223 protein-coding genes, 2 tRNA genes, 4 rRNA genes and 1 pseudogene (2 of these 230 cut by a window edge) are annotated in these 227228 nt (G+C 56.2%); 146 read left to right on the top strand and 84 right to left on the bottom strand.

The genetic code is table 11. The features are described 5' to 3' along the window. The 3 genes in view from bcsG to bcsE are tightly spaced (each overlapping or abutting the next) and all read right to left on the bottom strand, a layout consistent with a single transcriptional unit that may run on beyond the window. Positions 1 to 1594, bottom strand: partial view of a cellulose biosynthesis protein BcsG gene (bcsG, locus tag RY075_RS22085; RefSeq protein WP_058662934.1) — the 5' portion only. Its footprint begins 86 nt before the window's first position; only the first 1594 of its 1680 coding nucleotides appear in the window; the start codon lies at positions 1592 to 1594; the stop codon falls past the left edge of the window. Then, positions 1587 to 1781 (bottom strand): cellulose biosynthesis protein BcsF, encoded by a 195-nt coding sequence (gene bcsF / locus RY075_RS22080; protein WP_003861172.1) that lies wholly within the window; start codon positions 1779 to 1781, stop codon positions 1587 to 1589. The genes bcsG and bcsF overlap by 8 nt, the downstream gene beginning before the upstream one ends. Beyond that, positions 1778 to 3340: a cellulose biosynthesis c-di-GMP-binding protein BcsE gene (gene bcsE, locus RY075_RS22075; RefSeq protein ID WP_003861173.1), complete on the bottom strand. Its 1563-nt coding sequence runs from the start codon at positions 3338 to 3340 to the stop codon at positions 1778 to 1780. Before bcsE ends, bcsF begins: the two co-directional genes overlap by 4 nt. 174 nt (positions 3341 to 3514) lie before the next feature. Here bcsE and bcsR point away from each other — a divergent pair. The 9 genes and pseudogenes from bcsR to RY075_RS22030 all read left to right on the top strand — a co-directional run. Beyond that, positions 3515 to 3711 (top strand): annotated as a pseudogene (bcsR, locus tag RY075_RS22070) (cellulose biosynthesis protein BcsR); the annotation flags it as partial. A 3-nt stretch (positions 3712 to 3714) separates the two neighbouring features. Continuing rightward, positions 3715 to 4467, top strand: coding sequence for a cellulose biosynthesis protein BcsQ (gene bcsQ, locus RY075_RS22065; protein ID WP_003861177.1), 753 nt, complete (start codon positions 3715 to 3717; stop codon positions 4465 to 4467). Beyond that, entirely contained in the window at positions 4464 to 7079 is a 2616-nt protein-coding gene (gene bcsA, locus RY075_RS22060) for a UDP-forming cellulose synthase catalytic subunit (RefSeq protein WP_045347434.1), read from the top strand. Before bcsQ ends, bcsA begins: the two co-directional genes overlap by 4 nt. 10 nt (positions 7080 to 7089) lie before the next feature. Next, positions 7090 to 9513 (top strand): cellulose biosynthesis cyclic di-GMP-binding regulatory protein BcsB, encoded by a 2424-nt coding sequence (gene bcsB / locus RY075_RS22055; protein ID WP_057979983.1) that lies wholly within the window; start codon positions 7090 to 7092, stop codon positions 9511 to 9513. A 6-nt stretch (positions 9514 to 9519) separates the two neighbouring features. After that, positions 9520 to 10626: a cellulose synthase complex periplasmic endoglucanase BcsZ gene (gene bcsZ / locus RY075_RS22050; RefSeq protein ID WP_338627963.1), complete on the top strand. Its 1107-nt coding sequence runs from the start codon at positions 9520 to 9522 to the stop codon at positions 10624 to 10626. Beyond that, entirely contained in the window at positions 10608 to 14090 is a 3483-nt protein-coding gene (gene bcsC / locus RY075_RS22045) for a cellulose synthase complex outer membrane protein BcsC (protein WP_183274313.1), read from the top strand. The genes bcsZ and bcsC overlap by 19 nt, the downstream gene beginning before the upstream one ends. A 120-nt stretch (positions 14091 to 14210) precedes the next feature. Next, on the top strand, positions 14211 to 16217 hold the full coding sequence (gene hmsP / locus RY075_RS22040; protein WP_338627962.1) for a biofilm formation regulator HmsP: 2007 nt from the start codon (positions 14211 to 14213) through the stop codon (positions 16215 to 16217). A 159-nt stretch (positions 16218 to 16376) separates the two neighbouring features. Further along, positions 16377 to 17663 (top strand): C4-dicarboxylate transporter DctC, encoded by a 1287-nt coding sequence (dctA, locus tag RY075_RS22035; protein ID WP_170851361.1) that lies wholly within the window; start codon positions 16377 to 16379, stop codon positions 17661 to 17663. A gap of 222 nt (positions 17664 to 17885) precedes the next feature. After that, entirely contained in the window at positions 17886 to 19376 is a 1491-nt protein-coding gene (locus RY075_RS22030; RefSeq protein ID WP_045344214.1) for a pitrilysin family protein, read from the top strand. Positions 19377 to 19437: 61 nt separating this feature from the next. Here RY075_RS22030 and RY075_RS22025 read toward each other — a convergent pair whose 3' ends face one another. After that, the gene (locus RY075_RS22025; protein WP_003861191.1) at positions 19438 to 20367 is read right to left on the bottom strand and encodes a sugar kinase; all 930 of its coding nucleotides are present in this window, start codon (positions 20365 to 20367) and stop codon (positions 19438 to 19440) included. A 230-nt stretch (positions 20368 to 20597) separates the two neighbouring features. Here RY075_RS22025 and pdeH point away from each other — a divergent pair, with 230 nt between their 5' ends. Together pdeH and RY075_RS22015 are read left to right on the top strand one after the other, a co-directional pair. Beyond that, positions 20598 to 21371, top strand: a complete 774-nt coding sequence (gene pdeH, locus RY075_RS22020; RefSeq protein WP_023323857.1) for a cyclic-guanylate-specific phosphodiesterase — start codon at positions 20598 to 20600, stop codon at positions 21369 to 21371. A gap of 65 nt (positions 21372 to 21436) precedes the next feature. Then, positions 21437 to 23479, top strand: coding sequence for an AsmA family protein (locus RY075_RS22015; protein ID WP_017693812.1), 2043 nt, complete (start codon positions 21437 to 21439; stop codon positions 23477 to 23479). Between the two features lie 250 nt (positions 23480 to 23729). On the opposite strand, the gene RY075_RS22010 is transcribed toward RY075_RS22015, so the two are convergent. From RY075_RS22010 to RY075_RS22000, 3 genes are all read right to left on the bottom strand, one after another. Next, positions 23730 to 25052 (bottom strand): MFS transporter, encoded by a 1323-nt coding sequence (locus RY075_RS22010; RefSeq protein WP_003861198.1) that lies wholly within the window; start codon positions 25050 to 25052, stop codon positions 23730 to 23732. Between the two features lie 260 nt (positions 25053 to 25312). Further along, a complete protein-coding gene (gene yhjD, locus RY075_RS22005) occupies positions 25313 to 26338 on the bottom strand; it encodes an inner membrane protein YhjD (protein WP_003861199.1) in 1026 nt (341 codons plus the stop codon). A 50-nt stretch (positions 26339 to 26388) separates the two neighbouring features. After that, on the bottom strand, positions 26389 to 27288 hold the full coding sequence (locus RY075_RS22000; RefSeq protein WP_063869400.1) for a LysR family transcriptional regulator: 900 nt from the start codon (positions 27286 to 27288) through the stop codon (positions 26389 to 26391). Positions 27289 to 27407: 119 nt separating this feature from the next. Between RY075_RS22000 and RY075_RS21995 the strand changes: the two genes are divergently transcribed. Together RY075_RS21995 and RY075_RS21990 are read left to right on the top strand one after the other, a co-directional pair. After that, positions 27408 to 28166 carry an SDR family oxidoreductase gene (locus tag RY075_RS21995; RefSeq protein ID WP_302378232.1) on the top strand — a complete coding sequence of 253 codons (759 nt, stop codon included), beginning with the start codon at positions 27408 to 27410 and terminating at the stop codon, positions 28164 to 28166. A 173-nt stretch (positions 28167 to 28339) separates the two neighbouring features. Next, positions 28340 to 28942 carry a response regulator transcription factor gene (locus RY075_RS21990; RefSeq protein ID WP_045345678.1) on the top strand — a complete coding sequence of 201 codons (603 nt, stop codon included), beginning with the start codon at positions 28340 to 28342 and terminating at the stop codon, positions 28940 to 28942. Here RY075_RS21990 and RY075_RS21985 read toward each other — a convergent pair. Both RY075_RS21985 and RY075_RS21980 read right to left on the bottom strand, forming a co-directional pair. After that, positions 28921 to 29259 (bottom strand): lysozyme, encoded by a 339-nt coding sequence (locus RY075_RS21985; protein ID WP_003861206.1) that lies wholly within the window; start codon positions 29257 to 29259, stop codon positions 28921 to 28923. The two genes, RY075_RS21990 and RY075_RS21985, sit on opposite strands and share 22 nt — an antisense overlap. A 77-nt stretch (positions 29260 to 29336) precedes the next feature. After that, positions 29337 to 29870 carry a GNAT family protein gene (locus tag RY075_RS21980; RefSeq protein ID WP_109949069.1) on the bottom strand — a complete coding sequence of 178 codons (534 nt, stop codon included), beginning with the start codon at positions 29868 to 29870 and terminating at the stop codon, positions 29337 to 29339. 146 nt (positions 29871 to 30016) lie between these two features. Here RY075_RS21980 and RY075_RS21975 point away from each other — a divergent pair, with 146 nt between their 5' ends. After that, on the top strand, positions 30017 to 31603 hold the full coding sequence (locus RY075_RS21975) for an STY4199 family HEPN domain-containing protein (RefSeq protein ID WP_096947331.1): 1587 nt from the start codon (positions 30017 to 30019) through the stop codon (positions 31601 to 31603). Between the two features lie 47 nt (positions 31604 to 31650). Here the strand turns inward: RY075_RS21975 and RY075_RS21970 are convergent, their stop codons facing one another. The 4 genes from RY075_RS21970 to RY075_RS21955 all read right to left on the bottom strand — a co-directional run bounded on the left by RY075_RS21970 (position 31651) and on the right by RY075_RS21955 (position 36266). After that, on the bottom strand, positions 31651 to 33300 hold the full coding sequence (locus RY075_RS21970; RefSeq protein WP_003861211.1) for an alpha,alpha-trehalase: 1650 nt from the start codon (positions 33298 to 33300) through the stop codon (positions 31651 to 31653). A 241-nt stretch (positions 33301 to 33541) separates the two neighbouring features. Further along, a complete protein-coding gene (locus RY075_RS21965; protein WP_338627961.1) occupies positions 33542 to 33829 on the bottom strand; it encodes a monooxygenase in 288 nt (95 codons plus the stop codon). Positions 33830 to 34000: 171 nt separating this feature from the next. After that, a complete protein-coding gene (gorA, locus tag RY075_RS21960) occupies positions 34001 to 35353 on the bottom strand; it encodes a glutathione-disulfide reductase (protein ID WP_003861215.1) in 1353 nt (450 codons plus the stop codon). Between the two features lie 70 nt (positions 35354 to 35423). Beyond that, positions 35424 to 36266 (bottom strand): 23S rRNA (adenine(2030)-N(6))-methyltransferase RlmJ, encoded by an 843-nt coding sequence (locus RY075_RS21955; RefSeq protein WP_006808562.1) that lies wholly within the window; start codon positions 36264 to 36266, stop codon positions 35424 to 35426. A 206-nt stretch (positions 36267 to 36472) separates the two neighbouring features. On the opposite strand from RY075_RS21955, the gene prlC reads away from it, so the two are divergent. Then, positions 36473 to 38515, top strand: a complete 2043-nt coding sequence (gene prlC / locus RY075_RS21950; RefSeq protein WP_109948865.1) for an oligopeptidase A — start codon at positions 36473 to 36475, stop codon at positions 38513 to 38515. A 7-nt stretch (positions 38516 to 38522) separates the two neighbouring features. After that, complete coding sequence (gene rsmJ / locus RY075_RS21945) at positions 38523 to 39275, top strand: 16S rRNA (guanine(1516)-N(2))-methyltransferase RsmJ (RefSeq protein ID WP_003861219.1); 753 nt, start codon at positions 38523 to 38525, stop codon at positions 39273 to 39275. Positions 39276 to 39370: 95 nt separating this feature from the next. On the opposite strand, the gene uspA is transcribed toward rsmJ, so the two are convergent. Continuing rightward, positions 39371 to 39808 carry a universal stress protein UspA gene (uspA, locus tag RY075_RS21940; protein ID WP_003861223.1) on the bottom strand — a complete coding sequence of 146 codons (438 nt, stop codon included), beginning with the start codon at positions 39806 to 39808 and terminating at the stop codon, positions 39371 to 39373. A gap of 283 nt (positions 39809 to 40091) precedes the next feature. On the opposite strand from uspA, the gene uspB reads away from it, so the two are divergent. After that, a complete protein-coding gene (gene uspB / locus RY075_RS21935; protein ID WP_003861224.1) occupies positions 40092 to 40427 on the top strand; it encodes a universal stress protein UspB in 336 nt (111 codons plus the stop codon). Between the two features lie 54 nt (positions 40428 to 40481). Here the strand turns inward: uspB and pitA are convergent, their stop codons facing one another. Further along, on the bottom strand, positions 40482 to 41981 hold the full coding sequence (pitA, locus tag RY075_RS21930; protein WP_003861225.1) for an inorganic phosphate transporter PitA: 1500 nt from the start codon (positions 41979 to 41981) through the stop codon (positions 40482 to 40484). Positions 41982 to 42209: 228 nt separating this feature from the next. On the opposite strand from pitA, the gene RY075_RS21925 reads away from it, so the two are divergent. Both RY075_RS21925 and RY075_RS21920 read left to right on the top strand, forming a co-directional pair. Further along, positions 42210 to 43409, top strand: coding sequence for an NAD(P)/FAD-dependent oxidoreductase (locus tag RY075_RS21925; protein ID WP_003861226.1), 1200 nt, complete (start codon positions 42210 to 42212; stop codon positions 43407 to 43409). 86 nt (positions 43410 to 43495) lie between these two features. Next, on the top strand, positions 43496 to 44521 hold the full coding sequence (locus tag RY075_RS21920) for a TerC/Alx family metal homeostasis membrane protein (RefSeq protein WP_015571505.1): 1026 nt from the start codon (positions 43496 to 43498) through the stop codon (positions 44519 to 44521). Positions 44522 to 44581: 60 nt separating this feature from the next. Here RY075_RS21920 and RY075_RS21915 read toward each other — a convergent pair whose 3' ends face one another. From RY075_RS21915 to RY075_RS21905, 3 genes are all read right to left on the bottom strand, one after another. Continuing rightward, on the bottom strand, positions 44582 to 45244 hold the full coding sequence (locus tag RY075_RS21915) for an HAD family hydrolase (RefSeq protein ID WP_003861228.1): 663 nt from the start codon (positions 45242 to 45244) through the stop codon (positions 44582 to 44584). A 106-nt stretch (positions 45245 to 45350) separates the two neighbouring features. Beyond that, positions 45351 to 46145, bottom strand: a complete 795-nt coding sequence (locus RY075_RS21910) for an SDR family oxidoreductase (protein WP_022651983.1) — start codon at positions 46143 to 46145, stop codon at positions 45351 to 45353. A 32-nt stretch (positions 46146 to 46177) separates the two neighbouring features. Continuing rightward, positions 46178 to 47059, bottom strand: a complete 882-nt coding sequence (locus tag RY075_RS21905; RefSeq protein WP_338627960.1) for a LysR family transcriptional regulator — start codon at positions 47057 to 47059, stop codon at positions 46178 to 46180. A 99-nt stretch (positions 47060 to 47158) separates the two neighbouring features. Between RY075_RS21905 and RY075_RS21900 the strand changes: the two genes are divergently transcribed. Beyond that, positions 47159 to 47665 carry a phenolic acid decarboxylase gene (locus RY075_RS21900; protein WP_003861232.1) on the top strand — a complete coding sequence of 169 codons (507 nt, stop codon included), beginning with the start codon at positions 47159 to 47161 and terminating at the stop codon, positions 47663 to 47665. 60 nt (positions 47666 to 47725) lie between these two features. On the opposite strand, the gene acpT is transcribed toward RY075_RS21900, so the two are convergent. The 20 genes from acpT to RY075_RS21800 all read right to left on the bottom strand — a co-directional run bounded on the left by acpT (position 47726) and on the right by RY075_RS21800 (position 64377). After that, entirely contained in the window at positions 47726 to 48319 is a 594-nt protein-coding gene (gene acpT / locus RY075_RS21895; protein WP_003861235.1) for a 4'-phosphopantetheinyl transferase AcpT, read from the bottom strand. A 2-nt stretch (positions 48320 to 48321) separates the two neighbouring features. Further along, a complete protein-coding gene (locus tag RY075_RS21890) occupies positions 48322 to 49551 on the bottom strand; it encodes a beta-ketoacyl-ACP synthase (protein WP_003861237.1) in 1230 nt (409 codons plus the stop codon). Then, on the bottom strand, positions 49548 to 50279 hold the full coding sequence (locus RY075_RS21885; RefSeq protein WP_026094333.1) for a 3-ketoacyl-ACP reductase FabG2: 732 nt from the start codon (positions 50277 to 50279) through the stop codon (positions 49548 to 49550). The genes RY075_RS21890 and RY075_RS21885 overlap by 4 nt, the downstream gene beginning before the upstream one ends. Next, positions 50273 to 50746, bottom strand: a complete 474-nt coding sequence (locus tag RY075_RS21880) for a dehydratase (RefSeq protein ID WP_023323848.1) — start codon at positions 50744 to 50746, stop codon at positions 50273 to 50275. Before RY075_RS21880 ends, RY075_RS21885 begins: the two co-directional genes overlap by 7 nt. Next, positions 50746 to 51912 (bottom strand): beta-ketoacyl-[acyl-carrier-protein] synthase family protein, encoded by a 1167-nt coding sequence (locus tag RY075_RS21875; RefSeq protein WP_100154383.1) that lies wholly within the window; start codon positions 51910 to 51912, stop codon positions 50746 to 50748. Before RY075_RS21875 ends, RY075_RS21880 begins: the two co-directional genes overlap by 1 nt. 1 nt (position 51913) lies before the next feature. Then, complete coding sequence (locus RY075_RS21870; RefSeq protein ID WP_045329987.1) at positions 51914 to 52492, bottom strand: DUF3261 domain-containing protein; 579 nt, start codon at positions 52490 to 52492, stop codon at positions 51914 to 51916. Continuing rightward, a complete protein-coding gene (locus tag RY075_RS21865) occupies positions 52489 to 54810 on the bottom strand; it encodes an MMPL family transporter (RefSeq protein ID WP_109948866.1) in 2322 nt (773 codons plus the stop codon). Before RY075_RS21865 ends, RY075_RS21870 begins: the two co-directional genes overlap by 4 nt. Further along, on the bottom strand, positions 54779 to 55384 hold the full coding sequence (locus RY075_RS21860; RefSeq protein WP_023323845.1) for an outer membrane lipoprotein carrier protein LolA: 606 nt from the start codon (positions 55382 to 55384) through the stop codon (positions 54779 to 54781). Before RY075_RS21860 ends, RY075_RS21865 begins: the two co-directional genes overlap by 32 nt. Next, entirely contained in the window at positions 55381 to 55803 is a 423-nt protein-coding gene (locus RY075_RS21855; RefSeq protein WP_006812302.1) for a thioesterase family protein, read from the bottom strand. The genes RY075_RS21860 and RY075_RS21855 overlap by 4 nt, the downstream gene beginning before the upstream one ends. Positions 55804 to 55806: 3 nt before the next feature. Continuing rightward, positions 55807 to 57498 (bottom strand): glycosyltransferase, encoded by a 1692-nt coding sequence (locus tag RY075_RS21850; protein ID WP_003861255.1) that lies wholly within the window; start codon positions 57496 to 57498, stop codon positions 55807 to 55809. Further along, positions 57489 to 57839, bottom strand: coding sequence for a hydroxymyristoyl-ACP dehydratase (locus RY075_RS21845; RefSeq protein WP_003861256.1), 351 nt, complete (start codon positions 57837 to 57839; stop codon positions 57489 to 57491). The genes RY075_RS21850 and RY075_RS21845 overlap by 10 nt, the downstream gene beginning before the upstream one ends. After that, on the bottom strand, positions 57826 to 59172 hold the full coding sequence (locus RY075_RS21840) for an AMP-binding protein (RefSeq protein ID WP_003861258.1): 1347 nt from the start codon (positions 59170 to 59172) through the stop codon (positions 57826 to 57828). The genes RY075_RS21845 and RY075_RS21840 overlap by 14 nt, the downstream gene beginning before the upstream one ends. Continuing rightward, a complete protein-coding gene (locus RY075_RS21835) occupies positions 59165 to 59764 on the bottom strand; it encodes a hypothetical protein (RefSeq protein ID WP_003861260.1) in 600 nt (199 codons plus the stop codon). Before RY075_RS21835 ends, RY075_RS21840 begins: the two co-directional genes overlap by 8 nt. Further along, positions 59736 to 59987 carry an acyl carrier protein gene (locus RY075_RS21830; protein ID WP_003861262.1) on the bottom strand — a complete coding sequence of 84 codons (252 nt, stop codon included), beginning with the start codon at positions 59985 to 59987 and terminating at the stop codon, positions 59736 to 59738. The genes RY075_RS21835 and RY075_RS21830 overlap by 29 nt, the downstream gene beginning before the upstream one ends. A gap of 11 nt (positions 59988 to 59998) precedes the next feature. Beyond that, positions 59999 to 60256, bottom strand: coding sequence for a phosphopantetheine-binding protein (locus tag RY075_RS21825; RefSeq protein ID WP_003861263.1), 258 nt, complete (start codon positions 60254 to 60256; stop codon positions 59999 to 60001). Next, positions 60237 to 61052 carry a lysophospholipid acyltransferase family protein gene (locus RY075_RS21820; protein ID WP_109948867.1) on the bottom strand — a complete coding sequence of 272 codons (816 nt, stop codon included), beginning with the start codon at positions 61050 to 61052 and terminating at the stop codon, positions 60237 to 60239. The genes RY075_RS21825 and RY075_RS21820 overlap by 20 nt, the downstream gene beginning before the upstream one ends. Next, positions 61049 to 61771, bottom strand: a complete 723-nt coding sequence (locus RY075_RS21815) for a beta-ketoacyl synthase chain length factor (RefSeq protein WP_017384119.1) — start codon at positions 61769 to 61771, stop codon at positions 61049 to 61051. The genes RY075_RS21820 and RY075_RS21815 overlap by 4 nt, the downstream gene beginning before the upstream one ends. Before the next feature lie 125 nt (positions 61772 to 61896). After that, a complete protein-coding gene (locus RY075_RS21810) occupies positions 61897 to 62946 on the bottom strand; it encodes an AI-2E family transporter (RefSeq protein ID WP_003861270.1) in 1050 nt (349 codons plus the stop codon). Positions 62947 to 63081: 135 nt separating this feature from the next. Beyond that, positions 63082 to 63639 (bottom strand): DcrB family lipoprotein, encoded by a 558-nt coding sequence (locus RY075_RS21805; protein ID WP_003861272.1) that lies wholly within the window; start codon positions 63637 to 63639, stop codon positions 63082 to 63084. A gap of 72 nt (positions 63640 to 63711) precedes the next feature. Further along, the gene (locus tag RY075_RS21800) at positions 63712 to 64377 is read right to left on the bottom strand and encodes a 7-cyano-7-deazaguanine/7-aminomethyl-7-deazaguanine transporter (protein WP_003861274.1); all 666 of its coding nucleotides are present in this window, start codon (positions 64375 to 64377) and stop codon (positions 63712 to 63714) included. Positions 64378 to 64546: 169 nt separating this feature from the next. Here RY075_RS21800 and tusA point away from each other — a divergent pair, with 169 nt between their 5' ends. From tusA to RY075_RS21780, 4 genes are all read left to right on the top strand, one after another. Then, positions 64547 to 64789: a sulfurtransferase TusA gene (gene tusA / locus RY075_RS21795; protein ID WP_000130627.1), complete on the top strand. Its 243-nt coding sequence runs from the start codon at positions 64547 to 64549 to the stop codon at positions 64787 to 64789. 234 nt (positions 64790 to 65023) lie between these two features. Beyond that, positions 65024 to 65995, top strand: a complete 972-nt coding sequence (locus tag RY075_RS21790; RefSeq protein WP_302378234.1) for a TRAP transporter substrate-binding protein — start codon at positions 65024 to 65026, stop codon at positions 65993 to 65995. Between the two features lie 12 nt (positions 65996 to 66007). Continuing rightward, complete coding sequence (locus RY075_RS21785; protein ID WP_032103648.1) at positions 66008 to 66517, top strand: TRAP transporter small permease; 510 nt, start codon at positions 66008 to 66010, stop codon at positions 66515 to 66517. 10 nt (positions 66518 to 66527) lie between these two features. Further along, positions 66528 to 67814 carry a TRAP transporter large permease gene (locus RY075_RS21780; RefSeq protein ID WP_022649674.1) on the top strand — a complete coding sequence of 429 codons (1287 nt, stop codon included), beginning with the start codon at positions 66528 to 66530 and terminating at the stop codon, positions 67812 to 67814. Between the two features lie 89 nt (positions 67815 to 67903). Here the strand turns inward: RY075_RS21780 and zntA are convergent, their stop codons facing one another. Then, positions 67904 to 70075 (bottom strand): Zn(II)/Cd(II)/Pb(II) translocating P-type ATPase ZntA, encoded by a 2172-nt coding sequence (zntA, locus tag RY075_RS21775; protein WP_325773925.1) that lies wholly within the window; start codon positions 70073 to 70075, stop codon positions 67904 to 67906. Between the two features lie 76 nt (positions 70076 to 70151). After that, positions 70152 to 70778, bottom strand: a complete 627-nt coding sequence (locus RY075_RS21770) for a lysoplasmalogenase (RefSeq protein ID WP_003861515.1) — start codon at positions 70776 to 70778, stop codon at positions 70152 to 70154. Between the two features lie 129 nt (positions 70779 to 70907). On the opposite strand from RY075_RS21770, the gene RY075_RS21765 reads away from it, so the two are divergent. Beyond that, entirely contained in the window at positions 70908 to 71264 is a 357-nt protein-coding gene (locus RY075_RS21765) for a DUF2500 domain-containing protein (protein ID WP_045349870.1), read from the top strand. A gap of 60 nt (positions 71265 to 71324) precedes the next feature. Here the strand turns inward: RY075_RS21765 and RY075_RS21760 are convergent, their stop codons facing one another. Together RY075_RS21760 and rsmD are read right to left on the bottom strand one after the other, a co-directional pair. Beyond that, positions 71325 to 71606 (bottom strand): DUF1145 family protein, encoded by a 282-nt coding sequence (locus RY075_RS21760; protein WP_022649670.1) that lies wholly within the window; start codon positions 71604 to 71606, stop codon positions 71325 to 71327. Further along, complete coding sequence (rsmD, locus tag RY075_RS21755) at positions 71590 to 72192, bottom strand: 16S rRNA (guanine(966)-N(2))-methyltransferase (RefSeq protein WP_003861523.1); 603 nt, start codon at positions 72190 to 72192, stop codon at positions 71590 to 71592. Before rsmD ends, RY075_RS21760 begins: the two co-directional genes overlap by 17 nt. A 127-nt stretch (positions 72193 to 72319) precedes the next feature. On the opposite strand from rsmD, the gene ftsY reads away from it, so the two are divergent. The 6 genes from ftsY to livJ all read left to right on the top strand — a co-directional run bounded on the left by ftsY (position 72320) and on the right by livJ (position 79304). Next, positions 72320 to 73780 carry a signal recognition particle-docking protein FtsY gene (gene ftsY / locus RY075_RS21750; RefSeq protein ID WP_109948869.1) on the top strand — a complete coding sequence of 487 codons (1461 nt, stop codon included), beginning with the start codon at positions 72320 to 72322 and terminating at the stop codon, positions 73778 to 73780. Between the two features lie 2 nt (positions 73781 to 73782). Then, positions 73783 to 74454 carry a cell division ATP-binding protein FtsE gene (gene ftsE, locus RY075_RS21745; protein ID WP_003861525.1) on the top strand — a complete coding sequence of 224 codons (672 nt, stop codon included), beginning with the start codon at positions 73783 to 73785 and terminating at the stop codon, positions 74452 to 74454. Further along, a complete protein-coding gene (ftsX, locus tag RY075_RS21740) occupies positions 74441 to 75496 on the top strand; it encodes a permease-like cell division protein FtsX (RefSeq protein WP_003861527.1) in 1056 nt (351 codons plus the stop codon). The genes ftsE and ftsX overlap by 14 nt, the downstream gene beginning before the upstream one ends. A gap of 250 nt (positions 75497 to 75746) precedes the next feature. Beyond that, positions 75747 to 76604 carry an RNA polymerase sigma factor RpoH gene (gene rpoH, locus RY075_RS21735; RefSeq protein ID WP_000159624.1) on the top strand — a complete coding sequence of 286 codons (858 nt, stop codon included), beginning with the start codon at positions 75747 to 75749 and terminating at the stop codon, positions 76602 to 76604. Between the two features lie 136 nt (positions 76605 to 76740). Next, complete coding sequence (locus RY075_RS21730; protein WP_022651967.1) at positions 76741 to 78006, top strand: 4-aminobutyrate--2-oxoglutarate transaminase; 1266 nt, start codon at positions 76741 to 76743, stop codon at positions 78004 to 78006. Between the two features lie 197 nt (positions 78007 to 78203). Then, positions 78204 to 79304, top strand: coding sequence for a branched chain amino acid ABC transporter substrate-binding protein LivJ (gene livJ, locus RY075_RS21725; RefSeq protein ID WP_003861530.1), 1101 nt, complete (start codon positions 78204 to 78206; stop codon positions 79302 to 79304). Positions 79305 to 79421: 117 nt separating this feature from the next. Here the strand turns inward: livJ and panM are convergent, their stop codons facing one another. After that, positions 79422 to 79805: an aspartate 1-decarboxylase autocleavage activator PanM gene (panM, locus tag RY075_RS21720; protein WP_325773926.1), complete on the bottom strand. Its 384-nt coding sequence runs from the start codon at positions 79803 to 79805 to the stop codon at positions 79422 to 79424. Positions 79806 to 80229: 424 nt separating this feature from the next. Here panM and livK point away from each other — a divergent pair, with 424 nt between their 5' ends. The 10 genes from livK (at position 80230) to ugpQ (ending at position 90270) form a co-directional block, all read left to right on the top strand. After that, complete coding sequence (gene livK / locus RY075_RS21715) at positions 80230 to 81339, top strand: high-affinity branched-chain amino acid ABC transporter substrate-binding protein LivK (protein ID WP_338627957.1); 1110 nt, start codon at positions 80230 to 80232, stop codon at positions 81337 to 81339. 46 nt (positions 81340 to 81385) lie between these two features. Continuing rightward, the gene (gene livH, locus RY075_RS21710) at positions 81386 to 82312 is read left to right on the top strand and encodes a high-affinity branched-chain amino acid ABC transporter permease LivH (RefSeq protein ID WP_338627956.1); all 927 of its coding nucleotides are present in this window, start codon (positions 81386 to 81388) and stop codon (positions 82310 to 82312) included. After that, positions 82309 to 83586 carry a high-affinity branched-chain amino acid ABC transporter permease LivM gene (locus RY075_RS21705; RefSeq protein ID WP_003861542.1) on the top strand — a complete coding sequence of 426 codons (1278 nt, stop codon included), beginning with the start codon at positions 82309 to 82311 and terminating at the stop codon, positions 83584 to 83586. Before livH ends, RY075_RS21705 begins: the two co-directional genes overlap by 4 nt. Beyond that, the gene (livG, locus tag RY075_RS21700; RefSeq protein ID WP_003861544.1) at positions 83583 to 84347 is read left to right on the top strand and encodes a high-affinity branched-chain amino acid ABC transporter ATP-binding protein LivG; all 765 of its coding nucleotides are present in this window, start codon (positions 83583 to 83585) and stop codon (positions 84345 to 84347) included. The genes RY075_RS21705 and livG overlap by 4 nt, the downstream gene beginning before the upstream one ends. A gap of 1 nt (position 84348) precedes the next feature. Continuing rightward, positions 84349 to 85062, top strand: a complete 714-nt coding sequence (gene livF / locus RY075_RS21695; RefSeq protein WP_022651964.1) for a high-affinity branched-chain amino acid ABC transporter ATP-binding protein LivF — start codon at positions 84349 to 84351, stop codon at positions 85060 to 85062. A 250-nt stretch (positions 85063 to 85312) separates the two neighbouring features. After that, a complete protein-coding gene (gene ugpB, locus RY075_RS21690; protein WP_109948872.1) occupies positions 85313 to 86629 on the top strand; it encodes a sn-glycerol-3-phosphate ABC transporter substrate-binding protein UgpB in 1317 nt (438 codons plus the stop codon). Between the two features lie 102 nt (positions 86630 to 86731). Continuing rightward, positions 86732 to 87619: a sn-glycerol-3-phosphate ABC transporter permease UgpA gene (gene ugpA, locus RY075_RS21685; protein ID WP_003861551.1), complete on the top strand. Its 888-nt coding sequence runs from the start codon at positions 86732 to 86734 to the stop codon at positions 87617 to 87619. Then, positions 87616 to 88461 (top strand): sn-glycerol-3-phosphate ABC transporter permease UgpE, encoded by an 846-nt coding sequence (gene ugpE / locus RY075_RS21680; protein WP_045894729.1) that lies wholly within the window; start codon positions 87616 to 87618, stop codon positions 88459 to 88461. The genes ugpA and ugpE overlap by 4 nt, the downstream gene beginning before the upstream one ends. Position 88462: 1 nt before the next feature. Continuing rightward, positions 88463 to 89533 carry a sn-glycerol-3-phosphate import ATP-binding protein UgpC gene (locus RY075_RS21675; protein ID WP_003861554.1) on the top strand — a complete coding sequence of 357 codons (1071 nt, stop codon included), beginning with the start codon at positions 88463 to 88465 and terminating at the stop codon, positions 89531 to 89533. Further along, the gene (gene ugpQ / locus RY075_RS21670) at positions 89530 to 90270 is read left to right on the top strand and encodes a glycerophosphodiester phosphodiesterase (protein ID WP_047718143.1); all 741 of its coding nucleotides are present in this window, start codon (positions 89530 to 89532) and stop codon (positions 90268 to 90270) included. The genes RY075_RS21675 and ugpQ overlap by 4 nt, the downstream gene beginning before the upstream one ends. Here ugpQ and RY075_RS21665 read toward each other — a convergent pair. Beyond that, positions 90260 to 90631 (bottom strand): DUF2756 family protein, encoded by a 372-nt coding sequence (locus RY075_RS21665; RefSeq protein WP_022651960.1) that lies wholly within the window; start codon positions 90629 to 90631, stop codon positions 90260 to 90262. The genes ugpQ and RY075_RS21665 overlap by 11 nt on opposite strands. Positions 90632 to 90753: 122 nt before the next feature. On the opposite strand from RY075_RS21665, the gene ggt reads away from it, so the two are divergent. After that, entirely contained in the window at positions 90754 to 92499 is a 1746-nt protein-coding gene (ggt, locus tag RY075_RS21660; protein WP_072201895.1) for a gamma-glutamyltransferase, read from the top strand. A gap of 87 nt (positions 92500 to 92586) precedes the next feature. Here the strand turns inward: ggt and yhhY are convergent, their stop codons facing one another. Further along, positions 92587 to 93075: an N-acetyltransferase gene (gene yhhY / locus RY075_RS21655; protein WP_003861561.1), complete on the bottom strand. Its 489-nt coding sequence runs from the start codon at positions 93073 to 93075 to the stop codon at positions 92587 to 92589. Between the two features lie 258 nt (positions 93076 to 93333). Here yhhY and RY075_RS21650 point away from each other — a divergent pair, with 258 nt between their 5' ends. The 5 genes from RY075_RS21650 (at position 93334) to gntU (ending at position 98275) form a co-directional block, all read left to right on the top strand. After that, entirely contained in the window at positions 93334 to 94371 is a 1038-nt protein-coding gene (locus RY075_RS21650) for an oxidoreductase (protein ID WP_003861563.1), read from the top strand. Positions 94372 to 94494: 123 nt separating this feature from the next. Continuing rightward, positions 94495 to 95190, top strand: coding sequence for a pirin family protein (locus RY075_RS21645; RefSeq protein WP_003861565.1), 696 nt, complete (start codon positions 94495 to 94497; stop codon positions 95188 to 95190). Positions 95191 to 95281: 91 nt separating this feature from the next. After that, positions 95282 to 96277 carry a gluconate operon transcriptional repressor GntR gene (gene gntR / locus RY075_RS21640; RefSeq protein WP_003861567.1) on the top strand — a complete coding sequence of 332 codons (996 nt, stop codon included), beginning with the start codon at positions 95282 to 95284 and terminating at the stop codon, positions 96275 to 96277. A gap of 126 nt (positions 96278 to 96403) precedes the next feature. After that, positions 96404 to 96931: a gluconokinase gene (gntK, locus tag RY075_RS21635; RefSeq protein ID WP_003861569.1), complete on the top strand. Its 528-nt coding sequence runs from the start codon at positions 96404 to 96406 to the stop codon at positions 96929 to 96931. A gap of 3 nt (positions 96932 to 96934) precedes the next feature. After that, positions 96935 to 98275 (top strand): gluconate transporter, encoded by a 1341-nt coding sequence (gene gntU, locus RY075_RS21630; RefSeq protein ID WP_003861572.1) that lies wholly within the window; start codon positions 96935 to 96937, stop codon positions 98273 to 98275. A gap of 79 nt (positions 98276 to 98354) precedes the next feature. Here the strand turns inward: gntU and yhgN are convergent, their stop codons facing one another. Beyond that, positions 98355 to 98948: an NAAT family transporter YhgN gene (gene yhgN, locus RY075_RS21625; protein ID WP_003861574.1), complete on the bottom strand. Its 594-nt coding sequence runs from the start codon at positions 98946 to 98948 to the stop codon at positions 98355 to 98357. Positions 98949 to 99126: 178 nt separating this feature from the next. On the opposite strand from yhgN, the gene asd reads away from it, so the two are divergent. The 6 genes from asd to glgP all read left to right on the top strand — a co-directional run bounded on the left by asd (position 99127) and on the right by glgP (position 109838). Further along, the gene (asd, locus tag RY075_RS21620) at positions 99127 to 100230 is read left to right on the top strand and encodes an aspartate-semialdehyde dehydrogenase (protein ID WP_003861575.1); all 1104 of its coding nucleotides are present in this window, start codon (positions 99127 to 99129) and stop codon (positions 100228 to 100230) included. A 239-nt stretch (positions 100231 to 100469) separates the two neighbouring features. Continuing rightward, complete coding sequence (gene glgB, locus RY075_RS21615) at positions 100470 to 102656, top strand: 1,4-alpha-glucan branching enzyme (protein ID WP_023314968.1); 2187 nt, start codon at positions 100470 to 100472, stop codon at positions 102654 to 102656. Further along, positions 102653 to 104626, top strand: a complete 1974-nt coding sequence (gene glgX, locus RY075_RS21610) for a glycogen debranching protein GlgX (RefSeq protein WP_063978980.1) — start codon at positions 102653 to 102655, stop codon at positions 104624 to 104626. Before glgB ends, glgX begins: the two co-directional genes overlap by 4 nt. A gap of 17 nt (positions 104627 to 104643) precedes the next feature. Then, positions 104644 to 105939: a glucose-1-phosphate adenylyltransferase gene (gene glgC, locus RY075_RS21605; protein ID WP_003861582.1), complete on the top strand. Its 1296-nt coding sequence runs from the start codon at positions 104644 to 104646 to the stop codon at positions 105937 to 105939. Beyond that, positions 105939 to 107372: a glycogen synthase GlgA gene (gene glgA, locus RY075_RS21600; protein WP_003861584.1), complete on the top strand. Its 1434-nt coding sequence runs from the start codon at positions 105939 to 105941 to the stop codon at positions 107370 to 107372. The genes glgC and glgA overlap by 1 nt, the downstream gene beginning before the upstream one ends. A gap of 18 nt (positions 107373 to 107390) precedes the next feature. Continuing rightward, positions 107391 to 109838: a glycogen phosphorylase gene (gene glgP, locus RY075_RS21595; protein ID WP_338627955.1), complete on the top strand. Its 2448-nt coding sequence runs from the start codon at positions 107391 to 107393 to the stop codon at positions 109836 to 109838. Positions 109839 to 109925: 87 nt separating this feature from the next. Here glgP and glpD read toward each other — a convergent pair whose 3' ends face one another. Then, positions 109926 to 111434, bottom strand: a complete 1509-nt coding sequence (glpD, locus tag RY075_RS21590; protein ID WP_023314965.1) for a glycerol-3-phosphate dehydrogenase — start codon at positions 111432 to 111434, stop codon at positions 109926 to 109928. Between the two features lie 254 nt (positions 111435 to 111688). On the opposite strand from glpD, the gene glpE reads away from it, so the two are divergent. The 3 genes from glpE to RY075_RS21575 are packed head-to-tail and all read left to right on the top strand — an operon-like array spanning position 111689 to position 113674. After that, the gene (gene glpE, locus RY075_RS21585; RefSeq protein ID WP_003861590.1) at positions 111689 to 112021 is read left to right on the top strand and encodes a thiosulfate sulfurtransferase GlpE; all 333 of its coding nucleotides are present in this window, start codon (positions 111689 to 111691) and stop codon (positions 112019 to 112021) included. Between the two features lie 47 nt (positions 112022 to 112068). Continuing rightward, on the top strand, positions 112069 to 112899 hold the full coding sequence (gene glpG, locus RY075_RS21580) for a rhomboid family intramembrane serine protease GlpG (RefSeq protein WP_338627954.1): 831 nt from the start codon (positions 112069 to 112071) through the stop codon (positions 112897 to 112899). A gap of 16 nt (positions 112900 to 112915) precedes the next feature. Then, positions 112916 to 113674 carry a DeoR/GlpR family transcriptional regulator gene (locus tag RY075_RS21575; RefSeq protein WP_003861593.1) on the top strand — a complete coding sequence of 253 codons (759 nt, stop codon included), beginning with the start codon at positions 112916 to 112918 and terminating at the stop codon, positions 113672 to 113674. Positions 113675 to 113736: 62 nt separating this feature from the next. Here RY075_RS21575 and malT read toward each other — a convergent pair whose 3' ends face one another. Further along, positions 113737 to 116442: an HTH-type transcriptional regulator MalT gene (gene malT, locus RY075_RS21570; RefSeq protein WP_045142189.1), complete on the bottom strand. Its 2706-nt coding sequence runs from the start codon at positions 116440 to 116442 to the stop codon at positions 113737 to 113739. A gap of 572 nt (positions 116443 to 117014) precedes the next feature. Here malT and malP point away from each other — a divergent pair. Then, a complete protein-coding gene (gene malP / locus RY075_RS21565; protein WP_045330047.1) occupies positions 117015 to 119408 on the top strand; it encodes a maltodextrin phosphorylase in 2394 nt (797 codons plus the stop codon). Between the two features lie 9 nt (positions 119409 to 119417). Next, positions 119418 to 121499, top strand: a complete 2082-nt coding sequence (malQ, locus tag RY075_RS21560) for a 4-alpha-glucanotransferase (protein WP_338627953.1) — start codon at positions 119418 to 119420, stop codon at positions 121497 to 121499. An 85-nt stretch (positions 121500 to 121584) separates the two neighbouring features. Here the strand turns inward: malQ and gntT are convergent, their stop codons facing one another. The 3 genes from gntT to gntX all read right to left on the bottom strand — a co-directional run bounded on the left by gntT (position 121585) and on the right by gntX (position 124524). Next, on the bottom strand, positions 121585 to 122901 hold the full coding sequence (gene gntT / locus RY075_RS21555; protein WP_017384145.1) for a gluconate transporter: 1317 nt from the start codon (positions 122899 to 122901) through the stop codon (positions 121585 to 121587). 305 nt (positions 122902 to 123206) lie between these two features. After that, positions 123207 to 123782, bottom strand: a complete 576-nt coding sequence (nfuA, locus tag RY075_RS21550; protein ID WP_003861601.1) for a Fe-S biogenesis protein NfuA — start codon at positions 123780 to 123782, stop codon at positions 123207 to 123209. A 61-nt stretch (positions 123783 to 123843) separates the two neighbouring features. After that, positions 123844 to 124524 carry a DNA utilization protein GntX gene (gntX, locus tag RY075_RS21545; protein ID WP_003861603.1) on the bottom strand — a complete coding sequence of 227 codons (681 nt, stop codon included), beginning with the start codon at positions 124522 to 124524 and terminating at the stop codon, positions 123844 to 123846. Between the two features lie 36 nt (positions 124525 to 124560). Here gntX and bioH point away from each other — a divergent pair, with 36 nt between their 5' ends. Further along, a complete protein-coding gene (gene bioH, locus RY075_RS21540) occupies positions 124561 to 125343 on the top strand; it encodes a pimeloyl-ACP methyl ester esterase BioH (protein WP_003861604.1) in 783 nt (260 codons plus the stop codon). On the opposite strand, the gene feoC is transcribed toward bioH, so the two are convergent. From feoC to greB, 5 genes are all read right to left on the bottom strand, one after another. Next, positions 125318 to 125554, bottom strand: coding sequence for a [Fe-S]-dependent transcriptional repressor FeoC (feoC, locus tag RY075_RS21535; RefSeq protein ID WP_017384148.1), 237 nt, complete (start codon positions 125552 to 125554; stop codon positions 125318 to 125320). The genes bioH and feoC overlap by 26 nt on opposite strands. A 10-nt stretch (positions 125555 to 125564) precedes the next feature. Next, positions 125565 to 127883, bottom strand: a complete 2319-nt coding sequence (gene feoB / locus RY075_RS21530) for a Fe(2+) transporter permease subunit FeoB (protein WP_325773928.1) — start codon at positions 127881 to 127883, stop codon at positions 125565 to 125567. 30 nt (positions 127884 to 127913) lie between these two features. Next, the gene (gene feoA, locus RY075_RS21525) at positions 127914 to 128141 is read right to left on the bottom strand and encodes a ferrous iron transporter A (RefSeq protein WP_003861611.1); all 228 of its coding nucleotides are present in this window, start codon (positions 128139 to 128141) and stop codon (positions 127914 to 127916) included. A 319-nt stretch (positions 128142 to 128460) separates the two neighbouring features. Further along, positions 128461 to 130791, bottom strand: coding sequence for a Tex family protein (locus RY075_RS21520; RefSeq protein WP_109948885.1), 2331 nt, complete (start codon positions 130789 to 130791; stop codon positions 128461 to 128463). A gap of 87 nt (positions 130792 to 130878) precedes the next feature. Then, positions 130879 to 131352: a transcription elongation factor GreB gene (gene greB / locus RY075_RS21515; protein WP_003861614.1), complete on the bottom strand. Its 474-nt coding sequence runs from the start codon at positions 131350 to 131352 to the stop codon at positions 130879 to 130881. A gap of 228 nt (positions 131353 to 131580) precedes the next feature. Between greB and ompR the strand changes: the two genes are divergently transcribed. Both ompR and envZ read left to right on the top strand, forming a co-directional pair. After that, positions 131581 to 132300 carry a two-component system response regulator OmpR gene (gene ompR / locus RY075_RS21510; RefSeq protein ID WP_001157751.1) on the top strand — a complete coding sequence of 240 codons (720 nt, stop codon included), beginning with the start codon at positions 131581 to 131583 and terminating at the stop codon, positions 132298 to 132300. Further along, positions 132297 to 133643 (top strand): two-component system sensor histidine kinase EnvZ, encoded by a 1347-nt coding sequence (envZ, locus tag RY075_RS21505; RefSeq protein WP_003861615.1) that lies wholly within the window; start codon positions 132297 to 132299, stop codon positions 133641 to 133643. The genes ompR and envZ overlap by 4 nt, the downstream gene beginning before the upstream one ends. A 97-nt stretch (positions 133644 to 133740) precedes the next feature. Here envZ and pckA read toward each other — a convergent pair whose 3' ends face one another. Further along, positions 133741 to 135360, bottom strand: coding sequence for a phosphoenolpyruvate carboxykinase (ATP) (gene pckA, locus RY075_RS21500; protein WP_338627952.1), 1620 nt, complete (start codon positions 135358 to 135360; stop codon positions 133741 to 133743). Positions 135361 to 135736: 376 nt separating this feature from the next. Between pckA and RY075_RS21495 the strand changes: the two genes are divergently transcribed. Continuing rightward, a complete protein-coding gene (locus RY075_RS21495) occupies positions 135737 to 137494 on the top strand; it encodes a DUF4153 domain-containing protein (protein ID WP_232967674.1) in 1758 nt (585 codons plus the stop codon). Positions 137495 to 137616: 122 nt separating this feature from the next. On the opposite strand, the gene hslO is transcribed toward RY075_RS21495, so the two are convergent. The 4 genes from hslO to RY075_RS21475 all read right to left on the bottom strand — a co-directional run bounded on the left by hslO (position 137617) and on the right by RY075_RS21475 (position 141804). Then, complete coding sequence (hslO, locus tag RY075_RS21490; RefSeq protein ID WP_006812239.1) at positions 137617 to 138501, bottom strand: Hsp33 family molecular chaperone HslO; 885 nt, start codon at positions 138499 to 138501, stop codon at positions 137617 to 137619. Positions 138502 to 138519: 18 nt separating this feature from the next. Beyond that, on the bottom strand, positions 138520 to 138921 hold the full coding sequence (hslR, locus tag RY075_RS21485; RefSeq protein WP_003861618.1) for a ribosome-associated heat shock protein Hsp15: 402 nt from the start codon (positions 138919 to 138921) through the stop codon (positions 138520 to 138522). Further along, positions 138918 to 139601 carry a GMP/IMP nucleotidase gene (gene yrfG / locus RY075_RS21480; RefSeq protein WP_003861619.1) on the bottom strand — a complete coding sequence of 228 codons (684 nt, stop codon included), beginning with the start codon at positions 139599 to 139601 and terminating at the stop codon, positions 138918 to 138920. Before yrfG ends, hslR begins: the two co-directional genes overlap by 4 nt. A gap of 64 nt (positions 139602 to 139665) precedes the next feature. After that, positions 139666 to 141804, bottom strand: coding sequence for an intracellular growth attenuator family protein (locus tag RY075_RS21475; protein ID WP_003861620.1), 2139 nt, complete (start codon positions 141802 to 141804; stop codon positions 139666 to 139668). Between the two features lie 327 nt (positions 141805 to 142131). On the opposite strand from RY075_RS21475, the gene nudE reads away from it, so the two are divergent. Then, positions 142132 to 142692, top strand: a complete 561-nt coding sequence (gene nudE, locus RY075_RS21470; RefSeq protein WP_003861622.1) for an ADP compounds hydrolase NudE — start codon at positions 142132 to 142134, stop codon at positions 142690 to 142692. A 94-nt stretch (positions 142693 to 142786) separates the two neighbouring features. Here nudE and mrcA read toward each other — a convergent pair whose 3' ends face one another. After that, positions 142787 to 145339 (bottom strand): peptidoglycan glycosyltransferase/peptidoglycan DD-transpeptidase MrcA, encoded by a 2553-nt coding sequence (gene mrcA, locus RY075_RS21465; RefSeq protein WP_003861623.1) that lies wholly within the window; start codon positions 145337 to 145339, stop codon positions 142787 to 142789. Positions 145340 to 145459: 120 nt separating this feature from the next. Between mrcA and pilM the strand changes: the two genes are divergently transcribed. From pilM to trpS, 12 genes are all read left to right on the top strand, one after another. Further along, positions 145460 to 146233: a pilus assembly protein PilM gene (gene pilM, locus RY075_RS21460; RefSeq protein WP_003861624.1), complete on the top strand. Its 774-nt coding sequence runs from the start codon at positions 145460 to 145462 to the stop codon at positions 146231 to 146233. Then, positions 146233 to 146724 (top strand): PilN domain-containing protein, encoded by a 492-nt coding sequence (locus RY075_RS21455; protein ID WP_003861625.1) that lies wholly within the window; start codon positions 146233 to 146235, stop codon positions 146722 to 146724. The genes pilM and RY075_RS21455 overlap by 1 nt, the downstream gene beginning before the upstream one ends. Before the next feature lie 276 nt (positions 146725 to 147000). Then, positions 147001 to 147180: a hypothetical protein gene (locus RY075_RS21450; RefSeq protein WP_022651950.1), complete on the top strand. Its 180-nt coding sequence runs from the start codon at positions 147001 to 147003 to the stop codon at positions 147178 to 147180. Next, entirely contained in the window at positions 147170 to 147574 is a 405-nt protein-coding gene (locus RY075_RS21445; RefSeq protein ID WP_003861627.1) for a HofP DNA utilization family protein, read from the top strand. The genes RY075_RS21450 and RY075_RS21445 overlap by 11 nt, the downstream gene beginning before the upstream one ends. After that, on the top strand, positions 147486 to 148724 hold the full coding sequence (gene hofQ, locus RY075_RS21440; protein ID WP_003861628.1) for a DNA uptake porin HofQ: 1239 nt from the start codon (positions 147486 to 147488) through the stop codon (positions 148722 to 148724). The genes RY075_RS21445 and hofQ overlap by 89 nt, the downstream gene beginning before the upstream one ends. A gap of 286 nt (positions 148725 to 149010) precedes the next feature. Then, on the top strand, positions 149011 to 149532 hold the full coding sequence (gene aroK / locus RY075_RS21435; RefSeq protein ID WP_003861630.1) for a shikimate kinase AroK: 522 nt from the start codon (positions 149011 to 149013) through the stop codon (positions 149530 to 149532). A 57-nt stretch (positions 149533 to 149589) separates the two neighbouring features. After that, positions 149590 to 150678, top strand: a complete 1089-nt coding sequence (aroB, locus tag RY075_RS21430; protein WP_003861631.1) for a 3-dehydroquinate synthase — start codon at positions 149590 to 149592, stop codon at positions 150676 to 150678. A gap of 92 nt (positions 150679 to 150770) precedes the next feature. Continuing rightward, the gene (damX, locus tag RY075_RS21425) at positions 150771 to 152075 is read left to right on the top strand and encodes a cell division protein DamX (protein ID WP_003861632.1); all 1305 of its coding nucleotides are present in this window, start codon (positions 150771 to 150773) and stop codon (positions 152073 to 152075) included. A gap of 67 nt (positions 152076 to 152142) precedes the next feature. Beyond that, the gene (gene dam, locus RY075_RS21420; RefSeq protein WP_003861633.1) at positions 152143 to 152955 is read left to right on the top strand and encodes an adenine-specific DNA-methyltransferase; all 813 of its coding nucleotides are present in this window, start codon (positions 152143 to 152145) and stop codon (positions 152953 to 152955) included. Positions 152956 to 152994: 39 nt separating this feature from the next. Beyond that, positions 152995 to 153672 carry a ribulose-phosphate 3-epimerase gene (rpe, locus tag RY075_RS21415; protein WP_003861634.1) on the top strand — a complete coding sequence of 226 codons (678 nt, stop codon included), beginning with the start codon at positions 152995 to 152997 and terminating at the stop codon, positions 153670 to 153672. Beyond that, positions 153665 to 154426, top strand: coding sequence for a phosphoglycolate phosphatase (gene gph / locus RY075_RS21410; protein WP_003861635.1), 762 nt, complete (start codon positions 153665 to 153667; stop codon positions 154424 to 154426). The genes rpe and gph overlap by 8 nt, the downstream gene beginning before the upstream one ends. Continuing rightward, entirely contained in the window at positions 154419 to 155423 is a 1005-nt protein-coding gene (trpS, locus tag RY075_RS21405; RefSeq protein WP_023298773.1) for a tryptophan--tRNA ligase, read from the top strand. Before gph ends, trpS begins: the two co-directional genes overlap by 8 nt. 72 nt (positions 155424 to 155495) lie before the next feature. Here trpS and RY075_RS21400 read toward each other — a convergent pair whose 3' ends face one another. The 5 genes from RY075_RS21400 to tsgA form a co-directional block, all read right to left on the bottom strand. Then, on the bottom strand, positions 155496 to 155666 hold the full coding sequence (locus RY075_RS21400; RefSeq protein WP_008503029.1) for a YhfL family protein: 171 nt from the start codon (positions 155664 to 155666) through the stop codon (positions 155496 to 155498). Positions 155667 to 155809: 143 nt separating this feature from the next. Further along, the gene (cysG, locus tag RY075_RS21395) at positions 155810 to 157183 is read right to left on the bottom strand and encodes a siroheme synthase CysG (RefSeq protein WP_045345635.1); all 1374 of its coding nucleotides are present in this window, start codon (positions 157181 to 157183) and stop codon (positions 155810 to 155812) included. Positions 157184 to 157317: 134 nt separating this feature from the next. After that, positions 157318 to 157644, bottom strand: a complete 327-nt coding sequence (gene nirD / locus RY075_RS21390; protein ID WP_003861642.1) for a nitrite reductase small subunit NirD — start codon at positions 157642 to 157644, stop codon at positions 157318 to 157320. Next, positions 157641 to 160184, bottom strand: a complete 2544-nt coding sequence (nirB, locus tag RY075_RS21385; RefSeq protein WP_003861645.1) for a nitrite reductase large subunit NirB — start codon at positions 160182 to 160184, stop codon at positions 157641 to 157643. Before nirB ends, nirD begins: the two co-directional genes overlap by 4 nt. 259 nt (positions 160185 to 160443) lie before the next feature. Then, complete coding sequence (gene tsgA / locus RY075_RS21380; protein WP_003861648.1) at positions 160444 to 161628, bottom strand: MFS transporter TsgA; 1185 nt, start codon at positions 161626 to 161628, stop codon at positions 160444 to 160446. 278 nt (positions 161629 to 161906) lie between these two features. Here tsgA and ppiA point away from each other — a divergent pair, with 278 nt between their 5' ends. The 4 genes from ppiA (at position 161907) to RY075_RS21360 (ending at position 165071) form a co-directional block, all read left to right on the top strand. Next, positions 161907 to 162479 carry a peptidylprolyl isomerase A gene (gene ppiA / locus RY075_RS21375; RefSeq protein WP_003861649.1) on the top strand — a complete coding sequence of 191 codons (573 nt, stop codon included), beginning with the start codon at positions 161907 to 161909 and terminating at the stop codon, positions 162477 to 162479. A 105-nt stretch (positions 162480 to 162584) separates the two neighbouring features. Beyond that, on the top strand, positions 162585 to 163169 hold the full coding sequence (locus RY075_RS21370; protein ID WP_023323821.1) for a putative adenosine monophosphate-protein transferase Fic: 585 nt from the start codon (positions 162585 to 162587) through the stop codon (positions 163167 to 163169). A gap of 30 nt (positions 163170 to 163199) precedes the next feature. Beyond that, complete coding sequence (pabA, locus tag RY075_RS21365) at positions 163200 to 163763, top strand: aminodeoxychorismate synthase component 2 (protein ID WP_003861654.1); 564 nt, start codon at positions 163200 to 163202, stop codon at positions 163761 to 163763. Positions 163764 to 163850: 87 nt separating this feature from the next. Next, entirely contained in the window at positions 163851 to 165071 is a 1221-nt protein-coding gene (locus tag RY075_RS21360; RefSeq protein WP_003861656.1) for an aspartate aminotransferase family protein, read from the top strand. Here the strand turns inward: RY075_RS21360 and RY075_RS21355 are convergent. Together RY075_RS21355 and crp are read right to left on the bottom strand one after the other, a co-directional pair. Beyond that, positions 165068 to 167155: a YccS/YhfK family putative transporter gene (locus RY075_RS21355; protein WP_109948883.1), complete on the bottom strand. Its 2088-nt coding sequence runs from the start codon at positions 167153 to 167155 to the stop codon at positions 165068 to 165070. The two genes, RY075_RS21360 and RY075_RS21355, sit on opposite strands and share 4 nt — an antisense overlap. Positions 167156 to 167212: 57 nt before the next feature. Further along, the gene (gene crp / locus RY075_RS21350) at positions 167213 to 167845 is read right to left on the bottom strand and encodes a cAMP-activated global transcriptional regulator CRP (RefSeq protein ID WP_000242758.1); all 633 of its coding nucleotides are present in this window, start codon (positions 167843 to 167845) and stop codon (positions 167213 to 167215) included. Between the two features lie 310 nt (positions 167846 to 168155). Here crp and RY075_RS21345 point away from each other — a divergent pair, with 310 nt between their 5' ends. Then, complete coding sequence (locus RY075_RS21345; RefSeq protein WP_003861661.1) at positions 168156 to 168560, top strand: OsmC family protein; 405 nt, start codon at positions 168156 to 168158, stop codon at positions 168558 to 168560. Positions 168561 to 168626: 66 nt separating this feature from the next. Here the strand turns inward: RY075_RS21345 and RY075_RS21340 are convergent, their stop codons facing one another. The 3 genes from RY075_RS21340 to RY075_RS21330 are packed head-to-tail and all read right to left on the bottom strand — an operon-like array spanning position 168627 to position 170764. Beyond that, complete coding sequence (locus RY075_RS21340; RefSeq protein WP_003861663.1) at positions 168627 to 169496, bottom strand: phosphoribulokinase; 870 nt, start codon at positions 169494 to 169496, stop codon at positions 168627 to 168629. A gap of 30 nt (positions 169497 to 169526) precedes the next feature. Beyond that, positions 169527 to 169745 carry a YheU family protein gene (locus RY075_RS21335; protein ID WP_003861664.1) on the bottom strand — a complete coding sequence of 73 codons (219 nt, stop codon included), beginning with the start codon at positions 169743 to 169745 and terminating at the stop codon, positions 169527 to 169529. Further along, a complete protein-coding gene (locus RY075_RS21330; RefSeq protein ID WP_023314942.1) occupies positions 169742 to 170764 on the bottom strand; it encodes a hydrolase in 1023 nt (340 codons plus the stop codon). The genes RY075_RS21335 and RY075_RS21330 overlap by 4 nt, the downstream gene beginning before the upstream one ends. Positions 170765 to 170992: 228 nt before the next feature. Here RY075_RS21330 and mdcA point away from each other — a divergent pair, with 228 nt between their 5' ends. The 8 genes from mdcA to mdcH all read left to right on the top strand — a co-directional run bounded on the left by mdcA (position 170993) and on the right by mdcH (position 178039). Continuing rightward, entirely contained in the window at positions 170993 to 172648 is a 1656-nt protein-coding gene (gene mdcA / locus RY075_RS21325) for a malonate decarboxylase subunit alpha (protein WP_003861669.1), read from the top strand. Beyond that, complete coding sequence (locus RY075_RS21320) at positions 172648 to 173505, top strand: triphosphoribosyl-dephospho-CoA synthase (protein ID WP_032608032.1); 858 nt, start codon at positions 172648 to 172650, stop codon at positions 173503 to 173505. Before mdcA ends, RY075_RS21320 begins: the two co-directional genes overlap by 1 nt. 9 nt (positions 173506 to 173514) lie before the next feature. Further along, entirely contained in the window at positions 173515 to 173814 is a 300-nt protein-coding gene (gene mdcC, locus RY075_RS21315; protein WP_000411786.1) for a malonate decarboxylase acyl carrier protein, read from the top strand. Further along, positions 173807 to 174640 (top strand): biotin-independent malonate decarboxylase subunit beta, encoded by an 834-nt coding sequence (locus RY075_RS21310; RefSeq protein ID WP_003861672.1) that lies wholly within the window; start codon positions 173807 to 173809, stop codon positions 174638 to 174640. Before mdcC ends, RY075_RS21310 begins: the two co-directional genes overlap by 8 nt. Then, complete coding sequence (gene mdcE / locus RY075_RS21305; protein ID WP_003861675.1) at positions 174640 to 175440, top strand: biotin-independent malonate decarboxylase subunit gamma; 801 nt, start codon at positions 174640 to 174642, stop codon at positions 175438 to 175440. The genes RY075_RS21310 and mdcE overlap by 1 nt, the downstream gene beginning before the upstream one ends. A gap of 123 nt (positions 175441 to 175563) precedes the next feature. Further along, entirely contained in the window at positions 175564 to 176523 is a 960-nt protein-coding gene (locus tag RY075_RS21300; RefSeq protein ID WP_032608028.1) for an AEC family transporter, read from the top strand. Positions 176524 to 176525: 2 nt separating this feature from the next. Then, complete coding sequence (locus RY075_RS21295) at positions 176526 to 177143, top strand: malonate decarboxylase holo-ACP synthase (RefSeq protein ID WP_003861679.1); 618 nt, start codon at positions 176526 to 176528, stop codon at positions 177141 to 177143. After that, on the top strand, positions 177143 to 178039 hold the full coding sequence (gene mdcH / locus RY075_RS21290; protein ID WP_045330106.1) for a malonate decarboxylase subunit epsilon: 897 nt from the start codon (positions 177143 to 177145) through the stop codon (positions 178037 to 178039). The genes RY075_RS21295 and mdcH overlap by 1 nt, the downstream gene beginning before the upstream one ends. A 39-nt stretch (positions 178040 to 178078) precedes the next feature. Here mdcH and RY075_RS21285 read toward each other — a convergent pair whose 3' ends face one another. Next, positions 178079 to 179011 (bottom strand): LysR substrate-binding domain-containing protein, encoded by a 933-nt coding sequence (locus RY075_RS21285; protein WP_232967676.1) that lies wholly within the window; start codon positions 179009 to 179011, stop codon positions 178079 to 178081. Positions 179012 to 179026: 15 nt separating this feature from the next. Beyond that, positions 179027 to 180931, bottom strand: coding sequence for an ABC transporter ATP-binding protein (locus RY075_RS21280; RefSeq protein ID WP_003861684.1), 1905 nt, complete (start codon positions 180929 to 180931; stop codon positions 179027 to 179029). A gap of 129 nt (positions 180932 to 181060) precedes the next feature. Here RY075_RS21280 and kefG point away from each other — a divergent pair, with 129 nt between their 5' ends. The 4 genes from kefG (at position 181061) to slyD (ending at position 184319) form a co-directional block, all read left to right on the top strand. Next, a complete protein-coding gene (gene kefG, locus RY075_RS21275) occupies positions 181061 to 181615 on the top strand; it encodes a glutathione-regulated potassium-efflux system ancillary protein KefG (RefSeq protein ID WP_059288194.1) in 555 nt (184 codons plus the stop codon). Then, positions 181615 to 183420 (top strand): glutathione-regulated potassium-efflux system protein KefB, encoded by a 1806-nt coding sequence (gene kefB, locus RY075_RS21270; RefSeq protein WP_003861688.1) that lies wholly within the window; start codon positions 181615 to 181617, stop codon positions 183418 to 183420. Before kefG ends, kefB begins: the two co-directional genes overlap by 1 nt. Positions 183421 to 183433: 13 nt before the next feature. Further along, complete coding sequence (locus RY075_RS21265) at positions 183434 to 183634, top strand: YheV family putative zinc ribbon protein (protein ID WP_003861689.1); 201 nt, start codon at positions 183434 to 183436, stop codon at positions 183632 to 183634. A gap of 94 nt (positions 183635 to 183728) precedes the next feature. Next, positions 183729 to 184319, top strand: coding sequence for a peptidylprolyl isomerase (gene slyD / locus RY075_RS21260; RefSeq protein WP_003861691.1), 591 nt, complete (start codon positions 183729 to 183731; stop codon positions 184317 to 184319). A 51-nt stretch (positions 184320 to 184370) separates the two neighbouring features. On the opposite strand, the gene RY075_RS21255 is transcribed toward slyD, so the two are convergent. Further along, positions 184371 to 184589: a protein SlyX gene (locus tag RY075_RS21255; protein WP_003861693.1), complete on the bottom strand. Its 219-nt coding sequence runs from the start codon at positions 184587 to 184589 to the stop codon at positions 184371 to 184373. A gap of 238 nt (positions 184590 to 184827) precedes the next feature. On the opposite strand from RY075_RS21255, the gene fkpA reads away from it, so the two are divergent. From fkpA to bfr, 11 genes are all read left to right on the top strand, one after another. Then, a complete protein-coding gene (gene fkpA, locus RY075_RS21250; protein WP_003861695.1) occupies positions 184828 to 185646 on the top strand; it encodes an FKBP-type peptidyl-prolyl cis-trans isomerase in 819 nt (272 codons plus the stop codon). A gap of 167 nt (positions 185647 to 185813) precedes the next feature. After that, a complete protein-coding gene (locus RY075_RS21245; protein ID WP_003861697.1) occupies positions 185814 to 186536 on the top strand; it encodes a transcriptional regulator in 723 nt (240 codons plus the stop codon). Continuing rightward, a complete protein-coding gene (tusD, locus tag RY075_RS21240; RefSeq protein WP_003861699.1) occupies positions 186536 to 186922 on the top strand; it encodes a sulfurtransferase complex subunit TusD in 387 nt (128 codons plus the stop codon). Before RY075_RS21245 ends, tusD begins: the two co-directional genes overlap by 1 nt. After that, a complete protein-coding gene (gene tusC, locus RY075_RS21235) occupies positions 186922 to 187281 on the top strand; it encodes a sulfurtransferase complex subunit TusC (protein WP_003861700.1) in 360 nt (119 codons plus the stop codon). The genes tusD and tusC overlap by 1 nt, the downstream gene beginning before the upstream one ends. A 7-nt stretch (positions 187282 to 187288) precedes the next feature. Then, positions 187289 to 187576 carry a sulfurtransferase complex subunit TusB gene (gene tusB / locus RY075_RS21230; protein WP_003861702.1) on the top strand — a complete coding sequence of 96 codons (288 nt, stop codon included), beginning with the start codon at positions 187289 to 187291 and terminating at the stop codon, positions 187574 to 187576. A 124-nt stretch (positions 187577 to 187700) separates the two neighbouring features. Continuing rightward, positions 187701 to 188075: a 30S ribosomal protein S12 gene (gene rpsL / locus RY075_RS21225; RefSeq protein ID WP_000246815.1), complete on the top strand. Its 375-nt coding sequence runs from the start codon at positions 187701 to 187703 to the stop codon at positions 188073 to 188075. Between the two features lie 96 nt (positions 188076 to 188171). Beyond that, entirely contained in the window at positions 188172 to 188642 is a 471-nt protein-coding gene (rpsG, locus tag RY075_RS21220; protein ID WP_003861706.1) for a 30S ribosomal protein S7, read from the top strand. Between the two features lie 96 nt (positions 188643 to 188738). Then, complete coding sequence (gene fusA, locus RY075_RS21215; RefSeq protein ID WP_022651946.1) at positions 188739 to 190853, top strand: elongation factor G; 2115 nt, start codon at positions 188739 to 188741, stop codon at positions 190851 to 190853. A 69-nt stretch (positions 190854 to 190922) separates the two neighbouring features. Then, positions 190923 to 192107 carry an elongation factor Tu gene (gene tuf / locus RY075_RS21210; RefSeq protein ID WP_022651945.1) on the top strand — a complete coding sequence of 395 codons (1185 nt, stop codon included), beginning with the start codon at positions 190923 to 190925 and terminating at the stop codon, positions 192105 to 192107. A gap of 178 nt (positions 192108 to 192285) precedes the next feature. Continuing rightward, entirely contained in the window at positions 192286 to 192480 is a 195-nt protein-coding gene (gene bfd / locus RY075_RS21205; RefSeq protein ID WP_003863268.1) for a bacterioferritin-associated ferredoxin, read from the top strand. A gap of 72 nt (positions 192481 to 192552) precedes the next feature. Then, complete coding sequence (bfr, locus tag RY075_RS21200) at positions 192553 to 193029, top strand: bacterioferritin (RefSeq protein ID WP_003863270.1); 477 nt, start codon at positions 192553 to 192555, stop codon at positions 193027 to 193029. Here bfr and RY075_RS21195 read toward each other — a convergent pair. Beyond that, positions 193013 to 193486, bottom strand: coding sequence for an A24 family peptidase (locus RY075_RS21195; RefSeq protein ID WP_023323812.1), 474 nt, complete (start codon positions 193484 to 193486; stop codon positions 193013 to 193015). The genes bfr and RY075_RS21195 overlap by 17 nt on opposite strands. Positions 193487 to 193866: 380 nt before the next feature. On the opposite strand from RY075_RS21195, the gene rpsJ reads away from it, so the two are divergent. The 31 genes from rpsJ to RY075_RS21040 all read left to right on the top strand — a co-directional run bounded on the left by rpsJ (position 193867) and on the right by RY075_RS21040 (position 208696). Continuing rightward, positions 193867 to 194178 (top strand): 30S ribosomal protein S10, encoded by a 312-nt coding sequence (rpsJ, locus tag RY075_RS21190; protein ID WP_001181005.1) that lies wholly within the window; start codon positions 193867 to 193869, stop codon positions 194176 to 194178. A gap of 32 nt (positions 194179 to 194210) precedes the next feature. Further along, positions 194211 to 194840 (top strand): 50S ribosomal protein L3, encoded by a 630-nt coding sequence (gene rplC / locus RY075_RS21185; protein ID WP_003863274.1) that lies wholly within the window; start codon positions 194211 to 194213, stop codon positions 194838 to 194840. A 10-nt stretch (positions 194841 to 194850) separates the two neighbouring features. Continuing rightward, entirely contained in the window at positions 194851 to 195456 is a 606-nt protein-coding gene (rplD, locus tag RY075_RS21180) for a 50S ribosomal protein L4 (protein ID WP_000424395.1), read from the top strand. Next, positions 195453 to 195755: a 50S ribosomal protein L23 gene (gene rplW, locus RY075_RS21175; protein WP_000617546.1), complete on the top strand. Its 303-nt coding sequence runs from the start codon at positions 195453 to 195455 to the stop codon at positions 195753 to 195755. The genes rplD and rplW overlap by 4 nt, the downstream gene beginning before the upstream one ends. A 17-nt stretch (positions 195756 to 195772) precedes the next feature. Next, on the top strand, positions 195773 to 196594 hold the full coding sequence (rplB, locus tag RY075_RS21170) for a 50S ribosomal protein L2 (protein ID WP_000301859.1): 822 nt from the start codon (positions 195773 to 195775) through the stop codon (positions 196592 to 196594). Positions 196595 to 196610: 16 nt separating this feature from the next. Beyond that, entirely contained in the window at positions 196611 to 196889 is a 279-nt protein-coding gene (gene rpsS / locus RY075_RS21165) for a 30S ribosomal protein S19 (protein ID WP_001138117.1), read from the top strand. A 14-nt stretch (positions 196890 to 196903) separates the two neighbouring features. Continuing rightward, a complete protein-coding gene (rplV, locus tag RY075_RS21160) occupies positions 196904 to 197236 on the top strand; it encodes a 50S ribosomal protein L22 (RefSeq protein WP_002919773.1) in 333 nt (110 codons plus the stop codon). Positions 197237 to 197253: 17 nt separating this feature from the next. Then, positions 197254 to 197955, top strand: coding sequence for a 30S ribosomal protein S3 (rpsC, locus tag RY075_RS21155; RefSeq protein WP_000529945.1), 702 nt, complete (start codon positions 197254 to 197256; stop codon positions 197953 to 197955). Positions 197956 to 197967: 12 nt separating this feature from the next. Beyond that, positions 197968 to 198378: a 50S ribosomal protein L16 gene (gene rplP, locus RY075_RS21150; protein WP_002919759.1), complete on the top strand. Its 411-nt coding sequence runs from the start codon at positions 197968 to 197970 to the stop codon at positions 198376 to 198378. Continuing rightward, on the top strand, positions 198378 to 198569 hold the full coding sequence (gene rpmC, locus RY075_RS21145) for a 50S ribosomal protein L29 (RefSeq protein WP_003863282.1): 192 nt from the start codon (positions 198378 to 198380) through the stop codon (positions 198567 to 198569). The genes rplP and rpmC overlap by 1 nt, the downstream gene beginning before the upstream one ends. Then, positions 198569 to 198823, top strand: a complete 255-nt coding sequence (gene rpsQ, locus RY075_RS21140) for a 30S ribosomal protein S17 (RefSeq protein ID WP_002438707.1) — start codon at positions 198569 to 198571, stop codon at positions 198821 to 198823. Before rpmC ends, rpsQ begins: the two co-directional genes overlap by 1 nt. Before the next feature lie 166 nt (positions 198824 to 198989). Further along, a complete protein-coding gene (gene rplN, locus RY075_RS21135) occupies positions 198990 to 199361 on the top strand; it encodes a 50S ribosomal protein L14 (RefSeq protein ID WP_002919748.1) in 372 nt (123 codons plus the stop codon). 10 nt (positions 199362 to 199371) lie between these two features. Continuing rightward, positions 199372 to 199686: a 50S ribosomal protein L24 gene (gene rplX / locus RY075_RS21130; protein ID WP_003863287.1), complete on the top strand. Its 315-nt coding sequence runs from the start codon at positions 199372 to 199374 to the stop codon at positions 199684 to 199686. A 14-nt stretch (positions 199687 to 199700) separates the two neighbouring features. Then, a complete protein-coding gene (gene rplE, locus RY075_RS21125; protein ID WP_003863290.1) occupies positions 199701 to 200240 on the top strand; it encodes a 50S ribosomal protein L5 in 540 nt (179 codons plus the stop codon). 14 nt (positions 200241 to 200254) lie between these two features. Next, the gene (gene rpsN / locus RY075_RS21120; RefSeq protein WP_003863291.1) at positions 200255 to 200560 is read left to right on the top strand and encodes a 30S ribosomal protein S14; all 306 of its coding nucleotides are present in this window, start codon (positions 200255 to 200257) and stop codon (positions 200558 to 200560) included. A gap of 30 nt (positions 200561 to 200590) precedes the next feature. Continuing rightward, positions 200591 to 200983, top strand: a complete 393-nt coding sequence (gene rpsH / locus RY075_RS21115) for a 30S ribosomal protein S8 (RefSeq protein WP_006178918.1) — start codon at positions 200591 to 200593, stop codon at positions 200981 to 200983. Positions 200984 to 200995: 12 nt separating this feature from the next. Next, a complete protein-coding gene (gene rplF / locus RY075_RS21110) occupies positions 200996 to 201529 on the top strand; it encodes a 50S ribosomal protein L6 (protein ID WP_003863296.1) in 534 nt (177 codons plus the stop codon). A gap of 9 nt (positions 201530 to 201538) precedes the next feature. Next, positions 201539 to 201892: a 50S ribosomal protein L18 gene (gene rplR, locus RY075_RS21105; RefSeq protein ID WP_003863297.1), complete on the top strand. Its 354-nt coding sequence runs from the start codon at positions 201539 to 201541 to the stop codon at positions 201890 to 201892. Between the two features lie 14 nt (positions 201893 to 201906). Next, entirely contained in the window at positions 201907 to 202407 is a 501-nt protein-coding gene (gene rpsE, locus RY075_RS21100) for a 30S ribosomal protein S5 (protein WP_003863299.1), read from the top strand. 6 nt (positions 202408 to 202413) lie between these two features. Continuing rightward, positions 202414 to 202593 carry a 50S ribosomal protein L30 gene (gene rpmD / locus RY075_RS21095; RefSeq protein ID WP_003863301.1) on the top strand — a complete coding sequence of 60 codons (180 nt, stop codon included), beginning with the start codon at positions 202414 to 202416 and terminating at the stop codon, positions 202591 to 202593. Between the two features lie 3 nt (positions 202594 to 202596). Next, the gene (gene rplO, locus RY075_RS21090; protein WP_003863304.1) at positions 202597 to 203031 is read left to right on the top strand and encodes a 50S ribosomal protein L15; all 435 of its coding nucleotides are present in this window, start codon (positions 202597 to 202599) and stop codon (positions 203029 to 203031) included. 7 nt (positions 203032 to 203038) lie between these two features. Then, positions 203039 to 204370, top strand: a complete 1332-nt coding sequence (gene secY, locus RY075_RS21085) for a preprotein translocase subunit SecY (RefSeq protein WP_338627951.1) — start codon at positions 203039 to 203041, stop codon at positions 204368 to 204370. Positions 204371 to 204401: 31 nt separating this feature from the next. After that, positions 204402 to 204518 (top strand): 50S ribosomal protein L36, encoded by a 117-nt coding sequence (gene rpmJ / locus RY075_RS21080; RefSeq protein WP_000868187.1) that lies wholly within the window; start codon positions 204402 to 204404, stop codon positions 204516 to 204518. Positions 204519 to 204664: 146 nt separating this feature from the next. Beyond that, the gene (rpsM, locus tag RY075_RS21075) at positions 204665 to 205021 is read left to right on the top strand and encodes a 30S ribosomal protein S13 (protein WP_003863308.1); all 357 of its coding nucleotides are present in this window, start codon (positions 204665 to 204667) and stop codon (positions 205019 to 205021) included. Between the two features lie 16 nt (positions 205022 to 205037). After that, a complete protein-coding gene (gene rpsK / locus RY075_RS21070) occupies positions 205038 to 205427 on the top strand; it encodes a 30S ribosomal protein S11 (RefSeq protein WP_003863312.1) in 390 nt (129 codons plus the stop codon). A 32-nt stretch (positions 205428 to 205459) separates the two neighbouring features. After that, positions 205460 to 206080, top strand: a complete 621-nt coding sequence (gene rpsD / locus RY075_RS21065) for a 30S ribosomal protein S4 (RefSeq protein ID WP_003863314.1) — start codon at positions 205460 to 205462, stop codon at positions 206078 to 206080. A gap of 25 nt (positions 206081 to 206105) precedes the next feature. Continuing rightward, positions 206106 to 207095, top strand: coding sequence for a DNA-directed RNA polymerase subunit alpha (rpoA, locus tag RY075_RS21060; RefSeq protein ID WP_002919219.1), 990 nt, complete (start codon positions 206106 to 206108; stop codon positions 207093 to 207095). A gap of 40 nt (positions 207096 to 207135) precedes the next feature. Further along, the gene (gene rplQ, locus RY075_RS21055; RefSeq protein ID WP_001216368.1) at positions 207136 to 207519 is read left to right on the top strand and encodes a 50S ribosomal protein L17; all 384 of its coding nucleotides are present in this window, start codon (positions 207136 to 207138) and stop codon (positions 207517 to 207519) included. Between the two features lie 107 nt (positions 207520 to 207626). Continuing rightward, positions 207627 to 207995 (top strand): DUF1992 domain-containing protein, encoded by a 369-nt coding sequence (locus RY075_RS21050; RefSeq protein WP_063855865.1) that lies wholly within the window; start codon positions 207627 to 207629, stop codon positions 207993 to 207995. A gap of 2 nt (positions 207996 to 207997) precedes the next feature. Next, entirely contained in the window at positions 207998 to 208423 is a 426-nt protein-coding gene (gene zntR, locus RY075_RS21045) for a Zn(2+)-responsive transcriptional regulator (RefSeq protein ID WP_022651944.1), read from the top strand. Positions 208424 to 208480: 57 nt separating this feature from the next. Then, positions 208481 to 208696 (top strand): alternative ribosome-rescue factor A, encoded by a 216-nt coding sequence (locus tag RY075_RS21040; protein WP_003863329.1) that lies wholly within the window; start codon positions 208481 to 208483, stop codon positions 208694 to 208696. On the opposite strand, the gene mscL is transcribed toward RY075_RS21040, so the two are convergent. The 5 genes from mscL to def form a co-directional block, all read right to left on the bottom strand. After that, positions 208697 to 209110 (bottom strand): large-conductance mechanosensitive channel protein MscL, encoded by a 414-nt coding sequence (mscL, locus tag RY075_RS21035; RefSeq protein WP_109949104.1) that lies wholly within the window; start codon positions 209108 to 209110, stop codon positions 208697 to 208699. Positions 209111 to 209255: 145 nt separating this feature from the next. Continuing rightward, positions 209256 to 210632: a Trk system potassium transporter TrkA gene (gene trkA, locus RY075_RS21030; RefSeq protein ID WP_003863337.1), complete on the bottom strand. Its 1377-nt coding sequence runs from the start codon at positions 210630 to 210632 to the stop codon at positions 209256 to 209258. Positions 210633 to 210654: 22 nt separating this feature from the next. Next, positions 210655 to 211941, bottom strand: a complete 1287-nt coding sequence (gene rsmB / locus RY075_RS21025) for a 16S rRNA (cytosine(967)-C(5))-methyltransferase RsmB (RefSeq protein WP_032610139.1) — start codon at positions 211939 to 211941, stop codon at positions 210655 to 210657. 52 nt (positions 211942 to 211993) lie between these two features. Continuing rightward, on the bottom strand, positions 211994 to 212941 hold the full coding sequence (gene fmt, locus RY075_RS21020) for a methionyl-tRNA formyltransferase (protein ID WP_023314929.1): 948 nt from the start codon (positions 212939 to 212941) through the stop codon (positions 211994 to 211996). 24 nt (positions 212942 to 212965) lie between these two features. After that, the gene (gene def, locus RY075_RS21015) at positions 212966 to 213475 is read right to left on the bottom strand and encodes a peptide deformylase (RefSeq protein WP_006812188.1); all 510 of its coding nucleotides are present in this window, start codon (positions 213473 to 213475) and stop codon (positions 212966 to 212968) included. 127 nt (positions 213476 to 213602) lie between these two features. Between def and dprA the strand changes: the two genes are divergently transcribed. The 6 genes from dprA to RY075_RS20985 are packed head-to-tail and all read left to right on the top strand — an operon-like array spanning position 213603 to position 217386. Then, on the top strand, positions 213603 to 214727 hold the full coding sequence (gene dprA / locus RY075_RS21010; protein ID WP_058648056.1) for a DNA-protecting protein DprA: 1125 nt from the start codon (positions 213603 to 213605) through the stop codon (positions 214725 to 214727). Further along, positions 214699 to 215172, top strand: a complete 474-nt coding sequence (smg, locus tag RY075_RS21005; RefSeq protein WP_000460665.1) for a DUF494 family protein Smg — start codon at positions 214699 to 214701, stop codon at positions 215170 to 215172. The genes dprA and smg overlap by 29 nt, the downstream gene beginning before the upstream one ends. Before the next feature lie 26 nt (positions 215173 to 215198). After that, entirely contained in the window at positions 215199 to 215753 is a 555-nt protein-coding gene (locus RY075_RS21000; protein ID WP_023323810.1) for a topoisomerase DNA-binding C4 zinc finger domain-containing protein, read from the top strand. Continuing rightward, positions 215746 to 216318: an L-threonylcarbamoyladenylate synthase type 1 TsaC gene (gene tsaC, locus RY075_RS20995; RefSeq protein WP_003863353.1), complete on the top strand. Its 573-nt coding sequence runs from the start codon at positions 215746 to 215748 to the stop codon at positions 216316 to 216318. Before RY075_RS21000 ends, tsaC begins: the two co-directional genes overlap by 8 nt. 4 nt (positions 216319 to 216322) lie before the next feature. Then, the gene (aroE, locus tag RY075_RS20990) at positions 216323 to 217141 is read left to right on the top strand and encodes a shikimate dehydrogenase (RefSeq protein ID WP_023314927.1); all 819 of its coding nucleotides are present in this window, start codon (positions 216323 to 216325) and stop codon (positions 217139 to 217141) included. Then, on the top strand, positions 217138 to 217386 hold the full coding sequence (locus RY075_RS20985; RefSeq protein ID WP_022651937.1) for a DUF1488 domain-containing protein: 249 nt from the start codon (positions 217138 to 217140) through the stop codon (positions 217384 to 217386). The genes aroE and RY075_RS20985 overlap by 4 nt, the downstream gene beginning before the upstream one ends. On the opposite strand, the gene RY075_RS20980 is transcribed toward RY075_RS20985, so the two are convergent. Further along, positions 217362 to 217916 (bottom strand): gamma carbonic anhydrase family protein, encoded by a 555-nt coding sequence (locus tag RY075_RS20980; RefSeq protein ID WP_003863357.1) that lies wholly within the window; start codon positions 217914 to 217916, stop codon positions 217362 to 217364. The genes RY075_RS20985 and RY075_RS20980 overlap by 25 nt on opposite strands. A gap of 477 nt (positions 217917 to 218393) precedes the next feature. Here RY075_RS20980 and RY075_RS20975 point away from each other — a divergent pair. The 6 genes from RY075_RS20975 (at position 218394) to rrf (RY075_RS20950) (ending at position 223619) form a co-directional block, all read left to right on the top strand. Further along, a 16S ribosomal RNA gene (locus RY075_RS20975) occupies positions 218394 to 219935 on the top strand. 84 nt (positions 219936 to 220019) lie between these two features. Further along, a tRNA-Glu gene (locus RY075_RS20970) sits at positions 220020 to 220095 on the top strand. Positions 220096 to 220278: 183 nt separating this feature from the next. After that, positions 220279 to 223184, top strand: a 23S ribosomal RNA gene (locus RY075_RS20965). A gap of 70 nt (positions 223185 to 223254) precedes the next feature. After that, positions 223255 to 223370, top strand: a 5S ribosomal RNA gene (gene rrf / locus RY075_RS20960). 14 nt (positions 223371 to 223384) lie between these two features. Further along, positions 223385 to 223460: transfer RNA gene (locus tag RY075_RS20955), tRNA-Thr, on the top strand. Positions 223461 to 223503: 43 nt separating this feature from the next. After that, positions 223504 to 223619 (top strand): 5S ribosomal RNA (gene rrf, locus RY075_RS20950). The 16S, 23S and 5S rRNA genes sit together here with 2 tRNA genes alongside, the layout of an rRNA operon. A gap of 340 nt (positions 223620 to 223959) precedes the next feature. Here the strand turns inward: rrf (RY075_RS20950) and RY075_RS20945 are convergent. Beyond that, entirely contained in the window at positions 223960 to 224181 is a 222-nt protein-coding gene (locus RY075_RS20945; protein WP_003860364.1) for a lipoprotein, read from the bottom strand. A gap of 248 nt (positions 224182 to 224429) precedes the next feature. Further along, positions 224430 to 227228 carry the 3' portion of an efflux RND transporter permease subunit gene (locus RY075_RS20940; RefSeq protein WP_232967673.1) on the bottom strand. Its footprint extends 315 nt past the window's final position, so only the last 2799 of its 3114 coding nucleotides appear in the window; the start codon falls outside the window, past its right edge — the gene reads right to left on this strand; its stop codon occupies positions 224430 to 224432.

Here is a 227228-nt window from a genome sequence, read left to right as displayed (position 1 = left end):
CCGATACCTCCGCCGTCTGCGGCAGCCCGCTGGTGAGCTGATCCCAGTTCACGCTATCTTCCACAAACAGCTTACCGTCTACTGCGCGAGCGACCAGTTCCGAGATAGCCAGATAGCTGCTTGGCTGGGTGATCTCAACTGGCGCTCCCTGATGCGGCGCCTTCATGCCAAAGAACTTAATCCCGGCCGGAACGTTAGTGATGGACGGGCTTGGGATATCGCGCAGACCAGACACCTGCATCCTGTCGCCTTTCAGCGCTCCCCCATGTTCCGGTACTACCACCACCATCACTTTGCGGCCTGATTTTTCCAGCTCGTTGAAGAACGCGTTCAGCTCGTCAAAGAACTTCTGCGCACGGGCCTTATAATCGGCCGTTTTACTCACGCCGGGATAATGGTTCCCGTCGTGCAGCGGCAGCGTGTTATAGAACGTCGCACTACGTGTCCCTTCCTCTTTGCCGACGGTATCTAACCAGCGCTGAAGCACGGCGGTATCGTCATACACCGGCGAGCCATCAAAGCCCAGCAACGTAACCGGCAGCCCTTTCTGGTCCATCAGCGGGGCCTGCATGCCACCCTGTTCACGTACTTCTTTCAGGAAGTTACCGAACTGACCGTTATGACCCATCATCAGGTGCTGGGTAAAGCCCAGTTTTGCCAGGTTATCAAACAGATAACACTGGTTAGCTGCCGGCTGGTAGAGGTTCTTATGCGAAGGCTGTCCGCAGCTGGCGCGCAGCAGGCGGATAGCCGCCGGGCCGCTGTACGACGTGGCCGAGTTGAAGTCCTTGAACTGAATATCGAAATGCGACCACAGCGGGTGCGACATCAAACCAGCCGCGTCAACGTCAGCCCAGGACAGAGAACAGATGTTAATGACCAGCAGCTCAAACGGCTGAGCATCGGCAGGCAGCGCGTCCGGGAATTTCGTCTGACGCTTATCTTCCGCAGCGTAAAAACTGGAGAGCCACGCGTTCAGGTTCGTGGATGTCGGCGGTGCAGTCTGCGCTGGAATATCCCCAACCACAGGCGTATCCCCTGCTGTCGCGACGGTCGCGGCGGCGGAACCGCCCGTGGTGGTCACGGTTGTCGTCGGCTGACCGGCTGACCACAGCGAGAAGCTCGGGCCCGTCAGCGTCAGGACGTTAAGCCAGATCATAATCGCGACGACAAACACCGTCACCCGGATCCACTGAGACAGGAACAGCCAGGCGACCAGCAGGACAAATACCGCGCCAATCATCTGCCAGTTAATAAAGCGCTCAACCAGATCGAGCATATAGTCCGCACTGAAACCTGCGACCTGGGAGCCCTGGCTCATGATGCTTTCAGGGCCGGGCAGCCAGGTATCATGCCAGAACAGGGCGAAACCGATGGGGATAGCGACCCAGTGACGTATACGGTGCAGCCTGAGGTTCGGGATTGGCATCAGCAGGAATGCCATAAACACCAGGTTAAGCAGAGGGTGGAAATTAAGATAGCCTGCCCACAGCAGACCAAACTTCACCAGAAAGTAGAAATTCCAGCCGGACAGGCCGCGCCAGTATTGCCAGAGTGGCGATGGCGCCGAAGAGGTATAGGTAGAATTAGTCATGTTTTCGGTTTGCCTTGACGTTCGGAGCGCGACTCAGTGTTCCGGCGGGTTTAATATAGCGAGGTTTGACGAACAGTAATCTGACCGTATCGCGAATACGGCGCAGGGAATGGCGTGCATAGTAGCCAAGCGGCAAAAAAATCAGCGCGCACAGAACAACCAGTTGGATGATATCGCTGATATTCATAATGGCGCGCTCTCCTTGTTCTCATCCAGTAAGCGTAGCGGCTCAGGTACCCGACGCCAGACATGCCCGTCATGTTTCGCGTTCAGAACCGGTTTGGCACCGCTTGTCACAGGCAACGGTTTCGCCCACTTTTCAGGAGCCAGGGCACGCATCTGGACAAGCTCAGCGCTGATCAAATTATCTTCAAACCAGACCATGCGGTTCGAGAAGATATCCCCGGTAGGAAGCGGGAAGATATGGTTAAGCGCCGTATCCAGATCGTTCACCCGGCAGAAGGAGAGGAACAGCACCAGGCGGTTATCGCCAATGGTCATGATATCCCCGATACGGTTAGGGCGGCACAGAGTAAGCGCCTGCTCAACGCGAATACCCGGCACGGGGCGCAGGGCAACCATCACCCCTTTTCCGTCTGCCGGTAACAGCGTATTGCTCATCATGTTGCCCACCGCATCGCAGAAGGTGTCCCATTTCTGGTAGCCGCGCAGTTTCATCGGCTGCGTCATTGAAAGCAGGGTGCTGATATCTTCCGGAACATGTCGATTAAACTGCTGGCCCTGGATGCTTTCGATCAGCGTCAGACAGCGCGACAGGGGAGCATTCCACGGGATGACCATATTCGCGCCGCAGCCCAGTAATAAGCGCTCATCGGTGGCGCGCAGGCTGGTATTATTTTCACGCACCACAATTTTTAACGCGCTGCCGCGCTGGCGACGTAATGTGTGAATGTGCCTTGCCAGCGTTTCGATTTGGTTATTCTGGATCAACGAGAAAATAATGGTCGCCGCCTGCGTGGTGCGCGCCTCATCAAATAAGGCTTCATTGGTATCGAACAGTGACCAGTGCTCAGACAGTGCAGGCGCACCTTCCAGTACCGCAATATGGCTCAGAACGCGTTTTTCATCACTGCGTGGCTGAACTACCGTCTCTTCCTGTTGAGCAAGATGCCACTCATCCCCGACATGTTTGAGGGTAAGTTGTTGTCGGGAGCTCACCCCTTTTTCATTGCACCAGAAAGCCACGTCGTAAAGATGGCTGTCGGTCTGGACACGAATACTGGCCAGGCCATAGAGAGAACGGTATTCACTCATTAAAAGTGAAAAAAGCTTGTCATTATTACTGCCTGGGTTAACAACCAATAAGGTGCAATTTTGATTTTTTGCCCATCTGTTGATTCTTTCCAGCCATTTCAGCAGTTTTTCAGAGGGGATATTTTGCAGGCCGTTATTAGAGCATTTTAGAACCAGTAAATAGTGTTCAGGAACAATAGAACACTGAATATCGCGGGGTAAAAAGTATAGACTGTCAGCCTCCGCAGGCATGGAAAATAATCGTACTGTCTGGGGTCCACGGTTACTGTCGAGCCTGATGATTGACTTTGGCTCATCGCCCATCGTAATTATGGCCACGCGGGAATCCTTCCCCTGCGCCGCTATCGTCTGGTTTACCAGACTGATGGCATCTTCATTACGATCCGTATTAACCCACCAGACTCCTCCGACTGGCATGTGGCGCAATTCGTCCCATAATGACTGGATGCCAATAGAAAATATGGAGTCCACGGTGTCCCTCTTTTCGTCGAATTTCTATGTCTCTCAGTTTACTAGCGAAAGCGTAGAAATAAACCTAACATTGAAATTAAAGAACATCAGATTTAGCATGTAAATGAAATTTAGTGGGCAGGACGCCTCGCTGCATCTGAATCTTATGATTTTACTCAAAGGGATGAAAAAAGAATGCAAAATAACGAACCCGCAACCCCAGTCGACTCAAGTCTGGGTTACACATTCCAGAACGATTTTTTGGCACTCACGCAGGCTTTTTCTTTGCCTGAAATAGATTACACCGATATTTCCCAGCGGGAACAGTTGGCGGCGGCTATTAAACGTTGGCCGTTATTAGCTGAGTTTGCCCAACAACAATAAGGAAGCCATTGATGGCTGTACTAGGATTACAGGGCGTCCGTGGTGGGGTGGGTACAACTTCCGTTACCGCGGCGCTGGCGTGGTCATTGCAGGTATTAGGTGAATCGGTACTGGTCATTGATGCCTGTTCCGATAATTTGCTGCGCATGTCATTCAATGTCGACTTTACGCATGCAAACGGCTGGGGACGTGCGCTTCTGGACGATAAAGACTGGCGGGATGCGGGTTTGCGTTATACCTCCCAGCTCGATTTGCTTCCCTTTGGTCAATTGACCGAAACCGAGCGCGGGAATGAAGCCGCGTACCAGCGCCTGTTCTCTCGCTTCATCACCGCATTGCAGAGCCTGAAAGAGAGCGGGCACTACCAGTGGATCCTGCTGGACCTGCCGCACGGTGCCGCGTCGCTGACCCGCCAGCTGCTGGCGCAGTGCGACCATGTGCTCTCCATCGCGAACGTAGATGCGAATTGTCATATCCGTCTGCATCAGCAGCCGATGCCTGCCAATGCCCATATTCTGATCAACGATCTGCGCATTGGCAGCCAGATCCAGGACGATCTCTACCAGGTCTGGCTCCAGAGTCAGCGCCGCCTGTTGCCGATGGTGATCCATCGTGACGAAGCGATGGCGGAGTGCCTCGCGTCCAAACAACCCCTCGGGGAGTACCGTAGCGATTCACTGGCGGCGGAAGAGATCCTGACGCTGGCCAACTGGTGTCTGCTGCACTTTGCTAAACGGCCGGAGCCTGCCGGGAGTTCAGTATGAGCCGCCTGACTAACTGGCTGCTCATTCCGCCGGTCAGTTCGCGCTTAAGTGAACGCTACCGCCATTACCGTTATCACGGCGCCTCGTCGCTGAGCGCAGCGCTGGGCTGTTTGTGGATGATTCTGGCGTGGATGTTCATCCCCCTCGAGCATCCCCGCTGGCAACGCATTCGCGCGCGCCACGGTGAACTCTATCCGCATATCAACCCTGACAAGCCGCGTCCGCTGGATCCCGCGCGCTACGCTATTCAGTCCATCTGGCTACTGGCGACCTCAACGGGCGCGGAGAAAAAAACGTCCCGCTGGCGCAGCTTCGATCGTGTGCAGAACCTGCGTGAACACTACCACCAGTGGCTTGACCGGCTACCCGACCGGGTGGGCGACAAAACGGGTCATTTAGATAACCAAAAAGAGCTCGGGCACCTACACCCGGGCTTGCGGCGTTTTATTCTCGGCGTGGTTGTGGTGTTCTCGCTGATTCTTGCGCTGGTCTGTATTACCCAGCCTTTCAACCCGCTGGCGCAGTTCACCTTCCTGATCCTGCTGTGGGGCGTGGCGCTGCTGGTGCGGCGCATACCAGGGCGTTTTTCTGCCCTGATGCTGATTGTGCTATCGCTGACCGTTTCCTGCCGCTACATCTGGTGGCGATATACCTCAACGCTGAACTGGGACGATCCGGTCAGCCTGGTGTGCGGCTTAGTCCTGCTGTTTGCTGAGACTTACGCCTGGATCGTGCTGGTGCTGGGTTACTTCCAGGTTATCTGGCCGCTGAATCGACAGCCGGTGCCGCTGCCAAAAGACACGACCCAGTGGCCTACGGTGGACCTCTTCGTGCCGACCTACAACGAAGACCTGTCGGTGGTAAAAAACACCATTTACGCCGCGCTGGGTATCGACTGGCCGAAGGATAAAATCAAAATCTGGATCCTCGATGACGGTGGCCGCGCCGAGTTCCGCCAGTTCGCGGACGAAGTGGGGGTAGAGTACATCGCCCGTACCACGCATGAACACGCGAAAGCCGGTAACATCAACAATGCGCTGAAATATGCCAAAGGGGAGTTCGTCTCTATTTTCGACTGCGACCACGTGCCAACGCGCTCGTTCCTGCAAATGACCATGGGCTGGTTCCTGAAGGAGAAAGAGCTTGCGATGATGCAGACGCCGCACCACTTCTTCTCACCGGACCCGTTTGAACGTAACCTCGGTCGTTTTCGTAAAACCCCGAACGAGGGCACGCTGTTCTATGGCCTGGTGCAGGACGGGAACGACATGTGGGACGCCACGTTCTTCTGCGGCTCCTGTGCGGTGATCCGCCGGAAACCGCTGGATGAAATTGGCGGGATCGCCGTCGAGACGGTCACGGAAGATGCGCACACCTCGCTGCGTCTGCACCGTCTTGGCTATACCTCGGCCTACATGCGTATTCCTCAGGCGGCGGGGTTGGCCACGGAATCCCTGTCGGCGCACATCGGCCAGCGTATTCGCTGGGCCCGCGGCATGGTGCAAATTTTCAGGCTCGATAACCCGCTGATGGGTAAAGGGCTGAAGCTGGCGCAACGGCTGTGCTACGTCAACGCCATGTTCCACTTCCTGTCGGGTATTCCACGGCTTATCTTTCTCACAGCGCCGCTGGCGTTCCTGCTCCTTCACGCTTACATCATCTATGCGCCTGCGCTGATGATTGCCCTGTTCGTTCTGCCGCACATGATCCACGCCAGCCTGACGAACTCGAAGATTCAGGGGAAATATCGGCACTCCTTCTGGAGTGAAATTTACGAAACGGTGCTGGCCTGGTACATCGCGCCGCCAACCATGGTGGCGCTGATTAACCCGCATAAAGGGAAATTCAACGTCACCGCGAAGGGCGGGCTGGTGGAAGAGGAGTATGTCGACTGGGTGATCTCCCGGCCCTATATCTTCCTGGTGCTGCTGAATATTGTGGGCGTGATTGTTGGGATCTGGCGCTACTTCTACGGCCCGGAAAACGAAATTCTGACGGTCTTCGTGAGTATGGCGTGGGTGTTTTATAACCTGATTATCCTCGGTGGCGCGGTGGCGGTATCGGTGGAGAGCAAGCAGGTTCGCCGCGCGCATCGCGTCGAAATCAGCATGCCAGCGGCCATTGCCCGCGACGATGGACATCTCTTCTCCTGTACCGTACATGACTTTTCGGATGGCGGTCTGGGTATCAAGATCAACGGTCAGGCGAAGGTGCTGGAGGGGCAGAAGGTCAACCTACTGCTTAAGCGCGGCCAGCAGGAGTATGTCTTCCCGACGCAGGTGGTGCGTGTGAGAGGAAATGAAGTGGGTCTGCAACTGATGCCGCTGACCAAAAAACAACACATTGATTTTGTGCAGTGTACGTTTGCCCGCGCGGATACGTGGGCTCTCTGGCAGGACAGCTTCCCTGAGGATAAGCCTCTGGAAAGCCTGCTGGATATTCTTAAGCTGGGGTTCCGTGGCTATCGTCACCTTGCAGAATTTGCCCCGTCGTCGGTGAAATTAATTTTCCGGTCACTTACTTCATTGGTTTCCTGGGTCGTGTCGTTCATTCCGCGTCGACCTGAGCGAGATGAAGCGAAGCAGGCGGACCCGGTTATGGCTCAACAATGATGATAACGCGATGAAAACAAAACTTTCCTGGTTATGTGCAGTGGCAATGGGGATGAGTGCGCTCCCTGCAACAGTGGCTAACGCGGCGCCTGATAACGCAGCGACCACGCCCGCGCCAACGGTGCCTGTCGTCGCGCAAGCGACCGATCCGGTTGTGACGGCCGCGCCGGGGCAGACGGAGAACGTTGTCCCGAATCAGCCGACGACGGGGAATACGCTGCCCGGCGACAACCCGGTGGTTGGGCAGGTCATGCCTGGCGTGCCGGGAGCCAGTGCGCCGGTGGTTGCCGAAAATACGCCGTCGCGTGACGTTAAGCTGACGTTTGCTCAGATCGCGCCTCCTCCGGGCAGCATGGTTCTGCGCGGCATCAACCCAAATGGCGGTATCGAATTCGGTATGCGCAGCGATGAAGTTGTGTCAAAAGCGATGCTCAACCTGGAATACACCCCATCGCCGTCGTTGCTGCCGGTGCAGTCCCAGCTTAAGGTCTATCTGAATGACGAGCTGATGGACGTCCTGCCCGTCACCAAAGAGCAACTGGGTAAGAAAACCCTGGCTCAGGTGCCGATTAATCCGCTGTTTATCACCGACTTTAACCGCGTGCGTCTGGAGTTTGTCGGCCACTACCGCGATGTCTGTGAAAACCCGGCCAGCAGCACCCTGTGGCTGGATGTCGGGCGTAACTCTTCGCTTCAGATGACCTATCAGCCGCTGGCGTTGAAAAACGATCTCTCCGCCTTCCCGGTGCCGTTCTTCGACCCGCGTGATAACCGTCCGCTGAACCTGCCGATGGTCTTTGCCGGCTCTCCTGATGTGACCGAACAGCTGGCGGCCTCTATCGTGGCATCCTGGTTTGGTTCCCGCTCCGGCTGGCGTGGTCAAAGTTTCCCGGTCATGTACGACAAAATGCCGGACAAAAACGCGATCGTGTTTGCCACCAACGCCAAACGTCCGGCTTTCCTGCGTGACCATCCGGAGGTGAAAGCGCCCACCATCGAGATGATCAGCCATCCGGACAATCCGTACGTGAAGCTGCTGGTGATCTTCGGCCGTGATGACAAAGATCTGGTGCAGGCGGCGAAGGGCATTGCGCAGGGAAATATCCTGTTCCGCGGTAACAGCGTTGTGGTGGATGAGGTGAAACCGCTGCTGGCGCGTAAGCCTTATGATGCGCCGAACTGGGTACGTACCGACCGGGCAATCACCTTTGGCGAGCTGAAAACCTATGAAGAGCAATTGCAGTCAACCGGGCTTGAACCTTCTCCTGTCAGCCTGTCGCTGAACCTGCCGCCGGATCTCTATCTGCTGCGCACCAACGGCATTGATATCAACCTGAACTACCGTTACACCGCGCCGGCAACCAAAGACAGCTCGCGCATGGATATCAGCCTCAACAACCAGTTCCTGCAATCGTTCAGCCTGACCAGCAGCCAGGAGACAAACCGGTTGATGCTTCGTCTGCCTGTATTGCAGGGGCTGCTGGACGGCAAAACCGATGTGTCGATCCCGGCGCTGAAGCTCGGTGCGGTGAACCAGCTGCGGTTTAACTTCCAGTATATGAACCCCATGCCGGGTGGATCGGTGGAAAACTGTATTACCTTCCAGCCGGTGCAAAACCACGTGGTGATTGGCGATGATTCCACGATCGACTTCTCGAAGTATTACCACTTTATCGCGATGCCGGATCTGCGTGCCTTTGCTAACGCCAGCTTCCCGTTCAGCCGCATGGCTGATCTCTCTGAATCGATTGTCGTGATGCCAAAAGCGGCCAACGAAGGTCAGGTTGCCACGCTGCTGGACACCATGGGCACCGTTGGGGCGCAAACCGGCTTGCCGGCTATCAACGTGACGGTGACGGATGACGGTAGTCAGATCCAGAACAAAGATGCCGATATCATGGTCATCGGCAACATTCCGGACAAGCTGAAAGACGAGAAGCGCGTCGATCTGCTGGTGCAGGCGGCTCAGTCATGGGTCAACACGCCGCTGCGTCAGACCGAGTTCCCGAGCATCATGCCGGACAGCGGCGATCGTCAGGCCAATATCAGGACGACCGTAAGTTCAACGGGTCCGATGGCCGCGATTGTCGGCTTCCAGTCGCCGTATAACGACCAGCGCAGCGTTATCGCCCTGCTGGCGGACAGCCCACGCGGCTATGAGCTGCTCAACACGGCCATGAACGACAGCGGTAAACGGGCAGCAATGTTCGGTTCCGTCTCGGTGATCCGTGAGTCGGGGGTAAACAGCCTGCGCGTGGGGGATGTCTACTACGTCGGTCATCTGCCGTGGTTCGAACGCCTGTGGTATGCCCTGTCTAACCACCCGGTGCTGCTGGCCGTGCTGGCTGCGCTCAGCGTCGTATTGCTGGCGTGGGTACTGTGGCGTCTGCTGCGAATCATCAGCCGTCGTCGTCTTAACCCGGACCATGAGTAAGCGGTGATGAAAATCTTTCGCGGGTGTGTAGTCGCAGCGTTGATGCTGGCGGCGGCGAATCTTAACGCTGCCTGTCGCTGGCCTGCCTGGGAGACGTTCAAGCAGGATTATATGAGCGAAAGTGGGCGGGTCATTGATCCCAGTGACGCGCGCAAAATCACCACCTCCGAAGGGCAAAGCTACGGGCTGTTCTTTGCCCTCGCGGCAAACGATCGCAAGGCGTTCGATCTGCTGCTGGCATGGACGCGCGATAACCTTGCCGAGGGAGATTTAGCCCAACATCTCCCGGCCTGGCTGTGGGGAAAAAAGGACGACGAAACCTGGGCGGTTATCGACCCTAACTCCGCGTCTGATGCCGATATCTGGATTGCCTGGTCGCTGCTGGAAGCCGGGCGGCTGTGGAAAAATCCCGATTACACGCGCACGGGTAAGGCGCTGTTGACGCGCATTGCCAGTGAGGAAGTGGTGAAGGTGCCGGGGCTGGGTTCTATGCTGCTGCCGGGTAAAGTCGGTTTTGCCGAAGAGAGTGTCTGGCGCTTCAACCCCAGCTACCTGCCGCCGCAGCTTGCGAGCTATTTCACCCGTTTTGGCGCGCCGTGGACGACGCTCCGTGAAACTAACCTGCGTCTGCTGCTGGAGACCGCGCCTAAAGGATTTTCCCCGAACTGGGTGAAATACCAAAAAAAGGGCGGCTGGCAGCTGTCGCAGGATGCATCCCTGATCGGCAGCTACGATGCGATTCGCGTCTATCTGTGGGTAGGGATGATGAACGATAACGATCCGCAGAAAGCCCGGCTACTGGCGCGTTTCAAGCCCATGGCGACCACCACAATCAAACAAGGCTTGCCGCCGGAGAAAGTGGATGTAGCAACCGGGAAACGCACCGGAGATGGGCCGGTAGGGTTTTCTGCCTCTCTCCTTCCGTTTTTACAAAACCGGGACGCGCAGGCGGTGCAACGCCAGCACGTCGCCGATCGTTTTCCCGATAACAATGCTTATTACAGCTACGTTCTGACCCTCTTTGGACAAGGGTGGGATCAGCATCGTTTTCGTTTCACCGTGCAAGGTGAATTACTACCGGATTGGGGCCAGGAATGCGCACGTTCACACTGAATCTACTCACCTTATCGCTTGGCCTGGCGCTAATGCCCCTGGCCCAGGCCGCCAACTCCCCGCAGCAGAGACAGCTGCTGGAACAGGTCCGTCTGGGGGAATCCACCCAGCGTGAGGATTTAGTGCGCCAGTCGCTCTATCGCCTTGAGCTGATCGATCCCAACAACCCGGACGTGATTGCCGCGCGCTTCCGCTACCTGTTACGACAGGGCGATACGGCGGGCGCGCAAAAAGAGCTGGATCGCCTGAAAGGAATGGCACCCGATTCCAGTGCCTACCAGTCCTCCCGTACTACCATGCTGCTCTCCACGCCGGATGGTCGCCAGGCCCTCCAGCAGGCTCGCCTGCTTGCCACCACCGGGCACACGCAGGAAGCCATTGCTGCGTATGACAAACTGTTTGACGGTAAGCCGCCCAGCGGCGACATCGCGACGGAGTACTGGAACGTGGTGGCGAAAGAGCCAGCCCGCCGCAACCTGGCCATTAATCAGCTTAAGAAAATAAACGCCAGCAGTCCGGGCAACGTCCCGCTACAGTCCTCGCTGGCACAGCTTCTGTTCCAGAGCGGACGGCGTGATGAAGGGTTCGCGGTGTTGCAGGAGATGGCCAAATCGAATAATGGCCGCAGTCAGGCGTCGGACATGTGGTACCAGCAGATCAAAGATCAGCCGGTCAGCAGCGCCAGCGTCACCGCGCTGCAACAATACCTGAGCGTATTCAGCGATGGCGATAACGTGACGGCGGCGCGCACCCAGCTTGAAGCACAGCAAAAACAGCTCGCCGATCCGGCGTTCCGCGCCAAAGCCGAAGGGTTAGCCGCAGTGGATGCCGGGCAGGGCAGTAAAGCGGTAACGGAGTTGCAAAAAGCAGTCAGCGCCAACCACGCTGACAGTGAAGCTGTAGGCGCGCTGGGGCAGGCCTATTCTCAAAAAGGCGATCGCGCGCGCGCGGTTGCGCAGTTTGAAAAGGCGATCGCCCTCGATCCGCAGAGCGATAACCGGGGCAAATGGGACAGCCTGCTGAAGGTCAACCGATACTGGCTGCTGATCCAGCAGGGGGATAACGCCCTGAAAGCCAATAATACGACCCAGGCCGAACGCTATTACCAGCAGGCGCGCAATATCGACAATACTGACAGCTACGCGGTTCTGGGGCTCGGTGATGCGGCGGCGGCGCGCAAAGATAACGACGCGGCCGAGCGCTATTACCGCCAGGCGTTGCGGATGGACAGCGGCAACAGCAACGCGGTGCGCGGTCTCGCCAATATTTATCGCGCGCAGTCTCCGGAGAAGGCGACGCAGTTTATTCAGTCGCTCTCTGCCAGCCAGCGCCGCAGCATTGATGATATTGAACGTAGCCTGACGAACGAGCAGCTGTCAGCCCAGGCTGAACAGCTGGAAAGCGAGGGGAAATATGCGCAGGCCGCAGAAATTCAGCGCCGACGCCTTGCGCTTTCCCCGGGCGACGTGTGGATCACCTACCGACTGTCACGCGATCTGTATAGCGCGGGTCAGCGCAGCCAGGCGGATAACCTGATGCGTCAGCTGGCAAGTCAGAAACCGGGCGATCCGGATCAGGTTTACGCCAGCGGGCTGTACCTGTCCGGTAACGATCAGGACCGGGCGGCGCTGGCGCATCTGAACACGCTGCCGCGCGACAAGTGGAACGGTAACATTCAGGCGCTGGCGGACCGCCTGCAAAGTAACCAGGTGCTGGAAACCGCCAACCGCCTGCGCGACAGTGGAAAAGAGCAGGAGGCGGAAACGTTGCTTCGCCAGCAGCCTCCGTCCACCCGTATCGACCTGACGCTGGCGGACTGGGCTGAACAGCGGGGCGATCATGAGGCCGCGAAAACCGCCTACAACACCATTCTGCAACGCGAACCGCAGAACGAAGACGCGATCCTCGGCCTGACCGAGGTCTATCTTGCTCAGGGCAACAAGGAGGCGGCGCGCGCGGCGCTGGCGAAACTGCCCGCGGCACAGAACGGCGAACCGCTCTCCATCAATATGCAGCGCCGGCTTGCCATGGCGCAGGCCGGACTGGGTGATCCTGCCGCGGCAGAAAAGACCTTCAACGCCATTCTTCCGCAGGCCAAATCGCAGCCGCCTTCGATGGAAAGTGCGCTGGTGATGCGCGATGCCGCCCGTTTCCAGGCACAAAATGGTCAGCCTCAGCAGGCGCTGGACACCTGGAAAGATGCGATGGTCTCATCGGGCATCACAACGACCCGTCCCACCGATAACGACAGCTTTACGCGACTCACGCGTAACGATGAGAAAGATGACTGGCTGAAGCGCGGCGTGCGCAGCGATGCAGGCGATCTTTATCGTCAGCAGGATCTGAACGTCACGCTGCAACACGACTACTGGGGCTCCAGCGGCACGGGAGGCTATTCCGACCTGAAAGCGCACACCACCATGCTCCAGGTTGATGCGCCGCTGTCGGATGGACGTATGTTCTTCCGTAGCGATCTGGTCAATATGAACGCCGGTTCCTTTGACACCGATAACGGAACTTACGATCCGACATGGGGTACCTGTGCCGAAACGCCATGTCACGGCAGCACGAACCAGTCGGCCAACGGCGCCAGCGTGGCCGTCGGCTGGCAGAACAAAACCTGGGCGTGGGATATCGGTACAACGCCGATGGGCTTCGACGTGGTCGATGTGGTGGGCAGCCTGAGCTACAGCAACGATTTAGGGCCGATTGGCTACACCCTGAACGCCCATCGCCGTCCGATTTCCAGCTCGGTGCTGGCCTTCGCCGGGCAAAAAGATCCCAATACCGACACCACCTGGGGCGGCGTGCGTGCCACCGGTGGCGGCGTGAGCATGAGCTACGACAAAGGCGAAGCTAACGGTATCTGGTCAAGCCTGAGTGCCGACAGCCTCACCGGGAAGAATGTCGAAGATAACTGGCGCGTCCGCTGGATGACCGGCTATTACTACAAGCTCATCAATCAGAACAACGAACGCCTGACGGTGGGCGTGTCCAACATGCTCTGGCATTACGATAAGGATTTAAGTGGCTATTCGCTGGGCCAGGGCGGTTACTACAGTCCCCAGGAGTATGTGTCGTTCGCCTTACCGGTGAACTGGCGTAAACGCACAGAGAACTGGTCATGGGAGCTGGGCGGCTCCGTCTCCTGGTCTCATTCAAAAACAAAAGATGTGATGCGTTATCCGTTACAGGGGCTGATCCCGGACAATGAGCCAGGCCGTTATACCGATAAAGGTGTGATGGAAACCGGAAGTAGCTCGTCAGGCACGGGTTATACCGCAAGGGCGATTGTTGAACGCCGCGTGACGTCCAACTGGTTTGTCGGTCTGGGCGTCGATATTCAGGAAGCAAAAGACTATACCCCGAGCCATGCGCTGCTCTACGTTCGGTATTCTGCCGCGGGCTGGCAGGGTGATATGGACTTACCACCGGAACCGCTGGTGCCTTATGCAGACTGGTGATCGGATTTTTACTTAATCTAATTGTAAGTCTCTCTTAAAAGTGCAGCTATCGGGTATACTCGGACGCACCAGGTTTACACCCTGGTGCGCCCTGCGCTTCGAGTTTTGTGGAGAGTCATTTTGCGTGTCAGCCGTTCCTTAACGATCAAACAGATGGCGATGGTGTCTGCCGTCACAATGCTGTTTGTCTTCATCTTCTGCGTCATTTTGCTGTTTCACTCCGTACAGCAGAATCGCTACAACACGGCTTCGCAACTGGAAAGTATTGCCCGCTCGGTGCGGGAACCCCTGTCAGCCTCGATCCTGAAAGGGGATATCCCCGAGGCGGAATCCATCCTGAAGCGCATTCAGCCCGCTGGTATCGTGAGCCGCGCGGATGTTGTACTGCCGAACCAGTTCCAGGCGCTGCGGATGAGCTTTATCCCGGAGCGTTCCGTCCCGATGATGGTGATGCGCCTGTTTGAACTGCCGGTGCAAATTTCCCTGCCTCTCTATTCCCTGGAAAGACCGGCTAACCCGCAACCGTTGGCCTACCTGGTGCTACAGGCCGACTCGTACCGCATGTATAAATTCGTCATGAGTTGGGTTGCTACATTAGTGACCACTTACTTACTTTTGACATTAATGCTGAGCGTGGCGCTGACGTGGTGTATCAACCGGTTAATTGTGCATCCGTTGCGCCGCATAGCCCGGGAGCTGAACGACCTCTCTCCACAGGAGCACATGGGGCATCAGCTTCCGTTGCCGCGCCTGCATCACGATGATGAAATTGGCATGCTGGTCCGCAGTTACAATATCAACCAGCAGCGTCTCCTGTGTCAGCAGGAAGAGCTCAGTAGCAACGCCACCCGTTTTCCGGTATCTGATCTGCCAAACAAAGCGTTTTTAATGGCCTTGCTGGAGCAGACCGTCGCCCGCCAGCAGACCACCGCGCTGATGGTGATTGCCTGCGAAACCTTGCAGGACACGGCGGGCGTGCTGAAAGAGAGCCAGCGCGAAATGCTGTTACTGACGCTGGTGGAAAAGGTGAAATCCGTTCTGGCGCCGCGCATGGTGCTCACCCAGGTCAGCGGCTATGACCTGGTGGTGATCGCGCACGGTGTTAAAGAGCCGTGGCACGCCATTACGCTAGGTCAGCAAGTACTCACTGTCATTAATGAGCGGCTGCCCATTCAGGGTATCCAGCTTCGCCCGAGCGCCAGCATCGGTATTGCGATGTACTACGGGGGGCTGACCGCCGAGCAGCTTTATCGTCGGGCTTTCTCGGCCGCGTTCACCGCGCGGCGGAAAGGGAAAAACCAGATCCAGTTCTTTGATCCGGAGCAGATGGAAAAAGCCCAGCAGCGCCTGACGGAAGAGAGCGACATTCTGACGGCGATGGACAATCGCCAGTTTGCGCTCTGGTTACAGCCCCAGGTCAATTTGCGCACGGGTGAAGTGACCAGCGCCGAAGCGTTGCTGCGTATGCAACAGCCGGACGGCACGTGGGAGCTGCCTGAAGGGATGATCGAACGTATCGAGTCCTGCGGCCTGATGGTCACCGTCGGCTACTGGGTGCTGGAAGAGTCTTGCCGCCAGCTTGCGGCCTGGCAACAACGGGGCATCACGCTGCCGCTGTCGGTGAATCTCTCTGCGCTACAGCTGATGCACCCGACCATGGTGCCGGAGATGCTTGAGTTGATCCATCGCTACCGCATCCAGCCCCACACGTTGATCCTGGAAGTCACCGAGAGCCGTTGGATCGATAATCCTGACGACGCTGTCGCCATCCTGAAACCGCTGCGTAATGCCGGGATCCGCATTGCGCTGGACGATTTCGGTATGGGGTATTCCGGCCTGCGTCAGCTCCAGCACATGAAAACGTTGCCGGTGGACGTCCTGAAAATCGACAAAACCTTTGTGGAAGGGCTGCCGGAAGATTGCAGCCTGGTGCAGGCCATTATTCAGATGGCGCACAGCCTGAATCTGCACGTCATTGCCGAGGGTATTGAAACCGACGCCCAGCGTGAGTGGCTGGCTGCGGCGGGCGTAGAGAGCGGACAGGGCTTCCTGTTTGATCGCGCCGTACCGACGGATATCTTTGAGCAACGCTATCTCGCCGACGCTGGCAATAACGCAAAAGTGTAATTTTGTTGCTGGCTTGTGCGAGCCAGCTCAAAGTTCTTAACATTTGTGTTTCAAATTTGAACCCCGTTTATTTCTGTCCTGTTATGTGGGTGTTATTTTAAAGCCGCAGGTTAACCATAACCTTACAAAGCCTGTAGTTTTTCTTTCCAGGGACACCCTATGAAAACCTCACTCTTCAAAAGTCTTTACTTCCAGGTCCTGACAGCCATCGCCATCGGTATTCTGCTCGGTCACTACTACCCGGAGCTGGGCGCGCAGATGAAACCGCTTGGCGACGCGTTCGTTAAGCTCATCAAAATGATCATCGCGCCGGTCATTTTCTGTACCGTGGTGACCGGTATCGCTGGCATGGAAAGCATGAAGGCGGTCGGGCGTACGGGGGCGGTTGCCCTGCTGTACTTCGAGATTGTCAGTACCATCGCGCTGATTATCGGCCTGATTATTGTCAACGTGGTACAGCCTGGCGCGGGCATGAACGTTGACCCGGCCACGCTGGATGCGAAAGCGGTGGCGGTTTACGCTGAACAGGCGAAAGATCAGGGGATTGTTGCCTTCCTGCTGGACGTGATCCCGAGCAGCGTGATTGGCGCGTTCGCCAGCGGAAATATCCTCCAGGTACTGCTGTTTGCCGTGCTGTTTGGCTTTGCCCTGCACCGTCTTGGCAGCAAAGGCCAGCTGATTTTTAACGTCATTGAAAGCTTCTCGCAGGTTATCTTCGGCATCATCAACATGATTATGCGTCTGGCCCCGATTGGCGCCTTTGGCGCGATGGCCTTCACCATCGGGAAATACGGCGTCGGCACGCTGGTACAGCTGGGCCAGCTGATCGTCTGCTTCTACATCACCTGTATTCTGTTTGTGGTGGTGGTGCTCGGCTCCATCGCCCGTGCGACCGGCTTCAGCATCTTCAAATTTATCCGTTACATTCGTGAAGAGCTGCTGATTGTCCTCGGCACATCCTCTTCGGAGTCCGCGCTGCCGCGTATGCTCGATAAAATGGAAAAGCTGGGCTGCCGTAAGTCAGTGGTGGGGCTGGTTATTCCTACGGGCTACTCTTTTAACCTGGATGGCACCTCGATATACCTGACGATGGCGGCGGTCTTTATTGCCCAGGCCACTAACAGCCACATGGATATCGTCCATCAGATTACGCTGCTGGTGGTGCTTCTGCTCTCTTCAAAAGGGGCGGCGGGCGTAACGGGCAGCGGATTTATCGTGCTGGCGGCCACCATTTCGGCGGTGGGCCATCTGCCGGTGGCGGGCCTGGCCCTGATCCTCGGTATTGACCGCTTTATGTCTGAAGCCCGTGCGTTAACCAACCTGGTCGGCAATGGCGTGGCGACGATTGTGGTGGCGAAGTGGGTGAAAGAGCTGGATCACAAGAAGCTTAACGATACGCTGAATAACCGCACATCTGAGGACAAAACCCCCGGTTTATCCTCTTAATCCCTCATAAATGCCCGTATTCCCTTGTGGGGATGCGGGCACCTGCGCATAATAACCGTTCATACCTGTCATAATTCGACAAGATTTTTTTTGGGTATATTTCACTTCCGCCCGTGACGTTTAGCTGAACACGCTGTCTAATCGGAAGGTTTTCATCGTCATCTTTGAGTGCTCACGTCGCGAGACACTCTCTTTAACCAGGAATGTTGATCAGGGGTTCACATGCAGGGCACAAAAATTCGACTCTTAACCGGCGGTTTGCTGATGATGGCAGCAGCCAGTTATGTGCAGGCAGATGCGCTCCAGCCAGACCCGGCCTGGCAACAGGGAACACTGGCGAACGGTTTCCAGTGGCAGGTATTATCCACTCCGCAACGTCCGAGCGATCGCATTGAAATCCGTCTTTCTGTGAATACCGGCTCCCTCACTGAAAGCACCCAGCAGACCGGCTTAAGCCACTTTATTCCTCGACTGGCGCTCACCCAGAGCGGCAGTTTGCAGGCGGTTCAGGTGCGTTCTTTATGGCAACAGGCCATCGATCCGAAACGCCCGCTGCCCCCGGCTGTGGTCTCCTATGACTACACCATGTTTAACCTGAGCCTGCCCAACAACCGTAACGATCTGCTTAAAGAAGCGCTTACCTATCTATCCGATGCCACCGGCAAACTGGCGATTACGCCTGAGACCGTAAACTATGCGTTGAGCAACAGCGACATGGTGGCGACCTGGCCGACGGATACCAAAGAAGGCTGGTGGCGCTACCGCCTGAAAGGGTCCACGCTGCTTGGCCACGACCCGGCAGAACCGCTGAAACAGCCGGTGGATGCAGAGCAGGTGAAATCTTTCTACCAGCAGTGGTACACCCCGGATGCCATGACCCTCATTGTAGTGGGCAACGTGGACAGCCGTGCGGTGATAGAGCAGATCAACAAAGCCTTTGGCGATCTGAAAGGGAAGCGTGAAACGCCTGCCCCTGTTCCTACCTTGTCCCCGCTGCGTCCTGAGACGGTCAGCATCATGACGGATACCGTGCGTCAGGATCGTCTTTCAATGATGTGGGATACGGCCTGGCAGCCGATCCGCGAGTCTTCTGCGCTGCTGCGTTACTGGCGTGCGGATCTCGCGCGTGAAGCGCTGTTCTGGCACGTTCAGCAGACGCTCAGCAAGAACAACGTGAGAGATATTGGCCTGGGCTTTGACTGCCGTGTGCTGTTCCAGCGCGCCCAGTGCGCCATTAACGTGGAATCGCCGGGCGATAAGCTCAATGCCAATCTCGGCGTGGTGGCGAAAGAGCTGGCTAAAGTGCGTAAAGAGGGCCTGTCTGAAGAGGAGTTTAATGCGCTGGTGGCGCAGAAATCCCTTGAATTGCAGAAACTGTTCGCCACCTATGCCCGCGCCGATACCGATATCTTAATCAGCCAGCGCATTCGCTCCTTGCAGAATCAGGTGGTGGATATCGCGCCGGAACAGTATCAGAAACTGCGTCAGGACTTCCTGAACGGTCTGACCGTGGAGATGCTGAATCAGGATCTGCGCCAGCAGTTGTCGCAGGATATGGCGTTGATTCTGTTACAGCCGAAAGGTGAGCCGGAATATGACATGAAAGAGTTGAAGGCCACCTGGAACGCCATCATGGCGACGGCGCCGCAGCCAGCGCAAACGGCAGCCGATGATTTACATCAGGATGCGAGCGATATTCCGCAGGGCCAGTAAGCCCTGCGTCCCCTCTCCCTGTGGGAGAGGGTTAGGGTGAGGGCATCAGCCCGCCCAGTCCTTAAGCAGGCATCGCCTCGCGCGGAATAATCGCTCCGCGATACTGAATCACCGTGCTGGCCGTTAAATGACCGCGCTGCGCCGCCGCTTCCGGCGTACCTCCCGTCAGACGTACCGCCAGATACCCCGCGCTGAAAGAATCTCCCGCCGCAGTGGTATCGATCACTTTCTCTTTCGCCAGCTTCACCGCCGGGACCTCTGTCACGGCTTCACCTGCAACCGCCACCAGGCAAGACTCCGCCCCGCGCTTGATCACCACTTCGCTGACCCCGGCAGCCTGCGTCCGGGCGATGACCTCATCAACCGGTTTTTCGCCCCACAGAGCATCTTCATCATCCAGCGTCAGGAAGGCGATATCGGTGCATTCGAGCATCTGCTGGTAGACCTGCTGCGTCTCTTCGCGGCTGGCCCACAAACGTGGACGGTAGTTGTTATCGAAAATCACCTTACCGCCATTGGCACGGCATTCGCGCAGCAGTGACAGCAGCTTTTCACGGCTCTCCTGGCTCAGGATCGCCAGGCTGATCCCGCTCAGGTAGAGATAATCGAAGGTCGCCAGTTCTTCGCAAATGGCAGCGGCGGCCTCGCTTTCCAGCCAGAATTTGGCGGCCGCTTCATTACGCCAGTAATAGAAGGTGCGCTCGCCGGTGCTGTCGGTTTCGATGTAGTACAAACCCGGCAGGCGGTTTTCCATTCGCTGGATCAGCGAGGTCCCAACGTTTTCACCCTGCCAGGCTTCCAGCATCTGCTGGCTGAAGCTGTCCGTTCCCAGCGCGGTAACGTAGCTCACGCTCAGCGCGTCGGGGGAGACCTGACGGGCAATGTAAACGGAGGTGTTCAATGTATCGCCACCAAAACCGCGGCTGACTTCCGCGCCTTTCTGGGACAGCTCAATCATGCATTCGCCAATCACGGCAATTTTTTTAGACATAGTCGTGAACCTGAACAAAGTAATTAAGGGTAGTGTGCGCTGTGTGTTTTTTATGGTCAACTATATTAAAACGACGTTCCATTATTTTTTTTGAGCCAGCGCGTATTCCGGCATATTTCTGTCATCTTAATTTCATTTTCCCGGTGAATTGAACATAAAGTTCTCACCTGGCGGGCCGATAACTCAGTGACGAGTCCAGAAAGGCTATCCCATACAACAGGACATCCGAAATGAAGTCAGAGCAGGTTATCCAGCGGCTGAGCACTACGCCTGAGGCAAGTATTGAGAACTTGCAGGAGCATCGCTACTGGCTGCAATGTGAGCGAGCGTACACTTATCAGCCCATCTACCGTACCGACGGTCGGTTAATGGCGATTGAGGTGTTAACGGTCGTCACTCATCCATCGAATCCTTCACAGCGTATTGCACCGGACCGCTATTTTGCGGAGGTTGCCGTGCGTCAGCGTATCGACGTGCTGGAAGAGCAGCTGAGAATGCTGGCGACGAAGCAGGCGTTCTTCAAGCAGCACGGTATTCTGGCGTCGGTGAACGTGGATGGCCCCACCCTGATGGCGTTACGTCAGAATGCGACGTTGCAGGCGCTGATTGCTACCTTGCCGTGGATGCGCTTCGAGCTGGTGGAACATGTTCAGCTGCCGCAGGACTCCTCGTTTGCCTCGATGTGTGAGTTTGGCCCGCTGTGGCTGGATGATTTCGGTACCGGTATGGCCAATTTCTCCGCCCTGAGCGAAGTGCGTTATGACTACATCAAAGTGGCCCGCGATCTGTTTATCATGCTGCGCCAGACGCCGGAGGGACGGAACCTGTTTACGATGCTCCTGCAACTGATGAACCGCTATTGCCAGGGTGTCATTGTGGAAGGCGTAGAAACGCTGGAGGAGTGGCGCGACGTGCAAAATTCCCCGGCAGCGGCGGCACAGGGTTATTTCCTCTCTCGTCCTGTCCCCATGGATACCCTGGAAAAGGTGATAACCAGCCTCTGATCTGCCCGCTTCCCTTTGTCTGAACTATAGTTTTAGAGGCAAGTTCATCAGGAAAGGGGACAACAATGACAAAAACAACCAGGGTGATTTCCTGGACAGCAGGGATTTTCTTGTTGCTGATCGTGGTCTTAATCATCATTATCGCCACGTTTGACTGGAACCGCCTCAAACCGACCATCAACCAGAAAGTCTCAACCGAGCTGAACCGCCCCTTCGCAATACGTGGCGATTTGGGCGTCGTGTGGGAGCGCCAGAAAGAGGAAACTGGCTGGCGGAGCTGGGTGCCCTGGCCGCACGTTCATGCCGACGATATTATTCTCGGTAACCCGCCCGACATCCCCGAAGTAACCATGATCCACCTGCCGCGAGTGGAAGCCACGCTGGCGCCGTTAGCCCTGTTAACCAAAACGGTGTATCTGCCGTGGATCAAACTCCAGCAGCCCGACGCGCGGCTGATTCGCCTGTCAGAGAAAAACAACAACTGGACGTTCGATCTCGCCAGCAGCGGCGATAAAGATCAGAATGCGCAGCCCTCTTCGTGGTCTTTCCGCCTCGACAATATTCTGTTCGATCGGGGGCGGATCGCCATTGACGATAAAGTGAGTAAGGCTGACGTGGAGATCCTCGTCGATCCGCTGGGCAAGCCGCTGCCGTTTAGCGAAGTCACGGGCAGCAAAGCCAAAGGCGATGACAGCAAAGCGGGCGATTACGTCTTTGGCCTGACGGCGAAAGGGCGCTACAACGGCCAGCCGCTCACCGGTAAAGGCAAAATCGGCGGCATGCTGGCGCTCAGGAGCGAGGGCACGCCGTTCCCGGTGCAGGCGGATTTCCGCTCGGGCAATACCCGCGTGGCGTTCGTGGGCACGGTTAACGACCCGATGAACATGGGCGGCGTCGACCTCCAGCTTAAGTTTGCCGGTGATTCGCTGGGGGAACTGTACGATCTCACCGGCGTACTGCTGCCGGATACTCCGCCGTTTGAAACGGACGGGCACCTGGTTGCCAAAATCAACACCGAAAAATCGTCCGTCTTTGACTACCGTGGATTCAACGGCCGCATCGGCGACAGCGATATCCACGGCACGCTGACCTACACCACCGGTAAACCGCGCCCGAAACTGGAGGGGGACGTTGAATCCCGCCAGCTGCGTCTGGCCGATCTTGGTCCGCTGATTGGCGTAGATTCGGGCAAAGGCACGAAGTCTAAAGAGGTTAAAAAGGACGTTCAGCCTGCGGGTAAAGTGCTGCCCTATGACCGTTTCGAAACCGACAAATGGGACGTGATGGATGCGGATGTGCGCTTCAAAGGACGTAAAATCGAGCATGGCAGCACGCTGCCGCTGAGCAACCTCTCGACCCATATCATCCTGAAAAACGCCGACCTGCGCCTGCAACCGCTGAAGTTTGGCATGGCCGGGGGAACCATTTCATCGAATATCCACCTGGAGGGGGATAAAAAGCCGATGCAGGGAAGGGCGGAGATCCAGGCGCGTCGGCTGAAGCTGAAAGAGCTGATGCCGGACGTGGAACTGATGCAGAAAACCCTCGGTGAGATGAACGGCGACGCGGATATTCGCGGCACGGGTAACTCCGTAGCGGCGCTGCTGGGCAGCGGAAACGGCAACCTGAAACTGCTGATGAACGACGGGCTGGTGAGCCGTAACCTGATGGAGATCCTGGGGCTGAACGTCGGGAACTTTATCATCGGGCAAATCTTCGGTGACGACGAAGTACGCGTTAACTGCGCGGCGGCAAATCTGGATCTGGTCAACGGCGTGGCGCGTCCGCAGATCTTCGCCTTCGACACGGAAAACGCGGTTATCAACGTCACCGGTACCGCCAGCATGGCGTCCGAGCAGCTCGATTTAACCATCGATCCGGAAAGTAAAGGCATTCGTATCATCACCCTGCGCTCGCCGCTGTACGTTCGCGGAACCTTCAAAGATCCGCAGGCGGGCGTGAAGGCCGGGCCGCTGATTGCGCGTGGTGCGGTCGCCGCCGCGCTCGCTACGCTGGTGACCCCTGCGGCGGCGCTGCTGGCGTTGATTTCGCCGTCAGAAGGCGAAGCGAATCAATGTCGGACGATTTTGTCGCAGATGAAGAAGTAGTCCCGTTTCTCCCTCTCCCTGTGGGGTGAGGGATCCCCACAAAATAATGCCTGCACAGACGGCCCCCTCTCCCTTGAGGGAGAGGGCTGGGGTGAGGGGGAACATACGGCTCTGGTGGTCATTCCGTTCACGTTATGTTCCTTACTACTCTGTCACAACATAACCGGTGAACGTGCCAGGGTGGCTCAGTCGCCACCACCCTGGCGACCCGCCCTCTCGGCGCATCCCCGCGCCTCGCCCCGGCATTCACTTACAGCGCCTGATGCTTCGTCTCATGCGTCAGCAGCAACGCAATCAGCGTCAGCGCTGCCATTGCCGCCAGATAGACACCCACATAGAACAGGCCATAGTTCGCCTGAAGCCAGGTGGCGATATACGGGGCTACCGAGGCGCCCAGAATCGACGAAACGTTATAGGAGAACGAGGCGCCGGTGTAACGCACTTCAGTCGGGAACAGCTCCGGCAGCAGCGCGCCCATTGGGCCAAAGGTCAGCCCCATCAGGCTCAGGCCAATCAGCAGATACGCCATCACCAGCGCAGGGCTACCTGAACCCAGCAGCGGCGGGAAGACAAACAGCGCGAACAGAATAATCAGGGAGGTGATGACGATCATGCTTGAACGACGGCCAAATTTATCCGCCAGCAGGCCCGCGATAGGCACCATCACACCAAATCCGATGACCGCCATCATCAGCATCCACAACACTTCGTTACGTGGCAGGCCCAGGCCGACCGGCGCGGCGGCAGTACTGAAGGTCATGGAGTAAACGGTCATGATGTAGAACAGCGTGTAGGTCGCCAGCATGATGAACGTGCCCAGCACGGTCACGCGGAGGTGTTTGGTCAGCAGCGTCCCCAGCGGAACTTTAACCTGCTTTTTCGCCGCGGCGACTTTAGCAAAGACCGGCGTCTCGTGCAGCGACACGCGCACGTACAGGCCAATCAGCACCAGCACAGCAGAGAAGACGAACGGAATACGCCAGCCCCAGCTCATGAACTGTTCATCGGTCAGCAGCCAGGAGAGGAGCAGGAAGGTGCCGTTAGCAAAGAAGAACCCAATCGGTGCGCCCAGCTGCGGGAAAGAGCCATACAGGGCACGCTTGCGCGCCGGAGCGTTTTCGGTCGCCAGCAGTGCCGCGCCGCCCCATTCCCCGCCCAGCCCCAGACCCTGACCAAAGCGCGCCAGCGCCAGCAGCACAGGCGCCAGAATGCCGATAGTTTCATAGGTCGGCAGCAGGCCGATGGCGACGGTGGAGATCCCCATCGTCAGCAGCGAGGCAACCAGCGTCACTTTACGGCCAACGCGATCGCCAAAATGCCCAAAGACCGCTGAACCAATCGGACGCGCAACGAAGGCGATAGCAAAGGTGGCTAAAGACTGTAGCGTGGCTGCCGTCGGGTCGCCCTGAGGGAAGAAAATATGCGGAAAGACAATGACCGCAGCGGTGGCGTAAATATAAAAGTCGAAGAACTCAATGGCGGTGCCAATCAGCGATGCGACGACGACTTTATTGCGCGAGTTGACCGGAACGTGTTCCGCCCCTTCGTTAAGTGTGGTGGCTGTTGCTTGCATAATATTTTCTTATTTTTGGACGAACGAAGGGCCATATTAGGCATAGCAAAAGCGACATTTCAATCTGTAACAAAGGCATGGTGTGGTCATAAAAGCAACAAAAAGCGGATAATTTTCAGACCAGCGAAAACACTTCTATGAAATGCTTCGCACTTTTTAAATATCAGTCATTAAAACTGGTTTTGCGTTAAATAAAAGTTACGGACTGGATTTATATGCTGAAATGGCGGATCGGGCTGAAATATCAGCCCGACAGGACATCAGCGGTGGGTTTTACCCGGCATGCGCGGGTCATCTTTATACTCAGCCGTGGCGATCCACGCGGCGCAGAACAGCGTCAGGCGAGCGAAGAAATAGAAGAAAGCCATCAGCCCCAGCACCGAACCAAAGGCCGCGCCGGAGGGCGACTTCACCAGCGACGGCAGCGTATAGGTCATCACAATTTTGATCACTTCAAAGCCAATGGCGGCAATCAACGTCCCACGGATCAGCGCCTTCTTGCGCGGCCGATGGCGGGGCAAACGCCAGAAGATCCAGAAGAACAGCAGGTAGTTAGCAAAGATGGAGATGGCAAGCCCTATACCGCGCCAGGCCGGTTTCAGCCATTCAATATAATCCAGGTACAGCGCGGAGATAATCATCTGCTGCGCGGAACCGGCGACCGAGGTGATAGAGAGCGTGATGACCAGCGCCACCAGCAGCCCAATCAGCGAAATAAAGTCGCGCAGATACTTCACCCATATCTTCTCCTGATCCTGCGGTCTACGCTCCCAGACGTCACGCGACTGGGCGCGAATAGCCTCACGCAGGTTGCCCATCCAGTTCACCCCGGAATAGAGCGCAATCAGCAACCCGACGATACCCACAGTGGTACGCTGCTGCACGGCGGTGTTGATGGTGCTTTTGAGCGTTGTGGCGAGCGTCTGGTCGCTGACGTTGGTCAGGATCTTATTGAAGATGTCCTGCAACAGCGTCGGGTGAGACGCCAGCACAAAACCGGCGGCGGCAAATGACACCATGAGGATGGGGATCATCGACAGGAACGAGAAATAGGTAATCGCCGCGCCAAACTGATTTCCCATGCGGTCGTTAAAGCGCTCAGCGGCGCGTATCAGGTGAGCAATCGCGGGTATCTGCTGAATTTTTTCGGCTATGCCGGTCACGGTACCCAGCGCTTTGCTGGCCGTTCCAGGCTCTTTCGGCGCTTCAGGCTCGTTATCCATCTTTTTGATGGGTTCATAATCTAAATGTTGAGTCGGTCGTTGCGGGTTATTTTCCGGCGTCACGCGCATTTTCCTTTTCGTTGAGCTGGATGTTACTGAATTATAGCTTGCGACTAGTCCACGTAACCTTTTGTGAGTTCGGTAAGCCACTCCATAAACACATGCACCCGACGGGAGAGGTTACGGCGGTGGGGATAAATGAGGGAGACGGGCATTGGTTCAGCCCGATATTGCGGCAGGATCTCAACGAGTTTTTTCGTGCGCAGGGTATCACGCACCCCGACGCGCGGGACCTGAATAATCCCAAGCCCGGCGATACAGGCGGCCTGGTAGGTTTCTGTGCTGTTAACCGTCAATACGCCCCCCGTTTTTACCCACTGGGTCGCGCTGCCGTTGTAATATTCAAAACCCTGCGGACGGGTGCCCAGCGTGGCGGAGTAGTGAATGAGGGCATGCGAAGCCAAATCGTCCAGCGTCTCAGGGTAGCCGAATCGCGTCAGATAATCCGGGCTGGCGCAGTTAATCACCGAGAGCTTCCCAAGCGGCCGGGCGATAAGCCCGGAGTCCTTTAAGTTTCCCACGCGAACCACGCAGTCAAATCCTTCGCGGATGACATCGACCAGACGATCGCTGCTACTCAGCTCCAGTTCAATGCCGGGAAACTGTTGTAAAAATGCAGGCAGTTTCGGAATGACGACATTTCGCGCAATGGCAACGGGCATATCCACACGTAGCCGACCGCTGATGGTTGAAGGGTCGTGCAGGAACATGCCGTCCAGTTCGTCCAGATTCATCAGCAGATCTTTGGCGCGCTCGTAATAAACCATGCCGTCCTGCGTCAGGCTGACGCGGCGGGTAGTGCGGTGCAGCAGCTGCGTGCCCAGCGCGTTTTCCAGTGCCTGGATCTGTCGCGATACGCTCCCCTTCGGCAGGCTTAACGTCTCCGCCGCGCGGGAAAAACTCTCCAGTTCCGCGACCCGAAGGAAAAGCTGCATTGCGTGTATTTTATCCATAGATGTTGGTCATTGTTGTTAAGAATGAAACAGTGAAGCGCTCACGGCACTATTTATTGATTTTCTACCATCTAATAAGCTCTTTCTCAATCTTCATCACAGCCGAAACGAGGTGAATTATGAGTGAACGTATTGCTTTAGTGACGGGCGGTAGCCGCGGCCTGGGTAAAAATGCCGTTTTGAAGCTGTCCGCGGAAGGGACAGGCATTATCCTCACCTGGAACAACAGCCAGCAGGAGGCGCAGGAAGTTGTGCGCGAAATCGAGGGAAAAGGCGGAAAAGCGGCAGCATTGCAGCTCAACGTCGGCGATACGGCAAGCTTTTCGCGCTTTGCTCAAAAGGTGAAAGATACCCTTAAACACGTCTGGCAACGTGACACCTTTGACTATTTAGTGAACAACGCAGGTACAGGGTTATATGCACCCTATACCGAGACGACCGAGGCGCAGTTTGATGATGCGATGAACATTCACTTCAAAGGACCGTTTTTCCTCACGCAACAGCTGCTGCCGCTCATAAAAGACGGAGGGCGGATCCTGAACGTCTCCAGCGGACTGGCCCGTTTTACTCAGCCCGGTTCAGGAACCTACGCGGCAATGAAAGGGGCGATGGAGGTGCTGACCCGCTATCAGGCAAAAGAGCTTGGCGCGCGCGGAATTTCCGTCAATATCATCGCGCCCGGCGCGATTGAAACCGACTTTGGGGGCGGGCGAGTGCGGGATAATGCGGAGCTTAACCAGCTGCTGGCCTCGCAGACAGCGCTGGGACGCGTGGGCCTGCCCGATGATATTGGTGACGCCATTGCGGCGTTGCTCAGTGACAAACTGGGCTGGATGAATGCGCAACGTATTGAAGTTTCAGGCGGTATGTTTCTGTAATGTTCAGTCTTAAGGGGAAGGAACCCTCTTAAGGAAATCCTTAAAACAGGTATGTCTAAATGCTGGAAGATATAAAGAGAGCTGGGTGATTTGTAACCTCTCCATTCATTGAGTTTTTTCTTAAAAAATGCCTCTGTAGAATCCCCCTTCGCTATTCTCAGAGGAGTAAAACGATGCGAGTAATCATGTTTGACAGGCAGTCATTATTTATTCATGGAGCGATGTATAGTTTGCAGAAGTTAATTCCGAAAATAGATATGACAGGAACTCGTCAGACTGATGAATTATGGGCGCAATTATCCGCGTCACCCTCCGCTATCGTCATGATAGATGGGAATTTAATTCGTGATAATGGTGTGGCTTTACTGGAAGAGATTATGGATCGCTTTCCAACGTCGCGCGTGGTGTTGGTGTTAACGAAAAAAGAGCGGCGTTGGGTTGAGCAAATGTTTCAGCGCAACGTGGTGGCGATAATTCCCCGCAATGCGAATCCCGAACGCTTTTCCGCAGTGCTGGATTCTGTATCGCGAGGAATGGTCTGTTTTCCCGGCGAGTGGCTGAAGCAGCACACCTCTCAGGATGAACTGGCAGTGTTAAGCGAGCGCCAGCGTGAGGTATTGAAGTTACTGGCGGCCGGAGAGTCCAATAAAGAGATTGGACGTAATCTCAATATCAGTGCGGCAACGGTAAAAGCCCATCTTGAGACGCTTTTCCGGCGTCTTGATGTCAAAAACCGGACGCAAGCCGCGATGTACTACACCCGGGCGACGGCCTGAAGGATCTTCTCTGGCAGAGGGGACTCTTCCCCAAAACTGAAGAGGGTTAATATCAGTGCGTCATGCTGCTGTTGGGTTAATGGGCGTTTGTTCATTTCCCGCAGCAGCGCCTCACATAATTGAATATCATTACAAAGCAAATTCTCCGCCTCAGTCGGCGTGATGAGACCGTTAAATTTTTCCCACTGGCGAATTACGTGACCATAACCTATAACCCATATTCCCTTTTCGTCACGGTATTTCTCCAGGGAAAGACCCTGTTGTTTTTTAATTAATGCGATTGCAGCAGAAGATATCTGCATTGCATAACCCGTCATAAGCGTTTCCTCTTAATGACGCGACTATAGAGGAAACGCCGCCGGGGAAATATCCGCCAAATGGCTGTTGATCAGGTTTAACTGAACGGGAATTCCTTTTTCAGTAAACCGAACAGCCAGTCGTTATGCCATTGCCCTGAAAGGAAATAACTCTCGCGCAACTCACCTTCCAGCTGAAAACCTGTTTTTTCCAGCAGTCGCCTGGAGGCGATATTTCCCGCCGTCACGGTCGCGGTGAGCCGACGGATATTGCCCTGAGTCAGCGCAAAATTACACACAGCCCGCAGAGATTCAAAGCCGTAACCTTTCCCCTGCGCAGAAGGCGCAAAGAGAAAACCGACTTCTGCACAATCTGCTTCCCGGTGCACATATCCGGTTACGCCCAGCGGCGTCTGGCTGGCCGTCTCACGCACCATAAGGCAGAGCCAGTGCGAACTGCCCGGCGTCCACGGCAACAGACGAGACTCAAAGGCTTCCCGAATGTCCGCCTCGCTACGCGCAGGGGCGACAAAACGCATTACCTCAGGATTTTGCTGTAGCGACAGAAAAAAGGGCCAGTCTTGCTCTTGCAGCGGCGAGCAGGTGAGACGCGCGGTGGTTAAGGCGGGCATGACGATCCTCCGGAGACATTGCAAATGATTATAAGGTTGTCACTTTATTTCAACAGAAAGTCAGGTATGTTTAACCTCATATAAATAAAAAGAAAAACGACTTTTAATGCCGCTTTAGCGGTACTCATTGTCTCTCAAGGAAAACAATGATGATTAGCTCATCGCATCATACCCGCGAACAGTTTGAACACTGTCTGGCGGCGATCCGTCAGGCGTCTGTTGAAATTTTACTTCTGTTGAATGTACATGTTTCTGAAGGAAAAGATCCACGCTGGTTTCTGGAGCAACTGGATAGCGCCCGCCTGGGGCTGGGCGGGTGGGGCGCTGTAGCCAGGAAGCTGAACCTGAATGATGCGGAAATGACAGCCTTTACGCTGCAATTACGCTTGCTTCAGCAGCGCGTTCCCCAGTATGAAAGCGGGCAGGATGTCAGCGAAAACCAGCTGATTGCGGCGATGCGCTTCGTCACCTCCCTTGAATATCTGCGTCTGCAACAGCCCCTCCTGACCTACGAAACCGGGAGGATGCCAGAGAAGGAGAGCCAGCTTCAGGCGCAGAAACAGGTGCGTGCCATTGAGCTGATGATTAGAGGGCTGATACAGCAGGCGTGGCCCGATCCGGTGCGGCTGAATAATCATCTTAAGACGTTGTTTAACGCTGAACGCGTGCGTCGCTGGCTGAAAAACGGTGAAATTAATGATGTTCTGAGCGGCATGTTATTCAGCGAACTGGCCCAGCTGCTGGTGGATAAAAAAGAATTTAGCCGCTACTACGCGCCGCTGTTTAACGCCCCGCACATGCTGACGCTGCTGGTAGAGCCCCGCAAAACCCTGCAAACCTTCCTCGAAGATATTCGACAAATCCGCAACAGCATCACCGTGCAGCAGCCGTTAAGCGGAGCGCAAATCCAGCTGCTCGACTGCTATTACACGCAGATCACCCGCTCCGTTCAGCGCGCGTTTGAGGAAGGGCGGACACGCGTTAACCCGGCGGCGCTGATGGCGGTGGACGAAAGCGAGCTGCACGCGTTCTGGGAAAAGGCGCAAAAAATGGACCGCACCACAGGCGGCGATCTTTTTGAAGTGCGCGACAGTATAGAAAAACCGACTCAGCGTGCCACGCGTACGCCAGAGCAGCGCGAACAGCTGATTTCCGGCGTGCTGTGGGGAGCGGTTGGCGTGATGGTTATCGCGATTGTCGTGGGGGGATTCTGGCTGGTGAACAGCAGTAAACCGCAGCCGGCTGTGGCCAGTACGGCATCTCCCGCACCGGTGCAGGAGATGCGCGAAACGCCTTCCTCGCGAGAAACGCTGACGCGGATGGGTGTCACCTGGGATGAAAACAACTTCCGTTCAGCGATTAGCCGCAACGATACCCGGGTGGCGCTCCTGTTTTTGCAGGGCGGGATGGACTGGAAAATGTCATGGACGGAGGAGGCGTTGTCGGCAGGCTACGACGATGTGCTGGAAGTAATGTTGCGCTACCGCCTGCAAATGACAGAGCAAAAGCCCTGCCGACGCTTTATTAATACGCTTAGCCATGCGATGGCGAACGGGGAATCGCTGACGCCTATGCGTAAGCAGTACCTGAAAGCATTCTGTACCGTCCCTGCGGTGGTGAAACGCCAGCAGCACGACGCCGATATGGCAACGCGCCGCGCGAAGACGCAGCCCGATGCCAGCACAAAAAAATGGCAGTCCATCCAGACTGCCATTTATGAGGTGATTCGTTAACTTTTCCCTCTCCCCTCAGGGGAGAGGGTCAGGGTGAGGGGCAAGGCTCAAGGTTCACCATATAACCCAATCAACCGCCGCACCACGCCATTCGTCCAGCCGAAGCCATCCTGCAACGGATACTCCCCCCCGCCACCTTCGCGTGGCGTGCTGCTGGCGATGTGGTACTTCTCAATCAGCTTATGATGGGTTTTGTAGTAATGGTTCACCGTGTGCAGCCAGCTCCAGGCGATCTCATCTCCCAGCGAGTCGTTGCCGTACTGCTTGAACCCCTGGATCGCCATCCACTGGAGCGGCGCCCAGCCGTTCGGCTTATCCCACTGCTCCCCGGTTTCATATTCGGTGGCGAGAATACCGCCCGGCGTGAGCAGACGGGCTTTAACGGCATCGGACAGCCGTTCAGCCTGCTCATGCGTCGCCATGCCCACATACAGCGGCACAATGCTGGCCGCAGAGAATAGCGCCAGGGCTTCACGCCGCCAGTCGTAATCACGATAACAGCCGTTCTCTTCGTCCCACAGATAGCGGTTTACCGCCGCGCGCCGGTCGCTGGCTTTCTGGCGGAACAGATCAGCCGTCTCTTTATCCCCTTTCGACGCGGAGATATTGGCGATAGCGCTCTCCAGTTTGAACAGGAATGCGTTCAAATCGATGGGGATAAATTGTGTTGTGCGGATGCTGGCCAGCCGCGCAGGATCGCGCAGCCAGCGGGATGAGTAATCCCATCCTGAGGCTGCCCCGGCACGCAGGTCACGGTACACCTCGTTCGGCGGACGACCAGAATGACGGGCAGTTTCAACGTCCTCGATCCACGATTCATCCCGCGGCGTATCGCGATCGTCCCAGTAACGGTTGAGCAATGAGCCATCCGGCATACGAACCGCACTGCGATAGGCCTGATTGAGCAGCAGCGATTCCGCCCCGTCCATCCAGAAGGCGTACTCCATCTTGAGGTGCTCAAGATAGCGCTTCGCCCCGCGCACGCCGTCCTCTTCAAACAGCTCCACCATCAGGGCAAAAACGGGCGGCTGGGAGCGGCTGAGATAGTAGGTGCGGTTGCCGTTCGGGATATGGCCGTAGCGCTCAATCAGCCAGGCGAAGTTATCGGCCATACATTTCAGCAGATCGTTACGACCGCTTTCTGCCAGCCCCAGCATGGAGAAGTAAGAGTCCCAGTAGTAGGTCTCGCTGAATCGCCCGCCGGGCACAATATAGGCCTGCGGCAGCGCCAGCAGCGACGACCACGGGATGTGATCCTGCGGCTCGCGCGTCAGCACCGGCCACAGATTATCGATATGTTCTTTCAGGGACAGGCCGGGATCAGAGACGTACTCTTTGCTGTAGTCCTCCGGTAGCCAGAAGTGATTCTCCACAAAGCGCGCCAGGTCAAAATCACGGTGGCGACGCACCTTGCGATAGCGGATCAAAATATCCAGCGGATCCATCTTCGGCGCGCAGTCGGGAAAGGTTTTGCTGTCCGCAAACAGCCGCGACGACTGGACGTGTTCAAACAGTTCAAGGTAGCGGTCAGCGGGCGTAAGGGCATCGGACGCCGGCAGCCCTTCAATCATTTCCGGTTCCGGCTCTGCCTCGATCATCTCATCCAGTTTTAACTCACAGGGATCGGTTTCATAGCGCAGCTCTTCTGCAATATCGAACTCGATATCCTCGGCAGTCTGTAGTTTCTGGTTGAACATGGTGTTCAGGACCTCCGGTTTTTGTCGTAACAAATACGGGTTTTTCCCGGCTATCTTTTAAGCGTAGACATTCGCTTCGGTTAATGCGGTGCGAAGTGTGCGGTAGATCACGCTTTCAAAATGGATTTAAACACGCTGAAAATCAGATATCCCTTTGATTATGAAATCATTAAATCAGAATCTTTGGAAACAGAGCAGGAATAAAATTCAGAGCATTCGGTATTCTGCATATACGCAGGGATTAATGTGCCTGACGCGCATTGCCTTGAAGGCTGTTGGCGGTTTGATTGGCTTTCTGGCTGGCGCCTTCGCTTTTATCCATCGCCTTGCTGGCCGCTTTTTCTGCATGGGCGGCGCTGTACGCAGCCAGATGGGAAATCACGATGGCGTAAATGCTCATTAACGACACCCACAGAATGCTGTTTTTCCACCACAGCAGGGTAGGAATAGTCAGTATCGCCCATACCAGCGCGAGAACAAGGTGCATTTTGGCAATCAGTTTTGCGGTGATCTTTACGTGCATTTTCATATCTCTAATCTTTTTCCGTAGTAACAGGCGAACGCGTAGCGCTTTCTAAGATTAGTTAATTCCACCGCGGGTAGCGGGTTATTTTGTTACCGTTTGTACACCCGTTAGGTTTACCTGCCCAGGGCACAAAAAAACCGGCCAGTTGGCCGGTTTTGTTGCGGATCAGACCGATCAGCGCATGGTCACAAATTCTTCCGCCGCAGTCGGGTGGATTGCCACGGTGTTATCGAAGTCTTTCTTCGTTGCGCCCATCTTCAGCGCCACCGCGAAGCCTTGCAGGATCTCGTCCATGCCGAAGCCAATGCCGTGGATGCCGACGATCTTCTCTTCCGGGCCCACGCAGACCAGCTTCATGCGGCACGGCTGACGGTGCGAGGTGACCGCGGTATACATCGCGGTAAACGCCGATTTATACACTTTCACCTGATCATCGCCGTACTGCTCACGCGCCTGCGGCTCGGTTAAGCCGACGGTACCGATTGGCGGGTGGCTGAAGACCACGGTCGGAATGTTGCTGTAATCCAGATGTTCGTCCGGCTTGTTGTTAAACAGACGCTCGGAAAGACGACGCCCCGCCGCCACGGCAACCGGCGTCAGCTCTACGGCACCGGTGTTATCACCGACGGCATAAATGCCCGGTACGCTGGTGTTCTGGAATTTATCAACGACAATGTAGCCTTTTTCATTGGTTTTCACCCCGGTTGCGGCCAGGTTGAAGTTGTCGGTGGCCGGTTCACGGCCAATCGCCCAGATCAGGCAGTCAACGGTCTGGCTGCGGCCATCTTCCAGCTCCAGCGTCAGGCTACCGTCCGCATTTTTCACCACCGCTTTTGGCACGGCGTTGGTGTGCAGGGTTGGGCCTTCGGCGTTCATCACCTCGACCAGCGTGTCGACGATCAGCGGGTCAAAGCTGCGCAGCGGCGCGTGTTTACGCACGAACAGGTGCGCTTCCGCCCCCAGGCCGTTAATCACGCCGGCCAGTTCAACCGCAATGTAACCTGCGCCCACAATGGCAACGCGTTCTGGCAGAGCAGGCAGCTCGAAGAACCCGTCGGAGTCAATACCGTATTCCGCGCCCGGAATGTGCGGGTGGCTCGGACGGCCGCCGGTGGCGATCAGGATGTGATCGGCGGTGATCGTCTCGCCGTTCACTTCGATCGTCTTCGCATCCACGAAACGGGCAAAGCCGCGGATCACGTCGACGTTATTCTTGCCCAGCACGTTATCGTACGAGGTGTGAATACGGTCGATGTAGGCGGTACGGCTGGCGATCAGTTTATCCCAGTCGAAGTGGTTGATGGTGGTGTCAAAGCCGTAGTCCGGGCCATACATATGGATAGCTTCACGGATTTGCGCGGCATGCCACATCACTTTCTTCGGTACACAACCCACGTTCACGCAGGTGCCGCCGAGTTCTTTGGCTTCAATCAGCGCACACTTCTGGCCGTACATGGCTGCACGGTTGATGGAGGCGATGCCGCCGCTGCCGCCGCCGATTGCGATGTAGTCATAATGCTTAGTCATAGCGTTGTCCTTAATCGTGAATTGCCGCGATTGTATACCTGAAATCAATAGTTTCCACCGATGGCTGCGATTACTCCGGCACGATCCAGCTCACGGTGGCGTGACCCGTACCGGCTGGCACCAGCGTTTTGTGCAGCCACGGCAGCACGTTGTTCATCTGTGCTTCGAGCTTCCACGGCGGGTTAATGACGATCATGCCGGACGCGGTCATGCCGCGCTGGTCGCTGTCAGGGCGCACCGCCAGCTCAATTTGCAGGATTTTGCGAATGCCCGTCGCTTCGAGGTCTTTGATCATGCGTTTAATTTGCGCGCGCAGCACTACCGGATACCACAGAGCATAGGTGCCGGTCGCAAAGCGTTTGTAACCTTCGTTAATGCCGGTCACCACCGCCTGATAGTCGGTTTTGATTTCGTACGGTGGGTCAATTAGCACCAGGCCGCGACGGGAAACCGGCGGCAGTTTGGCTTTCAGCTGCTGGTAACCATCGGCTTTGTCTACGCGGGCGCGGTTATCTTTCTGAAACTCAGAACGCAGCAGCGGGAAGTCGCTCGGGTGCAGCTCGGTTAACTGGAGGCTGTCCTGCTCGCGCAGCAGCTGGCGGGCAATCAGCGGGGAGCCAGGGTAGTAACGCAACTGGCCGTTGCGGTTGAAGTGATTCACCACGCCAATGTACGGCTCCAGCTCGGCAGGCAGATCGTCCTGCTGCCAGATACGCGCAATCCCTTCCAGATATTCACCGGTACGCTCAGCATGCTCGCCGCTCAGCTGATAACGGCCCGCGCCCGCGTGGGTGTCCAGATAAAGGAACGGTTTATCCTTTTCTTTAAGCGATTCGATGATCAGGCTCTGAACGGTGTGTTTGAGGACGTCGGCGTGGTTGCCTGCGTGGAAGCTGTGGCGATAACTGAGCATGGGTAATGATATTCCGCTGAATTGACGATTTGCCACAGTTTACAGCAGAACGGCACAGATTACCCGCAGGCCCGGTAAGCGCAGCGCCACCGGGCTCTTTTCCGCCACGTCTGGCATTGAAATCCTCTACACTTAACCCCATTACTGAACAATATGCACAGCGCCGGATGCGCGCTTCATTCACCTATTTCAACAGGACAGCGTTTATGACCAATCCATTACTGACGCCTTTTTCGTTGCCACCGTTTTCTAAAATCCTCCCTGAGCATGTGGTTCCAGCGGTTACGCAATCGCTGGACAACTGCCGCGCGGCGGTAGAAAGCGTGGTCGCGCAGGGCGGGCCGTACACCTGGGAAAATCTGTGTCAGCCGCTGGCCGAAGTGGACGACGTGCTGGGGCGCATCTTCTCCCCGGTGAGCCACCTGAATTCGGTAAAAAACAGCCCGGAGCTGCGTGAAGCCTACGAGCAAACCCTGCCGCTGCTCTCTGAGTACAGCACCTGGGTCGGCCAGCATGAGGGGCTCTACAAAGCCTACCGCGACCTGCGCGACGGCGACCACTATGCCGAACTGAACACGGCGCAGAAAAAATCGGTCGATAACGCCCTGCGTGATTTCGAACTGTCCGGGATTGGCCTGCCAAAAGAAAAACAGGTTCGCTACGGTGAAATCGCTGCGCGCCTGTCCGAGCTGGGCAACCAGTACAGCAATAACGTCCTCGACGCTACCATGGGCTGGACGAAGCTGATTACCGATGAATCTGACCTGGCGGGCATGCCGGAAAGCGCGCTGGCGGCGGCAAAAGCCCAGGCCGAAGCGAAAGAGCAGGAAGGCTTCCTGTTAACGCTGGATATCCCAAGCTATCTGCCGGTGATGACCTACTGCGACAACCAGGCCCTGCGCGAAGAGATGTACCGCGCCTACAGCACCCGCGCCTCCGATCAGGGGCCGAACGCGGGTAAATGGGACAACAGCCCGGTCATGGCGGAAATCCTCGCCCTGCGCCACGAGCTGGCCCAGCTGCTGGGCTTTGAAAACTATGCCGATAAATCCCTCGCCACCAAAATGGCGGAAAATCCGCAGCAGGTGCTCGACTTCCTGACCGACCTGGCGAAACGCGCCCGTCCGCAGGGTGAAAAAGAGCTGGCCCAGCTGCGCGCCTTCGCGAAAGCGGAGTTCGGCGTGGACGAGCTTCAGCCGTGGGATATCGCGTACTACAGCGAAAAACAGAAACAGCATCTCTACAGCATCAGCGACGAACAACTGCGTCCGTACTTCCCGGAAAACAAAGCCGTTAACGGCCTGTTCGAGGTGGTGAAACGCATCTACGGCATTACCGCGAAAGAGCGTACCGACATCGACGTCTGGCATCCGGACGTGCGCTTCTTTGAGCTGTATGACGAGAAAAATGAACTGCGCGGTAGCTTCTACCTCGATCTCTACGCGCGTGAGAACAAGCGCGGCGGGGCGTGGATGGACGACTGCGTGGGCCAGATGCGTAAAGCGGATGGTTCCCTGCAAAAACCGGTCGCCTACCTGACCTGTAACTTCAACCGTCCGGTGAGCGGCAAACCTGCGCTGTTTACCCACGATGAAGTGATCACCCTGTTCCACGAGTTCGGTCACGGCCTGCACCACATGCTGACCCGCATCGAAACCGCTGGCGTCGCCGGTATCAGCGGTGTGCCATGGGATGCGGTCGAGCTGCCTAGCCAGTTTATGGAAAACTGGTGCTGGGAGCCGGACGCGCTGGCGTTTATCTCCGGTCATTACGAAACGGGTGAACCGCTGCCGAAAGAACTGCTGGATAAAATGCTGGCAGCGAAAAACTACCAGGCGGCGATGTTTATCCTGCGCCAGCTGGAGTTCGGCCTGTTCGACTTCCGCCTGCACGCCGAGTTCAGCCCGGAGCAGGGGGCGAAAATCCTCGAAACCCTGGCTGAGATTAAAAAGCAGGTTGCCGTTATTCCAGGGCCAACCTGGGGACGCTTCCCGCACGCGTTCAGCCATATCTTCGCAGGCGGGTACGCCGCAGGCTACTACAGCTACCTGTGGGCCGACGTGCTGGCGGCGGATGCCTTCTCGCGCTTCGAAGAAGAGGGGATTTTCAACCGCGAAACCGGTCAGTCGTTCCTCGACAACATCCTGACCCGCGGCGGTTCAGAAGAGCCTATGGAATTGTTCAAACGCTTCCGTGGCCGCGAGCCTCAGCTGGATGCGATGCTGGAGCATTACGGAATCAAAGGCTGATTGCTACGTGAAGATCTGCTTAGTAGATGAAACAGGCGCCGGGGACGGCGCCTTATCTGTTCTGGCGGCCCGCTGGGGGCTGGAACATGATGAAGACAACCTGATGGCGCTGGTGATGACGCCGGAACATCTGGAGCTGCGCAAGCGCGATGAGCCAAAGCTTGGCGGGATTTTTGTCGATTTTGTCGGCGGCGCGATGGCGCACCGGCGTAAGTTCGGCGGCGGTCGCGGCGAAGCGGTGGCCAAGGCGGTTGGCATTAAAGGGAGCTATCTTCCGGACGTGGTGGACGCCACGGCGGGGCTGGGGCGCGATGCGTTTGTGCTGGCCTCGGTGGGCTGCCGGGTGCGGATGCTGGAGCGTAATCCGGTTGTCGCCGCGCTGCTCGACGACGGGCTGACGCGGGGCTATGAGGACCCGGAAATCGGCCCGTGGTTACAGGAACGTTTACAACTTATTCATGCCTCCAGCCTGACGGCGCTCACCGACATCACCCCGCGCCCGCAGGTGGTTTATCTCGACCCCATGTTCCCGCATAAGCAGAAAAGCGCGCTGGTGAAGAAAGAGATGCGGGTGTTTCAGTCGCTGGTGGGGCCGGATTTAGATGCCGATGGCCTGCTGGAACCGGCTCGTCAGCTGGCGACGAAGCGTGTGGTGGTGAAGCGGCCGGACTATGCGCCGCCGCTGGCGGACGTTGCGACCACTAACGCGGTGACCACGAAAGGGCACCGGTTTGATATTTATTCGGGTACGCCGGAATAGAAAAAGCCGGGTGGCGGCTTCGCCTTACCCGGCCTACATCCTCGATCTATTCCCTCTCCCTTTGGGAGAGGGTTAGTGAGGGGAATTTAACGCACTTACTCGTCTTCTTCGTCACGCAGTGGAACAATCAGCATATCCACGTGAACGGTGTTAATCAGCTGGCGCGCGGAAGACATCAGTTTGCTCCAGAAGTCCTGATGGTGACCACATACCACCAGGTCCATATCGTATTTCTTAATCGCATCAACCAGCACCTGGCCCAGATCGCCGCTACCGCTTAAGGTTTCAGTGATCGGATAGCCCGCGTTGGTAGAAAGCTCGCTCAGCGCGTGGTGAGTCTCTTCGGAGATGCGTTTCTGCATATCGCCGAGATTCACGTCGATCAGACCGGTGTAGAGGTCGGAGTAATTCACATCAACGTGAATCAGCGAAACTTTCGCGTTGTAGGGACGTGCCATGGATACTGCTTTATCAACCAGCACTTTACTCTCCGGGGAGAGGTCTACCGCGATAAGAATGTGTTTGTAAGCCATAGTGTTACTCCTTCCTTAAGTTATCGATGACTAAATGGGAAAGCCGTCGTCTGATGCTTTCATTACGGCCCAGTTAAACATATTTTTCAAGCTTTGGTGTTGATAACGATTAACCTTGTGGCAAAAAAATTAACGGATCTCCTACACTATTTAATGAGCCGTTCGGATATTAAAACGCGAACCGGATCGACTTTTGGTCATTCTTTCACTGAACTGTCTGTCAGGGCATTGGGGTGCGGTAGCTCAGGAGCCTTGCTTCGTGGGCGGACGCCGGGGAGGATGTATGATTAGCACCGTCGCATTGTTTTGGGCGTTATGCGTGGTTTGCATAGTGAATATGGCGCGCTACTTCTCATCGTTACGTGCGCTGTTAGTGGTACTTCGTGGTTGCGATCCGTTGCTTTATCAGTATGTGGACGGTGGAGGGTTCTTCACCTCGCACGGACAGCCCAGCAAGCAGATGCGTCTGGTGGGGTATATCTACTACCAACGCTACCGCGATCACCACGATGAAGAGTTTATCCGTCGCTGCGAGCGCCTGCGTCGTCAGTTCATTTTGACCAGCGCCCTCTGTGGTCTGGTTGTGGTGAGTATGATTGCGCTGATGATTTGGCACTGAGCATAAAAAAAGCGGGCCAGTTTCCTGACCCGCTTTTTTGTCGCCTTCAGCCGATTAAATCAGCTTCAGCGAAATCCAGTACAGACCGCCAGACAGCAGGATGGACGCCGGGAGGGTGAACACCCAGGCCATCAGGATGTTGGTCACGGTTTTACGCTGCAAACCGCCGCCGTCAACAATCATTGTACCTGCCACGGACGAAGAGAGTACGTGGGTGGTGGAGACTGGCATACCGGTGTAACTCGCCAGACCGATAGATACCGCTGCCGTCATCTGCGCGGACATACCCTGCGCATAGGTCATGCCTTTCTTACCGATCTTCTCGCCGATGGTGGTCGCCACACGACGCCAGCCAATCATCGTACCGATACCCAGCGCCAGCGCGACCGCCATGATGATCCAGATTGGCGCGTACTCAATGGTATTGAGCATATCGCCTTTCAGTTTCTTCAGCAGACGTTGGTCGTCAGCATTAACCTCTGGCAGCTTCGCGACTTTATCGGTCACGTCGGAGATACAGAGCATGATGCGACGCAGCTGACCACGCTGTTCAACAGCCAGTTTGTCATAGCTTTCGATATCGGCCAGCATGCCTTTCGCACGTTCCAGCGCGTTAATCGCGTTTGCCGGATGGCAATGGAACTCGCCCGGTGCCGTCGTTGCGCCTGACTCGGGAGAAGGAATCAGCTGGTCCACGCCGGTCGCTTTCTTCAGCAAATCAGGATGCTGCTGGAAGTAAGTCTCAACGTTGTTTACCGCATCACGGGTACGGGTGATTTCGTAACCGGAGGCGTTCATGTTAACCACGAAGCCCGCCGGTGCGACGCCAATCAGAACCAGCATCACCAGGCCGATACCTTTCTGACCATCGTTCGCGCCATGAGAGAAGGCGACGCCGATAGCGGAAATGATCAGCGCGATACGCGTCCAGAACGGCGGCTTTTTCTTGCCGTCTTTCTTCTCACGCTCTGCTGGCGTCAGGTGGATACGCGCACGTTTTTTCGTGTTGCTCCAGTAGCGACGCAGGATGAAAATCAAGCCACCCGCCACCACCAGACCGACGATAGGGGAGATGATCAGAGAGCCGAAAATGCCGAGAACTTTCGGGATATTCAGCGCATCAACGACGGAGGTCCCGGTCATCAGGGCATTGGTTAACCCGATACCGATAATCGCGCCGATGAGGGTGTGAGAGCTGGATGCCGGCAGGCCGAAATACCAGGTACCGAGGTTCCAGATAATCGCAGCAAGCAGCATAGAGAACACCATGGCCAGGCCATGACCGGAACTCACGTTAAGCAGCAGATCCGTTGGCAGCATATGCACAATGGCATACGCAACGCTCAGTCCGCCCAGGAGGACACCAAAAAAGTTAAATACCGCCGCCATAACAACCGCAAGCTGCGATCGCATTGCGCGAGTGTAGATAACCGTTGCTACTGCGTTTGCAGTGTCGTGGAAGCCGTTGATCGCTTCGTAAAACAGCACAAAAACCAGAGCAAGCAATAATAAAAGCCCGGTATGTAAATCCAGGCCGGCAAACAAATGTAGCATAGGACGTTACGCCATTTTGAGGACATGAACGCGGCGCATTATCCAGGACAAATGCGCAACGGGCAAAGTGAAATATAGACTTTTTTTGACATACCACCTGATTTGAGAAATGTGCCTTAAAGGATAATCTTTAAATATCAATGAAATGGCTTTGTAATATCTTTTTACGCTGGTGCGACCACTGAGGAAACTTTACAATCCGCGGCAGTTAACGAAGAGGATTTTGACGTGGAAAGGTTTGATGCCGTAGTAATTGGCGCCGGTGCGGCGGGTATGTTTTGTGCGGCGATGGCCGGACAAGCGGGTCGTCGCGTGCTGCTGCTGGATAACGGAAAAAAGCCTGGCCGCAAGATCCTGATGTCTGGCGGTGGGCGCTGCAACTTTACTAATCTTTATGTCGAGCCTGCGGCCTATTTGAGCCAGAACCGCCATTTTTGCAAATCTGCGCTGGCGCGCTATACCCAGTGGGATTTTATCGAACTGGTGGGTAAACACGGTATCGCGTGGCATGAGAAGACGCTGGGACAGCTGTTCTGCGACGACTCCGCGCAGCAAATTGTCGATATGCTGGTGGCCGAGTGCGAGAAAGGCGGCGTAGTAATGCGCCTGCGCACCGAAGTGCTGGACGTCGCCCGTGACGAGCAGGGCTACACGCTGCAACTCAACGGTGAGACCGTCAGCGCCGATAACCTGGTGATCGCCAGCGGCGGCCTCTCGATGCCGGGGCTGGGCGCCTCACCGTTCGGCTATAAAATTGCCGAGCAGTTTGGCCTGAAGGTACTGCCCACCCGCGCCGGGCTGGTACCGTTCACGCTGCATAAGCCGCTGCTGGAGCAGCTTCAGACACTCTCCGGCGTGTCTGTACCGTCGGTCATTACGGCCGAAGACGGCACGGTGTTCCGCGAAAACCTGCTCTTTACCCATCGTGGACTCTCGGGGCCGGCGGTATTGCAGATCTCCAGCTACTGGCAGCCGGGGGAGTTTGTCTCCGTAAACCTGGTGCCGGACTGCGATCTGGACGCCTTCCTCAACGAGCAACGCGCCGCGCACCCGAATCAAAGCCTGAAAAATACCCTGGCGATGCAGTTGCCGAAGCGTCTCGTGGAGTGCTTGCAGGTGTTAGGGCAAATTCCGGATGTTGCGCTCAAGCAGCTCAACAGCCGTGAGCAGGAAACGCTGGTGGAGACGCTGACGAACTGGCGCGTACAGCCAAACGGCACCGAAGGCTACCGCACGGCGGAAGTGACGCTGGGCGGCGTGGATACAAACGAACTCTCATCCCGCACGATGGAAGCCCGCAACGTGCCGGGTCTTTATTTCATTGGTGAAGTGATGGACGTGACCGGCTGGCTCGGCGGGTATAACTTCCAGTGGGCGTGGGCCAGTGCCTGGGCATGCGCGCAAGCGCTGGCTGAAAAGAACGGTTAATATTTATTTTTTAGCGTGATGCCTCCTTAACGGGCCCACGCTTTTTATTGTGTGCATGGTGTTTTGTCTTCTTAAAAGGGTTGTCTATGTCTGCTGCTCATCTCGGTTTCCCGACGGAAACCGTTGTTGTCTTCGTGGTGATGGCCGTTGGGGCGATGTTTATCGACCTCTTCATGCACCGTCACGATAAACCGATCTCGCTGAAAAGCGCGGTTATGTGGTCCATCTTCTGGGTCATGATGGCGATGGCCTTCGCCGGATTTTTATACGTGCACCACGGCGCGGAGATGGCCAGTCTGTTCCTGACCGGCTATGCGCTGGAAGAGGTGCTCTCCGTCGACAACCTGTTTGTGATGATGGCGATCTTCGCCTGGTTCGGCGTGCCGGATAGATATCGTCACCGCGTGCTCTACTGGGGCGTGCTCGGGGCGATTGTGTTCCGCGGTATTTTTGTTGCCATCGGCACCAGCTTGCTGAGCCTGGGGCCGTATGTTGAGGTCATTTTTGCGCTGGTCGTCGGCTGGACGGCGGTGATGATGCTGAAACGCAATGAAGAGAGCGATGAAGTAGAAGATTATTCCAACCATCTGGCGTACCGCCTGGTGAAACGCTTCTACCCGGTGTGGCCAAAAATCAGCAGCCATGCGTTTATCCTGACCCAGAAAGAGGTGGATGCCGAACTGGAGAAGCCTGAAAACAAGGATGTAATGGTAGGCCGCGTGAAGAAGGCGAAGCGCTACGCGACGCCGCTGCTGCTCTGTGTTGCGGTGGTGGAGCTGTCCGACGTGATGTTCGCCTTCGATTCCGTACCCGCAATCATTGCCGTCAGCCGTGAGCCGCTGATTATCTATAGCGCAATGATGTTCGCGATCCTCGGCCTGCGTACCCTCTACTTTGTGCTGGAAGCGCTGAAGCAGTATCTGGTGCATCTGGAGAAAGCGGTGGTGTTACTGCTGTTCTTCGTGGCGTTCAAGCTGGGGCTGAATGCGACCGACCATTTCTGGCATCACGGTTATAACATCGGCGCCACGGCAAGTCTGTTTGTGGTGCTGGGGGTACTGGCGCTGGGGATTATTGCGAGCGTGATGTTCCCGGGAAAACGTGAGGCCTGATGTACCGCTTTTCTCCCTCTCCCTGTAGGAGAGGGCCGGGGTGAGGGCACCAGGCCGCACCTAACCCTTAATCGGTGAATTTCGGCGCTTGCTCGGATGATGAAAATGCCGCCAGTGCGGATCCTGCGCCGCCGCCAGCAACTCGTGGTCGCCACGCGTGTCGCCCCAGGCGCGCAGGTGATACGCGTTCAAATCCCCATACACCTTCTCCAGCCTCGCCACCTTCTGGGCACACCGGCAGTTGTGGCCGGTGATCCGCCCGGTCAGCTTGCCGTCTTTCACTTCCAGCTGCGTGCCAATCAGCTTAATGCCGAGCTTATCGGCCCACGGCTGCAATACCAGCGCCGGGGAAGCAGAGCAAATCGTCACTTCCGCACCGGAATTGACCTCGTTGGCGACGGCCAGCACCCCTTCCGGGCGCATCAGCTTGTTCCAGTATTTTTCACAGAAGGCTTCCGCCTGCTGACGTAACCAGTGCTCATCCACCCCCGTCAGGAAGGTTTTGATCAACACCTCTTTCAGCTCATCTCGCGTCAGCTTGCGGCGCACACAGTGCAGCGTAGGCAGGGCCATGCGCACCAGACGGCCAGCAAAGTAGCGCTTGCCAAAGGCAAAGCGCAGGAACGGGATAAAACTGTCGTGGTGCGTCAACGTACCATCAAAGTCAAAGACAGAGAGCACGCTGGACTTCGCCACGGCTTCGTCGGCAATCATATTGGTCATAAATACGTCTTAGCTGAAATACACATTCTGTTCACTAGTTTACCTGCTTTACCTTCATAGTCCTTATATCAGGCCGCATTTTTTCCTGAACCTGTGGCCTGACGGGTCAAACTATGTCATCCACCACGCCACCGTCAACGCGCAGCGCCGCGCCGGAAGTCGCGGAGGCCTGCATGGAACAGACATACACCACCATATTCGCCACTTCTTCTACCGTTGCGGCGCGCTGAATAACCGAGCTGGGACGATTCTCCATCACGAACGCTTTCGCCAGCTGCTCCAGCGATTTACCGGTTCTTTCGATTTCGTCTTTCATCATCGCGGCAAAACCGTCCGACATTGTCGGGCCCGGCAGTACGCTGTTCACCGTCACGCCGCTGCCTGCCACGAACTTCGCCAGACCGCGCGCCAGCGAGAGCTGGGCGGTTTTTGTCACGCCATAGTGGATCATATCCGCAGGAATATTGCAGGCCGATTCTGACGAGATAAACACTACCCGACCCCAGCCCTTTTGTACCATGCCGGGCAACAGGGCACGGGAGAGGCGCACGCCGGACATCACGTTGGTTTGCCAGTAGCGTTCCCAGGTCTCGTCGTCGGTGGAATAAAAATCCTGCTGGCCATAGATCCCGGCGTTATTCACCAGAATATCGACGTGCGTGGCGACCCTGAGCAGTTCGTCAACGCCCTCCTGCGAGCTCAGGTCGGCGATGGCGGCACGGACCTGTACGCCAGGCACCACCTGCTGTAGCGCCTGAATGCCTTTATTCACCGAGTCGACGCTGCGTCCGTTTACGATCACTTCCGCACCGCTCTCCGCCAGCCCGCGGGCGATGGCAAACCCAATACCGCCGGTGGACGCGGTCACCAGCGCTACTTTCCCCGTTAAATCGATTTTCATCGTTCACTCCTTGTCGTTTTATGGTTCAAAACTTAAAGCGTAGCAGTTGACGATGACGGCTCCTGCTTAAAAAGGCGCAACAGCGTCTCAACCTGCTCGTCCAGCGGGCTGAGGGAGCGTTTGACGATGAGGTGCAGCGGCGTGGCGCGACGTACGCCGTGGCTGAGCGGCAGCGTTTTAAGGATGCCCTGCTGGAGCGGGGTCTGAATGCGTTCTTCCGGTAACCAGCCGTATCCAACCTGATACATCACCGCTTCGATTGCGGCATCGATAGTGGAGAATGTCCACGACTCTCCGGTGGGGTGAGTGGTGGGCTGGCTGTCTGCGATCTGAATGCGCGGCCACGGCCGTAGCATCTCGTCATTAAGCGGCGTATCCAGCGCAAACAGCGAGTGAGCGTGATGCGCGACGGCAACAAAATCGATATTCATCAGCCATTCGCCCAGGCCGGTAATGTCCTGGCGGCGGGTTAAGACCATCACGTCGGCTTCATCATTGAGCGCATCTGCGCGGCTGTTTTCCAGCACCTCGGTAAGCCGCACCTGCGTTTGCGGGTACAGCTGCTGAAACTGGCGCAAAATCGCGAACAGCCGGCTACGCGGAAAAATACTGTCTACCATCAGGTCGATACGGGTTCGCATCCCGCTGCGCAGGGTCGCAGCGCGCGTTTCAACATAGGCGAAGGCTTTCAGCAGCGGTTTAACCTGATTCAGCAACAGCTCACCCGCCGGGGTTAGCACGGCACGCCGTCCCTCTGTCATCAGGAGCGCCACGCCCAGCCGCTCCTGCAAAAGCGACAGGTTATAGCTGACCGAGGACTGGCTGCGGTAGGTCTCTTCCGCCGCCTTAGCGAAGCTGCCAGCCTCGATGACTCTCTCCAGCAAGGCCCACTGTTCGAGCGTCGTCTTGTGCATAATTAATCTAAATTTTGGATGAATTTGATTCAAACATAGCGTTATTCATTCATTTTTTGAAGGGGTACGATCGTCTCATCAAAACAAAGGAGACAGCGTATGAGCACCTTCGATAAACATGATTTAAGCGGCTTCGTCGGCAAACATCTTGTATATACCTACGATAATGGCTGGAATTACGAAATTTACGTTAAAAACGAAAACACCCTGGACTACCGTATTCACAGTGGTCTGGTGGGCAACCGTTGGGTGAAAGATCAGCAGGCCTACATCGTCCGTGTTGGGGAGAGCATCTATAAAATTTCCTGGACGGAGCCAACCGGTACTGACGTGAGCTTGATCGTGAACCTGGGCGACCGCCTGTTCCACGGCACCATCTTCTTCCCGCGCTGGGTCATGAATAATCCGGAAAAAACCGTCTGCTTCCAGAACGATCACATTCCGCTGATGAATAGCTACCGTGATGCCGGACCAGCGTATCCAACCGAAGTGATTGATGAATTTGCCACCATCACCTTCGTGCGTGACTGCGGTGCGAATGACGATAGCGTGATCAATTGCGCGGCCAGCGAGCTGCCTGCAAACTTCCCGGAAAATTTAAAATAAGATCGAGAACAACGTGAACGGGACATCGGCCATGTTGGTTTTAACCGGCATGGCCGTTTTTTATGCCGCAGGAATACCGGAGTAAGTAACCGCTTCCGCCGTTAAGGTGAAAGGCGTAGGGGTACAGACCGCCAGGCTCAGCGAGCCGAAGCGTAGCTGACTGACCGGGAGCGACTGGGCGGTGCTGTCAATGCTGACTATCTGCCACGCGCTGCCGCCACGCTGTTTGACGATTGCCTCTTTGCGTGTCCAGATGCGCCAGAATGCGGAAAGCTGCTCTTCCGGCGCTTCACGTTCCAGCTCGTCATGTTCGGTGAGGCTGAAAACGGCATTTGCCAGCGCCTGCCAGTTCTCCCGCGGGCGGATCACTTCGATATCGCAGCCCACTTCACCTTCATCGCTCATCAGCAGGGCAATATCGTCCCCGCTGTGGCTCAGGTTAAACCACAGCGGATGGCCGTTAGCGAAGGCCGGTTTTCCCTGCTCGCCGTAAATTATCTCGGGAAGGGGCGAGGGGGATAAGGTTCTGGCGAGCAGCGTCCGGCCTGCAAGCCAGGAAGCGTGTCGTGCACCCTGAGGTGCCATGTCTGCGAGCGTTGACGCCAGCGGGTCCGCGCTAAGGGTGGAGATCTTTCCCAGTACAAACTGGTACATAGTTACGCCCAGCGTTTAATGATTATCGAGGTATTGATGCCGCCAAAGGCAAAGTTATTGCTCTGAATAAATTCGCAATCAATCGGGCGGGTTTCCCCCATAATATAATCTAAAGCGCCGCATTGCTCATCCGGTTGTCTTAAATTGAGCGTCGGCGTGAACCAGCCCTCCCGCATCATATGCAGACTCAGCAAGGCTTCCAGCGCGCCGCAGGCTCCCAGGGTATGACCGAAATAACTCTTTAAGGATGAGATGGGCACGCTGTCGCCGAAAATGGCGGCGGTCGCCTGACTCTCGGCGATATCCCCGCGATCGGTTGCCGTGCCGTGGGCAGAAATGTAGCCAATGTCCTGAGGGCCAAGACCCGCCATCGCCAGCGACTGCTCCATACACACCTGCATGGTTTCACGCTGGGGCTGGGTGATGTGCGCCGCATCGCAGTTGGTGGCAAAGCCCACGATCTCGCCATAAATTGTCGCTCCGCGCGCTCTGGCGTGATCCAGTGCTTCCAGCACCAGCGTACCCGCCCCTTCGCCAATCACCAGGCCATCGCGCTGAACGTCAAACGGCGACGGCGTGGTTTTTGGCGCGTCGTTACGCTGGCTGGTGGCAAACAGGGTATCGAAAACCGCCGCTTCCGACGGGCACAGCTCTTCCGCGCCGCCTGCCACCATCACCGTCTGGTAGCCGTGACGAATCGCTTCCCAGGCGTAGCCAATCGCCTGGCTGCCAGAGGTACAGGCGCTCGAGGTGGGGATCACCCGTCCGCGCAGGCCAAAGAACAGCCCGGTATTCACCGCCGTGGTGTGCGGCATCATCTGCACATAGGTGGTGCCGGTGATGTTGTGGGTGTGCTTTTCGGTGAGCATGGAGGCAAACTCGCTGACCGGCCCGGTGCTGCCCGTCGACGAGCCGTAGGCGATGCCGGTCTGACCGTTGGTCAGCACCGCGTCGTCGATTAGTCCCGCCTGCTCCAGCGCCAGCTCGGTGGCGCGGGTAGAGAGCAGCGACACGCGGCCCATGGCGCGAATGCGCTTACGGGTATAGTGAGCGGGGAGAGTGAAGTCTTCAATCGGCGCGGCGAGCAGGGTTTGCAGGCCGTCATACGCCTGCCACTCCGTCATGGTACGCACCGCATTTTCATACTCGCGCAGACGGCGCGAGATGGTCGGCCAGTCCTCGCCGAACGCGGTGACGCCGCCCATGCCCGTAATCACTACCCGGCGGGTCATAGCATGCCTCCGTTAATCGAAATCACCTGACGCGTCACATAGCCTGCTTTATCCGACATCAGGTAACTCGCCAGCCCCGCGACCTCCTCGGCCTGGCCCATACGCTGCATCGGGATCATCGACATCGCCGCGTGCAGTGCGGCTTCGTCCATCTCGATCATGCCGGTATCGATCAGCCCCGGCGCGATGCAGTTGACGGTGATTTTGCGTTTTGCCAGCTCGGTGGCGAGCGCTTTGGTGGCGCCGATGATCCCGGCTTTCGCCGCGCTGTAGTTCACCTGCCCACGGTTGCCCATAATGCCTGACACCGACGACAGGGTGATGATCCGCCCGCCCTTGCGGGTGCCGATCATCGGCATAATGCAGGGATGAATGACGTTATAAAAACTGTCGAGATTGGTGTGGATCACGCTGTCCCAGTCATCGTCGCTGAGCGCAGGAAATGCGCCGTCGCGGGTAATACCGGCGTTACTGACCACGCCATACCACGCGCCGTGGTCAGCGATCTCCTGTTCCAGCACCGTGCGGCACTGCTCGCGGTTGCCCACGTCGAAGGTGAGTAAACGGCCCGCGCCGCCTGCCTGGACAATCGCTTCCAGCGTCTCCTGCGCGCCCGCTTCATCACGATGGTAATGCACGCCGACGGTGAAACCGTCCGCCGCAAGCTGAAGGGCGATAGCGCGGCCAATGCCTTTGCTGGCTCCAGTGACCAGTACGGATCTCATGATGGTGTTCCCTGGTTGAAAAGTGTGGTTAATTCTTCCTCGCTCGGCTGGAAGGTGTTCACGCGGCCCGTGGCGAGGGAGACACTATCCGCATGAATGGTGCACTCGAAGCTGCCAAAGCGTTCATCCTGCATCAGACGTTCGATGGTGATGGTCAGCGTGCTGCCTGCGGCAAAATGCCCTGCGTCGCACACCAGCTCGCGCGCGCCCAGCACCATGCCTAGCGCACAGTGCGGCAGCCCTTTTTGCATCCGGTGCCATTCAGACCAGACGCCCACGGTCTGGGCCATCAGCTCCAGCGCAAACCAGCCAGGCAGGTTGCCGTCCGCGTCCAGGAACGGGGCCAGAACGCCCCGTTCGTTCACCGTCACGCTGCAAACGGCGCGGTCATCGGTGACGCTTTCCACGCTCTCAAGCAGCAGCATCGGCGTGTCGTGAGGAAGATAATCCCCGGGAGGTAAGTAGTGCATCATACTCTCCCCAGCAGAAGGCTGGCGTTGTTGCCGCCAAACGCGAAGGAGTTTGACAGGATCACCGGTTTATTCAGCGGTGCGCTCTGGTGCAGTAGGCCGAAGGCGGGCAGGGTGTCGTCCGGCGCGTAGCGGGAAAAATCCTGCGGCGGCAGCGGCAGGTCTCGGGTCAGGATCAGCCAGCTCAGGGCGGCCTCGGTGATCCCCGCGGCGCCCAGCGTGTGGCCGGTAAGATGTTTCGTGGAGCTGCACGGCACGCGGTCGCCAAAGAGATCGTGGATAACCTGCGCCTCAATGCGATCGTTCAGCGGCGTGGCGGTGCCGTGCAGGTTGATATAGCCGACGTCCGCCGCCGTTATGCCCGCCTCGTTCAGCGCCTGGTTGATGGCGCGGATCGCCCCTTCGCCCTGCGGATGTGGGGCGGAAATATGGTACGCATCGCTGGATTCCCCCGCGCCCAGCAGCGCAACCTCGCCCGGCTCGCGGGTCAGCACCATCAGTGCCGCCGCTTCGCCAATGGTGATCCCCCGACGGTTGCGGCCAAACGGTTCGCACAGGGTCGGGGAGAAGGACTCCAGGCTGTTGAAGCCGTTGACCGGCATGCGGCTCAGGCTGTCGGCCCCGCCGACGATGGCGACGTCCACCAGCCCGGCGTCGATCAGGCGACGACCGCTGATGATCGCCCGCGCGCTGGAGGAGCAGGCGGTCGAAATGGTATACGCCGGGCCGTCCAGCGCAAGCCAGCTGGCGAGAAAGCGCGACGGATCGCCCAGCTCCTGCTGCGGATATTGCCACTGCGGGCTGCGCTCGCCGTTCTGCGCGCGGCGCACGTACTCATCACCCTCGTCCAGTCCGGAGGTGCTGGTGCCCAGCACAACCGCCACGCGGTCTCGCCCCACGCGCGCAATGGCTGCATCGACGGCGGGCCGGATTTGCGCAAGCGCCGCCAGCAGCAGCTGGTTGTTGCGGCTGCGATGCGCAGAAAAAGACTCGGGGACAGGGGGAAGTTCACCCTCCACGCCTCCCAGCACGGCCTCGGGTAAGCCCTGTAGCCAGCCCGCACGTTGGCGCATCCCGGGGGCCACGCCAGCGATCAGGTTCGCCGCTATTTCATCAGCCGAGTTGCCGAGCGCGTTGACCATGCCAACGGCAGAAAGGTAAATCATCTCAGTCACCCAGATATTGAATGGTGATGTGGTAGTGAAAAGCGTGCTGCACAATGCTAATCGGTTCGCGCCTGCCGTTACGGTTCAGGTAGGCAATTTCCGTGACCAGCTTGCCATCGGGGTTGCGCAGTTCGCGTCTGGTGTCAGTATCGTTCAGCGTCCAGCCTTTCGGCAACTGCGGCTGCCAGGCGCTGAGCGGCCAGTGGCTCAGCATCACGTCGGCCAGCACCTGGCTGGCGGGCGGCAGCTGCGGCATCACAACCGACTGCTCGGTGTGGATCCCGGTGTCGTCGTAGGTGGCGAGGAACAGGCGGATCCCGACGGAGGAGAGGCCGGCAAGCGTCACTTTATTTCCGTCGGCGTTCAGCATCACCAGCAGCGACTGGGTCTGGCCTTTAAAACTGCCGGTAAGCAACTGCTGCGAGCGGATGGCAGGCGTGATGCCCGGCGGGGGCAGCGTGACGCGGGTGCCGGGCTGGAGCCAGGCCTGAGGGCGCGCGTCATCGCGGTTCGTCGTATGGCTACACCCCGCCAGCAACAGGGCCATCATCACTGCCGCCAGGCGAATGAAACGGGTCATGGTAAGTTCTCTTTGTTAGACGGCATCGCCAGCGGGGCGAGCAGGAACGCGGTGAAGATACCGCTCACCAGCACAATGCCAAAGCTGCTGATGGCCTGAGTGGTGCTAAATACCAGCATCCCCAGCGTCAGCAGGGTGGTCATCATGGCGAGGGTAATCGCCAGCATGGAGGTCAGCGGCGTGCCGCGCGGGTTGCTGAAAAACAGCGTGTAGTTGATGCCAATGCCGAGGACCAGCACCAGCGCCAGCAGGGAAAACAGGTTCACCGGATGGCCCGTCACGGCCAGCGCCGCCAGCCCGCCGCCCAGCGACAGCACGGACGGCACCAGCGCCACCAGCCCTTTTCGCCAGCCGAGACGTAGCATCGCGCCGCCGGCAATCACCGCCAGCGCCACGCCCAGCAGCCCCGACAGCAGCGAGCGGTAGAGCGCAAACAGGCTGTCGAAGCTGGCCTTACGGTCAACCCAGACGACCCCGGGATGGCGGGTGGCCAGCTCACCGAGCGCGGCGCTGTTTCTGACGCCATCGACCGGGACCAGCACACCGCTTTTGCCGTCCGGCAACGTCAGCCACAGCAAACGCCAGCCCTCGCTGGCCGGGCTGGCGAGCCACGCTTCCACGCTGACAGGCATGGCGTTCAGATTCGGGGCGACGGCATTCAGCCCCGTGCTTTGCAGCATTTTCGTCACCGTCGGCGCGGCGTTACGCAGAAGTTGCAGATCGCTGTTCTGCCGCGCCAGCGAGTTCAGCGGCAGGGTGCGCCAGCGGGTTAATTCTCCGGCTTTTTGCGCCTGCGCCAGCGCCGGGGTAAACGCCTCCAGCCGCTCCAGCGTTTCCTGAGCCGACGCGCCGTACACCACGAACCACTTCTGATCGACATTTTGCCCGGTCAGGGCGGTGATGGTTTTTTCCTGCGCCAGAATGTCCTGCGGCAGCGCCTGAAGCCGGGCGATATCGTCATCCACCCGCAGGCTGGCGATCCCGATGGCGGAGAGCAGCGCCAGTGCTACCGGCAGCCCGACGGAGAGGGCTTTACCGTCGCGCCAGGCGTCCAGCCAGCGCTGCATCATCCCTCTCAGGGGGATCGGGCGGACCGGCATGCCCCGGCACAGCCACGGATGCCAGAACATTACCGTCAGGCACGAGGCGCTCAGCCCTGCGGCGGCGAACACCGCCATCTGACGAATGCCGGGGAAGGGGGCCAGCATCATGAAGAGATACGCCACGACGGTGGTCAGCAGCGCCAGAAGCAGCGCGTTACGTACCTTCGCCAGGCTTTGCCAGGGCGAGTGTTCCGCGCCGTGCACCATCCGCTCCGTGAGGTAGTAAATCGTATAGTCTGCCGAGATGCCGATGATGCTCATGCTCATCACCAGCGTCATCAGGTGCAGCTCACCGAACAGCAGGAGCGTCACGACCGTCCCCGCCAGCGCGCCGATGGCAATGGAGAGCAGACTCAGCAGCAGCGGACGCACGGAGCGAAACACCGACACAATCAGCAGGATCACCCCGAGCACCGTGGCGACGCCAAGCGTGGAAATATCGTTTTTAGCCTGCTGGCTGGCGTAATCGCTGTAGAACACCGTCCCGCGCGAGAGCAGCTGCGCCTGTGGATACTGGCTTTTCAGCGTCTGCTGCAACGCGTTGAGGGTGGTCACCAGCTGGTGGGTTTGCTGCATGTCAAACGACGAGCCCGCCAGCTCGCCGTGTAGCAGATACCAATAGTTCCCGGCCGCATCTTTTGTCACCAGCCAGCCGTCCATCAGCTGCATCTTCTGGCTGTTCTTCGCCAGCGCGAGCTGCGCGCCGCGCATCAGCATCAGCGGATCGTTTTGCAGCTCCTTGCCGCTCACGCCGGAAAAGGCGGAGTAGAGCTGGGACAGGATCCACTGAGCCTGCGCTTCACCGCCGTTTTGCAGGCGGGCGCGGGTGGCCGGATCGACCAGGCCATTGCGGTGCTGCCAGAAGAAATCTCCCCAGGCCTGTTGCCCGGCGGCATCCAGCGGACCTTTTACGACACTCAGCGCCTGGCTGCGTTGCAGCAGGGTTAACCACTGCTGCGCCACGCGCGGGTCCGGCTGTTTGCCGGGGCTGACCAGCCAGATGAGCTGGCGGTCGAGGCGCTGCATAAATCCGTCGTTGAGAGCGGGAGGGATCGCGCCGAGCGTCTGTTTCGGCAGCATGGCGAGCACGCTGCTGTTCAGCCGCGCGCCAGGCAGCAGCGACAGCAGCACGCCCAGCAGGATCAGGCATACCGCGGCCCACAGCAGCGCCGGGCGCAGGGCGTTACGGTGCGGCAAAGCGCTGGCGTTCTGCATCAGTCAGGCGGGCGGGCGTCAGTTGGTGGCGGGAGAGGGCGATATCCGTCGTGTCGCCCTGCTTATCGTTCAGGCGAATGGATTCCAGATAGATCGCGCCCTTCAAATCAAGGGTGGAGAAAATCTTGTCCAGCGGCGTGGTGACGGGCGTCAGCACCAGCGACCAGCGGCCTTCGCCCAGGTCTTTGAAATCGACGCGGAAGTTCTCTTCCAGTACCTTGCGGTCGGCCTGGAACAGCGCCCGCAGCAGATGGTTGAACTGAAACATCTGCGGGTTAGTGTCGGCGGTAATGGTCTGCGGCGACTGACCGTTGACGATCTGCACCATCCGTTTGTCATCCAGCAGCAGCGTCATCGGGAACGGCGCTTTTTGATCCCACAGCAGGCCATTGTCACGGGCGATTAGCATCTCCCCCTGCGAGCGCAGGGGCTGAGGCATGTCCTTGATCGTGCGTATCTGTTCGAAGTGTGCGCGCACTACCGGTTGCTCCGCAAACCGCTGTTGCAGTTCATCCAGCGTGACCGCGTTCACCAGCGGGCTTACCAGCAGCGCGAGTAGCGTTATCCATTTCATGGCGCGATCCCCATGCGTTCGAACAGAATGGCCGGGCTGACAAAGCACATCTCCCGGCTTGCTTCTTCCACCGCCACCTGAATGGTGTAGCCGGTGGTGGTGCGTTTCCCGGTTTGCGCGTCGAAGATTTGATAGGCGATGCGCAGACGGTTTTCAACCTCTTCAATGTGGGCGCGGACGCGAATGCGCTGCTCGAAGGTCACCGCGTCGCGGTATTTCACCCGGGTATCCACCACCGGCCAGACGTAGCCGGACGCTTTCATCTGGCGATAGCCGTAATCAAACTGGTTGAGCAGCGCTTCGCGGGCAATCTCAAAGTAGCGGAAGTAGTTGCCGTGCCACACCACGCCCATCATATCGACGTCGTGGAACGGAACGGTGATTTCAACTTCAGCCGTAAAGCGGGGATCGGTCAGCACCCTTTACTCCTTCTCGTTGATCTCTGGCAGCTGCCAGAAATCGAAAAAATTAAACCAGTCGAGCGGCGACAAGAGCGCGTAATGCTCCAGCCGCTCCGCATAGCGGTCGACGGTCTGCTGTAGCGCCTGCTGGCGTTCGCCGCGCGGCAGCAGCAGCGGGTCGGCAAACGGCTCGCAGTGCAGGGTCAGCTTTCCCTGCTGACAGAGGGCAAAAATCAGCACCACCGGGCAGCGCAAAATGGACGCCAGGATAAACGGCCCCTGCGGGAACGGCGCGGGCTGGCCCATAAATTCGCTCCATATCACCCGCCAGCTGCCGCCGCGCTGCGGGGTGACGGCAATGCGATCGCCCACGATCGCCACCCATTCGCCGCGATCCAGCTTCTCTTTGATGAGGATGGCGGTCTCCGGGCCAATGTCGGTGACCGGCATCAGGTGAATGCCCGCCTGCGGCGCCATCTCCTCCATCACCTGCTTAAAACGTCTGGCGTTGTCGCTAAAGACCAGCGCGTTGATGGTTTTCGCCCCTTCGCGCTGGGCCAGCGCCCGGCAGGCTTCCACATCGCCAAGATGCGACGCGAGCAGCAGTTTGCCCTGAGGATCGTCGAGCCCCAGCGCCTCCTGCGCGCCTGGCGCAAAGACCAGATCGCGATGGAGTTTCATTTCGCCGCGCCAGCTGGCCACTTTATTCAGCATGGCATGACCGAAGCGCAGGAAGTGGGAAAAACTGTTAAGCCGTGCGGGTTGCGGCATTTGCCGCTGTGCCATCACCGTTTTAACCCGCGCCAGCCACTGCTGCGATGCCTGACGCGCAGCGCGGGCGGTTAGCCAGTAGACGGCCGTAACCGGCCACAGCAGGGCGGTAAACGCCTTACGCCCCAGCAGCTGCCAGACGCGCAGCATCAGGCGCATGCCCCATAATCCTTTCACCTCCTGCTGCTGCGCCCAGTGCTGCGAGCGGCGACGCATCAGCAGGGAAGGAATGCGCGGCAGCATGCCGAGAAACAGACGGGTATGCATCAACGAGATGCGCACATTGTCTTTCAGGGCATCGAAATGGGATACCCCGTCCGGCGGATAGGTCACGCGGGTGGGCAGAAAATAGCTGGTGTTGCCCTGCCAGTAGAGGCGCACCATCACTTCGGTATCAAAATCCATTCGCCTGCCGAGCGGCGTGGTTGCTGCAAGGCGCAAAACCGGGGCTATAGGGTAAACGCGAAACCCGCACATGCTGTCTTTCAGTTGCAGGGAGAGGGTTTCAATCCAGACCCAGACGTGCGTTATCCAGCGGCCGTACAGGCGCGAACGGGGGATCGAGTCATCGTAAACGGGCTGCCCGGAAATGAGCGCATCGGGATGGCGTTCGGCCAGCGCCAGCAGTTTGGGGATGTCTTCGATAGCGTGCTGGCCGTCAGCGTCCACCTGAACGGCGTGGGTGAAGCCGCGATCGGCGCAGTCTTTCAGCCCCTGCATCACCGCCGCGCCTTTGCCGCTGTTTTCGGCCAGCCGCAGTAGCGTGACCTGCGGACGATCCGCCGCCAGCGCTTCAAGCGTGCGGCGCGTGGTTTCATCGCTGCCGTCGTCCACCACCAGACAGGGCAGATCGAAAGGCGCCAGGCGCGCCAGCACCGAAGCCATCATCGCCCCGTGGTTATAGCACGGGATCAGCACGCAGGGACGGAAGGTTACTGACATAAGCGAATCTTCCCGCTGCTGGCGGTGTGGCGCTCGTTACCCGCATGGCGCTGGTAGCTAAAGGTCAGCATCTCGCGTTCGGGCTGCCAGGCAAGGAGCAGCGTGACCGTATTCTCCGGCAACAGCGGGGCGGCGAACTTCACGTTCTGAATACTGTGAAAACGGTAGCCCGGCGCCAGCGCGGCAGCGTAATGCATTACCCAGTCGAGCTGGGCCACGCCCGGCAGCAGCGGCTGTACGGCGAAATGTCCCTTAAACCAGAGCAGGTCAGGATCAAGATAAAAGGTTATCTCCAGATGCTGTGGATCGGGCTGGAGGCGCCCGATTTCAGGGATCTTCATGAAACAACTCCTGTAGCTGCGCAGTCACGCGCTTGTTCATGCTGTTGACCGGGATTTCATCAACGATCCGCCAGTAGCGCGGCACGGCAACCGGTTCAAGCCAGGGGCGAAGGGCGCATCGCCAGGCGAGCTCCTGCGCTTTTTTGCCCTGTTCGTGTTGCTGACGCACCGCTTCATTCAGCACCAGCAATACGCCAATGCCCTGACGCCCGCCGCGCGTCACCGTCAGCGCGGCGGCCTCGCGGATGCCGTCCAGCGCCAACAGGCGGCGCTCAATGTCATCGAGTGAAATGCGTTTATCTTCAATTTTGACCACCCGACCGCGGCGCCCGACGAGGCTGAACTGCCCGTCAGCCGTGAAGTGCAGGATATCATCCAGCACGACCCCCTCCACCTCGGGGATCAGCGGCGACATCACGCGATCGCCGTGAAACGTCACGCCGGGGAAAGGTTGCCAGCGGGTGCTTTCCTCCTGACGATAGCGCCAGGCCATTACGCCTGTTTCCGTGCTGCCGTATATTTCATCCGGCCAGACGTTGAGCCAGGCCTGAACCGCGGCGACCTCCTGCCAGGGCAGCGCGCCGCCAGCGGAGAAGAGCAGGTTGACGGGGGGCGGCGTCAGTGACGCGTCCAGCCGCTTGAGAAACGCCGGACTGCTGATGAAAAGATAGCGTTTATCGTCGGGAAGGGCTGAGAGCTGCTCGGCATAGTTGAGCAGGCTGGCGTGCAGCGGCAGGCCGAGCGCCATGGGTAAGACGACACGAAACGTCAGGCCATACAGGTGGTGCAGCACCACGGAAGCCACGACGTGACAGCCCGCCAGACGCTCGCCAAAATGCGCCGCCAGAAGACGAGCCTCACGGTCCAGGCTGACCACCGGCTTACTCACCCGCTGCGGCGTGCCGGTCGAGCCGGAGGTGTAAAGCTCGATCGTGCGCATCTCACCGATGGCAGGCAGCGGTGAAAAGGGATGGCCTGCCCGCTGAGCGGAAGCCACCCGCAGCTGTTGCCCCTGAAAATCGAGCGTGGTGTCGCTCAGGACGCCGCTGAACAGCGCCCGCTGTTCGTTAAGCTGCGCCGCCCGGCTGTGCCCGGGGAGGACCGGCGTTTTACCCGCATGCAGCGTCGCCAGCAGCGCGACAATAAACAGATAGCCGTTTTCGATGCACAGCGCCCAGCGCTCGCCATCTTCACGACGCAGCGTGTCGACCAGCTGAGTGACGTCGTGGCGCAGATCGCCAAGCGTCCAGAGATGGTCGTCCTGCCAGGCGACAGGGGTGTCGTCAGGGCGGGGCGCACTGAGCCACTGGCTAAGCGGAAGAGGGTTAAGCATCGTTTTTCTTCACCCGTTGTCGCACCAGCCACTCGCCAGCCATCAGCGTGCCCATCAGGAGATAGGCAATCATCCCGTTCCACAGCGTCCACAGACGGATATCGGCGTGTAATACGGTAAACAGCGCGATCGCCCCGTTGATAATAAAAAAGCCGCACCAGACCTGGGTAACCCGGCGCGTGTAACGTACCCCGACGGGGGAGAGGTCCGGTTCACGCAGGCGCGCCAGCCGTTCGACGACGGGCATTGCCGTCCACAGCGAACCGCCAAACACCACCAGCATCACCAGATTCACCACCACCGGATATAACAGCACCCACTGGTGCGCGTGCAGGACGTAGCTCGCCGCGCAAAGCGCTATGCCGGCCAGCGCCACGCTTACGAACAGATAACGCAGGGGGCCGCCCTGCCGACGGGCCTGGCAGACGCGCATCAGCAGCACCAGCGCCATCACGGGCAGTATCCCGTGCAGGCTATTATTCGCCAGCCCGAAGCCGATCAAAAACGGCCATGCCAGCAGCATCAGCCCCGTCAGGGCGGGAAGAACTGGAATCGAACGCACGTTACGCGTCGCGCTGAAGCTGTTCCACAACGTCCACGACGTCCTGCACCGTGCGCACCGCTTTGAAGGTTTCAGGCTTGATTTTATGGCCCGTTTTCTTTTGCAGGTGCACCACCATATCGACGGCATCAATGCTGTCGAGGTCCAGATCCTCGTAAAGACGTGCCTCAGGGGTAATATCCTCCGGGGCGATTTCAAACAGCGTAATAAGAAGCGCAGAGACTTCCTGATAAATCGTTTGTTGTTCTGTCATAGCGGTCATTCTCAGGCGCGTTGTTGATGGATAAAAGCCGCGAGCGTGGCAACGGAATAAAAGTGCTGACGCATCTCATCACTTTCGGCAGAAAGCACTACGCCGTACTGATTTTTTACCGCCAGCCCCAGCTCAAGGGCGTCGATTGAGTCCAGACCGAGGCCGTCGCCAAAGAGCGCGGCGTCTGTATCAATATCCTCTGGGGTAAGTTCTTCCAGATTCAGTGTAGAGATAATGAGATTCTTAATTTCAAGATAGAGCGCTTGCATCTTTCGTTCCTGACAAAGATTGAAGACCGGTTGTTAACTGATGCTGCATATGCCGGTTTAACTGCCTTGCTGCCAGCGCGGGTTCGTGCTGACTCGCATCATAAAAATCATGAATGTTGATGCGTTCGCGAACATCCACGGTGAAAACAGGTTTGTTGGGGGGCACGTTATACCAGCTGCTCTGTTTATCCAGCATCCGTTCGCTACAGTGGATCACCACCACGCGCACGGCGCTGTTGCAGCGAACGGCGATATTCGCCGCCCCACGTTGCAGGGTCATGACTTCCCCCACCCGGGTGCGGGTGCCTTCAGGGAAGATAAGCAGGGTGTCGCCCTGGGACAGACGCTGCTGGCTTGCGGCAAGCAGCGTGTCGGCTTCGCTGTTAATCAGATAGTCAGCCGCGCGGATCACGCCGCTGACGAACGGGTTACGCAGCAACGCGCTTTTCACCAGACAGTCGGTTTCGTTCATCACCGACGCCAGCAGAACGTAGTCCAGCAGCGAGGGATGATTCGCAATCACCAGACAGCCCCGCTCGGCGCGTAGAACGTCCAGGTTGTTGAAACGGTAATCCAGTACCCCTGCACCGCGTACCACCGCGAGGAACAGGCGAAAACTGGCAGAAATAGTACGGCGTGCCAGGCGGCGACGTTGGGTGCGGTCGCGCTGGAAAATCAGCAGCAGGTTAAACCATACCAGCGACAGCGTCAGTCCGCCGAGGCCGAACAGGGCGAAGCACAATCCGGTCATCAGCATCCGCCATAACCGATCGAGGCGGGAACGTAACCCTCTCATTGGCGCGTCCATTGCCACAGCAGGCGCTCGCCCGGCAGGGTGAACTGGCGCTCGTCCCGCAGGTAATGGCGCAGGAACTGGAGGCTTTGCGGCAGCGCGGGCTCTTCAGGCGTGCGGTTGACGTGCGTTTCACAGCTGAGCGTATTTCCGGCTTCAATCACCAGCGCCAGCGCGTAGGGCCAGACGGGCATCTGCGGTGGCAACCCGGCGTGATAAAAATCAGGCAGCAGACCGTCGAAATCCACCAGCAATACGCGGGAGTAGCCCGCATGCAGCAGGCTCAGCACGTCGCACAAGCTCTGCTGGAAGGTATCCATACCGGCGGAAACCGACGAAGAGACAACAGGCTGACGCGCGGCGATAGTGAGATTGCCGACCGCCGAGTTGTGTACCGACATGGCAAAATCGGTGGGGGAAACGGGCTGTTCTGCCGCCAGGGCCTGGAGAATACGGAAATTGCGCTCCAGCTCCCCATGACGGCTGCTGTAGACGACGGCATCGATGCGGTGTTTGCGCAGCATCATCAGGCCAAGATCGACGGCCAGCCTGCTGCCTGAATTCAGGCGGCGGGCGGTCATCATCGGCAGATCGGTCAGTTTCGCCAGCGGTGCAGCGGGATCGATGGCGTCAGACCGGCGTGACCATGCCTGCCATTCGTCGGCATCGCTGAGTCCTGGCGCTCTTGCCTGCCAGTCGATAAGGGTAAGTGTAAATTTCATCTACGCGCGTCCGCGATAAACCTGTTTCTGTGACTTTTTCTTCGCCAGCGCGATTTACTGCGCACATCGTACAATGTTGTCGTCGCGCTGGCGAATAAACGTCACTTTTGACCCTTTCCACCCGGTTATCCCGGCAAACGGCTTTTTGGCCGACCCGGACCCAGAAGAATGGCGAGTTTACTGCCTCCTTTCGTGGTTTCCATCCAGATTTTACAGACGCTGGTGAGCGGCACGGAGAGCAGCATGCCCACCGGACCCAGCAGCCATCCCCAGATCAGTAACGATAAAAACACCACCATCGTCGACATGCCCAGACGGTGGCCCATCATGCGCGGCTCAAGAATGTTACCCAGCACCATATGCACGACGAGGAACAGCGCCCCTACCAGCATGCACTCATAAAAACCGTTAAACAGGAACGCCTGGATCATCGGCGGAACGGCGGAAAGCACCGCGCCGATATTGGGTACGTAGTTCAGTAAAAACGCCAGCACGCCCCACATCAGCGCGAACTGCACGTCCAGCAGTACCAGCCCCAGCCAGACAATCACGCCGGTCCACAGGCTTAACAATGTTTTCAGCGCCAGATACTTGGATACGCCTTTCAGCGCGCGGTGCAAGCCAGCAATGTGGATCTGCGGATTGTTCAGGGCAAAACGCAGCTTATACGGCACGTGGCGCACTTCGAAAAGCATAAACACCACCGTCATCACCAGCAGCAGAATGCTGGCCATTGCCCCTGAAAGCCCGGTCATCAACGTGGTGGCGTAGGTCATCACCTTCTCGGAATCCATCCGGCGCAGCATCCGTTCCGGTGAGATATGCAGATTCACGAACGGCAACATGCGCTGAAGATCGACCAGCTTGCGCGTCAGCTCTTTATTGTACTGCGGCAGCATGGTGGAAAATTCGCTCAGCGAGGCGGCGAGCACGCCGAACAGCGCCGTCAGGACAACCAGCATCACCATCACCACAATGGTAATCGCGACCGGGCGGCTGATGCCCCGGCGTAAAAACCATGTCACCAGCGGGTTGAGCACAATGGCGAAAAACAGCGCCAGCAGAAGCTGAACAATGATATCCGCCGCCGCGTGGATACCCGCAAGGATAACCACCAGGCAGGCAAGTTTTAATAAAATATGAAGTCCGGCTTTGTCGGGCGGGCTGGCAGTCATAAGAATTCCTTTTTCCGGGGGGCGTGTTAATTGTAGTGCGCCGGATGGGCTTCGTCTGGAGCGTTAGTCTGAAAGTCGTGGCAAAAAAATGGCCCCCGGCGCAAGCGACGGAGGCCACGGCATCCCGGTGAACGATTACTGGATCACGAGGGTGTTAATGATGTTTTCAGCGGCGGTCTGCGCTTTCTGCTGATTGTCTGCCGGCAGGGTGATCTGCATGGTCAGCAGTTTATTGTCCACCTTGCCGAGCACCACGGAGGAGTACGCGGTCTGGCCTTTGGCAGAGATGATGCTGTCCAGCTGTTGCAGCGTGTGGCCTTTCAGTTCAACAGACTTGTTGGTGACCACCTGAAGCTGCGGGTCGCGGCTGCGCTGCTGATCTTCCAGGCGTTTGGCCAGCACGCCCAGATCTTCGCTGGTATCGTCACCGACGATCACAATCACCGCTTTTTGGCCGGTGGCATCGGAATAGACGTGCATATTGTTCGCCTGGGTACCCAGCTTACCGCTCTGGTCGGTCATGTCCGCGGGCAGAGAGAAACTGAGTTTGCCATCCATCAGGCTCACCGGCTGACCGGTGGCGTTGCTTTCTGCTGACGCGCCCTGAGCAGGCGTTTTGGTGTCGCTGTTATCACAGGCTGCAAGGCCAACAACCAGCAGGCCAATCCCGACATATTTAACCAGATTGCGCATTGACTTCTTCCTTTCGATAAACGGCCATAACGGCTCATTCGTTCATCTTATCACAACTGATAAAGCGAACCCTTAACCTGCCTGCAATGCGGAGATTTCAGATTTATCTGCCAGCCTTTTCAGCAGCATATTCAACAGTACGCCGTACATCGGCAGGAAGAAGACCAGGCTAATAAGCACCTTAAAGGCGTAGTCCACCAGAGCGATTTCCATCCAGTGTTCTGCCATGAAGGCGTCCGGGCTGCGCCAGAAGGCGATGAAGAAGAAGGCCAGCGTATCGCTCACGTTACCGAACAGCGTGGAGGCCGTTGGCGCCATCCACCAGCGATGGTTCTGACGCAGGCGGTTAAACACGTGGACATCGAGGATCTGCCCCAGGGCGTAGGCCATAAAGCTGGCGGTGGCAATACGCGCGACGAAGAGGTTGAAGTGCGTCAGCGCTTCGAAGCCCTGCCAGCTTCCCATGTAAAACAGCGAGGAGATGGCGTAGGAGACAAACAGTGCCGGGATCATCACCGCAAAAATAATCCGCCGCGCCAGCGGTGCGCCAAAAATACGCACGGTTAAATCCGTCGCAAGGAAAATAAACGGGAAACTGAACGCGCCCCAGGTGGTATGGAAACCAAAAATGGAGATGGGAAGCTGTACCAGATAGTTACTGGAGATGATCACCAGCAGATGAAATAGCGAAAGCCAGAACAACGCCTTGACGCGCTGCGATTGTGTAAAGGAGTTCATATTGTACCTTTTTGATTAATATTTGGGGTGAGGGAACCCAATAAAGCCGCCGCATGATACTGCTTTGACGACACTTTGCAATGGCTAATTTTCACGCAATCGTTAACCTGGTTTGCATTGGCGATAGCGGGGCGTAAACTACAGCCGTTTTTACCTGAACGAGAAGAAAATGACCGACCTGTTTTCCAGCCCAGACCACACGCTTGATGCTCAGGGCCTCCGTTGCCCGGAGCCGGTAATGATGGTGCGTAAAACCGTCCGTAACATGCAGAGTGGCGAAACGCTGCTGATCGTCGCCGATGACCCGGCTACCACCCGTGATATCCCCGGCTTTTGTACCTTTATGGAACATGAACTGGTGGCGCAGCAAACCGAGACCTTGCCGTACCGGTATTTGATTCGTAAGGGGTAAGTGCGGCCTCACGCCCGGCGGCGCTTCGCTTGCACGGGCCTACGGGTGTAGTAGGTCGGGTAAGGCGCAGCCGCCACCCGACAAGTACTCATCACAATTTCGAACCATCGTTTCAAAATTTCGCGCTTTTTGTGAGGCGCTTCACCCTCCCTTTTCCAGCCGTAGTCTAATTTTTAAGCGTCAAAAACTAAAACATCGTTTTAACGCTTATCTCACTACCCTGGAGTTGACTTAATGAAAACGACCCTCAAGCCGTTACTGGCCGCGCTGTGTCTGACTGCTTTCGCCTGCACCGTTTCTGCCCAGACCATTAAAGCCGCCGATGTGCATCCCGAAGGCTACCCGAACGTGGTGGCGGTCCAGCACATGGGTGAAAAACTCAAACAACAAACCGATGGCAAGCTGGAGATTAAGGTCTTCCCCGGCGGCGTGCTGGGGGATGAAAAGCAGATGATTGAGCAGGCGCAGATGGGGGCGATCGACATGATCCGCGTCTCCATGGCGCCGGTGGCCGCCATCCTGCCGGATATCGAAGTGTTTACCCTGCCCTACGTATTCCGCGATGAAGACCACATGCACAAGGTGATTGACGGGGATATCGGCAAGCAGATCGGCGACAAACTCACCGCCAACCCGAAATCGCGTCTGGTCTTCCTTGGCTGGATGGATTCCGGCACCCGCAACCTGATCACCAAAGAGCCGATCGTCAAACCGGACGGTCTGAAAGGGAAGAAAATCCGCGTGCAGGGCAGCCCGGTGGCGCTGGCCACGCTGAAAGCGATGGGGGCGAACTCGGTGGCGATGGGCGTCAGCGAGGTTTACAGCGGCATGCAGACCGGGGTGATCGACGGCGCGGAGAACAACCCGCCAACCTTTATCGCCCACAACTATATGCCGGTCGCCAAAAACTACACGCTGAGCGGCCACTTCATCACCCCGGAAATGCTGCTCTACTCCAAAGTGAAATGGGACAAGCTCAGCGCTGACGAACAGCAAAAGATCCTGACGCTGGCCCGCGAAGCGCAGTTCGAGCAGCGCAAGCTGTGGAATGCGTATAACGACCAGGCGCTGGCGAAAATGAAGGCCGGCGGCGTGCAGTTCCACGACATCGATAAAACGGTGTTTATCAAGGCGACAGAGCCGGTGCGCGCGCAGTATGGCGATAAGCATCAGGATCTGATGAAAGCCATCGCTGACGTTCAGTAAGCCGGAGTACGTATGTCCGAACTCTACCTGAAGTGGATGGACCGTCTGTACCTGCTCGCCATGGTGTTGGCGGGTCTCTCGCTACTGGTGATGACGATTGTGATCCCCATTGGCATCTTCTCTCGCTATGTGCTCAATCGCGGCGAATCCTGGCCGGAGCCGATCGCCATTATCTGCATGGTGACGTTTACCTTTATCGGCGCGGCGGTGAGCTATCGCGCCGGGTCGCATATCGCGGTCAACATGCTCACCGACCGCCTGCCCGCGTCGCTGCAAAGAGTGTGCGCGCGAGTGGTAGATCTGCTGATGCTGCTCATCTCCGGCCTGATGTGCTGGTACAGCTACTGGCTGTGCGTCGAGCTGTGGGAGCAGCCGGTGGCGGAGTTTCCGCTCCTGACCTCCGGCGAAAGCTATCTGCCGCTGCCTGTCGGGTCGGCCATTTTGATCCTGTTTGTGCTTGAACGCCTGCTGTTTGGCTCGCAGGAAAACCGTCCGGTCGTGCTGATCGGCAATCACAGTTAAGGGGTGAACAATGGATGCTTTTGTTTTGTTATTCACCCTCGCCATTTTGCTGGCGCTGGGGATGCCGGTGGCCTTCGCCGTCGGCTTAAGCGCCGTGGCGGGCGCGCTGTGGATTGACCTGCCGCTGGAGGCGCTGATGATCCAGATCACCAGTGGAGTGAATAAATTTACCCTGCTGGCGATCCCGTTCTTCATTCTTGCCGGGGCGATCATGGCGGAAGGGGGTATTGCCCGACGGCTGGTTAACTTCGCGTACGTTTTTGTCGGCTTTATTCGCGGCGGGCTGTCGCTGGTGAACATCGTGGCATCAACGTTCTTCGGCGCGATTTCCGGCTCGTCGGTGGCGGATACGGCGTCTATCGGCAGCGTGATGATCCCGGAGATGGAGAAGAAGGGCTATCCGCGCGAATACGCGGCGGCGGTGACGGCCAGCGGGTCGGTGCAGGCGATCCTGATCCCGCCCAGCCACAACTCGGTGATTTACTCCCTGGCGGCAGGGGGAACGGTTTCCATCGCCACGCTGTTTATCGCGGGCGTGCTGCCGGGCCTGCTGCTGGGCGTGAGCCTGATGGTGCTCTGCCTGTGCTTCGCCCGCAAGCGCGGCTATCCGAAGGGGGACAAAATCCCGTTCAGGCAGGCGCTGAAAATCATGCTCGATGCCCTGTGGGGGCTGATGACGGTGGTGATTATCCTCGGCGGGATCTTGTCCGGGATATTCACGGCGACCGAATCTGCCGCCGTGGCCTGCCTGTGGGCGTTTTTCGTCACCATGTTTATCTACCGCGACTATAAATGGAGCGAACTGCCGAAGCTGATGTGCCGCACGGTGAAAACCGTCACCATCGTGATGATTTTGATTGGCTTTGCCGCGGCGTTTGGCGCGGTAATGACCTACATGCAGCTGCCGATGCGCATCACCGAATTCTTCACGTCGCTCTCCGATAACAAATACGTGATCCTGATGTACCTCAATATCATGCTGCTGCTGATTGGCACGCTGATGGACATGGCGCCGATCATCCTGATCCTGACCCCGGTGCTGCTGCCGGTGACCAATGCACTGGGTATCGACCCGGTGCATTTCGGGATGATCATGATGGTGAACCTGGGGATTGGGCTGATCACGCCGCCGGTCGGATCGGTGCTGTTTGTGGCGAGCGCGGTGAGTAAGCAGAAGATCGAGCACGTGGTGCGGGCGATGCTGCCGTTTTACGGTATGTTGCTGGTGGTGCTGGGGATGGTGACGTACATCCCGGCGATTTCATTGTGGTTGCCGGGGCTGCTAGGGATGCAGTGATGCGTGCGGCCTGATGCCCTCACCCCGGCCCTCTCCTGCGGGGAGAGGGGGCAAACACGAGAAACGGCAACCCGGTTGCCGTTTCACTTTTACCTTTGGCGCAACAGCCGCAACGCGTTCGCCGTAACCAGCACTGTCGCCCCCGTATCCGCCAGCACCGCCAGCCACAGTCCGGTCATGCCGAGCAGCGTGGTGACCAGGAAAATCCCCTTCAGACCCAGCGCAATGCCGATGTTCTGCCGAATATTGGCCCGCGTCGCCCGCGCAAGATCTATCATCTGCGCCAGCCCGGTCAGGCGGTTGTGCGTCAGCGCCGCGTCGGCGGTCTCCAGCGCCACGTCGGTGCCGCTGCCCATCGCAATGCCGATGGTGGAAGCTTTCATTGCCGGGGCATCGTTTATCCCGTCCCCGACCATCGCCAGCGGGGCGTTGCTGTTCAGCTCGGTTACCGCGCTGACTTTATCCGCAGGCAGCAATCCGGCCTTAAACGCCAGCCCCAGCTCACCGGCAATCGCCGCCGCCGCGCGCGGATTATCGCCGGTCAGGATCACACCCTGTACTCCCAGCCTGTGCAGCGCGTCGACGGCGTCTTTCGCATCGTCGCGCAGGGTGTCGCGCAGCGCCAGCATGCCCATCGGTACACCGTCCTGCATCACGGCAACGACCGTCTGCCCGGCCTGCTCCAGCGCCTCAACCTGTGGAGTAGAGCGCGAGTCCGCCGCGGCAATCAGCACTTTTTTGCCTTCGACCACAGCCTCAATCCCTGACCCGACCAGCGCTCGCTGGGCGGTTGCCGGAGGGATGTTCAGCCCGCGCGACTGCGCTTCTCGCACAATCGCCTGCGCCAGCGGGTGAGTGGAGCCTTGCTCCACGGCGGCGGCCAGCGTCAGCAGATCGTCTTCACTGACATCCTGCGGATACACGCCGGTCACCTGCGGTTTGCCGACGGTGAGCGTTCCGGTTTTGTCGAAGGCAACGTGCCGGATCTGGCTCAGTTGCTCCAGCGCCGCGCCGCCCTTAATCAACGCCCCGCGACGTGCCGCTGCCGCCAGCCCTGAGGTAATCGCCGCCGGGGTGGAGATCACCAGTGCACACGGACAGCCTATCAGCAGCAGCGTCAGCCCTTTGTAAATCCAGCCCTCCCACGGCGCGCCGAAGCACAGCGGCGGGACGACGGTGACCAGCAGCGCCACCAGCATGATGGCGGGGGTGTAAATCCGGCTGAAGCGATCGATAAAGCGTTCTACCGGCGCGCGGCGCTCCTCGGCCTCTTCAATCAGCCTGAGGATGCGGTCGATGGCGCTGTCGCCCGGTTCGGAAAGGACCGTCAACTGCACCAGTCGGTCGACGCTGGTGGCGCCCGCAGGCACCTTTTCACCCGCCGCGCGCGCAACCGGGATGGATTCCCCGGTCAGGGCACTTTCGTCAAAACTTGCGGTGGCGGTAATGAGGGCCCCATCGGCTGGCAGACGTCCGCCTGCGGGCACTTCAATCACGTCGCCCGGGCGCAGGGTGTTGATGGCGACCGTTTCACGCTGACCATGAATAACCCGCGTGGCGGTTTCCGGCTTCAGCGCCATCAGCGCGCTCACCCCTTTACGCGCCCGGCTCGCCGCCCAGCCCTCAAGGCGTTCGCCAATTAAGAACAGCAGCAGCACCATCGCCGCTTCCGCCGTCGCGCCAATAAACAGCGCCCCGATAGCCGCCACGCTCATCAGCGTTTCGATGGCAAACCAGCTGCCGCTTCTCATCAGACGCAGCGCCTGACGCGCAATCGGGAACAGGCCAACCAGCGTGGTGGCGATAAACGCCAGGTTGCCGAATGGGTGGTTGATCTGCTCCAGCCCCCAGCTCAGGGCCATCATGATGATGAGGGTGATAAGGGGCAGATTTTCTTTTAGCGGGGACGTTTTTTCTGCGGGCGCCGTTTCGCTGCGCAGGGTATAACCCGCTTTGCTGACGGCGGCTTCAACCTGTCTGCTGACGTCGTTTTCGGCGCTGACCAGCAGCTTTTCGGTAGCGAACAGCACCTGAACGTGATTCACGCCTGGCACCTGCTTCACCGCATTTTCCACTTTGCGGGCGCAGGCCGCGCAGTCCATGCCGTTGACCACCCAACTGTAGCGGTTGCCGCTTTCAGGCAGCGCTTCGGTCTGGGTTTCGCACGCGCCCTCGCAGCAGCAGTCCTCTTTTGGCGGAACCGGGCTGAGCTTAAGTGCCGAGAATTGGGGAACTTTTTTAGGTGTTTCTGGAGTCGACATGGCAGTCTCCGGTAATGATAATTTTCTCATTAACCGCAGCATACACTCTGGAGTCGACTCCAGAGTCAAGCGTTATTTAGATATACAGCGAACGCACAATCAGGAAGTGTCCGGCAAAGTAACAGGCGGCGGAAATCGCATTATCCGCACGGAAGCGGCGACGATAGTGGCTGCCCAGCCAGACGATATTACCCAACAGCAACAGTGCGGCACCGAAGAACGCAGACATTGCAGGCGCCGTCGGACGGAAGAACCACAGCTCGCCCGCCAGCCACACCATCACCAGCGTCATAGCGATAAACGTACAGACCGGCAGACGCATCTCTTCCAGACGCGACCAGATCACCGCGATCAGCAGGGCGCCAATCACCAGCAGCACCAGCGGCAGCGGCCAGAAGAAGGAGAGCGTCATCTGGCTGGCAAAGTAGATGGTATAGAGCAGATGTGACAGGAAGAACGCCCCCACGGCGTACAGCAGGCGCTGACGCGGCAGCAAGGTTAAGGCATCGCCAATCAGGGAAGCACACAGCCCCGCGAGGACAAGATAGCTAACGGCGTTAAACATCGGGGCCTGCCAGGCAAGCAACAGCAGGAGTAATAGCGTGACGGGTTTAAATAACCAGCGCTGCCAGGCTGGGCCACGGTAGGACGCATCGACGTAAAGCCATGCGGAAAAACAGACAGCGATAAATGACCAAAGCATATTAACTCCCTGTAACTGTTGAGGCTGAATGATCAGTTCCTGATCCAGTGTAGTGACGCGAGCGGGCGTTTGGCAATGCCGGGGCAGGCGAGGTATCCTGAATTCCGCATAATCTGATGGGATTTTTCAATGAGCAAGATGCCGCTGTTTTTCATTATCGTGGTGGCGATTATCGTCATTGCCGCCTCGTTCCGCTTCGTGCAGCAGCGCCGCGAGAAGGCGGATAACGATGCCGCGCCGCTGATGCAAAAGCGTGTGGTGGTGACGAACAAACGCGAAAAGCCGCTCAACGACCGCCGCTCGCGCCAGCAGCAGGTGACGCCTGCGGGCACAGCGATGCGTTATGAAGCGAGCTTTAAGCCGGAAACCGGCGGGCTGGAGATGACCTTCCGCCTGGAGGCGCAGCAGTACCATCAGCTGACGGTGGGAGAGAAAGGCACGTTGAGCTATAAAGGGTCGCGTTTTGTAGGTTTTAGGGCTGAATAATGCACGATCGGTCCCCTCTCCCAGTGGGAGAGGGTTAGGGTGAGGGCATCACACCGCACCTTACTTCTTCACCTGCGCCTTAAACTTCTTCATCCACACCAGCAGCTCAAATACGCCGAAAATAAACACCCGCAGCTGCTGCCAGCCGGTCATCGGTGGGCTATCTTTCGGCAGTCCGTTTTTCAGCATCACCATCTGTAAGGCATGCATGAACGCGGTAAAAATCAGCGCCACGTTAATGAAGATATTCAGCGGACGCGGGAACGGGTGCACCAGATTCAAAATCAAAAATGCCCAGACGCCCAGCATCAGCAAGCGCCCTACGTTAATCAGTACTGGCATCGGATCCTCCTTGTGCCTGACGGTGATACAGACGATAAGCCACCTGGCCGGCGACCTTCTCGCGGTGCAGATCCCAGTGAACGGGAACGGGCGGCAGACCATTTTCCACTTCGCTTTCAACGTAAATCAGCGCGTCATCCGCCAGCCAACCATTTTGCTCCAGCAGGGATAGCGTCTCTTCCAGCAGCCCTTTACGGAACGGCGGGTCAACAAACACCACGTTGTACGGCGTCCCCTGTTGGGCGAGGAAGCTCAGCGTGTTGGTATTCACCACTTTGGCGTTGGTTGCCTTCAGCGTAGCCAAATTTTGCTGCAACGTCTGCGCGACGCCGCGCTCCATCTCCAGCAGCGTGGCGCTGGCAGCATAGCGCGACAGCGCTTCCAGCCCTAATGCACCGCTTCCGGCGAAGCAGTCCAGGCAGTTGGCGTCTACCATAGACGGGGCGAGCCAGTTAAACAGCGTCTCGCGAACGCGGTCCGTGGTGGGGCGTAAACCGGGGCTGTCCGGCACCGGTAATTTCCGGCCTCGCCACTGACCGCCGATAATGCGAATTTGACCGGCCGGGGCGCGGGTGGGTTTCTTCATCTCAGGAAAGCTCTGTTAACCATAGCCCTGCGATTGCGGGCGGTGATGTCAATTAAGTAAAGTGTTAGACTATTTCATCATTTTTTTAGCTTCCCTGTATATAGCGCCGCGAGGAGTGTAGTCGCAGATGGCAAAACAAAAAAAACGTGGCTTCTTTTCCTGGTTGGGTTTCGGTGAAAAAGAGCAAGAAACAGAACAGAAAACCGAAGAACAGCAGGTTGTAGAAGAGCAGTCACAGCCTGAAACGCCTGTCGAAACCGCTGCGGTTGTCGAAGCGGAAGAGCCAGCGCACAGCAAAGAAGAGATTGAATCCTTTGCTGAAGAGGTGGTTGAGGTTACTGAACAGGTTCAGGAGAGCGAAAAACCAGAGCCGGTTATCGTTGAAACCCTTACCGAAGCGCCGCAGGCCGCTATCGAACACGAAGCGCTGCCGCTGCCGGAAGAGGTGAAAGCTGAAGAGGTTTCTGCCGAAGAGTGGCAGGCCGAAGCGGAAACCGTTGAAATCGTTGAGGCGGTGGAAGAAGAGGCGGCACTTGAGCCAGAGCTGACCGACGAAGAGCTGGAAGCTCAGGCGCTGGCGGCGGAAGCGGCTGAAGAAGCGGTAATCGTCGTGCCGGTGGAAGAGCAGGTCGAAGAAGAGATCGTTCAGGAGCAGGAAAAACCGACCAAAGAAGGTTTCTTCGCGCGCCTGAAGCGCAGCCTGCTCAAAACCAAAGAAAACTTAGGTTCCGGATTTATCAGTCTGTTCCGCGGCAAAAAGATCGACGACGATCTGTTTGAGGAGCTGGAAGAGCAGCTGCTGATTGCGGACGTGGGCGTGGAAACCACCCGGAAGATCATCGCCAACCTGACCGAAGGGGCGAGCCGCAAACAGCTGCGTGACGCCGAGGCGCTGTACGGCCTGCTGAAAGACGAGATGGGTGAAATTCTCGCAAAAGTTGACGAACCGCTTAATATTGAAGGCAAAATGCCGTTTGTTATCCTGATGGTTGGCGTCAACGGCGTGGGTAAAACCACCACCATCGGCAAGCTGGCGCGCCAGTTTGAGCAGCAGGGCAAATCGGTGATGCTGGCGGCGGGCGATACCTTCCGTGCGGCAGCGGTGGAACAGCTCCAGGTGTGGGGCCAGCGCAACAATATTCCGGTCATTGCTCAGCACACCGGCGCGGATTCCGCGTCCGTGATTTTCGATGCCATCCAGGCGGCGAAGTCGCGTAACGTGGACGTGCTGATTGCGGATACCGCGGGGCGTTTGCAGAACAAATCGCACCTGATGGAAGAGCTGAAGAAAATCGTTCGCGTCATGAAGAAGCTGGACGAAGATGCACCGCATGAAATTATGCTGACTATCGACGCCAGCACCGGACAGAACGCCATCAGCCAGGCGAAGCTGTTCCATGAAGCGGTAGGACTGACCGGGATCACGCTGACCAAGCTGGACGGCACCGCGAAAGGCGGGGTGATCTTCTCCGTGGCCGACCAGTTCGGCATTCCTATCCGTTACATCGGTGTGGGCGAGCGTATTGAGGATTTACGTCCGTTTAAAGCGGACGACTTTATTGAGGCACTATTTGCCCGAGAGGACTAACAATGATTCGCTTTGAACACGTCAGCAAGGCCTATCTCGGCGGGAGACAAGCGCTACAGGGGGTGACATTCCACCTCCAGCCAGGCGAGATGGCATTCCTGACCGGCCATTCCGGCGCGGGGAAAAGTACCCTGCTCAAGCTGATCTGTGGGATCGAGCGGCCAAGCGCCGGGAAAATCTGGTTCAGCGGCCATGAAATTAGCCGTCTTAAGAACCGTGAAGTGCCGTTCCTGCGTCGTCAGATTGGCATGATTTTTCAGGATCACCACCTGCTGATGGATCGCACGGTTTTCGATAACGTCGCGATCCCGCTGATTATTGCCGGCGCCAGTTACGATGATATCCGCCGTCGCGTTTCGGCGGCGCTGGATAAGGTCGGGCTGCTGGACAAAGCGAAGAACTTCCCAATCCAGCTCTCAGGCGGTGAGCAGCAGCGCGTGGGTATCGCCCGTGCGGTGGTGAACAAGCCTGCCGTTTTGCTGGCGGATGAACCGACCGGTAACCTGGACGATGCCCTCTCTGAAGGGATCCTGCGTCTGTTTGAGGAATTTAACCGCGTGGGGGTCACGGTACTGATGGCGACGCACGACATGGGGCTGATCTCCCGCCGTTCGTACCGTATGCTGACCCTGAGCGATGGGCATTTGCACGGAGGCCACGGTGAACAAGCGTGATGCAATGAACCAGATTCGGCAGTTCAGCAACCGGTTTGACCGTTTCCGCAAGCCTCAGGGCGGTGGTGACGGCAATCGCAATGCGCCTAAGCGTGCCAAAGCGACACCGAAACCGAACTCCCGCAAAACCAACGTCTTTAACGAGCAGGTGCGGTATGCCTTCCAGGGCGCGTTGCAGGATCTGAAAAGCAAACCGCTGGCGACGTTCCTGACGGTGATGGTGATTGCCATCTCCCTGACGCTGCCCAGCGTCTGCTATATGGTTTACAAAAACGTAAACCAGGCGGCGTCCCAGTACTATCCGTCGCCGCAGATCACCGTTTATCTGGATAAAGCCCTCGACGATAACGCGGCGGCTCAGGTGGTGGGGCAGATTCAGGCCGAGCAGGGCGTGGAGAAGGTGAACTATCTTTCCCGCGATGAAGCGCTGGGTGAGTTCCGCAACTGGTCCGGATTCGGCGGCGCGCTGGATATGCTTGAAGAGAACCCGCTGCCCGCGGTGGCGGTGGTGATCCCGAAACTCGATTTCCAGGGCACGGATTCGCTCAACACCCTGCGCGACCGCATTACCCGCATTAACGGGATTGATGAAGTGCGCATGGACGACAGCTGGTTTGCCCGTCTTGCCGCCCTGACCGGGCTGGTAGGACGCGTGTCGGCGATGATCGGCGTGCTGATGGTGGCGGCGGTGTTCCTCGTCATCGGTAATAGCGTGCGCCTGAGCATCTTCGCCCGTCGCGATACCATCAACGTGCAGAAACTGATTGGCGCAACGGATGGTTTCATCCTCCGCCCGTTCCTTTACGGCGGCGCGTTATTAGGTTTTTCTGGTGCATTTCTTTCATTGATTTTGTCAGAAATTTTGGTGATGCGGCTGTCGTCAGCCGTCACCGAGGTGGCGCAGGTTTTCGGAACTAAGTTTGATATCAGTGGTTTAGGTTTCGATGAGTGCCTGCTGTTACTGCTGGTGTGCTCCATGATCGGCTGGGTGGCGGCATGGCTGGCAACGGTTCAACATTTACGCCACTTTACTCCCGACTAATAAAAGCGTGATATAATCTTTCCCTGCACCGAGATGTTCGCTTGCAGGGAAAGCGTCCCTGTTGTCTCTTCCCCTGTAATCATCTTCATGTCACATTTTGTGCGTAATTTATTCACTGTTCCACCTGGAACTTGTGGATAAAATCACTGTCTGATAAAAGAGTGAATGCTAATCTCGTTGCTCAAACGCTTTGGCATGGTTGTTGCCTGACGGGGACAACCTGGACCAGAAGAAACATTGAGAGGAATGAATGACCAAAGAAATGCAAACTTTAGCTTTAGCCCCTGTTGGTAACCTGGAATCTTACATCCGGGCTGCGAACACCTGGCCGATGTTAACGGCTGAGGAAGAAAAGGAGCTTGCTGAAAAGCTGCATTACCAGGGCGATCTGGAAGCAGCTAAAACGCTGATCCTGTCTCACCTGCGCTTTGTTGTTCACGTTGCTCGTAATTATGCGGGCTACGGCCTGCCGCAGGCGGACCTGATTCAGGAAGGTAATATTGGCCTGATGAAGGCGGTACGTCGCTTTAACCCGGAAGTGGGTGTGCGACTCGTCTCCTTCGCCGTGCACTGGATCAAAGCGGAAATTCACGAATACGTCCTGCGTAACTGGCGTATTGTGAAAGTCGCCACGACGAAAGCGCAGCGCAAACTGTTCTTCAACCTGCGTAAAACCAAGCAGCGTCTGGGCTGGTTCAATCAGGATGAAGTGGAAATGGTGGCGCGCGAGCTGGGCGTTTCCAGCAAAGACGTCCGCGAGATGGAATCCCGTATGGCCGCTCAGGACATGACGTTTGATATGTCTGCCGACGATGACGCGTCCGACAGCCAGCCGATGGCCCCGGTTCTGTATCTACAGGATAAAACCTCTAACTTTGCTGACGGCATTGAAGAGGATAACTGGGAAGACCAGGCGGCGAACAAGCTGACCTTCGCGATGGAAGGCCTAGACGAGCGTAGCCAGGATATCATCCGTGCCCGCTGGCTGGACGAAGATAACAAGTCCACGTTGCAGGAACTGGCCGACCGCTACGGCGTCTCCGCTGAACGTGTGCGTCAGCTTGAAAAGAACGCCATGAAAAAACTTCGCGCCGCTATCGAAGCGTAATTTTCGCGAAGTACACCGAGAACCCCTGGATGAGAGTCTGGGGGTTTTGTTTTTTTAGCGCCCGCTCTGGCGAATTTCTTCCCCCTGGCAAACACTTACTGATGCGCTAAGCAGGCGACTTTCAGAGGGTGACAGGGTGAAAAATAACGAACTGAACGACCGGCGTTTACAGGCGACGCCGCGCGGTATCGGCGTCATGTGTAACTTCTATGCCGATAAAGCCGAAAACGCCACGGTGTGGGACGTGGAAGGTAACGAGTATATTGATTTTGCCGCCGGGATCGCCGTGCTGAATACCGGGCATCGCCATCCTAAAGTTATCGCCGCCATCGAAAAACAGCTTCACGCCTTTACCCATACCGCTTATCAGATCGTCCCCTATGAAGGTTATGTGGCGCTTGCCGAGCGCATCAACCAGCGCGTACCCATAGAGGGGCCAGCCAAAACCGCCTTTTTCTCAACCGGTGCAGAAGCGGTCGAAAACGCGGTGAAAATTGCCCGCGCGTACACCAGACGTCCCGGCCTTATCACCTTCGGCGGCGCGTTCCACGGCCGTACCTTTATGACCATGGCGCTGACCGGCAAAGTGGCGCCCTATAAGCTCGGCTTCGGCCCGTTCCCTGGCTCGGTGTACCACGCGCAATTCCCTAACAGCTTGCACGGCGTCAGTACCGCCGAAGCGTTAAAAAGCCTGGAGCGCATCTTCAAAGCCGATATCGCGCCCGATCAGGTGGCGGCAATCATTATTGAACCGGTTCAGGGCGAGGGCGGATTCAACGTCGCGCCCGCTGATTTTATGCAGGCGCTGCGTGCCCTGTGCGATACCCACGGGATTTTACTGATTGCCGACGAAGTGCAAACCGGCTTCGCCCGTACCGGCAAGCTGTTCTCCATGGAAAACCACTGCGTGAAGCCCGATCTGATCACTATGGCGAAAAGCCTGGCGGGCGGGATGCCGCTCTCTGCCGTCTCTGGCCGGGCGGAGGTAATGGATGCGCCGGCCCCGGGCGGACTTGGCGGAACCTACGCAGGTAACCCGCTGGCGATTGCGGCGGCCCATGCGGTGCTGGATGTGATTGACGAGGACGATCTCTGCACCCGCGCGGCGCATCTCGGGCATCATCTGGTCGAGGTGCTGAATAAAGCGAAGGATGGCTGTCCGTATATCGCCGATATCCGTGGGCAGGGGTCGATGGTGGCGGTGGAATTTACCGATCCGCAAACCGGACAGCCGTCGCCGGAATTTACCCGTCAGGTTCAGGAGCGCGCGTTGAACGAAGGGCTGCTGCTTTTGAGCTGCGGCGTTTACGGCAACGTTATTCGCTTCCTCTACCCACTCACCATCCCCGAAGCGCAGTTTCGTAAAGCGCTGGATATTATTTCCGCCTCGCTGACACGATAAAGCCAAAAGCCCGGCTGAAATGAAGGCCGGGCTTATCATATTTTCATTTCAAATTAGCTATTCCAAAATCATAAAAATGGGGTATGTTTTAGCAGAGTATGCTGAAAAAGCGCGAACAGCACGCCTATAACTGAAATAAAGCGCTACACAACAACATCACAACAATCGTTATAACCATAATAATGGGGAATCTCAGGATGAACATGAAGGGTAAAGCGTTACTGGCAGGATGTATCGCGTTGGCATTCAGCGCCATGGCGCAGGCCGATATTAAAGTGGCCGTGGTGGGCGCAATGTCCGGTCCGGTAGCACAGTACGGCGACCAGGAATTTACGGGCGCGGAACAGGCGGTTGCAGACATTAATGCTAAGGGCGGCATCAAGGGCGAAAAGCTGCAAATCGTAAAATATGACGATGCCTGTGACCCGAAACAGGCGGTCGCGGTGGCGAACAAAGTGGTAAACGACGGGATCAAATACGTTATTGGTCACCTGTGCTCCTCTTCCACCCAGCCCGCGTCTGACATCTACGAAGACGAAGGCATTCTGATGATCACGCCGGCCGCGACGGCGCCAGAGCTGACCGCGCGCGGCTATAAGCTGATCCTGCGTACCACCGGTCTGGACTCCGATCAGGGGCCAACCGCCGCGAAATACATCGTGGAAAAAGTGAAGCCGCAGCGCATCGCGATTGTTCATGACAAACAGCAGTACGGCGAAGGCCTGGCCCGTGCGGTGCAGGATAACCTGAAAAAAGCGAACGCCAACGTGGTGTTCTTTGACGGTATCACCGCCGGTGAGAAAGACTTCTCGACCCTGGTCGCGCGTCTGAAGAAAGAAAACATCGATTTCGTTTACTACGGCGGCTACCACCCGGAAATGGGGCAGATCCTGCGTCAGGCGCGTGCGGCGGGTCTGAAGACGCAGTTCATGGGGCCAGAAGGTGTCGCGAACGTTTCCCTGTCTAACATCGCGGGTGAATCCGCTGAAGGTCTGCTGGTGACCAAGCCGAAGAACTACGACCAGGTGCCTGCGAACAAACCTGTTGTCGATGCCATCAAGGCGAAGAAACAGGATCCAAGCGGTGCATTCGTCTGGACCACCTACGCAGCGTTGCAGTCTCTGCAAGCGGGCCTGAACCAGTCAGCCGATCCGGCGGAGATTGCCACCTGGCTGAAAGCGAACTCGGTAGAAACCGTGATGGGGCCGCTGTCCTGGGATGAGAAGGGCGATTTGAAGGGCTTCGAGTTCGGCGTGTTTGACTGGCATGCCAATGGCACTGCTACTGATGCCAAATAATGCTGGTGCGGGTTGATGCCCTCACCCTAACCCTCTCCCTAAGGGAGAGGGGATTACCCGGTTTTCTCCCTCTCCCTTAGGGAGAGGGCCGGGATGAGGGTATCAGGCCGCACAGATCTAGCGCTTCTCCCACCCGTTCGCCTGCGCCGTAAACCCTAACGCCTGCATAAACGCCGCCATCACGCCGTGATCCTCCACGCCCACGTCGGCCATCCACCAGGAGGTTACGCTCGGGTTTTCGCGGATCACCTCTTCAATCAAATACTGCCCGACCCCGCGACGACGGGTCACGTCGCGCACGCGCAGGGAGTCCAGCGCCCCTTCCGTGCCGCTCAGCGTTACGCGGACGGCGGCCAGCAGACGTTCATTAAAGCGCGCGGCATAGATGCGGTGGTTTTCATCGACGGCCAGCGATGAAGGGGAATATTCCGGCCAGATCTTGCCCAGGTCGATATGATCCTGGTCGCTAAAGGTCACCAGACGCACGATAGTCAGTTTCATTAGCTGCTTGTCCAAATCAAAAAGAGTAGGGCCAGTGTACTCAATTTATTTGCTCAGGCGCTTTCTCTTTTTCTTCCCATTTACCAGGTGATTAGTTTTTTGACAGCGTAATGCGCAGTTTGAAAACACATGGATCGAAAAATAAGCAGAATTTTAACCTGAAGGGCAGTGATTTATTCGGCGCTTTGTACCGTTATTTTATGCTGCCAGCTGCGCTTTTATTTGTTTATCTCCGCCTGATTTCAGAATATTATCTTTGCTTAATCGCCTGAAAAATAGAGATATTAGTCTGGTTTTTGACAAAAAACTGCGCTAAACCATTAAAGGCACTGGTAAAAATAGCGTTGTTCATTAAAAGTACAGAATGCTTTTTGACCATAATAAAACAAAATATAAACACGACATCACGAATGGGGATTCAGAGATGAAAAGGAACGCGAAGTCGTTAATCGCGGGGATGGTCGCACTGTCGATCTCGCATGCCGCTATGGCAGACGACATTAAAGTTGCGGTAGTGGGGGCGATGTCCGGCCCTGTTGCCCAGTGGGGTGACATGGAGTTCAACGGCGCGCGTCAGGCCATCAAAGATATCAACGCCAAAGGCGGGATCAAAGGCGACAAGCTGGTGGGCGTGGAGTATGACGACGCCTGCGATCCAAAACAGGCCGTCGCGGTCGCCAACAAAATTGTTAACGACGGTATCCAGTACGTCATAGGGCACCTGTGTTCCTCTTCCACGCAGCCTGCGTCTGATATCTACGAAGACGAAGGCATTCTGATGATCACCCCGGGCGCCACCAACCCGGAACTGACCCAGCGCGGCTACCAGCACATCATGCGTACCGCCGGTCTGGACTCCTCTCAGGGGCCAACCGCCGCCAAATACATCCTCGAAACCGTTAAGCCGCAGCGTATCGCCATCATTCATGATAAACAGCAGTACGGCGAAGGCCTGGCGCGTTCCGTACAGGACGGCCTGAAAAAAGGCGGGGCGAACATCGTCTTCTTCGACGGCATTACCGCCGGTGAAAAAGACTTCTCCGCGCTGATCGCCCGCCTGCAAAAAGAGAATATCGACTTCGTTTACTACGGCGGCTACTACCCGGAAATGGGGCAGATGCTGCGCCAGGCGCGCGCCACCGGCCTGAAAACCCAGTTCATGGGGCCAGAGGGCGTGGGCAATGCCTCCCTGTCCAACATCGCCGGGGATTCTGCCGAAGGCATGCTGGTGACGATGCCAAAACGCTATGACCAGGATCCGGCGAATAAGGCTATCGTGGATGCGCTCAAGGCGCAGAAGAAAGATCCAAGTGGTCCGTACGTCTGGATCACCTACGCGGCCGTGCAGTCTCTGGCCACCGCGCTGGATCGTACCGACAGCAAAGAACCGCTGGATCTGGTGAAAGATTTAAAAGCGCACGGGGCGAACACCGTGATTGGGCCGCTGAACTGGGATGAGAAAGGCGATCTGAAGGGATTTGAATTTGGTGTCTTTAAGTGGCACGCCGACGGTTCGTCCTCGGTCGCCAGATAATCATCCCACCGCCCGGCTCACCGGGCGGGTATAAAAAGGTTTGCATATGTCCGAGCAGTTTCTCTACTTTTTGCAGCAGATGTTTAACGGCGTCACGCTGGGAAGCACCTACGCGCTGATCGCCATCGGCTACACGATGGTTTACGGCATTATCGGCATGATTAACTTCGCCCACGGCGAGGTGTACATGATCGGTAGCTACGTCTCCTTTATGATCATCGCCGCGCTGATGATGATGGGCATCGACAGCAGCTGGCTGCTGGTGGCCGCCGGGTTTGTCGGCGCGATTGTGATCGCCAGCGCCTACGGCTGGAGTAACGAACGGGTAGCCTACCGACCGGTGCGCAGCTCCAAGCGCCTGATCGCGCTGATCTCCGCCATCGGGATGTCCATTTTCCTGCAAAACTACGTCAGCCTGACTGAAGGTTCACGCGACGTGGCGCTGCCAAGCCTGTTTAACGGCCAGTGGATTGTGGGGGCCAGCGAAAACTTCTCCGCCTCTGTCACCACCATGCAGCTGGTAATCTGGGTTGTGACCTTTATTGCGATGCTGGCCCTGACCCTGTTCATCCGCTACTCCCGCATGGGACGCGCCTGCCGCGCCTGCGCGGAAGATCTGAAGATGGCGAGCCTGCTCGGGATCAACACCGACCGCGTGATTGCCCTGACCTTCGTGATCGGCGCAGCGATGGCGGCGGTGGCTGGCGTGTTGCTCGGTCAGTTCTACGGCGTAATCAACCCGTACATCGGTTTTATGGCCGGGATGAAAGCCTTCACCGCGGCGGTACTGGGCGGAATCGGCAGCATTCCGGGCGCGATGATCGGTGGTCTGATCCTCGGCGTGGCGGAGTCACTCTCCTCGGCGTACCTGAGTACGGAGTATAAAGATGTGGTGTCGTTTGCCCTGCTGATTCTGGTTCTGCTGGTGATGCCTACCGGTATTCTGGGCCGTCCGGAGGTAGAGAAAGTATGAAACCGATGCATTTTGCGATGGCGCTGCTCTCTGCCGCCATGTTCTTCGTCCTGGCGGGCGTCTTTATGGGCGTCCAGTTAGGGCTGGACGGCACGAAGCTGGTGGTGGATACCGCCCCCGACATCCGCTGGCAGTGGGTGTTTATCGGCACCGCTGTGGTGTTCCTGTTCCAGCTGCTGCGTCCGCTGTTTCAGAAGACGCTGAAAAACGTCTCCGGGCCGAAATTCGTCCTGCCGGCGATCGACGGTACAACCGTGAAACAGAAGCTGTTCCTTGTGGCGCTGCTGGTGGCTGCCGTGGCGTGGCCGTTTATGGTATCGCGCGGGACGGTGGATATTGCCACCCTGACCATGATCTACGTGATTCTGGGGCTGGGTCTGAACGTGGTGGTGGGGCTGTCTGGCCTGCTGGTGCTGGGCTACGGCGGGTTCTACGCCATCGGCGCGTACACCTTCGCGCTGCTGAACCACTATTACGGCCTCGGCTTCTGGACCTGTCTGCCGCTGGCGGGGCTGGTCTCTGCCGCGGCGGGCTTCCTGCTCGGTTTCCCGGTGCTGCGCCTGCGCGGTGACTACCTGGCGATTGTGACCTTAGGCTTCGGCGAAATCGTCCGTATCCTGCTGCTCAACAATACCGAAGTGACCGGCGGTCCGAACGGCATCAGCCAGATCCCGAAACCGACCTTCTTCGGCCTGGAGTTCAGCCGTACCGCCCGCGAAGGCGGCTGGGATACCTTCAGCAACTTCTTTGGCATCAAATACGATCCGTCCGACCGCGTGATCTGGCTCTATCTGGTGGCGCTGCTGCTGGTGGTGATTACGCTGTTTGTGATCAACCGTCTGCTGCGCATGCCGCTGGGTCGCGCGTGGGAAGCGCTGCGCGAAGATGAGATCGCCTGCCGCTCCCTGGGCCTGAACCCGACCCGCATCAAGCTGACCGCATTTACCATCAGCGCCGCGTTTGCCGGTTTCGCCGGAACGCTGTTTGCCGCGCGTCAGGGCTTCGTCAGCCCGGAATCGTTCACCTTTGCCGAATCGGCCTTCGTGCTGGCGATTGTGGTGCTCGGCGGAATGGGCTCGCAGTTCGCCGTGATCCTCGCGGCTATCCTGCTGGTGGTCTCCCGCGAGCTGATGCGCGACTTTAACGAATACAGCATGTTAATGCTGGGTGGTTTGATGGTGCTGATGATGATCTGGCGTCCGCAGGGTCTCCTGCCGATGACCCGTCCACAGCTGAAGCTGAAACGCACACAGGCGAAAGGAGAGCAGGCATGAAGCCTTTATTATCCGTTAACGGCCTGATGATGCGTTTTGGCGGCCTGCTGGCGGTCAACAATGTGAATCTGGATCTGCACAAGAAAGAGATTGTCTCCCTGATTGGCCCGAACGGCGCGGGAAAAACCACGGTCTTCAACTGCCTGACCGGCTTCTACAAGCCGACGGGCGGCACCATCATGCTGCGCGATCAGCATCTTGAAGGGCTGCCGGGCCAGCAGATTGCCCGCATGGGCGTGGTGCGTACCTTCCAGCACGTGCGTCTGTTCCGCGAGATGACGGTGATTGAGAACCTGCTGGTGGCGCAACATCAGCAGCTGAAAACCGGCCTCTTCTCCGGCCTGCTGAAAACCCCGGCCTTCCGCCGCACGCAGGAAGAGGCGCTCGATCGCGCCGCGACCTGGCTCGACCGTATCGGCCTGCTCCAGCACGCCAACCGTCAGGCGAGCAACCTCGCTTACGGGGATCAGCGTCGCCTTGAGATCGTGCGCTGCATGGTGACCCAGCCGGAGATCCTGATGCTCGACGAACCAGCGGCAGGTCTCAATCCGAAAGAGACCAAAGAGCTGGACGAGCTGATTGCCGAGCTGCGCGACCATCACGACACCACCATCCTGCTGATTGAGCATGACATGAAGCTGGTGATGGGCATTTCGGACCGTATCTACGTGGTAAACCAGGGCACGCCGCTGGCAAACGGCACGCCGGAAGAGATCCGCAACAACCCGGACGTGATCCGCGCATACCTTGGTGAGGCATAAGATGGAAAAAGCGATGTTAACGTTCGACAAGGTCAACGCGCACTACGGCAAAATTCAGGCGCTGCACGATGTCAGCCTGCATATCAATCAGGGCGAAATCGTCACCCTGATTGGGGCTAACGGCGCGGGCAAAACCACGCTGCTCGGCACCCTGTGCGGCGACCCGCGCGCCACCAGCGGGCGGATTGTGTTTGATGGTAAAGACATCACCGACTGGCAGACCGCCAGAATCATGCGTGAAGCGGTGGCGATTGTCCCGGAAGGGCGTCGCGTATTCTCCCGCATGACGGTGGAAGAGAATCTGGCGATGGGCGGTTTCTTCGCCCACCGGGATGAATACCAGACCCGCATCAAGTGGGTGTACGAACTCTTCCCGCGCCTGTGGGAGCGTCGTATTCAGCGCGCGGGCACCATGTCCGGCGGCGAGCAACAGATGCTGGCGATTGGCCGCGCGCTGATGAGCCAGCCGCGTCTGCTGTTGCTGGATGAACCGTCGCTCGGTCTTGCGCCCATCATCATCCAGCAGATTTTCGACACCATTGAGCAGCTGCGCAAAGAGGGGATGACCATCTTCCTCGTCGAACAGAACGCCAACCAGGCGCTGAAGCTCGCTGACCGCGGCTATGTGCTGGAGAACGGGCGCGTGGTGCTCTCCGATACCGGCGATGCGCTGCTGGCGAACGAAGCGGTGCGGAGCGCGTACCTGGGCGGATAGGTAAAAGCAAAAAGGCAACGCAAGTTGCCTTTTTAGTGTTTTCTCCCTCTCCCTGTGGGAGAGGGCCGGGGTGAGGGCACCAGACCGTACCCAACATCTAAACCCCTTCACACAACCATCATCCCTCTGACGCCTGGCTGTCACCTGTCTGTAAACAAACAGTTATTTTTCTGTCATTCGAGCATGTCATGTTACCTCGCGAGCATAAAACGCGTGATATCGCGCATCCGGCACAATAAGAGAGATGACAATGACATCGTTACGACACACAGCTTTGGGTCTGGCACTGGGTCTGGCTTTTGCGGCGAACGCAATGGCTGTGACGACCATTCCGTTCTGGCATTCCATGGAAGGGGAGTTGGGTAAAGAAGTTGACTCCCTGGCGCAGCGTTTCAACGACACCCATCCGGATTACAAAATTGTGCCGGTGTACAAAGGCAACTACGAGCAGAGCCTGAGCGCGGGCATCGCCGCCTTCCGTACCGGTAACGCGCCTGCGCTGTTACAGGTTTATGAAGTGGGCACCGCGACCATGATGGCCTCCAAAGCCATCAAGCCGGTGTACGAGGTGTTCAAAGAGGCGGGCATTAACTTTGACGAGTCCCAGTTTGTGCCAACCGTGGCGGGATACTATACGGATTCCAAAAGCGGGCATCTGCTGTCCCAGCCGTTTAACAGCTCCACGCCGGTGCTGTACTACAACAAAGACGCCTTCAGGAAAGCCGGTTTAGATCCGGAGCAGCCGCCAAAAACCTGGCAGGACCTGGCCGAATACACCGCGAAGCTGAAAGCGGTGGGGATGAAGTGCGGCTACGCCAGCGGCTGGCAGGGCTGGATCCAGATTGAAAACTTCAGCGCCTGGCACGGCCTGCCGGTTGCCACCAAAAACAACGGCTTCGACGGTACCGACGCGGTGCTGGAGTTCAACAAGCCGGAGCAGGTGAAGCACATCGCGCTGCTGGAAGCACTCAATAAGAAGGGCGACTTCAGCTACTTCGGGCGTAAAGACGAATCCACCGAGAAGTTCTACAACGGCGACTGCGCCATTACCACCGCCTCATCTGGCTCGCTGGCGGATATACGTCACTATGCCAAATTCAACTACGGCGTGGGCATGATGCCGTACGACGCTGACGTCAAAGGCGCGCCTCAGAATGCCATCATCGGCGGGGCAAGCCTGTGGGTGATGCAGGGTAAAGACAACGGCACCTACAAAGGCGTGGCCGAGTTCCTCGACTTCCTGGCGAAGCCGGAAAACGCCGCCGAGTGGCACCAGAAGACCGGCTACCTGCCGATCACCAAAGCCGCGTACGACCTGACCCGCGAGCAGGGCTTCTACAGCAAGAACCCGGGCGCGGATATCGCGACGCGTCAGATGCTGAACAAGCCGCCGTTGCCGTTCACCAAAGGCCTGCGTCTGGGCAACATGCCGCAGATCCGCACCATCGTCGATGAAGAGCTGGAAAGCGTGTGGACCGGGAAGAAAACGCCACAGCAGGCGCTGGATTCCGCGGTAGAGCGCGGGAATCAGCTGCTGCGCCGCTTTGAGCAGTCGACGAAGTCTTAATCTTTTTGCCCTCACCCTAACCCTCTCCCAAAGGGAGAGGGAACATATCCCCCTCCCTTTGGGAGAGGGACGGGGTGAGGGGAAACCAACCTGAGCTAACCTATGTCATCATCCCGTCCGGTGTTCCGTTCCCGCTGGCTGCCGTACCTGTTGGTCGCGCCGCAGCTGGTCATCACCGTCATCTTCTTTATCTGGCCTGCGGGCGAAGCGCTGTGGTACTCGGTACAAAGCGTCGATCCGTTCGGGCTTTCCAGCCAGTTTGTCGGGCTGGACAACTTTACCGCGCTGTTCCACGACAGCTACTACCTGGATTCCTTCTGGACGACGATCAAATTCAGCGCGCTGGTCACCGTCAGCGGTCTTGTCGCGTCGCTGTTTTTCGCCGCGCTGGTGGATTACGTAGTACGGGGCAGCCGTCTGTATCAGACCCTGATGCTGCTGCCCTACGCCGTTGCTCCCGCCGTGGCCGCCGTGCTGTGGATCTTCCTGTTTAACCCGGGCCGCGGGCTGATTACCCACTTCCTGGGTGAGTTTGGCTATGACTGGAACCACGCCCAGAATAGCGGTCAGGCGATGTTCCTGGTGGTGTTCGCCTCGGTGTGGAAGCAGATCAGCTATAACTTCCTGTTTTTCTTTGCCGCGCTACAGTCTATCCCGCGTTCGCTGGTGGAGGCCGCCGCCATCGACGGCGCAGGGCCGGTGCGCCGCTTCTTCCGGCTGTCGCTGCCGCTGATCGCCCCGGTGAGTTTCTTTCTGCTGGTGGTGAACCTGGTGTACGCCTTCTTCGACACCTTCCCGGTGATCGACGCCGCCACCGCGGGCGGCCCGGTGCAGGCAACCACCACGCTGATTTACAAGATCTACCGCGAGGGCTTTGCCGGGCTTGATCTCTCAGCCTCTGCTGCACAGTCGGTCGTGCTGATGTTCCTCGTCATCATCCTCACGGTGGTGCAGTTCCGCTATGTCGAAAGTAAGGTGCGCTACCAATGATTGAGAACCGTCGCGGGCTGACGATTTTCAGCCATACCCTGCTAATCCTGGGCATCCTCGTCATCCTGTTCCCACTGTACGTGGCCTTTGTCGCCGCCACGCTGGACACCAAAGCGGTGTTCGACACGCCAATGACGCTGATCCCAGGCACGCATCTTTTCGAGAACATGAAGACTATCTGGACGCACGGCGTGGGCGCTAACAGCGCGCCGTTCTGGCTGATGATGCTCAACAGTTTCATCATGGCGTTCGGCATCACCGTCGGCAAAATCACCGTGTCGATGCTTTCGGCCTTCGCCATCGTCTGGTTCCGCTTTCCGTTGCGTAACCTGTTTTTCTGGATGATTTTCATCACACTGATGCTGCCGGTGGAGGTGCGTATCTTCCCGACGGTGGAGGTGATCGCCAACCTGAAGATGCTCGACAGCTACGCGGGCTTAACCCTGCCGCTGATGGCCTCGGCGACCGCCACCTTCCTGTTCCGCCAGTTCTTTATGACCCTGCCGGATGAGCTGATTGAAGCCGCGCGCATCGACGGGGCCTCGCCGATGCGCTTCTTCCGCGACATCGTGCTGCCGCTGTCGAAAACCAATCTCGCGGCGCTGTTTGTGATCACCTTTATCTACGGCTGGAACCAGTATCTGTGGCCGCTGCTGATCGTTCAGGACGTCAACCTCGGCACCGCCGTGGCAGGCATCAAAGGCATGATCGCCACCGGCGAAGGCACCACCCTCTGGAACCAGGTGATGGCGGCGATGCTACTCACCCTTATCCCACCCGTAGTCATTGTTTTAGCCATGCAGCGCGCGTTTGTCCGCGGCCTGGTCGATAGCGAGAAATAAGATGGCAGGTTTAAAATTACAGGCAGTAACCAAAAGCTGGGACGGCAAAACCCAGGTCATTCAGCCGCTGACGCTCGACGTGGCGGACGGGGAATTTATCGTGATGGTCGGCCCGTCCGGCTGCGGAAAATCCACCCTGCTGCGTATGGTGGCCGGGCTGGAGCGTGTGACGTCCGGGGATATCTGGATTGACCGCCAGCGCGTTACCGAGATGGAACCCAAAGATCGCGGCATCGCGATGGTATTCCAGAACTACGCCCTCTATCCGCACATGAGCGTGGAAGAGAACATGGCCTGGGGGCTGAAAATTCGCGGTATGGGCAAAGGCCATATCGAGGAGCGCGTGAAAGAGGCCGCGCGCATTCTGGAGCTGGACGGCCTGCTCAAGCGTCGCCCGCGCGAGCTCTCCGGCGGCCAGCGCCAGCGCGTGGCGATGGGGCGCGCCATCGTGCGCGATCCGGCGGTATTTCTGTTCGACGAACCGCTGTCAAACCTCGACGCCAAACTGCGCGTGCAGATGCGTCTTGAGCTACAGCAGCTGCATCGGCGGCTGGGAACCACGTCCCTCTATGTGACCCACGATCAGGTTGAAGCCATGACCCTCGCCCAGCGCGTGATGGTGATGAACAAAGGCATCGCCGAGCAGATTGGCACCCCAGTGGAAGTCTACGAGAAACCGGCCAGCCGTTTTGTGGCGAGCTTTATCGGCAGCCCGGCGATGAACCTGCTGGACGGGCGGATCAATGCGGCGGGAACCCACTTCGAGCTGGAAAGCGGGATGGCGTTGCCGATCAACTGGTACTATCGTGGCTACGCCGGGCGTAAGATGACGCTTGGTATCCGCCCCGAGCATATTGGTTTGACGTCTCAGGCGGACGGCGGCGTGCCGCTGGTGATGGACACGCTGGAGATGCTGGGCGCAGACAACCTGGCGCACGGACGCTGGGGCGAGCAAAAGCTGGTAGTGCGTCTGCCGCATCAGGAGCGCCCGAAAGCAGGCAGCACGCTGTGGCTGCATATGCCGGAAAATCACCTGCACTTATTTGACGGTGAAACAGGACAACGAGTATGAGCAACTGGCCTTACCCCCACATCGTCGCCCACCGTGGCGGCGGTAAACTGGCGCCGGAAAACACCCTGGCGGCAATTGACGTTGGCGCGCGCTACGGCCACACGATGATCGAGTTCGACGCGAAGCTGTCGAAGGACGGCGAAATTTTCCTGCTGCACGACGACAATCTCGAACGCACCAGCAATGGCTGGGGCGTGGCAGGTGAACTGCCGTGGCGTGACCTGCTGAAGGTGGACGCCGGAAGCTGGTACAGCGGCGAATTTAAAGGCGAGCCGCTGCCGCTGCTGGCGGAAGTGGCGGACCGCTGTCGTCAACACGGCATGATGGCCAACATCGAAATCAAACCGACCACCGGCACCGGGCCGCTGACGGGTAAAGTGATTGCCCTTGCCGCGCGTGAGCTGTGGGAAGGGATGACCGCGCCGCTGCTGTCGTCGTTTGATATCGACGCGCTGGAAGCCGCACAGGCCGCCGTTCCGGAGTTGCCGCGCGGGCTGCTGCTGGATGCGTGGCGAGAAGACTGGCGCGCGCTGACGACCCGCTTAGGCTGCGTGTCGATCCACCTCAACCATAAGCTGCTGGATGAAGCGCGCGTGACGCTATTGAAAGAGGCCGGTCTGCATATCCTGGTGTATACCGTCAACAAACCCCAGCGTGCAGCCGAGCTGCTGCGCTGGGGCGTGGACAGCATCTGTACCGATGCGATTGACCAGATCGGGCCGAACTTTATTTATTAAGCATACTGCCGTTCTGCTGGGTCGGCAGCATGTGCTGCTGACCGCTGCTTTGCGATACTCCGCCTCCTAACATCCCACCGTTTGCATTGGGCAGCGGCTGTTCAAGCATCTGGCCCTGCTGTACGCGCTGGGTGTTGGTATTCATCTGGTTTTGCAGGTGCTGCTGCTGCACCTGGGTCTGCGTCTTTAACTGCTGATTGAGCATCCCTTTCTGCTGCTGTTGCTGGCTCATCATCTCCGTCTGCATACGCTGCTGGCTCGGAATGACGTAGCCCGGCTGGTTCGGGTTGTTCAGGGTGTTGATTGGCTGTGCGAGCGCGGCGAACGGAAGCAGCGCGGTCAGGATCAGTAATCGTTTCATGGTTATCTCCTCCTTTGAGGCTTCTCTTAAGTTTATCCTCATTCCTGCATAACGATGATTTTTTAAGAGTTGTGAACCAGGCTTAAGCGGGGAATATGGGCCCCTTCACCTGGAGAACAATAATGATGAAACCAACCTTTTTGCGCTGGGTCGCCATCGCTGCGCTGATGGCAGGCGGCACATTTACCGTGGCGGCCAACCCGCCCGCCGCTCCACCGGTCTCTTACGGCGTGGAGGAGGATGTTTTTCACCCCGTGCGGGCGACGCACGGCATGGTGGCCTCGGTTGACGCGCTGGCAACGCAGGTGGGCGTCGATATTCTTAAACAGGGCGGTAACGCGGTGGATGCGGCGGTCGCGGTGGGATATGCGCTGGCGGTGACGCATCCACAGGCGGGGAACCTGGGCGGCGGCGGGTTTATGATGCTGCGCACGAAAGACGGTAAAACCACGGCCATCGACTTCCGTGAGATGGCGCCGAACCAGGCCTCCCGCGATATGTTCCTCGACGATCAGGGTAATCCGGACAGTAAAAAATCCCTGACCTCGCACCTTGCCTCCGGCACGCCGGGCACCGTTGCGGGCTTCTCGCTGGCGCTGGAAAAATACGGCACGCTGCCGCTGAATAAAGTGGTGCAGCCTGCCATCAGGCTGGCGCGCGACGGCTTCGTCGTCAACGACGCGCTGGCGGACGACCTCAAAACCTACGGCAGCGAAGTTATTCCCAATCATGAGAACAGCAAGGCTATCTTCTGGAAAGACGGCGAGCCGCTGAAGAAGGGCGATAAGCTGGTGCAGAAGAACCTCGCAAAAAGTCTCGAACTGATTGCCGAAAACGGTCCGGATGCCTTCTATAAGGGGCCGATTGCCGATCAGATTGCGGATGAGATGCAGAAGAACGGCGGGCTGATCACCAAAGCGGATCTGGCGGAATATAAGGCGGTGGAGCGCGAGCCGATTAGCGGCACCTATCGCGGCTACGAGGTCTTCTCCATGCCGCCGCCGTCTTCCGGGGGCATTCACATCGTGCAGATCCTCAATATTCTGGAAAACTTCGATATGCACAAGTTCGGCTTCGGCAGCGCGGATGCCATGCAGGTGATGGCCGAGGCGGAAAAGCGCGCCTACGCTGACCGCTCGGAATACCTCGGCGACCCGGACTTCGTGAAGGTGCCGTGGCAGGCGCTGACCAACAAGGCGTACGCCAAATCCATTGCCGACGAGATCGACATCAACAAGGCTAAGCCGTCGAGCGAGATCCGCCCTGGCAAGCTGGCACCGTATGAAAGTAACCAGACCACCCACTTCTCGGTGGTAGATAAAGACGGTAACGCGGTGGCGGTGACGTACACGCTTAACACCACTTTCGGCACCGGGATTGTGGCGGGCAACAGCGGTATTTTGCTGAACAACGAGATGGATGATTTTTCTGCCAAGCCGGGCGTGCCGAATGTCTACGGCCTGGTCGGCGGCGATGCGAATGCGGTAGGGCCGAAGAAGCGCCCGCTATCATCCATGTCGCCCACCATTGTGGTGAAAGACGGCAAAACCTGGCTGGTGACCGGCAGCCCTGGCGGGAGCCGGATTATCACCACCGTACTGCAAATGGTGGTGAACAGCATCGACTTTGGGATGAACGTCGCCGAAGCGACCAATGCGCCGCGTTTCCATCACCAGTGGCTGCCGGACGAGTTGCGCGTGGAGAAGGGCTTTAGCCCGGACACCCTCAAGCTGCTTGAGCAGCGCGGGCAGAAGGTGGCGGTGAAGGAGGCGATGGGCAGCACCCAGAGCATTATGGTCGGACCGGATGGCGCGCTGTTTGGCGCGTCGGACCCGCGTTCGGTGGATGATTTAACGGCGGGGTATTGATTTTGTTGCCCGGTGGCGCTGCGCTTACCGGGCCTACAACGGCACGGACGTAGGCCGGGTAAGGCGAAGCCGCCACCCGGCAACTCATTACTTCATCCTCGCCATATAATACGCATCCACATACTCGCCGTTGCGCAGGGCATAGCGCCTGCCGGTGCCTTCAATCTCAAACCCGTGCTTTTTGTACACCGCGATTGCCGGTTCGTTATCCACAAACACCGTTAACTCGATGCGGTCGACGCGCAGCCAGTTGTCGCACATATCGATCATGGTGCGAATCAGCGCGCTGGCCACGCCGCGGTTATGCCACTCTGCGCCAACGCATATACCGAAATCGGCAACGTGGCTGCGGCGTGGTCGCTGGGCGACATCAATGGTGAGGTGGCCGACCACGATATCATCAATGCAGGCAACCAGCTGTTTAATGCCCGGCTGTTCGCCTAGCCGCATTTGCCACATTTCCATTGAAGGATGAGGAACCTGTAGCGTGTTGTGGTACACCTCCGGCTGGGCGTGGATCTGACGAATGGCGTCGTAATCTTTCGGTTCAGCGTGGCGTATCACTATCTCACTCATTCCTTGTTCCTCAGTCAGTTAAAAGTCCCCTCCAACATCAGTGACTTTAAAAGTTGAGTCAATCGCTATTTTTTGCAAAAAGTGTTGGACAAGTGCGAATGAGAATGATTATTATTGCTCTGCGTTCAGGAAGACCTCCTACGGGAACCTGAAAGCACGACATTGCTCACATTGCTTCCAGTATTACTTTAGCCAGCTTTTAGCTGGCTTTTTTTTTGTTATGGTTAGACTCAGCAACCTTCGAAAAAGGACTGAGCCATGACACTACACTGCGCATTTATTGGATTTGGCAAAAGCACCACGCGTTACCACCTTCCGTATGTTCTCAACCGTAAAGAGACCTGGCACGTCGCTCATATCTACCGCCGCAGCGCGAAGCCGGAAGAACAGTCTCCGCAGTATTCCCATATTCATTTCACCAGCGATCTTGATGAAGTGTTAAATGATCCGCAGGTGAAGCTGGTGGTGGTCTGTACCCACGCCGACAGCCACTTTGACTACGCGAAACGCGCGCTGGAAGCAGGTAAAAACGTGCTGGTGGAAAAACCGTTCACTCCGACCATCGCCGAAGCGAAGGAACTCTTTGCGCTGGCGAAAAGCAAAGGCCTGACCGTCACGCCGTACCAGAACCGACGCTTTGACAGCTGCTTCCTGACGGCGAAAAAGGCGATTGAGAGCGGCAAACTCGGCGAGATCGTGGAAATCGAAAGCCACTTCGATTACTACCGCCCGGTGGCGGAAACCCAGCCCGGACTGCCGCAGGACGGGTCGTTCTACGGTCTGGGCGTGCACACCATGGACCAGATTATTTCCCTGTTTGGCCGCCCGGACCACGTGGCGTATGACATCCGCAGCCTGCGCAATAAGGCCAACCCGGACGATACCTTTGAAGCACAGCTGTTCTACGGCGATCTCAAAGCCATCGTGAAAACCAGCCATCTGGTGAAAATCGACTACCCGAAATTTATCGTTCACGGCAAGAAAGGCTCCTTTATCAAGTACGGCATTGACCAGCAGGAGACCAGCCTGAAGGCCAATATCATGCCGGGTGAACCGGGCTTTGCGGCAGATGATTCCGTGGGCGTGCTGGAGTACGTGAACGACGAGGGCGTGACGGTCAGGGAAGAGCTGAAGCCGGAAACGGGCGACTATGGACGCGTCTATGATGCGCTGTTTGAGACCCTCACAAACGGCACGGCGAATTACGTCAAGGAATCTGACGTTCTGACCAACCTGGAAATCCTCGAACGGGCCTTCGAACAGGCTTCTCCTGCCACGGTAACCCTCGCGAAATAAGCAAAAACGGCTCCTCTGCGCTTGTTCACAATTTTTGAACAGAGGAGTCAATTTTCACCCTCTATGATCCCAGGGCGTTTGCGTCCACACTTACTCCATCGAAACGAACTGAGGGTGAAAACAATGATCTACTTACGCAAAGCAAACGAACGTGGTCACGCGAATCATGGCTGGCTGGACTCATGGCATTCATTCTCGTTTGCCGACTACTACGACCCGAACTTCATGGGCTTCTCCGCACTGCGCGTGATTAACGATGACGTGATTGATGCAGGCCAGGGCTTCGGTACCCACCCGCACAAAGACATGGAAATCCTGACCTATGTGCTGGAAGGGGCGGTTGAGCACCAGGACAGCATGGGCAACAAAGAGCAGGTTCCGGCGGGCGAGTTCCAGATTATGAGCGCGGGGACCGGGGTGCGTCACTCTGAGTACAACCCGAGCAAAACGGAAAAACTGCACCTGTATCAAATCTGGATCATTCCAGAAGAGACCGGCATCACGCCACGCTACGAGCAGCGCCGCTTCGACGCGAAACAGGGCAAACAGCTGGTGCTCTCGCCGGATGCGCGTGAAGGTTCCCTGAAAGTGCATCAGGATATGGAGCTGTACCGCTGGGCGCTGGCGAAAGATGAACAGTCTGTGCACCAGATCGCCGCCAACCGCCGCGTGTGGATCCAGGTGGTGAAAGGGGAGGTGTCCATCAATGGCACCAAAGCGACAACCGCCGATGGTCTGGCCGTCTGGGATGAGCAGGCGCTCTCCGTGCATGCCGACAGCGAAAGTGAAATTCTGCTGTTTGACCTGCCGCCGGTCTAAATAATTTCTCAACCTTCCCTTTAAACGGGGAAGGTTGAGCTTTGTCCGTGATAAACTGAGCAAATCTCTCACTTCAAGATTTCTCAGGACGATGAAAAAGAAACGCCCCGTACTTCAGGATGTCGCCGATCGCGTCGGTGTGACCAAAATGACGGTCAGCCGTTTTTTACGTAACCCGGAACAGGTTTCCGTGGCGTTGCGTGGCAAGATTGCCGCCGCCCTTGATGAACTGGGTTATATCCCCAACCGCGCGCCCGATATTCTCTCCAATGCGACCAGCCGTGCGGTGGGCGTCCTGCTTCCTTCCTTAACCAACCAGGTATTCGCCGAAGTGCTGCGTGGCATCGAAAGCGTCACCGATGCGTTTGGCTATCAGACCATGCTCGCCCACTACGGGTACAAGCCGGAACTGGAAGAGGAACGTCTTGAATCGATGCTTTCCTGGAACATCGACGGCCTGATTTTAACGGAACGTACTCACACCCCGCGCACGCTGAAAATGATTGAAGTGGCAGGCATTCCGGTGGTGGAGCTGATGGACAGCCAGTCGCCGTGCCTCGACATCGCCGTGGGGTTCGATAACTTTGAAGCGGCGCGTCAGATGACGGCGGCGATCATCGCCCGCGGTCATCGCCATGTGGCCTATCTGGGTGCGCGTCTGGATGAACGTACTATCATCAAACAGAAGGGATACGAGCAGGCGATGCTCGACGCCGGTTTAACCCCGTACAGCGTGATGGTGGAGCAATCTTCTTCTTACACGTCGGGTATTGAGCTGATGCGTCAGGCGCGACGCGAGTATCCGCAACTGGACGGTATTTTCTGTACCAACGATGACCTTGCGGTCGGCGCGGCGTTTGAGTGCCAGCGTCTGGGTTTAAAAATCCCGGATGATATGGCGATTGCCGGTTTCCACGGCCACGACATTGGCCAGGTGATGGAGCCGCGTCTGGCGAGCGTCCTGACCCCGCGTGAACGCATGGGCCGCATTGGTGCAGAACGCCTGCTGGCGCGCATTCGTGGTGAGGCAGTTACCCCTAAAATGTTAGATTTAGGTTTCACCTTGTCACCGGGTGGATCTATTTAATCCGACAAATTTGAAGTAGCTCACACTTATTCACTTCGCGCACGTTTGGATATTGCTTCTCTTATGCCCCGGCAGGACAATGTTACCGATAACTGTTACCCGTAACAATTGACTGAGGGACACCCTTTGAGCACGACTAATCACGATCACCACGTTTACGTCCTGATGGGCGTGTCCGGTAGCGGTAAATCTGCCGTGGCGAGCGAAGTGGCGCATCAACTCCAGGCTGCGTTTCTTGATGGTGACTTCCTCCATCCGCGTAGCAACATCATGAAAATGGCTTCCGGCGAGCCGCTGAACGACGACGACCGCAAACCGTGGTTGCAGGCGCTGAATGACGCCGCGTTCGCGATGCAGCGCACCAATAAAGTCTCCCTGATCGTCTGTTCCGCGCTGAAAAAAACCTATCGCGACCTGCTGCGCGACGGCAACCCGAACCTCTCTTTCATCTACCTAAAAGGCGATTTCGGGGTGATTGAAAGCCGCCTGAAGGCGCGTAAAGGCCACTTCTTCAAAACCCAGATGCTGGTAACGCAGTTCGAAGCGTTGCAGGAGCCGGGTGCTGACGAGCAGGATGTCTTAGTGGTTGATATCGATCAGCCGCTGGAAGGTGTTGTTGCCAGCACCATCGAGGTTATTAATAAAAGGCAGTAAGTTTTGAGTACATTAACGCTAGTTTTGACAGCAGTGGGTTCCGTATTGCTGCTGCTGTTTTTAGTGATGAAGGCACGTATGCACGCCTTCGTTGCTTTGATGGTGGTTTCTATTGGTGCTGGTCTCTTTTCCGGCATGCCGCTCGACAAAATCGCGGCGACGATGGAAAAAGGGATGGGCGGCACGCTCGGCTTCCTGGCCATTGTGGTGGCACTGGGCGCGATGTTTGGCAAGATTTTGCACGAGACGGGCGCGGTCGATCAGATTGCCGTCAAGATGCTGAAATCCTTCGGGCACAGCCGTGCGCACTACGCGATTGGTCTGGCCGGTCTGATTTGCGCGCTGCCGCTGTTCTTTGAAGTGGCCGTTGTGCTGCTGATAAGCGTCGCATTCTCCATGGCGCGCCATACCGGTACTAACCTCGTGAAGCTGGTCATTCCGCTGTTTGCGGGCGTGGCGGCGGCGGCGGCGTTCCTGCTGCCGGGGCCTGCGCCGATGCTGCTGGCCTCCCAGATGCATGCTGACTTTGGCTGGATGATCCTGATTGGCCTGTGTGCGGCGATCCCGGGGATGATTATCGCCGGTCCGCTGTGGGGAAACTTTATCAGCCGTTACGTTGAGCTGCACATTCCGGACGACATCACCGAGCCGCACCTGGGCGAGGGTAAAATGCCGTCCTTCGGCTTCAGTCTGTCGCTGATCCTGCTGCCGCTGGTGCTGGTGGGCCTGAAAACCATCGCTGCACGCTTTGTGCCGGTGGGGTCAACCGCTTACGAATGGTTCGAATTTATTGGTCATCCGTTCACTGCGATTCTGGTGGCGTGTCTGGTCGCGATTTACGGCCTGGCAATGCGTCAGGGCATGCCGAAAGACCGCGTGATGGAGATCTGTGGTGCCGCGCTGCAACCGGCGGGGATTATCCTGCTGGTGATCGGGGCGGGCGGCGTGTTCAAGCAGGTGCTGGTGGATTCCGGCGTTGGCCCGGCGCTGGGCGAAGCGCTGACCGGAATGGGCCTGCCGATTGCGGTCACCTGCTTTGTGCTGGCCGCGGCGGTGCGTATCATTCAGGGCTCCGCGACCGTGGCGTGCTTAACCGCCGTGGGTCTGGTAATGCCGGTGATTGAACAGCTGAACTACTCCGGCGCGCAGATGGCGGCGCTCTCTATCTGTATCGCGGGTGGTTCGATTGTGGTGTCTCACGTGAACGATGCAGGCTTCTGGCTGTTCGGTAAATTTACCGGCGCAACCGAAGCGCAAACCCTGAAAACCTGGACGCTGATGGAAACCATCCTCGGCACGACGGGTGCGGTTGTCGGGATGATTGCGTTTACGCTGCTGAGCTAATCCCGGTTTTCTCCCTCTCCCACGGGGAGAGGGAGCAAACACTAATAACGGCAATCAAGGATTGCCGTTTTGCTTTTACCTATCCTTTCATCCACGCTCGGATCCCGTCCAGGAACATCTGCGTTGCCATCATCACCAGAATCAGCCCCATCAGGCGCTCCAGCGCGTTCACCCCTTTCTCACCCAGCAGGCGCAGGAACAGCGACGACTGCAACAGGATAATAAACGTCCCGCCCCAGGCGATCAGCAGGGCAATCACCAGATGGCTCATCTGATTCGGATACTGATGCGACAGCAGCATCAGCGTGGCCAGAATCGTTGGCCCGGCGACCAGCGGAATCGCCAGCGGCACGATAAACGGCTCTTCACCCGCAGGCAGGCCGCTGCTGCTGCCCTCCGCGCTCGGGAAAATCATCTTAATGGCAATCAGGAACAAAATGATCCCGCCGGAAATGGAGACCGTTTCGGCGCGTAAGTTCAGGAAAGCGAGAATTTTTTCACCGGCGAACAGGAAGATAAACATCACCAGCAGGGCGATGAGCAGCTCGCGGATCATGATCGCCCGACGGCGCTTCGGCTCGGTGTGCTTCAGCACCGACATGAAGATCGGCAGATTACCGAGCGGATCCATAATCAGGATCAATAAAACCGCTGCGGAAATGATTTCACTCATCTTAAATTATCCCTGATACTTATTGTGGTCATTGCGATGATTAGCACTTTTTCTGATTGCCGGGCAATCATCGATTAATTTCGCTTGCGACTTTGGCAGCATTTTGTAATGTGAAGCATATCCCAGTTCAATACTGGCTTGCACAATCAGCACACACCCCTTGCAGGAAAAAAATGCTATGAAAAACGTTGGTTTTATCGGCTGGCGCGGTATGGTCGGCTCTGTACTCATGCAACGCATGGTTGAAGAGCGCGATTTCGACGCCATCCGCCCGGTCTTCTTCTCCACTTCCCAGCTCGGCCAGGCTGCACCGTCCTTTGGGGGTACCACAGGCACGTTGCAGGATGCTTACGACCTGGAGGCGCTGAAGGCTCTCGACATTATTGTGACCTGCCAGGGCGGCGATTATACCAACGAAATCTATCCGAAGCTGCGTGAAAGCGGCTGGCAGGGCTACTGGATTGACGCGGCCTCTTCGCTTCGCATGAAAGACGATGCCATCATTATTCTTGACCCGGTTAACCAGGGCGTCATCACCGACGGCCTGAACAACGGCGTGAAAACCTTTGTTGGCGGTAACTGCACCGTCAGCCTGATGCTGATGTCCCTCGGCGGTCTGTTCGCACAGGATCTGGTGGAGTGGGTCTCCGTGGCGACCTACCAGGCGGCGTCCGGCGGTGGCGCGCGTCATATGCGCGAGCTGCTGACCCAGATGGGCCAGCTGCACCAGAGCGTCGCTGCCGAGCTGGCAGACCCGGCGTCCGCGATCCTCGATATCGAGCGTAAAGTCACTCAGCTCACCCGCAGCGGCGAGCTGCCGGTGGATAACTTCGGCGTACCGCTGGCCGGCGGCCTGATCCCGTGGATAGACAAACAGCTGGATAACGGCCAGACCCGCGAAGAGTGGAAGGGCCAGGCTGAGACCAACAAAATCCTCGGCACCGCGAACACCATTCCGGTTGACGGTCTGTGCGTGCGTATCGGCGCGCTGCGCTGCCACAGCCAGGCCTTCACCATTAAACTGAAAAAAGATGTGTCTATTCCGACCGTGGAAGAGCTGCTGGCCGCGCATAACCCGTGGGCGAAAGTGGTGCCAAACGATCGCGATATCACCATGCGCGAACTGACCCCGGCAGCCGTCACCGGCACGCTGACCACCCCGGTTGGCCGCCTGCGCAAGCTGAACATGGGGCCGGAGTACCTCTCCGCGTTCACCGTTGGCGACCAGCTTCTGTGGGGTGCCGCCGAGCCGCTGCGCCGCATGCTGCGCCAGCTGGCGTAATAATTTGTTAAACACGGGGGGTGATTGTCACCCCCTTTTTTTGCGTACTACATGGAGTAAAACGCAGATGTCTTATTTTTTATCAGGAGGACCCACGACGTTGGCTATGCTTTAAGGAAGATTTATTTCTCACCTGAGGGTAGGGCGGAGCAGAGAGGATTAACTGCACCGTTTAGGTCACATTAAAAGTCGTCCCGGAGCGCGTAAAAAGGGCGACATAAAAAAACAGGATGAATACCATGTCCGATCGTATTTCGAGAGACGTGATTAATGCGCTTATTGCGGGTCACTTTGCCGACCCCTTTTCTGTGCTAGGGATGCACCGTACAGAGGCCGGACTGGAAGTTCGTGCGCTGTTACCGGATGCAACAGAAGTGTGGGTTATCGAACCCAAAACCGGCCGCAAGGTGGGTAATCTGGAATGCCTCGACTCGCGTGGCTTCTTCTCGGGCGTCATGCCCCGCCGTAAAAATCCTTTTCGTTATCAGCTTGCCGTTATCTGGCACGGTCAGCAAAACCTGATTGACGATCCCTATAGCTTCGGCCCGCTTTTAAAAGAGATGGACGCCTGGCTGCTGTCCGAAGGGACCCATTTACGCCCTTACGAAACGCTGGGTGCCCATGCGGATACCATGGACGGTATCACCGGCACGCGTTTTGCCGTATGGGCGCCAAACGCCCAGCGCGTCTCCGTTGTCGGGCAGTTCAACTACTGGGACGGTCGTCGTCACCCCATGCGCCTGCGCCGGGAAACCGGCATTTGGGAGCTGTTTATCCCCGGCGCGCACAACGGTCAGCTCTACAAATTCGAGATGATCGATGCCAACGGCAAGCTGCGCATTAAATCTGACCCGTACGCCTTTGAGGCCGAACTGCGCCCGAATACCGCCTCGCTGATTTGCGGCCTGCCGGAGAAGGTTGTCCAGACGGAAGAGCGCAAGCAGGCTAACCGCTTTGATGCGCCGATCTCCGTCTATGAAGTGCATCTCGGCTCGTGGCGTCGCCACACCGATAACAACTTCTGGCTGAGCTATCGCGAGCTGGCGGACCAGCTGGTGCCGTACGCCAAATGGATGGGCTTTACGCACCTGGAGCTGCTGCCGATCAACGAGCACCCGTTCGACGGCAGCTGGGGCTATCAGCCAACCGGGCTGTATGCGCCTACGCGCCGCTTTGGTACGCGCGATGACTTCCGCTATTTCATCGATGCCGCGCACGCCGCCGGGCTGAACGTCATCCTCGACTGGGTGCCGGGCCACTTCCCGTCGGATGATTTTGCGCTGGCAGAGTTCGACGGCACAAAGCTTTACGAGCACAGCGACCCGCGCGAAGGCTATCACCAGGACTGGAACACGCTGATCTACAACTACGGTCGCCGTGAAGTATCGAACTACCTGGTCGGGAACGCGCTGTACTGGATCGAGCGTTTCGGCATTGATGCCCTGCGCGTCGATGCGGTGGCGTCGATGATTTACCGCGACTACAGCCGCAAAGAGGGTGAGTGGATCCCGAACGAGTATGGCGGGCGTGAAAACCTCGAAGCGATTGAGTTTCTGCGCAACACCAACCGCATCATCGGGGAGCAGGTGGAAGGTGCCGTGACCATGGCGGAAGAGTCCACCGACTTCCCGGGCGTTTCCCGTCCACCGTCAATGGGCGGACTGGGCTTCTGGTACAAGTGGAACCTCGGCTGGATGCACGACACGCTCGACTACATGAAGCTCGACCCGGTTTATCGTCAGTATCACCACGATAAGCTCACTTTCGGGCTGCTCTACAACTACACCGAAAACTTCATGCTGCCGCTGTCGCACGATGAAGTGGTGCACGGCAAGAAATCCATTCTCGACCGCATGCCGGGGGACGCGTGGCAGAAGTTTGCCAACCTGCGCGCCTACTACGGCTGGATGTTCGCCTTCCCGGGCAAAAAGCTGCTGTTTATGGGCAACGAATTTGCGCAGGGGCGCGAATGGAACCACGATACCAGCCTTGACTGGCATCTGCTGGAAGGCGCGGACAACTGGCACCACGGCGTACAGCGTCTGGTCCGTGACCTGAACCTGACCTATCGCCACCACAAAGCGCTGCACGAGCTGGACTTTGATCCGTACGGCTTTGAGTGGCTGGTGGTGGACGACCACGAGCGCTCGGTGTTTGTCTTTGCGCGCCGCGACAAGGCGGGTAACGAGATCATCGTCGCCAGCAACTTCACGCCAGTGCCGCGTGAACACTACCGCTTCGGCATTAACCAGCCGGGCAAATGGCGCGAAATTCTCAATACCGACTCCATGCACTACCACGGCAGCAATGCGGGTAACGGCGGGCTGGTGCAGAGCGATGCCATTGAAAGCCATGGCCGTCCGAACTCCCTGAGCCTGACGCTGCCGCCGCTTGGCACAATCTGGCTGGTGCGGGAGGGAGAATGACGCAGCTTACGGCAGGTAAACCCGAACCGCTCGGGGCGAGTTTTGACGGAAAGGGGGTGAACTTCACGCTCTTTTCCGCCCATGCGGAGCGGGTGGAACTCTGTGTGTTTGACGGGGAAGGTAACGAGCACCGTTACGATTTACCGGCGCGCACGGGGGATACCTGGCATGGCTACCTGGCCGGAGGACGGCCGGGGATGCACTACGGTTTTCGCGTACACGGCCCCTGGGAGCCCTCTCAGGGGCACTGGTTTAACCCGGCGAAGCTGCTGATTGACCCTTGTGCGCACCGGGTGGACGGTGAGTTTAAAGATGACCCGCTGTTCCACGTTGGCTACGGCGAACCTGACCACCGCGACAGCGCGCCCGTCGCGCCCAAAAGCGTGGTGGTGCACGATCTCTACGACTGGGAAGACGATGCCCCGCCGCGTACGCCTTGGGGCAACACCGTTATTTATGAAGCCCACGTTAAAGGGCTGACGTATCTGCACCCGTCAATTCCCAAAGAGATGCGCGGCACCTACAAAGCGCTTGGGCATCCGACGATGGTCGCGTACCTGAAGCACTTAGGGATCACCGCGCTGGAGCTGTTGCCCGTGGCGCATTTCGCCAGCGAGCCGCGGCTACAGCGTCTCGGGTTAAGCAACTACTGGGGCTACAACCCGCTGGCGTTGTTCGCCCTCGATCCGCGTTATGCGGTGAATCCTGAGAAGGCGCGGGATGAGTTTCGCGATGCGGTGAAGGCGCTTCACGCGGCGGGTATCGAGGTCATTCTGGACGTGGTGTTGAACCACAGTGCGGAAAGCGATCTTGACGGCCCGACGCTCTCACAGCGCGGAATCGATAACCGTAGCTATTATTGGATCAGGGACGACGGCGATTACGAGAACTGGACCGGGTGCGGTAACACCCTCAACCTCAGTCATCCGGCCGTTACGCATTACGCGTACGAGTGCCTGAAATACTGGGTTGAGACGTTCCACGTGGACGGTTTTCGCTTCGACCTGGCGCCAGTGATGGGGCGCACCCCGGCGTTCAGCCAGCAGGCGCCGCTGTTTGAGGCCATCAAAAACTGCCCGGTGCTTTCAAAGGTGAAGCTGATTGCGGAGCCCTGGGACATCGGCGAGGGCGGTTATCAGGTGGGGAACTTCCCGCCGCTGTTTGCCGAGTGGAACGACCACTTCCGCGATGCCGTCCGCCGCTTCTGGCTGACGCGCGATCTGTCGCTGGGGGAGTTTGCCGGTCGCTTTGCCGGCTCCAGCGATCTCTTTAAGCGTGACGGCAAACGTCCGTCGGCCACCATTAACGTGGTGACGGCGCACGACGGTTTTACGCTCAGGGACTGCGTTTGTTTCAATCAGAAACACAATGAGGCAAACGGCGAGGAGAATCGCGATGGGACTAACAATAACCATAGCTTTAACCATGGTATAGAAGGGTTAGGCGGAAGTCTGGATGTGATCGAGCGGCGACGCGCCAGCGTTCATGCGCTGCTGACGACGCTTTTGTTGTCGCAGGGCACGCCGATGCTGCTGGCGGGCGATGAGCACGGCCACAGCCAGCACGGCAACAACAACGCCTATTGCCAGGACAACACCCTGACCTGGCTCGACTGGGGAGAAGCGAACAGCGGGCTGACCCATTTCACCGCGGCGCTGATCCATCTTCGCCAGCGCATCCCCGCGCTCACCGCCGACCGCTGGTGGGAAGAGGGCGACGGCAACGTTCGCTGGCTGAATAAAGACGCGCAACCGTTAAGCGCGCAAGAGTGGCAACACGGCATACCCTGTCTGCAAATCCTGCTTTCGGATGCGTGGCTGGTGACGCTGAACGCGACGGATGACGTCGCAGAGATTGTTTTACCTGACGGGGAGTGGCGAGCCATTCCTCCCTTTGCCGGAGCGGATAATCCGGTTGTTATGGCTGTCTGGCACGGGCCTGCGCACGGAGTGTGCGTATTCCAAAGATGATAAAAAAGGAGTTAGTCATGGTTAGATTAGAGAAGAACGATCCGTTAATGTTGGCGCGCCAGCTACCATTAAAAACAGTTGCCCTGATACTCGCGGGCGGGCGTGGTACCCGTCTGAAAGATTTGACCATCAAGCGCGCTAAACCGGCCGTTCACTTTGGTGGTAAGTTCCGTATTATCGATTTTGCACTGTCAAACTGCCTGAACTCAGGCATTCGCCGTATTGGCGTCATTACCCAATATCAGTCGCACACGCTGGTGCAGCACATTCAGCGCGGCTGGTCATTCTTCAGCGAAGAGATGAACGAGTTTGTCGATCTGCTCCCGGCGCAGCAGCGCGTTCACGGGGAGAACTGGTACCGCGGCACGGCGGATGCCGTGACCCAGAACCTCGACATCATTCGCCGCTACAACGCGGAATACATCGTTATCCTCGCCGGGGACCACATCTACAAGCAAGATTACTCCCACATGCTGATCGACCACGTCGAAAAAGGGGCGCGCTGCACCGTGGCGTGCCTGCCGGTGCCTGTTGCGGAAGCAACCGCGTTTGGCGTGATGCATGTAGATGGCGACGACAAGATTATCGACTTTGTCGAAAAACCGGCGAACCCGCCAACCATGCCGGGAGATGACACCAAATCGCTCGCCAGCATGGGGATCTATGTCTTTGACGCCGATTATCTTTATGAACTGCTGGAAGAGGACGACAAAGACGAGAACTCCAGTCACGACTTCGGCAAAGACATTATCCCGAAAATTACCAAAGCTGGCATGGCGTATGCACATCCTTTCCCGCTGTCCTGCGTGCAGTCCGATCCGAATGCGGAACCTTACTGGCGCGATGTGGGAACGCTGGAAGCGTACTGGAAAGCCAACCTCGATCTTGCGTCCGTCACGCCTGAGCTGGATATGTACGACCAGAACTGGCCGATTCGCACCCATATGGAATCGCTGCCGCCGGCGAAGTTCGTCCAGGACCGCTCCGGCAGCCACGGTATGACGCTCAACTCGCTGGTCTCTGGCGGGTGCATTATCTCCGGTTCGGTGGTGGTGCAGTCCGTGCTGTTCCCGCGCGTGCGTATAAACTCATTCTGTAATATCGATTCGGCAGTCCTGCTGCCGGATGTCTGGGTAGGGCGCTCATGTCGTCTGCGTCGCTGCGTTATCGACCGTGCCTGCGTCATTCCCGAAGGGATGGTGATTGGGGAAAACGCGGAAGAAGATGCGCGTCGTTTCTACCGTTCGGAAGAGGGGATCGTGTTAGTAACACGGGAAATGTTGCGGAAGCTGCAAATCAAACAGGAGCGATGATGCAGGTTTTACACGTATGTTCTGAGATGTTCCCGTTGTTAAAAACGGGCGGACTGGCGGATGTTCTTGGTGCACTACCGGCGGCGCAAATTGCCGGAGGGGTGGATACCCGCGTGTTGTTGCCCGCTTTTCCGGATATCCGGCGTGGTATTCCCGATGCAAAGGTTGTTACCCGTCGCGAGACCTTCGCGGGACGTATCACCCTGCTGTTTGGACATTACAATGGCACAGGGATTTACCTGATTGATGCCCCGCATTTATACGATCGACCCGGCAGCCCGTATCACGATACCAACCTGTACGCCTATACCGATAACGTGCTGCGCTTTGCCCTGCTCGGCTGGGTGGGGGCGGAGATGGCCGTCGGGCTGGATCCGTTCTGGCGTCCGAACGTGGTGCACGCGCACGACTGGCACGCGGGGCTGGCTCCTGCGTATCTGGCGGCGAAGGGGCACCCGGCCAAATCGGTGTTTACGGTGCACAACCTGGCGTATCAGGGCATGTATTACGCGCATCATATGAATGACATCGATCTGCCATGGTCGTTCTTTAACATGCACGGGCTGGAGTTTAACGGACAGATTTCGTTCCTGAAGGCGGGTCTGTACTACGCCGACCATATCACGGCGGTCAGCCCAACCTACGCGCGTGAAATTACCCAGCCGGAGTTCGGTTACGGTATGGAAGGGCTGCTGCAACAGCGCCACCGTGAAGGTCGTCTGTCGGGCATTCTGAACGGCGTAGATGAACAGATCTGGAATCCGGAAACGGACCTCCTGCTGGCGGCGCGCTATGGACGCGACTCCGTGGAGGACAAAGCGGAGAACAAGCGCCAGCTACAGATTGCGATGGGGCTGAAGGTCAACGACAAGGTACCGCTGTTTGCGGTGGTCAGCCGCCTGACCAGCCAGAAAGGGCTGGATCTGGTGCTGGAAGCGCTGCCGGGATTACTGGAGCAGGGTGGGCAACTGGCGCTGCTCGGCGCGGGCGACCCGGTATTGCAGGAAGGTTTCCTTGCGGCCGCGGCGGAACATCCGGGGCAGGTGGGCGTGCAGATTGGCTATCACGAAGCGTTCTCGCACCGCATCATGGGCGGCGCGGACGTGATTCTGGTGCCGAGCCGTTTCGAGCCCTGCGGCCTGACGCAGCTCTATGGTCTGAAATACGGTACGTTGCCGCTGGTACGCCGCACGGGCGGGCTGGCGGATACGGTGTCTGACAGCTCCCTGGAAAACCTGGCGGATGGTATCGCCAGCGGGTTTGTTTTCGAGGACAGTAATGCCTGGTCGCTGCTTCGGGCGATCCGGCGTGCTTTCGTCTTGTGGTCCCGTCCATCCCTGTGGCGTTACGTACAACGTCAGGCGATGTCCATGGACTTTGGCTGGCACGTTGCGGCGCAGTCCTACCGCGACCTTTATCAACGCTTGATGTAACGAGGCGAAGTTACTGATATGAATGCTCCATTTAGCTACTCTTCCCCCACGCTCAGCGTTGAGGCGTTGAAACACTCCATCGCCTATAAGCTGATGTTTACCATTGGGAAAGATCCCGTAATTGCCAACAAACATGAGTGGCTGAACGCCACGCTGTTTGCGGTGCGCGATCGTATGGTCGAACGCTGGCTGCGCTCCAACCGCGCCCAGCTCTCGCAGGAGACGCGACAGGTGTATTACCTGTCGATGGAGTTTCTGATTGGTCGCACCCTCTCCAATGCGCTGTTATCGCTCGGGATTTATGACGACGTCAAAAACGCACTGGAAGAGATGGGGCTGGATTTAGAAGAGCTGATTGACGAAGAGAACGACCCGGGGTTGGGTAACGGTGGTCTCGGGCGTCTTGCCGCCTGCTTCCTCGATTCACTGGCGACGCTGGCGCTGCCGGGGCGCGGCTACGGTATTCGCTACGACTACGGCATGTTCAAGCAGAACATCGTGGATGGCCGTCAGAAAGAGTCCCCGGACTACTGGCTGGAGTACGGTAACCCGTGGGAGTTCAAGCGCCACAACACGCGCTACAAGGTGCGTTTTGGCGGGCGTATTCAGCAGGAAGGTAAAAAATCCCGCTGGGTGGAAACCGAGGAGATCCTGGCCGTGGCCTACGACCAGATCATCCCCGGCTACGACACCGATGCGACCAATACGCTGCGCCTGTGGAACGCGCAGGCCAGTAGCGAGATCAACCTGGGTAAATTCAACCAGGGCGACTACTTCGCGGCGGTGGAAGATAAAAACCACTCTGAGAACGTGTCCCGCGTCCTGTATCCGGATGACTCGACCTACTCAGGCCGCGAGCTGCGCCTGCGTCAGGAGTATTTCCTCGTCTCAGCAACGATTCAGGATATCCTTAGCCGTCACTATCAGCTGCACAAAACCTATGCGAATCTGGCGGAAAAAACCGCTATTCACCTCAACGATACCCATCCGGTGCTGTCGATCCCTGAGCTGATGCGCCTGCTGATTGACGAGCATAAGTTCAGCTGGGGTGACGCGTTTGAAGTAACCTGCCAGGTGTTCTCGTACACTAACCATACGCTGATGAGTGAAGCGCTGGAGACGTGGCCGGTGGATATGCTCGGCAAAATTCTGCCGCGCCATCTGCAAATCATCTTCGAGATCAACGACTACTTCCTCAAGACCTTGCAGGAGCAGTACCCGAACGATACCGGTCTGCTGAGCCGCGCCTCGATCATTGATGAATCCAACGGGCGTCGCGTACGCATGGCCTGGCTGGCGGTGGTGATCAGCCACAAGGTCAACGGCGTATCAGAGCTGCATTCGAACCTGATGGTGCAGTCGCTGTTTGCGGACTTCGCGAAGATCTTCCCGACGCGTTTCTGCAACGTGACCAACGGCGTCACCCCGCGCCGCTGGCTGGCGCTGGCGAACCAGCCGCTCTCCGACGTTCTGGATGAGAACATTGGCCGTACCTGGCGCACCGATTTGAGCCAGCTGAGCGAGCTTGAGCAGCACATCGATTTCCCGACGGTGAACAAAGCGGTACGGGAAGCCAAGCTGCTGAACAAGAAGCGTCTGGCGGTCTGGCTGGCGATGCATCTGAACGTGGTGGCGAACCCGAAAGCGCTGTTCGACGTGCAGATCAAACGTATCCACGAGTACAAGCGTCAGCTGATGAATGTCCTGCACGTCATTACCCACTACAACCGCATTAAGGCTGACCCGACGGCGGAGTGGGTGCCGCGTGTGAAAATCTTTGCCGGTAAGGCGGCCTCCGCGTATTACATGGCGAAGCACATCATTCATCTCATCAACGATGTGGCGAAGGTGGTGAACCACGATCCGGACATTGGCGATAAGCTGAAGGTAGTGTTTATCCCGAACTACAGCGTAAGCCTGGCGCAGCTGATTATTCCGGCGGCGGATCTCTCTGAGCAGATTTCCACGGCGGGGACGGAAGCATCCGGCACCAGCAACATGAAGTTTGCCCTGAACGGCGCGCTGACTATCGGCACGCTGGACGGCGCAAATGTCGAAATGCTGGAGCATGTGGGCGCGGAGAATATCTTTATCTTCGGGAATACGGCGGAAGAGGTGGAGGCGCTACGCAAGCAGGGCTACTCGCCGCGTGAGTATTATGAAGAGGATGAAGAGTTACGCCAGGTGCTGACGCAAATCGCAACCGGAGTGTTTAACCCTGAGGAGCCTGGGCGCTATCGTGACCTGGTGGACTCGCTGATTAACTTTGGCGATCACTATCAGGTGCTGGCGGATTACCGCAGCTACGTGGATTGTCAGGATAAGGTGGACGAACTGTACCGTCAGCAGGAGAAGTGGACCAGCACCGCGATGCATAACATCGCCAACATGGGCTACTTCTCGTCAGACAGGACCATCAAAGAGTATGCCGAGAATATCTGGCATATTGATCCGGTGCGGTTGTAAAAACAAAGCCCGGTGGCGCTGCGCTTACCGGGCCTACGGGATCGAGTAGGCCGGGTAAGGCGGAGCCGACACCCGGCTTTTTTTCAATTACGACGCCAGCGACAATTCACGCTTTCCCGCATGTTGCGCCAGCCACTGCGCCACGCGAGACTGCTGCTCGGCATTCAGCCACATCCCTTCTTTAGTACGACGCCAGATGGCATCGTCCAGACGGCGCACCCACTCGTGTTCCACCAGGTAGCGCAGCTCGGCTTCGTATAGCTCATGGCCAAAATGCTCGCCCAGATCGGCAATCTCTTTCGCGTCGCCGAGGAATAGTTCGGTGTTGCTGCCGTAGGTGCGGGCGTAGTGGCGCGCCATGCCTTCGGTAATGAACGGGAAGCGGCGACGCAGCTTCGCGGCGTAATCGTCGCGGTTATCGCCGATATCGCCGCCAGGCAGCACGGCGCCTTTCGTCCACGCCGGGCCGATGCCTTTGTAATACGGCGCCAGTTTCTCCAGCGCGTGCTCCGCCAGTTTACGGTAGGTGGTGAGCTTACCGCCAAACACGGAGAGCAGCGGCGCCTGACCGTCAACGTCGTGAATATCAAGCGTATAGTCACGGGTGATGGCCTGCGGTGAGTCAGACTCGTCATCACACAGCGGACGCACGCCGGAGTAGGTCCAGACCACGTCATCGCGCGCCAGCTGTTTCTTAAAATGCGCGTTGTACACTTTCAACAGGTAGCTGACTTCACTCTCGTCGATCTCAACGTTTTTCGGATCGCCTTTGTACTCCACGTCGGTGGTGCCGATGATGGAGAACTCGTCCATCCACGGGATCACAAACACAATGCGCTTGTCTTCATTTTGCAGGATATAAGCCTGTTTCTGGGTATGCACGCGCGGCACCACGATGTGGCTGCCCTTAATCAGGCGGATGCCGTACGGTGAAGGCAGGTGCATGCCGTCGTCGAAGAACTGTTTCACCCACGGGCCGGTGGCATTCACCAGGCCGCGCGCTTTCCAGCTAAACTTCTCGCCGGTATCCACGTCTTCCGCTTCCACAATCCACAGGCCGTTTTCGCGGCGTGCGGCGGTGGCGCGGGTGCGGGTTTTCACCTCGCCGCCTTTCTTCTCGACCATCTGCGCGTTAGCCAGTACCAGACGCGCATCGTCCACCCAGCAGTCGGAATATTCGAAACCGCGCACGATTTCAGGCTTAAGGACCGATTCTGAGCCAAAACGCAAACCGGTTGAACCCGGCAGGCTGGTGCGTTTACCCAGATGATCGTACATAAACAGACCGATGCGGATCATCCACGCCGGACGCAGATGCGGGCGATGGGGCAGGCGGAAGCGCATCGGGATCGCCAGATGCGGGGCCATTTTCAGCAGCACTTCGCGTTCGGCCAGCGCTTCGCTGACCAGGCGGAATTCGTAGTGTTCCAGGTAGCGCAGGCCACCGTGGATCAGCTTGGAGCTGGCGGACGACGTCGCGCAGGCGAGATCGTTAGCTTCCAGCATCAGCACGGATAAACCGCGTCCTGCGGCATCAACCGCAATACCGGCACCGTTGATGCCACCGCCTATCACAATCAGATCTTTGGTTTCCATAACACCCTCATGCACTTTCGTTAAAGCTCAAAAATGTTCGATATCGCTCATAATAGCAAAGGAACGCGCTTTTGGTAACATCAAAAAAACAATTTAGAGTGATATGGATAACATAATGGCGTTTACCCGCCGCCAGGACGTACACTACGGGGTAAAATCGTGCGGTCTGATGCCCTCACCCCAGCCCTCTCCCTCCGGGAGAGGGTAGGGTGAGGGGAAAACCGCACCACACCTGAATATAAGATGAGAACACCATGGATCAGTTTGAATGTATTAACGTAGAAGAAGCCCACCAGAAGATGCACCAGGGAAAAGCGGTGCTGGTGGATATCCGCGATCCGCAGAGCTTTGCGATGGGCCACACGCCGGGCGCGTTCCATCTCACCAACGACACGCTGGGCGCGTTTATGCGCGATAACGACTTCGATACCCCGGTGATGGTGATGTGCTATCACGGCAACAGCAGTAAAGGCGCGGCGCAGTATCTGCTCCAGCAGGGTTACGAGGCGGTATACAGCGTCGATGGCGGCTTCGATGCCTGGCATCGTCATTTCCCGGCAGAAGTTGAATACGCGTTTGAGCGCTGATCCCGCTATACTGTCCCCTTTTGTGTGGAAATAAGCGACCGCTGCCCATGTTGATGATCACCTCTTTTAGCAACCCGCGCGTCGCCCAGGCGTTTGTCGACTATATGGCGACGCAGGGCATTATCCTGACTATTCAGCAGCATACACAGACGGATGTCTGGCTGGCAGACGAAAGCCAGGCTGGGCGCGTGAACGCCGAGCTGGCGCGTTTCCTGGAAAACCCGGGCGACCCGCGTTATCTGGTGGCAAGCTGGCAATCCGGCCAGACCGGCAGTGGCCTGCACTATCAACGTTTTCCGTTTCTCGCCACCCTCCGCGAGCGCGCAGGACCGTTTACGCTGCTTTTAATGGTAGCCTGCATCATCGTCTTCATTATTATGAGCGTGGTGGGTGACCAGAGCGTGATGATTGCCCTCGCATGGCCGTACGATCCCTCCCTGCAATTTGACGTCTGGCGCTACTTCACGCATGCGCTGATGCACTTCTCGGTGATGCATATCCTCTTTAACCTGCTGTGGTGGTGGTATCTCGGCGGGGCGGTGGAGAAGCGGCTCGGCAGCGGCAAGCTGATTGTGATCACCCTTATCAGCGCCCTGTTAAGCGGCTACGTGCAGCATAAATTCAGCGGTCCATGGTTCGGCGGGTTATCCGGCGTGGTGTACGCCCTGATGGGTTACGCCTGGCTCAGAGGCGAGCGCGACCCGGATAGCGGCATCTATTTACAACGTGGATTAATAACCTTTGCGTTAATATGGCTTATTGCCGGATGGTTTGATCTGTTTGGTATGTCTATCGCCAATGGTGCGCACGTTACCGGCCTGGCGGTCGGGCTGGCGATGGCGTTGGCCGATACGCTCCATGCGCGAAAGCGAACATAATTCCCAGGGATATTTCATGAAACAAACACAACGTCATGACGCCATTATCGAACTGGTAAAAAAACAGGGATACGTCAGTACTGAAGAGCTGGTGGAGCAGTTTGCCGTTAGCCCGCAAACCATCCGTCGTGACCTCAACGACCTGGCCGATCAGAACCGTATTCTGCGTCACCACGGCGGTGCCGCGCTGCCGTCCAGCTCGGTGAACACCTCATGGCATGACCGTAAGGCGACGCAAACGGCAGAGAAAGAGCGTATCGCCCGTAAAGTGGCGAGCCAGATCCCGAACGGCGCGACGCTGTTTATTGATATCGGCACCACGCCGGAAGCGGTCGCCCATGCGCTGCTGAACCACGAGAACCTCCGCGTGGTGACCAACAACCTGAACGTGGCCAACACGTTGATGCAGAAAGACGATTTCCGCATCATACTCGCGGGCGGCGAACTGCGCAGCCGCGACGGGGGCATTATCGGCGAAGCGACGCTCGATTTTATCTCTCAGTTTCGCCTCGATTTCGGCATTCTGGGGATCAGCGGCATCGACACCGACGGCTCGCTGCTGGAGTTTGATTACCACGAGGTGCGCACCAAGCGCGCGATCATTGAAAACTCACGTCATGTGATGCTGGTGGTGGATCACTCCAAGTTTGGTCGTAACGCGATGGTGAACATGGGCAGCATCAGCATGGTGGATGCGGTTTATACTGATGTGATGCCACCGGCGGGCGTGATGCAGGTGATTAAAGATAATAATTTGCAGTTAGAGTTATGTTGAGAAGCCATTCTCCCTCTCCCTGTGGGAGAGGGCCGGGGTGAGGGCATCAGACCGCAGAGGATTTACACTCCGTACCCCATCATCTTCAACAGCTGCTGCGCATGCTGCACCGCATCCTGACGGTGCGCCACGCCCAGCTTCTGATACAGATTGCGAATGTGCGTTTTGATGGTGGTCGCCGCCACCGCCAGCTCGCCGGCAATCTGCTCGTTGCTGTAGCCGGAATAGATCAGCCCCAGCACCTGCCATTCACGCTGGGTGAGCGGGCTGGTACGGATAAGCTCCGGCACTTCCGGATGGTTCAGCAGACGTTCAACAAAGTTCTCATCGAAGTGCGCAAACTTGTGGCGATGATGCTGGTTAATCTCGCGCAGAATGCGCTGGGCGCGATGCTGATCGAGTTCCGGCAGCGTGTTGAGTTGAATCAGCTGGCGCAGCTGCTGGGCCATCACTTCACCCTCAATCACAAAGTGGCTGATAAACCCGGTGCGGTTCGCCAGCTGCAACGCTTCCAGCAGTACGCGCTGGGCATCGTTTTTACGTCCTGCCTGCCAGTAAAGCTGGTTTAACAGCAGCAGGTTGCGGTTTAAATCGCTCATCAGGCGCAGGCTGCGGGCGTTTTCGTTTAACTCTTCCAGCACAATCTCGGCAGGCTCGAAGTCACCCAGCAGGATCTGCACGCGGGCAATATTGCGCCACTGGCTTTGCAGGAAGTGGTTATTGGCAAATTCCGGTTTAGGCGTGTGACGCAGCCAGTTGGCGGCGGACTTTTTATCGCCGGTCATCTGCCAGTAAATCACCCTGACCTTATCGGCGTTGGAGACCCAGTCGCTATGGTACTGTCCGTTGCCGAGCAGATTTTCCAGGCGGTTAAGGTGGTTACGGGCATTATCCAGGTCGCCGCGTGCCAGCGAGCACTGCACCAGCAGAGCCAGACACTGGAGCTGCTGCTGCGGCTGGAAGCTCGAAAGGACATTCAGACCCTGGCGGGCGCAGCTTTCTGCTTCATCCAGACGCGACCATGCCCACAGCAGCTGAGCGCGAATACGCAACAGGAACTCGTGCATCGGCAGCTGTTCCAGATGTTGTTCACGGATCAGCTGGAACGCTTTCTCCTGGTTTTCCCAGGCGGCTTGCAGGAACCCCTGAGCAAATAAAATCTCGCTTTGCTGGATCAGGCTCCACAGGGCGTAATGCCAGACATCGTGGCGGCGCGCCATCTGTTCGGTTTGCTGCATGAGTGAAAGCGAACGCGTGAGATCGCCCTTACAGTGCAGCACTTCGCCGTGTACCGAGGTGGCCACAATACGGCTGTAAAAATTCGCCAGCGGCAGCTCATCCAGCGCGACCATCGCCAGCCGTTCAGCTTCATCCGGGTCCCCGTCGTTAATCGCCACCTGTGCGCGCAGGGCGTTAAATTCGCCGTGCAGGGTGGTATCCATCTCGCTTTCCATCTCCTGCTCGGCGCGCGCCAGCAGGGTGTTCACTTCGCTGTAACGATGCTGGCTCTGCATCAGCCAGGCCTGGAGCAGCACCAGACGCGGATTCTCCAGCAGGCTTTCCCAAGGCAGCGCTTTTAACGACTCTTCCAGCAGCGTCAGTTCGCTGTGGTTGAACAGTCCCCACGCGTGGTTGAGCAGAATATCGCGCAGCATACCGGCATCCCCGGCGGCCAGCGCATGGTGGATAGCCTCGCTCGGGAAACCTTGCGCCATCCAGCTTTCGGCGGCGGCGCGGTGAATGTCAGGCAGCTCTGCGGCCAGTTCCCACTGGCAACGCTGGCGCAGGAAGCTGCCAAACAGCGGATGGTAGCTAAACCATTCGCCGGGATCGTCCATGCGCGTCAGGAACAGACCCTGACGTTCAATCTCTTCGAGCTGAAGCTGCCCGTTTTCAATACCGGTGACGCGCACAATCAGCGCATCATTCATGGAGCGCAGCAGGGAGCTTTTCAGCAGGAAATGGCGGGTGGAGAGGTCAACGCTATCGAGTACCTCATCCACCAGATAATCCGACAGGTGGCTGGCGTTGATGCCCGCCAGGCGGCGTGCGGACTGATGCGTCGGGCTGTTGTTTTGCCGCGCGGAGAGGGCAATCAGCTGAAGCGCCGTGGCCCAGCCGGCAACGTCATCGCACAGGCGGCTGCTTTCAGACGCCTCAATCGGAGACGTCAGACGGCAGTCAAAGAACTGCTTCGCTTCCTGATGGGTAAAGGCCAGCTGCTGACTGCCGATTTCCAGAAGCTGATCGCGCACCCGCAGGTTGGCAATGCCCAACTGCGGAAGGTTACGCGACAGGACAACCAGCGTCAGGTTTTCCGGCTGATGGCGCAGGAAGAAACGCATGGACTCGTGAATAACCGGGTTGGTGATCAGATGATAATCATCAATTACCACATACAGCGGGCGATGCCATTCGGCCAGCTCGATAAACAGCTGGGAGAAAAGAGAGGACAGGCTGGCGTACTGGCGCTTTTGCACCATCACCTCGCTGGTGACGCAGTGTCCGTTGGTCGCCTGCTGAATCGCGGCAATTAAATAGCTGGCAAAACGCTCCTGCTGGTTATCACCTTCATCCAGGGAGTACCAGCCAAGATCGCTTTTACCTGCCGCCCATTGCGAAATGAGCGTTGTTTTTCCATAACCCGCAGGACTCGTAACCAGCGCCAGTCGGAAATTATGCGCACCGGAAAGTTTAGCCAGCAGGCGCTCGCGGACCACAGTATGGTCAAGACGAACCGGGCGACTTAATTTGGACGGAATCAACATAGTTTTCACTTCACTGTGGGGAACGAGAGAATTTATTTTTTTTGCGCTTCGTAATTAATATCTATAAGTTCGGCCAATAGAGGAACTATTGCAAGTTATGTCTGGGTTTGGAGGCTCTGAATTTGCACTCTGTCACAAAACATTCTCATCACTGATGGAACTTTCCGTAAATGGCTGGATGCCGCGCTGCTTCTGGCTTGTCTGCATGACGCTCGGTTGCGCTGAAACTGGTTTCAGAAAGAGATAATGCCGGTGAAGTTAATTAACTTTGGGGAAAGTTGCATGGGCTTAATAGTGGTGCTGAATAATCCCGACGCGCGGAAATATTATTCTACGTAAGTAATCATTTCAGCGATGATTAATTTCTTCCGAAACTGCATTTCATTTCTTTGACGTTCTTCCGGGATCGCTTTTTCCGCGAAGCGCACACTTACACAGTGGCCTCGATCACACTTTTATGCTCATCCCCGCTACTCCTCCCTGCCTAATCCCCGACAGGAGGAGGAAGAGGCGCAATGAGCCAGGCACACTAGCGCCAAATGTGTTTTCTCTCTACAGGATGCCGATTCCCTATGTCACAGCCTACTTTCAACAAAGCTCAATTTCAGGCTGCCCTGACGCGTCAGTGGCAGCGTTTTGGCCTTCATGCTGCAAACGAGATGACGCCTCACCAGTGGTGGCAGGCGGTGAGCGGGGCGCTCGCAGAACAGCTGGACGCTCAGCCTGTGGCGAAGCCTGTGAAAGGCCAGCGTCACGTCAACTACATTTCGATGGAGTTCCTGATTGGCCGTCTGACGGGTAACAATCTGCTGAACCTTGGCTGGTATCAGGAGGTCGGTGACGTGCTGAAAGAACACGACATCAACCTGACCGATCTGCTGGAAGAAGAGGTTGACCCGGCGCTGGGTAACGGCGGTCTGGGACGTCTGGCAGCCTGCTTCCTGGATTCCATGGCAACGGTGGGCCAGTCGGCGATTGGCTATGGCCTGAACTATCAGTACGGCCTGTTCCGTCAGTCATTTGCCGACGGCCATCAGATGGAAGCGCCGGACGACTGGCACCGCAATACCTATCCGTGGTTCCGCCACAACGCGCAGCTGGATGTGCAGGTCGGGATTGGCGGGAAAGTCACGAAGCAGGGACTCTGGGAACCGGCGTTCACCATTACCGGTGAAGCCTGGGACCTGCCGGTACTCGGCTACCGTAACGGCGTGGCGCAGCCGCTGCGTCTGTGGCAGGCGAAGCACGCGCATCCGTTTAACCTGACCAAATTCAACGACGGTGACTTCCTGCGCGCCGAGCAGCAGGGGATCGACGCCGAGAAGCTGACCAAAGTCCTCTATCCAAACGATAATCATCTGGCGGGTAAAAAGCTGCGTCTGATGCAGCAGTACTTCCAGTGCGCCTGCTCCGTGGCGGACATTCTGCGTCGACACCACCTGGCGGGCCGCAAGCTGGCTCAACTGCCGGACTTCGAAGTTATTCAGCTTAACGACACGCATCCGACCATTGCCATCCCGGAACTGCTGCGCGTGCTGATCGACGAGCATCAGCTGAGCTGGGACGACGCCTGGGCCATCACCAGCCGCACCTTCGCCTACACCAACCACACCCTGATGCCGGAAGCGCTGGAGTGCTGGGATGAGAAGCTGGTGAAAACGCTGCTGCCGCGCCATATGCAGATCATCAATAAGATTAACGACCAGTTCAAAACGCTGGTGGAGAAAACCTGGCCGGGTGACAAAGCCGTCTGGGCGAAGCTGGCGGTGGTTCACGATAAGCAGGTACGCATGGCGAACATGTGCGTAGTAAGCGGCTTTGCGGTGAACGGCGTGGCGGCGCTGCACTCGGATCTGGTGGTCAAAGATCTGTTCCCGGAATACCACCAGCTGTGGCCGACCAAATTCCACAACGTGACCAACGGCATTACGCCGCGTCGCTGGATCAAGCAGTGCAACCCGCTGCTGGCTGGCCTGCTGGACAAGACCCTGAAGAAAGAGTGGGCCAACGATCTGGACCAGCTCATCAACCTGGAAAAATACGCTGACGACGCGAAATTCCGCGAACAGTACCGCGCGATTAAGCTGGAGAACAAAGTTCGCCTGGCGGCGTTCGTGAAAGCGCGCACCGGGATTGAGATCAACCCAAATGCGATTTTCGATATCCAGATCAAACGTCTGCACGAGTACAAACGTCAGCACCTGAACCTGCTGCACATTCTGGCGCTGTATAAAGAGATCCGCGAGAATCCACAGGCCGACCGCGTTCCGCGCGTGTTCCTGTTCGGTGCGAAAGCGGCGCCGGGCTACTACCTGGCGAAAAACATTATCCTCGCCATTAATAAAGTGGCGGCGGCGATCAACAACGATCCGAAAGTGGGCGATAAGCTGAAGGTGGTGTTCCTGCCGGACTACTGCGTTTCTGCGGCTGAAATGCTGATCCCGGCGGCGGATATTTCCGAGCAGATCTCTACCGCCGGTAAAGAAGCGTCCGGTACCGGCAACATGAAGCTGGCCCTGAACGGTGCGCTGACCGTCGGCACGCTGGACGGTGCGAACGTCGAAATTGCCGAGAAGGTCGGCGAAGAGAACATCTTTATCTTCGGCCATACTGTTGAAGAAGTGAAAGCCATCAAAGCCAAAGGGTACGACCCGGTGAAATGGCGTAAAAAAGACAAAGTGCTGGATGCGGTGCTCAAAGAGCTGGAAAGCGGGAAGTACAGCGACGGCGACAAGCACGCGTTTGACCAGATGCTGCACAGCATGGACAAACAGGGCGGCGACCCGTACCTGGTGATGGCTGACTTCTCGGCTTATGTTGAAGCGCAGAAGCAGGTCGACGTGCTGTATCGCGACCAGGATGCCTGGACCCGCGCGTGTATCCTGAACACCGCGCGCTGCGGTATGTTCAGCTCTGACCGCTCAATCCGTGATTATCAGGCTCGTATCTGGCAGGCAAAACGCTAAGGAAGCGCGATGGAGAGTAAACGTCTGGACAGTGCCGCGCAGGCGGCGGGAATTAGCCTCAGTTACATCAATGCGCACGGCAAACCGCAGTCTATTGGTGCGGACACCAAAAGACGTTTGCTGGATGCCATGCACAAAACCGACGCGAAAGCGTCGGGTGCGCCGGTGCCGAACGTGAAGGTCTTTACCGCGGGCAAAAAGATGCCGCTGGCGGTGGAAGGGCGTGGCGAGTTCAGCTGGCTGCTCACCACCGAAGAGGGGCATCAGCACAAAGGCCATGCCACCGGCGGCAAAACCCTTAACCTTCCGGCGAAGCTGCCGGAGGGCTACCACACGCTTACGCTTACCCGGGACGACCAGCGTTTTCACTGTCGGGTGATCGTGGCGCCAAAGCGTTGCTATGAGCCGCAGGCGCTGCTTGAAGGCAAAAAGCTGTGGGGCGCCTGCGTGCAGCTCTATACCCTGCGTTCGGACAGCAACTGGGGCATTGGCGATTTTGGCGACCTGAAAAAGATGCTGGCATCCGTGGGCGAGCGCGGCGGCGCGTTCATCGGCCTCAACCCGATCCACGCCCTCTATCCGGCCAACCCGGAAAGCGCCAGCCCGTACAGCCCGTCGTCCCGCCGCTGGCTGAACGTGATTTATATCGACGTTAACGCGTTAGACGATTTCAAAAACAGCAAAGAGGCGCAGGCGTGGTGGAAGCTTGAGACCACCCAACAGATGCTGAAACAGGCCCGCGATGCGGACTGGGTCGATTATGCCTCCGTGACCGCGCTGAAAATGGCGGCTCTGCGTCTGGCATGGAAGGGCTTTGCGAAGCGTGACGACGAGCAGATGGCAGCCTTCCGCCAGTTTGTGATGCAGGAAGGCGAGAGCCTTTACTGGCAGGCAGCGTTTGATGCGCTGCACGCTTATCAGGTGCAGGAGGACGAGATGCGCTGGGGCTGGCCGGTATGGCCGAAAGCGTATCAGTCCGTGGATACCCCGGAAGTGAAGGCGTTCTGTGAGACGCATGCCGACGAGCTGGATTTCTATCTCTGGTTGCAGTGGCTGGCGTACAGCCAGTTTGCCGCCTGCTGGCAGGTGAGCCAGGGCTATAACATGCCGATCGGGCTGTATCGCGATCTGGCCGTCGGCGTGGCGGAAGGCGGGGCGGAAACCTGGTGTGACCGCGAGCTTTACTGCCTGAAAGCTTCGGTGGGTGCGCCGCCGGATATTCTGGGCCCGCTTGGTCAGAACTGGGGCTTACCGCCAATGGATCCGCACGTGATGGCGGCGCGTGCCTACGAGCCGTTTATCGACCTGCTGCGCGCTAACATGCAGAACTGCGGCGCGTTGCGTATCGACCACGTGATGTCCGTGCTGCGCCTGTGGTGGATCCCGTACGGTGAAACGGCTGACCACGGGGCGTACGTGCAATATCCGGTGGACGATTTGCTCTCAATCCTCGCGCTGGAGAGTAAACGTCATCAGTGCATGGTGATTGGCGAAGATCTCGGAACTGTGCCGGTGGAAATTGTCAGTAAGCTCCGCGACAGCGGCGTCTACTCCTACAAAGTGCTGTATTTTGAAAACGACCATGAGAAAACCTTCCGCGCGCCGAAAGCGTACCCTGAACAGTCAATGGCAGTCGCGACGACGCATGATCTTCCTACGCTCAGAGGCTACTGGGAAAGCGGCGACCTGACGCTCGGCAAAACGTTAGGTCTCTACCCGAATGAAGAGGTTCTGCGCGGGCTATATCAGGATCGCGAGCTGGCGAAGCAGGGGCTGCTGGACGCGCTGCATAAACATGGTTGTCTGCCGAAGCGCGCCGTGCATAAGGCGTCGCTGATGTCGATGACGCCAACGCTTAATCGTGGCTTACAGCGCTATATTGCCGACAGCAACAGCGCATTGCTCGGTCTGCAACCGGAAGACTGGATTGATATGGCGGAGCCGGTAAACATCCCCGGCACCAGCTATCAATACAAAAACTGGCGACGCAAACTGTCCACAACGCTTGAAGCGATGTTCGCCGATGACGGGGTGAACAGGTTGATTAAGGATTTGGACAAGCGCAGAAGAGCGGTGGGTAATAAGCGGTAGTTTCACCCTCACCCTAACCCTCTCCCAGAGGGAGAGGGAATAGAATGTAGGCCGGGTAAGCGTCAGCGCTACCCGGCTTTTTACATCAAACCACCATATTCAACAGCAGCACCCCGACCAGACCGCACACCGAAATAATGGTTTCCAGCGCGGACCAGGACTTGATGGTTTCACCGATGGTCAGGTTGAAGTACTCCTTGAACAGCCAGAAGCCCGGATCGTTCACGTGGGAGAAAATCACGCTGCCCGAACCGACCGCGATAACCATCAGTTCAGGGCTGACGCCCGTCGTGGCAATCAGCGGTGCCACGATGCCGCCTGCGGTAATCGCCGCAACGGTCGCAGAGCCCAGCGCAATACGCAGAACGGCGGCGATAGACCACGCCATCAGCAGCGGAGAGACGTTGGTTTCGTGCATCATGGCAGCGATGTATTTATCCACGCCGCTGTCGACCAGCACCTGCTTGAACGCGCCGCCGCCGCCGATGATCAGCAGCATCATGGCGATGATTTTGATGGAAGAGGTCAGCGTATCGTTGATCTGATCCATGGAGCGACCGCGGTTAAGACCGAAGGTAAACATCGCAATCAATACCGCAATCAGCGTTGCCATTACCGGGTCGCCCAGGAACTCCGCAACGGACAGGAACGCGTGACCTTTCGGCAGAACCATCTCTGCTATGGCACGCATCGCCATCAGGATCACCGGTACCAGTGAGGTCCAGACGCTGACGCCAAAGCCTGGCATCTCTTCTTCAGTAAAGGTTTTGGCGCTGTACAGCCCTTCCGGGATAGGCTTATCGATGCCTTTCAGGAAGCGCGCATACACCGGGCCTGCCAGAATCACCGTCGGGATCGCCAGAATCGTACCGAACAGCAGGGTTTTACCCATATCGGCGTGGAAGATGGTGGCGATAGCCGTTGGACCCGGATGCGGCGGCAGGAAACCGTGGGTGACGGACAGCGCCGCAGCCATCGGCACACCCACGAACAGCAGCGGAATGTTGGCGGCAGCGGCGATGGTGAACACCAGCGGCAGCATCAGAACGAAGCCCACTTCATAGAACAGCGCGAAACCGACGGTAAAACCGGTTAACACCACTGCCCATTGAATGTTCTTCTTACCAAATTTGTCGATCAGCGTGGTGGCAATACGCTGTGCGCCACCGCAGTCCGCGAGCATTTTACCGAGCATGGCGCCGAAGCCCATGATCAGCGCCAGGCTGCCGAGCGTACCGCCGACACCGGCTTTAATGGAGCTGATAACTTTAACCAGCGGCATTCCCTGCATCAGACCGACTGCAAGTGCCACCAGAACCAGAGCGATAAATCCGTTCATTTTGAAGCGGATCATCAAGAGCAGTAATAACACAACACCGATAGCGACGATGACTAATGGCATGATTGACCTGGCCTTTGAATTGTTATGGGTAACGTCATTGTTTCAACGACAAATTCCGGTTGTCCCAACTGGGAACAGAGTGTTAACGGCACTCATACTGATGCCTGCGAAAACGTTAAGTTTAGTCGGCTGTTATAAGGGTGTTGAGTGCCCACGAGAATGATACGGGTAACATGACGTGATTGAGAATCACCCAGGGAGGCAAAATTTGAATTATGAGACGCAGGTCAACATATAGAGGGGGAGGCAAGAAAATGTAGGCCCGGTAAGCGCAGCGCCACCGGGCAATACAGACGGGCACTGAATCAGTAGTAGGAGTGCTCGCCGCGCTGGTGCTCAGTCAGATCGCGCACGCCTTTCAGTTCCGGGAATTCGTTCAACAGCTGCTTCTCGATCCCTTCTTTCAGGGTGACATCGACCATGGAGCAGCCGTTACAGCCGCCGCCGAATTGCAGGATCGCCAGACCATCTTCGGTGATTTCCATCAAGGAAACACGTCCCCCGTGGCCGGCCAGCTGCGGGTTGATCTGCGATTGCAGCAGATATTCCACACGCTCCATCAGCGGGGCATCGTCAGAGACTTTACGCATTTTCGCGTTCGGCGCCTTCAGCGTCAGCTGAGAACCCAGCTGGTCGGTGACGAAATCAATCTCCGCATCTTCAAGATACGGCGCGCTCAGCTCATCAACGTACGCGGTGAGCTGTTCAAATTTAAGGGCAGTGTCAGTTGCTTCCACGGCATCCGGAGGACAATAAGAGACACCACATTCTGCATTCGGAGTGCCTGGATTGATCACAAACACGCGGATCTGCGTCCCTTCTTCCTGATTTGCCAGCAGTTTGGCAAAGTGCGCTTGTGCAGAATCGGAAATACGGATCATAGCTTTGGCCTAATAGTTGACTAAATTACCTGGGTATAATCATACGCCCATTGAAGAAGGGCTACAAGGTACGGCACAGACACCATACCTGAACTGACGCGGCGCCGCTTTGCAAAAGCAGTCGGGAAAGTTCAGCCACGGTACTGCCCGTGGTGACGACATCATCCACAATCGCGATATGGAGGCCGTTGACCGGCAATTCAAGGCGAAAGGCGTTTTTCAGGTTCCTTTTGCGCGACCGGGCGTTGAGCCGGTGCTGAACGGCAGTGGCATGAGTACGTTTCAGTGCAGAGGCGGGGTACCGGCAACCCAGCCAGTGGGCGAGCGGACGACACAGCAGGTCGCTTTGATTGTATCCCCGCCGCCAGTGGCGGCGCTGAAACAGTGGGACGTTCACAAGCGTGTCGACCGGCGGCAGTCCTCGCGTTCTTCGCGCCTGCAATACCGCCAGTAATAACAGGCGTGCCAGCGGCTGCGCCAGCGCGATCTGGCTGGAAAATTTGAACTGATGAACCAGACGACTCAGCGGCAATACATAATCATCCACCGCCACCAGCGCGCTCCACGGCGGCGCTTTTTTCAGGCATCGGCCGCAGGGAAGCGTCTGGCTGACGGCAGGCAAGCCGCATTGCGGACAGCCCTTCAGGTAACCCAGCGCTCGCGTGCAAACGGAACAGACGCCCCACGCGCTCATCGCAAGTGGCATTCGGCATAGCCAGCACAAGCCGGGCACTGTTAGCATACGCAACCTCCATGTGAAAAAAGAGAACGTTAACTGATGAAGACGCTGTGGTGGCAGACCGTTGGGACGGGAAATTGTCATCTTGTGCTGCTGCACGGATGGGGACTGAACGCCGAAGTGTGGCGTTGCATAAGTGAGGAACTGGCCTCGCAATTCACGGTACACCTGGTGGATCTACCGGGCTATGGCCGTAGCCACGGCTATGGCGCGATGACGCTTGACGACATGGCGGAGCAGGTTCTGGAAGCGGCGCCGCAAAAAGCCGTCTGGCTCGGCTGGAGCCTGGGCGGGCTGGTGGTAAGCCAGATTGCGCTGCGCCATCCTGAGCGGGTCCAGGCGCTGATCACCGTTGCCTCATCACCCTGTTTCAGCGCCCGCGAGGCGTGGCCGGGCATTAAACCCGAGGTGCTGGCCGGGTTCCAGCATCAGCTGAGCGAAGACTTCCAGCGGACGGTGGAGCGTTTTCTGGCGCTACAAACCATGGGAACAGAAACCGCCCGTCAGGACGCACGGACGTTGAAGCAGACGGTGCTTTCTCTGCCGATGCCGGAGGTTGAGGTGCTGAACGGTGGACTGGAGATCCTGAAAACGGCCGATCTGCGCGAGCCGCTGGCGTCGTTAACGGTGCCGCATCTGCGTATTTATGGCTATCTGGATGGACTGGTTCCGCGCAAGGTGGTTCCGCTGCTGGATGCGCTGTGGCCGGAGAGTAAATCAATGGTGGTTGCCAAAGCGGCACATGCGCCGTTCATCTCTCATCCTGCTGAGTTTTGTTCGGCGCTGTCCGGTTTTATCAGCGAAGCGTCCACCACTCCCTGAGACAGGCTTTACCTTCAGGACAACTCTTGCAACTGCCGGACAGACAACCGTCCGGCTCTTCCTGAATGCGCACGGCTTTCCCCATCGCCTCCAGCCTTTCCAGCATGGCATCGATCATCGGCTGCGGCGTATGCAGGCTGAGGCTGAGCTGCTTCGCCTCCATTCGTCCCTGTAACGCCAGTAAGTCACGAACCTGAATCAACGATGCCATCTTTTTCCCCTCAGTGACAGTCGCCTGCTGGGCTGTTACAGCAGGTCGTTGGGGTTTTGCGCGTTGCCAGCAGGTTAACGTCAACGCGGCTACGCGCCCGGCGCAGCAGGCCAATCACCATTACGTTAAACAGGATCACCGCGAGGATACAGACCAGGCTGTAGCGCGGATGCTGGCTGTAATTGACGGCCTGATAAAACACGGTCGCCAGCGAGTAGGCAATGTTCAGCCCCCACAGAATGGAGAAGCCCATCCAGCCGCGGCTGGACTCACGGGCAATGGCGCCCATGACCGAGATGCATGGAATATAGAGCAGGACGAAGATCAGGTAGCTGTAGGCCGCCGACGCGCTGCCAAATTTCTGGCCCATCACGTCCATTGCTCCGGTCGCCATTTCGCCATCGCCTTTGCTGGCTTCAATCGGGTTCGCCAGTACGCTCAGGCTGAAGGTGTCTTTCAGGCTCTGCCAGGTCTCTTCCACCGCGCCAAGCAGTTCATCGCCGAGGTTGAACGCTGCCGGGTTGAACTCCTCTTCCTGGATGTTTTCCGCGGTGTAAAGCGTGTTCAGGGTGCCGACAACCACCTCTTTTGCCATCGCGCCGGTGAACAGGCCCACGGTTGCCTGCCAGTTGTCTTCCTGAACGCCAATCGGTTTGAAGACCGGCGTAATGATCCGGCTGACGGAGGCCAGGGCAGAGTCATTAATGTTGTCCGCGGCCTGGCCGCTCAGGGTGAAGCTGTTCAGGGCGCTCAGGAAAATGCTGACCACCACAATCACCTTACCGGCGCGCAGAACGAAGCCCTTCAGGCGCTGCCATGTCTGAATAATCAGGCTTTTCAGATGCGGAACGTGATAAACCGGCAGTTCCATCACGAACGGCGACGCTTCGCCACGCATGATGGTGTGCTTCAGCATCAGGCCGGTGAGAATAGCCATCACGATACCCAGCACATACAGGGAGAAGACGGCCAGCGCCCCTTCCTGACCAAAGAACGCCGCGGCAAAGACCGCGAAGATCGCCAGCCGCGCGCCGCAGGACATGAACGGCGCCATCATGATGGTCATCAGGCGTTCGCGCGGGGCATCCAGCGTACGCGCGCCCATGACTGACGGCACGTTGCAGCCAAAACCGACAATCAGCGGCACGAACGATTTGCCCGGCAGCCCCAGCGCCTGCATCAGGCGGTCCATTACGAAGGCCGCGCGCGCCATGTAGCCGGAATCCTCAAGGAAGGAGAGGAACAGGTACATCATGCCGATCTGCGGCACCAGCGGCAGGACGGTGTTGATCCCGCCGCCGATCCCCTGCGCAAGGAAGATGGTCAACCATTCCGGGAAGTGGAGGGTGTAGCCCAGCCACTGAATACCGTGCACGAAGATAGCGACAGAGCCGCCATCAAAGATAGGTTGTAATGCACCGCCGATGTTAATGGCGAGCAGGAACATCACGTACATCACCAGTAAAAAGATCGGCAAACCTAGGAAGCGGTTGAGCACAATCTTATCCACGGCGGCGGTGAAGCGGCTGGGTTCAGCGGTTAATGCATTGCTGACCACGTCACAGATAGCGGCGATGGCCTGATAGCGCGCATCCGCAATATGCAGAGCGGGATCGTCCAGCTCGTCGCTCAGGCGAGCCTGCGCGACGCCCAGCTTATCCGCCGCATCGCCTGCGTAGGCGCGGCTGTAGATATCGCCTTCCAGCATTTGCAGGCCAAGCCACAGACGTTGTCTGGCGGGCATGCTGTTGTCCATCTCCTGCGCCAGTTGCCCGGCTTCGCGCAGCAGCGGCTGGGCGTAGTGGACCAGTTCGACGTCGGCATTGCCCGTGTGGCGGTCAATCGCCAGCTTCAGGGCGTCAATGCCGCGTGCGCGGGTAGAAACCAGCGGAACCACCGGGCAGCCCAGGCGTGCGGAGAGGGCATCGACGTCGATGCGCAGCTTTTGCTTCTCGGCGATGTCGAGCATGTTAAGCGCCACGATGCAGGGAATACCCAGCTCCAGCAGTTGTAACGTGAGATACAGATTTCGTTCGAGATTGGAGGCATCCACCACATTGATGAGCAGATCCGCGTCGCCGCTCAGAATATAGTGGCAGGCAATTTGCTCATCGAGTGAGGTCTGGGATGAAATCGTGGTGAGTGAATAGGTCCCCGGTAAATCAACCAGCGTGACCTGATTATCTGTTGTAGTGAACTGGCCCTCTTTGCGTTCAACCGTTACGCCTGCCCAATTTCCCACACGCTGGCGTGCGCCGGTTAACTGATTAAATAAGGTTGTCTTGCCGGAATTAGGATTGCCAATTAAGCCAATAGTTAATTTTTTCATTGTAATAGACTCACTGAAACCGCTGGCTTGTTAACGGGATAAAGATTCAACTTCAATTAATGCGAGGTCTTTTTTACGCAGAACCAGATTAACGCGTCGGGTTTCGATATGAACAGGATCGCCCAACGGCGCAACGCGCACCACCTGGAACGATGAGCCGGGTAGCATGCCCAGGGACAGCAGCTTCTGCCGATAGGCCGGGCTTATCTCACGGGTAAAACCGATAATTTTCCACGCACTGTCTGGAGTGAATTGCATAGCGCCTGATTCCACGAGAGGTTAAATAATCTACACTGCGATGATAATGAGAATAGTTTTTATCAGCAATAATAAAAATGTGACGGGATGTTGTTAATCGTATTAATTTGCGGTCTGCTTGACCTTGCTCAATATTTGCGAAATTGAGGTGAAAATAAAAAGAAGGCTATTTGTTAATGAGGTGATAATTCGTGGTTTAAATATGGATACAACTTATTTATTTTAATTCCCTGCGGCCTGCTTGCCGGGCGGCACTGCGTTTGCCCGGCCTACAAAACCGTAGGCCCGGTAAGCGTCGCGCCACCGGGCATTTACAGTATTAGCGTTTCTTACCCATCGCCGCTGCCAGCGCATCCATCATCGCGCTGTTGCCTGCTGGCTGTGCGTCACGTCCGCGTGGCTTCGCGGCTTTCGCTGCCGGACGCTGCTGTTCACGGCCACCGCCATTACCGCCACGGCGCGCGTTAGTGTCGCCCGGCTGCTCGTCCAGACGCATGGTCAGGGCAATACGCTTGCGCTGGAGATCCACTTCCAGCACTTTCACCTTCACGATGTCGCCCGCTTTGACCACGGTGTGCGGATCTTCAACGAACTTGTCGGCGAGGGAAGAGATATGCACCAGACCGTCCTGATGCACGCCGATATCCACAAACGCGCCAAAGTTGGTGACGTTGGTTACCGCCCCCTCCAGCACCATGCCCGGCAGCAGGTCGTTCATGGTTTCCACGCCGTCAGCAAAGGTCGCGGTTTTAAACTCAGGACGCGGATCGCGGCCCGGTTTTTCCAGCTCTTTGATGATGTCAGTGACCGTCGGCACACCGAACTGTTCGTCGGTGAAATCCACCGCTTTCAGGTTACGCAGCGCGCTGCTGTCGCCCATCAGGTCTTTAAGCGCCTGCTGAGTCGCGGCCAGGATGCGCTCAACAACAGGGTACGCTTCCGGGTGAACGGTAGAGGCATCCAGCGGGTTATCGCCGTGGTTGATGCGCAGGAAGCCCGCGCACTGCTCAAATGCTTTCGGCCCCAGACGGCTCACCTTCAGCAGCTGCTGGCGGTTCTGGAACTGACCGTTCTCATCACGCCAGGCGACGATATTCTGTGCCATCATACGGGTCAGGCCCGCCACGCGGGTCAGCAGGGGAACGGAAGCGGTGTTCAGGTCCACGCCGACGGCGTTAACACAGTCTTCCACTACCGCATCCAGCTTGCGCGCCAGCTGCGTCTGGCTCACGTCGTGCTGATACTGGCCCACACCGATGGATTTCGGGTCGATCTTCACCAGCTCCGCCAGCGGATCCTGCAAACGACGGGCGATAGAGACCGCGCCGCGCAGGGAAACGTCCAGATCCGGGAACTCCTGCGCTGCCAGCTCAGAGGCGGAGTAGACTGATGCCCCCGCTTCGCTGACGATCACTTTCTGCGCCGTCACTTTCGGGAACTGCTTCTGCACGTCGAGATAGAAACGTTCGGTTTCGCGGGACGCCGTACCGTTACCGATGGCAACCAGCTCAACGTTGTACTTCTCGCACAGCGCGGCGACGACGACAGCCGCTTTCGCTGCCTGACCGGTGTGCGGGTAAATGGTGTCGGTGGCAACGAGCTTGCCGGTGCCGTCAACCACGGCCACCTTCACGCCGGTACGCAGACCCGGATCGAGACCCATGGTGGCGCGCAGGCCAGCTGGCGCAGCCATCAGCAGGTCGTGCAGGTTACGGGCGAAGACGTTGATCGCTTCGTCTTCGGCGCGCTCGCGCACGGTGCCCATCAGCTCGGTTTCGAGGTGCATCAGCACCTTGATGCGCCAGGTCCAGCTCACCACGCCTTTGCGCCAGCTGTCCGCCGGGGCGTTGTTCAGGCGCAGGCCCAGATGGTCGATAATGATCTGCTCGCAGTGGCTCTCTTTAGGCGGCTCGTCAAACTGCGGATCGGCATTCAGGGAAAGTTGCAGCACGCCTTCGTTACGGCCGCGGAACATCGCCAGCGCGCGGTGAGACGGCGCGGTAGAAATGGGTTCGTGGTGATCGAAATAGTCGCGGAATTTCGCGCCTTCTTCCTCTTTGCCGGACACCACGGTGGAGACGATATGCGCGTTCTTCCACAGGTAATCACGCACTTTGGCCAGCAGCGCCGCGTCTTCGGCGAAGCGCTCCATCAGAATATAGCGAGCACCGTCCAGCGCGGCTTTGGTGTCTGCTACGCCTTTATCGGCGTCGATAAACTTGGCGGCTTCGGTTTCCGGATCGTGAGACGGCTCGTTCCACAGCAGATCGGCCAGCGGCTCAAGGCCGGCTTCGATCGCAATCTGCCCGCGCGTGCGGCGCTTCGGTTTGTACGGCAGATAGAGGTCTTCGAGTTCGGTTTTACTCAGGGTACCGTTAATGGCTTTTTCCAGGTCACTGGTCAGCTTGCCCTGCTCGCCGATAGATTTGAGGATCGCCTGACGTCGGTCTTCCAGCTCGCGCAGATAGCCCAGACGGGTCTCAAGGTTTCGCAGCTGCGTGTCATCCAGACCGCCGGTGACTTCCTTACGATAACGTGCAATAAACGGCACGGTGTTCCCTTCATCAAGCAGGCGAACGGCAGCTTCTACCTGTTCGGCTCTGGCCTGAAGTTCACCCGCAATAATGCGGCAGAGCGACTCTTTCATCATGGTCAGTTCATCTTGTGGATCGAAAATCAGGGGGATAGTTATACGGGCTGACACCAAAAAATGCCAGCCGGGGAGGGCGCTCTCGGACTATTTAACATACACGATTTCGTTGACGTACCAGCTTGCTTCACCTGCGGGCGTCTGGACAACGGCTAAATCGCCCACCTCTTTTTTCAGCAGGGCGCGGGCCATGGGTGAATCGATAGAAATGTAATCCTTACGACCGAAAATTTCATCATAGCCGACGATACGAAAACGCAGGGTATCGCCGTTGTCGTTTTCAATTTCGACCCACGCGCCGAAGAACACTTTACCTTCCTGCTGCGGGGAGTAATCGACAATTTTGAGATTCTCGAGACACTTCGTCAGGTAGCGTACCCGGCGATCGATTTCGCGCAGTCGCTTTTTATTGTACTGATAGTCCGCATTCTCGCTGCGGTCGCCCAGGCTTGCGGCCCAGGTGACTTTTTTGGTCACTTCCGGACGCTCTTCGCGCCACAGGTAATCCATCTCTTTTTTGAGTTTCTCGTACCCTTCGCGGGTGATTAGAGGCGTTTTCATGGTGCAGCCTTTAATGCCGGTTAACTGTCTTTGCGCACAATACGTAGCGCACAGTGTAACAGACAAGATTAATAATGATTTATGTGATGAAATGAACAGATAAGCTGCTGTTAAATATGCTTTGTAACAATTTCGTCTAGAATTTATACCAGAATTTGCTGGTCGAACCCGTGCACTTTTTTAGAATACGCTGTTCCAGGCTTATCCGAACCTTTGGGAGTACACACAATGCAAGAGAACTACAAAATTCTGGTCGTAGATGACGACATGCGCCTGCGTGCGCTGCTGGAACGTTATCTGACCGAGCAGGGCTTCCAGGTTCGTAGCGTCGCGAACGCGGAACAGATGGATCGTCTGCTGACGCGTGAATCTTTCCACCTGATGGTGTTGGACCTGATGCTGCCTGGCGAAGACGGGCTCTCTATTTGCCGCCGTCTGCGCAGCCAGAGCAACCCGATGCCGATCATCATGGTGACGGCGAAGGGTGAAGAAGTCGACCGTATTGTCGGCCTTGAGATTGGCGCTGATGACTACATTCCAAAGCCGTTTAACCCGCGTGAACTGCTGGCGCGTATTCGCGCCGTGCTGCGTCGTCAGGCGAACGAACTGCCGGGCGCGCCATCTCAGGAAGAGGCCGTCATTGCATTCGGTAAGTTCAAGCTGAACCTCGGCACCCGTGAGATGTTCCGTGAAGATGAGCCAATGCCGCTCACCAGCGGTGAGTTCGCGGTGCTGAAAGCGCTGGTCAGCCACCCGCGTGAGCCGCTCTCCCGTGACAAGCTGATGAACCTGGCGCGTGGTCGTGAATACTCCGCGATGGAGCGTTCTATCGACGTGCAAATCTCTCGTCTGCGTCGTATGGTGGAAGAAGATCCGGCGCATCCTCGTTATATTCAGACCGTTTGGGGTCTGGGCTACGTGTTTGTCCCGGACGGCTCTAAAGCATGAGGCGAATGCGCTTCTCGCCGCGAAGTTCGTTTGCCCGCACGCTGTTATTGATCGTCACCCTGCTGTTTGTCAGTCTGGTGACGACCTACCTGGTGGTGCTGAACTTTGCAATCCTGCCGAGCCTCCAGCAGTTTAATAAGGTGCTGGCATACGAAGTGCGTATGCTGATGACCGACAAACTGCAACTGGAGGACGGCACGCAGTTGGTTGTTCCCCCGGCGTTCCGTCGGGAAATCTACCGTGAGCTGGGCATTTCTCTCTACTCGAACGAAGCGGCGGAAGATGCCGGCCTGCGCTGGGCGCAGCACTATGAATTCCTCAGCCAGCAGATGGCGCAGCAGCTTGGCGGCCCGACGGAAGTGCGCGTTGAGGTCAATAAAAGCTCGCCGGTTGTCTGGCTGAAAACCTGGCTGTCACCCAACATCTGGGTGCGTGTTCCGCTCACCGAGATTCATCAGGGCGACTTCTCACCGCTGTTCCGATACACCCTGGCGATCATGCTGCTGGCCATCGGCGGCGCATGGCTGTTTATTCGTATCCAGAACCGACCGCTGGTCGACCTGGAGCATGCGGCATTACAGGTCGGTAAAGGTATTATCCCACCGCCGCTGCGCGAGTATGGCGCATCGGAAGTGCGCTCGGTAACGCGTGCGTTTAACCACATGGCGGCAGGCGTTAAACAGCTGGCGGACGACCGTACGCTGCTGATGGCCGGGGTCAGCCATGACCTTCGCACGCCCCTGACGCGTATCCGGCTGGCGACGGAGATGATGGGCGAGCAGGATGGTTATCTTGCAGAGTCCATCAACAAGGATATCGAAGAGTGTAACGCCATCATCGAGCAGTTTATCGATTACCTGCGCACCGGGCAGGAGATGCCGATGGAGATGGCGGATCTGAATGCGGTTCTGGGCGAAGTGGTTGCTGCCGAAAGCGGCTACGAACGTGAAATTGCGACCGACCTTCAGGCAGGTGAGATTCAGGTACGTATGCACCCGCTCTCCATTAAACGCGCGGTGGCGAATATGGTGGTCAACGCGGCGCGCTACGGCAACGGCTGGATCAAAGTCAGCAGCGGTACGGAACTCAACCGCGCCTGGTTCCAGGTGGAAGACGATGGCCCGGGCATCAAGCCTGAGCAGCGTAAGCACCTGTTCCAGCCATTTGTGCGCGGCGACAGCGCGCGCAGCACCAGCGGAACCGGCTTAGGCCTGGCGATTGTGCAGCGTATTGTGGATAACCATAACGGACTGCTGGAAATTGGCACCAGCGAGCGGGGTGGTTTGAGCATTCGTGCGTGGTTACCGGTGCCGGTTTTACGGGGTCAGGTGAAAGAGAGTTAAAAAAGGGTGGGGCCTGATGCCCTCACCCCGGCCCTCTCCCACGGGGAGAGGGAAAAAACATTAAAAAAGGCAACTTTCGTTGCCTTTTTGCTTTTACCTACAGCTTCGGTCCAGCACTCACCAGCGCAGCACCCGCCGGGGTGTCGGTATACTTCTCGAAGTTTTCGATAAACAGTTTCGCCAGCGATTCAGCCTTCTCACGCCACTGTTCCGGTGAACCGTAGGTGTTACGCGGATCCAGGATACGCGTATCCACGCCCGGCAGCGCTGTTGGGATCGCCAGATCGAACATCGGCAGCGTAAAGGTCTCGGCGTTATCCAGCGAACCATCCAGAATCGCGTCGATGATGGCGCGTGTATCTTTGATGGAGATACGTTTGCCCGTACCGTTCCAGCCGGTGTTTACCAGGTATGCCTGGGCGCCGGATGCCTGCATGCGTTTCACCAGCACTTCCGCGTACTGCGTTGGGTGCAGCGACAGGAACGCCGCGCCGAAGCAGGCGGAGAAGGTTGGGGTTGGCTCGGTCACACCGCGCTCGGTACCCGCCAGTTTAGCGGTAAAGCCGGAGAGGAAATGGTACTGCGTCTGGCTGGCGGTCAGGCGGGAAACCGGTGGCAGCACGCCGAATGCATCTGCGGTCAGGAAAATCACCTTCGTGGCGTGACCCGCCTTCGATACCGGCTTGACGATGTTCTCGATGTGGTAGATCGGGTAAGAGACGCGGGTGTTTTCGGTTTTAGACGCATCGTCGAAGTCGATAGAGCCATCGGCACGCACGGTGACGTTTTCCAGCAGCGCATCGCGGCGAATCGCGTGGTAGATATCCGGCTCTGCCTCTTCCGACAGGCGAATGGTCTTCGCGTAGCAGCCGCCTTCAAAGTTAAACACGCCGTCATCATCCCAGCCATGTTCATCGTCGCCAATCAGACGACGTTTTGGATCGGTGGACAGCGTTGTTTTACCGGTGCCGGAAAGGCCGAAGAACACTGCTACATCGCCTTTTTCCCCGACGTTCGCCGAGCAGTGCATGGAGGCGATACCGCGCAACGGCAGCAGGTAGTTCATGACCGAGAACATCCCTTTCTTCATTTCGCCGCCGTACCAGGTACCGCCGATCAGCTGGATACGCTCGGTCAGGTTGAAGGCGATAAAGTTTTCGGAGTTCAGACCCTGCTCTTTCCACTGTGGGTTGGTGCATTTCGCGCCGTTCATCACGATAAAGTCAGGGGTGAAGTCTTGCAGTTCTTCATCAGTTGGACGAATGAACATGTTCTTCACAAAATGCGCCTGCCAGGCCACTTCGGTGATAAATCGTACGGAGAGACGGGTGTCGGCGTTAGCGCCGCAGAACGCATCAATAATAAACAGACGCTTGCCGGAAAGCTGATGGGTGACAAGTCCTTTCAGATGCTGCCAGGTTTCCGGGGAGAGCGGTTTGTTATCGTTCTTCCCTTTGCCCTTATCAGCCCACCACAGCGTATCGCGGGTGGTGTCGTCTCGGACGATATACTTATCTTTCGGCGAACGACCGGTAAAAATACCCGTATCGACGGCGATAGCATCCAGGTTCGTCAACACACCACGCTCGTATCCTTCCAGTGCCGGATTGAGCTCTTCCTGATACAGCGTATCGTAATCGGGGTTGTAGACCACTTCCTGGACGTCGTGAATACCATAAGCCTTGAGATCTTGCGGGGTTAAACCATTAACACGCATATCACTGCTCCTTAGCCAATATGTACTGCCTGAAATTGTAGGGTTTTTCTGGGGATGTTAACCGCGACGGGGCTCATAGATTTACGTATCTGGTCAAAACCCTTACTAACGGAAAACGCTGCGACTCCAGTCACAGGGCGGGCAGATTATCGCAGGAATCGCTTTTTGGATGGGGAAAATGTTCTTAAAAGGTTAATCTCTGGTGAATTTATCCAGAAGAATGTGAATGTAATCGCATACATGTAAGAAAATTACGTAAGGGTTACACTGGGAAAACGATTCAGGTCTCTTGGGTCAGCTATTTTCAGAGTTTGAGGTGGGGGCCAGAGTTTTGCTTTGATGAGACAATAGATTTTTCATGAACAAGGGATGAGAAATGGAAAACCGTGAGACGTTATCCGCTTTAACGCGCGTAGCCGTCGTGCTGGCGGGGGCTCTACAGGGCGTAATTTGCTATGTAATCATGTGGTATATCGAGTACGCAAAATTGCCATCGGATACGCTGTGGCTGATGTGTGTAGTACCTGCCACCGTGGTAATGACAACCACGTTGTCGCTTGCCATGACGTCATTCAGAAAGCCATTTTTGTGGCTGTCACTCGGGATGATTGGCGCGGCAGTCGCGGGGATGGGCGGCTGGCTTAAGTGGAGCGTTGCAGGACTCGAAAGCTGGAATCTCAGAGATGAGATGCTCGTTTTCGGCTTTCATCTGCTGCTGATGACGCTGTTCGTGTTGCCATGGCTTCAGCGGCGTCTGGATCCCGTCCCGACTACCTCGTTCTACAGCGACTTTTATCAACGAAACTGGCATAACGCGCTGACACTGCTCATTATTTTTGTTTCGAATGGTCTCTTCTGGCTGGTGCTTTTCCTCTGGGCCGAGCTTTTCGAACTTATCGGCATCGGCTTTTTTGATCGGCTTTTCTTTCATTCTGACGGGTTTATTTCAGTGGCGATTGGCGTGGTTTCAGCCAGTGCGGCCGTGCTCACGCGTATGCAGGTAAGGTTAATCCTTGCCCTGCAAAATCTGCTGACCCTCATCGCCACCGGTCTGCTTCCCCTGATGGCGGCGCTGGCGCCGCTCTTTATTGGCGCGTTGCCTTTTGTCGGCTTTGAATCCATTTCAGCCAGAATATCCGCCGCGGGCTTGCTGACCACCTTAGCGCTGCTGCTGTTATTCCTGGTGACGATAGTGTGGCATCCACAGCGTCAAACACTGCCTTACTATGCCCCGCTGCGAGGGATGATTCGCCTCGCTGTGGCTATCGTACCCGCGTATCCGGTTCTGGCGGGGTGGGCGCTGTGGCTACGCATTTCGCAATACGGCTGGTCACCCGAGCGTCTGTACGGGGTATTGATAACCATCGTGGCGCTGGTCTGGGCGATCGGTTTTTGCGCCAGCGCTCTGATTCAGCGCCGTGAACCGCAGAAGATCCATGCGTACGTCATCCCGGCGACCGGGCTGCTTTCCCTCATTTTCCTGGCGTTGATCCATACCCCCGTGCTGGATCCGTGGCGAATAAGTGTCGCAAGCCATATGGCCCGCTATCAGGACGGCAGAATAACTGCGGATCAAGTCAGCCTGTATATGCTCAGTAACGCTGGACGAAAGGGGCGGGAGGCGATGCTCACGCTGCAAAACGATCCGCAGTTTATCTCTAACCCAAAACGCCAGCGTGAAATAAATGGTCTTCTCTCCAGGAACGCTGGCGGAGCAGGTAAGATGACCGCCGCGATGCTGGAAAAACAGGTCCAGCTCGCACCGGGAATGGCTCGTCCTGATAAGACATTGTGGCAAGCCATGCTCAGCAATCATTATCGCTTCGAGAGCTGCGATAGCGCCCAGAGTAATTGTTTACTTATGCCGCTGGATCTTAACAGCGACGGCAAGCCGGAAGCCGTGCTATTTCAATTTACCGATCGCACGATCGTGGCTTACACACAAACTAACACGGGCTGGAGGATCGCCGGGGACGCGTGGAAAATGCCGGAGGCATTGACCAGAGGAGAACTTGACCGCGCATTAAGGCAGAGGAAAGTGAAATCTGTCGTGAAGCCCTGGGCGGATATTGAGATTTTTGGGGAGCGTGTCGATATGAGCTACGACAGTTACAATAATGCGCAGTGGCGTTAGTGATTTTTCTTGCCGGGTGGCGCTACGCTTACCCGGCCTACAATTAGCAATCATATCAAAAAATTGCACAATTCATTGTAGGCCCGTGCGAGCATAGCGCCGCCGGGCATCAGGCTCAGAGCTTAGTGAACCTGCGGGTCCGCCGGAGAGGCGTTATTGCGGATCTCCGCGATATCCATCGAATTAAACACGTAGTGCGTACCGCAGTAATCACAGTGCATATCGATCTCACCGTCTTCCGCCATGATGCTGTCGATCTCTTCATCCGGCAGCGTTTTCAGGGCGCCAGCACAACGCTCGCGGGAGCAGGTGCACTTAAATTCCACCGCCTGCGGATCGTAAACCGTCACTTCTTCTTCGTGGTACAGACGCCACAGCACGTCGGTCGCCGACAGGGTGAACAGCTCTTCCGCTTTGATGGTTTCCGTCAGCGTTGCCAGATGCTCGAAATCATTGGTCTGCGCATCCTGCGCAGGCAGAACCTGAAGCAGCATACCACCGGCAGCAGGCTGACCATCCACTTCACCGGTGCGGATGAACAGACGGGTTGGCAGCTGTTCGGAACGCATGAAGTAATCTTCCAGGCAGGCGGCAAGCGTGTCGCCTTCCAGACCGACAACGCCCTGATAGCGCTCACCCTCTTCAGGCGAAATCGTGATAACCAGGTAGCCATTTCCGACCAGCGTTTTCAGATCCGCATTTTCAGGGATATCGCCCTGAACGCGCGCCACGCCGCGCATTTGCTGCTGGTTATTACCGTTGATCACCGCCAGCGACATCGGGCCATCACCCTGCAACTGAACGGTAATATCGCCAGCGAACTTCAGCGTGGCGGTCAGCAGGCTGGTGGCAACCAGCAGTTCGCCCAACAGGGTTTTCACCGGCAGCGGGTAGTTGTGGTTTTCCAGAATCTGTTTCCAGGTTTCGGATACGGTGACCAGCTCGCCGCGCACGGCGAATTGTTCAAACAGATAGCGGTGTAATTGGTCGTGTTGGGCCATTTTCATCTCTCGTGCAGGTGAGGGTTACTCGCTCTCACCGTGTTTAAATTTCATCAGATCGCGGCGCTCTTTTTTATCCGGTCGCCGGTCCGGGTGAGGCATAGTTAGCGCGTTCATTTTGCGCGCCAGCGCGGTTTTCTCGCGCTTCTCTATGCTTTCGGCCGTCTCTTCATACAGCAAAACGGCTTCGGTTGCGGGCCGCCGTTGTTCGGTAATGGCTTTCACCACCACCGTTTTCTCATCGTTGCCCTGGCGAAGCGTTAACGTGGCATTCAGTTCAACCAGCTTGCTCGGTTTGCTGCGCTGACCGTTGTAATGCACCTTTCCGCCGTCAACCATTTCACGGGCAAGGGCGCGCGTTTTGTAAAAACGGGCGGCCCACAGCCATTTATCCAGTCTTACCCCATCAGAGGGTTTTTCTTTCATGGCGTCTCCTTCACGGTGAGTGAGGGGATCATCCGGCGATAGTCGTTCAGCCCCGGATGTCGCAGATAGCTTTTTTCAGCCAGGCCGGAATCCGGATTAGTCACGCCCAGACAATAGCGAATGCCAAAAGCGGCCGCAGAATCCAGAATCGGCTCGCTGTCGTCAATAAACAGCGTGCGTTCCGGCTGTAAACCGGTTTCTTCTACCACGGCATGCCACAACCGCTGATCCTCTTTCGGATAACCAAATGTGTGGGTGGAAAGCAATAAATCAAGGTGCGAAGCAAGACCGGTATGTTCCAGCTTCACGGCCAGGTTATGGGGATGCGCATTTGTCAGCAAAATACGGCGCTTACCGCAGGCTTTCAGCGCGTCCAGGAACGGGACCGTATCTTCGCGCAGTACGGCGCGTGCGCCCTGGGCGGTGGTCATGGCACAAATATCCAAACCGAGTCGCTCGCTCCAGTAGTCAAGACAGTACCAGTTTAGCGTATGCTGCACCGCGCTATATTGCGAACGAATGAATTCCTGCGCTTCTGCCGGGGAGATCCCCTGCTGTTCACCGTAAGTTTCCGGGACCAGCTTTTGCCAGAAATAGTTATCAAAGGCGAGATCAAGCAGCGTGCCGTCCATATCAAGCAGGACGGTATCGACCGCCTGCCAGTCGATATTAAGATGCATAAGGGGGAACTCCAGCCAGAAGAAACGTGCGCGACAGGGTAGCACAACTTGTCGCGCAGGGACGTTATCCGATCAGGCTCTCAGAAGAGGAGATCAGTTTCGGGTTAAGGCAATTTTCGTAGTAGGCCTGGATTTCTGCCAGCCGCGTGCGGGAACGCTGATAGCGGCGTACGGCCTGATAACCGTTCCAGACGATGCACGCCAGCATCGCAATCAGCAGCAGGGATGTCCCTATATAGCGCCACAGGCCAGCGCTATCCGGCATACGGTGCAGGCCAATATGACGCGTGCCGTTGGCGTCGGTGAAGAGGGTGGTGACGATCCCTTCCGCGCTGAATGGCGTCTGCATCAGCATCTGCGCCAGACGCTGGAATTCGCTCCACTGCTCCTGGGCAGGATAGTCATACAGCGAAACCTGCGGATAAGGTTGATCCACCAGGTCGCTGCCTTCATCGCTGGCAATCACAAAACCGCCCGGCGCCGGGCTGTTAAGCGCCTGGGCGGCACGGGTGGTTTCACGCATCACGAAGGGGGCGGTAGAGGTCGCCACCAGATTATCCAGCGACTCGGCGCTGACCGGACGCAGAAGCACGTTCACACCGTCCAGGCGTCCCGCTTCGGCGCGTTTCACCAGCGCGTCCCAGTCTTTGCTGTTGCCGAGGTTGACCAGCGCGTTCTTCAGCCGGATACAGTCATCCTGGGCGGAACAGAGATCCTCTGTTTTCAGGACGATTTCGCCAAAGTCATCCAGCAGCACCATGCCCGACTTCTGAATAGCCGAACGCAGGGCAGGGCTGACGCGAGAATCATCATCCGGTTTTGGATGGAGCTGGCGATTAATCGTCTGGGTGAGCGCAGTGGCCTTATTGACCACATCCGATTCCGGCAGCGGCAGCGGAGAGGCGTCATTCCAGATGATCTGAGAGCAGTCGAACGGCGCGAACGGCGAGTTCTGGCGCGTGTTCCAGGCACCCGGTGAGTGGATATTACACATCCCGGTGCCTTTCAGCCGCAACGTATCCCCCACGCGTACACCCGCTTCTTCGAGCTGCTGTACGCTGGTGGCTTCCACGGTTTGCGCCCCTTTGATCCATGACAGGGTAAATTTAATTGGCATATCCAGCGGCACGAAAAGCAGCAGCATGAGGAAGATTAACGCGGCGCCACCGGCAATCACCGCGCTGCGAAGCCAGTGCTGAAGCGGGAAGTTTTTTACTTCGTCGTGCAGGGATAAGTAACGTCCCTGGCGTACAACGTGGCGGTCGAGATAGATATCAATATCCGTTTTGTGGCCCAGGTCCTGCGCAATCCACGGCTGCCAGTGGCGTGGATAGATAAGATCGATGATCCCGAGCGAGATATTGTTGATATGTTCCTGATCGTTCTCACCGAACAGTCCCCAGCGTTTTGGGGTTCCGCGCAGGCAGTGAATTTCGCGTAATGACGTTTTTGCCGGCGGGGCAAATATGCCCCACAGCCCGGCGGCCAGAAGCAGTACTGCGCCACCCGCGAGCCACGGAACAAACACGTCCGGCGTCAGCAGGCAGATGAAAAAGAGCAGGAACGAGACGACAATCAGCACCGCTTCGCGAATGCCATCCGGGCGGCTCAGGACGTACTCTTCATGCGTTTCCTGGCGGATGTTGAGCAGTTCAATCTGCTCTGTCTCTTCACCACGAATAGAGGCCTGCGTTCCGCTCGCGCGTTCCAGCGCAAAGCGTGGCGCTTCCTGAACATATTCGCTCAGAGTATGACCATTGAGGGAGATAACCAGCGGCAGCGTATCGGTATGGATGAGCTCGACGCTGTTTTCGTCGTTAATATACTGTTCCCAGAAGGGAGGCAGGTGTACTTCAACAGAGTCGAGATAGTAACGCCATTTGTTGGGATCGTCGGTTGTGATGCCATAGCGGGTAATGGAGCGCGTCACGCACAGAACGGTGTCGCTTTGGGCGTTCAGGTTGAGCGATACGGGGGCGGCGCTGGCGCCGGTAGGGCCAGGCGAAAGCCGGGATCGGTTCAGCGTGTCGAGATACTGCTCAACGGTGCTGCGTTCCTCTGGCGAAAGCTTGCGCGTGTTTGCTCCGGCGAACGCGTTTAAAAAGGGCAGCCGATAACGGCGATGTACGCGGCGCCTGAATACCCACACCGCAATCGACGCGCAGGCCAGCACAGCAGCGAGAAAAATCAAAATGGTGCTCATGCTTTCCCCATCTTACTTATCTTCTTACAGGTGTTGTCAGTCGCACCTTTTGTACAATGAATGAGATTCTGTGGTCGGCTATCGGCAAGTATGGAGTCTAACTTGAGCATGTTGACGCGCATCCCAGTGACCGGTAATGATAACAAAGCCTGTTCCGGCGCGATATCAGCAAATTCCTGGAAACATTTCAACCTCTTGACATTTGTTTTGAAATGAGAATCGCATTCAATTACGTTGCATAAATGTAAATAAAGAGCAATTGACATTGCCGAAACCGTGCGGCGTATCGCACAATAAAGCCAGTTCACCCAGCAAAGACCCGTCAAGATGACCAAACCCTTACAAAAGCCCACCATTCTGAATGTTGAAACCGTCGCGAAATCGCGTCTGTTTAATGTCGAAAGCGTGGATCTGGAGTTCAGCAACGGTGTGCGTCGTGTTTATGAGCGTATGCGCCCCTCCTCGCGTGAAGCGGTGATGATAGTGCCCATCGTCGACGAGCATCTGATCCTCATTCGTGAATACGCTGTGGGCACAGAATCCTACGAGCTGGGCTTCTCCAAAGGACTGATCGATCCGGGCGAAACGGTGTTTGAAGCGGCAAACCGGGAGCTGAAAGAAGAGGTCGGCTTTGGCGCGAAAGAGCTGACGTTCCTTAAAAAGCTGAGCATGGCGCCGTCCTATTTTTCCAGCAAAATGAACATCGTTGTCGCGGAAGATCTCTATCCTGAATCGCTGGAAGGAGACGAGCCGGAACCGCTGCCGCAGGTTCGCTGGCCGCTGGCTCATCTGATGGATTTGCTGGAAGATCCTGACTTTAACGAGGCACGCAACGTGAGCGCACTGTTCCTGGTACGAGAGTGGCTGAAGGGGCAGGGGCGTTTGTAGCGCCACCATTAAAAACGGCAACCGAAGGTTGCCGTTTTGCATTGACGTTGTAGGCCGGGTCAGGCGTAGTCGCCACCCGGCTTTTTTGTCGGCGTCAGAACAGCTCGTGCGTCTCGCCGTTATCAATGATCTCTGTACCCACCTCATGCACTGCCTGCGTGGTTGGCTGCGTACCCTCGATGAAATACTCGGCACGGCTGTTGCCGCCATTCGCAAGCTGTCCGGTGCTGCGGTCAATATTGATCGTGACAATGCCCGGCGGAGGCGTTAGCGGCTGCTCCGGCACGCCCTCGAGAGCGGCCTTCATGTAAGCATCCCACGCCGGTTGCGCACTCTTAGCCCCACCCTCGTAACCGGAAATCTGATCTTTAATCGCGCCAGAAGCGGTTGTGCGCCCCAGAGTGCGGCGGTGATCGTCAAAACCAATCCAGACCGAGGTGACAACGCCCGGGCCATAACCTGAGAACCAGGCATCTTTTGAACTGTTGGTTGTCCCGGTTTTGCCGCCGATGTCGTGGCGCTGCAAATCGCGGCCCGCTCGCCAGCCGGTGCCTTGCCAGCCCGGTTCGCCAAAGATGTTGGTGTTCAGTGCGCTCTTAATCAGGAACGACAGCGGCGTGCTGATCACGTGCGGGGCGTACTCCTGCGCGCCACTCTGGGCGACCAGCGCCTGATTGGCCTGTTCCAGCTGAGGCTGCGGCACCGCCAGATTCTGACGTTCCTGAGAGATCGCCACATCTTCCATATCCTTGTTTTCCAGGACATTGGATTTTGGCGTGTCGCCGTAAATCACCGGAATATCGCATTCAGGGCAGGCAATTTTCGGTTTCGCTTCAAACAGTACGCCGCCCTGATCGTTCTCGATTTTGCTGATGAAATACGGATCGACCAGGAATCCCCCGTTCGCCATCACCGAGTAGCCACGCGCGACCTGGAGCGGTGTAAAGGACGCGGAGCCGAGCGCCAGAGATTCGGTATGAACAATGTTTTGCGCCGGGAAGCCGAAGCGTTGCAGATACTCTGCCGCATAATCAACGCCCATCGCACGCATCGCGCGAACCATGACCACGTTCTTCGACTGGCCAAGGCCCTGACGCAGACGGATAGGGCCAGCGTATTGCGCCGGAGAGTTCTTCGGCTGCCAATCAGAGCCCGCACCGGCATCCCAGCGGGAAATTGGCACGTCGTTGAGAATGCTGGCGAGCGTCAGCCCCTTATCCATCGCCGCGGTATACAGGAACGGTTTGATGTTCGAACCAACCTGACGCAGTGCCTGGGTCGCGCGGTTAAATTTGCTCTGGTTGAAATCGAACCCGCCAACCAGCGCCATCACGGCACCGTTCTGCGGATTGATGGAGACCAGCGCAGAGTTGACGTCCGGCACCTGCGCCAGCCACCAGGCATCACCGACCTGACGGACCCAGATTTGTTGTCCGGTTTGTACCACATCGGTCACTTTACGTGGCGTCGGGCCCTGAAGAGTGTCAGAGCGGTACGGACGCGCCCAGCGGACACCCTCCATGCGCAGCGAAACGGATGTGCCATCGGCCATCATCGCCACCGCTTCCTGTGGATCGGCCTGGGTGACGACAGCCGGACGCAGCGGGCCATAGGTCGGCAGCGCTTTCAGGGAATCAGTGATTTTTTTACTGTCCCATGCGCCTTCCCCCACTTTCCACAGCACGTTGGACGGGCCGCGATAGCCGTGACGCATATCGTAATCCATCACGTTATTACGCACCGCCTGCTGGGCAGCCTGCTGCACTTTGCGGGTCACGGTGGTATAGACGCGATAACCATCTTCATACGCTTTATCACCGTAGCGACTCACCATCTCCTGGCGAACCATTTCAGTGAGATACGGTGCAGAGAAGGCGATTTCCGGCGCATGGTAATTGGCGTCAATAACGTCGCTGCGCGCCTTATCGTACTCAGACTGACTGATGTAGCCTTCGCTCAACATACGCGACAGCACCACGTTACGGCGCGCGGTGGCGCGGTCCAGCGAGTAGAGCGGGTTAAAGGTGGATGGCGCTTTTGGCAGGCCGGCAATGGTCGCCATTTCGCTCAGCGTGAGCTGATCGATCGGCTTACCAAAATAGACCTGAGCCGCAGCCCCTACGCCATAGGCGCGGTAGCCCAGATAGATCTTGTTGAGGTAAAGCTCAAGGATCTCGTCTTTGCTCAGCAGTTGCTCAATGCGGATCGCGAGGAACACCTCTTTGATCTTACGCATCAGCGTCTTTTCCGGGCTGAGGAAGAAGTTACGCGCCAGCTGCTGGGTAATGGTACTTGCCCCCTGAGAGGCATGACCGGAGAACAGCGCCACGCTTGCCGCACGGAAAATACCGACCGGATCGACACCGTGGTGCTCGTAAAAACGGCTGTCCTCGGTGGCGATAAAAGCTTTCACCATCACGGGTGGGATTTGATTTAAGGTCAAAGGGATACGACGTTTCTCGCCGTATTGCGCCATCAGTTCACCATCGGCGCTATAGACCTGCATAGGGATCTGAAGCCGCACATCACGAAGCGTGGCGACATCAGGGAGTTGCGGCTCGACATATTTGTACAAACCAATAATCGAGCCTGCTCCCAGCAGAATGCAACAGACTGCAAGGATCAATAAATACTTTACGAACTTCACCGGAGATTTCCCATTTGGTTTAGCCTGGGCAGTTTCTAAACAATCGCGCGGTAGTATAAAGGCAAGCCTGATTCATTGATATAGCCGTCACTCCGACGGGCGATAAGGAGATCGTGAAGCATGGCTTTTAAAACGTGGCAAACAGGTGTTCATATTCAACAGGATAAGGTGGTTGCGGTAGCGCTGACCAGAGAGCGGGCCGGATGGCGTTTACGGCGCTGGTGGGCGGTGCCGCTGTCGGACGGCGTTATCGGGGAAGGCAAAATACTTAAGCCAGAAGAGCTGGTTAACGCATTACGTGGCTGGCGGAAAACATTGCCGCACTCGCATCGGGTATTCCTCTCATTTCCAGCAACGCGCGTTCTGCAACGCGCGTTGCCCCGTCCATCCGTTACCTTGCGTGACAGCGAACAGCTCACCTGGGTAGGCGCCGCATTAGCGCGTGAGCTGGAGATGCCCGCCGATACGCTCTGCTTTGACTACGCGCAGGATACGTTCAGCAACACTTTTCAGGTTACCGCAGCGCAAAACAGAGAGGTCGATACCCTGTTGACGCTGGCGAACGCGCTGCGTTTGCGTCTGGCAGCAATCGCCCCGGATGCCGGCGCGCTGGCTAATCTTCTCTCTGCTGTTGCCCCCGCCCGGTGCGTCGCCTGGAGAGATCAACACCAGTGGCTATGGGCGATGCGTCACCAGTGGGGGCGGCGCTACACCACAGAAGCGGCGACGGTGAATGAACTGGCGGCGCTGCTTGCGCTTTCTTCTTCTGATATCGCCGTGTTTGATGCTGCCCGCGATCCCTGGGAAGCGGTGACGCTGTGCCAGCCGCCGCTGCCGGAATGCGGTGCTGATTTCACCGTCGCCCTGGCGCTGGCCATGAGCGAGGCGCCGTAATGAGCATGCCCAATCTTTTACCCTGGCGTCGGCAGCAACGTAATCAGCGCCTGCGTTTCTGGGGGCTGCTGTTTGCCACCTCATTGCTGGTGATGCTGGCGGGTGGTATCAGCCTGCGGGCGACGCAGTCTCTCGCGTTACAGGCGTTGCAGAGCGAACTGGCGGGGACACGGGCGGTGCAGAAAGTATTGAGAGCCCGTCAGCCGCAGTCAGCGGGGCTGAAAACCCCTTCGCCGCCGTCTGATCCGGCCTGGCAACCCGCGCTGGAATCGCTTGCCAGCGCAATGCCCCGGCAGGCGTGGCTGACGGCGCTGCGTTATCAGCCACCCTCGCTGACCCTGACCGGCTATACCACTTCACTGCCAGCGCTCGCAGCCATGACCGATGCGCTGAAAAGGGTGACGGGATTTAACCCCGGACCGGCAGGCGAACTGCAACAGGATAGCCTGGGGCGATGGATGTTCTCTTTTAAACTGCATAGCCGGAGGTAGCCGGTGGGTATCTGGTATCAACGCTGGGCTGATGCACGTCCTTCCCGGCGCGTCCTTTGCTGGTTGATCGCGTCGGGGCTTGTTGCGTGGGCAATTTGGGAACTACTGCTCAGGCCCGCTGCTCTGCGTTACGCCGATGTTCAGGCGCAGGCCATCAGTGCGAAGCGAATCAACGCCTCGCTGTGGCCAGAGGCCGGACGGCAAGCAGTGTTTACGTAAGTGACGCCCTCGCGGCCCTTTTCTCCCCTGGCATTTCAGCGTGAGGACGCAAGGCTGGTGTACTGGAAGCCGCAGCAGAGTGGGGGAGAGCTGGCGCTGGATGCCTCATGGGGCGCGGTTCCGGCGCTCTTTTCCCGGCTGGCGCTTGAGAACGTGCGGGTGAGTGCGTTTTCCATCATCCCACAGGGCAAACAGTTACGCCTCAGCCTGCAACTGGAGATCGGTCATGCGCAGTAAAGCCCGTTTAGTCATCCTGCTTTCTCCGCTTTTCCTGACCGGGATGCGGGATCCCTTCTCTGTGCCGGAAGAGCGTTGCGCAGCCGGGCAGCTCAGCCAGTGGCGGTATCAGGGGATAGTCAGCGGCAGCAGGGATATCGGCCTTATGCAGGACGGGCAGAAACGCTGGCACCGGGTAAAAACGCAGATGCGGTTACCGACAGGCTGGCGGGTGAGCGCGATAGATAGACAACAACTGACCGTTGATGTCGGCGATATGTGCGAGCCGAAGCGATGGACATGGCAACGAGAAGGAACGAAAAAAAGTGAAGATAAGGATAGGGCTGTTACTGGCGGTACTCAGCCAGCCCCTGTGGGCCGCGACGCCAAAACCGGTCACCCTGCTGGTGGATGATGTCCCGGTGGTGCAAATATTACAGGCGCTGGTAGCGCAGGAGGATCGCAATCTGGTGGTGTCGCCGGATGTCAGCGGTTCGCTTTCGCTGAATTTAACGCGGGTGCCCTGGAGGCAGGCGCTTCAGACGGTAGTGAACAGCGCCGGGCTGGTATTGCGGGAAGAGGGCGGCATTTTTTATGTGCATACGGCGGCCTGGCAACGGGAGCAACAGACGCGTAAAGAGCAGGAGCGGGCCCAGCGTCTGCTCGACGCCCCGCTGCACTCTCACAGCATTCCGTTTGCTTATGCGGATGCGGGCGAATTGCAAAAAGCGGCGGAAAAGCTCTTAAGCCCGAAAGGCAGTCTCTCCGTCGACAAGCGCACCAACCGTTTCCTGGTCAGGGATAACCAGACGGTGGTGGATATGCTCCAGCGCTGGGCTGTGCAGATGGATCTGCCCGTCGAGCAGGTGGAACTGGCGGCGCAGATTGTGACCATCAGTGAAAAAAGCCTGCGTGAACTGGGGGTGAAATGGAACCTCGCTGACGCAACGGAGGCCAGTAAAGTGGGTCAGGTCACGACGCTGGGTGCGGACCTGTCGGTGGCCAGTGCGACCACCCACGCAGGGTTTAACATCGGGCGCATCAACGGCAGGATGCTGGATCTTGAGTTGTCGGCGCTTGAGCAAAAGCAGCAGGTGGATATCATCGCCAGCCCGCGGCTGCTGGCATCGCACATGCAGCCGGCCAGCATCAAGCAGGGCAGCGAAATTCCGTATCAGGTTTCCAGCGGCGAGAGCGGGGCGACATCCGTTGAATTTAAAGAAGCGGTATTAGGCATGGAGGTCACGCCGGTGGTTCTGCCGGGTGGTCGTGTGCGCCTGAAATTGCATATCAGTGAAAATATGCCCGGCCAGGTGCTGCAACAGGCAGACGGCGAAACGCTGGCGATCGATAAGCAGGAGATCGAAACGCAGGTTGAGGTAAAAAGTGGGGAAACGCTCGCGCTGGGCGGGATCTTTTCGCAAAAGAATAAAACCGGACGCGACAGCGTGCCCGTGCTGGGCAACATTCCGTGGCTGGGTCAGCTGTTCCGCCATGACGGAAAAGATAACGAACGGCGCGAGTTAGTGGTGTTTATCACGCCACGTCTGGTCAGTATTCAGTAATGGGTAACGATCCCCGCAATGATTTTGCATTCAGTTTGTTGCAGATGTTTGACGTGGGGCATGAATTAGCATACAAGGAGTACCGATTTGAGTTGGACTTACGTCTTATTTCCTTATGCGCCGGGAACGGTGATTTAATCAGTTGCCAAACAAGCCGGAGTATTGAGATAATTTTTCGTCTGACTCTCGCTCTATTGCAAATGAGGTTTCAGTTCATGTCCTGCTACGCCGGGTGTCTGCGCAGCGGGGATTACCATTAACGAATAGTCTTAGTAGTACCGAAAAAATGGCAGAGAAACGCAATATCTTTCTGGTTGGGCCTATGGGTGCCGGCAAAAGCACTATTGGGCGTCAGTTAGCTCAACAACTCAATATGGAATTTTACGATTCTGATCAAGAGATTGAGAAACGAACCGGAGCGGATGTGGGCTGGGTCTTCGACGTAGAAGGCGAAGAAGGTTTCCGTGACCGAGAAGAAAAAGTGATCAACGAACTCACGGAAAAACAGGGCATTGTGCTGGCAACTGGCGGCGGCTCTGTAAAATCTCGCGAAACCCGCAACCGTCTCTCCGCCCGTGGCGTAGTGGTCTATCTTGAGACGACCATCGAAAAACAGCTGGCACGCACGCAGCGTGATAAAAAGCGCCCGTTGTTGCAGGTTGAAACACCGCCACGTGAAGTTCTGGAAGCTTTGGCCGATGAACGCAATCCTCTGTACGAAGAGATTGCTGATGTGACCATTCGTACTGACGATCAAAGCGCTAAAGTGGTTGCAAACCAGATTATTCATATGCTGGAAAGCAACTGATTCTGGCTTTATATACACTCGCCTGCGGGTAAAAGCATTTAAGGTGGATGTCGCGTCATGGAGAGGATTACAGTTACTCTCGGGGAACGTAGTTACCCTATCACCATCGCGGCTGGTTTGTTTAACGACCCAGCTTCCTTCTTACCACTGAAAGCGGGTGATCAGGCGATGCTGGTCACCAACGAGACGCTGGCTCCGCTTTATCTCGACCGTGTACGTCACCTGCTTGAGCAGGCGGGCGTGAAGGTCGACAGTGTGATTCTGCCCGATGGCGAGCAGTACAAAAGCCTGACGGTACTGGATACCGTCTTTACCGCACTTCTGCAAAAACCGCACGGTCGTGATACAACACTGCTTGCCCTTGGCGGCGGCGTTGTGGGCGATCTGACCGGTTTTGCAGCCGCCAGCTACCAGCGCGGCGTGCGCTTTATTCAAATTCCAACCACGTTGCTCTCACAGGTCGATTCTTCTGTGGGCGGTAAAACGGCGGTTAACCATCCGCTCGGCAAAAACATGATTGGCGCGTTCTACCAGCCCGCCTCGGTGGTGGTGGATCTCGACTGTCTGAAAACCTTGCCAGCGCGCGAACTGGCGTCCGGCCTTGCAGAAGTGATCAAATACGGCATTATTCTTGACGGGGAGTTCTTCACCTGGCTGGAAGAGAATATGGATGCGCTGCTGCGCCTCGACGGGCAGGCAATGGCCTACTGTATTCGCCGTTGTTGTGAGCTGAAAGCAGAAGTCGTTGCCGCAGATGAGCGTGAAACCGGCTTACGTGCTTTACTGAATCTGGGGCATACGTTTGGTCATGCGATCGAAGCCGAAATGGGCTACGGTAACTGGCTTCACGGTGAAGCTGTCGCTGCCGGAATGGTTATGGCGGCGCGTGCCTCTGAACGTCTGGGGCAGTTCAGGCCGGAAGAGACAGCACGTATCATCGCGTTGCTTAAACGTGCTGGCTTGCCGGTAAGTGGTCCGCAGGAAATGTCTGCGCAGGCGTACCTTCCCCACATGATGCGCGATAAAAAAGTATTAGCAGGTGAGATGCGTCTGGTACTCCCGCTTGCAATAGGGAAAAGTGAAGTGCGCGGCGGAGTGCCGCACGAAGTCGTACTTGGCGCTATTGCTGATTGTCAGCAAGCGTAACAACTAGAAAGGTCAGACCGCTGTAACAGGTGGTCGTTTTAGCTTCAGGTTAATGCAGAGTCGTTGGCAGAAGCCTTTGAGTGGGGTGTTAAATGGATGAATTCAAACCAGAAGACGAGCTGAAACCCGATCCCAGCGATCGTCGTACTGGTCGTTCTCGTCAATCTTCAGAACGTGATAACGAGCCGCAGATCAACTTTGACGATGTCGATCTGGATGCAGACGATCGTCGCCCTTCGCGTAGCCGCAACGCGCGCAATGAGCGTGAAGACGAGGAGTTTGAATCCGAAGAAGAGTTAATGGATGAACAGCCTGTTGAACGTCGACCGCGCAAGCGTAAAAAAGCGGTAGCGGCAAAACCGGCCTCCCGTCAGTACATCATGATGGGCCTTGGCGTTCTGGTGCTGGTATTGCTGATTGTCGGCATTGGTTCCGCGCTAAAAGCCCCTTCTACCCATTCTACCGAGCAGACCGCGTCTGCCGAGAAGAGCATCGACCTGTCTGGTAACGATGCGAGCAACCAGGCGAATGGCGCTCAGCCTGCGCCGGGCACCACTTCCGCAGAGCAGACCGCAGGCAACACCAGCGCCGGTCAGGATATCTCTCTGCCGCCTGTCTCTTCTACCCCGACTCAGGGCCAGGCGCCAGCTACGCCTGAAGGCCAGCAGCGTGTTGAGGTTCAGGGCGATCTGAACAACGCGCTGATGCAGCCGCAGAATCAGGAACAGGTTAACGCTGCCGTGGTGAACTCCACGCTGCCAACTGAACCAGCCACCGTTGCGCCAGTTCATGGCAGCAATGCCCAGCAGCAGACGGCGGCAACGGAAACCAAACCGCGCCAGACGCAGACTGCACCACGCCAGGAGCGTAAGCAGGCTGTGATTGAGCCGAAGCGTGAGACGAAACCACAGGCCGTGGCAAAAGCGCCAGAAACGAAAGCGCCAGCGCAGACAAAACCTGCGGTGAGCCAGCCGGTTAAAGCGCCAACGCCAGCAGCAACCGCTGCTCCGAAAGCGACGGCGACCACAGCGGCGCCTGCTGCAACAACACCTGCTGCAACAACACCTGCGGCTCCCGCAGCCAAAACGGGCGCTTCGCCAGGTAAAACGACGGGCAACGTGGGTTCTTTGCAGTCGGCCTCTTCCAGCAACTACACCCTTCAGCTGAGCAGTTCGTCTAACTATGACAACCTCAACGCCTGGGCGAAGAAATCGAATCTGAAAAACTACGTGGTTTATCAGACGACCCGTAACGGTCAACCGTGGTATGTGCTGGTGAGTGGTATTTATGCTTCCAAAGATGAAGCAAAACGTGCCGTTTCCACGCTGCCAGCCGACGTGCAGGCGAAAAACCCGTGGGCGAAGCCGATTCATCAGGTGCAGGCCGATCTGAAGTAATGTTTAAAGCGCAGGATGCTGTCGGAGCTTTCTCCACAGCCGGAGAAGGTGTAATCAGTTAGTCAGCATGAAAAAAAATCGCGCTTTTCTGAAATGGGCAGGGGGGAAATACCCCCTGCTCGACGATATTAAAAAGCACCTGCCGAAAGGCGAGTGTCTTATCGAGCCCTTCGTGGGTGCTGGATCGGTGTTCCTGAATACCGATTTTTCTCGTTATATCCTGGCGGATATCAACAGCGACCTTATTAGCCTCTATAACATCGTCAAACTGCGTACCGATGAGTATGTGGAAGAGGCACGGAAGCTGTTTACGCCAGAGAACAACAACCCGGACGTCTACTATCAGTTCCGCGCTGAGTTTAATCAAAGCCAGGATCCGTTCCGTCGCGCGCTGTTGTTTCTTTATCTCAACCGCCATGGCTACAACGGTCTGTGCCGGTATAATCTGCGTGGCGAGTTTAACGTGCCGTTTGGCCGCTATAAGCGTCCCTATTTCCCGCAGGACGAGCTGTATCACTTTGCTGAAAAAGCGCAGAATGCCGAGTTCTACTGTCTCTCATATGAAGAGTGCATGGAGCTGGCGGGCGTAAACTCGGTGGTCTACTGCGACCCGCCTTACGCGCCGCTGTCTGCCACGGCAAATTTCACCGCCTACCACACCAATAGCTTCAGCCCGGCCGAGCAGGCTCGTCTGGCTGAGATGGCGGAAAAGCTGGTCAGCAAAAGAATTCCGGTGTTAATTTCGAATCACGACACGCCTGATACGCGCGAATGGTACAAAGCCGCGAAGCATTTTCAGGTAAAAGTGCGGCGTAGCATTAGCAGCAACGGCGGCACACGTAAAAAGGTGGACGAACTTCTGGCGCTTTATCGACCCTGAGCCTTTGCCCGCCGGTAAACACATTTCAAGGAGATGCGGATGAAACAGTTTTTGATTGCCCCCTCAATTCTGTCGGCCGATTTTGCCCGCCTGGGTGAAGACACTGCCAAAGCTCTCGCGGCTGGCGCGGATGTCGTCCATTTCGACGTTATGGATAACCACTACGTTCCCAACCTGACCATCGGTCCGATGGTGCTTAAAGCACTGCGTAACTACGGGATCACCGCGCCCATTGACGTGCATCTGATGGTGAAACCGGTTGACCGCATCGTACCCGATTTCGCCGCGGCGGGTGCCAGCATCATCACTTTCCACCCGGAAGCCTCCGAACACGTTGACCGCACGCTACAGCTGATCAAAGAGAACGGCTGTAAGGCGGGGCTGGTCTTTAACCCGGCGACCCCGCTGAGCTATCTCGACTACGTGATGGACAAGCTGGACGTGATCCTGCTGATGTCCGTCAACCCTGGCTTTGGTGGTCAGTCATTTATCCCTCAGACCCTCGACAAACTGCGTGAAGTGCGCCGCCGTATCGATGAGTCTGGCTATGATATTCGTCTGGAAGTGGACGGCGGCGTGAAGGTCAATAACATCGGTGAGATTGCGGCGGCAGGGGCGGATATGTTCGTCGCAGGCTCCGCCATCTTCGATCAACCGGATTACAAAAAAGTCATTGATGAAATGCGCCGTGAACTGGCGAAGGTAAGTCATGGATAAATTGCAGGCTATTCGGGGTGTAGCATTTGACCTCGACGGCACGCTGGTCGACAGCGCGCCAGGATTAACCCGCGCCGTCGATCAGGCGCTATATGCCCTTGAACTCCCCGTTGCAGGCGAAGAGCGCGTGGTGACGTGGATTGGTAACGGTGCAGACGTGCTGATGGAGCGCGCGCTGACCTGGGCTCGTCAGGAGCGTGCCTCTCAGCGTTCCGCGCAAGGTAAACCGAGTGTTGACCACGCGGATATTCCCCAGGATGAGCAGCAGCGTATTCTGCGCAAACTGTTCGACCGTTTCTACGAAGAGACCGTCGAAGAGGGCAGCTTCCTGTTCCCGGATGTCGCTGAAACGCTGAGCGCGCTACATGCTAAAGGCATCCCGCTGGGGCTGGTGACTAACAAGCCGACACCGTTCGTTGCGCCTCTGCTGGAAGTGCTGGATATCGCGAAATACTTCTCCGTAATTGTGGGCGGCGATGACGTACAGAATAAAAAGCCGCATCCGGAACCGCTATTGCTGGTGGCAGGAAAATTATCCTTAGCACCTGCGGAGCTGCTCTTTGTCGGGGATTCCCGCAATGATATTCTGGCTGCCAGAGCGGCAGGTTGCCCGTCGGTTGGGTTGACCTACGGCTACAACTACGGTGAAGCCATTACGCTGAGTGAGCCGGACGTTGTGTTCGACCACTTCAAAGATTTGTTGCCCGCACTCGGGCTCTCGCACAGTGAACATCAGGAATTGAATAATGACTAAGCCCATCGTTTTTAGTGGCGCACAGCCTTCAGGTGAACTGACCATTGGTAACTACATGGGTGCGTTACGTCAGTGGGTGAGCATGCAGGATGACTACCACTGCATTTACTGCATCGTGGATTTGCATGCTATCACCGCGCGTCAGGATCCCGAGAAGCTGCGCAAGGCGACGCTCGATACGCTGGCGCTGTACCTGGCGTGCGGTATCGATCCAGAGAAGAGCACCATTTTCGTTCAGTCTCACGTACCAGAGCACGCGCAGCTGGGCTGGGCGCTGAACTGCTACACCTATTTCGGCGAGCTGAGCCGCATGACCCAGTTCAAGGATAAGTCTGCGCGCTACTCTGAGAACATCAACGCCGGTCTGTTTGACTATCCGGTGCTGATGGCGGCCGACATTCTGCTGTACCAGACCAACCAGGTGCCGGTGGGTGAAGACCAGAAGCAGCACCTGGAGCTGAGCCGCGATATTGCCCAGCGCTTCAATGCGCTTTACGGCGACGTGTTCAAAGTGCCTGAGCCGTTTATTCCGAAATCCGGCGCGCGCGTGATGTCCCTGCTGGAGCCGACCAAAAAGATGTCCAAGTCTGACGATAACCGCAACAACGTTATCGGCCTGCTGGAAGATCCGAAATCGGTGGTGAAAAAGCTCAAGCGTGCGGTGACCGACTCCGATGAGCCGCCAGTGGTGCGCTACGACGTGCAGAACAAAGCGGGCGTATCCAACCTGCTGGACATTCTCTCCGGTGTGACCGGACAGAGCATCCCTGAGCTGGAAAAACACTTTGAAGGCAAGATGTACGGCCACCTGAAAGGCGAAGTGGCAGACGCCGTTTCCGGCATGCTGACCGAGTTGCAGGAGCGCTATCACCGTTACCGTAACGACGAAGCTTTCCTGCAAAAAGTGATGAAAGAGGGCGCAGAAAAAGCCAGCGCGCGCGCGTCGGAAACCCTGAAAGCGGTGTACGAGGCGATTGGGTTTGTGGCGAAACCTTAAGCCGCCACCGGACAAATACGGACTCAATAAAAAAACCGGGAAATTCCCGGTTTTTTTACGCCTGAAAAACGCTTACTGCTGTGCCGCCGGGCCGCAACCGCCAATGATCTTCGAAATGGAGATCGCCGGATGCAGCAGGTAATCATAGCTGCAATTATTTTTAGTATTTTGAACGTGACCGGTGCAGGCCGTCAGAGTTGATAACAGGCCGACCAGAACGGCAGCTTTAGCCAGTTTGAACATACGCATTCCTTGTCTAAAATCTAAAATTGGATGTAACACGAGGGAATAAATGGAAAAGTTCCATTATGCGGGCGGTATGTTATCGATTGAGGTAAGAAGGGAGTAGTCCGCTTCAAGACTACTCCCGGGAGAGTGATTGTGCGTTAGTGGCTGGAGAACCAGTTCAGTTTTTCACGCAGTGCTACCACGCGGCCCACCACGATCAGCGCCGGGCTTTCAACCTGCTGCGCCAGCTCACCCAGCTGCGTCAGCACGCCATCGACCACGCGCTGCGTAATGGCGGTGCCGTTTTCCACCAGTGCGACCGGCATATCTGCTTCCATGCCGTGCTCCAGCAGTTTCGCCTGAATCGTGGCTGCCTGATTTAGCCCCATGTAGAAGACCAGCGTCTGCTTTTCAGCGGCCAGATTATGCCAGTCCAGCTCGCTGCCGGTTTTCAGGTGGCCCGTCACCAGGCGCACGCTCTGGGCATAGTCGCGATGGGTTAACGGAATGCCGGAATAGGCAGAACAGCCGGATGCCGCCGTAATACCCGGCACCACGGAGAATGGAATGCCCGCGTTGCAGAGAGTTTCCAGCTCCTCGCCGCCGCGACCAAAGATAAAGGGATCGCCCCCTTTCAGACGCACCACACGCTTACCTTTCTGCGCTTCCCGCAGCAGGATCTGGTTGATCTCCTCCTGCGGTACGCAGTGATAACCTGCCCGTTTGCCGACGAACACGCGGTCAGCATCGCGGCGTACCAGATTCATGATGTCATCAGAGACCAGACGGTCATACACCACGATGTCCGCCTGCTGGATCTGCTGGAGACCCTTCAGCGTCAGCAAGCCCGCATCGCCGGGACCTGCGCCCACCAGTACCACTTCACCGCGATGATCCAGCGGCTCGCTCAGGAGCTGTTCGGTCGTCTCTTCAACGGCTTTGGTGTCCTGATTGGCCAGCGACTGCGCCAGCCTGTCATTGACAAAGAACTTTTCCCAGAAGCGACGGCGTTCGCCCACGGTTGCGAAGGTTTGCTTCACGCGGGAACGCAGCAGCCCGGCGTATTGGGCAATCTGACCAAGATGCTGCGGCAGCACGGCTTCCAGTTTTTCCCGCAGCAGACGAGCAAGAACGGGCGAGCGCCCGCCGGACGACACCGCAATCATCAGCGGTGAACGGTCGATAATCGACGGCATGATAAAGCTCGCCTCTTTCGGCGCATCCACCACGTTACAGAAGATGCGGCGCGCTTCGCAGGCGTCGCTGACGCGCTGGTTAACGTCATCGTTATCCGTTGCGGCGATGGTCAGCCAGCAGGTATCCAGCAGGGATTCATCAAATTCGCCCTGCACCTGGGTGAGCATCCCTTCCTGCGCCCAGACGTCAAACTGTGGGGCGAAGGTGAGGGCGTTAACGGTCAGTCGGGCGCCCGCCTCTAACAGCAGGCGCGCCTTGCGTTCAGCCACATCGCCGCCGCCCACGAGCAGGCAGTCGCGGTTGCGTAATTGACAAAAAATCGGCAGGTGATCCACGACGTTACCTCACAGCATTCATGGCGGGGGAAGAATTGACGTCAGGATAACAGCAGGAATCGTACAGAACATACGGTTTTTCCTGCCGTTACCCATAAGGGGTCATAAGCCTTTCCTATTGAAAAGGCGAGGGGTTACCCTTTCAGCTGCACCTTGCCGTCCTTCACGCGGACGTCGTAGTGTTTGACCGAGAAGCTTTCATCTTCCATGCAGCGCCCGTCGGTTAAGCGGAAGCGCTGCTTTTTCAGCGGGCTGGCAACCCACAGTTCGCCCTGGTGCTCCGCAATCAGACCGCGGGAGAGCACGCTGGCCTCGAAGAACGGGTCGATATTGCTGATGGCATAGACCTGTTCATCGTGGCGAGGACGGAAAATCGCCACCTGCTCGTTGCCCAGCAGGGCACAGACGCCGGTTGCTGGCAGAATGTCGTTAATATTGCAGATGTTTACCCACTGGCTCATGCGTTTTCCTCCACCAGCATCACCGGAATACGTTCATACGGGGTCGCTGGACGATGCTGTTCACGCTCCGGCACCACCTGCACGTTCGGGTCGCGCTGGGTGCTGTTGATAAAGTGTTTGAAGCGCGTCTGCGCCGCTGGCGTGTTCACGGTTTCGGTCCACTCGCAGATCACCGCCTCGCGCAGTCGAGTCATCTCGGATTCCAGCTGTTCATTCAGGCCCAGCTTGTCGTCGATAATGACTGACTTCAGGTAGTCGATGCCGCCTTCAAGATTATCCAGCCAGGACGCGGTACGGGTCAGCTTATCGGCGGTACGAATGTAGAACATCATGAAGCGGTCGAGGTATTTGATCAGCGTATCGCGATCGAGATCGGCGGCCAGCAGATCCGCGTGGCGAGGTTTCATCCCGCCGTTGCCGCACACGTACAGGTTCCAGCCTTTCTCGGTGGCAATGATACCCACGTCTTTACCCTGCGCTTCTGCACATTCACGTGTACACCCTGAGACGCCGAACTTCATTTTGTGCGGGGTACGGATGCCTTTGTAGCGGTTTTCCAGCTCAACGCCGAAGCCCACGCTGTCGCCGACGCCGTAGCGGCACCAGGTGCTGCCCACGCAGGTTTTCGCCATGCGCAGCGCCTTGGCGTACGCGTGACCGGTTTCGAAGCCCGCTTCAATCAGCTGACGCCAGATTTCCGGCAGGTCGTCCTTCTGCGCGCCAAACAGGCCGATACGCTGGGAACCGGTGATTTTGGTGTACAGGTTAAACTCACGGGCGATACGACCCACGGCGACCAGCCCTTCCGGGGTGATTTCCCCTCCGGCAGAACGCGGGATCACCGAGTAAGTCCCGTCTTTCTGAATATTGGCCAGGAAGTTATCGTTGGTGTCCTGAAGCGGAGTGTGTTCTGGTTTGAGCACATATTCGTTCCAGCAGGACGCAAGTAGCGAACCAACAGTAGGCTTACATACTTCACAGCCATAGCCCTGGCCGTGTTTCTCCAGCAGTTCGTCAAAGGACTTAATGCCTTCCACGCGGATCAGGTGGTACAGCTCCTGGCGAGAGTAAGCGAAGTGCTCGCACAGGTTGTTGTTCACTTCAATGCCCTGTTTTGCCAGCTCGGCGTTCAGCACCTGGGTGACCAGCGGGATACAGCCGCCGCAGCCGGTCCCGGCTTTGGTTTCCGCCTTCAGCGCCGCAACGGTGTGGCAGCCTTTGTTAATGGCGGAGATCAGCATGCCTTTGGTGACGTCGAAGCAGGAACAGATTTGCGCGCTGTCCGGCAGTTTATCCACACCGATGGACGGCTTACCGCTGGAGGCGTGCGCCGGGAGGATCAGCGCGTCCGGGTTTTCCGGCAGCTCAATGGCGTTCAATACCAGCTGGAGCAGGTTACCGAAGTCGCTGGTGTCGCCCACCAGCACCGCCCCGAGCAGGGTTTTGTTGTCCTGGCTGACGATAAGACGTTTGTAGACTTCTTTGCTTTCGTCCAGATAAACATAGCTGCGGGAGTTCGGGGTGCGACCATGCGCATCGCCAATACCGCCCACGTCCACGCCCAGCAGCTTCAGCTTGGCGCTCATGTCTGCGCCGGTGAAGGCGTTTTCGCTGCCCAGGATATGATCCACGGCGACCTGCGCCATTTTGTACCCAGGCGCGACCAGGCCGAATACGCGGTTGTTCCAGCTGGCGCATTCGCCGATGGCGTAAATATCCGGGTCGGAGGTCTGGCAGGTATCGTTGATCATGATCCCGCCGCGCTGCGCGACGGCCAGACCGCATTGCGTTGCCAGCTTGTCGCGCGGGCGGATACCGGTGGAGAAGACGATGAAGTCCACTTCCAGCTCGCTGCCGTCGGCAAAGCGCATGGTTTTGCGTGCTTCAGTCCCTTCCTGAACGATCTCTTTGGTGTTTTTGCTGGTGTGAACTTTCACGCCCATGCTTTCGATCTTACGGCGCAGCTGATCGCCACCCATGTGGTCGAGCTGTTCGGCCATCAGCATCGGGGCAAATTCGATAACGTGGGTTTCAACGCCGAGGTTTTTCAGCGCGCCTGCCGCTTCCAGACCCAGCAGACCACCGCCGACAACCGCGCCGCGTTTGCTTCGACGTGCGCAGGATTCAATGGCGTTGAGGTCTTCAATGGTACGGTAAACGAAACAATCCTGGGTTTCCGACCCTTTAATAGGCGGGATCCACGGATACGAGCCCGTCGCCATGATCAGCTTATCGTAAAAAACCGTACGTCCGGCACTGGAGTGGATTACTTTCTCCTGACGGTTGATGGTGATAGCGCGTTCGCCCACCAGCACTTTTACGCCATGCTTCTCGTAGAACCCTTCACGCACCAGAGAGAGCTCTTCGGCGGTATGGTGAGAGAAGTAGGAAGACAAGTGCACACGGTCGTACGCCTTGCGGGGTTCTTCACAGAACACGGTAATATCGAACTGCTCAGCATCGGCTTTATCGAGAAGATCCTCAATAAAGCGGTGGCCGACCATGCCGTTACCGATGATAGCGAGTCTGACTTTGCTCATTTTTGCCTCGATTTCTTTTCTATTACTGCCTACCTTAACGATTCAGCAGGGGCACTTATTGATGCAAATCAAATACGCCTTCACCTACCCCTTAGGGGGTATATCTATGATTTGTCAGGATTTTTATAAGTGACGGATATTGTTTGATTTTTGTGCTTGTTCGTTTTTCGCACAAAATTAATGGGGTTTTTACCCATCGGCGGGCAGGGCGGGTGAGCAGGGGGAAACCCCTTTGCAGCACGCAAAGGGGTTACGGCGATTAGTGGGTAGCTGTTGCCGGGTTGTGTTGACGGTGACGGGTCACAAAGCCCAGCACGAAGCACATGATAAACACTACGGCGTACAGACCGTTAGCGGTATGCAGCGCCGCCAGCGGGCCGCTGTGCGCAACAATCGGGCCCGTGACCACGAAGGTCAGCATGGTGCCGATGGTGCCGCAGGTCAGCACAAAGTTCACCAGCTTTGGCGAGGCCACTTTGGTCTGAAGAGAGCCAAGGGTGATGATCGAGGTATAAATCGCGCTGGAGAAGAAGCCCAGGGTCAGGATGAACCACGGCATATGCTCCGGGGAACCGTTGATGAACAGATACATCAGCACGGTCGCCAGACCCGCCAGAACGGTCAGGATCCGTTGCAGGTCGAAGAAGCGCAGGATAAAGCTAAATGCCCACATGCCGAACATGTAAGACATCCAGAAATCGCTCACCAGTTTACCCGCGTCGTTCAGGCTCATGCCCAGACCTTTAGCATACTCTGGAACCCAGGAGATAAAGCCCAGCTGGCCGAGGATGTAACACAGCGCGGCGATGGAGAGGAACAGTACGCCGATACCCCATTTTTCTTTCGCAACCGGCTCGGATGTTGTCTGCGCTTTTTTGCCCAGCACCGGGAACTCGCAGCCGAAGGTGAGAATAAAGATCGCGACATAGACCAGACCAATGCAGGCATATACCCAGTACCACTCAATGCTGCGCGCCAGAAGATACGCGGCGACCATCGGGAAAATCATCCCGGCCATGCTGAAGAAGGAGTCGGTGAACAGCAGACGCGCGCCGCGCTGGCGGCCTTCATACATGTGCGTAATCAGAAACGTACCGATCGACATGGTGATCCCGCTCACCAGGCCCAGTACGAACATGGCGGCAGAGAAGAGGGCGATGCTGTGGCTCAACATCAGGCCCGCCACGGCGGCAACCATCAGCACGAAGCCAAAACGCAGCTGCGTTTTCAGCGGCACGATTTCCATCAGCCAGGCATTAAGGAAAATAGAGATCAGGATCCCCGCGTTCAGGAAGGTGAAGGTGTTACTCATGCTGGAAACGGGCAGCTGGAAGTAGTCTGCGATATTTCCCATCACCATCCCGGTGACGATCACCAACGCGCCGGTCAGGGCGTAAGAGAAGAAGCTAATCCATGTGAGCTTGATGCGATTGCTGTTAGTCATGTCTGGCCTGTTAAAAGTAAAGAAAAACGCAATGACTGCGTTTGAGCGGGCAGATTTTAGTCGCGAAAGTGATCTAATTAAATCTTTTCAGAAAATTTTGAGCACAATTGCAGGTTTTAACGTGATGCAGATCACATTACGTTGCGGGATGAACAATCGTTTGCGCGGTAATAATTGTTTCAATTTGGTAAAATTAGGTAAAAGACTGGTCTGGGTTCATACTGCTCTTTAGAATCAAGCCATTCGCTTTTTATACTGCGCTTTGTTAAGGAATTCTCATGCTCAAATCAACACTGGCGGCTGTTGCAGCTGTGTTTGCTCTTTCTGCCGTTTCCCCTGCTGCGCTGGCAGCTAAAGGAGACCCTCACGTCCTGCTGACTACCTCTGCGGGGAATATTGAGCTGGAGCTGGATAGCCAGAAAGCCCCTGTTTCGGTGAAAAACTTCCTCGACTACGTGAACAGTGGTTTTTATAACAACACCACGTTCCACCGCGTGATCCCGGGCTTTATGATTCAGGGTGGCGGTTTTAACGAGCAGATGCAGCAGAAACAGCCTAACCCGCCCATCAAAAATGAAGCTGACAACGGCCTGCTGAACAAGCGCGGCACCATCTCGATGGCGCGTACGGCGGACAAAGACAGCGCCACCAGCCAGTTCTTCCTCAACGTGGCTGATAACGCCTTCCTGGACCACGGTCAGCGCGACTTTGGCTACGCGGTGTTTGGCAAAGTGGTGAAAGGCATGGACGTGGCGGATAAGATCTCTCAGGTTCAGACTCACGATGTCGGTCCATACCAGAATGTGCCGACTAAGCCTGTCGTCATTCTCTCCGCGAAAGTGCTGCCGTAATCGTTCCCTCACACGGGCACATCTTGCCCGTGTCTTTCCGCCCTCCCTGCGAAAGCGCGTTTTGCTGCTTATACTTGTGGCAAACGGACTATTCAGGGAGGCGTAGTGAAAAAACTCACCGACAAGCAAAAATCCCGTCTCTGGGAGCAACAACGTAATGTCAATTTTCAGGCCAGCTGCCTCCTTGAAAAAGGTAAGGGGCCCGCTGAACCCGATATCGAGACGCTGGAACTGGGGCCTTCCGCACCGGGTTTACCCCATCTGTGTCTTATTCACCGCCATTTATTCCGCAACGAAATGAAAGGCGCGGGCGAGCTGCGCACCGCCGATATTTCCAAGGGCGACATTCCTTTTTGCCATTTCGAGTACATCGAGAAAGTGGGTAATGAGCTGATGGCTTCGCTGGAAAGTGATAAATATCTGGTAGGCCTTCAGAAAGAAGAGTTTACAGACAGAATCAGTCATTACTACTGTGAAATCAACATGCTACATCCGTTTATGAGCGGTAATGGCGTGGCCCAGCGGATCTTCTTTGAACAACTGGCTATTCATGCGGGCTACGTGCTGAACTGGCAGGGGATCGACCCGGACGACTGGGCTGCCGCCAACCAGAGCGGGGCGATGGGGGATTTGACCGCCCTGAACGTCATCTTCGCCAAAGTTGTGAGCGAAGCGCGGGAATCTGCGTAAAATAGGGCGGCCATTTTTTCAGGAGCCGCCATGATTCTGCTGATTGATAACTATGATTCCTTTACCTGGAACCTCTACCAGTATTTTTGCGAGCTGGGGGCAGAGGTGGTTGTCCGCCGTAACGATGAGATCGCGCTGGATGACATTGACGCGCTGGCACCTCAGAAAATCGTGATTTCGCCCGGGCCGTGTACCCCGTCGGAGTCCGGCATCTCGCTGGCGGTAATCCAACACTATGCGGGCAAACTGCCGATTCTGGGCGTCTGCCTGGGTCACCAGGCCATTGCGCAGGTCTTTGGCGCCACCATTGTCCGTGCCGCGAAAGTCATGCATGGCAAAACCTCACCGATCACACACACCGGTACCGGCGCATTCCTGGGGCTAAACAATCCGTTAACCGTGACGCGCTACCATTCTCTGATTATTGATCCGCCGACCCTGCCGGCCTGCTTTGAGGTTACCGCCTGGAGCGAGACGCAGGAGATCATGGGCATTCGCCACCGCGAGTACGATCTGGAAGGTGTGCAGTTCCACCCGGAAAGCATTCTCAGCGAACAGGGGCACGCGCTGCTGGCCAATTTCCTTAATCGCTGAATATCGGTTGCCTTGCTGTGATTTTTTATGCATATTTTGTGATTATATTTTCACAATAACTGTGACATAAAAATGGATGGTCATGACATGGCAACTGAACAACCAGCAATTACCCGCGCGACATTCGATGAAGTGATCCTGCCGATTTATGCACCGGCTGAGTTTATCCCGGTGAAAGGGAGAGGCAGCCGCGTCTGGGATCAGCAGGGCAACGAGTATGTTGATTTCGCAGGCGGTATTGCGGTGACGGCACTGGGCCATTGCCATCCTGCGCTGGTGGACGCGCTGAAAACGCAGGGCGAAACGCTGTGGCACACCAGCAACGTGTTCACCAACGAACCGGCGCTGCGTCTGGGGCGTAAGATCATCGATGCCACCTTCGCCGAACGCGTGCTGTTTATGAACTCCGGCACCGAAGCCAACGAAACTGCCTTTAAGCTGGCGCGCTACTACGCAACCACGCGTCATAGTCCGTACAAAACCAAAATCATCGCCTTCCATAACGCCTTCCACGGTCGCTCGTTCTTTACCGTTTCCGTGGGCGGCCAGCCGAAGTATTCCGACGGCTTTGGTCCGAAACCTGCGGATATCATCCACGTGCCGTTTAACGATCTGCACGCCGTTAAAGCGGTGATGGACGATCACACCTGTGCCGTGGTGGTCGAGCCCATTCAGGGGGAAGGCGGCGTCACGGCGGCCACCCCGGAATTTCTGCAAGGGCTGCGCGAACTGTGTGACGAGCACCAGGCGCTGCTGGTGTTTGATGAAGTGCAGTGTGGGATGGGGCGTACCGGGGATCTGTTCGCTTATATGCACTACGGCGTAACGCCGGATATTCTGACCAGCGCGAAAGCGCTCGGCGGCGGTTTCCCGGTCAGTGCGGTACTCACTACCCAGGATATCGCTTCCGCATTTCATGTGGGCTCACACGGCTCCACCTACGGCGGTAATCCGCTGGCGTGTGCCGTGGCGGGTGCGGCGTTCGATATCATTAATACGCCGGACGTCCTGAATGGCGTGAATGCGAAACGCGATCTGTTTGTGAAACATCTTCAGCAGATTGACGAACAGTTTGATGTCTTCAGCGAAATCCGCGGAATGGGGCTGCTGATTGGCGCCGAGTTGAAGCCTCAGTATAAAGGCCGCGCGCGCGATTTCCTGCACGCCGCCGCGCACGAAGGCGTCATGGTGCTCAATGCCGGGCCGGACGTGATGCGCTTTGCGCCATCGCTTGTGGTGGAAGACAAAGACATCGAAGACGGATTAACCCGTTTTGCCGCGGCGGTCGCGAAGATCGTCAGCGGCTAATACGCGGTTCGTTTTAACCGGCGCGTTAACCAAATCCCGTGATGCGGGCGCTGACGCCATGCCACCGACGAAATGGTGTGCATGGTGTTCAGGTGGCCGAGAACGCGCTGTAAATGCTGCTCAAGGGTGCTCATCGGCCCGTGGGTCAGCGTCTCCGGCGCTTCCAGAATGTTCGAATCACGTGACTCGCCCGGTGCATCATACTCCAGGCGCTGCTGACAGCGCTGCAACGCAATTTCACACGACTGCAAATAGCGCTGCGCCAGATCCGGCGTCAGCATCGTGTGCTCCCGCGCCAGCGTCGTCATGGCATTGATGTGCTCGACGATAAACTGGCTGTGCGTGACCCACAGCTTCATGTCAGCCAGATAGTGCGCGTTAAAGCCCGGCTCCTGCATGGCCTGGTTAAGGGAGTTGAACAGGGCGTTATGCGCCTGGTTGACCTTCATGCGCTCGTAGGCCAGCGGAGAGGGCTGTGGGTCATCGCTCAGGATCAGACGAATGGCCTGCTGGTCAGCTTCCAGCGCGTCGTGGGCGTTCTGCCTCAACAGCCCGCTCTGCCACTGCGGCCACAGCCAGACCATGCCGCCAAAGGCGATCAGGCAGCCAATCAGCGTATCGACCAGACGGGCAATAATAAACTGTTCCCCGTTAAGCGTGAGCAGTTGAAGGGTATACACCGCCGTCACCGTAAAGCCCACCATCGCCCAGCCGTAGTTTTTGCGGATAATCAGATAGCTCACCAGCGTGATTGCCAGCATACCGGCCAGGGTATAGCCCTCCGGCACGTGGAAGTGCAGCGTTATGCCCGCGATAATCAGCCCCGCCATCGTGCCGCCCGCCCGATGCAGAATACGGACCCGCGTGGCGCCATAGCCGTTCTGGGTAACAAACAGTACGGTCATTAAGATCCAGTAGGGTTTCGGCAGGTGCAGGGCCATTCCCATCAGGCTGGCGATGCTCAGCATCACACTGATCCGTGCGGCATTGCGCAGGGCAGAAGATTTCAGTGAAAGATAGCTTTTGAGCGCGGGCAGCAGCGGCAGCCGTTTTTGCTTATCGGCCATCAGGTCGCGGGCATAAAGCGGGCGCTGGGTGCGTAACACCCGGGCGATGCGGCTGAAATGCCAGGCAGCAAATTGCCCGACCGGGTTATCCGCGTGCTGACGCGCAATCTTTTCCAGCGCGCCGAGCTGTTTGTCCATGTTAAAGCGCGTCGGGTAGCGGTGATAGAGGATATCGTCAGCCAGCACCCGCAGGCGGGCCGCGACGGTCTGCGCGTTCCAGCGGATCACCGCTTCTGCATGGCTGCGCTCCACCAGCTTTTGCACCTCTTCCGGATTATGAAGGCTGACGGAGATATGCTCCTGCAAATCCAGCCCGACCTGGAAGATTCGCAGCAGCCGCTTGTATTCATGATTTTTGTTGGCGGCAAGCATGTGCAACTGCTGATAGCACTGGCTGATCAGATCCACCACTTTTTGCTGGCGCGCCAGTAGCGGCGGCAGGGATTTTTCCGGGTCGGTATGTTGAGTGAGCAGGGTGTATTTTGCTTCGCAGTATTCAGCAAGCTGCACGTAGAGCAGGCTCAGGGATTCGCGCAGCGGCTGTTCCCGCCACAGCCAGAACCAGAACCAGTTAAACAGCCCGTACCACAGCGTGCCGAGGGCGTAGATCAGCAATGGCTCCCACACCGGCATATTACCTGCAAGGCTTAAGGTGAAGATGGCGGCAATCAGCGACGCGGGAAGCAGGCGGGCGTGCAGCGAGCTGATTTCGGCGGTGACGCCGAGCGTCATCGCCAGCACGGTCAGGATCAGCGGCAGAGGAATGTCGCGGGCCAGTAAGAGTTGTACGGCAAGGCTACAGCCGGCAAACAGGCAGCCGCCAATAATCAGACGTTTAAAAAAGCGTTTATGCGGCGTATCCAGACCGGCAATGTTGCAGCAGGCGGGCACGAGGGAAAACAGCAGGCCTTGCTGAAGATGTCCGAGGATCAGGCCCACGGCCACGGGAAGACACAACACCAGCGTTTGTCGCAGTGCGTAGTTAACTTCCGGGTGATAGATCAGCCTGCGCCACATGAGGAGTAGAGACAAAAACGGCGTGCCACCCTGCGGCGGCACGCCGTTTGACCGGAATTAACGGGTCCCGTAAACCACGATGGTTTTACCGTGGGCGGAGATCAGGTTCTGATCTTCCAGCATCTTCAGGATACGGCCCACTGTTTCACGGGAGCAGCCGACGATCTGACCGATTTCCTGGCGGGTAATTTTAATTTGCATACCGTCAGGGTGAGTCATGGCGTCTGGCTGTTTCGCCAGGTTCAGCAGCGTCTGCGCGATACGACCGGTTACGTCCAGGAAGGCGAGGTTACCTACCTTCTCAGAGGTCACTTGCAGACGGCGTGCCATCTGGGAAGAGAGACGCATCAGGATGTCAGGGTTGACCTGAATCAGCTGACGGAATTTCTTATAAGAAATTTCAGCCACTTCACATGCTGTTTTTGCACGAACCCAGGCGCTACGTTCCTGGCCTTCTTCAAACAGGCCCAGTTCACCGATAAAATCGCCCTGGTTCAGATAAGAAAGGATCATCTCTTTCCCTTCTTCATCTTTGATCAGCACGGCCACCGAGCCTTTAACGATGTAATACAACGTTTCCGCTTTTTCACCCTGGTGAATCAGCGTGCTCTTTGATGGGTACTTATGAATGTGGCAATGAGACAAGAACCATTCGAGAGTCGGGTCTGTTTGCGGTTTGCCAAGCACCATGCGCTGTTATCCTCTGTTATAAGCTGTCACCAGAGTCATAAGATGCATCCGGACTCTGGGGTTGCAATCGAATTCTTACCCATACCTGGGAAGTCGGCTGTCGTAACGTTTCGCAGCCAGTAAAGTTTGATGTCCTCTGCATACATGTGTAACGTCAATGTATTACTGTAGCATCCAGAGTGTTTTAGCATAGCTTTCGCCGCGTGTCTCCTGGTGTCTCGCTTCAGCATGACGCAGGTCGCCTTCCGTTGCGAGAAATGTAACGTACACGTAATCTGTCATAAAAAATGCAACGTTGGAGTGAGTGAATATGCAAGCGCGTGTGAAATGGGTTGAAGGGTTAACGTTCCTGGGCGAGTCTGCTTCCGGGCACCAGGTTTTGATGGATGGCAACTCCGGCGATAAAGCGCCAAGCCCGATGGAGATGGTGCTGATGGCGGCGGGCGGATGCAGCGCGATCGACGTGGTGTCGATCCTGCAAAAAGGCCGTCATGACGTGACCGATTGTGAAGTGAAGCTGACGTCAGAACGTCGCGAAGAGGCGCCACGCCTGTTCACGCATATTAATCTGCACTTTATCGTCACCGGCAAAGAACTGAAGGATGCGGCGGTCTCGCGTGCGGTTGACCTTTCTGCGGAGAAATACTGCTCTGTGGCGTTAATGCTGGAGAAAGCGGTAAAAATCACCCATACGTATGAAGTGATAGAGGCTTAATTATTGGGGCATCGTGCGTGTTGATGCCCTCACCCTAACCCTCTCCCACGGGGAGAGGGAACATGTTCACGCGATCTGCTTCCCTTCCATCAGCCGCTGCACCAGCGGTGTCATGATAAGTTCCATTGCCAGCCCCATTTTTCCCCCGGGCACCACTAACGTATTCATGTGCGAAATAAACGAACCCTGTAGCATCGCCAGCAGCCAGGGGTAATCAATGCCTTCCAGGTTGCGGAAGTGGATCACCACAAAGCTCTCGTCCAGCGACGGGATGCTTTTTGCAGCGAACGGGTTAGAGGTGTCCACGGTGGGGACGCGCTGGAAGTTAATGTGGGTTCGGGAGAACTGCGGCGTCAGGAAGTTGATGTAATCTTCCATGGAGCGCACCACCGAGTCCATGACCGCCTCTCGCGAATGGCCGCGCTCGCTCATGTCACGCGTCAGCTTCTGGATCCACTCAAGGTTAACAATCGGCACCACCCCCACCAGCAAATCCACGTGGCGCGCCACGTCGTGCTGAGGCGTCACCACGCCGCCGTGCAATCCTTCGTAAAACAGCACGTCAGTCGGTTCCGGCAGCGGCTGCCAGGGCGTGAACGTGCCGGGGACCTGGTTCCAGGGCACGGCTTCATCGTAGGTGTGGAGATACTTGCGGGACTGCCCGGTACCGCTTTGCCCGTATTCACGGAAGGTTTGCTCCAGCAGGCCGAAGTCATTGGCCTCCGGGCCGAAGTAGCTGATGTGTTTACCCAGATCGCGCGCCTTGCGGATGGCCATATCCATCTCCGGGCGCGTGTAGCGGTGAAAGCTGTCGCCTTCTACCTCGGCCGCCCGTAAGTTAAGCTGGGCGAAGATCTTGCGGAAGGCGAGGCTGGTGGTAGTGGTTCCCGCCCCACTCGAACCCGTAACGGCAATAACCGGATGTCTGGCAGACATAGCAACTCCCTGACTGGAAAAGTGTAAAGATCAGCCATGAAACGCGTTGCGGGGCATGATATTGACCGTCTCATGCAGTTCGGACCATACCAGCACCACGTCGCCGCTTTTAAGCTGGCGCTTAACATCGTTGACCTTTTGTTCAAGCGAACGTTCATGTTCACCATAATCGGTGCCTTCGCGCAAGACAAAGCTTTCAATCAGATTATCGAGCGTTTCGGGAGAGAGATCCTGCCAGGGAATAATCATTTTTTACCGTCCAGATAGGCCGTTAACCAGTCGGGTATACGCGTCTCAAGCCACATTTTTGGCCGACGCAGCGTGCCGCCAACAAAGCCGACGTGCCCGCCGAACTCGGTGAGCTGATACTCCACGTTATCCGGCAGATAGTCAGGGGCGGGGATCGAGTGATGATCCATAAACGGATCGTCTTTGGCGTGGATAATCAGCGTGGGTTTCGTGATTTGATTCAGTAAAGGCATGGCGCTGCACTGACGGTAATAGTCAATCGCATCGGCAAAACCGTGAATTTTCGAGGTGATCAAATCATCAAACTCGCGCAGGCGCTTCACGCGTTTGAGCTGTTGCAGCGTCACAGGCAGCGTATCCGGATAGGCCTTCAGCTTGCGCGCGGCGTTGGCTTTCAGCAGGTTGAGCAGGTAGCGCTGGTACACTCGCGAAAAGCCCTTTTCCATATGATAGCTGCACTGCTCCAGCATAAACGGCGCAGAGACAATCACCGCCGCATCCAGCGGTACGGCGTCGCTCTCCTTCGCCAGCAGACAGGCCAGCATATTGCCGCCCAGCGAATACCCCACCGCTGCCGTTGGCGCCTCGCCGAAATTGTCTCTTAGCCAGCGCAGGAACCAGGTGCCGTCCTCGGTTTCACCCGAGTGATAAATGCGTTTCTGACGATTAGGCTCGCCGCTGCATCCGCGAAAATGCATCACCACCCCAAGCCAGCCGCGGGCTTTCGCCGCCTCAATGAGTCCGTGTGCGTAAGGGCTGTGCAGGCTGCCTTCCAGACCGTGAAACACCACCAGACGGGGTTTATGTCTGGCCCGATCCGGATCTTCGCTCCAGGCGAGATCCAAAAAGTCGCCATCCGGCAAATCCAGGCGTTGCCAGTGCGGGGTGAACTGTACCTTGCGGCGGATCAGGCGCGGCAGCATGGTTTGCAGGTGAGGGTTAGCCACACCGCGCATGGGCACGAACTCTGCGCTCTCTTCGGCTGCAATGTCGAAGTCTGAGGGAATGATTTGGGTCATAAGGGCGATGCTGATTCTTGTCAGAAATTAACTATACCTTCCGAATTGTACCCCGTTTAGCCCGTTTTTCCGAAACATGAACTGATCCCGATCACAAATATTTACCTCGATTATTACTCTCAGGCTAATGATTTGCCTCTACGCTTAATTGATGCCTTTCTCACCAGAGCGCACACTTTACTCAACGTTAAGCAAATCAGAATGATGTGCTGAATCAGGAGGTTAATAATGTTATCTGGGCAAACACCCACCCGGCAATGGAACACCCGACGCAGTGAGAAAGCGCGTCGTCTGGCGTCCGTACCGGTGCAGGGCAAGGTACTGCCAACCGGCGATCTTGTCGCCATGCTGGAAAAACTGATCGCACCAGGCGACAAAGTCGTTCTGGAAGGCAACAACCAGAAGCAGGCGGATTTCCTTTCCCGTTCACTGGCGGAAGTGAACCCGCAAATCGTGCACGATCTGCATATGATCATGCCGAGCGTGGGCCGCAGCGAACATCTGGACATCTTTGAGAAAGGCATCGCCCGCAAGCTCGACTTCTCCTTCTCCGGTACGCAAAGCCTGCGCATTTCGCAGCTGCTGGAGGATGGTCAGCTCGAAATCGGGGCGATTCACACCTACATCGAACTCTACTCACGTTTATACGTCGACCTTTCGCCAAACGTGGCGCTGATTGCCGGTTTTAAAGCGGACCGCAAAGGCAACCTCTATACCGGGGCGAGTACCGAAGATACCCCGGCGCTGGTGGAAGCCGCCGCGTTCCACGACGGCATCGTCATCGCGCAGGTGAACGAGCTGGTGGATGACGAGTGCGACCTTCCGCGTGTGGATATTCCGGGCTCGTGGATTGATTTTGTGGTGGTTGCCGATAAGCCGTTCTTTATCGAACCGCTTTTCACCCGCGACCCACGCCTGATCAAACAGGAACACATCCTGATGGCGATGATGGCGATTAAAGGCATCTACGCCGAACACCAGGTGCAGTCCCTGAACCACGGGATTGGCTTTAACACCGCAGCGATCGAGCTGCTGCTGCCAACCTACGGCGAACAGCTCGGACTCAAAGGCAAAATCTGTAAACACTGGACTTTGAACCCGCATCCAACGCTGATCCCGGCCATCGAAAGCGGCTGGGTGGAGAGCGTCCACTGCTTCGGCGGCGAGCTGGGGATGGAAGAGTACATCCGCGCTCGTCCGGACGTGTTCTTTACCGGTGCTGACGGCTCCATGCGCTCTAACCGCGCCTTCTGTCAGCTGGCTGGTCAGTACGCGGTCGATATGTTTATCGGCTCCACGCTACAGGTTGATGGTTACGCTAACTCCTCAACCGTGACTCGCGGCCGTCTTTCCGGCTTCGGCGGCGCGCCAAACATGGGCCACGATCCGCACGGTCGTCGCCACGCCACACCGGCCTGGCTGAACATGATCACCGAGCCTGACCCGATGCAGCGCGGTAAAAAGCTGGTTGTGCAGATGGTGGAAACCTTCCAGGCGGGCGTGAAGCCAACCTTCGTGGAAAAACTCGACGCTGTTGACGTCGCGAAAGCCTCCGGTATGCCGCTGGCGCCGGTCATGATTTACGGCGATGACGTCACCCACGTGCTGACGGAAGAGGGGATTGCTTACCTCTACCGGGCGAAAGATCTGGAAGAGCGTCGCGCCATGGTCGCCGCCGTGGCGGGTATCACCGATATCGGTCTGGGCGTTGACGCCAAACGCGTGGCGGAACTGCGCCAGAGCGGCAAGGTTGTGTATCCGGAAGATATGGGCATTCGTCGTACCGATGCCACTCGCTCTCTGCTGGCTGCGGGCAGCGTGGCTGATCTCGTTGAGTGGTCCGGTGGTCTGTATAACCCACCTGCGAAATTCCGGAGCTGGTAATGAAACTTCTGCCCCAGATCCAGGTTGAAGGCGGTGCCGAATGGCTGGCGCGAACCGCCACGCAGTGTCTGATTGACGAAGCACGTTTAAGCCCGAAGCCCGGTCTGGTGGACAGCCGGGGGAACGGCGCGCACCACGATTTATCGCTTGCGCTGATGGAGCGCTCCGCTCGCAGCCTGACCCCCACGTTTCAGGCGCTGGCGCAGCAGAGCTGGCAGCGTCCGGCGGATATTGCCCTCCGGCAAACCGTTGGCCGCCTGGGTCGCGAAGGTGAACGGCAGATGATGGTCGCTACCGACGGCGTGAACACGCACCGTGGCGCGATCTGGGCGCTGGGATTGCTGGTGAGCGCGGTGGCGATGCTGGGCGGCGATGCCCGGGCGCAAACCGTCGCGAACATCGCCGCTCAGCTGGCGAAGCTGCCGGATGACGCGGCGCCGAAAGTGTTCAGCAAGGGGTTACGCGTCACGCACCGCTACCGTGTACCGGGTGCGCGTGAAGAGGCTCAGCAGGCGTTTCCGCACATCATGCAGCGCGCACTGCCGCAGCTTCGCCTCAGCCGTCTCAACGGCAGCAGCGAAACGCAGGCCAGACTCGACGCGCTGATGGCGATCATGACCTCGCTCACCGACACCTGCGTGCTGTCGCGCGCCGGCATGGAGGGGCTGGACGCCATGCAGAACGGCGCCCGTGCAGTGCTGAACGCCGGAGGATGCGCAACGCTCGCCGGGCAGCAGGCGCTGGCGCGGTTAGACCGTCAGATGCTGGCGCTTAACGCCTCGCCGGGCGGAGCCGCAGACCTGCTTGCCGCCACGCTGTTTCTTGACCGCGTCGAAACGCCCTATTCAAAGCATTAAGAGGATGTTATGGAAAAAATCACATTGACCGTGCCCGCCAGCCGCGAAGTAAGCGGCAGGGCGCTGGCAGGGGTAGTCGGTTCCGGGGATATGGAGGTGCTTTTCACCGCCGAACCGGGCCAGACCTTAACCATTGATATCACCACCTCCGTCGACAACAGCCGCGGGCGCTGGGAGGCGTTGTTCAACCGCCTGCAAACCGTCAGCAGCCTGCCCGCAGGTAAGCTGACTATCCACGACTTCGGCGCGACGCCGGGCGTGGCACGCATTCGTATCGAACAGGTCTTTGAAGGGGTGAATCATGCGTGATGACAGCAGCTTTATCGAACTAAAAGCGCGCCAGCGTGCACAGGCGCTGCTCGACGACGGCAGCTACCGCGAACTGCTGGATCCGTTCGAAGGCATTATCTCGCCATGGCTTGGGCCACAGGGGATTGTTCCTCAGGCTGATGATGGCATGGTGGTCGCGAAAGGGACCATCAACGGCCAGCCTGCGGTGGTGGTGGCGATTGAAGGCACCTTCCAGGGCGGCAGCATGGGCGAAGTGTCCGGCGCCAAAATGGCGGCGGCACTGGAGCTGGCGGCGGAAGATAACCGCAACGGCATTCCGACTCAGGCGGTACTGTGCCTCGAAACCGGTGGCGTACGTTTGCAGGAAGCCAACCTTGGCCTGGCGGCGATTGCCGATATCCACGCCGCGATCGTTGACCTGCGTCGCTATACCCCGGTCGTCGGGATTGTCGCCGGGACCGTAGGCTGCTTCGGCGGGATGTCTATCGCCGCGGCGCTGTGCAGCTATCTGATTGTGACCCGCGAAGCGCGTCTTGGCCTCAACGGCCCGCAGGTTATTGAGCAGGAAGCGGGCATTGAAGAGTACGACTCCCGCGACCGTCCGTTTATCTGGAGCATGACCGGCGGCGAAGTGCGCTATGAAAGCGGGCTGGTGGACGCGCTCGTCGGCGACGGCGTGAACGCGGTGAAAGCCGCGATGAACGAGGCCATCGCCAAAGGCGTACCGGCGAAACATCGCACCGATAACTACGACGATTATCTGAACCGTCTGACGAATTTCGACACCCGCAAACAGGCCGATGCCGAACAGATTAAAGCGCTTTTTGCCCGGGAGGTGAAATGATGACTAACTCAATTAGCCGTGGCGAACTCTGGCTGGAAACTCTGGCCCCGAACGCGAAACGTCTGGAGGGGTTATGCCCGTCCGTGCAGGCCGCAGACGGCGAGCTGAACGGTGAAACGGTGCGTTTTGTCGCCGTGGTGCCGGACGCCAACAACCACTTCCCGCGCGCGGCGCAAGGGGAAGTCGGCCTGCTGGAAGGCTGGACGCTGGCAAAAGTGGTCAGCGAAACCGTTGCCGCTGATGCAGATAAAGCCGTGAAGCGCCCGATTGTGGCGGTAATCGACGTCCCAAGCCAGGCCTATGGCCGTCGCGAAGAGGCGTTTGGCATCCACCAGGCGCTGGCCGGCGCCGCTGCCGCCTACGCTAATGCGCGGCTGGCAGGTCATCCGGTGATTGGTCTTATCGTCGGTAAGGCCATGTCCGGCGCGTTTCTGGCGCACGGCTACCAGGCTAACCGTCTGATTGCCTTCAACGATAAAGGCGTGCTGATCCACGCCATGGGCAAAGAGTCTGCGGCGCGCATTACGCTGCGTACCGTTGAGGCGCTGGAAAAACTGGCGGCAACCATTCCGCCAATGGCGTACGACATCAGCAACTACGCCACGCTGGGGCTGCTTTCCGACCTGCTGGATATCAGCAATCCGGATGCCCCTTCCGAAAGCGATCTGACGCGGGTGAAAACCACCCTGCAACAGGCCATCAGTGACGCTCGTCAGGACACCACGTTGAAAAACCGTCTGGGTGCTGACAACCGCCGCAGCTCAGCGCTCGTACGTGAACGTATGCGAGCCAGCTGGTAAGTAAAAAGAGACCTGCCAGATGCATCACCCCGTGGGCGCGCCCGTTGCGTCCACGCGGGAACCTGCATCCTGAAAATAATAAACATCGCGCCAGTGCTTAAACTTTTTTACTACAGGTGATTTATGACTTACGTAATTGTTCATGCTCTTGCACCGATTTTCGTCATCATGCTGCTGGGATTCTGGGCCGGTAAGGCAAAGATGGTCGATAACAAAAATGTTTCCCTGCTGAATATCTTCGTGATGGATTTTGCACTCCCGGCCGCGCTATTCAGCGCCACCGTGCAAACCCCGTGGACCGGCATCGTGGCGCAGTCGCCGCTGATCCTGGTGCTCACCCTGGCGATGTGGATCACCTATGCGGTCATCTACTTCCTCGCGACAAACGTATTTAAAAAATCCCCGCAGGATGCGGCCGTGCTGACGCTGACCGTCGCCCTGCCAAACTACGCGGCGCTTGGCCTGCCGATTCTGGGCAGCGTGCTGGGCGAAGGCTCTTCAACGTCGCTGTCCGTGGCGGTCTCCATCGCCTGTGGTTCAGTGCTGATGACCCCGTTCTGCCTGCTGATTCTGGAGCGTGAGAAAGCGCGCGTCGAAGGCAATAACTCGGGTTCAACGCTTTCCATGCTGCCGGTGCTGATGTGGCGCTCCATTAAAAAACCGATCGTGATGGGCCCGCTGCTGGGTGTGATCCTGTCCGCTATCGGCATCACAATGCCGGAGCTGGTGCTGGCGGCGATTAAACCGCTGGGACTGTCCGCGACCGCTGCGGCGTTGTTCCTGACCGGCGTGATCCTCTCTGCCCGTAAGCTTCAGATCAACACCATGGTGATCACTTCTACTATCGCCAAGCTGCTGATCCAGCCAGCGATTGCCTGGGGTATCGTTTTAATCTTCGGTCTGCACGGCTCAGTGGCTATCACCGCCATCCTGATGATTGCGCTGTCTGCGGGCTTCTTTGGCGTGGTGTTCGGTAACCGCTTTGGCGTGCAGTCGCCGGATGCTGAAGCCGTGCTGCTGTTGAGCTCCATACTGTGTATCCTGTCGCTGCCGCTGTTTATCTCGCTGACTTCAGGAATGTAATCATGACCACAACATTACGCCCACACGACCTCATCTGGCTTACCGCGCGCGACGCCCTGGAAGGGATTACTGAATCCTGGGTGGACGCGGCCTGGCATACCGGGCTGCCGGTAGTGGTGCGGCGTGATGTTGATAATGAAGGCCGTATTCCCGTTGGCGTGCGGGGATTGCGCCGCGACCAGCGGGCGGCCGGATGGGTGAAGCCTGAGAACGTGTTGCGCGTGGTGTCGCCCGAAGATTTGAGCGTTGCCGCCGACCTGCTGCGTTCGCCGTTTATCACCCAGCCGCCGGTTCAGGTGGCGCTTCAGCTTGCGCAGCAGTCATGGCCGTGGACGTGGGGGATAACCGGCAGTACGGGTTACGCGCTGGCGACCGGCATTCCGGTGATCCACGCCGACAGCGATCTCGATCTGCTGATCCGCGCCCCGTGTACCGTTTCCCCTGAGGCGTTTACTGACTGGCAGGCTCAGCTCAGTCGTGCGTTGTGCCGGGCGGATACACAGGTGGATACGCCCGAGGGCGGATTCGCGCTGGCGGAATGGTTACGCGACGGCAAAACGCTGCTAAAAACGCAATATGGGCCGCGCCTGGTAGCGGATCCATGGCACAGGGAGGAGTAATGAAAATATTGTTTACCTTTCCGGGGCAGGGCACACAGCACGAAGGTATGCTGCAAAACCTGCCGGGAACGGAGCTGGAGCAGGCCCGTGCTGTGCTGGGGGCGGAAGTCGATACCCTGGACAGCGCATCCTCGTTAACCCACACCCGCGCGGTTCAGCTTTCGCTGTTGATTGCAGGCGTGACCTGGGCGCGCGAGCTGGAACGTCGCGGCGTGTCGCCGGATATTGTCAGCGGTCTGTCCATTGGCGCTTATCCTGCGGCGGTTATCGCCGGTGTGCTGGACTTTACGGACGCGCTGAAGCTGGTGGCGCTGCGCGGCGATCTGATGGAGCAGGCGTATCCCCACGGCTACGGCCTGACGGCGATAATGGGGTTGACCCTGCCCCAGGTGGAAAACCTGATTCAGGGGACAGGAACCTATATCGCTAACCTGAACGCCGAAACGCAGATCGTGATTGCCGGAGCCGATGACGGCATGGCGCAGGTAGCCGAACGCGCGCTGGCGAAGGGCGCGAACAAGGCCAAACGGCTGGCGGTAAGCGTACCGTCGCACTGTGAACTGCTGGCGGAACCGGCGCAGAAGCTGGCCGCAGCGTTTGAATCAGTCACGCTTTCACGCCCCCGCTGCGCGTACCTGAGCGGCAGTACCGGGCGCGTGCTTTGGCAGCCAGAGAAAATTGCCGACGACCTGGCGATGAATATGGCGCGAACCGTGCGCTGGCAGGAGGCGGTGATTTCCGCTAACGAGCGCGAAGCACGTCTGGCGATTGAGATGCCGCCAGGGGGTATTCTGACCTGTCTGACGCGGCAGGCGGCGTGGGAAGGCGAATCCATTTCGCTGGAGCGCAGCGGAGTGGACGTGGCGGTGCATCTGGCGGGTCGGCTTCAGCGGTGACTTTTTGCCCGGTAAGCGTAGCGCCACCGGGCAATAACATCAGGCACTATCCTGCAAACTTCTGGCATACATCCGCCCTTCCGCGGCCAATGCCCGCAGGCTCGGATCCTGCTCGCGGTTGCGGGCAAAGACGATCGCAATCAGCTGCTGCATCTGGTACGGCTGCGCCAGCTTCAGTAGCTGCACCGAATTTTCGTACACTTTCTTCATCCTGCCCGGCATCAGCGTAAACCCGACCCCCGCCTGCACCAGGCTCAGCATCGAAAAGATATCGTTCACGCGCGTCACAATCTCCGGCTCAAAACCGGCGATATGAAACGCTTCCTGAAACCCGGCGTAAGTGGCGAACCCTTCCGCGAGGGCGACAAACTTCTGATCTTTATAATCACGCAGATCGGCGGGGCCGCTGGTATTCAGCGTGGCAGAAGCCGGTGCGGCAAGGAAAATATCGTCATGGAACAGAGGAAGCACTTCGAGGCTGTTACGGTCGATATCTCTCTCGGAGATAGAGATTAAAATCGCATCCAGCGATCCCTCATCCAGCATATGGAGCAGGGTTTCGTTCGAGCCCATCGTCAGATCCATCTCCAGATCCGGACGGCGCAGCTTCATGCCCATTATCAGACGCGGCACGGTTTCCAGAGTCAGCGAGTAGAGCGTGCCGACGCGCAACCGTCCCTGGCCGATACCGGCGATCTTGCGCGACTCTTCCAGCCCGCGCTCCATCACCTGCATCACCTCCTGACAATACTCCAGCAGCGTCCATGCGGAGGGGAGGGCAATCAGGTTACGCCCTTTGTGAGCAAAGAGCGGGCAGCGGACGTTCTCTTCGAGGGTATGCAGCGCGCGGTGCACGCTGACACCGCTCAGGCCGAGCGTTTCGGCGGTACGTGCGATATTGCCCTTCTCCATGAACGTCATGAAGATGCTGAGCTTACGGAATGTAATCTCGCTCGTGGTATCGAAGCTCATAACCCTCCCGGCGTGTTAGTCGGCTTGCAGCATCGCTTCCAGCTGTTCCTGCGCGTCCAGCCATGCCATTTCGCACTCTTCGAGGCTGGATTTGGTTTTCGCCTGAGTTTGCAGACAGTCCGTCAGCTCCGCTTTGCGGCTCTGATCGTACAGTTCGCTGTCGCCCAGCTTCTCTTCGACGGCAGCAAGCGTGGCGTTGAGCTTTTCCATCTCTTTTTCGAGGCGGGCAATCTCTTTACGCAGCGGTTGCGTCTGGGTGCGCAGCTCCGCTTCACGGCGCTTCTGGTCTTTACGCGCCTGGGCGCTGTTGGCGTTGTCTTTCGCTGACTCTTCCGGCTGGTTTTCCTGCTTCTGCACGTCCGTCAGCCACTGCTGGTAGTCTTCCAGGTCGCCGTCAAACGGTTCGACTTTGCCGCCGTGTACCAGATAGAGATCGTCGGTGGTGGAGCGGATCAGGTGGCGATCGTGCGACACGACAACCAGCGCCCCTTCGAACTCAATCAGCGCTTCGGTCAGCGCCTGACGCATGTCGAGATCGAGGTGGTTGGTTGGTTCATCAAGCAGCAGCAGGTTTGGACGCTGCCAGACGATCAGCGCCAGTACCAGACGCGCTTTTTCACCACCGGAGAAACGCGCTGTATTTTCAGTCACCTTATCGCCCTGGAAGCCAAAGCCGCCGAGGTAGTCGCGCAGCTTCTGCTCCATTTCCTGCGGCGCCAGGCGCGCCAGGTGCTGGATCGGCGATTCATCCGCGCGTAAAAATTCCAGCTGATGCTGGGCGAAGTAGCCAAGCTTGATGCCTTTCGCCAGGCCGATTTCGCCGCTGACCGGGTTAAGCTCGCCCGCCAGCAGCTTGATCAGCGTCGATTTACCGGCGCCGTTACGCCCCAGCAGGCCAATGCGTGAACCCGGCACCAGGTTGAGCTTGATAGAGTCGAGGATAATGCGATCGCCATAGCCCGCGCTCACTTTTTCCATTTTCAGCAGCGGGTTCGGCAGGCTCTCCGGCTCGCGGAAACTGAAGTGGAATGGGTTATCCACATGCGCGGGAGCGATCATCTCCATGCGTTCCAGCATCTTGATGCGGCTCTGCGCCTGCTTGGCTTTTGACGCCTTGGCCTTGAAGCGATCCACAAAGCTTTGCAGGTGCGCCACGCGCTGCTGCTGGCTTTCATACATCGCCTGTTGCTGGGCAAGGCGCGTCGCGCGCTGGCGCTCGAAAGAGCTGTAGTTGCCGGTGTATTCGAACATGCTTTGCTGTTCGATATGAATGATTTTATCCACCACCGGATCGAGGAAGTCGCGGTCGTGGGAGATCAGAATCAGAGTGCCCTGATAGCTCTTGAGCCACTTCTCCAGCCAAATAACCGCATCGAGATCGAGGTGGTTGGTGGGTTCATCGAGCAGCAGGAGGTCGGAGCGGCAGATCAGCGCCTGCGCCAGGTTGAGGCGCATACGCCAGCCGCCGGAGAAATCGCTCACCGGGCGTTCAAGCTGTTCGTTGCTGAAACCCAGGCCGTGCAGCAGGCTGGAGGCGCGGGAGCGAATGGTCCAGGCATCGATGGCGTCCAGCTTGCCGTGGACGGTGGCGATGGCGTGGCCGTCGTTGCGTTCGTTGGCGGCGTTGAGCTCTGCTTCGAGCTTGCGGTATTCACGGTCGCCGTCGATAACATAGTCGAGCGCGGGTTCGCTCAGCGCGGGCGTCTCCTGGTTCACCCAGGCGAGCTGCCAGTTGCCCGGGAAGGTAAAGTTACCGCCATCCGCGCTTATCTCGTTTTTCAGCAGTGCCAGCAGGGTGGATTTACCGCAGCCGTTTTTGCCGACCAGCCCCACTTTCTGGCCCGGGTTGATGGTAGCAGTCGCGTTATCCAGCAGGACGCGCACGCCGCGACGAATTTGTAACGAGGAGAAAACAATCATAGAAGCGCCGTATGTTCCGACTATGTTAATTTGTCATTATGATAATGTAAGGTGTGGGCCATTTTCCCCACCGGGCCGCCATGGTAGCCCAAAACGACAACAATACACAAAAACAGAACCGGGAGGGGAATGATGTCTCAGACAGCGAAAGTGCTGCTGCTGTATGCCCATCCGGAATCACAGGACTCGGTGGCGAACCGGGTGCTGCTTAAGCCGGCCACACAGCTCAGTAACGTAACGGTGCACGATCTCTACGCGCACTATCCCGATTTTTTTATCGATATTCCTTACGAGCAGGAACTGCTGCGTCAGCACGACGTGATTGTGTTCCAGCATCCGCTTTATACCTACAGCTGTCCGGCACTGCTGAAAGAGTGGCTGGACCGCGTGCTGAGCCGGGGCTTCTCCAGCGGGGTGGGGGGCAACCAGCTGGCGGGAAAGTACTGGCGGAGTGTCATTACCACCGGTGAGCCGGAAAGCGCTTACCGTCACGACGGGCTGAACCGTTACCCCATGAGCGACATTCTGCGGCCGTTTGAGCTGACGGCGGCGATGTGCCGTATGCACTGGATGAGCCCGATTATTATCTACTGGGCACGGCGGCAGGATCCGAAAGCGCTGGCGAGCCATGCCAGGGCCTATGGCGAATGGCTGGCGTCACCGATTCCGGCGGGAGGACGCTAATGGACGGTTCGAATTTACTCCTTGCCGGGGTGCTGTTTTTGTTCGCCGCCGTCGTCGCGGTCCCGCTTGCCGCGCGTCTCGGCATTGGCGCGGTGCTGGGTTATTTGCTGGCGGGGATAGCCATTGGCCCCTGGGGGCTTGGGTTTATCAGCGATGTGGATGAAATTCTCCACTTCTCTGAACTGGGCGTGGTCTTCCTGATGTTCATCATTGGCCTTGAGCTGAACCCCTCCAAGCTGTGGCAGCTGCGGCAATCTATTTTTGGCGTCGGGGCGGCGCAGGTGTTACTCAGCGCGGCCATTCTCGCGGGACTGCTGATGTTGACGCAGTTTTCCTGGCAGGCCGCGGTGATTGGCGGGATCGGTCTTGCGATGTCGTCGACGGCGATGGCGCTTCAGCTGATGCGCGACAAAGGGATGAACCGCAACGAGGCGGGGCAACTGGGCTTTTCGGTGCTGCTGTTCCAGGATTTAGCGGTGATCCCGGCGCTGGCGCTGGTGCCGCTGCTGGCGGGATCCGGAGACGATCATTTCGACTGGATGAAGATCTCCATGAAGGTGCTGGCCTTCGCGGGGATGCTGATCGGCGGACGGTTTTTACTGCGTCCGGTATTCCGGTTTATTGCAGCATCCGGCGTGCGCGAGGTATTCACCGCCGCAACGCTGCTGCTGGTGCTTGGCTCAGCTCTGTTTATGGATGCGCTGGGGCTGTCGATGGCGCTTGGGACGTTTATCGCCGGGGTGCTGCTTGCGGAAAGCGAGTACCGCCACGAGCTGGAGACCGCCATCGATCCGTTTAAGGGGCTGCTGCTAGGGCTGTTCTTTATCTCGGTGGGTATGGCGCTTAATCTTGGCGTGCTCTATACCCATCTGCTGTGGGTTATTGCGAGTGTCGCCGTGCTGGTGGCGGTCAAAACGCTGGTGCTGTATCTCCTCGCGAGGATTTACGGGCTGCGCAGCTCGGAAAGAATGCAGTTTTCCAGCGTGTTAAGCCAGGGGGGAGAATTTGCGTTTGTGCTGTTTTCCACGGCGTCGTCTCAGAAGCTGTTCAAAGATGACCAGATGGCGCTGCTGCTGGTGACGGTCACGCTGTCGATGATGACCACCCCGCTGCTGATGAAGCTGGTGGACAAACTGCTGTCGCGCCGCCTGAATCCCGCAGACGATGAAGACGAAGCGCCGTGGGTGGAAGATGATAAACCGCAGGTGATCGTCGTGGGCTTTGGCCGCTTCGGGCAGGTGATTGGTCGCCTGTTGATGGCAAATAAAATGCGCATTACGGTGCTGGAGCGCGATATCAGCGCCGTCAACCTGATGCGCAAATATGGTTATAAGGTGTACTACGGCGATGCGACGCAGCTTGAGCTGTTGCGCTCGGCGGGCGCAGAGGCTGCGGAGTCCATCGTCATCACCTGCAACGATCCGGAAGACACGATGAAGCTGGTGGAGCTGTGCCAGCAGCATTTCCCGCATCTGCATATTCTGGCGCGTGCGCGTGGACGTGTGGAGGCTCACGAACTTTTGCAGGCGGGTGTGAAACACTTCTCCCGCGAAACCTTCTCCAGCGCGCTGGAGCTGGGACGCAAGGCGCTGGTTTCGCTGGGTATGCATCCTCATCAGGCGCAACGCGCCCAGATGCATTTCCGCAGGCTGGATATGCGAATGCTGCGTGAACTGATGCCCGTGCACAGCGACACGGCGCAGATCTCCCGCGTGCGGGAAGCGCGTCGCGAACTGGAGGAGATCTTCCAGCGTGAGATGCAACAGGAACGACGCCAGCTCGACGGCTGGGATGAATTTGAATAAAGGGTAACGAAAGATGGCTGTACGTAAACGCTTTATCGCGGGCGCAAAATGCCCATCCTGCCAGGCGCAAGATACGCTGGCCATGTGGCGTGAAAATAATATCGATATCGTTGAATGTGTTAAGTGCGGTCACCAGATGCGTGAGGCCGACAAAGAAGCCCGCGATCATGTTCGCAAAGAAGAGCAAGTGATCGGCATTTTTCATCCAGACTAGCGATATGCTCTGAGTTTTTTTAAGCTTAAGGGTACACGGGTGCAGATTTCCGCTACAATCTGCGCCAGCAATTTTCCCACGCTCAGGAGATATCATGAAAGTAGCAAAAGACCTGGTGGTCAGCCTGGCCTATCAGGTACGTACAGAAGACGGTGTGTTGGTTGATGAGTCTCCGGTGAGTGCGCCGCTGGACTACCTGCATGGTCACGGTTCCCTGATTTCCGGCCTGGAAACGGCGCTGGAAGGCCATGAAGTTGGCGACAAATTCGACGTTGCTGTAGGCGCGAACGACGCTTACGGTCAGTATGACGACAACCTGGTTCAGCGCGTTCCTAAAGACGTATTCATGGGCGTTGACGAGTTGCAGGTTGGCATGCGCTTCCTGGCGGAAACTGACCAGGGTCCGGTTCCGGTTGAAATCACTGAAGTTGAAGACGACCACGTTGTGGTTGACGGCAACCACATGCTGGCGGGTCAGAACCTGAAGTTCAACGTAGAAGTTGTTGCGATCCGTGAAGCGACTGAAGAAGAGCTGGCTCATGGCCACGTTCACGGTGCGCACGGTCACGACCATGACCACGATCACGGCCATGACGGCTGCTGCGGTGGTCACGGCCACGACCATGGTCATGACCACGGCCACGGTAAAGGTGGTTGCGGTAACGGCGGCTGCGGTTGCCACTGATTCCGTACTCCGGAAAATAAAAAAGCGGGATAATCCCGCTTTTTTTACGCCTCAATAATGAGGTGGTGGCGTCTCTTCTGACTGAGAGGCAATGTTTGACGGCTGCGTGGCCTTCAGCTTTTCCGTCAGCAGGCGCATGTGATCGCGCAGTTTTGCCATTTCAAGCTCATGGGCCGTCACGGTCTGGTTCAGTTCTTCGATGGTGATGTCCTGAAAAGCCAGGCGGCTTTCCAGCTCAGCCAGTCTCGCTTCGATCGTTGTATCCTTCATCATTCACCTCGTTTATCTGTCGTTCGCCATAATGGACCAGCGGCGGCGAAGTTTAGCTGACTTTTTCCTTAAGTACAGTATCCATCTCCCTGACAAGAAACTTATTTAAACAAAAATAGTCTGAAAAGAAGCGACATTCGGGGGAGTCTGTCTGTAGATTTCTTCCACAACGTTTTATAGTACGTCACTCATTTACGTTTAACACTGGGGTGAGAGACCTCAGGTCCTGGAGATATGGATGAAATCACTGTTTAAAGTTACGCTGCTGGCGACCACTATGGCTGTAGCGCTCAATGCGCCGCTGTCTTTCGCTGCTGATACTGCTGCGAAGCCTGCTGCGACTACAGACAGCAAAGCGGCATTCAAAAATGACGACCAGAAATCCGCCTACGCACTTGGCGCGTCTCTGGGTCGTTACATGGAAAACTCTCTGAAAGAACAAGAGAAACTGGGCATCAAACTGGACAAAAACCAGCTGATCGCAGGGGTCCAGGATGCGTTCGCAGACAAGAGCAAACTGTCTGACCAGGAAATCGAGCAGACTCTGCAAGCGTTTGAAGCGCGCGTGAAAGGCGCCGCTCAGACCAAGATGGAAGCAGATGCTAAAGATAACGAAGCGAAAGGCAAAGCCTACCGCGACAAGTTCGCTAAAGAGAAAGGCGTTAAAACGTCTTCTACTGGCCTGATCTATAAGGTTGAGAAAGAAGGTACTGGCGACGCGCCTAAAGACAGCGACACCGTTGTGGTGAACTACAAAGGTACGCTGATCGACGGTAAAGAGTTCGATAACTCTTATACCCGTGGTGAGCCTCTCTCCTTCCGTCTGGATGGTGTGATCCCGGGCTGGACCGAAGGCCTGAAGAACATCAAGAAAGGCGGTAAAATCAAGCTGGTCATCCCACCGGATCTGGCTTACGGCAAAACCGGCGTTCCGGGTATCCCGGCTAACTCCACGCTGGTATTTGATGTAGAACTGCTGGACATCAAACCGGCGCCGAAAGCGGATGCGAAAACAGACGCACCGGCTGACGACAAAGCCGCAGCAGCTAAGAAGTAATGCTGAAAAAAACCGCCGCCTTTACAGGCGGCGGTTTTTTTATTGTGGGGCAGATATAATTAACACTGGAAAGCGTTATACACGCTGTATTAATTTAGTTGTCCGTGTAGATAATGAGCCTGCCCTGAAAACCTAACGACAGGCTCCTGAAAAGGAGTGTTTTTTTCATGTCCAGGTCGCTTTTAACCAACGAAACCAGTGAACTTGATTTGCTGGATCAACGTCCATTTGACCAGACCGACTTCGATATTCTGAAATCCTACGAAGCGGTAGTGGACGGGTTAGCGATGCTCATTGGTTCCCACTGCGAAATCGTATTGCATTCCCTGCAAGATCTTAAGTGTTCCGCTATCCGCATTGCGAATGGTGAGCACACTGGCCGTAAAATTGGTTCGCCAATCACCGACCTTGCATTGCGTATGTTGCATGACATGACCGGCGCGGACAGCAGCGTCTCAAAATGCTATTTCACCCGCGCCAAAAGCGGCGTGCTGATGAAATCAGAAACGATCGCGATTAGAAACCGCGAACACCGGGTAATCGGTTTGCTGTGCATCAACATGAACCTTGATGTGCCATTCTCGCAAATCATGAGCACCTTCATCCCGCCAGAAACGCCGGACGTGGGCTCATCGGTGAACTTTGCTTCTTCGGTTGAGGATCTCGTGACCCAGACGCTGGAGTTCACCATTGAAGAGGTGAATGCCGATCGCAACGTATCCAACAACGCCAAGAATCGTCAGATCGTCCTGAACCTCTATGAGAAAGGGATTTTTGATATCAAAGATGCCATCAACCAGGTGGCCGATCGCCTGAATATCTCCAAACACACGGTTTACCTCTATATTCGCCAGTTCAAAAGCGGCGACTTTCTGGGACAAGACAAGTAATGCGTTTTGCGTTAATGGTGACGGGCCCGGCGTACGGTACCCAGCAGGCCAGCAGCGCGCTACAGTTTGCCCATGCGCTGCTTGATGCCGGTCATGAACTGGCAAGCGTCTTCTTCTATCGTGAAGGGGTCTATAACGCGAACCAGTTTACGTCCCCGGCGAGCGATGAGTTTGACCTTGTGCGCGCCTGGCAAAAATTAAACGAAACGCAGGGCGTTGACCTGCATATCTGCGTCGCGGCGGCACTGCGTCGCGGCGTGACGGATGCGACCGAAGCCGAACGCCTTGGTCTGGCGGGGGCTAACCTGCAACCGGGCTTTTCCCTCAGTGGTCTAGGTGCCCTGGCACAGGCGGCGTTGACCTGCGACAGAGTGGTGCAATTTTGATGAAGCGCGTAGCGTTTGTTTTTACTTCTGCGCCGCATGGCAGCGCTTCAGGCCGGGAAGGGCTGGATGCATTGCTCGCGACATCGGCATTAACCGAAGATATCGGCGTCTTCTTTTTAGGCGATGGCGTATTCCAGCTTCTTGCAGGCCAACAACCGCAGGCCATTCTTGCGCGCGACTACATTGCGACCTTTAAAGTTCTGCCGCTCTATGACATTGAAACCTTCTATGTGTGCGCCGACTCGCTGGCCGCGCGTGGGTTAAACGAGAAAACACCGTTCGTGCTGGACGTGACGATCCTGACATCTGCTGCGCTGCGCGAACAACTCTCTCACTACGATACCGTTCTGACTTTCTGAGGCTGCCATGCTCCATACCCTGAGCCGTTCACCGTGGCAATGCGATATCGACACGTTACTGAGCATGCTGCGCGAAGGTGATGCTCTGCTGCTGATTCAGGATGGCGTGCTCGCGGCGCTTGAAGGCAGCCGTTTTGTTGAAATCCTCGCGAATGCCCCCATTACAGTCTCTGCGCTGAAAGAGGATCTGGATGCGCGGGGTCTTTCTGGTCAAATTTCAGCCAAAATTGACGTGGTTGGCTATACTGATTTCGTCAATCTTACTGTGACGCACGCCAGTCAAATGAACTGGTGATTTGAGATCGCTGTATATTTCTTGACACCTTTTCGACGTAGCCCTAAAATTTCGCGTCCTCATATTGTATGAGGTCGTTTTATTACGTGTTTACGAAGCAAAAGCTAAAACCAGGAGCTATTTAATGGCAACAGTTAACCAGCTGGTACGCAAACCACGTGCACGCAAAGTTGCAAAAAGCAACGTGCCTGCGCTGGAAGCCTGCCCGCAGAAACGTGGCGTATGTACTCGTGTATATACCACCACTCCTAAAAAACCAAACTCCGCACTGCGTAAAGTATGCCGTGTGCGTTTGACTAACGGTTTTGAAGTGACTTCCTACATCGGTGGTGAAGGTCACAACCTTCAGGAGCACTCCGTGATCCTGATCCGTGGCGGTCGTGTTAAAGACCTTCCGGGTGTTCGTTACCACACCGTTCGTGGTGCGCTGGACTGCTCAGGTGTTAAAGACCGTAAGCAGGCTCGCTCCAAGTACGGCGTGAAGCGTCCTAAGGCTTAATGGTTCTCCGTTAAGTAAGGCCAAACTGATTTATCTTAATGTCAAACTAAACTCGTAGAGTTTTGGACAATCCTGAATTAACAACGGAGTAATCCCATGCCACGTCGTCGCGTCATTGGTCAGCGTAAAATTCTTCCAGATCCGAAATTCGGATCAGAACTGCTGGCAAAATTTGTAAATATCCTGATGGTAGATGGTAAAAAATCTACCGCAGAAGCAATCGTATACAGCGCGCTGGAGACCCTGGCTCAGCGTTCTGGTAAAAATGAACTGGAAGCCTTCGAAGTCGCTCTCGACAACGTGCGCCCGACTGTAGAAGTTAAGTCTCGCCGCGTTGGTGGTTCTACTTATCAGGTTCCAGTTGAAGTTCGTCCGGTTCGTCGTAATGCTCTGGCAATGCGTTGGATCGTTGAAGCTGCTCGTAAACGCGGTGATAAATCCATGGCTCTGCGTCTGGCGAACGAACTTTCTGATGCTGCGGAAAACAAAGGTACCGCAGTTAAGAAACGTGAAGACGTTCACCGTATGGCAGAAGCCAACAAGGCGTTCGCACACTACCGTTGGTAATCCCTTCGGAGTCGTAGTCACCAGGCGGGCGCTTCAGAGAAGCCGCCCGCTCTGGGTAACTTAACTGAACGCCTAAAGATATAAACGAGGAATCAAATGGCTCGTACAACACCCATCGCACGCTACCGTAACATCGGTATCAGTGCGCACATCGACGCCGGTAAAACCACTACTACCGAACGTATTCTGTTCTACACCGGTGTAAACCATAAAATCGGTGAAGTTCATGACGGCGCAGCCACCATGGACTGGATGGAACAGGAGCAGGAGCGTGGTATTACTATCACCTCCGCAGCGACTACTGCATTCTGGTCAGGTATGGCTAAGCAGTACGAACCGCATCGCGTAAACATCATCGACACCCCAGGGCACGTTGACTTCACCATCGAAGTAGAACGTTCCATGCGTGTTCTTGACGGCGCGGTAATGGTTTATTGCGCAGTTGGTGGTGTTCAGCCACAGTCTGAAACCGTATGGCGTCAGGCAAACAAATATAAAGTTCCACGCATCGCGTTCGTTAACAAAATGGACCGTATGGGTGCTAACTTCCTGAAAGTTGTTGGCCAGATCAAAACCCGTCTGGGCGCGAACCCTGTTCCGCTTCAGCTGGCAATTGGTGCTGAAGAAGGCTTCACCGGCGTTATCGACCTGGTGAAAATGAAAGCCATCAACTGGAACGAAGCAGATGCGGGCGTTACCTTCGAATACGAAGATATCCCGGCAGAGATGCAGGACCTGGCTGACGAATGGCACCAGAACCTGATCGAATCCGCAGCAGAAGCTTCTGAAGAGCTGATGGAAAAATACCTGGGTGGTGAAGAACTGTCTGAGCAAGAGATCAAATCTGCTCTGCGTCAGCGCGTTCTGAACAACGAAATCATCCTGGTAACCTGTGGTTCTGCGTTCAAGAACAAAGGTGTTCAGGCGATGCTGGATGCGGTAGTTGACTACCTGCCATCCCCGATTGACGTTCCTGCGATCAACGGCATCCTGGACGACGGTAAAGATACTCCGGCTGAGCGTCACGCAAGTGATGAAGAGCCATTCTCTGCACTGGCGTTCAAAATTGCTACCGACCCATTCGTGGGTAACCTGACCTTCTTCCGCGTTTACTCTGGTGTGGTTAACTCCGGTGACACCATCCTGAACTCCGTGAAAGCGGCGCGTGAACGTTTTGGCCGTATCGTACAGATGCACGCTAACAAACGTGAAGAGATCAAAGAAGTTCGTGCGGGCGACATCGCTGCTGCTATCGGTCTGAAAGACGTGACCACTGGTGACACTCTGTGTGATCCGGATCACCCGATCATTCTGGAGCGTATGGAATTCCCTGAGCCGGTAATCTCCATCGCAGTTGAACCAAAAACCAAAGCTGACCAGGAAAAAATGGGTCTGGCTCTGGGCCGTCTGGCGAAAGAAGACCCATCATTCCGTGTATGGACTGATGAAGAATCTAACCAGACCATCATCGCTGGTATGGGTGAACTGCACCTGGACATCATCGTTGACCGTATGAAGCGTGAATTCAACGTTGAAGCGAACGTGGGTAAACCTCAGGTTGCTTACCGCGAAGCGATTCGCGCGAAAGTTACCGACGTTGAAGGTAAACACGCTAAGCAGTCTGGTGGTCGCGGTCAGTACGGTCACGTTGTGATCGACATGTACCCACTGGAGCCGGGCTCTAACCCGAAAGGTTACGAGTTCATCAACGACATCAAAGGTGGTGTAATTCCTGGCGAATACATCCCTGCCGTTGATAAAGGCATCCAGGAGCAGCTGAAAGCTGGTCCTCTGGCTGGTTACCCGGTTGTAGACATGGGTGTTCGTCTGCACTTCGGTTCTTACCACGACGTTGACTCCTCTGAACTGGCGTTTAAACTGGCTGCGTCTATTGCCTTTAAAGAAGGCTTTAAGAAAGCAAAACCAGTTCTGCTTGAGCCGATCATGAAGGTTGAAGTAGAAACTCCTGAAGAGAACACCGGTGACGTTATCGGTGACTTGAGCCGTCGTCGCGGTATGCTGCGTGGTCAGGAATCCGAAGTAACTGGCGTTAAGATCCACGCTGAAGTTCCGCTGTCTGAAATGTTCGGATATGCAACTCAGCTGCGTTCACTGACCAAAGGTCGTGCATCATACACTATGGAATTCCTGAAGTATGATGATGCGCCGAACAACGTTGCTCAGGCCGTTATCGAAGCCCGTGGTAAGTAATCCACAGGATTAAAACCTAAGTCCCGTGCTCTCTCCGAAGGGGAGAGCACTATAGTAAGGAATATAGCCGTGTCTAAAGAAAAATTTGAACGTACAAAACCGCACGTCAACGTTGGTACTATCGGCCACGTTGACCATGGTAAAACTACCCTGACTGCTGCAATCACTACCGTACTGGCTAAAACCTACGGCGGTGCTGCTCGTGCTTTCGATCAGATCGATAACGCACCAGAAGAAAAAGCTCGTGGTATCACCATCAACACCTCTCACGTTGAGTATGACACCCCGACTCGCCACTACGCACACGTAGACTGCCCAGGCCACGCCGACTATGTTAAAAACATGATCACCGGTGCTGCGCAGATGGACGGCGCGATCCTGGTTGTTGCTGCGACTGACGGCCCTATGCCTCAGACTCGTGAGCACATCCTGCTGGGTCGTCAGGTAGGCGTTCCTTACATCATCGTGTTCCTGAACAAGTGCGACATGGTTGATGACGAAGAGCTGCTGGAACTGGTAGAGATGGAAGTTCGTGAACTGCTGTCTCAGTACGATTTCCCAGGCGACGACACTCCAATCGTTCGTGGTTCCGCGCTGAAAGCGCTGGAAGGCGAAGCAGAGTGGGAAGAGAAAATCATCGAACTGGCTGGCTACCTGGATTCTTACATCCCAGAACCAGAGCGTGCGATTGACAAGCCATTCCTGCTGCCAATCGAAGACGTATTCTCGATCTCCGGTCGTGGTACCGTTGTTACCGGTCGTGTAGAGCGCGGTATCATCAAAGTTGGTGAAGAAGTTGAAATCGTTGGTATCAAAGAGACTGCGAAGTCTACCTGTACTGGCGTTGAAATGTTCCGCAAACTGCTGGACGAAGGCCGTGCTGGTGAGAACGTTGGTGTTCTGCTGCGTGGTATCAAACGTGAAGAAATCGAACGTGGTCAGGTTCTGGCGAAGCCAGGCTCAATCAAGCCACACACCAAGTTCGAATCTGAAGTGTACATTCTGTCCAAAGACGAAGGCGGCCGTCATACTCCGTTCTTCAAAGGCTACCGTCCACAGTTCTACTTCCGTACAACTGACGTGACCGGTACCATCGAACTGCCAGAAGGCGTAGAGATGGTAATGCCAGGCGACAACATCAAGATGGTTGTGACTCTGATCCACCCAATCGCGATGGACGACGGTCTGCGTTTCGCAATCCGTGAAGGCGGCCGTACCGTTGGCGCGGGCGTTGTTGCTAAAGTTCTGGGCTAATTAATTATCCCTGAAATAAAAAGGACGCTTCGGCGTCCTTTTTTGTTTTCTACCGTAAAGTCGCTGTCATAAAAATTCGCATTTTTTGTTTTCTCCCGCCACGTATTCCGGCGCCTGTGCTATTGTAATCATAACCATTCTCACTTACACTTTGCGCATATTTTGAACGGGAGTCTTTATGTACGTTTGTTTATGTAATGGTGTAAGCGACAAAAAAATTCGTCAGGCCGTTCGCCAGTTTCAACCACAATCTTTCCAGCAGCTTCGCAAGTTTGTTCCGGTGGGAAATCAATGCGGTAAATGCGTTCGCGCAGCGCGTGAGATCATGCAGGACGAACTGATGCAGATCCCGGAATTCAAAGAGATCGCGTAAGCCTATATCTTTTTTTTGACATCCCCGTAGCCCGATCTACGCTTCAATGAGTGGAAGCGGAGGGACTATATAATGAAAGGTGATGTTAAAATCATAAGTTATCTCAATAAATTATTGGGAAATGAGCTTGTCGCAATCAATCAGTATTTTCTCCATGCAAGAATGTTCAAAAACTGGGGACTGACTCGCCTCAACGATGTTGAATACCATGAGTCCATTGATGAAATGAAACACGCCGATAAATACATTGAGCGTATTTTATTCCTCGAAGGCATTCCTAACCTACAGGATCTCGGAAAACTGGGCATCGGAGAAGATGTCGAAGAGATGCTGCGTTCTGATCTCCGGCTGGAGCTGGAGGGTGCAAAAGACCTGCGTGAAGCCATTGCCTATGCGGACAGCGTACATGACTACGTCAGCCGCGATATGATGATCCAGATCCTGGCCGATGAAGAAGGGCACATCGACTGGCTTGAGACCGAACTGGATCTCATTAGCAAAATTGGCCTACAGAACTACCTTCAGTCTCAGATCAAAGTGGAAAGTTAATCAGGCTTTCCCAGCCAACGCATAAACCCGCTGCCGCCAGAAATGGCCCAAAAGGCAGTGGGTTTTTTAATGCCTGCTTATCAGGAGTAAACAACGAGAAAGCAACCAGATACAGCAGAGCCATTAACGCGGCTACGAGTGCCAGTACTGGCAGTACACACCAGCCATGCCATGCCCCCAGCGCCGCCAGATATTTTATGTCGCCATATCCCATACCTTCACGTCGGCAGATGAGCCGATATCCCCAATAGATAACGGCGAATCCGGCGTATCCTGCCAGCGCACCCACCACCGCGCTCGGCAAAAAATCAGGATGGAGGCACAGCTGGTAAAGCAGGCCGGTCCATAGCAGCGGGCAAAGAAATTTGTCGGGAAGAAGCCCTGTGCGAATATCGGTGCGAACAAGCAAGGCCGATAACGCAAAATAGATCACCAGAAAGGGGAGGGACAGTAGCATAGCGAGAGCCTCAAAACGGTTTGAGCGCATACTCGTAATAATCTACATGTCCGGCAATGTGCAAAAACAGCAATTGCGTAGCGGCTTCAGACAAAGAGTTGAGAAGGGATACTTTGCATAAAAAAATGCGAGGCCTTACGCAGAGTACGTCTTTAGCGCTTAATTTCTAAACGGCACTTGCGTCTTCCCCAGATTTACGTATAATGCGCGGGCTTGTCGTAATTGACGGCGGGTTCAATCTGAACCAGAGTAGCTCACTTTGTTACTCAACAATGCTCCCAATTGGGGAGCTACGTAAGAACGGTTACACTCTCCCATCAATCGTAATGGGTTTGAGGAGTAATCATTTTCGTTTATAAAATAATTGGAGCTCTGGTCTCATGCAGAACCAAAGAATCCGTATCCGCCTTAAAGCGTTTGATCATCGTCTGATCGATCAATCAACCGCGGAAATCGTCGAGACTGCTAAGCGCACTGGTGCGCAAGTCCGTGGTCCGATCCCGCTGCCGACCCGCAAAGAGCGCTTTACCGTTCTGATCTCTCCGCACGTTAACAAAGATGCGCGTGATCAGTACGAAATCCGCACTCACAAGCGTCTGGTTGACATCGTTGAGCCAACTGAGAAAACCGTTGATGCTCTGATGCGTCTGGATCTGGCTGCCGGTGTAGACGTGCAGATCAGCCTGGGTTAATCAGGTCATCGAGCGATTGAGAGGTTGAAACAATGATTGGTTTAGTCGGTAAAAAAGTGGGTATGACCCGCATCTTCACTGAAGATGGCGTTTCTATCCCAGTAACCGTAATCGAAGTTGAAGCAAACCGCGTTACTCAGGTTAAAGATCTGGCTAACGATGGCTACCGCGCTATTCAGGTTACCACTGGTGCTAAAAAAGCTAACCGTGTAACCAAACCAGAAGCGGGTCACTTCGCTAAAGCTGGCGTTGAAGCTGGCCGTGGTCTGTGGGAATTCCGTCTTGCTGAAGGCGAAGAGTTCACCGTAGGTCAGGACATTAGCGTTGAGCTGTTTGCTGACGTTAAAAAAGTTGACGTAACCGGTACCTCTAAAGGTAAAGGTTTTGCTGGTACCGTTAAGCGCTGGAACTTCCGTACCCAGGACGCTACTCACGGTAACTCCTTGTCTCACCGCGTTCCGGGTTCTATCGGTCAGAACCAGACTCCGGGCAAAGTGTTCAAAGGCAAGAAAATGGCAGGTCAGCTGGGCAACGAACGTGTAACCGTTCAGAGCCTGGACGTAGTACGTGTTGACGCTGAGCGCAACCTGCTGCTGGTTAAAGGTGCGGTCCCGGGTGCAACCGGTAGCGACCTGATCGTTAAACCAGCTGTGAAGGCGTAAGGGGATAGCAATGGAATTAGTATTGAAAGACGCGCAGAGCGCGCTGACTGTTTCCGAAACTACCTTCGGTCGTGATTTCAACGAAGCGCTGGTTCACCAGGTTGTTGTTGCTTATGCAGCTGGTGCTCGTCAGGGTACTCGTGCTCAGAAGACTCGTGCTGAAGTAACTGGTTCAGGCAAAAAGCCATGGCGCCAGAAAGGTACCGGCCGTGCGCGTTCAGGTTCTATCAAGAGCCCGATCTGGCGTTCAGGTGGCGTGACCTTCGCTGCGCGTCCACAGGACCACAGTCAAAAAGTTAACAAAAAGATGTACCGCGGCGCGCTGAAAAGCATTCTGTCCGAACTGGTACGTCAGGATCGTCTGATCGTTGTCGAGAAGTTCTCTGTTGAAGCGCCTAAAACTAAGCTGCTGGCACAGAAACTGAAAGACATGGCTCTGGAAGATGTGCTGATCATCACCGGTGAGCTGGACGAGAACCTGTTCCTGGCCGCGCGTAACCTGCACAAGGTTGACGTACGCGACGCGACTGGTATCGACCCGGTTAGCCTGATCGCCTTCGACAAAGTCGTAATGACTGCTGATGCTGTTAAGCAAGTTGAGGAGATGCTGGCATGATTCGTGAAGAACGTCTGCTGAAGGTGCTGCGCGCACCGCACGTTTCTGAAAAAGCGTCTACTGCGATGGAAAAAACAAACACCATCGTTCTCAAAGTTGCTAAAGACGCGACCAAAGCAGAGATCAAAGCTGCTGTGCAGAAACTGTTTGAAGTCGAAGTCGAAGTCGTTAACACCCTGGTAGTTAAAGGGAAAGTTAAACGTCACGGACAGCGTATCGGTCGTCGTAGCGACTGGAAAAAAGCTTACGTCACCCTGAAAGAAGGCCAGAACCTGGACTTCGTTGGCGGCGCTGAGTAAGTCGGAGGAGTAATACAATGGCAGTTGTTAAATGTAAACCGACATCTCCGGGTCGTCGCCACGTAGTTAAAGTGGTTAACCCTGAGCTGCACAAGGGCAAACCTTTTGCTCCGTTGCTGGAAAAAAACAGCAAATCCGGTGGTCGTAACAACAATGGCCGTATCACCACTCGTCACATCGGTGGTGGCCACAAGCAGGCTTATCGTATTGTTGACTTCAAACGCAACAAAGACGGTATCCCAGCAGTTGTTGAGCGTCTTGAGTACGATCCGAACCGTTCCGCGAACATCGCGCTGGTTCTGTACAAAGATGGCGAACGCCGTTACATCCTGGCCCCTAAAGGCCTGAAAGCTGGCGACCAGATTCAGTCTGGCGTTGATGCTGCAATCAAAGCAGGCAACACCCTGCCGATGCGCAATATCCCGGTTGGTTCTACCGTTCATAACGTAGAAATGAAACCAGGTAAAGGCGGTCAGCTGGCGCGTTCCGCGGGTACTTACGTTCAGATCGTTGCGCGTGACGGTGCTTATGTCACCCTGCGTCTGCGTTCTGGTGAAATGCGTAAAGTCGAAGCAGACTGCCGCGCTACTCTGGGCGAAGTTGGCAATGCTGAGCATATGCTGCGCGTTCTGGGTAAAGCTGGTGCTGCACGCTGGCGTGGTGTTCGTCCTACCGTTCGCGGTACTGCCATGAACCCAGTCGACCACCCACATGGTGGTGGTGAAGGTCGTAACTTTGGTAAGCACCCGGTAACTCCGTGGGGCGTTCAGACCAAAGGTAAGAAGACCCGCAGCAACAAGCGTACTGATAAATTTATCGTACGTCGCCGTAGCAAATAATTTTAGAGGATAAGCCATGCCACGTTCTCTCAAGAAAGGTCCTTTTATTGACCTGCACTTGCTGAAGAAGGTAGAGAAAGCGGTGGAAAGCGGAGACAAGAAGCCCCTGCGCACTTGGTCCCGTCGTTCAACGATCTTTCCTAACATGATCGGTTTGACCATCGCTGTCCATAATGGTCGTCAGCACGTTCCAGTCTTTGTTACCGACGAAATGGTTGGTCACAAACTGGGTGAATTCGCACCGACTCGTACTTATCGCGGCCACGCTGCTGATAAAAAAGCGAAGAAGAAATAAGGTAGGAGGAAGAGATGGAAACTTTAGCTCAACATCGCCATGCTCGTTCTTCTGCACAGAAGGTTCGCCTTGTTGCTGACCTGATTCGCGGTAAGAAAGTGTCGCAGGCCCTGGACATCCTGACCTATACCAACAAGAAAGCTGCGGTATTGGTCAAGAAAGTACTGGAATCTGCCATTGCTAACGCTGAACACAACGATGGCGCTGACATCGACGATCTGAAAGTCGCGAAAATTTTCGTAGATGAAGGCCCAAGCATGAAGCGCATTATGCCGCGTGCGAAAGGTCGTGCAGATCGCATCCTGAAGCGCACCAGCCACATTACTGTGGTTGTGTCCGATCGCTGAGACTCTGGAGACTAGCAATGGGTCAGAAAGTACATCCTAATGGTATTCGCCTGGGTATTGTAAAACCATGGAACTCTACCTGGTTTGCGAACACCAAAGAATTCGCTGACAACCTGGACAGCGATTTTAAAGTACGTCAGTACCTGACTAAGGAACTGGCTAAAGCGTCTGTATCTCGTATCGTTATCGAGCGTCCAGCGAAGAGCATCCGTGTGACTATTCACACTGCTCGTCCTGGCATCGTTATCGGTAAGAAAGGCGAAGACGTAGAAAAACTGCGCAAGGTCGTAGCGGATATCGCTGGCGTTCCTGCACAGATCAATATCGCTGAAGTTCGTAAGCCTGAACTGGACGCTAAATTGGTTGCTGACAGCATCACTTCTCAGCTGGAACGTCGTGTTATGTTCCGTCGTGCTATGAAGCGTGCTGTACAGAACGCAATGCGTCTGGGCGCTAAAGGTATCAAAGTTGAAGTTAGCGGCCGTCTGGGCGGCGCGGAAATCGCACGTACCGAATGGTACCGCGAAGGTCGCGTACCGCTGCACACTCTGCGTGCTGACATCGACTACAACACCTCTGAAGCGCACACCACTTACGGTGTAATCGGCGTTAAGGTATGGATCTTCAAAGGTGAGATCCTGGGTGGTATGGCTGCTGTTGAACAACCGGAAAAACCGGCTGCTCAACCTAAAAAGCAGCAGCGTAAAGGCCGTAAATAAGGAGCGTCGCTGATGTTACAACCAAAGCGTACAAAATTCCGTAAAGTGCACAAAGGCCGCAACCGTGGTCTGGCGCAGGGTACGGATGTTAGCTTCGGCACTTTCGGTCTGAAAGCTGTTGGCCGTGGTCGTCTGACTGCACGTCAGATCGAAGCAGCACGTCGTGCAATGACCCGTGCAGTTAAGCGTCAAGGTAAGATCTGGATCCGTGTATTCCCGGACAAACCGATCACCGAGAAGCCACTGGAAGTTCGTATGGGTAAAGGTAAAGGTAACGTGGAGTACTGGGTTGCCTTGATCCAACCGGGCAAAGTCCTTTATGAAATGGACGGTGTTCCGGAAGAGCTGGCCCGTGAAGCCTTCGGCCTGGCAGCAGCGAAACTGCCTATCAAAACCACCTTTGTAACTAAGACGGTGATGTAATGAAAGCAAAAGAGCTGCGTGAAAAAAGCGTTGAAGAGCTGAACGCTGAGCTGCTGAACCTGCTGCGTGAGCAGTTCAACCTGCGTATGCAGGCTGCAAGTGGCCAGCTGCAACAGACTCACCTGCTGAAGCAAGTGCGTCGCAATGTTGCGCGCGTTAAGACTTTACTGACTCAGAAGGCGGGTGCGTAATGACCGATAAAATCCGTACTCTGCAAGGTCGTGTTGTTAGCGATAAAATGGAGAAATCCATTGTTGTAGCTATCGAACGTTTTGTGAAACACCCGATCTACGGTAAATTCATCAAGCGTACGACCAAACTGCACGTACATGACGAGAACAACGAATGTGGTATCGGCGACAAGGTTGAAATCCGTGAATGCCGTCCACTGTCCAAGACTAAGTCCTGGACGCTGGTTCGCGTTGTAGAGAAAGCGGTTCTGTAATAGAGTACGCATTCTCAATACGAATAAACGGCTCAGCGATGAGCCGTTTATTTTTTCTACCCATATTGCAGAAGCGGTGTTATAATGCCGCGCCCTCGATATGGGGCTTTTTAACGGCTCTGATTTTAGAGTCTCAGGTAGTAGTTGACATTAGCGGAGCACTAAAATGATCCAAGAACAGACTATGCTGAACGTCGCCGACAACTCCGGTGCACGTCGCGTAATGTGTATCAAGGTTCTGGGTGGCTCGCACCGTCGCTACGCAGGCGTAGGCGACATCATCAAGATCACCATCAAGGAAGCAATTCCACGTGGTAAGGTCAAAAAAGGTGATGTGCTGAAGGCGGTAGTGGTGCGCACCAAGAAGGGTGTTCGTCGCCCTGACGGTTCTGTCATTCGCTTCGATGGTAATGCATGCGTTATTTTAAACAATAACAGCGAGCAGCCTATCGGCACGCGTATCTTTGGGCCGGTAACTCGTGAACTTCGTACTGAGAAGTTCATGAAAATTATCTCTCTGGCACCAGAAGTACTCTAAGGAGCGAATCATGGCAGCGAAAATCCGTCGTGATGACGAAGTTATCGTGTTAACCGGTAAAGATAAAGGTAAACGCGGTAAAGTAAAAAATGTTCTGTCTTCCGGCAAACTCGTCGTTGAAGGTATCAACCTGGTTAAGAAACATCAGAAGCCGGTTCCGGCCCTGAACCAACCAGGCGGCATCGTTGAAAAAGAAGCTGCTATTCAGGTTTCTAACGTTGCAATCTTCAATGCGGCTACCGGTAAGGCTGACCGTGTAGGCTTTAGATTCGAAGACGGTAAAAAAGTCCGTTTCTTCAAGTCTAACAGCGAAACTATCAAGTAATTTGGAGTAGTACGATGGCGAAACTGCATGATTACTACAAAGACGAAGTAGTTAACAAACTCATGACTGAGTTTAACTACAATTCTGTCATGCAAGTCCCTCGGGTCGAGAAGATCACCCTGAACATGGGTGTTGGTGAAGCGATCGCTGACAAGAAACTGCTGGATAACGCAGCAGCTGACCTGACAGCAATCTCCGGTCAAAAACCGCTGATCACCAAAGCACGCAAATCTGTTGCAGGCTTCAAAATCCGTCAGGGCTATCCGATCGGCTGTAAAGTAACTCTGCGTGGCGAACGCATGTGGGAGTTCCTTGAGCGCCTGATCACTATTGCTGTTCCACGTATCCGTGACTTCCGTGGCTTGTCCGCTAAGTCTTTCGACGGTCGTGGTAACTACAGCATGGGTGTCCGTGAGCAGATCATCTTCCCAGAAATCGACTACGATAAAGTCGACCGCGTGCGTGGTTTGGATATTACCATTACCACTACTGCGAAATCTGATGAAGAAGGCCGTGCTCTGCTGGCTGCCTTTGACTTCCCGTTCCGCAAGTAAGGTAGGGTTACTGAATGGCTAAGCAATCAATGAAAGCACGCGAAGTAAAGCGCGTAGCTTTAGCTGATAAATTCTTCGCTAAACGCGCTGAACTGAAAGCGATCATTTCTGATGTGAACGCTTCCGACGAAGATCGTTGGAATGCGGTTCTCAAGCTGCAGTCTCTGCCGCGTGATTCCAGCCCGTCTCGTCAGCGTAACCGCTGTCGTCAAACAGGTCGTCCACATGGTTATGTGGGCAAGTTTGGGTTGAGCCGTATCAAACTGCGTGAAGCCGCCATGCGCGGTGAAGTACCAGGCTTGAAAAAGGCTAGCTGGTAATTACCAATTGAATCACGGGAGTAAAGACAGATGAGCATGCAAGATCCGATCGCGGATATGCTGACCCGTATCCGTAACGGTCAGGCCGCGAACAAAGTTGCGGTCACCATGCCTTCCGCCAAGCTGAAAGTGGCAATTGCCAACGTGCTGAAGGAAGAAGGTTTTATCGAAGATTTTAAAGTTGAAGGCGACACCAAGCCGGAACTGGAACTTACTCTCAAGTATTTCCAGGGTAAAGCTGTTGTAGAAAGCATTCAGCGTGTCAGCCGCCCAGGCCTGCGCATCTATAAGAAAAAAGATGAGCTGCCAAAAGTAATGGCTGGTCTTGGTATCGCAGTTGTTTCTACCTCTAAAGGTGTTATGACTGATCGTGCAGCGCGCCAGGCTGGTCTTGGTGGCGAAATTATCTGCTACGTAGCCTAATCGGAGGAAAGAATGTCTCGTGTTGCTAAAGCACCGGTCGTTATTCCTGCCGGCGTTGATGTAAAAATCGACGGTCAGGTTATTACGATCAAAGGTAAAAACGGCGAGCTGACTCGTACCCTCAACAAAGCTGTTGAAGTTAAACATGCAGATAACGCTCTGACCTTCGGTCCACGTGATGGTTTCGTGGATGGATGGGCTCAGGCTGGTACCGCGCGTGCCCTGCTGAACTCAATGGTTGTTGGTGTTACCGAAGGCTTCACTAAAAAGCTTCAGCTGGTTGGTGTAGGTTATCGTGCAGCTATCAAAGGGAATGCAGTAGGCCTGTCTCTGGGCTTCTCACACCCTGTTGAGCATCCGCTGCCGGCCGGTATCACTGCAGAATGCCCGACTCAGACTGAAATCGTGCTGAAAGGCGCTGATAAACAGCTGATCGGTCAGGTTGCAGCAGATCTGCGCGCCTACCGTCGTCCTGAGCCTTATAAAGGCAAGGGTGTTCGTTACGCCGACGAAGTCGTGCGTACCAAAGAGGCTAAGAAGAAGTAAGGTAACACTATGGATAAGAAATCTGCTCGTATCCGTCGTGCGACCCGCGCACGCCGCAAGCTCAAAGAGCTGGGTGCAACTCGCCTGGTGGTACATCGTACCCCGCGTCATATTTACGCACAGGTAATTGCACCGAACGGTTCTGAAGTTCTGGTAGCTGCTTCTACTGTAGAAAAAGCTATCTCAGAACAATTGAAGTATACCGGTAACAAAGACGCCGCAGCAGCTGTAGGTAAAGCTGTCGCTGAACGCGCTCTGGAAAAAGGCATCAGCAATGTTTCCTTTGACCGTTCCGGGTTCCAATATCATGGTCGTGTCCAGGCACTGGCAGATGCTGCCCGTGAAGCTGGCCTTCAGTTCTAAGGTAGAGGTGTAAGATGGCTCACATCGAAAAACAGGCTGGCGAACTGCAGGAAAAGCTGATCGCGGTAAACCGCGTATCTAAAACCGTTAAAGGTGGTCGTATTTTCTCCTTCACAGCTCTGACTGTAGTGGGTGATGGCAACGGTCGCGTTGGTTTTGGTTACGGTAAAGCGCGTGAAGTTCCAGCAGCGATCCAGAAAGCGATGGAAAAAGCCCGTCGCAATATGATTAACGTCGCGCTGAACAACGGTACCCTGCAACACCCAGTTAAAGGTGTTCACACGGGTTCTCGTGTATTCATGCAGCCAGCTTCCGAAGGTACCGGTATCATCGCCGGTGGTGCAATGCGCGCCGTTCTGGAAGTTGCTGGAGTTCATAACGTTCTGGCTAAAGCATATGGTTCCACCAACCCGATCAACGTGGTTCGTGCAACTATTGATGGCCTGGAAAATATGAATTCTCCAGAAATGGTCGCTGCCAAGCGTGGTAAATCCGTTGAAGAAATTCTGGGGTAATTGACCATGGCAAAGACTATTAAAATCACTCAAACCCGCAGTGCAATCGGTCGTCTGCCGAAACACAAGGCAACGCTGCTTGGCCTGGGTCTGCGTCGTATTGGTCATACCGTTGAGCGCGAGGATACTCCTGCTGTTCGTGGTATGGTCAACGCGGTTTACTTCATGGTTAAAGTTGAGGAGTAAGAGATGCGTTTAAATACTCTGTCTCCGGCCGAAGGCTCTAAAAAGGCGGGTAAACGCCTGGGTCGTGGTATCGGTTCTGGCCTCGGCAAAACCGGTGGTCGTGGTCACAAAGGTCAGAACTCTCGTTCTGGCGGTGGCGTACGTCGCGGTTTCGAGGGTGGCCAGATGCCACTGTACCGTCGTCTGCCGAAGTTCGGCTTCACCTCTCGCAAAGCAGCGATCACAGCGGAAATCCGTCTGTCTGACCTGGCGAAAGTTGAAGGCGGCGTTGTAGACCTTAACACGCTGAAAGCAGCAAACATTATCGGTATCCAGATCGAGTTCGCGAAAGTGATCCTGGCTGGTGAAGTTTCTACTCCGGTAACTGTTCGTGGCCTGCGTGTTACTAAAGGTGCTCGTGCTGCTATCGAAGCTGCTGGCGGTAAAATTGAGGAATAAGTAGCAGATGGCTAAGCAACCGGGATTAGATTTTCAAAGTGACAAAGGTGGATTTGGCGAGCTGAAACGCAGACTGCTGTTTGTAATCGGCGCGCTGATTGTGTTCCGTATTGGCTCTTTTATTCCGATCCCTGGTATTGATGCCGCTGTACTTGCCAAACTGCTTGAGCAACAGCGAGGCACCATCATTGAAATGTTCAACATGTTCTCTGGTGGTGCTCTCAGCCGTGCTTCTATTTTCGCACTGGGTATTATGCCGTACATTTCGGCATCAATTATTATCCAGCTGCTGACGGTCGTTCATCCGGCCCTGGCAGAGTTGAAGAAAGAAGGGGAGTCTGGACGTCGTAAGATTAGCCAGTACACCCGTTACGGCACTCTGGTGCTGGCAATATTCCAGTCGATCGGTATTGCTACCGGTCTTCCGAATATGCCTGGTATGCAGGGCCTGGTATTAAACCCAGGCTTTGCATTCTATTTCACCGCTGTTGTAAGTCTGGTCACAGGGACCATGTTCCTGATGTGGCTCGGCGAACAGATTACTGAACGAGGTATCGGTAACGGTATCTCAATCATTATCTTCGCCGGTATCGTTGCGGGTCTCCCGCCGGCCATCGCCCATACTATCGAGCAAGCGCGTCAAGGCGACCTGCACTTCCTCCTGTTGCTGTTGGTTGCAGTATTAGTATTTGCAGTGACGTTCTTTGTTGTCTTCGTTGAACGTGGTCAACGCCGCATTGTGGTGAACTACGCTAAACGTCAGCAGGGTCGTCGTGTCTATGCTGCACAGAGCACACATTTACCGCTGAAAGTGAATATGGCGGGGGTTATCCCGGCTATCTTCGCTTCCAGTATTATTCTGTTCCCGGCAACCATCGCGTCATGGTTCGGGGGCGGTACTGGTTGGAACTGGCTGACAACAATTTCGCTGTATTTGCAGCCTGGGCAACCACTTTATGTGTTACTCTATGCGTCTGCGATCATCTTCTTCTGTTTCTTCTACACGGCGTTGGTCTTCAACCCGCGTGAAACAGCAGATAACCTGAAGAAGTCCGGTGCATTTGTACCAGGAATTCGTCCGGGAGAGCAAACGGCGAAGTATATCGATAAAGTAATGACTCGTCTGACTTTGGTTGGTGCGCTTTATATTACTTTTATCTGCCTGATCCCGGAGTTCATGCGTGATGCAATGAAAGTACCGTTCTACTTCGGTGGGACCTCACTGCTTATCGTTGTTGTCGTGATTATGGACTTTATGGCTCAAGTGCAAACTCTGATGATGTCCAGTCAGTATGAGTCTGCATTGAAGAAGGCGAACCTGAAAGGCTACGGCCGCTAACTGGTCGCCTGAGAAGTTACGGAGAGTAAAAATGAAAGTTCGTGCTTCCGTCAAGAAATTATGCCGTAACTGCAAAATCGTTAAGCGTGATGGTGTCATCCGTGTGATTTGCAGTGCCGAGCCGAAGCATAAACAGCGCCAAGGCTGATTATTTCGCATATTTTTCTTGCAAAGTTGGGTTGAGCTGGCTAGATTAGCCAGCCAATCTTTTGTATGTCTGTACGTTTCCATTTGAGTATCCTGAAAACGGGCTTTTCAGCATGGTGCGTACATATTAAATAGTAGGAGTGCATAGTGGCCCGTATAGCAGGCATTAACATTCCTGATCAGAAACATGCTGTGATCGCATTAACTTCGATCTACGGCGTCGGCAAGACCCGTTCTAAAGCCATTCTGGCTGCAGCGGGTATCGCTGAAGATGTTAAGATCAGTGAGCTGTCTGAAGAACAAATCGACACGCTGCGTGACGAAGTTGCCAAATTTGTCGTTGAAGGTGATCTGCGCCGTGAAATCAGCATGAGCATCAAGCGCCTGATGGATCTTGGTTGCTATCGCGGTTTGCGTCATCGTCGTGGTCTGCCAGTACGCGGTCAGCGTACTAAGACCAACGCACGTACCCGTAAGGGTCCGCGCAAACCGATCAAGAAATAATCGGGGTGATTGAATAATGGCAAAGGCACCAGTTCGTGCACGTAAACGTGTAAGAAAACAAGTCTCTGACGGCGTGGCTCATATCCATGCTTCTTTCAACAACACCATCGTTACTATTACTGATCGTCAGGGTAACGCATTGGGTTGGGCAACAGCCGGTGGTTCCGGTTTCCGTGGTTCTCGCAAATCCACTCCGTTCGCAGCTCAGGTTGCAGCAGAGCGTTGCGCTGAAGCCGTAAAAGAATACGGCATCAAGAATCTGGAAGTTATGGTTAAAGGTCCGGGTCCGGGTCGTGAATCTACTGTTCGCGCTCTGAACGCCGCTGGTTTCCGCATCACGAATATTACTGATGTGACTCCGATCCCTCATAACGGTTGTCGTCCGCCGAAAAAACGTCGCGTATAACGCTCGTTTTTTAGGTTAGTTGGAGATAGAAAATGGCAAGATATTTGGGTCCTAAGCTCAAGCTGAGCCGTCGTGAGGGCACCGACTTATTCCTTAAGTCTGGCGTTCGCGCGATCGATACCAAGTGTAAAATTGAACAAGCTCCTGGCCAGCACGGTGCGCGTAAACCGCGTCTGTCTGACTATGGTGTGCAGTTGCGTGAAAAGCAAAAAGTTCGCCGTATCTACGGTGTGCTGGAGCGTCAGTTCCGTAACTACTATAAAGAAGCAGCACGTCTGAAAGGCAACACAGGTGAAAACCTGCTGGCTCTGCTGGAAGGTCGTCTGGACAACGTTGTATACCGTATGGGCTTCGGCGCGACTCGTGCTGAATCACGCCAGCTGGTTAGCCATAAAGCAATCATGGTAAACGGTCGTGTTGTTAACATCGCTTCTTATCAGGTTAAAGCGAATGACGTTGTTAGCATTCGTGAGAAAGCGAAAAAGCAATCTCGCGTGAAAGCCGCTCTGGAGCTGGCTGAGCAGCGTGAAAAGCCAACCTGGCTGGAAGTTGATGCTGGCAAGATGGAAGGTACGTTCAAGCGTCAGCCGGAACGTTCTGATCTGTCTGCGGACATTAACGAACACCTGATCGTCGAGCTTTACTCCAAGTAAAGCTTAGTACCAAAGAGAGGACACAATGCAGGGTTCTGTGACAGAGTTTCTAAAACCGCGCCTGGTAGATATCGAGCAAGTGAGTTCGACGCACGCCAAGGTGACCCTTGAGCCTTTAGAGCGTGGCTTTGGCCATACTCTGGGTAACGCACTGCGCCGTATTCTGCTCTCATCGATGCCGGGTTGCGCGGTGACCGAGGTTGAGATTGATGGTGTACTTCATGAGTACAGCACCAAAGAAGGCGTTCAGGAAGATATCCTTGAAATCCTGCTCAACCTGAAAGGGCTGGCGGTGAGAGTTCAGGGTAAAGATGAAGTTATTCTTACTCTGAATAAATCTGGCATTGGCCCTGTGACTGCAGCCGACATCACCCACGACGGTGATGTTGAAATCGTCAAGCCGCAGCACGTGATCTGCCACCTGACCGATGAGAACGCAGCTATTAGCATGCGTATCAAAGTTCAGCGCGGTCGTGGTTATGTGCCGGCTTCTGCCCGAATTCATTCGGAAGAAGATGAGCGCCCAATCGGCCGTCTGCTGGTCGACGCATGCTACAGCCCTGTAGAGCGTATTGCCTACAATGTTGAAGCAGCGCGTGTAGAACAGCGTACCGACCTGGACAAGCTGGTCATCGAAATGGAAACCAATGGCACAATCGATCCTGAAGAGGCGATTCGTCGTGCGGCAACCATCCTGGCAGAACAACTGGAAGCTTTCGTTGACTTACGTGATGTACGTCAGCCGGAAGTGAAAGAAGAGAAACCAGAATTCGATCCGATCCTGCTGCGCCCTGTTGACGATCTGGAATTGACTGTCCGCTCTGCTAACTGCCTCAAGGCAGAAGCTATCCACTATATCGGTGATCTGGTACAGCGTACCGAGGTTGAGTTGCTGAAAACGCCGAACCTGGGTAAAAAATCTCTTACCGAGATTAAAGACGTGCTGGCTTCACGTGGTCTGTCTCTGGGCATGCGCCTGGAAAACTGGCCACCGGCAAGCATTGCTGACGAGTAACCGGATCACAGGTTAAGGTTTTACTGAGAAGGATAAGGTCATGCGCCATCGTAAGAGTGGTCGTCAACTGAACCGCAACAGCAGCCATCGCCAGGCTATGTTCCGCAACATGGCAGGTTCACTGGTTCGTCATGAAATCATCAAGACGACCCTGCCTAAAGCGAAAGAGCTGCGTCGCGTAGTTGAGCCGCTGATTACTCTTGCCAAGACTGACAGCGTTGCTAATCGTCGTCTGGCATTCGCCCGTACTCGTGATAACGAGATCGTGGCAAAACTGTTTAACGAACTGGGCCCGCGTTTCGCGAGCCGTGCCGGTGGTTACACTCGCATTCTGAAGTGTGGCTTCCGTGCAGGCGACAACGCGCCGATGGCTTACATCGAGCTGGTTGATCGTTCAGAGAAAGCAGAAGCTGCTGCAGAGTAATCTGTAGTAACGTAAAAAAACCCGCCTCGGCGGGTTTTTTTATATCCGCAGAATCTCCACTTATCTACAATGTCTGTATCTTTTCTGCTCACCCCCTGGAGTTCATTATGTGGTTGCTCGATCAGTGGGCTGAACGCCATATTAGCGATGCCCAAAACAAAGGCGAGTTCGAAAATCTTCCCGGCAGCGGTGAGCCGCTGATTCTGGACGATGATTCACATATTCCCCCTGAATTACGGGCCGGTTATCGCTTACTGAAAAACGCAGGTTGTTTACCGCCTGAGCTTCAGCAACGTAATGAAGCCGTCGAGCTTGCCGATCTGCTTAAAGGCATTCATAAGAATGACCCGCGGTACTCTGAAATCAGTCGTCGGTTGGCGCTCATCGAGCTAAAACTGCGCCAGACGGGAATGAATACTGACTTTTTGCATGGTGAGTACAGTGAAAGGTTAATACAAAAAATAAACAAGGAGTAGCCATGTACCGCATAGGTGAACTTGCGAAGCTTGCTAACGTAACGCCGGATACTATCCGCTACTACGAAAAGCAGCAGATGATCGATCATGAGGTCAGAACGGAAGGTGGATTTCGCCTTTATACGGATAACGACCTGCAACGCCTTCGTTTTATCCGCTATGCACGGCAACTCGGCTTCACGCTTGAGTCGATCCGTGAACTGCTGTCGATCCGTATCGATCCTGAACATCATACGTGTCAGGAATCTAAAAGCATCGTTCAGGCCCGGCTGGATGAAGTTGAAGGACGCATTCAGGAACTGCAAGCCATGCAGCGATCTCTGCAAAGGTTAAATGACGCGTGCTGCGGTACCGCTCACAGCAGTGTTTATTGCTCAATACTGGAAGCACTTGAACAGGGTGCCAGTAGTGAAGCTCAGGGTTGTTGATTTTTTATTAGCCAGGGACTAGACTCCCGCCGACATTAACTATGCTCAGGAGAAATGATGAGCCGCTATCAGCATACTAAGGGACACATTAAGGATAACGCCATTGAGGCATTGCTTCACGACCCACTTTTCAGACAGCGAGTTGAGAAGAACAAGAAAGGAAAAGGGAGTTATTTACGTAAAGGTAAACATGCACAACGGGGTAACTGGGAGGCCAGTGGCAAGCAAGCTAATCGCTTTTTTACCACTGGCCTTTCTGTTTCTGTCGCCTGATTAAACGCGGTTATTCTGCTCTTTTAACAGATCGCGAATTTCAGTCAGTAAGACTTCTTCTTTAGTTGGTTCTGGCGGGGCAGCAGCCGGTTCTTCTTTTTTACGGTTAAGTCTGTTGATAAGTTTGATCGCCATGAAAATGGCAAATGCCACGATCACGAAATCAAATACGTTCTGAATGAATACGCCGTAGTGCATTACAACCGCAGGGATATCGCCCTGAGCTTCCCGAAGGGTGAAGGCGAATTGTTTGAAATCAATACCTCCAATCAACAGTCCTAACGGCGGCATAATAATGTCGGCGACTAATGATGAAACGATCTTACCGAACGCCGCACCAATAATGACACCCACAGCCAAATCCACTACATTCCCGCGCATCGCAAATTCGCGAAACTCTTTAATAAAACTCATTATGTTCTCCTTGTGCCAGCTGACGCCTATAAGTTTAACAAATGATTAGCTAATTGCCATTGGGGATAAATAATCGTTATGAAAATAAAAGGCATGAAAATTAGAAGGTTAATATTTGGGTGCTCTCGTCTGAGCACCCAAATCATTACAGGAAGAATGGACTTGGCTGGAATAAACGCTCGACGTCGGTAATAAATTTTTTATCGGTCAGGAACATAATAACGTGGTCACCCTGCTCGATACGTAAATTATCATTGGCGATCATGACATCGTTACCTCGCACTACGGCGCCGATAATGGTGCCTGGTGGAAGTTTAATTTCGTCGATCGCGCGACCAACAACGCGCGACGTCGTTTCATCCCCGTGAGCGACGGCTTCAATGGCTTCAGCAACACCACGACGCAGAGACGACACGCCGACAATATCCGCTTTACGCACATGGCTTAGCAGGGCAGAGATGGTGGCTTGCTGGGGTGAAATAGCAATATCAATTACGCTACCCTGTACCAGGTCGACATAAGCCTTACGCTGGATAAGCACCATTACTTTTTTCGCCCCCATACGTTTAGCGAGCATGGCGGACATAATATTCGCTTCGTCGTCGTTGGTGACGGCAATAAAAAGATCAACCTGATCGATATGCTCTTCGGCCAGCAATTCCTGATCCGAAGCATCGCCATAAAACACGATAGTATTCTGAAGTTTTTCAGCCAGCTCCGACGCGCGCTGTTGATCTCGTTCGATCAGCTTCACGCTGTAGTCTTTTTCCAGCCGTCTCGCCAGACCTGCGCCAATATTACCGCCGCCAACCAGCATAATACGTTTATACGGTTTTTCGAGACGCTGAAGTTCACTCATCACCGCACGGATATGCTGAGAAGCCGCAATAAAGAAGACTTCATCCCCGGCTTCGACAATGGTGGAACCTTGCGGACGAATAGGTCTGTCGTGACGGAAAATCGCCGCAACACGCGTATCGATATGTGGCATATGCTCGCGCATTGTCGACAGGGCATTACCAATCAGCGGGCCGCCGTAATAAGCCTTCACGACCGCCAGGCTTACTTTCCCTTCAGCAAAGTTCACAACCTGCAACGCGCCCGGGTACTCAATCAGACGATAAATACTGTCGATAACCAACTGCTCAGGGGCAATAAGATGGTCGATAGGTACTGCTTCGGAATTAAACAGCTTTTCCGCATCCCGGACATAGTCCGGGGAGCGAATGCGGGCGATGCGGTTCGGTGTGTTGAACAGCGAGTAGGCCACCTGGCATGCAACCATGTTGGTTTCATCAGAACTGGTTACTGCAACCAGCATGTCGGCATCGTCCGCGCCCGCCTCACGAAGCACTCGAGGATGAGAGCCGTGCCCCTGCACAACACGAAGATCAAACTTGTCCTGCAAAACGCGCAGGCGATCGCCATTGGTATCCACAATGGTGATATCGTTGTTTTCGCCCACGAGATTTTCCGCCAGCGTTCCGCCAACTTGCCCTGCGCCCAGAATGATAATTTTCATCTTTCGTGACCTGTTCTCAACATCACTCTTTGATTAGCTTAGCGTAAAAGAAGCCATCACCCTCTTCTGCGCCCGGCAGGTTTTGCAGACCCGGGTGCTCAGGTGTTCCCGTATCATGCAGCGTCGCGTCCGGGGTGCGCTTCAGGAAAGCCGCAATTTGCTGACTGTTTTCTTCCGGAAGAACAGAGCAGGTTGCATACACCAGGGTTCCGCCGGGTTTGAGATGCGGCCAGATGGCATCCAGAATTTCGGATTGCAACTGGGCAAGCTCCTTGATATCACGATCGCGACGCAGCCATTTGATATCGGGATGACGACGAATTACGCCGGTTGCAGAGCAGGGGGCGTCCAGCAAAATACGATCGAACCGGGTATCACCACACCAGTCTGCGGGTTTACGTCCATCGCCTTGCTTAACCTGTGCTTTCATACCCAGACGCTTGAGGTTGTCATAGACGCGTGAAAGACGCTGCTCATCAACATCCACGGCCATCACGCAGGCCTGCGGCGCCACTTCCAGAATGTGCGTTGTTTTTCCCCCTGGCGCTGCACAAAGATCAAGGATCTGCTCCCCGTCTTTCGGTTCAAGCCAGGCCATGCACCCCTGAGCGGATGCGTCCTGTACCGTTACCCAGCCCTCTTCAAAACCGGGTAATGCATGTACCGGTGCAGGGGAGGCTAAACGAACCGCATCAGGATAAGCCGCGTGTGTGAAGCCGCTCATTCCGGTCTCTTCCAGCAGGGCCAGCCATGCGTCGCGGGTATGATGGTTACGATTGACGCGTAACCACATCGGCGGACGTTGGTTATTGGCATCCACAATGTCTTGCCATTGCTGTGGGTAGGCTTTTTTAAGGCGATTCAGCAGCCATTCTGGATGCAGGAAGCGCGCTTCGCTTTGCGCAAATTCTGCCAGCAGTTCGTCCTGCTGACGCTGGAACTGACGCAGCACGCCGTTAATCAATCCTTTCAGCTGGGGACGTTTAATCGCAACGGCACCTTCCACTGTCTCAGCCAGCGCAGCATGAGGTGGAATGCGGGTATGAAGAAGCTGGTAGAAACCGACCATGATCAAATAATGCACGGTACGTTGCTTGCCGCTCATCGGGCGTGACATCAGCTTATTAATTAACCATTCAAGCTGAGAGAGGGTACGCAGCACGCCAAAGCACAGCTCCTGAAGCAGCGCTTTATCTTTATCGGAAACCTTTTGTTGCAGTGGAGGCAGGACATTACTCAGTGACTGGCCCTGCTCAATAACCTGCTCAACGGCCTGAGCCGCCATAGTGCGTAGATTTTGTCTTTTCATAAACGTAAAAATAAAAATGCCCGGAAACACCGGGCCTTAAGAGTAAATTTGTTCAGGCAAGACGATTGCCAGGGATGAACCATTCACGACGGGAATTTAATAGATCCTGCGCGCTCATTGCCTTTTTACCGGCCGGTTGCAGCGATTCAAGATTCAGGATCCCTTCTCCGGTCGCAACCTGGATACCGTTTTTGCTGGCGTCGATAATCGTACCGGGCTCTGCTGATGTATTGCCGTTAATAACTGAAGCTTTCCAGACTTTCACTGGCTGCTCATCAATCATCAACCAGCTCATCGGCCACGGATTAAAGGCGCGGATGCAGCGTTCGAGTTGAGCTGCTGACAGGGACCAGTCGATCCGGGCTTCTTCTTTACTCAGTTTTTCAGCATAGGTCACCTGTGCCTCATCCTGCACTTCAGGTGTCGCTGTATTGTCAGCAAGCTGTTGCAACGTCTCAATCAGCCCCTGCGGACCGAGAGCCGCCAGCTTGTCATACAGCGTGGCGCTGGTATCTTCTGCGGTAATGGAACACGCCAGTTTATACAGCATGTCGCCCGTGTCTAAACCTACGTCCATCTTCATGATTGTCACGCCAGTTTCAGCATCGCCTGCCCACAGAGCGCGCTGAATAGGGGCTGCACCGCGCCAGCGTGGGAGCAAAGAACCATGAACGTTAACACAGCCCAGGCGGGGCATATCGAGTACCGCTTTTGGCAGAATGAGGCCGTAAGCCACAACTACCATCACGTCAGCGTTCAGGTCTGCCACTAACTGCTGGTTTTCCTCAGGTCGTAATGACGCTGGCTGGAATACCGGTAAACCATGCGTTTCTGCCAGTACTTTAACCGGGCCAGGCATCAGTTTTTTACCGCGGCCAGCCGGTCGATCCGGCTGAGTAAATACGCCAACAATCTGATGACCAGACGATAGCAGCGCGTCGAGATGACGCGCTGCAAAATCAGGGGTACCCGCGAAGATTATACGTAGTGATGTAGACACGTTATTCCTTGTATCCGGGGGGCGTTAAGCGCGAGAACGCAAACGATCCAGTTTCTCAACTTTCTGACGAATACGCTGTTGCTTCAGAGGTGAGAGGTAATCGATAAACAGTTTACCGACCAGGTGATCCATCTCATGCTGAATGCAAATCGCCAGCAGATCGTCGGCTTCCAGCTCAAACGGATTGCCGTCACGATCCAGTGCGCGAATTTTAACTTTTTCGGCACGTGGCACCAAAGCGCGCTGTTCAGGGATAGACAGACAGCCTTCCTCAATGCCTGTTTCGCCGCTTTTTTCAAGCAGTTCAGGGTTGATCAGCACCAGACGCTCATCGCGATTTTCAGAAACGTCGATCACGATAATACGCTTGTGAATGTCTACCTGGGTCGCCGCCAGGCCAATGCCTTCTTCAGCGTACATGGTATCGAACATATCATCGACGATACGCTGAATTTCTGCATTCACTTCTTTAACCGGTTCCGCGACGATGCGAAGACGCTCGTCAGGAATATGTAACACTTGCAAAACTGCCATAAATTTCCAGAGTCGTGTTCAGGAGTTGATAAGAATATTACTTCTATTCTAGACAAATCCCCGGTCGATTGACAGCATCAGTGACCAATCGCAAAGATTGCTGAGGCTGCTTATGGCAGGGAAAAGGATGACGTCCACAGAGATATGGTTACGGCTTATAAACATCGGGTCGTTATACGGTGACGCGATGCTGGAGATTGCGCAGAGGCTGCTTCGCCAGGCAACCGTTGATGCTGAAGCTGTCAACGCGGCAGGGCTTTCGCCCAAACATGCCGTAAAGTTTTTTTCGTTCAGCGAGAGTGAGCTTGAACGTAGTCTGGAATGGCTTGAACACACCGACAACCACCTTCTCACGGCGGATGATCCTCGTTTTCCGCCATTGTTGCGTTCTATACCTGATTTTCCCGGGGCGCTCTTTGTGCGAGGCCACGTCGACGTGCTTAATAGCATGCAGCTTGCGGTTGTGGGCAGCCGTGCGCCCTCGTGGTACGGCGAGCGTTGGGGGAAAATGCTCAGTGAACAGCTGTCCCAATGTGGCTTTACGATCACCAGTGGCCTGGCTTGCGGCATCGACGGTGTGGCACATCATGCGGCGTTGTCAGCAAAAGGGCGAAGTGTCGCCGTGCTTGGCAATGGTCTTTTTAGTCTCTATCCGCGTCGTCATCACATTCTGGCTGAGCAACTTATCGCTTCTGAGGGGGCGATAGTATCTGAGTTTTCACTTTCGACATCGCCCAGACCGGGTAACTTTCCACGGCGTAACCGGATCATCAGCGGGTTAAGCCAGGGCGTGCTGGTGGTCGAAGCTGCGATTCGAAGTGGATCGCTGGTTACTGCAAGGTGCGCACTGGAGCAGGGGCGTGAAGTTTTTGCGCTGCCCGGCCCGTTGGGGAACCCTGGCTGCGAAGGCCCTCACTGGCTGATAAAACAGGGGGCGACGCTGGTGACCTGTAAAGAGGATATCCTGGAAAATTTGCAGTATGGATTGCATTGGTTGCAGGATGATCTCCAAAAGCGACATATTTCATCGGATCAGGAGGCCGTAGCATTGCCATTTCCCAAGCTCCTGGCTAACGTAGGAGATGAGGTAACACCTGTTGACGTTGTCGCTGAACGTGCCGGCCAACCTGTGCCAGTAACGGTAGCACAGCTACTCGAACTGGAGTTAGCAGGGTGGATCGCAGCTGTACCCGGCGGCTATGTCCGATTAAGGAGGGCATGCCATGTTCGACGTACTGATGTATTTGTTTGAGACTTACATCCACAACGAAGCAGAAATGCAGGTGGATCAGGACAAATTAACACGGGATCTGACCGACGCAGGTTTTGAGCGGGAAGATATTTATAATGCGTTGATGTGGCTGGATAAGTTGGCTGATTATCAGGACGGCCTCGCCGAACCGATGCAGCTTGCTTCTGACCCATTGTCTGTGCGCATCTATACAGCTGAAGAGTGTGAAAGGCTGGATGCCAGCTGCCGGGGATTCATTTTATTCCTCGAGCAGATTCAGGTGCTAAACCTCGAAACGAGAGAGATGGTGATAGAGCGCGTCATGGCGCTGGATACTGCTGAATTTGAACTGGAAGATCTGAAATGGGTGATCCTGATGGTGCTGTTCAACATTCCAGGCTGTGAAAATGCCTATCAGCAAATGGAAGAATTACTCTTTGAAGTGAATGAAGGTATGCTGCATTAATTCTATGTGCAGCAACAAGAGTTGTTATGGCCAAATCAGCACTCTTCACGGTGCATAAAAACGAGCCCTGCCCACAGTGTGGGGCTGAACTTGTTATTCGGTCCGGGAAACACGGTCCGTTTCTCGGTTGTTCACACTATCCGGAATGTGATTATGTCCGTTCCCTGAAGAGCCAGGCGGACGGACATATCGTCAAAATTCTGGAGGGACAGCTTTGTCCGCTCTGCGGCGGCGAACTGGCGCTGCGGCAGGGGCGGTTCGGGATGTTTATCGGATGCAGCCGCTACCCGGAATGTGATCATACGGAACAAATTGATAAACCAGATGAAACGGCAATTGCCTGCCCTCAGTGCCAGCGTGGTCAATTGGTGCAGCGCCGCTCTCGTTATGGCAAGACCTTCCATTCGTGCGATCGCTATCCTGAATGCCAGTTCGTTATCAATTTCAAACCAGTAGCGGGCGTCTGCCATAATTGCGATTATCCGTTACTTATAGAAAAGAAAACCGCGCAAGGCTTGAAACGCTTTTGCGCCAGTAAACAATGTGGAAAGCCGGTTTCGGCGGATCAAATCAGTGAATAATAACCTGCCATCAGGCTCCATCGCGCAGGCGGTGGAAATCCTGAAAAAAGAAGAAGTCATCGCCTATCCAACAGAAGCCGTTTTCGGGGTCGGGTGCGATCCTGACAGCGAAGTCGCCGTTAACCGTCTGCTGGCGCTAAAACAACGGCCTGTCGAAAAAGGATTGATTTTGATCGCTGCGAACTACGCGCAGCTTAAGCCTTATATTGATGATTCCATGCTGACGCCTGCACAGCGGGAAACCATTTTCTCTGCGTGGCCTGGTCCCGTGACGTTTGTTTTTCCTGCACAACCGACAACGCCGCGCTGGTTAACCGGGCGTTTCGATTCACTTGCGGTACGCGTTACCGACCATCCGCTGGTGGTGGAGTTATGCCAGGCATTTGGTAAACCTCTGGTTTCAACCAGCGCCAACCTGACCGGGCTTCCCCCCTGTCGGACAACCGAAGAAGTTCTGGCGCAGTTCGGGAGTGATTTCCCGGTAGCCGTCGGTGAAACCGGTGGCCGTCTTAACCCGTCAGAAATTCGCGATGCCTTGACCGGCGAACGTTTTCGCCAGGGATAATGTGATGGAAACCTATGCTGTTTTTGGTAACCCGATCGCGCACAGCAAGTCGCCTCTGATCCATCAGCTGTTTGCAGAGCAATTGCAGATAGATCACCCATATGGTCGGGTTCTTGCGCCTGTTGATGCATTTTTACCGACGCTAAATAGCTTTTTTGTTGCGGGCGGTAAAGGTGCGAACGTTACGGTGCCTTTTAAAGAAGAGGCTTTCGGGCGTGCGGATGAGCTGACCGAGCGTGCGTCGCTCGCTGGTGCCGTCAATACTCTTAAGCGGCTCGAAGATGGTCGCCTTCTGGGCGATAACACCGATGGCATAGGTTTACTCAGCGATCTGGAGCGACTGTCGTTTATTAAACCAGGCTTTCGGATCCTGCTGATCGGTGCGGGTGGCGCGTCGCGCGGCGTATTGCTTCCTCTTCTTTCGCTGGATTGTGCGGTGACAATCACCAACCGTACTTTCTCCAGAGCAGAAGAACTGGCGGCGTTGTTCGCACACACAGGCAGCGTAGCTGCGGTAGCACTTGAGGATCTCGCGGGTCACGAATTTGATCTTGTGATTAATGCCACCTCAAGCGGTATTAATGGAGAGATCCCGGCGATTCCTGCATCCCTGGTTCATTCCCACATCTACGCCTATGACATGTTTTATCAAAAAGGGAAAACGCCATTTCTGACCTGGTGCGAACAACAGGGGGCAAAACATGTGGCTGATGGTCTGGGCATGCTGGTGGGGCAGGCGGCTCATGCGGTGCTACTCTGGCATGGCGTGTTACCTGCTGTAGAACCGGTGATCGAAAAGCTGAAACAGGAACTGATGGCATGAATCAGGCGATTCATTTTCCCGACAGAGAAATCTGGGATGAAAACAAGCAAGCGGTGTGTTTCCCGGTGCTGGTGCATGGAATGCAGCTCACCTGTGCGATTAAAGGGGAGACGTTGCTTCAGCGCTTTGGTGGTTCAGATCCGTTAGCGCTCTTTTGTGAAAATCGCTGGGATCTGGAAGAGGAAGCCAGCGATTTGATCCGCGTACAGCAGGAAGACGATCAGGGCTGGGTCTGGTTATCCTGATCCAGATAGTCATTCTTCCATTTAACGTAATTGTTCGCTGAGTATTTCAATCCTTCGATCTCCGCCTCTTTTAGGGGGCGGATCTGTTTAACCGGACTGCCTAAATAGAGATAGCCACTTTCCAGGCGTTTGTTTTGCGGAACTAGGCTTCCTGCGCCAATCATTACGTCATCTTCTACTATGACGCCATCCAGCAAAATCGATCCCATCCCAACGAGAACCCTGTTACCGATTGTGCAGCCGTGGAGCATTACTTTATGACCGACCGTAACATCTTCTCCAATGATGAGCGGATTGCCCTCAGGGTTATAAGATGACTTATGAGTCACATGCAGCACGCTGCCGTCCTGAATATTGGTGCGTGCACCGATTGCAACGTAGTTAACATCGCCCCGGATCGCGACGAGTGGCCAGATGCTGACATCATCGGCCATGCGAACATCACCAATGACCACGCTGCTGGCATCGATCATCACGCGATCGCCTTTTTGGGGGAACAGATCTTTATAAGGACGTAATACTGCAAACATATCTACCTCGATACAGATGAGCGCTATTAAAGAAGACTTTGATCGTATTCCTGGATCGAGGCAAGGCAAAATGCGTCAATTTTTAAGCGGATCGGGTGGGTTTTCAGCGAAAAGCACGGAAAATCATCAGTTGGAAAAAAAGATCTAAAAAATACTTGTGCTAAAAACTGGGATCCCTATAATGCGCCTCCATCGACACGGCGGATGTGAATCACTTCACAAACAACCCGGTCGGTTGAAGAGAAAAAATCCTGAAAATCAGGGTTGACTCTGAAAGAGGAAAGCGTAATATACGCCACCTCGCGACAGAGCGCTGAAGCGCGTCGCAACTGCTCTTTAACAATTTATCAGACAATCTGTGTGGGCACTCAAAGTGACATGGATTCTTAACGTCCTCGGACGAAAAATGAATACCAAGTCTCAACGAGTGAACACGTAATTCATTACGAAGTTTAATTCATTGAGCATCAAACTTTTAAATTGAAGAGTTTGATCATGGCTCAGATTGAACGCTGGCGGCAGGCCTAACACATGCAAGTCGAACGGTAACAGGAAGCAGCTTGCTGCTTCGCTGACGAGTGGCGGACGGGTGAGTAATGTCTGGGAAACTGCCTGATGGAGGGGGATAACTACTGGAAACGGTAGCTAATACCGCATAACGTCGCAAGACCAAAGAGGGGGACCTTCGGGCCTCTTGCCATCGGATGTGCCCAGATGGGATTAGCTAGTAGGTGGGGTAACGGCTCACCTAGGCGACGATCCCTAGCTGGTCTGAGAGGATGACCAGCCACACTGGAACTGAGACACGGTCCAGACTCCTACGGGAGGCAGCAGTGGGGAATATTGCACAATGGGCGCAAGCCTGATGCAGCCATGCCGCGTGTATGAAGAAGGCCTTCGGGTTGTAAAGTACTTTCAGCGGGGAGGAAGGTGTTGAGGTTAATAACCTCAGCAATTGACGTTACCCGCAGAAGAAGCACCGGCTAACTCCGTGCCAGCAGCCGCGGTAATACGGAGGGTGCAAGCGTTAATCGGAATTACTGGGCGTAAAGCGCACGCAGGCGGTCTGTCAAGTCGGATGTGAAATCCCCGGGCTCAACCTGGGAACTGCATTCGAAACTGGCAGGCTAGAGTCTTGTAGAGGGGGGTAGAATTCCAGGTGTAGCGGTGAAATGCGTAGAGATCTGGAGGAATACCGGTGGCGAAGGCGGCCCCCTGGACAAAGACTGACGCTCAGGTGCGAAAGCGTGGGGAGCAAACAGGATTAGATACCCTGGTAGTCCACGCCGTAAACGATGTCGACTTGGAGGTTGTGCCCTTGAGGCGTGGCTTCCGGAGCTAACGCGTTAAGTCGACCGCCTGGGGAGTACGGCCGCAAGGTTAAAACTCAAATGAATTGACGGGGGCCCGCACAAGCGGTGGAGCATGTGGTTTAATTCGATGCAACGCGAAGAACCTTACCTACTCTTGACATCCAGAGAACTTAGCAGAGATGCTTTGGTGCCTTCGGGAACTCTGAGACAGGTGCTGCATGGCTGTCGTCAGCTCGTGTTGTGAAATGTTGGGTTAAGTCCCGCAACGAGCGCAACCCTTATCCTTTGTTGCCAGCGGTCCGGCCGGGAACTCAAAGGAGACTGCCAGTGATAAACTGGAGGAAGGTGGGGATGACGTCAAGTCATCATGGCCCTTACGAGTAGGGCTACACACGTGCTACAATGGCGCATACAAAGAGAAGCGACCTCGCGAGAGCAAGCGGACCTCATAAAGTGCGTCGTAGTCCGGATTGGAGTCTGCAACTCGACTCCATGAAGTCGGAATCGCTAGTAATCGTGGATCAGAATGCCACGGTGAATACGTTCCCGGGCCTTGTACACACCGCCCGTCACACCATGGGAGTGGGTTGCAAAAGAAGTAGGTAGCTTAACCTTCGGGAGGGCGCTTACCACTTTGTGATTCATGACTGGGGTGAAGTCGTAACAAGGTAACCGTAGGGGAACCTGCGGTTGGATCACCTCCTTACCTTAAAGAACCTGCCTTTGTAGTGTCCACACAGATTGTCTGATGAAAAGTAAATAGCAAGGCGTCTTGCGATTGAGACTGTACGTCCCCTTCGTCTAGAGGCCCAGGACACCGCCCTTTCACGGCGGTAACAGGGGTTCGAATCCCCTAGGGGACGCCACTTGCTGGTTCGTGAGTGAAAGTCACCTGCCGTCATATCTCAAAACTGACTTGCGAGTCACGTTTGAGATATTTGCTCTTTAAAAATCTGGATCAAGCTGAAAATTGAAACGACACACAGCTCATGTGTGTTCGAGTCTCTCAAATTTTCGCAACCATGAAGTGAAACATCTTCGGGTTGTGAGGTTAAGCGACTAAGCGTACACGGTGGATGCCCTGGCAGTCAGAGGCGATGAAGGACGTGCTAATCTGCGAAAAGCGCCGGCGAGGTGATATGAACCTTTGACCCGGCGATGTCCGAATGGGGAAACCCAGTGTGTTCCGACACACTATCGTTAACTGAATACATAGGTTAACGAGGCGAACCGGGGGAACTGAAACATCTAAGTACCCCGAGGAAAAGAAATCAACCGAGATTCCCCCAGTAGCGGCGAGCGAACGGGGAGCAGCCCGGAGTCTGAATCAGCTTGTGTGTTAGTGGAACGGTCTGGAAAGTCCGACGGTACAGGGTGATAGTCCCGTACACGAAAATGCACATGCTGTGAACTCGAAGAGTAGGGCGGGACACGTGGTATCCTGTCTGAATATGGGGGGACCATCCTCCAAGGCTAAATACTCCTGACTGACCGATAGTGAACCAGTACCGTGAGGGAAAGGCGAAAAGAACCCCGGCGAGGGGAGTGAAAAAGAACCTGAAACCGTGTACGTACAAGCAGTGGGAGCCTCTTTATGGGGTGACTGCGTACCTTTTGTATAATGGGTCAGCGACTTATATTCTGTAGCAAGGTTAACCGTATAGGGGAGCCGAAGGGAAACCGAGTCTTAACTGGGCGTTAAGTTGCAGGGTATAGACCCGAAACCCGGTGATCTAGCCATGGGCAGGTTGAAGGTTGGGTAACACTAACTGGAGGACCGAACCGACTAATGTTGAAAAATTAGCGGATGACCTGTGGCTGGGGGTGAAAGGCCAATCAAACCGGGAGATAGCTGGTTCTCCCCGAAAGCTATTTAGGTAGCGCCTCGTGAACTCATCTTCGGGGGTAGAGCACTGTTTCGGCTAGGGGGCCATCCCGGCTTACCAACCCGATGCAAACTACGAATACCGAAGAATGTTATCACGGGAGACACACGGCGGGTGCTAACGTCCGTCGTGAAGAGGGAAACAACCCAGACCGCCAGCTAAGGTCCCAAAGTCATGGTTAAGTGGGAAACGATGTGGGAAGGCACAGACAGCCAGGATGTTGGCTTAGAAGCAGCCATCATTTAAAGAAAGCGTAATAGCTCACTGGTCGAGTCGGCCTGCGCGGAAGATGTAACGGGGCTAAACCATGCACCGAAGCTGCGGCAGCGACGCTTATGCGTTGTTGGGTAGGGGAGCGTTCTGTAAGCCGTTGAAGGTGTGCTGTGAGGCATGCTGGAGGTATCAGAAGTGCGAATGCTGACATAAGTAACGATAAAGCGGGTGAAAAGCCCGCTCGCCGGAAGACCAAGGGTTCCTGTCCAACGTTAATCGGGGCAGGGTGAGTCGACCCCTAAGGCGAGGCCGAAAGGCGTAGTCGATGGGAAACAGGTTAATATTCCTGTACTTGGTGTTACTGCGAAGGGGGGACGGAGAAGGCTATGTCAGCCGGGCGACGGTTGTCCCGGTTTAAGCATGTAGGCGGAGGTTCCAGGTAAATCCGGTACCTTGTTAACGCTGAGGTGTGATGACGAGGCACTACGGTGCTGAAGTGATAAATGCCCTGCTTCCAGGAAAAGCCTCTAAGCATCAGGTAACACGAAATCGTACCCCAAACCGACACAGGTGGTCAGGTAGAGAATACCAAGGCGCTTGAGAGAACTCGGGTGAAGGAACTAGGCAAAATGGTGCCGTAACTTCGGGAGAAGGCACGCTGATATGTAGGTGAAGTCCCTGCGGACGGAGCTGAAATCAGTCGAAGATACCAGCTGGCTGCAACTGTTTATTAAAAACACAGCACTGTGCAAACACGAAAGTGGACGTATACGGTGTGACGCCTGCCCGGTGCCGGAAGGTTAATTGATGGGGTCAGCGGCAACGCGAAGCTCTTGATCGAAGCCCCGGTAAACGGCGGCCGTAACTATAACGGTCCTAAGGTAGCGAAATTCCTTGTCGGGTAAGTTCCGACCTGCACGAATGGCGTAATGATGGCCAGGCTGTCTCCACCCGAGACTCAGTGAAATTGAACTCGCTGTGAAGATGCAGTGTACCCGCGGCAAGACGGAAAGACCCCGTGAACCTTTACTATAGCTTGACACTGAACACTGGTCCTTGATGTGTAGGATAGGTGGGAGGCTTTGAAGCGTGGACGCCAGTCTGCGTGGAGCCATCCTTGAAATACCACCCTTTAATGGCTGGTGTTCTAACGTAGACCCGTGATCCGGGTTGCGGACAGTGTCTGGTGGGTAGTTTGACTGGGGCGGTCTCCTCCCAAAGAGTAACGGAGGAGCACGAAGGTTGGCTAATCCTGGTCGGACATCAGGAGGTTAGTGCAATGGCATAAGCCAGCTTGACTGCGAGCGTGACGGCGCGAGCAGGTGCGAAAGCAGGTCATAGTGATCCGGTGGTTCTGAATGGAAGGGCCATCGCTCAACGGATAAAAGGTACTCCGGGGATAACAGGCTGATACCGCCCAAGAGTTCATATCGACGGCGGTGTTTGGCACCTCGATGTCGGCTCATCACATCCTGGGGCTGAAGTAGGTCCCAAGGGTATGGCTGTTCGCCATTTAAAGTGGTACGCGAGCTGGGTTTAGAACGTCGTGAGACAGTTCGGTCCCTATCTGCCGTGGGCGCTGGAGAATTGAGGGGGGCTGCTCCTAGTACGAGAGGACCGGAGTGGACGCATCACTGGTGTTCGGGTTGTCATGCCAATGGCACTGCCCGGTAGCTAAATGCGGAAGAGATAAGTGCTGAAAGCATCTAAGCACGAAACTTGCCCCGAGATGAGTTCTCCCTGAGACTTTAAGTCTCCTGAAGGAACGTTGAAGACGACGACGTTGATAGGTCGGGTGTGTAAGCGCAGCGATGCGTTGAGCTAACCGATACTAATGAACCGTGAGGCTTAACCTTACAACGCCGAAGGTGTTTTGGCGAAGAGACAGACACGATTTTCAGCCTGATACAGATTAAACAGAATTTGCCTGGCGGCTTTAGCGCGGTGGTCCCACCTGACCCCATGCCGAACTCAGAAGTGAAACGCCGTAGCGCCGATGGTAGTGTGGGGTCTCCCCATGTGAGAGTAGGGAACTGCCAGGCATCAAATTTAGCGTGCTGATATGGCTCAGTTGGTAGAGCGCACCCTTGGTAAGGGTGAGGTCCCCAGTTCGACTCTGGGTATCAGCACCACTTTATACTTAGGTTAAAGTTCGGCAAGAAGTAAAAGAATTTGTCTGGCGGCTTTAGCGCGGTGGTCCCACCTGACCCCATGCCGAACTCAGAAGTGAAACGCCGTAGCGCCGATGGTAGTGTGGGGTCTCCCCATGTGAGAGTAGGGAACTGCCAGACATCAAACAAGTAGAAAGGCCATCCGAAAGGATGGCCTTTTTGCGTTATATCTCCAGCTAAACCAATTCCCTCATTCGATGTTCTCACTGGTGCCGTTAATACCCTACGGACGTAGCGCTTTACCGTACTGAAACTGTAGTTGTGAAATGCATTCTGCTGGCTCGCAGTAGTGTTAAATGAATTAAATGTTATGCCAAATGCTGTACAGGTAAGGGATATAGCGAGGAGTAAGGTAGCGTATTGAATTTAATTAATATCTGATGTTATTTGCGATGGGGAATATACGTTTCTTATATCAGGCAAAAATAAAAGCGCGGCCATCGCCGCGCTTTTAGAAGCCTTATTTAGTGAGGGCGACAATACCGAGTGTCAGGCCAGCGATTGCTGCGGCGCCACCAGCAATCGCACCTGCTGTTTCCCAGTTATCCTGGGTAGTGCCCTTCATACAGGTATTGGTGTGAACCAGTCGCCCCTGATCGTCGTATACCGGTACACATGGGGAATCGTGCGCGCAACCAGCAAGCAGCGCAGCGAGAAGTGCAACGGAAAGGAATCTTTTCATGATGTTACCTCAATATGATCGCCTATTCGCTAAAGAGCCGATGCGGCAATTAACGAATCGATGATTATTTTACCACCGCACTAATACCATGCAGCACGTGGAATAATCTCAATTTGTGTGGATTGTAAAAATTATGAAGAAAAAAGCGCGGGCAGTAATTATTAATGGAGGAAATGTGAAGAGGGGATGTGTTTTTACATTGTTTTCAGGAAATAAAAAAGGCACCTGAGGTGCCTTTATGATTTTCATTAATCCTTGTGCTTTGTAAATCGTCTCCGGACAACCACAAAGAAAACAGGAACAAAGAATATGGCCAACAGGGTGGCTGAGAGCATCCCGCCCATCACGCCCGTCCCGACCGCATTTTGTGCACCACTACCTGCACCGCTGCTGATGACCAGAGGCATAACACCAAGGATGAATGCCAGGGAAGTCATCAGGATAGGACGCAGACGCATACGCGAGGCTTCAAGCGTGGCTTCGATAATCCCTTTGCCTTCTTTATCCATGAGATCTTTGGCGAACTCAACGATCAGTATGGCGTTCTTGGCTGATAAACCAATTGTTGTAAGCAGACCAACCTGGAAGTAAACGTCATTGTTCAGCCCTCGCATTGATGCAGCCAGAAGCGCACCGATCACCCCCAGAGGCACAACCAGCATGACCGAGAATGGAATTGACCAGCTTTCATAGAGAGCCGCCAGACACAGGAACACCACAATAAGTGAAATGGCGTACAGCGCCGGAGCCTGATTCCCGGAAAGTCGTTCCTGATAAGACATCCCCGTCCAGTCGTAGCCGATGCCGGACGGCAGTTTTGACGCAAGGTTTTCCATCAGCGCCATTGCCTCACCGGTACTTTTGCCTGGTGCAGACTCACCGAGGATCTCCATTGATGGCATCCCATTGTAACGTTCCAGACGCGGTGAACCGTACACCCAGTGAGAGCTGCTAAAGGCAGAGAAAGGCACCATTTCGCCGTTAGCGCTACGCACATACAGGCTGTTAATGTCTCCGGGTAGCATACGGAAGCGAGCATCAGCCTGGACATAAACTTTTTTCACCCGTCCGTGATCGATAAAGTCGTTCACATAGGTGCCACCCAGGGCTGTTGAAATAGTCTGATTGACGTCAGACACGCTCACACCCAGCGCCTGTGCCTTCTCCTGATCGACGTCCAGCTTGAACTGTGGCGTATCTTCCAGTCCGTTAGGACGCACGCGGACCAGTAAGTCAGGATGTTCTCTCACCATGCCCAGCAGCTGGTTACGCGCCTGCGTTAACTGCGTATGCCCCAGGTTTGCCTGGTCTATCAGTTCAAAGTCAAAGCCTGTTGCGGTACCCAGTTCAATAATGGCAGGCAGGTTAAACGGAAATACAAGGCCGTCTTTGATCTGGCTGAACGCTTTCGTCGCGCGGCTGACAATCGCCTCAACGCCGTTTTCCTTGCCCGGACGCTCTTCCCATGGCTTCAGGCTGACGAAAGCGATACCGGAGTTCTGACCCTGTCCGCTAAAACTAAACCCGTTTACGGTAAAGACCGATTCAACGTTCGCTTTCTCTTTTGTCAGGTAATAATCCTGAACCTGATCGAGTACCTGCTGGGTACGCATCTGCGTCGCCCCTGCCGGCAACTGAACCATCGTCATAAACACACCCTGATCCTCTTCCGGCAGGAAGGAGGAAGGCAGGCGCAGGAACAGAACTGCCATGCCGCCGACGATGATGACGTAAACCAGCAGATAGCGGCCGGTCTTACGTAAAATGCCGCTCACGCTGTTGCTGTAGTGCTCCACACTCTTATCAAAGAGCGCGTTAAACCAGCCGAAGAAACCACCTTTCTTTTCATGATGTTCGCTGGAAACCGGTTTGAGCAGCGTTGCACAAAGAGCAGGCGTTAATATCAACGCCACCAGTACCGACAAGGCCATCGCGGAGACAATGGTCAGCGAGAACTGGCGATAGATAGCCCCGGTTGAACCACCAAAGAATGCCATCGGAATAAATACCGCCGAAAGCACCATGGCAATGCCCACCAGAGCGCCCTGGATTTGCTCCATTGACTTCTGCGTCGCCTCTTTTGGCGGCAGCTTGTCCTCAACCATGACGCGTTCTACGTTCTCGACTACCACGATGGCGTCATCGACGAGAAGACCTATCGCCAATACCATCCCGAACATCGTCAGGGTGTTAATGGAGAACCCGAACGCAGCCAGTACCGCAAAGGTGCCCAGTAACACCACGGGAACGGCGATAGTGGGAATAAGCGTTGCCCGCAGGTTTTGCAGGAACAGGTACATCACCAGGAACACGAGAACAATCGCTTCAAACAGCGTCTTCACCACTTCATGGATGGAGATCTTCACGAAAGGTGTGGTGTCGTACGGATACACGACTTTCAGACCCTGAGGGAAGAAGGGCTGCAACTGCGCCAGTTTACTCTTGATGGCGGCAGCGGTATCCAGCGCGTTTGCGCCAGTCGCCAGCTTGATCCCCAGCCCCGTTGCTGCCTGGCCATTGATTTTGGTGACCATGTTGTAGTTTTCGCCACCCAGCTCAATGCGGGCCACGTCTTTCAGGTGGACCATTGAGCCGTCCTGGTTCACCTTCAGCGTCACCCGACCAAACTCCTCCGGCGATTTCAGGCGCGTTTGAGCAATAATTGAGGCGTTCAGTTGCTGCCCGGGTACGGACGGCGTTCCGCCCAACTGGCCCGCAGCAATCTGATCGTTCTGCGTTTTCAGCTGGTTAATAACATCCAGCGGCGTGAGCTGATATTTGTTCATCGCGTTGCTGTCCAGCCAGATGCGCATTGCATACTGGGCACCGAACAGCTGCACGTCACCGACGCCGGAAGTACGGCTGATCGCATCTTTTACGTTAGAAGCAACATAGTCGGAGATATCATCCTGCGTGAGGTTTTTATTGTCCGACACAAAGCCAGCAACCAGCAGGAAGCTGCTGCTGGATTTCTCCACGCCGATCCCCTGCTGCTGCACTTCTTGCGGCAGCAGCGGCATGGCGAGCTGGAGTTTGTTCTGAACCTG

This window comes from Enterobacter sp. JJBC, assembly GCF_036936505.1.
Classification (GTDB): Bacteria; Pseudomonadota; Gammaproteobacteria; order Enterobacterales; family Enterobacteriaceae; genus Enterobacter; species Enterobacter hormaechei_C.
This window is presented reverse-complemented; position numbering and strand designations above follow the sequence as displayed.

What these genes read in the sequence shown, in the direction of transcription:
- slyD (WP_003861691.1), top strand. Translation starts at nt 183,729, where the DNA reads ATGAAAGTAGCAAAAGACCTGGTGGTCAGCCTGGCCTATCAGGTACGT.
- tsgA (WP_003861648.1), bottom strand. Translation starts at nt 161,628, where the DNA reads ATGACTAACAGCAATCGCATCAAGCTCACATGGATTAGCTTCTTCTCT.
- RY075_RS21880 (WP_023323848.1), bottom strand. Translation starts at nt 50,746, where the DNA reads ATGCACTACTTACCTCCCGGGGATTATCTTCCTCACGACACGCCGATG.
- RY075_RS21875 (WP_100154383.1), bottom strand. Translation starts at nt 51,912, where the DNA reads ATGATTTACCTTTCTGCCGTTGGCATGGTCAACGCGCTCGGCAACTCG.
- RY075_RS21975 (WP_096947331.1), top strand. Translation starts at nt 30,017, where the DNA reads ATGATGATTAGCTCATCGCATCATACCCGCGAACAGTTTGAACACTGT.
- mdcC (WP_000411786.1), top strand. Translation starts at nt 173,515, where the DNA reads ATGGAAAAAATCACATTGACCGTGCCCGCCAGCCGCGAAGTAAGCGGC.
- ugpA (WP_003861551.1), top strand. Translation starts at nt 86,732, where the DNA reads ATGTCATCATCCCGTCCGGTGTTCCGTTCCCGCTGGCTGCCGTACCTG.
- RY075_RS21820 (WP_109948867.1), bottom strand. Translation starts at nt 61,052, where the DNA reads ATGAGAGGGTTACGTTCCCGCCTCGATCGGTTATGGCGGATGCTGATG.
- bfd (WP_003863268.1), top strand. Translation starts at nt 192,286, where the DNA reads ATGTACGTTTGTTTATGTAATGGTGTAAGCGACAAAAAAATTCGTCAG.
- RY075_RS21910 (WP_022651983.1), bottom strand. Translation starts at nt 46,145, where the DNA reads ATGAAAATCGATTTAACGGGGAAAGTAGCGCTGGTGACCGCGTCCACC.
- bcsB (WP_057979983.1), top strand. Translation starts at nt 7,090, where the DNA reads ATGAAAACAAAACTTTCCTGGTTATGTGCAGTGGCAATGGGGATGAGT.
- rpsJ (WP_001181005.1), top strand. Translation starts at nt 193,867, where the DNA reads ATGCAGAACCAAAGAATCCGTATCCGCCTTAAAGCGTTTGATCATCGT.
- pabA (WP_003861654.1), top strand. Translation starts at nt 163,200, where the DNA reads ATGATTCTGCTGATTGATAACTATGATTCCTTTACCTGGAACCTCTAC.
- rplP (WP_002919759.1), top strand. Translation starts at nt 197,968, where the DNA reads ATGTTACAACCAAAGCGTACAAAATTCCGTAAAGTGCACAAAGGCCGC.
- RY075_RS21900 (WP_003861232.1), top strand. Translation starts at nt 47,159, where the DNA reads ATGAGCACCTTCGATAAACATGATTTAAGCGGCTTCGTCGGCAAACAT.
- zntR (WP_022651944.1), top strand. Translation starts at nt 207,998, where the DNA reads ATGTACCGCATAGGTGAACTTGCGAAGCTTGCTAACGTAACGCCGGAT.
- RY075_RS21575 (WP_003861593.1), top strand. Translation starts at nt 112,916, where the DNA reads ATGAAACAAACACAACGTCATGACGCCATTATCGAACTGGTAAAAAAA.
- RY075_RS21195 (WP_023323812.1), bottom strand. Translation starts at nt 193,486, where the DNA reads ATGCTACTGTCCCTCCCCTTTCTGGTGATCTATTTTGCGTTATCGGCC.
- RY075_RS21800 (WP_003861274.1), bottom strand. Translation starts at nt 64,377, where the DNA reads ATGAACTCCTTTACACAATCGCAGCGCGTCAAGGCGTTGTTCTGGCTT.
- rpsK (WP_003863312.1), top strand. Translation starts at nt 205,038, where the DNA reads ATGGCAAAGGCACCAGTTCGTGCACGTAAACGTGTAAGAAAACAAGTC.
- livG (WP_003861544.1), top strand. Translation starts at nt 83,583, where the DNA reads ATGAAGCCTTTATTATCCGTTAACGGCCTGATGATGCGTTTTGGCGGC.
- rplR (WP_003863297.1), top strand. Translation starts at nt 201,539, where the DNA reads ATGGATAAGAAATCTGCTCGTATCCGTCGTGCGACCCGCGCACGCCGC.
- RY075_RS21245 (WP_003861697.1), top strand. Translation starts at nt 185,814, where the DNA reads ATGTCCAGGTCGCTTTTAACCAACGAAACCAGTGAACTTGATTTGCTG.
- fusA (WP_022651946.1), top strand. Translation starts at nt 188,739, where the DNA reads ATGGCTCGTACAACACCCATCGCACGCTACCGTAACATCGGTATCAGT.
- RY075_RS21770 (WP_003861515.1), bottom strand. Translation starts at nt 70,778, where the DNA reads ATGCTTTGGTCATTTATCGCTGTCTGTTTTTCCGCATGGCTTTACGTC.
- RY075_RS21845 (WP_003861256.1), bottom strand. Translation starts at nt 57,839, where the DNA reads ATGAAGATCCCTGAAATCGGGCGCCTCCAGCCCGATCCACAGCATCTG.
- damX (WP_003861632.1), top strand. Translation starts at nt 150,771, where the DNA reads ATGGATGAATTCAAACCAGAAGACGAGCTGAAACCCGATCCCAGCGAT.
- tusC (WP_003861700.1), top strand. Translation starts at nt 186,922, where the DNA reads ATGAAGCGCGTAGCGTTTGTTTTTACTTCTGCGCCGCATGGCAGCGCT.
- smg (WP_000460665.1), top strand. Translation starts at nt 214,699, where the DNA reads ATGTTCGACGTACTGATGTATTTGTTTGAGACTTACATCCACAACGAA.
- RY075_RS21760 (WP_022649670.1), bottom strand. Translation starts at nt 71,606, where the DNA reads ATGCCAGTACTGATTAACGTAGGGCGCTTGCTGATGCTGGGCGTCTGG.
- rpoH (WP_000159624.1), top strand. Translation starts at nt 75,747, where the DNA reads ATGACCAAAGAAATGCAAACTTTAGCTTTAGCCCCTGTTGGTAACCTG.
- RY075_RS21995 (WP_302378232.1), top strand. Translation starts at nt 27,408, where the DNA reads ATGAGTGAACGTATTGCTTTAGTGACGGGCGGTAGCCGCGGCCTGGGT.
- hslO (WP_006812239.1), bottom strand. Translation starts at nt 138,501, where the DNA reads ATGAAAATGGCCCAACACGACCAATTACACCGCTATCTGTTTGAACAA.
- pitA (WP_003861225.1), bottom strand. Translation starts at nt 41,981, where the DNA reads ATGCTACATTTGTTTGCCGGCCTGGATTTACATACCGGGCTTTTATTA.
- rpsN (WP_003863291.1), top strand. Translation starts at nt 200,255, where the DNA reads ATGGCTAAGCAATCAATGAAAGCACGCGAAGTAAAGCGCGTAGCTTTA.
- RY075_RS20980 (WP_003863357.1), bottom strand. Translation starts at nt 217,916, where the DNA reads ATGTTTGCAGTATTACGTCCTTATAAAGATCTGTTCCCCCAAAAAGGC.
- rplX (WP_003863287.1), top strand. Translation starts at nt 199,372, where the DNA reads ATGGCAGCGAAAATCCGTCGTGATGACGAAGTTATCGTGTTAACCGGT.
- RY075_RS22010 (WP_003861198.1), bottom strand. Translation starts at nt 25,052, where the DNA reads ATGCAAGCAACAGCCACCACACTTAACGAAGGGGCGGAACACGTTCCG.
- RY075_RS21785 (WP_032103648.1), top strand. Translation starts at nt 66,008, where the DNA reads ATGTCCGAACTCTACCTGAAGTGGATGGACCGTCTGTACCTGCTCGCC.
- RY075_RS21265 (WP_003861689.1), top strand. Translation starts at nt 183,434, where the DNA reads ATGGCTGTACGTAAACGCTTTATCGCGGGCGCAAAATGCCCATCCTGC.
- def (WP_006812188.1), bottom strand. Translation starts at nt 213,475, where the DNA reads ATGGCAGTTTTGCAAGTGTTACATATTCCTGACGAGCGTCTTCGCATC.
- ppiA (WP_003861649.1), top strand. Translation starts at nt 161,907, where the DNA reads ATGCTCAAATCAACACTGGCGGCTGTTGCAGCTGTGTTTGCTCTTTCT.
- rplB (WP_000301859.1), top strand. Translation starts at nt 195,773, where the DNA reads ATGGCAGTTGTTAAATGTAAACCGACATCTCCGGGTCGTCGCCACGTA.
- prlC (WP_109948865.1), top strand. Translation starts at nt 36,473, where the DNA reads ATGACCAATCCATTACTGACGCCTTTTTCGTTGCCACCGTTTTCTAAA.
- glgX (WP_063978980.1), top strand. Translation starts at nt 102,653, where the DNA reads ATGACGCAGCTTACGGCAGGTAAACCCGAACCGCTCGGGGCGAGTTTT.
- dctA (WP_170851361.1), top strand. Translation starts at nt 16,377, where the DNA reads ATGAAAACCTCACTCTTCAAAAGTCTTTACTTCCAGGTCCTGACAGCC.
- RY075_RS21000 (WP_023323810.1), top strand. Translation starts at nt 215,199, where the DNA reads ATGGCCAAATCAGCACTCTTCACGGTGCATAAAAACGAGCCCTGCCCA.
- feoC (WP_017384148.1), bottom strand. Translation starts at nt 125,554, where the DNA reads ATGGCATCGTTGATTCAGGTTCGTGACTTACTGGCGTTACAGGGACGA.
- bcsA (WP_045347434.1), top strand. Translation starts at nt 4,464, where the DNA reads ATGAGCCGCCTGACTAACTGGCTGCTCATTCCGCCGGTCAGTTCGCGC.
- glgA (WP_003861584.1), top strand. Translation starts at nt 105,939, where the DNA reads ATGCAGGTTTTACACGTATGTTCTGAGATGTTCCCGTTGTTAAAAACG.
- RY075_RS21330 (WP_023314942.1), bottom strand. Translation starts at nt 170,764, where the DNA reads ATGACCCAAATCATTCCCTCAGACTTCGACATTGCAGCCGAAGAGAGC.
- ugpE (WP_045894729.1), top strand. Translation starts at nt 87,616, where the DNA reads ATGATTGAGAACCGTCGCGGGCTGACGATTTTCAGCCATACCCTGCTA.
- RY075_RS21495 (WP_232967674.1), top strand. Translation starts at nt 135,737, where the DNA reads ATGGAAAACCGTGAGACGTTATCCGCTTTAACGCGCGTAGCCGTCGTG.
- tusD (WP_003861699.1), top strand. Translation starts at nt 186,536, where the DNA reads ATGCGTTTTGCGTTAATGGTGACGGGCCCGGCGTACGGTACCCAGCAG.
- uspB (WP_003861224.1), top strand. Translation starts at nt 40,092, where the DNA reads ATGATTAGCACCGTCGCATTGTTTTGGGCGTTATGCGTGGTTTGCATA.
- livJ (WP_003861530.1), top strand. Translation starts at nt 78,204, where the DNA reads ATGAACATGAAGGGTAAAGCGTTACTGGCAGGATGTATCGCGTTGGCA.
- glpG (WP_338627954.1), top strand. Translation starts at nt 112,069, where the DNA reads ATGTTGATGATCACCTCTTTTAGCAACCCGCGCGTCGCCCAGGCGTTT.
- RY075_RS21345 (WP_003861661.1), top strand. Translation starts at nt 168,156, where the DNA reads ATGCAAGCGCGTGTGAAATGGGTTGAAGGGTTAACGTTCCTGGGCGAG.
- yrfG (WP_003861619.1), bottom strand. Translation starts at nt 139,601, where the DNA reads ATGCATCTTAATATCGACTGGCAGGCGGTCGATACCGTCCTGCTTGAT.
- gntX (WP_003861603.1), bottom strand. Translation starts at nt 124,524, where the DNA reads ATGCTAACAGTGCCCGGCTTGTGCTGGCTATGCCGAATGCCACTTGCG.
- panM (WP_325773926.1), bottom strand. Translation starts at nt 79,805, where the DNA reads ATGAAACTGACTATCGTGCGTCTGGTGACCTTTAGCGACCAGGATCAT.
- mscL (WP_109949104.1), bottom strand. Translation starts at nt 209,110, where the DNA reads ATGAGTTTTATTAAAGAGTTTCGCGAATTTGCGATGCGCGGGAATGTA.
- RY075_RS21645 (WP_003861565.1), top strand. Translation starts at nt 94,495, where the DNA reads ATGATCTACTTACGCAAAGCAAACGAACGTGGTCACGCGAATCATGGC.
- glpD (WP_023314965.1), bottom strand. Translation starts at nt 111,434, where the DNA reads ATGGAAACCAAAGATCTGATTGTGATAGGCGGTGGCATCAACGGTGCC.
- RY075_RS21280 (WP_003861684.1), bottom strand. Translation starts at nt 180,931, where the DNA reads ATGATTGTTTTCTCCTCGTTACAAATTCGTCGCGGCGTGCGCGTCCTG.
- RY075_RS21920 (WP_015571505.1), top strand. Translation starts at nt 43,496, where the DNA reads ATGTCTGCTGCTCATCTCGGTTTCCCGACGGAAACCGTTGTTGTCTTC.
- ftsE (WP_003861525.1), top strand. Translation starts at nt 73,783, where the DNA reads ATGATTCGCTTTGAACACGTCAGCAAGGCCTATCTCGGCGGGAGACAA.
- RY075_RS21825 (WP_003861263.1), bottom strand. Translation starts at nt 60,256, where the DNA reads ATGCAAGCGCTCTATCTTGAAATTAAGAATCTCATTATCTCTACACTG.
- rsmB (WP_032610139.1), bottom strand. Translation starts at nt 211,941, where the DNA reads ATGAAAAGACAAAATCTACGCACTATGGCGGCTCAGGCCGTTGAGCAG.
- rpsH (WP_006178918.1), top strand. Translation starts at nt 200,591, where the DNA reads ATGAGCATGCAAGATCCGATCGCGGATATGCTGACCCGTATCCGTAAC.
- ggt (WP_072201895.1), top strand. Translation starts at nt 90,754, where the DNA reads ATGATGAAACCAACCTTTTTGCGCTGGGTCGCCATCGCTGCGCTGATG.
- kefB (WP_003861688.1), top strand. Translation starts at nt 181,615, where the DNA reads ATGGACGGTTCGAATTTACTCCTTGCCGGGGTGCTGTTTTTGTTCGCC.
- bioH (WP_003861604.1), top strand. Translation starts at nt 124,561, where the DNA reads ATGAAGACGCTGTGGTGGCAGACCGTTGGGACGGGAAATTGTCATCTT.
- pckA (WP_338627952.1), bottom strand. Translation starts at nt 135,360, where the DNA reads ATGCGTGTTAATGGTTTAACCCCGCAAGATCTCAAGGCTTATGGTATT.
- rplF (WP_003863296.1), top strand. Translation starts at nt 200,996, where the DNA reads ATGTCTCGTGTTGCTAAAGCACCGGTCGTTATTCCTGCCGGCGTTGAT.
- RY075_RS21965 (WP_338627961.1), bottom strand. Translation starts at nt 33,829, where the DNA reads ATGAAAATGCACGTAAAGATCACCGCAAAACTGATTGCCAAAATGCAC.
- rpsS (WP_001138117.1), top strand. Translation starts at nt 196,611, where the DNA reads ATGCCACGTTCTCTCAAGAAAGGTCCTTTTATTGACCTGCACTTGCTG.
- rpoA (WP_002919219.1), top strand. Translation starts at nt 206,106, where the DNA reads ATGCAGGGTTCTGTGACAGAGTTTCTAAAACCGCGCCTGGTAGATATC.
- livK (WP_338627957.1), top strand. Translation starts at nt 80,230, where the DNA reads ATGAAAAGGAACGCGAAGTCGTTAATCGCGGGGATGGTCGCACTGTCG.
- rpsQ (WP_002438707.1), top strand. Translation starts at nt 198,569, where the DNA reads ATGACCGATAAAATCCGTACTCTGCAAGGTCGTGTTGTTAGCGATAAA.
- rpsE (WP_003863299.1), top strand. Translation starts at nt 201,907, where the DNA reads ATGGCTCACATCGAAAAACAGGCTGGCGAACTGCAGGAAAAGCTGATC.
- RY075_RS21665 (WP_022651960.1), bottom strand. Translation starts at nt 90,631, where the DNA reads ATGAAACGATTACTGATCCTGACCGCGCTGCTTCCGTTCGCCGCGCTC.
- fkpA (WP_003861695.1), top strand. Translation starts at nt 184,828, where the DNA reads ATGAAATCACTGTTTAAAGTTACGCTGCTGGCGACCACTATGGCTGTA.
- RY075_RS21890 (WP_003861237.1), bottom strand. Translation starts at nt 49,551, where the DNA reads ATGACCCGCCGGGTAGTGATTACGGGCATGGGCGGCGTCACCGCGTTC.
- rpe (WP_003861634.1), top strand. Translation starts at nt 152,995, where the DNA reads ATGAAACAGTTTTTGATTGCCCCCTCAATTCTGTCGGCCGATTTTGCC.
- RY075_RS20945 (WP_003860364.1), bottom strand. Translation starts at nt 224,181, where the DNA reads ATGAAAAGATTCCTTTCCGTTGCACTTCTCGCTGCGCTGCTTGCTGGT.
- yhhY (WP_003861561.1), bottom strand. Translation starts at nt 93,075, where the DNA reads ATGAGTGAGATAGTGATACGCCACGCTGAACCGAAAGATTACGACGCC.
- RY075_RS21860 (WP_023323845.1), bottom strand. Translation starts at nt 55,384, where the DNA reads ATGAAATGGATAACGCTACTCGCGCTGCTGGTAAGCCCGCTGGTGAAC.
- rpsD (WP_003863314.1), top strand. Translation starts at nt 205,460, where the DNA reads ATGGCAAGATATTTGGGTCCTAAGCTCAAGCTGAGCCGTCGTGAGGGC.
- RY075_RS21840 (WP_003861258.1), bottom strand. Translation starts at nt 59,172, where the DNA reads ATGCTTAACCCTCTTCCGCTTAGCCAGTGGCTCAGTGCGCCCCGCCCT.
- nirD (WP_003861642.1), bottom strand. Translation starts at nt 157,644, where the DNA reads ATGAGCCAGTGGGTAAACATCTGCAATATTAACGACATTCTGCCAGCA.
- rplW (WP_000617546.1), top strand. Translation starts at nt 195,453, where the DNA reads ATGATTCGTGAAGAACGTCTGCTGAAGGTGCTGCGCGCACCGCACGTT.
- kefG (WP_059288194.1), top strand. Translation starts at nt 181,061, where the DNA reads ATGATGTCTCAGACAGCGAAAGTGCTGCTGCTGTATGCCCATCCGGAA.
- RY075_RS21520 (WP_109948885.1), bottom strand. Translation starts at nt 130,791, where the DNA reads ATGATGAAAGAGTCGCTCTGCCGCATTATTGCGGGTGAACTTCAGGCC.
- aroB (WP_003861631.1), top strand. Translation starts at nt 149,590, where the DNA reads ATGGAGAGGATTACAGTTACTCTCGGGGAACGTAGTTACCCTATCACC.
- rpmD (WP_003863301.1), top strand. Translation starts at nt 202,414, where the DNA reads ATGGCAAAGACTATTAAAATCACTCAAACCCGCAGTGCAATCGGTCGT.
- glgB (WP_023314968.1), top strand. Translation starts at nt 100,470, where the DNA reads ATGTCCGATCGTATTTCGAGAGACGTGATTAATGCGCTTATTGCGGGT.
- rpsG (WP_003861706.1), top strand. Translation starts at nt 188,172, where the DNA reads ATGCCACGTCGTCGCGTCATTGGTCAGCGTAAAATTCTTCCAGATCCG.
- rplC (WP_003863274.1), top strand. Translation starts at nt 194,211, where the DNA reads ATGATTGGTTTAGTCGGTAAAAAAGTGGGTATGACCCGCATCTTCACT.
- rplE (WP_003863290.1), top strand. Translation starts at nt 199,701, where the DNA reads ATGGCGAAACTGCATGATTACTACAAAGACGAAGTAGTTAACAAACTC.
- dprA (WP_058648056.1), top strand. Translation starts at nt 213,603, where the DNA reads ATGACGTCCACAGAGATATGGTTACGGCTTATAAACATCGGGTCGTTA.
- aroK (WP_003861630.1), top strand. Translation starts at nt 149,011, where the DNA reads ATGGCAGAGAAACGCAATATCTTTCTGGTTGGGCCTATGGGTGCCGGC.
- rpsC (WP_000529945.1), top strand. Translation starts at nt 197,254, where the DNA reads ATGGGTCAGAAAGTACATCCTAATGGTATTCGCCTGGGTATTGTAAAA.
- RY075_RS21955 (WP_006808562.1), bottom strand. Translation starts at nt 36,266, where the DNA reads ATGCTCAGTTATCGCCACAGCTTCCACGCAGGCAACCACGCCGACGTC.
- RY075_RS21905 (WP_338627960.1), bottom strand. Translation starts at nt 47,059, where the DNA reads ATGCACAAGACGACGCTCGAACAGTGGGCCTTGCTGGAGAGAGTCATC.
- secY (WP_338627951.1), top strand. Translation starts at nt 203,039, where the DNA reads ATGGCTAAGCAACCGGGATTAGATTTTCAAAGTGACAAAGGTGGATTT.
- tusB (WP_003861702.1), top strand. Translation starts at nt 187,289, where the DNA reads ATGCTCCATACCCTGAGCCGTTCACCGTGGCAATGCGATATCGACACG.
- RY075_RS21705 (WP_003861542.1), top strand. Translation starts at nt 82,309, where the DNA reads ATGAAACCGATGCATTTTGCGATGGCGCTGCTCTCTGCCGCCATGTTC.
- livF (WP_022651964.1), top strand. Translation starts at nt 84,349, where the DNA reads ATGGAAAAAGCGATGTTAACGTTCGACAAGGTCAACGCGCACTACGGC.
- RY075_RS21870 (WP_045329987.1), bottom strand. Translation starts at nt 52,492, where the DNA reads ATGACCCGTTTCATTCGCCTGGCGGCAGTGATGATGGCCCTGTTGCTG.
- bcsZ (WP_338627963.1), top strand. Translation starts at nt 9,520, where the DNA reads ATGAAAATCTTTCGCGGGTGTGTAGTCGCAGCGTTGATGCTGGCGGCG.
- ugpB (WP_109948872.1), top strand. Translation starts at nt 85,313, where the DNA reads ATGACATCGTTACGACACACAGCTTTGGGTCTGGCACTGGGTCTGGCT.
- ugpQ (WP_047718143.1), top strand. Translation starts at nt 89,530, where the DNA reads ATGAGCAACTGGCCTTACCCCCACATCGTCGCCCACCGTGGCGGCGGT.
- malQ (WP_338627953.1), top strand. Translation starts at nt 119,418, where the DNA reads ATGGAGAGTAAACGTCTGGACAGTGCCGCGCAGGCGGCGGGAATTAGC.
- RY075_RS21400 (WP_008503029.1), bottom strand. Translation starts at nt 155,666, where the DNA reads ATGTTCAAACTGGCTAAAGCTGCCGTTCTGGTCGGCCTGTTATCAACT.
- RY075_RS21255 (WP_003861693.1), bottom strand. Translation starts at nt 184,589, where the DNA reads ATGAAGGATACAACGATCGAAGCGAGACTGGCTGAGCTGGAAAGCCGC.
- pilM (WP_003861624.1), top strand. Translation starts at nt 145,460, where the DNA reads ATGGCTTTTAAAACGTGGCAAACAGGTGTTCATATTCAACAGGATAAG.
- zntA (WP_325773925.1), bottom strand. Translation starts at nt 70,075, where the DNA reads ATGTCGACTCCAGAAACACCTAAAAAAGTTCCCCAATTCTCGGCACTT.
- RY075_RS21300 (WP_032608028.1), top strand. Translation starts at nt 175,564, where the DNA reads ATGACTTACGTAATTGTTCATGCTCTTGCACCGATTTTCGTCATCATG.
- RY075_RS22025 (WP_003861191.1), bottom strand. Translation starts at nt 20,367, where the DNA reads ATGTCTAAAAAAATTGCCGTGATTGGCGAATGCATGATTGAGCTGTCC.
- RY075_RS21445 (WP_003861627.1), top strand. Translation starts at nt 147,170, where the DNA reads ATGCGCAGTAAAGCCCGTTTAGTCATCCTGCTTTCTCCGCTTTTCCTG.
- RY075_RS21865 (WP_109948866.1), bottom strand. Translation starts at nt 54,810, where the DNA reads ATGCAGAACGCCAGCGCTTTGCCGCACCGTAACGCCCTGCGCCCGGCG.
- rplN (WP_002919748.1), top strand. Translation starts at nt 198,990, where the DNA reads ATGATCCAAGAACAGACTATGCTGAACGTCGCCGACAACTCCGGTGCA.
- bcsF (WP_003861172.1), bottom strand. Translation starts at nt 1,781, where the DNA reads ATGAATATCAGCGATATCATCCAACTGGTTGTTCTGTGCGCGCTGATT.
- RY075_RS21990 (WP_045345678.1), top strand. Translation starts at nt 28,340, where the DNA reads ATGCGAGTAATCATGTTTGACAGGCAGTCATTATTTATTCATGGAGCG.
- RY075_RS20985 (WP_022651937.1), top strand. Translation starts at nt 217,138, where the DNA reads ATGAATCAGGCGATTCATTTTCCCGACAGAGAAATCTGGGATGAAAAC.
- bcsC (WP_183274313.1), top strand. Translation starts at nt 10,608, where the DNA reads ATGCGCACGTTCACACTGAATCTACTCACCTTATCGCTTGGCCTGGCG.
- nfuA (WP_003861601.1), bottom strand. Translation starts at nt 123,782, where the DNA reads ATGATCCGTATTTCCGATTCTGCACAAGCGCACTTTGCCAAACTGCTG.
- pdeH (WP_023323857.1), top strand. Translation starts at nt 20,598, where the DNA reads ATGAAGTCAGAGCAGGTTATCCAGCGGCTGAGCACTACGCCTGAGGCA.
- RY075_RS21790 (WP_302378234.1), top strand. Translation starts at nt 65,024, where the DNA reads ATGAAAACGACCCTCAAGCCGTTACTGGCCGCGCTGTGTCTGACTGCT.
- RY075_RS21675 (WP_003861554.1), top strand. Translation starts at nt 88,463, where the DNA reads ATGGCAGGTTTAAAATTACAGGCAGTAACCAAAAGCTGGGACGGCAAA.
- bfr (WP_003863270.1), top strand. Translation starts at nt 192,553, where the DNA reads ATGAAAGGTGATGTTAAAATCATAAGTTATCTCAATAAATTATTGGGA.
- RY075_RS21980 (WP_109949069.1), bottom strand. Translation starts at nt 29,870, where the DNA reads ATGCCCGCCTTAACCACCGCGCGTCTCACCTGCTCGCCGCTGCAAGAG.
- rplO (WP_003863304.1), top strand. Translation starts at nt 202,597, where the DNA reads ATGCGTTTAAATACTCTGTCTCCGGCCGAAGGCTCTAAAAAGGCGGGT.
- malT (WP_045142189.1), bottom strand. Translation starts at nt 116,442, where the DNA reads ATGTTGATTCCGTCCAAATTAAGTCGCCCGGTTCGTCTTGACCATACT.
- mdcE (WP_003861675.1), top strand. Translation starts at nt 174,640, where the DNA reads ATGACTAACTCAATTAGCCGTGGCGAACTCTGGCTGGAAACTCTGGCC.
- livH (WP_338627956.1), top strand. Translation starts at nt 81,386, where the DNA reads ATGTCCGAGCAGTTTCTCTACTTTTTGCAGCAGATGTTTAACGGCGTC.
- acpT (WP_003861235.1), bottom strand. Translation starts at nt 48,319, where the DNA reads ATGTACCAGTTTGTACTGGGAAAGATCTCCACCCTTAGCGCGGACCCG.
- hslR (WP_003861618.1), bottom strand. Translation starts at nt 138,921, where the DNA reads ATGAAAGAAAAACCCTCTGATGGGGTAAGACTGGATAAATGGCTGTGG.
- mdcA (WP_003861669.1), top strand. Translation starts at nt 170,993, where the DNA reads ATGTTATCTGGGCAAACACCCACCCGGCAATGGAACACCCGACGCAGT.
- ftsY (WP_109948869.1), top strand. Translation starts at nt 72,320, where the DNA reads ATGGCAAAACAAAAAAAACGTGGCTTCTTTTCCTGGTTGGGTTTCGGT.
- ompR (WP_001157751.1), top strand. Translation starts at nt 131,581, where the DNA reads ATGCAAGAGAACTACAAAATTCTGGTCGTAGATGACGACATGCGCCTG.
- rplD (WP_000424395.1), top strand. Translation starts at nt 194,851, where the DNA reads ATGGAATTAGTATTGAAAGACGCGCAGAGCGCGCTGACTGTTTCCGAA.
- feoA (WP_003861611.1), bottom strand. Translation starts at nt 128,141, where the DNA reads ATGCAATTCACTCCAGACAGTGCGTGGAAAATTATCGGTTTTACCCGT.
- RY075_RS21475 (WP_003861620.1), bottom strand. Translation starts at nt 141,804, where the DNA reads ATGAGCACCATTTTGATTTTTCTCGCTGCTGTGCTGGCCTGCGCGTCG.
- RY075_RS21285 (WP_232967676.1), bottom strand. Translation starts at nt 179,011, where the DNA reads ATGAGCTTCGATACCACGAGCGAGATTACATTCCGTAAGCTCAGCATC.
- greB (WP_003861614.1), bottom strand. Translation starts at nt 131,352, where the DNA reads ATGAAAACGCCTCTAATCACCCGCGAAGGGTACGAGAAACTCAAAAAA.
- glgP (WP_338627955.1), top strand. Translation starts at nt 107,391, where the DNA reads ATGAATGCTCCATTTAGCTACTCTTCCCCCACGCTCAGCGTTGAGGCG.
- RY075_RS21810 (WP_003861270.1), bottom strand. Translation starts at nt 62,946, where the DNA reads ATGACTGCCAGCCCGCCCGACAAAGCCGGACTTCATATTTTATTAAAA.
- gntT (WP_017384145.1), bottom strand. Translation starts at nt 122,901, where the DNA reads ATGCCATTAGTCATCGTCGCTATCGGTGTTGTGTTATTACTGCTCTTG.
- mdcH (WP_045330106.1), top strand. Translation starts at nt 177,143, where the DNA reads ATGAAAATATTGTTTACCTTTCCGGGGCAGGGCACACAGCACGAAGGT.
- RY075_RS21050 (WP_063855865.1), top strand. Translation starts at nt 207,627, where the DNA reads ATGTGGTTGCTCGATCAGTGGGCTGAACGCCATATTAGCGATGCCCAA.
- tusA (WP_000130627.1), top strand. Translation starts at nt 64,547, where the DNA reads ATGACCGACCTGTTTTCCAGCCCAGACCACACGCTTGATGCTCAGGGC.
- RY075_RS21805 (WP_003861272.1), bottom strand. Translation starts at nt 63,639, where the DNA reads ATGCGCAATCTGGTTAAATATGTCGGGATTGGCCTGCTGGTTGTTGGC.
- RY075_RS21310 (WP_003861672.1), top strand. Translation starts at nt 173,807, where the DNA reads ATGCGTGATGACAGCAGCTTTATCGAACTAAAAGCGCGCCAGCGTGCA.
- RY075_RS21295 (WP_003861679.1), top strand. Translation starts at nt 176,526, where the DNA reads ATGACCACAACATTACGCCCACACGACCTCATCTGGCTTACCGCGCGC.
- crp (WP_000242758.1), bottom strand. Translation starts at nt 167,845, where the DNA reads ATGGTGCTTGGCAAACCGCAAACAGACCCGACTCTCGAATGGTTCTTG.
- dam (WP_003861633.1), top strand. Translation starts at nt 152,143, where the DNA reads ATGAAAAAAAATCGCGCTTTTCTGAAATGGGCAGGGGGGAAATACCCC.
- RY075_RS21915 (WP_003861228.1), bottom strand. Translation starts at nt 45,244, where the DNA reads ATGACCAATATGATTGCCGACGAAGCCGTGGCGAAGTCCAGCGTGCTC.
- RY075_RS21830 (WP_003861262.1), bottom strand. Translation starts at nt 59,987, where the DNA reads ATGACAGAACAACAAACGATTTATCAGGAAGTCTCTGCGCTTCTTATT.
- RY075_RS21650 (WP_003861563.1), top strand. Translation starts at nt 93,334, where the DNA reads ATGACACTACACTGCGCATTTATTGGATTTGGCAAAAGCACCACGCGT.
- malP (WP_045330047.1), top strand. Translation starts at nt 117,015, where the DNA reads ATGTCACAGCCTACTTTCAACAAAGCTCAATTTCAGGCTGCCCTGACG.
- nirB (WP_003861645.1), bottom strand. Translation starts at nt 160,184, where the DNA reads ATGAGCAAAGTCAGACTCGCTATCATCGGTAACGGCATGGTCGGCCAC.
- RY075_RS21780 (WP_022649674.1), top strand. Translation starts at nt 66,528, where the DNA reads ATGGATGCTTTTGTTTTGTTATTCACCCTCGCCATTTTGCTGGCGCTG.
- RY075_RS21765 (WP_045349870.1), top strand. Translation starts at nt 70,908, where the DNA reads ATGAGCAAGATGCCGCTGTTTTTCATTATCGTGGTGGCGATTATCGTC.
- trkA (WP_003863337.1), bottom strand. Translation starts at nt 210,632, where the DNA reads ATGAAAATTATCATTCTGGGCGCAGGGCAAGTTGGCGGAACGCTGGCG.
- gph (WP_003861635.1), top strand. Translation starts at nt 153,665, where the DNA reads ATGGATAAATTGCAGGCTATTCGGGGTGTAGCATTTGACCTCGACGGC.
- asd (WP_003861575.1), top strand. Translation starts at nt 99,127, where the DNA reads ATGAAAAACGTTGGTTTTATCGGCTGGCGCGGTATGGTCGGCTCTGTA.
- RY075_RS21355 (WP_109948883.1), bottom strand. Translation starts at nt 167,155, where the DNA reads ATGTGGCGCAGGCTGATCTATCACCCGGAAGTTAACTACGCACTGCGA.
- RY075_RS22015 (WP_017693812.1), top strand. Translation starts at nt 21,437, where the DNA reads ATGACAAAAACAACCAGGGTGATTTCCTGGACAGCAGGGATTTTCTTG.
- rplQ (WP_001216368.1), top strand. Translation starts at nt 207,136, where the DNA reads ATGCGCCATCGTAAGAGTGGTCGTCAACTGAACCGCAACAGCAGCCAT.
- rsmD (WP_003861523.1), bottom strand. Translation starts at nt 72,192, where the DNA reads ATGAAGAAACCCACCCGCGCCCCGGCCGGTCAAATTCGCATTATCGGC.
- uspA (WP_003861223.1), bottom strand. Translation starts at nt 39,808, where the DNA reads ATGGCTTACAAACACATTCTTATCGCGGTAGACCTCTCCCCGGAGAGT.
- RY075_RS21985 (WP_003861206.1), bottom strand. Translation starts at nt 29,259, where the DNA reads ATGACGGGTTATGCAATGCAGATATCTTCTGCTGCAATCGCATTAATT.
- RY075_RS21850 (WP_003861255.1), bottom strand. Translation starts at nt 57,498, where the DNA reads ATGTCAGTAACCTTCCGTCCCTGCGTGCTGATCCCGTGCTATAACCAC.
- envZ (WP_003861615.1), top strand. Translation starts at nt 132,297, where the DNA reads ATGAGGCGAATGCGCTTCTCGCCGCGAAGTTCGTTTGCCCGCACGCTG.
- gntR (WP_003861567.1), top strand. Translation starts at nt 95,282, where the DNA reads ATGAAAAAGAAACGCCCCGTACTTCAGGATGTCGCCGATCGCGTCGGT.
- RY075_RS21455 (WP_003861625.1), top strand. Translation starts at nt 146,233, where the DNA reads ATGAGCATGCCCAATCTTTTACCCTGGCGTCGGCAGCAACGTAATCAG.
- rpmJ (WP_000868187.1), top strand. Translation starts at nt 204,402, where the DNA reads ATGAAAGTTCGTGCTTCCGTCAAGAAATTATGCCGTAACTGCAAAATC.
- RY075_RS21335 (WP_003861664.1), bottom strand. Translation starts at nt 169,745, where the DNA reads ATGATTATTCCCTGGCAGGATCTCTCTCCCGAAACGCTCGATAATCTG.
- RY075_RS21340 (WP_003861663.1), bottom strand. Translation starts at nt 169,496, where the DNA reads ATGTCTGCCAGACATCCGGTTATTGCCGTTACGGGTTCGAGTGGGGCG.
- rplV (WP_002919773.1), top strand. Translation starts at nt 196,904, where the DNA reads ATGGAAACTTTAGCTCAACATCGCCATGCTCGTTCTTCTGCACAGAAG.
- nudE (WP_003861622.1), top strand. Translation starts at nt 142,132, where the DNA reads ATGACCAAACCCTTACAAAAGCCCACCATTCTGAATGTTGAAACCGTC.
- RY075_RS21360 (WP_003861656.1), top strand. Translation starts at nt 163,851, where the DNA reads ATGGCAACTGAACAACCAGCAATTACCCGCGCGACATTCGATGAAGTG.
- rpmC (WP_003863282.1), top strand. Translation starts at nt 198,378, where the DNA reads ATGAAAGCAAAAGAGCTGCGTGAAAAAAGCGTTGAAGAGCTGAACGCT.
- yhgN (WP_003861574.1), bottom strand. Translation starts at nt 98,948, where the DNA reads ATGAGTGAAATCATTTCCGCAGCGGTTTTATTGATCCTGATTATGGAT.
- bcsQ (WP_003861177.1), top strand. Translation starts at nt 3,715, where the DNA reads ATGGCTGTACTAGGATTACAGGGCGTCCGTGGTGGGGTGGGTACAACT.
- RY075_RS21970 (WP_003861211.1), bottom strand. Translation starts at nt 33,300, where the DNA reads ATGTTCAACCAGAAACTACAGACTGCCGAGGATATCGAGTTCGATATT.
- glgC (WP_003861582.1), top strand. Translation starts at nt 104,644, where the DNA reads ATGGTTAGATTAGAGAAGAACGATCCGTTAATGTTGGCGCGCCAGCTA.
- RY075_RS21815 (WP_017384119.1), bottom strand. Translation starts at nt 61,771, where the DNA reads ATGAAATTTACACTTACCCTTATCGACTGGCAGGCAAGAGCGCCAGGA.
- RY075_RS22000 (WP_063869400.1), bottom strand. Translation starts at nt 27,288, where the DNA reads ATGGATAAAATACACGCAATGCAGCTTTTCCTTCGGGTCGCGGAACTG.
- gorA (WP_003861215.1), bottom strand. Translation starts at nt 35,353, where the DNA reads ATGACTAAGCATTATGACTACATCGCAATCGGCGGCGGCAGCGGCGGC.
- RY075_RS21040 (WP_003863329.1), top strand. Translation starts at nt 208,481, where the DNA reads ATGAGCCGCTATCAGCATACTAAGGGACACATTAAGGATAACGCCATT.
- feoB (WP_325773928.1), bottom strand. Translation starts at nt 127,883, where the DNA reads ATGAAAAAATTAACTATTGGCTTAATTGGCAATCCTAATTCCGGCAAG.
- RY075_RS22030 (WP_045344214.1), top strand. Translation starts at nt 17,886, where the DNA reads ATGCAGGGCACAAAAATTCGACTCTTAACCGGCGGTTTGCTGATGATG.
- RY075_RS21320 (WP_032608032.1), top strand. Translation starts at nt 172,648, where the DNA reads ATGAAACTTCTGCCCCAGATCCAGGTTGAAGGCGGTGCCGAATGGCTG.
- trpS (WP_023298773.1), top strand. Translation starts at nt 154,419, where the DNA reads ATGACTAAGCCCATCGTTTTTAGTGGCGCACAGCCTTCAGGTGAACTG.
- glpE (WP_003861590.1), top strand. Translation starts at nt 111,689, where the DNA reads ATGGATCAGTTTGAATGTATTAACGTAGAAGAAGCCCACCAGAAGATG.
- aroE (WP_023314927.1), top strand. Translation starts at nt 216,323, where the DNA reads ATGGAAACCTATGCTGTTTTTGGTAACCCGATCGCGCACAGCAAGTCG.
- rpsL (WP_000246815.1), top strand. Translation starts at nt 187,701, where the DNA reads ATGGCAACAGTTAACCAGCTGGTACGCAAACCACGTGCACGCAAAGTT.